Raw genomic sequence first — 230,686 nt, 5'->3', positions numbered from 1 at the left:
TTGCGCAGGGGTTCGACGGTGCTCACCCATGCGCTCAACCAGTGGAAGAACACCATCTCCACCGCGGCGCTCAACCTGGTCATTCTGGTAGAGGAGCCGCCCGCCGAGATGAACTACCAGGATCCGGCCGACAGCGTGTGGCCGATCCGCCTGATGGTCCGATCCGGGGTTGACGCCCCGCAGCCCATCCTCAAGCACCAGCTGGACACCGGTGGGCTGGAAACACTCCGCGAACAGTACGAGAACGCCAAGGCGATCTCCGTTCTCCTCGATCCCGCCCGCGAGGACGCCATCCGGGCCTTCGATGTGGACCTGCCGCGTACGGGGGACTGGGATCTGTTCCTGAGCACCACCGAGATTGTCGAGTTCATCTCCGGCGATGTGGCCAGGTTGAAGAAGGCCGGTTTCACAGTCATGCTGCCCAAGGCGTGGAGCACCTATGAGACCAGGGCCCGGATAGACACCCGCTCCTCCGAGGATCCTGCGGATTCCTCAACGAAGGCGATCATCGGTCTGGACCAGTTGGTGGAGTACAACTGGCGGATCAGTATCGGTGACGTGGAGCTGAGCGATGCCGAGATGGAGGAGCTCGTCGAATCCAAGTCGGGGCTGATCCGCCTGCGCGGGGACTGGGTGATGGCCGATCAGGACTCACTGCGTCGCATCACCGGCTACATGGAGGAGCTGGCGAAGACCTCGCAGAAGCGGCGCAAGGCCGAGCTGGAAACCGCCGCCATGGAGGCTGAACTCGCTGAAGCCTCCAAGGAGCCGGGCTGGCAGGCGCTCGCGGGGAGGGCCGAGGAACTGCGGAGAAGGTTCAACGAGGACTTCTCCGGCGACGGTGCGGGGGAGGTCAGTCTCGCGGAGCTGCGCGAGATCGCCCTCAAGGCAGCTGAGAGCCAGCCGGTGGAGTTCACGGGTTCGCCCTGGTACACCTCGCTGCTGGGTGGCACGGAGACCCCCGCGCCCGAACGCGTGGAGATCCCCGACACCGTCACCGCCGACCTGCGGGAGTACCAGCACCGCGGCGTGGACTGGCTCTACTGGATGTCGGAGAACAACCTCGGAGCGGTGCTCGCCGATGACATGGGGCTGGGAAAGACGCTGCAGCTGCTGGCCCTGCTCGCCGTCGAGAGGGCGCAGCATCCCGACCGTGAGCACCGTCCCACGCTGGTGGTCTGCCCGACCTCCGTGGTGGGCAACTGGGCGTCGGAAAGCAGAAAGTTCGTGCCGGATCTCAACGTCGTGGTCCACCACGGTCCGCACCGCCTCAACGGCGGGGAGTTGATCGAGCAGGCACGCAGGGCCGATCTCGTGGTGACCTCCTACGGTGTGATCACCCGCGATTTCAAACTGCTCGGAGAGGTTGAGTTCGACCGCGTGGTCCTCGATGAGGCGCAGGCGATCAAGAACTCCGCCACCAGGGTGTCCCGGGCGGTGCGTTCCCTGCCGTCCAGGCAGCGTGTGGCGCTGACGGGGACACCCGTGGAGAACCGGCTCTCCGAGATGCGTTCCATTCTGGATTTCTGCAATCCGGGGGTGCTGGGCAGCGCGTCCTTCTTCCGCAACCACTTCGCAAAGGCCATCGAAAGGGAGCAGGATGAGGATATGACAGAGCGCCTGCGGCAGCTGACCGCACCGTTCATCCTGCGCAGGCTGAAAACCGACCCCGCGATCATCGACGATCTCCCTGACAAGACCGAGCAGATCATCCGGGTGGACATGACCACCGAACAGGCGGCGCTCTACTCCGCGTTGGTCAATGACGTGCAGAAACAGCTCACTCAGCGCAAGGGGATGTCGAGGAAGGGACTGGTGCTGGCCACCATCACCCGTATCAAGCAGATCTGCAACCATCCCGCGCACTACCTCGGTGACGGATCGGCCGTCCAGGAAAAGGGCCGCCACAGATCGGGTAAGGTGGCGGCACTCATGGAGCTTCTCGACGACGCCGTCCGTGACGGCCGCCGCACCCTGATCTTCACCCAGTACACGGCCTTCGGGCGAATCCTCGCCCCCTATCTCAGTGACTATCTCGGTGCGGAGATCCCCTTCCTCCACGGCGGTGTGAGCAAAGCCGGGCGTGATCGCATGGTCGAGCAGTTCCAGGCGGAGGACGGACCCCCGGCTATGCTGCTCTCCCTCAAGGCGGGCGGTACAGGTCTCAACCTCACCGCCGCCTCCATCGTGGTGCACATGGACCGATGGTGGAATCCCGCGGTGGAGAACCAGGCCACCGACCGGGCCTTCAGAATCGGTCAGCAGAAGAACGTTGACGTGTTCAAGATGATCACCGCGGGCACGATGGAGGAGTCGATCCAGGATATTCTGGATGGGAAAATGCATCTGGCCAGCGCCATCGTCGGCGAGGGAGAGGGGTGGATCACCGAGCTGGATCCGGAGGAGCTGGCCATGCTCATGAGTTACCGCGAAAGGGAGGGTGCAGATGGTTGAGTCAGATCGGTCCACATCATCGGGCAGGCCCCGGATGGACAATGTCATCTATGCCAACTTCGGCGCGAAGAAGAGGATCACCACCCCCGAGCAGCGGCGCGGCGCCACCCACCCCTATGGTCGTTCGCCCTTCTCACCGGCAGGTCAGCGCGTGATGGATCTGACGCGGAAGAAGGCCGAGGGAATGCGACTGGGCCGCGGGGAGGACTACTACACCAACGGGCATGTCACCGGGACCCAGGTCCTCGACGGCCGGGTGCGGTGCCTGGTCGCCGGTTCCCAGAATGAACCCTTCGAGGTCACCCTGACGTTTCCCTACCGCAGCTCCGAGAAGCTCAGCGCCGCATACGCCGCCATCGCCGCGACGACCAACGGCATGAAGCTCGTCCGCGAAGGCCATCTCTCCGCGCAGATGCTCGATCACCTGGTGGGGTCTCTGGACGAGGACATCTACTTCGACTGCAACTGCCCGGACAAGTCAATGGTCTGCAAACACGCCGTGGCGGCGGCGTACACCGTCGCCGAGAAGATGACCGCCAGTCCGGGCATGGTCCTCGACATCCGCGGACAGGGGATGGCGGGCCTGGAGGCGTTGATCGCGGGCTACCAGAAGGAAACCGGAGCGGAATCCGAGGACAATGAATCCTTCTGGAACGGCATGGGGCTTCCCGATCTCCCGGATCCCAGGCCCGCCCCGGCCATCAACGACTCGGACCTGAACATGCTGCACAAGGCGATGCGTCTGGTTTCCTACACCTCGCTCGAGCAGCTGCGTGCCGTCAGCGATATCGAGGATATGTATGACCGCCTGGTCAACGGCGACCCACCGGAGAGCTTCGATGACTGAAAACCCGCGTCACCGCGGCGGTGAGCCCCCGTTGCCCACCCCCGTGTCCACACAGTTTTGTTAGATGAGGACCATGAAAGAAACCATCACCTTCCTCCACTCCTCGGACCTGCAGATCGGAATGACCCGCTGGTTCCTCTCGCCCGAAGCCCAGGCCAGGTTCGACGATGATCGAATCAGGAGCATCGAGAAGATGGGCGAGGTGGCCACCACACGCGGCTGCGCTTTCATCGTCCTCGCCGGTGACATTTTCGAGCACAACTCCCTGCAGCAGCGCACCACGGCACGGGCCCTGGAGGCGCTGCGCTCACTCCAGGTGCCGGTGTATCTCCTGCCCGGCAACCATGATCCCCTCACCGCGGATTCCATCTTCTACCGGATGACGGACCTCGACGGCATCACGGTCATGGCGGATTCCACGGTCCATGAGGTCGAACCCGGTGTGGAGATCGTCGGTGCGCCGCTGCTGAACAAGACTGCCCCCACCGACCTGGTGCGGCGGGCACTCGAGCCCCTCGGGCCCACGGATGCGATCAGGATCGCCGTGGGTCACGGGCAGGCGGAGTCGCGCACCGGCGATTCGCGCGCGGATCTGATCGACCTGGGCTTCGTCGAGAGCTGCCTGGACAACGGCACCATCGACTACCTGGCGCTGGGGGACACCCATTCCGCACAGCCGGTCGGCTCCTCCGGCAGGGTGTGGTTCTCGGGTGCACCGGAGACCACGGATTTCCACGATCTGGATCCCGCCCGGGTCGGAGGCGAGGTCAACTCGGGGAAGGTACTGGTGGTGGAGGTGTCCAAGGGTGCAGCCCACGTCGAAGAGGTCCAGGTTGGAAGCTGGACATTTCATGCGCTGACCCAGGAACTGACCACCGATGAGGATATCCTCGGATTCCTGGACGCGCTGCGGGCGTATCCCGACAAATCCCGCACCGTGATCAAGTACGGGCTGCGCGGCACGGTCAACCTCGAGCAGAACCGGCGTCTGGAGACGGGCCTGGCCGAGCTGGAGGATGTCTTCGCCTCCCTGAAACCCAGGGACAGGACGACCGATCTCGCCCTCGAACCCGGAGCGGAGGAGCTGGCCGACCTCGATGTCACCGGCTACGCCGCCGAGGCGCTGAGTGAGCTCGCCGATGCGGTGGGCAACGGGCCGGGCTCCCAGGTGGACCGTGACGCACTGAACCTGTTGTTCCGACTGAGCAGGGAGGTTTAAGTGCATGCGCTTCCACAGCATTGAGATCCGGAACTTCCGTGCCATCGACCATCTCCGGCTCGATGATCTTCCCGAGACCGGCGTGGTGGTCATCGAGGGTGACAACGAGCAGGGAAAGTCCTCGATTCTCGAGGCCATCCTGACCGTGCTCACGGAATCCCACAAGACGTCGAAGCAGGCGGTCAGGGCGCTGCAGCCGGTGGACCGCGACGTTGCGGTGATCATCCGCCTCGAGCTCACGGTGGGGCCCGTACGACTGGTCATCAGCAAACAGTTCCTCAAACAGAAGAGCGCCGAACTGCAGATCATCACCCCGCGCCGGGAGAACTACACCGGTGAGCAGGCGGAGTCTCAGTTGACCGAGATCCTGGAATCCCATCTTGACCGTTCGCTGCTGGACGCCCTGTTCATGCGGCAGGGCAATGTCCAGGCCTCCATCAACGCCGTCGGCATTCCCTCGCTGACCAGCGCCCTGAACTCCCGGGACGGCACCGGGGACGACCCGCCGGAGGACACCGAACTCATGGCTGCCGTGGACGCGGAGTACGCCAGGTACTACTCCATCAAGACGGGGAAGGAGTCGAAGGGACTCGCCGCCTTCGGCGACGAGGTGCAGAACGCACGCGCGGAGCTCGATGATGCCCGGGCGGCGGTGTCCACCCTGATTTCCCAGGTCGAACGCGTCGCCCGCCTCGAGCTCGAGCGCACCGGGGCCAGGGAGAAGCTGCCCCTGGCCGAGGAGGAACTTGCTTCTCGACGCCACGACCTCGAGGTGGCAACCGCACTGAAGGCCGCGGCCGAGGAGTCCATCAGACGCCACGCGCAGGCTGAAACCGAGCACCGTGCCGCCGTCGCGGCCCTGTCCGGGCGTACCAGGCTCCGCGAGAGGGCCGCCGCGGCGGAATCCGCCCTGGCGGCAGCGAGGTCCGGGCTCGGGGAGACCGCCACCGCCGCGGAACGGGAGGCGGCACTGATCAGCGAGCGGGAAGCCACGCTGACCCGGGCCAGGGAACGGGAGGCGGAGGCGGTTGCCGCACTCGGGGCGGCACGTTCGACCGTGGCGGCCCTGCGCGCCACGGTAAGGCGTGAGGAGCTCGCCGCGATCATCGAGACCGTGGATGGACTCGACGCCGAGATCCGTTCCCTGCAGACGGCCAGGGCGTCCCGGGTCACCATTGATGAAGCTGACATTGACGCCGTGCAGCGCGCCGTCGATGAGGTCCGGGTGCTCACCGCGCTCCGCCTGGCACACGGCGGGCACATTGACATCAGTGCGCGGGAGGCGACCTTGATCGAGATCGACGGCGCGGACACCGAGATCGGTGAGACCGTGACCTCGCTGGATCTTGATAGGGGTTACGAACTGACCATCGGTGAAGTCGAGCTCAGGGTCACACCCGGCAGGAGCGTGGAGGACAGTCGCGTGGAGCTGGAGGCCGCGGAGGCCGACCTCGCCGAACTACTCGACCGTTTCGGGGTGGACGGCGGTATCGGGGAGTTGCGTTCGCTCCACCGCGCGCAGCTGCAGCAGGCCGCGGAGCTGGAGGCACTGGATCAGCGAAGGACGGCGGCGAGCGGCGGCGCCGACGTCGATGCGCTCCGCGCCGAGCTGGCGGTCCTGTCCGACAACCACGTCGGGGTCACCTCGGAGCTCGGCCTCGAGGAGGCGGACGCGGCGCTCACCGAGGCCGAGACGCAGCGGGAGCGCGCCGGTGGGGATGTCACCCTCGCCGACGCCGCCCTGGACGCACTCAGGCAGCGTCCCGCCGAGCGCGAGCTGACCATCGCGCGCACCCGGATCGAGGGTCTGGCCGCCAATGCCGAGGCGGTGGGCGCCGAGGTCGCCGACGCTGAGGCCGGGGCATCGGATGAGCAGCTGCGCGGGGACGTCGACAAGCGACGCGGCCTGCTCGATGCCGCGGCCGCGGCCCGCGACGCCGCCGTCGGCAGGCTCGAGGACCGTGACCTGGACCTGATTGAGCAGCTCCTCGACGGTGCACTGGCCAACGTCGATTCCTACACCTGCATAATCTCCGACGCCACGACGGAGCTGGTGCGCCTGGAGGGGCACATTGATCTCGCCGCGGGTGCAGAGGAACGCATGTCCAAGGCCGCGGCCGCACTGGAGGCCGCCATCAACCGCAGGGATTCGGAGCTGCGGAGGGCACATGCGGCGCGCCGGCTCCGGGAGGTGATGACCCGCCACCGGGATGAATCACGCAGGCGCTACGCCGCACCCTTCGCGGACAAACTCAATCGCCTGGCCGCCCGCGTTTTCGGAGCCGACACCGATTTCGGCCTCGATGATCAGCTCTCTGTGACCTCGCGCTCCATCGGCGCGCGGACCGTTGACCTGGACCACCTCTCGGGAGGGGCCAGGGAGCAGCTGGCGATACTGACACGGTTCGCGATTGCGGAGCTTGTCGCCGATTCATCCACCCAGGGCGGCGTGCCGGTGTTTATCGATGATGCGCTGGGATCGACGGACCCGGAGCGTCTCCGGCGGATCTCCACCCTCTTCAGCGAGGCCGGGAGGGAATCGCAGGTGTTCGTGCTCACCTGTGTTCCCGAGCGCTACCATTTCGTCGCGCCGAAAACGGTGTACCACATCGATCAGCTGAAACAGGCGGGTGCTCTCGGCGTTTGAACCGGGTTGGGAAATGAAGAGACCCGCGCACCCCGGGAAGGGTGCGCGGGTCGGGATGCTGAGTTCTAGCCCTGCTTGATCGCGGAGGCTTCGATCTCGATCTTGATCTCCTCGGAGACCAGGACGCCGCCGCCGCCCAGCGGTGCCTGCCAGTTGATTCCGAAGTCCTTGCGGTTGATCTTGGCGGTTGCCTCGAAGCCCAGGCGGGTGTTTCCGAAGGGATCCTCGGCGACGCCGCCGACCTCGACCTTGAGGGTCACCGGCTTGGTGGTCTCCTTGATGGTGAGGTTTCCGGTGACGGTGCCCTCGGTCTCGCTCTCAATGTCAAACTTGGTCGCCTCGAAGGTCATATCCGGGTACTTGTCCACGGCGAAGAAATCATCTCCCTTGACATGGGCATCGCGATCGGCGTTGCCGGTGGTGACGGAGGCAGTCTTGATGTCGACCTTCACGGAGGAGTTCTCCGGGTTCTCGACATCGATGACGATGTGGTCCTCGAAATCCGTGAACTGTCCACGGACCTTGGTCACCATTGCGTGACGGGCGACGAACTGGATGGTGGTGTGGGCGGGGTCGAGGGCCCATGTTCCATTGAGGTTGCTCATAGTAATTCCTTCTCAGTCTGAATAATCATGCACAGCGGGGCGTTGAACTGACATCCCGGACCAGGATCCTGGCGAGCTGTCGCCACCCAATACTACTCCACCACCATGGTGATATGTCTACAAATATGGAGAAACTGCTTGACGTGGCAAGTGAAATTGCAGCTCGGGGCTGAATAAAATCCACGGGCAGAACCCGGGATTGAGTGCCGATCGGGGAGAGCGCTAGGGTAGATGACATGACAACACTGCGGTGGCTCAATGATGACGAACAGAAATTGTGGCGCATGATCCTGGCTTCCGTGCGGAAGATGGAGCGAACCATCGACGAGACGCTCCAGGTTGATCATGACCTCACCTCCTCCGAGTTCGCGGTGCTCGCGAGCCTGTCCGAGGCGCAGGGACACGAGATGCGTCTCAGGGACATCTGCTCGGACCTTGAGTGGGACCGCAGCCGCACCTCGCACCAGATCACCCGGATGGATAAGAAGGGGCTGGTCTCGAAGGTCAAGTGCGAGGGCGACGCCCGAGGCGTGATCGTGGAGCTGACCCCGGAGGGGGAAGCGCGACTGAAGCTGGCGGTCCCCGCGCATGTGGAGACGGTGCGACGGGTGATCTTCGATCCCATGACACCGGAGCATGCCGAGGCCCTGAAGAGCTACCTCAGCGCCGCACTCAACTCCGGTGCGTGCGCGGAGAGGGAGGACCGCCCCTGAGATCCGGATTGGGGGTGAAGGTCAGTGGTGTCCCCGATGTGCTTCTCCGGCGACGCGGGCACTGTGGAAAGTGACACCACGAAAGACGACCTCAAGGAGAAGATCATGTCCAACCATCTGCCCGTCCACCGGAAACTGGCCCGCAGCACCCGTGACAAGTGGATCGGCGGCGTCGCCGGCGGCCTGGCCGAAACCTACGGCTGGGACCCCACACTGCTGCGAATCGCCTTCGTGGCCTCCCTGCTGCTCCCGATTCCCGGTTCGCAGATCCTCATCTACCTCATCGCCTGGGCGGTCATCCCCCAGCGCAATGACGGCTTCTAGGGCTCACCCCCGGATCCCCGGCCCGCAGTTGTTCAGGCGGGCCGTGTCAGGCGGTCCACGGTGCGGGTGATCCGCCTGAGGCCCTCCGTGTTACCGCGGTAGAGGCTCTCCAGCGACCAGTGTTTCTTCGGCGAGCGCACCTCGAAGAGACCGCAGACGGTGTCGGAGGAATCGAGCCGGTCGATGTCGCCGCCGTCGAGGGTGAGCACGGAGAGCGCGAAGGGTGAACCCGAGAGGAACGGAACGACCACGCGGGTCGAGCCGTTGTCGATGTGGGACCGGAGATCCTCGCGTACATCGGCGAGAAGCGCGGTCGGTGAGGCGGGCAGCACGGGTGTGTGCTGGGTGAACTCCCCGTCGAGAAGCACACTGCGCACCGTGGCGTCACGGACGGCCGTGAAGAACACGGATGCGGTGAGCAGCCGGAGCTCGGTCGCCTGCTTCTCCTCGATGTCGCAACTTCTCACAATCTCGCCCTTCTCGGTCCTCATGCCCGCTCCGGGGTGGCACCGCCCGGGGGACTGTTACATGGAAATCGGTTAGCAATAATTTAACCACCCGGCCGGTCTTTCCTCAGGAGGTTGCGGTCCGCGGACACGGCCCGGGGGTGGAGGAATAAAAAACCGAGGTCCCAATGTCAGCCGTGTGGCTGCGCATTGGGACCTCGGCGTTGGTGTGCCCCCGATAGGAGTCGAACCTACGACCTTCGGTACCGGAAACCGGTGCTCTATCCACTGAGCTACGGAGGCGAAACGTCATCTGCAATCTCTTGAAGACAACGTTGTGATTCTAACATCACTGCGGCGGGGAATTGCAATCAGGGGGTCGGTACGGGCGCGGTCTCCGCCTGCGCGGGGGCGGGAATATAGCCCGGCGCCGAGGTCGCGGTGGTGTTTCCGGTGTTGAGATAATCCAACAGGATCGAGGTGACCTCGGGGTTCTGACTCCACAGTGTCTGACCATGGCCGGGTCCGTCGACGGTGACCACATGGGCGTTCATCGCGGAGGCGAGCTCCCCGTGGTGGATGTAGGGTGTCTGCGGGTCCCGGGTGCCCTGCAGCATCAGCGGCCGGTGCTCGAGACCGGAGCCGTCAAGGGGCTGGGGTCCGCTGACCGGGGTGGTTCCCGAGCACGCCATGCCCGAGGAGAAGTAGGTGGGACTGGTGAACACGTCCCCGGTGACGAAGTTGGCCCAGAGCAGACGGGGGATATCCGCGTAGTTCGCCGGCACCGAGTTCTCATTGCACATGATCAGCCGTTGCATGTTCGCCGCGGTCACGGCCTGCTCCGCAGCCTCCGGATCCGCGACCTGCGCGCCGAGGTCGGGGACCGGGATCTGTCCCGCGGTGGCGGCGGCCAGGTCCGGCCAGGTATTGGGCTGGGGGAGCGTGGCCCTGGTCAGCACGAGCAGTGAGCTGTTGGCCTGGTTGGCACCGGGATGGAGAATCTGGGTGGCCAGCCCCTGAAGGGTGACGCCGGTGGGGGCGAGAGCGTTGATGGTGTCGATGCCGAGCTGCCCCGAGGAGGTGAGGGCAGGGGGGATGTCACCGATCCGGGCGGGTGGCGGCGCGACGGTGGGGTTTGTCCCCGTTTCCGCAACGATCCGGTTGGACCACGATTGATAGACCTCCAGGGGGGTGTCCCCCAGCCCGTAGGTGTCATTGTTCGCGGCTGTCCAGGAGAGGAAATCGTGGAGGGCGTCGATGTATCCCTGCTCCTGCGTGGCCATGATGCCGTTCCACGCCAGACTGGGCTGCATCGCCGAATCGAGCACCACGCGATCGGTGTGCTGCGGATAGCGGGAGGCGTAGACGGAGCCGAGGTAGGTGCCGTAGGAGACGCCGAAGATGGAGATCCTCTCCTCGCCGAGGGCCCTTCGCACCTGCTCCCAGTCGTTGGCAGTGTTGTCGGTTGTCAGGCTGGCGGTATAGCCGGGAGTGCCGATCTCACAGGAGTCCCTCACGAAGGCTCCCTCACGGGTGAGCAGTGCCACCTCGTCGTATCCGGGGGCCAGCGTGGTGCAGTCGACCGGGGTGGAACCGGGGAGTCCGCGGGGCTGGACGGCCACTAGGTCCCATTGGCTGCGGAGTTCCTCCGGCCAGCGGAAGGCGGTGTTGCCGAAGAACGAGTACGCATCCCCGCTCGGACCCCCCGGATTGCCGAAGAGTGTTCCCTTCGCGGCCCCGGGGCCCGCTGCGGGGACCTTCACGAATCCGACGCTGATCTGCGCGCCTTCGGGATCGGAGTAGTACATCGGGACATCGATGCGTCCGCACTGCGCGGAGGTGATGTCGACGCGGTCGGGACAGTCCTCCCACGTGATCTGTGGAATCTGCTGTGCCGACACGGCCGGGGCGGAAGCGAGTCCGGAGGCCACTGCCAAGGAAGCGCCGAGTGCCGCAACCTTTCGGGCCAGGGAACTGGTCTGTGGGGTCATCGTGGTACACCTAACGTTGAAGCCTGGGCAATTCATGTAAAAGTCTAATGAATTGCCTGGCCCAATGTCGGGTGCGGGGGTGAAAACCCTACCTGAGCACGATCACGATCAGGGTGCGCGGGCCGTGGACGCCTTCGACACGGTTGAGTTCGATGTCGGAGGTGGCCGAGGGCCCGGAGATCATCGTCGTGGGTAACGCGGGGTTGAGGCGCGCGATCATCTCGGGCACACCGTAGACGACGGTCTCCGGCCGCACGATGCAGACGTGGCAGTCCGGGACGAGCGTCAGCGCGCGCCGACCATTGGTGGCGTTGGCCTCCAGACAGATGGTGCCCGTCTGTGCCGAGGTGACGTGGGAGTCGGTGACCACCGCATCGACGTCGTTGAGGTACCGCGGATCGGTGGCCCGGTCATCGGGCAGCGCGGTGCCGGTGTAGGCGTCGAAAAGCGTCGGATCCAGGCCCTCCGCGTAGCGGACGTTCTCCGCACCGCGTCCGGAGAGGATGTCGGCGATGGTCGCGCCCAGCTCCCCGGCCCCGCATTCGCGGACCTCGGCCTTGTAGTCGATGAGCCGGTCGATGAGAATCTCCCGGATCTCCTCCGCCGGCAGGTCGGTGGCGGTGTGGTAGTTGCGGGTGACCTCGTATCCGTCGGTGGGCTTCCCCGCGAGCGCCTGGGCGTTGCGGATACGGGAGAGGATCTCCTGCTTGGCGGCGGTGTTGCGCGGTGAATCGGTTGAGGTGCTCATGACCTAGTTCTCCTTGCTTTCAGCGGGATTGTCATCCGGTCCGACCTCCTGCGTTCCCGCGGTGTGCTCCGGCACGCCCTCGGCACGCGAACGGGCGAGCAGGTCGCGGGCCTCCTCGGATTCGAACCACTGGCGGAAGGACTTCTTCGGGGGCACCGCGGTGTCACGGGAGTTGGACCAGCCGGCCAGGAACAGCGGGAGATGCTCAATCTTGCCGTTGAAGCCGCCGAGCACCCGGCCGAGGACAACCATGTGCGCCACGGTGTCCCACAGTTTGGCGTTACCCCACAGGAGCTGCATGCTGCCCATGATCGCGCCCTCGATCTTCGGCTTGTGGTGCTCGATCTTCTGGTGCCGCAGCTCCAAGAGCGCGTCGGTGATCGGAATCTTGACAGGGCAGACCTCGTTGCAGCGACCACACAGTGAGGAGGCGTAGGGCAGTGAGGAATTGGGGTCCTCTGCCGAATCCATGCCGGTGAGCTGCGGTGTGAGGATCGCGCCGATCGGGCCGGGATAGGTCGAGCCGTAGGCGTGTCCGCCGGCCCGTTCGTAGACGGGACACACATTGAGGCAGGCGGAGCAGCGGATGCACTTGAGCGCCTCGCGGCCGATGTCATTGGACAGCGCGGCGGTGCGGCCGTTGTCCAGCAGCACGACGTGGAAGTTCTGCGGGCCGTCTCCCTCGGTCACACCCGACCACAGGGAGGTGTAGGGGTTCATGCGCTCGCCAGTCGAGGAACGCGGGAGCAGCTGCAGGAACACCTCGAAGTCCTTGAAGGTGGGCAGGAGCTTCTCAATGCCCATCACCGTGATCAGGGTCTCCGGAAGGGTCAGGCACATGCGGCCGTTGCCCTCGGACTCGACGATGGAGACGGTTCCGGTTTCGGCGATACCGAAGTTGCAGCCGGAGATGGCCACCTTCGCGCGCATGAACTGCTGGCGCAGGAACAGGCGCGAGGCCTCGGCGAGATCGGCGGGGTTGCTCGAGAGAGTTTCATCGGTGTCGGGCATCTCGCGGACGAAGATCTCGCGGATCTCCGCGCGGTTGCGGTGGATGGCGGGAACCAGGATGTGCGAGGGGGTGTCATGGCCGAGCTGGACGATCAGCTCGGCGAGGTCGGTCTCTCTGGCGAAGATTCCGGCCTCCTCGAGTTGTTCGTTGAGTGCGATCTCCTGGGTGGCCATGGACTTGATCTTCACCACGTCCTTCTCACCGGTCTCCTTGACCAGTTCGGTGACGATCCGGCCCGCGTCCGCGGCGTCGCGCGCCCAGTGGACGTGTCCACCGCGGGCGGTGACCGCCGCCTCGAACTGCTCGAGCAGCTCGGGCAGTCGGGAGAGGACGTCGCGCTTGATGCCCGAACCGGCCTCGCGCAGGTCCTCCCAGTCGTCGACCTCCCCGACCACGGCCGCACGCTTGTTGCGGATGGTGGTGGTGGCCTTGTTCAGGTTGTGGCGCTGGGTGGCGTTGTTGAGCTCGTGGGTTGCGGCCTTGGTGAAGGTCTCGGTGCCGCGCAGATGACCGGGTGAATGCGGGGCCCTGGGGGGCATCACCGGGTTGGACAGTCGGATGGTGGTCACAGCATTGCCTCCCGTGAGTAGACGGCGGACGTGGGGGTCCAGGGATGATCCTTGGTGGATGCCAGAATTTCGGCCATGTGGAGGGCGCGGACGCCGGTGCGCTGCCTGGACAGGGAACCGACGATGTTCATCAGGCAGGAGGAGTCGCCGCCGGTGACGTACTCGGCGCCGGAATCCTTGATGTGGCGTACCTTGTCGGCGACCATGGAGGCGGAGGTCTCGGCGTTCTTGATGGAGAAGGTGCCACCGAAGCCGCAGCACTCCTCGACATTGTCCAGCGGAATCAGATCCAGGCCCTCGACGTTGCGCAGCAGCTGGAAGGGCTTGTCACCGACCTTGAGAAAACGCGCGGAGTGGCAGGAGGAGTGGAAGGTCACCGAATGCGGGAAGAAGGCGCCGAGCTGATCGGTTTCCAGGACGTCGATGAGGAACTCACTGAGCTCATAGCTCTTCTTCGACGCGGTTGAGGCTCCACTGACCAGGGCTTTGTCCCCATAACGTTCGGCGACTCGGGCGTGCTCCTCCCGGACCGCGCCGATGCAGGATCCCGACGGTGCCACGACGTAGTCGATGGAGGGATCGGCGAAGGCGTCCACATAGTTGCGGATCACCGGGATCGCCTCCTTCTGGTATCCGGTGTTGACGTGCATCTGGCCACAACAGGTCTGCTTCTCGGGGAAGACAACCTCGTGTCCGAGCCGGGAGAGAATCACCGCGGTGGCCTTGGACGCGTCGGGGAACATCGCATCACCGATGCAGGTGGAAAATAGTGCAATTCGCACTGTGCGCTCCTCACGATTGACGGAAAATAATAGTTAAAACCTTTTAAAAACGGGAGGGGAGTCCCGAACTTCGACTCTGACCGACGTGCGACGGAATATGTCGCGTCACCCGACAATTCGCGTGTCGAATACCCCGTCACATGTCGTATGACGCTTCCACCCTACCCGCTTTCCCCCGCCGATGGGCAACCGGCCGCCCTGTGATTTCCGGCAATCTACCTGCGCTTATTTAAGCAACATAGATGTTGCCTAATGATTCCGGTGTCCCCCCGGGGCCGGGGGTGGAAACGGGGCGCACGGGGGTGGGCAATGACAATCTTCACAACCACGGACACGCCCGCGCGGGCGGGCAGATACTGAAAGGGATGCCAATAACCGCGTTCGTGCGTGCCGACGCCCCCATTCGAGCCACGAACCCTCCCACAAGGAGTCACCACCATGAATCTGCTGATCGCAGCGGAGCACATCACCCACCCGGATATCGTCGGAGGAAGTATCGCGCTCTCGGCGCTGTGCGGCATCTTGCCGCTCGTCGCCTTTTTCGTGTTCCTCATGGTGCTCAAGTGGAAGGCGCACACCTCCGCGATCGCCTCCGTGGCGGTGGCGCTGCTCATCGCCGTGCTGGCGTTCCGGATGCCGGCGGGGCTGGCACTGTTGTCGCTGACCGAGGGCATCGGATTCGGTCTGTTTCCGGTGGTCTTCATCATCTGGATGGCGGTCTGGATCTATGACCTGACCGTCCAGTCGCACCGCTTCGAGGACCTGCGCAGCATCTTCTCGGTCATCGGCCGCGGCGACATGCGGGTCCAGGCGATGCTGATCGGATTCGCCTTCGGCGGACTCCTCGAGGCCCTCGCCGGCTTCGGAGCGCCGATCGCCATCGTCGCGGCGATGCTTTTGGCCATCGGGATGAAGCCCATGAAGGCCGCGGTGGTCACCCTGGTGGCCAATGCGGCCCCGGTCGCCTTCGGGGCGATGGCCATCCCGGTGACCACCGCGGGACTGCTCACCAACATCCCGCCCGCCGACGTCGCCGCGATGGCGGGTCGGCAGGTCTCCCTGCTGGCGCTCGTGGTCCCCTTCTGCCTGTGCGTGATCATGGACGGGATGCGCGGACTGCGCCAGGTGTGGCCGATGGCGCTGGTCCTCGGCGTCTCCTTCGGTGGCGGACAGTTCCTGGCCTCCAACTACTTCTCCTATGAACTCACCGATGTCGTGGCCTGTCTGCTGTCCCTGATCGTCGGCATCTCCTTCCTGCGCGTGTGGGCGCCGACCACCCCCGCGGACCAGGCCTCCCAGATCGACACCTCCGGACAGCGACTGGAACCCGGACGCATCGCCCTTGCCCTTTTCCCCTATGTGCTCATCGTCGTTGTCTTCGCCCTCACCAGCCTCTGGCGCATCGGAATGGACCTGCCCGCACTGCTGAAGTCCACCGACCTGCACATCCCGTGGCCCGCCCTGGACGGGCACCTGCACACCGAGTCCGGTGCCGCGATCTCCGGCACCGTGTTCAACTTCAACTGGCTGTCCAACCCCGGCACGATCCTGTTCCTCTGCGGTGTGATCACCGTGGCCGTCTACACCGTGGCCGGACGGGGCGGGAACTATCCCATGAGCTTTGCCGCCGGTTTCAGGCAGCTGTTCAAGGGCGCGTACAACATGCGCTTCTCGGCCTTGACGATCGCCTCGGTCATGGGACTTGCGTATGTGATGAACTTTTCCGGGCAGACCGGCGCGATCGGAGCGTTCCTGGCCACCTCCGGGGTTCTCTTCCCGCTGATCTCACCGGTGCTGGGGTGGATCGGCACCGCGGTGACGGGATCCGCGACATCCTCCAACGCGCTCTTCGCGCAGATGCAGCACACCGCCGCCGCCGAGGTCGGCGCGAGCCCGACGCTGCTGGTGGCCGCGAACACCTCCGGGGCGGTGCTGGGCAAGATGATGTCGCCGCAGACTCTGACCATCGTCGCAGCGGCGACGAAGCAGGAGAACAACGAGGGCGAAATCATGAAATCTGCGTGGATGTACTCCATCGGTCTGCTCGCCCTGATGTGCGTCCTGGTCTTTTTGCAGTCGACTCCCGTGCTGGGCTGGATGGTCGTTTAAAAAATACCCTGTGTTCGGTGGAGGTGGTGGGCCTCGGCTAGAATTTCTCCCCATGACACCAGCCGATCTTGCGACACTGATCAAGCAGAACGCGGTCGAGGTTCTCACCTCTCGCGATCTGGACGCCTCTGTGATCCCCGAAGAGGTCGTCGTGGAGCGTCCGCGCAATCCCGAGCACGGCGATTACGCCACCAACCTTGCACTTCAGGTGGCGCGCGGGATCGGCGTCAACCCACGGGAGCTGGCCTCCTGGTTGGCGGGGGCACTGTCCTCCGACCCCGCCATCGACACCGCCGACATCGCAGGTCCGGGGTTCATCAACATCCGGCTGGCCGCCGCGGCGCAGGGTGAGATCGTGGCCCGGATCCTGGAGCAGGGCGCGGACTTCGGACACTCCGACCACCTCTCGCATCTGGACGTCAACCTGGAGTTCGTCTCCGCGAACCCCACCGGACCCATCCACCTCGGTGGAACACGCTGGGCCGCCGTGGGCGATTCCCTGGGGCGTGTCCTCGAGGCCTCGGGCGCGAAGGTGACGCGCGAGTACTACTTCAACGACCACGGTCGCCAGATTGATCGCTTCGCGCTCTCGCTCGTCGCCGCCGCCAAGGGGGAGCCCACCCCCGAAGACGGCTACGGTGGGGAGTACATCAATGACATCGCCCAGCGCATCCTCGCAGATCACCCCGATGTGCTGAGCCTCGAGCCGGCACAGCTGCAGGAGACGTTCCGAGCCGCGGGCGTGGAGATGATGTTCGAGCACATCAAATCCTCATTGCACGAGTTCGGCACCGATTTCGATGTCTTCTTCCACGAAAACTCCCTCTTCGAGTCCGGGGCGGTGGATCGGGCCGTCCGTACACTCAAGGACAACGGCAGCCTCTACGAGTCCGAGGGCGCATGGTGGCTGCGTACCACCGAATTCGGCGATGACAAGGACCGCGTGGTCATCAAATCCAATGGTGATGCCGCATATATCGCCGGTGACATCGCCTACGTGGCCGACAAGTTCAGCCGCGGACACAACCTCAACATCTACATGCTCGGTGCGGACCACCACGGCTACATCGTGCGGCTGAAGACGGCGGCCGCCGCACTGGGCTACGACCCGGCGGGCGTCGAGGTGCTCATCGGTCAGATGGTCAACCTCCTCCGCGACGGCGTGGCGGTGCGGATGTCCAAGCGCGCGGGAACCGTGGTGACCCTCGACGATCTCGTCGAGGCGATCGGTATCGACGCCGCGCGGTACTCGTTGATCCGGTCCTCCGTCGATTCGAGTCTCGACATCGATCTCGGCCTGTGGGAATCACAGTCCTCGGACAACCCCGTCTACTACGTCCAGTACGGACACGCCCGACTGTGCTCGATCGCCCGCAGGGCCGCCGAGCTCGGCGTCACCCATGATGATGCCGATCTCTCACTGCTGACCCATCAGCGCGAGGGCGAGCTCATCCGCACCCTCGGTGAGTTTCCCGCCGTGGTCAGGGCGGCGGCTGATCTTCGCGAGCCCCACCGTGTCGCCCGCTACGCGGAGGAACTGGCCGGCACCTTCCACCGTTTCTACGACACCTGCCAGATCCTGCCGAAGGCCGGCGAGGAGGTGGCACCGATCCACGGTGCCCGCCTGGCGCTCGCGGCCGCCACCCGCCAGACGCTGGCCAACGCACTCGGACTTGTCGGTGTCACCGCCCCGGAGAGGATGTAATGAGCTCCACCGAAAGCTTCAATGAGCTGCCCGCCCATGTCTGGCCCCGCAATGCTGTCCGCCAGGAGGACGGGGTGGTCACCATCGCGGGTGTACCGCTTCCCGACCTCGCCGAGGAGTTCGGCACCCCGCTGTTCGTGGTCGATGAGGATGACTTCCGTTCGCGCTGCCGGGATATGGCCGATGCCTTCGGTGGCCCGGACAGGGTCCACTACGCCTCCAAGGCGTTCCTGTGCAAAACCATCGCCAACTGGGTGGACGAGGAGGGGATGTCACTGGACATCGCCTCCGTCAATGAGCTCGGGATAGCCCTGGCCGCGGGATTTCCCGCAGGCAGGATCACCGCTCACGGAAACAACAAGGATGCGGACTTCCTCCGCGCCTGCGTGCGTTCCGGAGTCAGCCACGTTGTTCTGGATTCGGCACAGGAACTGGAACTGCTCGACTACGTCGCGGCGGGGGAGGCGAAGGTCCAGGATGTGCTGATCCGGGTCAAACCGGGCATCGAGGCCCACACCCACGAGTTCATCGCGACCAGCCACGAGGATCAGAAATTCGGATTCTCCCTCGCCTCCGGGTCGGCCTTCGCCGCGGCGACGGCGGCGGTCAGGGCGGAAAACCTCAACCTGGTCGGCCTGCACTGCCATGTCGGCTCCCAGGTGTTCGACGCCGAGGGTTTCAAACTCGCCGCCGAGCGCGTCCTGCAGCTGTACTCCCAGATCCACGCCGAACTCGGGGTGGCACTGCCGGAACTGGATCTCGGCGGTGGATACGGAATCGCCTACACCGCCGATGAGGAACCACTCGACGTCGCCGCAGTGGCCAGGGATCTCCTGACGGCGGTGGACCGCACCGCCGCCGAACTCGGTATCACGGCGCCGGTGGTTCTCGTCGAACCCGGCCGGGCGATCGCCGGACCGTCCACGGTGACCGTCTACGAGGTGGGAACCATCAAGGACGTGTCCATCGAGGATGGCGGCACGCGTCGCTACGTCTCGGTCGACGGCGGAATGTCGGACAATATCAGGCCGGCACTCTACGGTTCCATCTACGATGCCCGCGTGGTCTCCCGATTCGTCGAGGGGGATCCGGTGGCGAGCCGTGTCGTCGGCTCGCACTGCGAATCAGGGGACATCCTGATCAATGACGAGAACTATCCCGATGACATCCGTCCCGGTGATCTCCTCGCACTGGCGGCCACGGGCGCGTACTGCTACGCGATGAGTTCGCGCTACAACGCCTTCACCCGCCCGGCGGTGGTGTCCGTGAGAGCCGGTACGGCCAGGTTGATGCTGCGACGCGAAACCCTGGACGATATCCTCGCCCTCGAGGTCTAGGCCCGGGCGTGACCGGCTCTCTCGACAGCTCGGGTCTGCCCGCCGATTTCTTCGCGCCCGCGGTCCGGCACGGCACGTACACGCCGGCACCCCCGGCGGACAGGGGGACCGGGCCCCGCGGCGCCGCGACCGATTCGCTGCTGCGGGTTATCGCGATCGGTGGGGGACTGGCCTGGATCGCCCTGCTGTACCAGACCCTCCGGATGATGCCCCACCGTTTGGATCCGGCGGCCGGAACCCCCGCACAGGTGGTGGCCTGGGGATCGTGGTGGCTCCTTGTCGCGGGGGCGGTTGCGGTAACCCTCACCGGTGTATTCCACCTCAGGCGTCTCTACTCGCCGGTTATGGGCACCGCCGCCGGGATCTACATCCTTCTCGTGCTCGCACACCTGGTTATGCGGTGCGCCGCGGGGAACTCATTGTTCGAACCGATCAAACTCGGTGATTTTTCGGCCGTCCCCGCAGCCCTGCTGGTTGCGGCGTGGCCCGGGGCGGCGTCGATAGGCATCGCCCTGGCGGCGGTGATGCTGTCCGCGGCCGTGAACCAGGGCAGTCCGCTCGGGTTCGGACTGCTTCTCGAGGTGGTGCACGCGGTGGTACCCGTCGGCCCGTTTCTCTACCTCATCTCCAACGGTCTGAACACAACGCGAACCATTGACCGGGCCGTGGACAGGACCCGCCGGGAGTCACTGGTCCTGGCCAGAGAGAAGGCGCTCGCGGATTCTGCGAACCGTTTCATGGCCTATATCCACGATCACGTCCTCACGCAGCTGTCCGCACTGTGGCGCGGGACGGTGCCGGTGACCGCCGACAGCATAGCCGGGTTGATGGGTGGGGCGGCGGAGGTGGACCCGGGCACGGATGAGGTACTGCATGACATGATCACCGGGATCTCCGCCGCCGTCACCGAGGAGTACCCGGATACGACCATCTCCGTATCCGGTGCCGAATCCCTCATGCACCTGCGGGTGCCCGCCGACGTTGCCGAGGCGCTCACCGATGCACTTCGGCAGGCTGCCGCCAACGTTGCCGAACACGCGGGCGGATCGCATGCGCGACTCTCGGTGGCGGTGGTGGCGGACAACGGGTTGAGGATCCGTGCCTCGCTGGTCGATGACGGGCCGGGATTCACCACCGCGGGTGTGGCCGATGACCGCGCGGGCATTCGTGTCAGCGTCCTCGGTCGGCTGCGGCACACCGACGGTTGCACCGCGGAGGTGATCGGCAGCCCGGGGCAGGGGACCGAGGTCGTTGTCGGATGGTCCCAGCAGGTCGGGTGCCCCGGCCTGCACCCCACCGGCGATGAACTGCCCGAGCGCGAGCTGCCCTCGGTGTACGGATCGATGGGGTTCGCGGACATTTACCGGCCCCTGTTCGCCGTCGGTGTGTGGCTGCTGTTTCTCGCCATGTCACTGACCAATGATCAAACCAGGCCCCTTTTCTGGGTGGGCTCACTGATCGCGGCGGGCGTGGCACTGTGGTCGATGGTGCAGCACCGCGACGAGCAGCTTCCACCCCGCCTTGTTGTGCTCGCGATCCTGTCAACCTGGGTGTTCTATGCGCTGGCCGCCGCGGTGGACATCGTTGATGAGCCGACCTGGCCCAACAACTGGTTCCCCTGGGTGGGGACCCTCCTGGCCGCCCTTCTGGCGCTGCGCAGCCGTCCGCTCGCGGGCACGCTCTCCTGGGTGGGGTGCATGGTCATCGGAATGGTCTTCCACTCTCTCGGATACCAGTCCATGTTTCTCGCGCTCCCGCACTCCTGGTGGCACACGATGGTTCTGGTCCCCTCCGTGCTGCTGCCGTGGATGGTCAAGAGGATTTCCGATGGGCTTCCGCTTCTGCTCGCCGATCGCCGGACCCTCGACGTCGACGCGACGATGGAACGCACCAGACACGAATTCGTCGCGCGCTCGCAGGAATGGCTCGACCACCGCTTCCGCGAGCTGTTCCGTGCCGATCGCAGCGCCGAGCAGCAGGCCACGGCCGCGCACCTGATGGAAAGACGGCTGCGTGACTCCATACGCTCACCGCTTCTCGACGTCCCTTCCATCACCGCCGCCACCTGGGACGCGCGGTTGCGCGGTGCCAGGGTGAAGCTTCTCGACGACCGTTCCGCCAGGGATGCCACATCATCACCCCCGGGACCGGGGGAGGCGATGGCCCGTTTGAATGCTGTGCTGCTTCCCTGCCTTGACGCCGCCGGTTCGGGGGATTCGGTGACCGTGCGGGTGCTTCCCCGGGGTCGGCCGACCTTTGCCACGGTTATGATGCGTCGGGCCGGCGCCGAGGAATCGAGGTTGGAGCGGATTCCCGCGTAGGACTCGCCGACACCGCGGTGATCCCGCCCGGGACGCGGCCCGACCGGTGCCTTCGGTTGCAGGGAAGGGCCTCCGGCCTTAGGGCCCCGGGTGCTCTGGCCGGCGGGGCACCCGGAGAGGCCGCCGTGGTGTGAGGTATTGAACACAGTTCAAAACATGCCCTGGCCAGTGTCTGTCCAGTCCTCATCCGTGTCCTATTCTGTATTCATGGCCCTAAATATCATTGCCGTGGACGACCACACCGTAGCCCTCACCGGCACCGCCGCGCTGCTGGAAAGGTTCTCCAACTTCGCACTGGTCGGTTCCTTCCAGTCTGTGGATGACGCCTGCCACTTCGTTACCGAGGACTCTGCGCACACCGTGGATCTGGTCATGCTCGATCTCAGGCTCGCGGACGGATCGGACCCGTACACGAACGTCAAGCGGTTTCAGGAACTGGGGATTCCGGCACTGATCTTCTCGTCGCTGGTGAGTCCCTACCTGACCAGACGCGCCCTCAACGCCGGCGCGGCCGGGATCCTGGAAAAGACCGCCACCGCCGAGGACATCGCCGAGGCGATCATGACTGTGTGCAAGGGGGACACCTATGCGACGGCGGACTGGGCGAGCATCATCGACTCGGACCCGTTCCTCGGTGCGGTCGACCTCTCCCCGCGCCAGCTGGAGGTGCTGGAGCTGTACGCATCGGGCGAATCGGCGAAACAGGTCGCCTCCGCCATCGGTCTGTCCACCGAAACTGTGCAGGACTACCTCAACAGGATTCGGAAGAAGTACGCGCAGGCGGGTCGACCCGCGAACACGAAGGTGGACATGTACCGCCGGGCGCAGGAGGATGGCTATCTTCCAGGTCCCTTCGGATACTGAGCGCCGGAGGGGACCACGGTTCCGGGAATGTTCAAACAACCGTGAAACGATTAAGCTGACGGAGGTTACAACCCGTCCACCTCACCCGACCGCAATTATTAAGACCGCTTTGTCTATACTGGCACAGTGGCCCGGCGCAAAGGTCGGGCGGTCCGCATCAACGAGGCACCCACAGGAGCACCAGGATTACTATGACCAGCACATCCGAGAACAGCTTCAACCCCGGAAAAGGACCCGGCTCACCGGTCGGTGTCGCCCTACTGGGCTATGGAACCGTCGGCTCCGAGGTGCTGCGCCTGATGACCGAGTACGCGGGCGAACTCGAACACCGTATCGGTGGTCCCCTGGTGCTCAAGGGGGTCGCGGTCTCCGATACCTCCAAGCCACGCGCCGGGGTGGCACCGGAGCTGCTGACCGAGGACGCCTTCGCCCTCATCGCCCGCGATGATGTCGATATCGTCGTCGAGGTCATCGGCGGCATCGACTACGCACGGCAGGTCGTCCTCGCCGCACTCAAGGCGGGCAAATCCGTGGTCACCGCCAACAAGGCGCTCGTGGCCGCGCACTCCGCCGAGCTTGACGACGCCGCGGAGGCGTCAAACGTCGATCTCTACTACGAGGCCGCCGTTGCAGCCGCCATCCCCGTTGTCGGCCCCCTGCGCCGCTCCCTCGCCGGCGACCAGATCCAGTCGGTGATGGGTATCGTCAACGGCACCACCAACTTCATCCTGGACGCCATGGATTCCACCGGCGCGAACTACGATGACATGCTGGCGGAGGCGACCCGCCTGGGTTACGCCGAGGCCGACCCCACCGCGGACGTCGAGGGCCACGATGCCGCCTCGAAGGCGGCGATCCTCGCGTCTCTGGCCTTCCACACCCGGGTCACCATCGATGATGTCTACTGTGAGGGGATCTCCTCGATCACCGCCGGCGACATTGATGCCGCCAAGCAGGCGGGGCACACAATCAAGCTTCTGGCCATCTGCGAGAAGATCACGGACAAGGACGGAAATCAGGCGATCTCCGCGCGGGTGCATCCCACCCTTATTCCCCGTGACCACCCGCTGGCCAGTGTGAACAAGTCCTTCAATGCCGTGTTCGTCGAGGCAGAGGCCGCCGGTCGGCTGATGTTCTACGGCAACGGTGCAGGTGGCGCGCCCACCGCCTCGGCCGTCCTCGGCGATGTCGTGGGTGCAGCCCGCAACAAGGTCCACGGCGGACGCGCCCCGGGGGCCTCGACCTACGCCAACCTCCCCATCGCGGACTTCGGCGACACCCCGACCCGCTATCACGTGGACATGGAGGTCGTCGATCGCGTCGGAGTGCTCGCCGAGCTCGCCAGCCTCTTCTCCGATCGCGGCATCTCCCTGCGCACCATCCGCCAGGAGGAGGTCGGGGAGCACGCGCGGCTGATCGTGGTCACCCACTCCGCGCTCGAATCCGACCTGCACGCCACCGTCGAGGCGCTGAAGGACATGCCCGTTGTCAAGGAAATCAACAGCGTCATCCGTCTGGAAAGGGACTAAATCTCACAATGCCCATTGAACTGAATGTGGGCCGCAAGGTGACCGTGACCGTGCCCGGATCCTCGGCGAACCTCGGCCCCGGTTTCGACACCCTCGGTCTTGCGCTGTCGGTCTATGACACCGTCGAGGTGGAGATCGTCCCCGCCGGATTGGAGGTGGAGGTCTTCGGTGAGGGTCAGGGTGAGGTACCGCTGGACGGCTCGCATCTGGTGGTCAAGGCGATCCGCTCCGCGCTCAAGGCCGCCGACGCCGAGGTTCCCGGTCTCCGGCTCGTCTGCCACAACAACATTCCCCAGTCCCGCGGACTGGGATCCTCCGCGGCGGCGGCCGTGGCGGGGGTGGCGGCGGCAAACGGCCTGGCCGGTTTCCCGCTGACCGTCGACCAGGTGGTCCAGCTGGCCTCGGCCTTCGAGGGACACCCGGACAACGCCTCGGCCTCGGTACTCGGCGGTGCCGTGGTCTCGTGGACCGACGTCCCCGTCGATGGCAAGAGCCAGACCATCTACCGTGCCGTCCCGCTCACCGTGCACGCGGATATCCGGGCCACCGCCTTCGTACCGGATTTCCACGCCTCCACGGAGGCGGTGCGGCGGGTTCTTCCCTCCGATGTCACCCATGTGGACGCCCGCTTCAATGTCTCCCGCTGCGCGGTGATGACCGTCGCCCTGCAGAGCCGTCCGGATCTGCTGTGGGAGGGGACCAGGGACCGCCTCCACCAGCCCTATCGTGCCGATGTGCTCCCGGTGACCGCGGAATGGGTCAACCGCCTGCGCAATCGGGGATACGCCGCCTACCTCTCCGGTGCCGGACCCACGGTGATGGTGCTGTCCACGGAGCCGGTGTCGGGCAAGATCCTCGAGGACGCCAGGGAATCCGGTTTGCGCGTGCTTGAACTCAAGGTCGCGGGACCGGTGCGCGTCGAGGTCAGCCAGACCTAGTCCGTGGCCTAAGCGCCTGGGCACATGAATCCGGGCCGGTGGCGGATCACCGCTGGTCCGCATCACCTGTCTGACGGAGCTCCACGGTGCAGCCACCGGGGACGCTGAGTGGATTGAGTTCGATATCCATGCCTTCCCGGTCGCCGAGCAGTTTCTTGATGAAACCCTCATGGATGGTGCAGACGAACCTGGACGGCGGTTGTCCCCCCTTGACGAAGGGGCAGCTGTTGAGCACGATCGACTGGCACCGGGCGTCCCGTTGTGTAAGCGAGGGATCGAAACCCATCTGCCGGAGGCGGTGGAGCAACGGCCCGAGTGCATCCTCGATGCCGGGGTAGGTGAGGTCGCCGGCATCCAGACCGGCCGCCCACTGCGCCCCGATGGCCGTCGCGTGCTCCCGCAGCTCCCGATCATCGATCCGGTCTGCGATCATCGTGGACATCAGTTCGATGAGTGAGATGTACTCGTGCACCATCGCACGGTTGTCCGGTACCCGGCTGCTGAACACCAGGCTCGGGCGGCCCCGCCCCTGGGTGGGGGCGGTGACAACGCGCACCGCGTGCTTCTCGTGGAGCTCATCCAGGTGGCCACGGGCGGTGTTGACATGCATGTCCAGGGCCCCGGCGACATCGGCCGCGCGGGCTCCCCGGGGGAAGCTCCTGAGGCAGTTGAGCACCTCACGCTGTTTCGCACTGAGTGCGTGGAATTCGGTGAAGAACTCGGCCACCGCCGGTGGTGCGGTGTTGTCCCTGTTGTCTTTCACAGCGGATGACCTTCATTGGGCGTTGCGGATGGGAGCTTAAAGTACGGGAGCCTAGCACATCCCGCCGCCGATTCCTCAGGGTGTGCCATCCTCCGGGAAAAGGGCGAGGTCCCCGACGGTGTCATAGTCGCGCTCCGCACCGGTTCCGGCGAGCTCCACCACCCGTCCCGCAGCCTTGATCAGCGTCATCACCGACTGGTTGTCCGTGTCTCCCATGGCGGTGATGCAGCACCACAGTGATCGTGTCGTCCATACCGCGCACAGCGGTTGCACCCGACCGTCACCTGAACGTATGACGGCGGCGTCGGCCCGGCCCCCGAGCAGGGCGCGGTGAAGATCCGGGAGCAGGGAGGGGGAGAGGGGCGCGTCCACGGCCAGCACGGCGGTCGCCGCGGCGGGCTGATGGCGAAGCGCCCCGAGACCGGCGAGAATCGCCGGCACGGGCCCGGAGAATGGGCGATCCTCCTTGACCACGGGGACTCCGACATCTGCGGTGGTGATCCTGCTCGAGACAACCACCACCCTGTTCACACCGCCGATCTCACCGAGCCCGCTGAGGAGATGGTCTATCAGGCGCCGTCCACCCACCCGGAGGAGGGCCTTGTCCCTGCCACCCATGCGACGGCCGCGACCCCCGGCCAGGACGATGACATCCATGCACGGCTCCCGCACCCGCTACACCGCCTGGAGAACGATCACGTCGATGCCCTCACCCGCCGCGACGGGGGAGCGCACCACGGCGATCCCGGTGCACCCGGCGAGGGCCCCGACCATGTGGGAACGGTGGGCGCGGGAATGCGCGGTTCCGCTCGCCCAGTCGATGGTCACGGGATGGAGCGTCACGGAACTCCCCGCGTGGGCGATGTCGCGGTCCGATTTCAGCCTCAGATGCGCACGCTGGGTCACCGACACCTGGGCCGGTGCGCCGGCGAGACGCCGGATGACGGGGATGCCGAAAAGATGCAGGCTCACCCAGGTGGCAAGGGGATTGCCGGGCAGGCAGACCACCGGTGTTGTTCTCCATGCTCCGTGTCCCTGGGGCCCGCCCGGGCGCATCGCCACCCTGGTGAAGGTTAGCGATGAGGTGCGCAGGCCCACCGCCTTGACCACATCGAAGGCACCGGCTGATATTCCGCCGACTGTGACTATGAGATCGGATTCGGCATGGGCGCGGTCGAGCGCCCGGATCAGGTGCTCCTCCTCATCGGGTACGTGGATGTGGCGCGCCTTCAGCAGCAGGCAGCGCAGGGCCTCAACGACCATGGGGCCATTGGAGTTGGGGATGGACCATGTGCCGCCGCCACCGACCTCGTCGCCCGTGGTCACCACCGTGACCACGGGGCAGGGGTGGGCGTCGATACGCACGGCCCCCGCCGAGATCAGGGCGGCCACGGTTCCCGCGTCCAGCGGGGTCCCGGCACGCACCGCCACCTGACCTGCGTCCAGGTGCTCACCGGCGCGGCGGATGTTGCTTTTCGACGCCCGCAGCCCGCACACCGTCACCGCCGGCGGGAGGCTGAGATCGGCGGGGGAGTCGGTGTCCTCCACGGGGACGACGATGAGATCCGCACCCCGTGGCACCGGCGCGCCCGTCATCACCCGCAGGGCGTGTCCGGGTGGGAGCGCACCGGGGGCGGAACCCGCGGGGACGTCACCGGAGACCGGCAGCGTCCAGGGCCCGGTTCCCGCCACATCGGTGCGGGCGATCAGGTAGCCGTCGACCGCGGAGTTGTCGAAGGGGGGTACCGCCCGTTGTGCGATGGCATCGCTGCTGAGGGTGCTGAGGGGATCGGCGCGCAGATCGGTCACGGCCCGCGGCGGGAGGGGGGAGATCCCGGACAGGAGGAGGTCGAGATAGTGATCCATCGACACAGGCCCGTTCATCCGCTTCACCCCCCGATCGCGGACATGGGCCGATCGGGCTGGAGGAAACCCGGGTCGTCGATGCCGTGCCCGGGCTTCTTTTCCCACATCGCCGACGCCCAGGCACGGGCGAGCTCATCATCGTCCGCCCCCGAGCGCATCAGGTTCCGCAGCGGCGTCTCGGCCCTGGAGAAGAGGCAGTTGCGGATGGTGCCGTCGCTGGTGAGGCGGCTGCGATCGCAGTCGCCGCAGAAGGGGCGGGTTACTGAGGCTATCACGCCGAGCTGACCGCGCACGCCGGTGGCCGTGTCCCTGACATTCCACAGGGCCGCGGGGGCGGCACCCCGGGGATCGCCGACCTCGAACATCTCGAAGCGGGTCCGCAGCCTGGCGAGAATGTCGCGCGCGGTGACCATGTCCCCGCGCCGCCACTGGTCGCGGGGCCCCAGGGGCATCTGCTCGATGAACCGCAGCTGCGCACCACGGTTGACGCAGTAGGACGCCAGGGGGACGATGTCGACCTCGTTGACTCCCGGCATGACCACGGCGTTGATCTTCACCGGGTCCATACCGGCCCGCAGACAGGCATCGATGCTGCGCAGGACACCGGAGAGCCTGTCGCGTCTGGTCATCGCCGTGTACCGGCGGGCGTCGATGGTGTCCAGGGAGATGTTGACGCGGTGCAGGCCCGCGGCCCGCAGCCCCTCGATGCGGTGATGAAGGCCGATGCCGTTGGTGGTCAGGGCGATCCGCACCGGCGCACCCTCATCGGTGACAAGAGACGACGTCGCAGCGATGATCCCCTCGAGGTTCTTGCGCAGCAGCGGTTCACCCCCGGTGAAGCGGATCTGCCTGATGCCCAGCCGTGACACCGCGAGGGTGATCAGGCGTTGGATCTCGGCGTCATTGAGCATGTCCGCTGAAGGCATCCACTCCAGGCCCTCGGCCGGCATGCAGTAGCTGCACCGCAGGTTGCAACGGTCCGTCAGGGAGACCCGCAGATCGCGCGCCACCCGACCGAAGCGGTCGACGAGCGTGCGGGAGCCGTCCACCCGCGGCGCGGGGAGATCGGCGGCGGGGGCGCTCGGCGGGGGCTGAAGCTTGAGAGGGATGCTCATGTCCCCACGATCCTACGGATTCGCGGCGCCGTTTTGGGCTATTTCTCTCCCGGACCCTTCAATTTGATCACCTCGAAATCACCATCCGCCAGGTGCAGGCGCAGATCCTTCTTATCGAACTTACCCACCGAGGTCTTGTCGATCTCATCGACGAAGGTCCAGTACTCCGGCAGCATCCAGTTGGGCAGACTAGATCTCAACTGATCCCGCAGATGCTCCGCGGTTTCCCTGGAGGGTTCCACCCCCGCGCTGAGAAGGGTCACCGCGAGCGGCCGCTCCACCCACTTGTCATCGGGGAAACCGATGACCGCGCACTCGACGACCTCGTCGGTGGCCATGATCAGGTTCTCCAGCTGTGCGGAGTAGATCCATTCACCGCCCGAGCGGATCACGTCACGGGCGCGGTCCTGGATGGTCAGGAATCCATCGCTGGACACGGAGCCGACATCGCCGGTGCGGAGCCAGCCGTCGGCGCTGAACTGCCCCGGCGCGTCATCGACATCCTCCCCGTGGAAGGAATGCGCGAGTCCGCCCTGCTCCTCCTGCGGGGAGTGGAAGTAGCTTCCGGTCACCCAGGGGCCACGAACCTGGATCTCGCCCTCGTTGCGGTCGGTGGAGGCCATCACCTCGCCGTCGTTGACCACCCGGTACTCGATCGAGGCGGGGAAGCGGCCCTGGCTGACGCGGTAGTTCCACCTTGTCTCACCGGAGACGCCGGAGGGCGGGCGCGACACCGTACCCACCGTGGACGTCTCCGTCATGCCCCAGACGTGAATGACATCGACGCCGTAGCGCTGCTCCCACAGAGTGATCACCACCGGCGGTACCGCGGAACCCCCAACGTAGAGCTCACGTAGGGACATGCGCTCCGGTGGATGCTTGAGATAGTGGACCATCAGCTGGATCCACAGGGTGGGCACGCCGTGGGCGACGCGCGGCAGGGTCGTGGCGATAATGGTGGCCAGGGTCGGCGCGGAGAGATCGGATCCGGGCATTACCAGCGGTGTTCCCGACATGAACGCGGCGATGGGGACGCCCCAGCTGAGAACGTGGTAGATGGGTACGCAGCACAGGAAGGTCTCACCGTGGGTCACCGCGAGTGAATCGGTGGTGCGCAGACTCAGGGATTGAAGGTAGAGGGAACGGTGGGAGTACACCACGCCCTTCGGCGCTCCGGTCGTGCCGGTGGAGTAGCAGATCGCAGCCGCTGTCCGTTCATCCTGCACCGGCCAGTCATAGGTCGAGGAGCGGCCGTCGAGCAGTGACTCATAGGAATAGGTCTCGATCCGCTCCGGCAGATGGGCGGCGGCCTCGGAATGGTCCGAGGGCCCGATGAACACCACCGCACGCACACCGGGACAATCGGGCAGGATGGCACCGAGCTGCGGAGCCAGCCGTGGATCCGCGATGATCACCTCATCTTCGGCGTGGTTGATGATGAAGGAGATCTGATCGTTCATCAGCTGCTTGTTGAGCGGGTTGAACACCGCGCCCATGCAGCTGACCGCGAAGAGGGTCTCCAGGTGTTCGGCACAGTTGAACATCATCGACGCCACCCGCTGATCACCGGTGATCCCCAGGGAATCGTGCAGCGCATGCGCGAGGGCCGCGACCCTGGCCCCGATCTCCCCGAAGGTCACCGATTCCTGCTGCCCCCGATCCCAGGTGGTGACGAGGGCGTCCGAGTGCACCGTGGAACCATAGGCGAGAATTCTGGTCAGGGAGAGCGGAACATCCTGCATCGTGCTGAGCATGGATACAACCCTAGATCATCGGGTGGACACAGGCGTTACCACCGGGGGGCCCGACGCGGGGTGCGCCTCCGGGCGCCCCACCTGCACCGGGGGCCGACACGGGCCCCGGCACAATCATTGAGGGATTGAGACACGGGAGCGGCGATGCGCTATTATTGCTAGGCAGGGCCGGGAGAGGAATCCCGGTGCACCCCACATTCCCCACAACCAACGCCGGATGCGCTCCGTAAAAGAGGGCCGGCGGGCCGGGGAGTACCAGCAACAGTGGCGCACTCGGATGTGTCGGCTTTCATGCCGCACTCGGTCTGGAATGAGCGCTCGACCGCCACATAGCAATGGTGGCCAGGGTGTCTTTCTTCCTTGTCAGACACGCAGCCTTCACGCTGTGTGCGTATCTCGGCCGCAACTAGGGCGGAGGTCGTACCCAGCCGGTCTGCCAGGCACAACACCTCAATTACACAGAAGAAGCTTCCAGTTAATTCTTGCCCCATCTTTTGCAATGCGGGAACCATCATCGTGACTGGAAAGCAATGAAAGGATATCTGTGACCGACACAGACAACACCGCAGGCAATCAGGGTGAACTGAACACCCTTCGCCTGCCGGAACTGCGCAGGATCGCGGCGGACCTCGGACTCAAGGGAACCTCCGCACTGCGCAAGGGCGACCTGATCAGCGCCATTTCCACCGCCAGGGCGGGCGGAACCCCACCCGCGGCGAACGACCCGGCACCCCGACGGGGTCGCCGCCGTGCGGGCACCACATCGGCAGAAGCAGCGCCCCGCGAGCAGGAGAGCGGATCCGATAACGCCTCCTCCAACGAGCCCGCCACCAAGCTCGCCACCGAGGGCCCCGCGGCCGAGAAACCCGCCGCCGGCGACGACAGGGCGGAGCAGCCGAAGGAGCAGACCGACGCCGACAACCGGCACGAGTCACGCTCCGCAGCACGCCGCGCGCGTCGCAACAGGCAGCGCCAGGGCCAGCAGGATTCCACCTCGGAGCACCATGCCCAGCATGCACCGGAGGAGACCCGGACCGGTCACCACCCCGATGCGCAGCAGCCGGAGCAGGAACCGCGCAGGGACAACCAGCGCAACCAGTCCGGTGAGGCCGACTCCGAGACCGGCGGCGACAACAACCGCCGCAACAACCAGCGCAACCAGTCCGGTGAGGCCGACTCCGAGACCGGCGGCGACAACAACCGCCGCAACAACCAGCGCAACCAGTCCGGTGAGGCCGACTCCGAGACCGGCGGCGATAATAACCGCCGCAACAACCAGCGCAACCATGGTGAACAGGGTGAAGATCGCAGAGGACGGCGCGGTCGCAGGAACCGTCGGGGCAGGGATCGCGATGCACACCGCGACAACGCCCGCAACGACAATGACACCCAGGAGACCACCCAGCACGATGAGCCGCTGCAGGACATAGCCGGCATCCTCGACATCGTCGATTCCAATGTCGCCTTCGTCCGGACCACCGGATACCACGCGGCACCCTCTGATGTGTTCGTCAGCAACCAGCTGATTCGTCGGATGGGCCTGCGCAGTGGCGACGCCGTGACCGGACAGGTTCGGATGAACCACGGTGGTGGCAACAGCTATGGTGGCCGCAACCGTCAGAAGTACAACAACCTCACCCGGGTGGAGACGATCAATGGACTTCCCGCGGAGGAGGCGCGCAACCGCCCCGAGTTCGGCAGGCTGACCCCGCTGTACCCGAACCAGCGCCTGCGCCTGGAGACCGAGCAGCGGATCCTGACCACCCGCGTCATCGATCTGATCATGCCGATCGGAAAGGGACAGCGCGCACTGATCGTCTCCCCGCCCAAGGCCGGAAAGACCACGATCCTGCAGAATATCGCCAATGCGATCTCCACCAACAACCCCGAGTGCTACCTGATGGTCGTGCTTGTCGACGAGCGCCCCGAAGAGGTCACCGACATGCAGCGCTCGGTCAACGGCGAGGTTATCTCCTCGACCTTTGACCGGCCGCCGTCAGAGCACACCGCCGTGGCCGAACTGGCGATCGAGCGCGCCAAGCGTCTCGTCGAACAGGGGCAGGACGTGGTCGTGCTGCTGGATTCGATCACCCGCCTTGGTCGTGCCTACAACAACAGCTCACCGGCGTCCGGACGCATCCTGTCCGGTGGTGTCGATTCCAACGCCCTGTACCCGCCGAAGCGTTTCCTCGGTGCCGCCCGCAACATTGAAAACGGTGGCTCCCTGACCATCATCGCCACCGCGATGGTGGAAACGGGCTCCGCGGGCGACACGGTGATCTTCGAGGAGTTCAAGGGCACCGGCAACGCGGAACTCAAGCTGGACCGCAAGATCTCCGAGAGGCGGGTGTTCCCCGCTGTGGACGTCAACCCCTCGGGAACGCGCAAGGACGAGCTGCTTCTCAACCCCGACGAGGCACGCGTCATGCACAAGCTGCGTCGTATCCTCTCCGCGCTGGACAACCAGCAGGCCATTGACCTGTTGATCAAGCAGCTGAAGAAGACCAAGTCCAATGCCGAGTTCCTCATGCAGGTCGCCTCGAGCGCACCGATGGCCGGAACCGAGAATGAGGAGGAATACTCCTGATGGCAGGACAGGTATCCGCTGTCGATGACATCCTGGCCGAGTACCACGGCCTGGAGGAGCAGATGGCCGATCCATCGCTGCACGATGATCCCGTGGCGGCGCGTCGGGTGGGCAAACGCTACTCCGAGCTGCAGCCGATCATCAATGTCCACACCGAGCTGACCCGGGTCCGTGAGGATCTGGAGGCGGCCCGGGAGATGGCGCATGAGGACCATGAGTTCGTCGACGAGGCCGAACGTCTGGCCGCGGAGGAGGTCGAGCTGGAGGAGAAGCTTGCAGATCTGCTCGCCCCGCGCGACCCCCACGACAGCGAGGACATCGTCATGGAGATCAAGGCGGGAGCCGGTGGTGAGGAGGCGGCTCTGTTCGCCGGTGATCTGCTGCGCATGTACCAGAAGTTCGCCGACAAGCACGGTTTCGTCATCGAGGTTCTCGATTCCGCGGAATCCGACCTCGGCGGTGTCAAGGACATAACCTTGTCCATCCGTTCGCGTCATCCCTCCCGCGACGGTGCGTGGAGCCAGTTCAAGTTCGAGGGTGGGGTCCACCGTGTCCAGCGGGTGCCCGTGACCGAATCACAGGGCCGGATCCAGACCTCGGCCGCCGGTGTCCTCGTCTATCCCGAACCCGAGGAGGTGGAGGACGTGGAGATCGATGAGAAGGAGATCCGCGTCGATGTCTACCGTTCATCGGGCAAGGGCGGTCAGGGCGTCAACACCACCGACTCGGCGGTGCGGATCACCCACCTTCCCACGGGCATCGTGGTGACCTGCCAGAAGGAGCGTTCGCAGATCCAGAACCGTGCGCGCGCAATGCAGGTCCTCGCGGCCCGGCTGCAGGCGCTCCGCGAGGAGGAGGCGGACGCCGAGGCCGCCCAGGGGCGCGCCGCGCAGATCCGCACCATGGATCGTTCCGAGCGGATCCGCACCTACAACTGGCCGGAGAACCGCATCAGCGACCACCGGATCGGGTTCAAGGCGAACAACCTGGATTCCGTTCTCGACGGTGAACTCGATGATCTGTTCACCGCCCTGCGCGCGGCCGAGCGTGCGGAGCGCCTCGAGGCCGATTCCTAGGGTGCGCACCCTCGGGGAGGCTCTCAGGACCGCCGCCGCCAGGCTCGAGGCTGCCGGGGTGGCGTCGCCGGCGAACGATGCCCGGCTGATCGCCGCCCACCTTTTGGGCTGCGCCCCGCTCAATGTGGCGCTGCACACCCGGGAGGCGGTGCCGGAGGGCTTCGACCTGCTCGTCGACAAGCGCTGTTCGCGGGTCCCGCTGCAGCATCTGCTGGGAACCGCGCCGATGGGCGCGCTCGATCTCCGGGTCGGGCCCGGGGTGTTCATCCCGCGTCCCGAAACGGAGGTGCTGGCCGAGTGGGCCGTCCGCCAGCGCCCCGCAACCGTGGTGGACCTGTGCACCGGCTCCGGTGCCATCGCGGCCTACATCGCACATGAGCTTGTCGACGCCTCCGTCACCGCGGTGGAGCTGGATCCCGGGGCCGCCCGCTGGGCGGCGCGCAACCTCGAGGAGCTGGCACCGGGGGTGAACCTGGTCATCGGTGACGCCACCGATCCGGGGCTGCTCCCCGAGCTGCACGGTGGCGTCGATCTCGTGGTCTCCAATCCTCCCTATGTGCCGGAGACCGGTGAGCTGGAACCGGAGGTCTACCGGGACCCGCACATGGCCGTCTTCAGCGGGGAGAGTGGGATGGATGTGATTGAGAAGATGGTCGATCTGATCCACGCCCTGCTGCGCAGCGGCGGGAGGACGGGCGTCGAACACGATGACTCCACCTCCGAGGCGGTCCAGCAGGTCTTTCTCGACCACGGTGGATTCGGTGAGGTCCGTGTCATGCGCGACCTGGCGGGCCGGGCGCGCTTTGTCACGGCGAGTAAGCTGTGATTTTGAACTTTTAGAAGCTAAGTGGACATAGGAGAATTGCAGTGAGCAGAATCTATGACTGTGCCGATCAGGAAACCCGTACCATCGGCATCGGTGCCGCAGTGGATGCGGTCAGGGCCGGTCAGCTCGTTGTCCTTCCGACTGATACGCTCTACGGACTCGGCTGTGACGCCTTCAACAACCAGGCCGTGGCCAACCTCCTTGCCGCCAAGCACCGGGGTCCCGACATGCCGGTTCCGGTGCTCGTGGGCAGCTGGGACACCATCCAGGGCCTGGTCCAGCACTACACCCCGCAGGCGCGGACGCTGGTCGAAGCCTTCTGGCCGGGCGGGCTCTCGATCGTGATCCCGCAGGCGCCCAGTCTGCCGTGGAACCTCGGTGACACGCGGGGGACGGTGATGCTGCGCATGCCCCTGCATCCGGTGGCCATCGAACTGCTCCGCCAGACCGGTCCGATGGCGGTGTCCTCGGCTAACATCTCGGGGCAGACCCCGCCGAGCACCGTGGTCCAGGCCCGTCAGCAGCTCAATGAAACCGTCTCCGTCTACCTTGACGGAGGGGAGTGCGCCATCGGCGAACCCTCATCCATCGTTGACATCTCCGGTGATGTACCGAAGCTGCTGCGTGAGGGGGCGATCAGCGCTGAGCGCATTGGTGAGGTGCTGGGGGTGACGGCGGAGAGCCTGCGCTAGATGGGCGCCGGGTTTGCGGGGATCCCGCTACGGGAACTGGGGCTGGTGCTCCTGGTCGCCGCCGCCATCACGTACCTGACAACCGGTATCATCCGCACGGCGCTGGTGCGCAGCGGCCGACTCAACGAGATCCGTGACCGCGATGTGCACACCCAGCCCAAACCGCGGCTCGGCGGGGTGGCCATGTTCAGCGGCTTTCTCGGTGCCGTGTTCGTTGCGGACCAGCTTCCGGCCCTGACCCGGGGGTTCATGCCCGTCACACCCGAGATGAACGCGGTGATCTGGGCAGGATTCGTGATCGTGGTCGTCGGCGCTCTCGATGATCTCTTCGATCTCGACGCGATGACCAAACTGGTCGGGCAGATTCTCGGTGCGGTGGTGATGAGCCTGTTGGGCCTTTCCTGGACCATGCTCTACATCCCCTTCGGCGGTGGGACGACTCTGATCATGGACCAGGTGCAGTCGACCGTCATCACGGCACTGTTCACCGTGGCTCTGATCAACGCGCTGAACTTCGTCGATGGACTCGACGGGCTGGCCGCCGGGGTGGGAATGATCGCCGGAAGCGCCATCCTGGTGTTTTCGCTGACGATCCTTTTCGATCAAAACGGTGCCGTCTCCGCTTATCCGCCGGCAATCATCGCCGCCGCACTGGTGGGAATCTGCGCGGGATTCCTGCCGCACAACTTCGAACCCTCGCGGATTTTCATGGGCGACAGCGGTTCCATGCTCATCGGATTGCTGCTGGCGGCGGCGTCGACCTCCGCTTCCGGGAAGATCAACATGAGCCTCTACGGAACGGTCGACCTGGTGGCGCTGATGTCCCCGGTCATCGTGGTTCTGGCGGCGGTCGCAATTCCGCTGCTCGACCTGGTCATGGCCGTGATCAGGAGGGTGCGCAAGGGCGAATCGCCCTTCGCCCCCGACAAGATGCACCTGCACCACCGGCTGCTTAGAATCGGGCACACCCACCGCCGCGTGGTGCTGGTGCTCTACATGTGGGTGACCGTGGTGGCCTTTGGCGCGGTCGGCTTCTCCGTGGTCCCGCCCCTTTTCGCGGCGGGCCTGGTGGTGGTGGGACTGGTGGGCGCCGCCGTGCTCACCGCGATCCCCGTACTCCGCGGGTCAAGGGCCAATTCTTGATTTCCACAGCTGTTATCTGATTGCCACGCAGTGGCGGTAGGATCGTCCGACGTGACGAAAGAACAAGCTGCCGCATCAGAACCTCCCGTCGACGGGTCCGAATTCGACGATCACCGGCGACCGCTGCTGCGGGCGGTGAAGTTCGGCTCGGTGGGCCTTGTCATCATCACCGTGATCTCGCTCGCCGTCTGGGGTGGGGTGCGGGATCTCCCGGGGATCTCTTTTGTGCGGGATCTCCCGGGGATCTGGGGGGTGCTGATCGGGGCCGCCATCGGTGGCGGTTTCGTCCTGCTCACGGCACTGAGCGTCCTGCTGACCTCGAATACGACGGTGTCCACGACGGGGGCCGTGGTCCTGGGCAGCTGGCTGTTGAAGATCGTCGTCCTGCTCGTTGTTCTCTTCCTGATCCAGGACATGGAGTTCTACGACCGCACCGCGCTGTTTGTCACGGTAGTCCTTGCCCTCGTGGTCGTCCTGGGTACCGAGGTGTGGGGGGTTATCACCTCCCGCGTCACCTACGTCGGCTGAGCACCGGCGCCTTCCCGGCACGAATGGGGGAAAGGCCACAGATCCGGATGTCCGTTTTTCCGATTTCCCCCTCCCGACGGGGAATGACAACATTTCGGCAACATTTCAGCCGTGACCAGCGGAAACCTGTGCATTCCCGGTGGGTCGTCCCGGGCATGGGTGGAAAATCTCTACCCCCGAATGTTCGTTAAAATCGCCCTGTGACACACCTAACAGAAGCGTAAAACGCCTGTTCATTCACGGTTTCCCGAGGCCCGGGGAACAAGAAATTCGCCTGCCCCCGCCCCGCGTGGATAAAAGCTGAAATCACCTGTTAGTCTATAACGCGGGTTGAGCCGTGGAGCTTGGAAGCAGCAGACTGAGCACGTCGAAAAGCATTCACGGTGCACGTCCCCTGTGATCGTTGCGCTGATGTGCGACGGAGTCCGTTACGATCGCAGAGAGTTTTTCAGACGTCCATCGCACCGTGCACAAAACACGCGTGCACGGCCCGAACACGGGAGAGAACGCTGAGCGTTACAACACTGTCCATGAAGGGTGAATTCCACGCCCCGAATTTGGACGCCGAATTTTTCCCGGGGCACGTGACCGAAGATGGCAAGGTAGTGGACCTGTTGTTCGCTGACTTTGCCAACGGTTGGTTCGCACTTGACCGCCTGATGCTGATCCGTCTTCTCGTGACGGCGATCGTGGTGGTCTTCTTCCTTTGGGCCATGCGTAAGCCGAAGCTGATTCCGCATGGCGTTCAGAACATCGCGGAGTACGCGCTCGATTTCGTTCGTATCCACATTGCAGAGGACATTCTGGGTAAGAAGGAGGGCCGCCGTTTCCTTCCGATCCTGGCGACCATTTTCTTCGCCACCCTGATGATGAACTTGACCACGATCATTCCTGGTCTCAACATCTCGCCCAACGCCCGCATCGGTATGCCGATCATCATGGCAGTCGCCGGTTACATCGCTTTCATCTATGCGGGTGCCAAGCGCTATGGATTCTTCAAGTACATCAAGTCCTCGATCGTGGTTCCGAATATTCCACCTGCACTCCACGTGCTCGTGATTCCGATCGAGTGTTTCTCCACCTTCATCCTGCGGCCGGTTACCCTGGCACTGCGTTTGATGGCCAACTTCCTTGCCGGACACCTCATTCTGGTTCTGCTGTACTCTGCCACGAACTTCTTCTTCTGGCAGTTCAACGGCTGGACCGCCCTGTCCGGTGTGACCATTCTCGCAGCCGTCGCGTTCACAGTGTACGAGTGCATCGTCATCTTCCTGCAGGCGTATATCTTCGCCCTGCTGGTTGCGGTGTACATCGAACTATCGCTGCATGCGGACTCGCACTGATGAGGATCAAAGGCTTCCCGGTCACCGGGTAGGCGCGGACCACACGGTCAACTGAATAACCCCATTTAATACCTCTTAGCCCGACAACCGGGCACCAGAAAGGGAACGACACCTCATGAACGACATCATCCTGGCTCAGGCAGACAACGCAGAAGCAGCCCTGAACTTCGGAGCCCTCGGTTACGGCATCGCCACCATCGGACCGGGCCTCGGCATCGGTATCCTCGTCGGAAAGGCTCTCGAGGGCATGGCACGTCAGCCCGAGATGGCCGGCCAGCTTCGTACCACCATGTTCCTGGGCATCGCCTTCGTTGAGGCTCTCGCCCTGATCGGCCTCGTTGCCGGCTTCCTGTTCTAATCAGCTGACCAACCGAAAGCTGGTACACCATGGCGAACCCCATTTACTACCTTGCGCATGCGAATGCCGACGTCCTCCCCCTGGAGAGCGGCAACTCCATTCTGCTGCCCAAGTACTATGACATCGTCTGGTCCCTCATTCCGTTTCTGATCATCCTGATCGTCTTCTGGAAGTTTGTCCTTCCGAAGTTCCAGGAGGTCCTGACCGAGCGTGAGGACCGGATCAAGGGCGGCATCCAGCGAGCAGAGGCCGCACAGGCCGAGGCCAAGGCTGCCCTTGAGAAGTACAACGCACAGCTCGCCGAGGCCCGCACCGAGGCCGCTGAGATCCGCGAACAGGCCCGCGAACGCGGCAAGGCGATCGAAGCGGAACTGAAGGACAAGGCCAACGAGGAGAGCGACCGCATCATCGAGTCCGGCACGAAGCAGCTTCTTGCCCAGCGCGAGCAGATCGTCAACGACCTGCGTCGCGAAATGGGACAGAACTCGATCAACCTGGCTGAGCACCTGCTCGGAGACCAGCTCTCCGAGGACGTCAAGCGCTCCGGCACGATCGACCGCTTCCTGGCTGACCTCGATACTGTGGCACCGAACGGAAAGTGAGCGACATGCACGCAGCGAGCCGCGAGGCATTGGCAAAGGTAGCGTCCGATCTGGACGCGGCTCTTAACGGAGCAGACAACGCCGTAGCTGTTGCCGCCCAGGCTGGAACCGAACTCTTCGACGTCGTCGAGGTTCTCGACGACAACCGCGGTCTGCGTGTCGCAGTGGCTGATTCCTCTAGGGAGGCGCAGCAGCGCATCGGTCTCATCGGGGCCGTGTTCGCCGGAAAGGTGAGCCCATCGGTTCTCGAGCTCCTCAAGGACGCCGCGGAGCAGACCTGGTCCACCCCGCGTGAATTCCGCACCGGTCTCGTCGAACTCGGACGTCGCGCCCTCCTCCGCTCCGCGGAGAAGCAGGGGCAGCTCGGCCAGGTTGAGGACGAGCTGTTCCGGCTCAGTCGAATCCTGGATCACGAGGGCGAGCTGACCCAGCTGCTCTCAGATCGCAACTCCGATTCGGCACGACGCCGCGATCTGCTGGCCAAGGTGCTCTACGGCAAGGTGACGGCTGTCACCGAGGCCCTGGCGCTCCAGGTCATCGGTCGCCCCGAGCGCAATCCGATTGATGATGTATCGGCCCTGGCCGACGCCGCAGCCGCGCTGCAGGGTCGTTCCGTTGCCCACGTCGTCTCCGCGACTGCACTCAACGAGGGACAGCAGCAGGCGCTGGCTGAGAAGCTGGGACGAATTTATGGTCGTGCGATGAGCATCCACTCCGAGGTTGATACCAGCCTCCTCGGTGGCATGGTTATCCGCGTCGGAGATGAAGTAATCGACGGAAGCACCTCGGGTAAGCTCGAGCGCCTCCGCGAGAGCTTCGTTTGAGACACGACGACTCTTTGACAAATGTAATGCTGGAAGAAACAACCGAGAGCAGGAAGAACATGGCGGAGCTGACGATCTCCTCCGATGAGATCCGTAGCGCGATAGCGAACTACACCTCGAGCTACTCCGCGGAGGCCTCCCGTGAGGAGGTCGGCGTGGTCATTTCGGCAGCTGACGGTATCGCCCAGGTTTCGGGCCTCCCGTCCGTAATGACGAATGAGCTCCTCGAATTCCCGGGCGGCGTCATCGGCGTCGCGCAGAACCTCGATACCGCCTCCGTCGGTGTCGTGGTCCTGGGTAACTACGAGCTACTGAAGGAAGGCGACCAGGTACGCCGTACGGGAGAGGTTCTGTCCATCCCCGTCGGCGAGGCATTCCTGGGTCGCGTCATCAACCCACTTGGCCAGCCGATCGACGGACTGGGCGTAATCGAGGCTGAAGAGGACCGCGTCCTTGAACTGCAGGCACCGGGTGTGCTTCAGCGTCAGCCCGTCGAGGAGCCCATGGCCACCGGCATCAAGGCCATCGATGCAATGACCCCGATCGGCCGTGGACAGCGCCAGCTGATCATCGGTGACCGCAAGACCGGCAAGACCGCGGTCTGCATCGACACCATCCTCAACCAGAAGGCGAACTGGGAGTCCGGCGACAAGACGAAGCAGGTCCGCTGCATCTACGTCGCCATCGGACAGAAGGGCTCCACCATTGCGGCCCTGCGCAAGACCCTCGAGGAGCAGGGCGCCCTGGAGTACACCACCATCGTGGCCGCTCCCGCCTCCGACGCTGCGGGCTTCAAGTGGCTCGCACCCTTCGCCGGTGCCGCTCTCGCCCAGCACTGGATGTACCAGGGCGATCACGTCCTGGTCATCTACGATGATCTGACCAAGCAGGCCGAGGCCTACCGTGCGATCTCCCTGCTGCTGCGCCGCCCGCCGGGCCGCGAGGCATACCCGGGCGACGTCTTCTACCTGCACTCCCGTCTGCTGGAGCGTGCGGCGAAGCTCAACGATGAGCTCGGCGGCGGTTCGATCACCGCACTGCCGATCATTGAGACCAAGGCCAACGACGTCTCCGCCTTCATCCCGACCAACGTCATCTCCATCACCGATGGTCAGGTCTTCCTGGAATCCGACCTGTTCAACCGAGGCGTGCGCCCGGCCATCAACGTCGGTATCTCGGTTTCCCGTGTCGGCGGTGCCGCACAGACCAAGGGCATGAAGAAGGTTGCCGGTTCACTCCGTCTGGACCTGGCCGCCTACCGTGACCTGGAGGCATTCGCCACCTTCGCCTCCGATCTGGACGCCGCCTCCAAGGCACAGCTTGAGCGCGGTCAGCGCCTCGTTCAGCTGCTGATCCAGGCTGAGAACGCACCTCAGTCCGTTGAGTACCAGATCGTCTCCCTCTTCCTCGCCGGCGAGGGCGCCTTCGACAACGTTCCCGTCGATGACGTCCGCCGCTTCGAGGCCGAGCTGCAGCAGTACCTGCGTTCCAACACGCCGCAGGTGTACCAGCAGATCGACGGTGGCGCTGCACTCTCCGACGAGTCCAAGGACGCGCTGCTCAAGGCGACCGAGGAGTTCAAGGGCACCTTCCAGACCACCGATGGCACCCCCGTGATCAATGAACCCGATGTCGACGCACTCGATGCGGGCCAGGTGCAGAAGAGCCAGCTCTCCGTTTCCCGCAAGGTCAGCAAGAAGTAAAGGCAGAGAGCCTCAAACACATGACTGTCCAAGCAACTGAAGGGAGGCGTTTGAACCATGGCTAATCTTCGCGAACTACGCGATCGAATCCGTTCGGTCAATTCAACCAAGAAGATCACAAAGGCTCAGGAGCTCATCGCCACCTCTCGCATCACCAAGGCACAGGGTCGTGTCGCGGCGGCCGCACCGTACGCCGAGGACATCCAGAGGGTTCTGGAACGTCTCGCGTCGGCAAGCTCGCTCGACAACCCGATGCTGCATGAGCGTGAGGGTGGCAACCGGGCCGCCGTGCTTGTGGTCACCTCTGACCGCGGCATGGCCGGAGGCTACAACCACAATGTGCTCAAGAAGGCGGCGGAGCTGGAGAAGCTCCTCGTCGAGAGTGGCTACGAGGTGGTTCGTTATGTCACCGGTGGCAAGGGCGTGGGTTACTACAACTTCCGCGAGGAGGATCTCGCGGGGTCCTGGACCGGGTTTTCGCAGAACCCGAGCTGGGAACTGACCCACGACGTGCGCCGCCATCTGATCGACGGCTTTATCGCCAGCTCCAAGGGCGAGGCGAAGTGGCGCGACGGTGTGAATTCACCCGAGGGCCAGGATGTTCAGGGTTTCGATCAGGTCCACGTGGTTTATACCGAGTTCGTGTCCATGCTGACTCAGAACCCGGTGGTGCACCAGCTGCTTCCGATCGAGCCGGTCATCGAAGACGAACTGTTCGTCCCGAGCGAGGATTTCCTCACAGATTCGGGGACCGTCGAGCCCGACTATGAGTTCGAACCGGACGCGGACACGCTGCTGGAGGCCCTGCTTCCCAAGTACGTGTCCCGCAGGCTGTACTCCATGTTCCTGGAGTCCGCCGCAGCAGAGTCTGCTTCACGTCGAAACGCGATGAAGTCTGCAACTGACAACGCGACTGCACTGGTCAACGACCTTTCCCGCGTGGCCAATGCGGCCCGTCAGGCACAGATCACCCAGGAAATCACAGAGATTGTCGGCGGCGCTGGTGCGCTGAACGACAGCGGAGAAAGTGACTAGATTATGACTACAGCTCTTGAAGAGCAGAACGCACAGCTGGCGAATGTCGCCGGCCGTGTCGTGCGTGTCATTGGCGCGGTCGTCGACGTGGAGTTCCCCCGCGGCGAGCTGCCGGCACTGTACAACGCACTGACTGTCGAGGTCACCCTCGAATCAGTCGCAAAGACCATCGTCCTCGAGGTTGCACAGCACCTCGGTGACAACCTCATCCGCACCATCGCCATGGCTCCGACCGACGGCCTCGTCCGCGGCGCCGAGGTCATCGACTCCGGCATGCCGATCTCGGTGCCGGTCGGCGATGTTGTCAAGGGCCACGTTTTCAACGCCCTCGGTGACTGCCTCGACGAGCCCGGCCTCGGCCAGGACGGCGAGAAGTGGGGAATCCACCGTGAACCCCCGCGCTTCGATCAGCTCGAGGGCAAGACCGAGATCCTGGAGACGGGCATCAAGGTCATCGACCTTCTGACCCCCTACGTCAAGGGCGGAAAGATCGGCCTCTTCGGCGGTGCCGGTGTGGGCAAGACGGTGCTCATCCAGGAGATGATCACCCGTATTGCCCGCGAGTTCTCCGGAACCTCCGTGTTCGCCGGCGTCGGCGAGCGCACCCGTGAGGGCACCGACCTCTTCCTGGAAATGGATGAGATGGGTGTTCTTCCCGATACCGCGCTTGTCTTCGGCCAGATGGACGAGCCGCCGGGAGTCCGTATGCGCGTGGCTCTGTCCGCACTGACGATGGCGGAGTACTTCCGCGATGTGCAGAACCAGGATGTGCTGCTGTTCATCGATAACATCTTCCGTTTCACCCAGGCGGGTTCGGAGGTGTCGACCCTTCTCGGTCGTATGCCCTCCGCCGTGGGCTACCAGCCCACCCTGGCTGACGAGATGGGTGTGCTCCAGGAGCGGATCACCTCGACCAAGGGCCGTTCGATCACCTCGCTGCAGGCCGTCTACGTTCCTGCCGACGACTACACCGACCCGGCCCCGGCGACCACCTTCGCCCACCTGGACGCCACCACCGAGCTCGACCGCTCCATCGCATCGAAGGGTATCTACCCCGCGGTGAACCCGCTGACCTCGACCTCACGTATCCTCGAGCCCTCCATCGTGGGCGAGCGGCACTACGAGGTGGCACAGCGTGTGATCGGTATTCTGCAGAAGAACAAGGAACTGCAGGACATCATCGCCATCCTCGGTATGGACGAGCTCTCCGAGGAGGACAAGATCGTCGTGTCCCGCGCACGTCGTCTGGAGCGCTTCCTCGGCCAGAACTTCTTCGTCGCGGAGAAGTTCACCGGGCTGCCCGGCTCCTACGTGCCGCTGACCGATACGATCGATGCTTTCGAGCGCATCTGCAACGGCGACTTCGACCACTACCCGGAGCAGGCGTTCAACGGCCTGGGTGGCCTGGACGACGTCGAGGCTGCCTACAAGAAGCTGACCGGAAAGTAAGGTAGAGACATGGCTGAAATCACCGTTGAACTGGTGTCTGTCGATCGTATGCTCTGGTCGGGTCAGGCCAGCATCGTCACCGCTCAGACCACCGAGGGTGAGATCGGCGTGCTGCCCGATCATGAGCCGATGCTCGGCCAGCTGGTCGAGAACGGTGTCGTGACCATCCGCCCGATCGACGGCGACAGGCTCGTCGCCGGAGTGCAGGGTGGATTCCTCTCCGTTTCCAAGGACAAGGTGACGATCCTCGCGGACTTCGCCGTCTGGGCCCATGAGGTGGATTCCTCATCGGCTGAGGCAGACCTTAATTCGGATGACGAGCTGGTGAAGGCTCGCGCCGACGCCGGGCTGCGCGCGGTCCGCCGCAGCAACGAAGGTCTCTAGTACCCCGTAACGCTCCTTGAACGCCCGCCGCGGCTGGAATGATTCCAGTCCCGGCGGGCGTTTCGCGTATCATGACACTAATACGCCCCACGCTGGGGATTACCCCCGCAAAGCCACCGTTTTTCAATGGGATTTGAATGTGGGTAGGGTTATTGGAAACCGTTATTCTTCTCAGCTGGGAGGACGCACGCCACCGTGGATTACATTATTTGGGCTCTGGTTATTCTTGCCGCGGGTGCGGGTGTGCTCGCAGCCTGGCGGTTTTTCACGCTGCGGTCCAGGGGGACGAGTGCGATCATGCGGCGGCTGCCCGCCCAGGGTATCCACGGATGGCGCCACGGCTCGATGCGTTACCACGGAAATGACCTCGAATATTTCAAGCTCCGTTCCATTTCCCCGATGGCCGACCTCATTTTGACCCGCCTCTCGGTGTCGCTTCTCAATCGGAGAAGCCCGACCTCCGAGGAGGCGGCTTTTATTTCTCCGGACCTGAGGATCCTCACCTTCAGGAGCAAGGACACCGAGTACGAACTCGCACTCGACACGCACGGGGAGATGGCCTTCACCGCCTGGTTGGAATCGGCACCGGATGCCCGCCATGAAAGCAACCTGAAGCCCTCGGACTTCATCAAACAGCAGCCCCGCAGGGATCGTCGATAGGCATTTGTTGTTAAAGTGTGTGCATGCGTCTCGTCATCGCCCGTTGCTCCGTAGATTACGTCGGTCGTCTGGAGGCACACCTGCCACTTGCGGACCGGCTCCTGATGGTCAAGGCCGATGGGTCGGTGTCCATTCACGCCGATGACCGGGCGTACAAGCCCCTGAACTGGATGACACCGCCGTGCACCCTGACCGAGACCCAGATCAGCGATGCGGACGGCGAGGACGTCGGGGTGCACCTGTGGGTGGTGGAGAACAGGAAGGGCGAGCAGCTGCGGATCACCGTCGAGCAGATCCATTCCGATCTGTACTACGAACTCGGTGATGATCCGGGCCTGATCAAGGACGGCGTCGAGCAGCACCTCCAGGAACTGCTGGCGGAGCACATCGGCACGCTGGGCCAGGGATACACCCTGATCAGGCGCGAGTATCCGACGGCGATCGGTCCCGTGGACATTCTGTGCCGCGACGCCGAGGGTGGAACGGTCGCCGTGGAGATCAAGCGCCGTGGCGGCATCGACGGGGTGGAACAGCTCTCCCGCTATCTTGAACTGCTGAACCGGGACGAGCTCCTTAGACCGGTGCAGGGAGTCTTTGCCGCACAGGAGATAAAGCCTCAGGCCAGGACCCTGGCGGAGGATCGCGGGATCACCTGTGTGACCCTGGATTATCAGGGGCTGCGCGGCATCGAATCCGATGAACTGACGCTCTTCTAGGGGTGCTCACAGGATGCCCCGCCGCAATAAGCGCAACAACATCACGTCGGCACGCGACCTGCCGCGCGACGGTTCCTCATATTGGGGAACGCGGACACAGGAGGGGCCCGGGTGGGCCTTCGGTGAACCCTACATGGTGCGGCAGATGGGATCGGCCGCCGCGAGGAAGTTCTATGTCTGCCCCGGATGCAACCAGAATATCCCGCCGGGGGTCGCCCACATCGTGGCATGGCCCCGGGAGCGAGCCGATGACCGCAGACACTGGCACAGCGCCTGCTGGGAGCGGCGCTGACACAGGACCGTACGGCTAGGGCGTGTCTTGTAAAAGGTTGAGCCACGCGATCACTCCGTTGAGGACAACTGCGGCCCGGTACACGATCGCGAGCTTGTCATACCGAGTCGCGAGTCCTCGCCACTGTTTCAACCGGCAATAGCCACGCTCGATCACGTTCCTTCCCCGATACTTCTCCGCATCAAACTTCGCAGGCCTGCCACCCTGCATGCCGCGCCGCTTCCGATGCCCCTGCTGATCACGAGGTTCGGGGATCACCGCTTCGATGCCACGCCTGCGCAAGTACGCCCGGTTCGCCCGCGAGGAGTACGCCTTGTCGCAGAGCGCGGCATCGGGCCTGGTGCGACGGCCGACCCGCACTTGTTCCATGAGCGGGATGAACATCGGCGAGTCACCATCTTGTCCCGCTGAGCAAATCGTCACCAGCGGCAGGCCGCGCCCATCGACGAGCTGATGTGTTTTCGTTGACAAGCCGCCCCGAGAACGGCCGACTGCGTGGTCAGGCGGCTCGGTCAGCGGATTCTTGTAATTCGATATAGCCCTTTTTTACGCGTTTGGTGTTGGTCGCGTGCTGATGCGCACGAGCGATCGTGGAATCCACCGATACCGACCAGTCGAGCAGGCCCTGGTGGTCTGCGTACTCGTGCAGACGCGCTTGCGCCCGATCCCAGACACCATCGTCGGCCATGCGCCTATGCCACGCCCAGACCGTTTGCCAAGGCCCGAAAGCATCAGGAAGGTCTCGCCACGCGATCCCGCATCGATACCGGTAAATGATCCCCTCGACCATCAGTCGGGCGTCGGCGAACGGGCGGCCCTTCTTGCCCGTGGGACCAGGCAACAAATCAGCAATCAGTGTCCATTGGTCGTCTGAGAGGAGCTGGAATCGAGACATACCTCCACGATCTCAGCTCCCACAGAATTCACTTGCAAGACACGCCCTAGGCGGCCGGTTCGGTGAGCTCCAGGAGTACGCCGTTGGCGTCCTTGGGGTGAACGAAGTTGATCCGTGCGCCACCGGTACCGATCTTCGGCGCATCATAGAGGAGTCGGACCCCCTGGGCGCGCAGATGCTCGGAGAGCGCATCGAGATCATGGGTGCGCAGGCACATCTGCTGCAGGCCCGGACCCTTCTTGTCGATGAACTTCGCAATCGTCGATTCCTCGTTCAGGGGAGCCAGAAGCTGGATCATCCCATCGGTCTCGCCGAGGTTCTTCGGGCCGATCATCGCCTCGGTGACGCCCTGCTCCTCATTGGTCTCCTGATGATGATTGACCCAGCCGAAGGCGCTGCGGTAGAACTCCACAGCTGCATCAAGATCCGGCACCGCGATCCCGACGTGGTCGAGACAGATGACGTACTCGTGGGGAATATCGATTGCCTGGGGGTTGTGTTCAGTCATAGGGTTCATGATAAGGGGCCGTTTCCGCTTTCGCTGAGGAATCACAGGTAGCCTGGAACACATGATTGTCGCCTTTTCCGTAGCACCCGCCGTCACCGACAACCCCGACGCAGAAATGGCCGATGCCGTCACCGCCGCCGTCCGCGTGGTGAGGGAGTCGGGCCTGCCCAATGAGACCAACGCCATGTTCACCCTGATCGAGGGGGAGTGGGATGAGGTCTTCGATGTGATCAGGCGGGCCACCGAGGCTGTGTCCTCCGTGGCCCCCCGCACCTCCCTGGTAATCAAGGCGGACATCCGCCCCGGGCACACCTCGCAGCTCACCCGCAAGGTCGAGGCCGTGGAGGAGCGACTGGCCCGGGATAATTAGACTGGCTCGGGTAGACCCTTCCGATAAGAAAGTGTGTGGACACAAATGAGCACCCCTCAACGTTTCGTCAGTGGAGCAATCGATCTCGGAGAGGTGAGGGCCCGGGCTGAAGCCAGACAGGCACCGGCATCCGGAGTAGCCGCCACCGTGGAGGTCACCATGGACAACCTGGAGGAGGAAGTGCTCCGTCGCTCCACCCAGGTGCCGGTGATCGTCGTGGTCGGCACCTCGCGGAGCCCGGAATCAGAACAGCTGCGCAGGGATTTCAGCGATCTCGCCGCGAAGTCCGCCAGGCAGTTCATCTTCGCCTACGTCGATGCCGACACCCATCCGGATGTCGCCCAGGTGTTCGGTGTCCAGGTGCTGCCAACCACGCTGGCCATCGCCGCGGGCAGGCCGCTGGCGAATTTCGAGGGCGGACAACCCGCCGATGCCATCGCCCAGTGGGTCGGATCGGTGGTCCAGGCCGTCAGCGGCCAGTTGGAGGGCCTGGCGGAAACCGAGGACGAGGAGGAAGTCGGGGACCCGCGTTTCGACGCCGCCACCGAAGCCCTCAACAGCGGCGACTTCACCGCCGCGATCGCGGCCTATGACGCAATTTTGGAATCGGAGCCGAGGAATGCCGAGGCCAGGCAGGCACGGGACACCGCCCTACTCCTCTCCCGCCTGAACTCCCTCGATCCCGCGGTCGACGCCATCGCGGCCGCGGATGCGGATCCGGAGGATCTTGACAAGGCCCTTGCCGCGGCCGACGCCAGTGTGGCCGCGGGCGATCCGGAGGCGGCCTTTGATCGCCTCATCGGCCTGCTCACGGGCCCGGACCGGGATGCGGCCAAGGCCCGTCTCATCGAGCTCTTCGGAATGTTCGAGCCCAGTGACCCCCGGGTGCTCTCGGCCAGGGGACGACTGGCCAGCGCGCTCTACTGATCCCTTCCTTCCGCTCCGGTTGAAACCCTCGCCACGGGACAACCCGGACTGTTTGACTCGGACCATGACCCTGACCTTCCACTGGTTCCTCTCCACCTCCGGGGATTCCCGCAGTATCGTGGGCGGGGGCCACGGTGCTGTGGGCGACGGCGGAGACCGCGCGGTCTCCCACACCTACCTCAAGCAGCTGGCGCTTGCTGCGGAGGAGAACGGTTTCGAATCCGTTCTCACGCCCACCGGAACCCTGTGCGAGGATGCCTGGTTGACCGCCGCCTCGCTCATCGATGCGACCCGTCGACTCACATTCCTGGTGGCTCTGCGACCGGGTCAGATCGGTCCGACCCTCTCCGCACAGATGGCATCGACCTTTCAGCGTCTGTCCGGCAACCGGCTGCTGATCAACGTGGTCACCGGGGGCGAGGACGCGGAGCAGCGCGCCTACGGCGACCACCTGGACAAGGAGCAGCGCTACGCGCGGTGCGCGGAGTTCCTCGAGATAGTCACCCGGCTGTGGCGGGGCGAAAAGGTCACCCATCAGGGTGAGTACCTGCGCGTCGATGACGCCCGGTTGAGCACACCACCCGAGGTCATCCCCGCGATACTGTTCGGTGGATCCTCATCGGCGGCAGGACCGGTCGCCGCACGCTATGCCGACACCTACCTGACCTGGGGGGAGCTTCCCGACGCCGTCGGGCAGAAAATCGCGTGGATCAACGACCTGGCGCGGCGGGAGGGCCGCGAGCTCAGTCACGGTATCCGCTTCCATGTCATTGCCCGCGACACCGAGGAGGAGGCGTGGCAGGTCGCCGAGCGCCTGATCGGGAGAATCACCCCGGAACAGGTCGCCCGCGCCCAGGCGGGCCTGGCGACCTCGAAATCGGAGGGACAGCGGCGGATGGCCGAACTCCACGGCCGGGGTGGCGCCTTCACCGGCGCCACCTCCGCACGCGACCTTGAGCTCCACCCCAATGTCTGGGCGGGGGTGGGGCTGATTCGCGGCGGTGCGGGAACCGCTCTCGTCGGTTCCCACGCGCAGGTGGCCGACCGCATCCAGGAATACGCGGCGCTGGGCATCGACCACTTCGTGCTCTCCGGGTACCCGAACCTCGAGGAGACCTACCACGTCGGTGAGGGGGTGATCCCGGAACTGCTGCGCCGCGGTGTGGCGGTGAGCAACCGGGGTTAACCCTCCCAGGAGTAGAACTGGGCGCTCATCGCTGGGGAGTCGAGGGTCAGGGAGTGCGGAAAGCCGTCCCACCCGGCGTCCACGGCGGTGATCGAGGGGGCGAGATCATTCCCGGCACCCTGGTAGGAGGCAGTGTCGGTGTTGAGAACGAGACGCCAGTTTCCCGCGTCCGGGACTCCGAGCCGGTAGGCGGACTGGGGGGTTCCCGACAGGTTGAACACGCACAGCATCCGGGATCCGTCGGTCCCGTAGCGGAGGAAGGACAGGAAGTTGCCGGCGGCGTCATCCGCCTTGTTCCAGCTGAAGCCCTCGCCGGAGAAATCCTGGGAGTACAGGGCGGGGGAGCCGGAATAGACACCGTTGAGATCGCGCACCAGTTCCTGGATGGCCAGGTGGTACTCGCCCTGCCAGCCGTCGAAGATTCCCCAGGGCAGCTCTGTGCCCTCGGACCATTCATCCTGCTGACCCAGCTCCTGACCCATGAACAGGAGCTTCTTGCCCGGGTGCGCCCACATGTACGCCAGGAGCGTCCGCAGGCCGGCCGCCTTGTTCCAGGTGTCACCGGGCATGCGGTTCCACAGCGACCCCTTGCCGTGGACAACCTCATCGTGGGAGATCGGCAGGACGAAACGCTCGGAGAATGCGTAGACCAGGGAGAAGGTGAGGTCGTTGTGGTGGAAGGAACGGTGCACCGGATCGTGGGAGAAGTACTCAAGGGTGTCATTCATCCAGCCCATGTTCCACTTCAGCGAGAAGCCCAGGCCCCCCTCCCAGGTCGGTGCCGTCACACCGGGCCAGGAGGTGGATTCCTCCGCGATGGTCAGTGCACCGGGGTGAAGCCGAAGCACCGTGGCGTTGAGTTCCTGGATGAACTGCACCGCCTCGAGGTTCTCACGTCCACCGTAGATGTTGGGTTCCCATTCACCCTGCTCGCGGGAGTAATCAAGGTAGAGCATCGAGGCCACGGCGTCGACCCTGAGGCCGTCGATGTGGAATTCGTTGATCCAGTACACCGCGTTGGCGACGAGGAAGTTGCGCACCTCGTTGCGGCCGAAGTTGAACACCAGGGTGCCCCAGTCCCGCTGCTCGCCGCGGCGCCAGTCCGGGTGCTCGTACAGTGCCTCCCCGTCGAAGCGCGCCAGTGCCCAGTCGTCCTTGGGAAAATGTGCGGGCACCCAGTCCATGATCACACCGATGCCGCGTGCGTGGAAGGCGTCGACAAGCTTCCTGAACTCGTCGGGGGTGCCCCAGCGTGCGGTGGGGGCGTAGTAGCCGGAGACCTGGTATCCCCAGGAACCGCCGAAGGGGTGCTCGGAAACGGGCATGAACTCCACGTGGGTGTAGCCGAGATCCACGACGTAGTCCACAAGTTCAGTGGCGAGATCGGAGTAGCCGCGTCCCCAGCGCCAGGAACCGAGGTGAACCTCGTAGACGCTCATCGGGATCGAGGCTACATCGGTGGACTCCCGGGTGCGCAGCCACTGATCGTCATTCCACTCGTAGGAGGATTCGGCGACGATGGAGGCGGTGGCCGGGGGCAGCTCCGCGCGCTTGGCCAGGGGATCCGCCTTGTCGCGGCGGTGGCCCTGTTTGGTCTGGAGGGCGAACTTGTAGGTCGCGCCGTCACCGACACCGGGAATGAACAGTTCCCACACACCCGAGCCACCCATTGAGCGCATCGGGTGCTGGGAGGCGTTCCAACCGTTGAAATCACCGACGACGGCGACGCCGATGGCATTGGGGGCCCAGACAGCGAAGGCTGTTCCCTTCACCGAGCCGAGCGTGGTGTCATAGGTTTTCACATTGGCGCCGAGAACCTCCCAGAGGCGTTCATGCCGGCCCTCGGAGATCAGGTAGATGTCCAGCTCACCGAGGGTGGGCAGGAAATGATAGGGATCGGCGATGATCGTCGAGGGTTTGCCCGGCCAGGTCACCATCAGCCGGTAGTCCGCGGCGCGGCGATCCTCCAGTTCCGCCGCGAAGACGTCATCGCCCAGCGGGACCATGTCGATGCTGCCGCCGTCGATGAGCAGCTCCACCTTCTCGGCGCCGATCTGACGGGTGCGGACCACGGAGCCGGACTCGGTGGCGTGCCAGCCGTAGAACGCGTGCGGATTGTAGTGGTTGCAGTTACGCAGGCGTTCCATATCTGCTTCGGGTATGTGCAGATGGTCAGTGCTCATGGCGCTCGATCCTATCCTTGGTGACAATCGTTGGCGATTATGTCGTTGAGTCTGAAGTTACCGGAAATCATGCCCGGTAGTTGGTGATTTCGCGCCATGCGAGGCGCTCACGCCGGGAGGCGGGAAGTTCCGGCAGAACGAAGATGTGCGCGACATCCTGCAGCGGCTGCAGCCGCACGAAGTTCTGTTCGCCCCAGGTGTAGGTGACCCCCGTGATCGCGTCGCGGACCTGGAACTGGGATCCGGCGTCCAGACCGAGCTCCGCCAGATCCAGCCGGACGGTGGCCTCGCGGGCGCTGCGGGGATCGAGGTTGACTATCACCAGGACACGGTTGCCGGTCAGTGCGTCGACCTTGGAGTAGGCGATGATCTGATCATTGTCGGCATCGTGGAAGTGGATGTTGCGCAGTTGCTGCAGTGCGGGATTCTCCCGGCGGATTCGGTTGAGCAGGGTGATGTAGGGTTCCAGGGAATCACCGGTGGCCACCGCCCCCTCGAAGTCCCGGGGTCGCAGCTCGTACTTCTCCGAATCGAGGTACTCCTCGGAACCGGGCTTGACTGCCATGTGCTCGAAGAGCTCATATCCGGAGTACACCCCCCACAGCGGGGACATGGTCGCAGCCAGGGCCGCACGGATCGCGAACATCGCCCGGCCCCCATGCTGCAGTGAGGCGTGCAGAATATCGGGGGTGTTGACGAAGAGATTGGGACGCGACACATCGGCCATATCGGCGATCTCGGTGGCAAACTCGGTGAGCTCGGGCTTGGAGACCTTCCAGGTGAAATAGGTGTAGGACTGCGAGAAGCCCACCTTGGCCAGACCGTAGAGGCGTGCCGGCCTGGTGAAGGCCTCGGCCAGGAAGATGACCTCGGGGTTGCTGGCGTGGATCTTTTCAATCAGCCAGTGCCAGAAGTTTGCGGGCTTGGTGTGTGGATTGTCCACGCGGAAGGTCCGGACCCCCAGATTCACCCAGTGCTTGACCACCCGGTAGACCTCCTCGTAGATCGCCTCCGGGTCGTTGTCGAAGTTCAGGGGGTAGATGTCCTGGTACTTCTTCGGGGGGTTCTCCGCATAGGCGATGGTGCCGTCGGCGAGCACGGTGAAGAACTCCCGGTGTTCGATGGCCCAGGGGTGGTCAGGCGCGACCTGCAGGGCGAGATCGAGGGCCACCTCGAGTCCCAGTTCGTTGGCACGGTTGAGCAGTGCCGTGAACTCCTCGGTGGTGCCCAGCGCCGGGTGCACGGCATCGTGGCCGCCTTCCGTCGAACCGATGGCCCAGGGCGAGCCGACATCGGAGGGGTCGGGATCAAGGGAGTTGTTGCGTCCCTTGCGGTTGACCTCGCCGATGGGGTGGATCGGCGGGAAGTAGACGGTGTCGAAGCCCATGGCCGCGACCCTGTCCAGGGCGACAGCGGTGGTGGCGAAGGTGCCGTGGACCGGCCGGCCCTCGGAATCCCATCCACCGGTCGAACGCGGGAAGAGCTCGTACCAGGAGTTGACCAGAGCCTGCCGACGCTCCACCCTCACCTTCAGTTCAGGCCCCCTGGTCAGCAGTTCCCGGAGGGGGAAGAGCTCGAGCAGGTGCAGCGTGGCCGCAGAGAGTCCGGGTGCAACCCGGGCCCGGAGGTCGCCGTCACCACGTAAGGTGGCCGCGACGTCGATAAGCGTCTGCTTCTCGGAATCGGGTACGCCGGCCGCAGCCTCGTCGAACAGGCGGGCGCCGTGCTCGAGATCGTTGAACAGCTCCGCCGGGGACTGCCCGGCCTCGATTTTCGCCGTCACGGCGTGGCGCCAGGTGGCGAGGGGATCGGACCAGGCATCCACACGGAAGGTCCACTCGCCGGGCACATCGGGGACGAAGAAGGCGTTGACCTGATCCTGGTTGTTCGGGGAAGGGCGCATGGTCACCCTCGTCGCGGAACCCGAGGGGCCGCGCACATTCAGGGTGGCGGAAACCGCATCATGGCCTTCACGCCACACCAGCGCCGACACCGGCACGATCTCACCCACCACGGCTTTGGCGGGGTTGCTGTCCAGCAGCTGGGGGCGAACATCATCGATTCCGAGACGGCCAGTCACAAGTTTCTCCTCAAGTGCGTTGACGGGGGTGTCATCCACCTCAAAAGCTTATCCGAGCTGTGTCCGTTCCACACGGAGGAGGGGAAATCAACCATGATGGAGGGTGTGACTGACTACAACGAGGACCTGCTCATCGACTTCACCGACGTCATCTTCACCCGCGGGGGCCGCAACCTCGTCGGGCCGGTGACCTGGCAGGTCGAGCTCGATGAGCGATGGGTGATCATCGGGCCCAACGGGGCGGGAAAGACCACACTGATCAGAATGGCCGCTGCGGAGGAGTTTCCCTCCAGCGGACAGGCACGGATCATGGGCGAACAGCTGGGCAGGACTGACATGCGGGATCTGCGCTCCATGATCGGCGTCAGTTCCTCGGCCCTGGGAAACCGCATCCCTGACAAGGAGAAGGTCGCCGATCTGGTCATCTCCGCCGGATATGCGATTCTCGGGCGCTGGCGCGAGGACTATGAGGAGATGGACTTCGAGCACGCGACCGAGATCCTGGAACAGGTCGGCGCGATGCACCTGGCCGACCGCACCTGGGGCACGCTCTCGGAGGGCGAGCGCAAACGTGTGATGGTCGCACGCGCGCTGATGACGAATCCCGAGCTCCTCATCCTCGATGAGCCGACCGCGGGCATGGATCTGGGAGGGCGCGAGGATCTGGTGGCCTACCTCGGTGAACTGGCGATGGATCCCGATGCGCCCGCGATCGTGATGATCACCCACCACGTGGAGGAGATCCCCTCCGGATTCACCCATGCCATGCTCCTGGACGAGGGTGAAATCGTCGCGCAGGGTCTGATCGATTCCGTGCTCACCAACGAGAACCTGACCAGGGCCTTCCACCAGCCGATCCAGGTGGACCGGATCGGTGAGCGCTACTTCGCCCGCAGGGTCAGGACGGCGAACAGCCATCGACAGTCCTAGAATTGGTGCAGGATCCAGTGGAGTGAGGAGGACCGATGATGGAAGGTGTGGGCGGCCGCAAGCTTGCAGCCACGGTGCTGCTCCTGCGCGACGGTGAAATCAACGGCACCCCCGACCTGGAGGTCTACATCCAGGAACGGGTACCGACGATGCCGCACTTTCCCCGGGCCAGCGTGTTCCCCGGTGGTGGTGTCGACCCGCGAGACTTTCCCGACTTCAGCAACGGGGATATCTGGGAGGGCCCCGATGCCCATGAATGGGCCCAGCGGTTGGGCACCCCGCCCGAGGTTGCCCATGCACTGGTTTTCGCCGCCGTCAGGGAGCTCTTCGAGGAGACCGGGACCCTGCTCGCCGAGCACAGGGATGGCGGGGGACTGGTCGGTGAGGCGGGCGCCTACCACCGGTACCGCGCCGAGCTGGAGAGCCACCGCATGTCGCTGACCGAGCTGCTCAACAGGGAGAACCTGGCCATTCGCACGGACCTGATCCTGCCCTTCGCTCGCTGGGCCAGCCCGGACTGGGATGAGGAGGCCCACTTTGACACCTTCTCCTTCGTGGCCATCGAACCCGTCGGACAGAGTCCGGACTGCCAGACCAGGGAGGCCGCATCCTCCGGGTATTTTCCACCCGCCCTCATCCTCGAGGGATGGCGTGCGGGTCTGCTGCGGCTGGTCATTCCGACCTGGGCGTCACTGTTTGAGCTCTCCCGGTTTCACAGCACCGCCGAACTGTTGGATAGGATCCATGAATTCGACATGAGCCCGATCGTGGATGACGCGGTGAACAACCCGCGCTACGCCGAGTTCTACCGCGTCAAACGTCAGGAACGCTTCTAAGTGAGCTTCACCCCGGATGAAGTGCGCTTTCTCATCGCGCACAGTGATCAGATCGCCGCGGCCTCCGCCGAGCTGCCCTCGATGCGTCGGGGCAGCATCGCGGACGTCGAGAAGCTGCGTACGGCCTTCGGCGCCCGTGGGCGCGCCGTCGCCGAGCTGCTGCAGGCCCGTTCGTCGGGGAAACTGCCCCCCGACTGGCTGGTGTGCCGGGAATCGGCGCAGCAGGCCACGCCTCCGGAGGTCGCGGACTACCGTGCGCGAAAGCTTGTCGACGCCCTGGGCACCGGACACACCGCCGCCGATGTGACCTGTTCGGTGGGTACGGAGGGGGCGGCACTCGGTGCGGTCGGATTCGACTACGTGGGCGCGGACCTGGACTTCTCCCGGCTCCTCATGGCGCGCCACAACCTCGGTGGCGGTAGCCTCATCCGGGCCGACGCGCTGACCCCGTGCGTGCGCGCCGATGTCGTCATCGCCGATCCCGCACGGCGGGCGGGCGGCCGCAGAATCACCGATCCCGCGCAGCTGCACCCCCCGCTGCCGGAGCTGATCTCCGCCTGGCGGGGGACGCCCATGGCGGTCAAGTGCGCCCCCGGACTCGACTTCTCCACCTGGGAGGGTCTGGTCAGCGTCGTCAGCCTCGACGGTGGGGTCAAGGAGGCGTGCCTGTACACGGAAGATCTGTTCCCGGGAAGGCGGGAGGCGGTGGTCATCCGCTCCGGTTCCGTCGATGTGATCACCGACTCCCTCGACGATTCCGTGGGCGCGGGCGCGCCGGGAACCTTCATCATCGACCCCGACGGTGCGATCGTGCGTGCCGGGGTGCTGCGACACTATGCGGCCCGTGAGGAACTCTGGATGCTTGATGAGCGCATCGCCTATCTCACCGGTGACCGCATCCCCGCAGGTGAAAGCGGCTTCAGGTTCATTGAGGAGGTGCCTATCAAAAGGCTGCGGGCCGCCCTGGCCGCGCACGGTGCGGGTTCGGTGGAGATTCTGGTGCGCGGGGTGGACGTGGATCCCGATCGGCTGCGGAAGAAGCTGGCGCTCAAGGGTGGGCGTGCCATGGCGGTGGTGATCACCCGGATCGGCAGCAGGGGTGTGGCGCTGATCTGCGGGCCGAGGCAGTGGAACGGGGTCTAGTGCTGCTAGACTGCATGGTCTATGTGGTTTTCGCAGGAAGAGCCCACCGGGAATCCCGCGTATCATGGAAATCAACGTCAATGTTGTGAGAAATGTTGTGAGAAAGGTGAGTGTGGATGTCCACAATCGTGGTGCTGGTGAAAAGTGTTCCCGACACCTGGTCCAGACGGACCCTCGAAGCTGATTTCACCCTGGATCGGGTGGGCGTCGACGAGGTGCTCGATGAGATTAATGAGTTTGCGGTCGAGCAGGCGCTCCGACTGAAGGAGGCCAATCCCGGCTACCGCGTCGTCGCCCTGAGCGCGGGCCCCACCTCCTCCGAGGAGGCGCTGCGCAAGGCCCTGGCGATGGGCGTCGATGAGGCTGTCCTGCTCACCGATGAGGCTCTGGCGGGATCCGATCTCCTGGGAACGGCCTGGGCGCTCAACAACGCAATCAACGCGGTGGGGGAGGTCGAGATCGTGGTTGCCGGTGCCGCGTCCTCGGACGGCGCCACCGGCGCACTGCCGGGAATCCTCTCCGAGTACCGCGGGCTTCCCGCACTGACCAACCTGTCCTCGGTGAACATCGAGGGCAGGGACATCCTCGGGCAGCGAATCGACCACTATGGTATCTACGAACTCCAGGCGCCGTTGCCGGCGATCATCTCGATCACGGACAAGGCGGACAAGCCCCGTTTCCCCAATTTCAAGGGGATGATGGCGGCGAAGAAGGCGCAGATCCGGCACCTGTCCCTGGCCGATGTGGGGGTATCCGCCGAACAGGTTGGACTCGCGCACGCATCGACCGCCGTGACCGCGGCCAGCCAACGACCGACGCGCACCCAGGGTGAGATCATCGCCGCCAATGGAGCGGCGGAGAAGATCGCTGACTTCCTCGCTGCCGAGAACCTGATCTAGAGGAGTAAGGGACTATGACAAACGCATATGTACTGGTGGAGCAGATCGAGGGCCGCGTGGATCCCGTCACGGTGGAACTGATCACCGCCGCGCGGGTGTTCGGCGAGGTCACCGCGGTGGTCGTCGGCGAACCCGATACCGCCACCGCGGTCGCGGCCGATCTCGGTGCCATCGGGGCCGACGATGTTGTCGCCGTCGAGGTCACCGGTGTGTACAACCGGCTGATCCTGCCGGCTGTGGATGCCCTGCACATTCTCGCCGCGCAGAGCCCGGCACCCATCATCATCAGCGCCAACGCCTCGGGAAATGAGATCGCGGGTCGGCTCGCGGCCCGGCTCGCCTCCGGCGTGCTCATCGACGTCGTCGGCATCAACGCGGACCGCACCGCCGTGCACTCCATCTTCGGTGACACCATCGAGGTCTCCGCCGCGGTCGGTGGTGCCGCCCCGATCTACACCCTGCGTGCGGGAGCGGTGGAGGGCGTCGAGGTCGCCTCCACCGCACGTCTGGCAACCCTCGACATTCCCGTCGCCACCGCGAAGGATGTCACCGTCAACCGCTTCAGCCCCTCCACCAGGGGCGATCGCCCCGAACTGCCGGCCGCCAAGGTGGTCATCGCAGGGGGTCGCGGTGTGGGAAGTGCGGAGAACTTCGGTGAGGTTCTGGAGCCGCTCGCCGACGCCCTCGGAGGCGCCGTAGGTGCCACCCGTGACGCAGTTGATCTGGAGTACTACGACGGTGCCTACCAGATCGGTCAGACCGGAGTGACCGTCTCCCCGGATGTCTACATCGGGCTCGGCGTATCGGGAGCGATCCAGCACACCTCCGGCATGCAGACCGCGAGGAAGATCATCGTCATCAACAATGATGAGGACGCCCCTATCTTCCAGATCGCCGATCTGGGTGTCGTGGGTGACCTCTTCGAGATCGTGCCCCAGTTGATCGAGGAGATCAACAAGCGTAAATAGGTTCACATGAACTCCTCCTATCTCGACCATGCAGCCACCACGCCGATGCGGCAGGTGGCTGTTTCGGCATGGCTGGAGCACGCGGGTGCGCGAAATCCCGCGAGCCAGTACGGCTCCGGGCGTCGCGCGAGGAGTGCGCTCGATTCTTCGCGTGAGCAGATCGCCTCGCTGCTCGGATGCGAGGCCATCGAGGTGATCTTCACCGCCTCCGGGACCGAGGCCGATAACCTGGCGGTCCAGGGGCTCTATGCGGGATCGACCTCAACGCGGGTGGTATCAACCCCGATCGAGCATCCCGGGGTCCTGGAGACGCTGAAGGCACTGCCCGGTGCGGAACTGGAGATGCTTCCGGTCGGTGCCGACGGTCGCGTGTCATCCTTCGACCTGCTCGCCGCCCCCGCCGCACTGGCCACCATGATGTGGGCGAACAATGAGACCGGTGCGATCCAGCCCATCGCGGAGTTTGTCCGTGCCGCCGGCCCCACCCCGACGCATGTCGACGCGGTGCAGGTGGTGGGGCATCTGCCGGTGCGCTTTGATGAGCTCGGTGTGACCACGTTGGCGGCCTCCGCACACAAGTTCGGTGGCCCCAGGGGGGTGGGGCTGCTGCTGGCCCGACGCACGCCGGCGCCCTCGGCCGTGCTGCACGGTGGTGGGCAGGAGCGTGGAATCCGCCCGGGGACAGTCGATGTCGCCGGTGCCGCGGCCACCGCGGCCGCACTGGCCGAGGCGGTGGCGGAGATGGAGGCGAGGGCCGCGAGGGTGAGAGGCCTCAGGGACCGACTCCGCCGTGGGATTGTGGAGCTTGTCGACGACGTCGTGGTGCACACCACCGAACCTTCACTGCCCGGCCACGTCCACCTGTCCTTTCCCGGGGCGGAGGGCGACAGCCTGATCATGCTCTTTGATTCCCTCGGTATCGAGGCCTCCACGGGGTCGGCATGTTCCAACGGCGTCAACAGGGCAAGCCATGTCCTCCTGGCGATGGGGGTCAGTGAGGCGGATGCCCGTGGTGCGATCCGCTTCACCCTAGGACACACCACCACCGCCGCGGATGTGGACGCCGTTCTGGCCGTCATCGCCGACGTGGTGGCCAGGGCCCGCCTGGCAGGGCTGGCATTCTAAACTCTGTTCGAGTGGATTTCTGGACTGGGTAGCAGGTGGGGGCCGATTCCATAATCGAACAGGTGTTTGATCTGACGTGGTGGGATATCTACCGCGGTGCGTAGCGTGTGTGATGACAATAGCTGGAACACATGTCGAGGGGGCGGCCACCTTGTCCGTACAGGTCTACTTTTCCCATCAGGATCCCACCAATGCGCAGTCATTCGTCAATGTTGACATCAACAAATCCATCTACCACCAGTGGCGGTATCTGCTCGACAATGACGAGCACGACGCGGATTCCCTGGTCGGTGAACTGCTGCGGGTGACGGGTCAGTCAAGGCAGGAGATCACCCGGGCGATTCAGGCCATGCATCTGGTGGCACACATGCCGAGGTTGAAAGAGCTGGTCGAGACCAAGTTCCACGTCACCATCACCTATCTCTCCCGTATCATGAAGGCCGTTTCCCAGGGGGACAGGTCGATCTGGACGATCCTGGAAGGGCGGATCGTCGATCGGTTGACCCCCAGGGTGGCCGGGGAGGAGATGATCCAGGCCAGTGACCTTGCGGAGTTGATCACCAAATGGATCAAGGAACTCGATCCCTCCTTCGCGGCGAGGAGGCCACGGAGCGAACGGGATGGAGAATACCTGGAGTTTGACACCCGCGACGGGGTGACGCGCATCCGGGGACGGCTCGCGGCCGTGGATGGCAGGCGACTTGCCGATACCCTCAGGACAGTTGCGAGGGGGAAGCTGACCCTGACGCAGGCGCTGCGCTCCTTCCTCGATCAGAAGGCCCCGGTGCAGGTCACGCAGTACATCTATACGCCCAGAACGCACGGGACCTCATGGATGCCCGGAGTCGGCCATCTGGCGCCCCTGCTCGCCGCGGAGCTGGTGGCCAGACTGAAGAAGGTGGTGGACCTGGATGGAATGGAAAAAGCGGTTGAACCCCGGTACCGACCGAGCGAGAAGATGCGAGCCGCGGTGATGGCACGCGACGGTCACTGCCGCTTCCCCGGATGCCGGGTTCCCGCCGACCGTTGCCAATTGGATCACGTGGTGGCATGGGCCGCGGGCGGGCCGACCGCGATGTGGAACCTGGTGTGCCTGTGCCAGCACCACCACAACATGAAATCCGATAAGAGATTCGTCTCGGAACTCAACGGCTGCGGGGAGGTGAGGTGGGTGGGGCCGATGAACCAACCGATTGTCACCCGGGCGGTCGGCCCCTTCGCGGAGCAGATGCCGACGGGTCTCTGGGGACAGACCCTGCGGAACAGAATGAACGCCTGGTGCGCGCGACGCCGTGACGCCTAGGCATCACGGCGGGGACGGGCCCCCGAAATGAATCGTCTGACCCAGGCATCGTCCCTGTGCTGTGCGGGCACCGCGCCGGACAGCAGCTCCCGTGTGATGTCACCGGTTCGGGCGTCGAAAAGCTCGGCGTCGGAGGCAAAGAGAATGATGTTTCCGTAGCGGCGTCCCTTGAGCATCGGTGGATCCGCGATCACCGCGGCGTGCGCGAAGACCTCGAGCATGCCGGCGAGCTCGGCCTTCGCACCCCGCAGGTCCGAATGGTCGCCACAGTTGGCCACGTAGAGACCGCCGGGTACCAGGCCGCGGTGGCAGTGCTCGAAGAACTCCACCGTGGTGAGGTCGTGCGGTGTCTCCGCACCGGCGAAGGCATCACGGATGATGATGTCGCGACTGGCGGGGACGAAGGATTCCGCGACGGTGCGGGCATCGTCGACGCGGATCTTCACCCGTGGTGACCTGGGTATGTCGAACCACTCCCTGGCAAGTCGTGCCAGCTCGCCGTCGAGTTCAACCACGGTGTTGCGCGAGGTGGGGTAGACATCGGCGAAGAAGCGCGCCATGGTGCAGGCCCCACCACCGAGATGGGTGATGCGCAGCTTTTCGGTGTCGAGGAGATCATCGGCGAAGGCTCTGGTGCCCACCGCGATCCAGCGCATGTACTCGAACTCGAGGATCCGGGGTTCGCCGACGACGATATGGGAACTGGGGACACCATCGACGCTGATCAGCCAGCCGCCGGGGTGGAAGCTGTCCTCCTCGAGCGTGATCACGCATTTCTCGCCGGGGTAGGTGCCGGCGACGGGGGAGGAGGACTGCCTGGAGGACACTGGTGTGGGTTTCCTTAAAATGCGGATGCGGTGGATGGTTTAGGGCTTTGCGGGAACACAGGGATACGCTATCGTGTTGAGACTTTAGAAGGGTCGCAGTGGTGGACACAACATTTTCACGCGAGGGGAGAACATGCGGGTTCTGGCAGCAATGAGTGGCGGAGTCGATTCCGCGGTGGCGGCGGCCCGGGCGGTCGCCGCCGGACACGAGGTGATCGGTGTGCATCTCGCCCTGTCCAGGGATCCGCAGACGGTGAGGGAATCATCTCGGGGCTGCTGCTCCCTGGAGGATTCCGCCGACGCCCGCCGCGTCTGCGACAAGCTCGGCATACCGTTCTACGTGTGGGACTTCTCCGATCGTTTCAAGGAGGATGTCATCGATGATTTCATCGATTCCTACGCCATCGGGGAGACCCCGAACCCGTGCCTGCGGTGCAATGAGAAGATCAAGTTCGCGGCCCTGCTCGAGCGGGGAATCGCGTTGGGCTTCGATGCCGTGGTCACCGGCCACTACGCCCGCCTGACCCAGCACACCGTCGGCGGCGACGGCTATCTTCGCCGTGGGGTGGATCCGAACAAGGACCAGTCCTATGTCCTCGGTGTTCTCGGTGCGCACGAGATTGAGCACTGCATGTTCCCGGTCGGGGACACCGTCAAGCCGGAGATCCGCGGGGAGGCGGCCGCCGCGGGCTTCTCGGTGGCCAAGAAGCCCGATTCCTATGACATTTGCTTCATCCCCGACGGCAACACCCAGGCATTCCTGGGCAGGCACATCGGTCTTCGCCCCGGGATGATCGTGGACCAGGAGGGTACCGCGCTCAGGGAGCACGCCGGAGTCCACGAGTTCACCATCGGTCAGCGCAAGGGACTTGATATCAAGACCCCAGCCGCCGATGGACGGCCCAGATACGTCACCGACATCGATGCCGCCACAGGAACGGTGACCGTCGGATCGCGGGAGAATCTCAAGGTGGGCACCATTCACGCAGACAGGCTGAAGTTCCTCCATCCGGCCATGGACGGCGAGATCGACTGCGAGGTCCAGGTGCGCGCCCATGGCGGTGTCGTCTCCTGCCATGCCAGCATCGACCGGAGCGCAGATTACATGGTGCTCAGGCTGAACGAGGCACTGACCGGTGTGGCCCGCGGTCAGGCTGCTGTGCTGTATCTCCCGGATCCCGGGGGCGATATCGTTCTGGGTTCCGGCACCATCTGCGGTACGGAGTCCTGACGGTGGTGGCCTACGGCCTTGGCGAACTGCCCGGGACCTCTATCGCAGGTGCCGCCGATGTGATCCAGGGTGAAACAGGGGAGTTCCCGCATGTGCCGCAGCTGCCGGACCGTGGACTGGGCGCCGACATGGTGGGGCGCACCATCGGGCTCCTGGACTCCATCAACGTCGATCGCGGACCCCGGTCATGGCGAATCAGCCCCCGTCCCGGCCGGTTCAGCCACCGTACCGGCGACCTCCTGGCACTGGATCTGGACACCTGCGAGGAGGTCTGGGGCGGTGCCCGGAGAATCAAGGCCCAGGTCGTCGGACCGTGGACCCTGGGCTCGAGGATTGAAATGTCCAACGGCCATCTGGTGCTCACCGACCGTGGTGCGATGCGTGATCTCACGGAGGCGCTGATCCACGGGATCCGCGCCCATGTCGCGGACCTGGGCAGGCGTTTCGACGCCCCCGTCAGCATCCAGCTCGACGAACCCGAGCTTCCCACGGTCGTCACCGGTGCCCTGTCGGGCACCAGCGACTTCGACCGGATACCAGCGGTGCCGGCCCCCGACGTCGCAGAAAGGCTCAATGAGGTCTTCGCGACGATCGATGTTGAGGACACCTACTTAAACCTGTGTGGTTCCGCGCCCCGGTGGGAGATTGCGCGCCAGTCCGGTGCCCGTACCGTCCAGGTCACCATGGACCGGATCGACGGGCACCGGCAGCTCGACGGTTTTGGTGAGACGATCTCCGGAGGGACCCGCATCGGGCTGGGAATCACCCGCCCCGGGGTGCAGGTCGACCAGCGTCTGGAGCGGCCGCACGCGCTGGTGGTGCAGGTGGAGCGCCTGTTCACCCGGGTGGGTGTGGATCCCCAACTGCTGGGGACCGGTGTTGATATTCACCCGCGCACGGGCATCGGCGGGGGAACCCTGGTGGATGCGGCCATGGCGTATCGGATGGCGCGGTGCGTGGCGGAAATGCTGGAGCGGGACCACATCTAGGAGACGCGTCTGGCCAGCAGGGAGGCGATCACTCCGATCAACAGCACCACCGCGGCGAGAAGAATGGCCTGTCCGAAGGCGGCGCCACCGGAACCGCTGGCAATCCGGAACTGGAGTACCGCACCGATCGCGGCGGCGCCCAGGACCGACCCGATCTGTCGCGTCGTGTTGAACACCCCGGAACCGGCACCCATGAACTTCAGTGGCAGCATCCGCATCGTCGACTGGGAGTTCGGTGCCCACACGAAGCTGTTGCCGATGCCCAGGCCAAACATCGGCAGCAACGCCCACCACATTGAGGCATCCAGGATCATGACCGTGGAGAGCCCGATGATGGACACCACCATCGCCGCGAACCCGAACGCCGCCAGGTGCCCGGGATGTGAGCGATCCACCAGTTTGCCCACCCACGGTGACAACAGCGCCGAGGTCAGCGCCTGCGGGATCATCATCATTCCGGCCTGCATCGGTTCCAGGCCATGGACCTGCTGGAAGTACAGCATGATGGGCAGCGGTGTACCGGCGACGGTGAACCCCATGGCGAGGATGCTGATATTGCCCAGCGAGAAATTCCTGATGCGGAACATCTCAAGGGGCACCAGAGGGTCGTTTCCCCTGGAATCGGCGCGGCCCTGTTGATGAATGAACCAGGCGAAGAAGCCCAGCCCCGCGGCCATCAGCAACCAGATCCACAGCGCCCATCCGGCACCCTCGCCCTCCTGGAGGGCGAAGACGATGGAAAAGACCGCGAGGATCGACAGGATCACCGACAGTGGGTCGAGGGGGCGCGTCAGGGGAGGGAAGTCGGGGACGTATTTCAGCACGGCCAGGATACAGGCGACCCCGATGGGCACGTTGATGAAGAACACCCACTGCCATCCCCAGGTCTGGGTGATCACGCCGCCGAGGATCGGCCCGGTGAGGGTGGCGAGTCCCGCCGTTGTTCCCCAGACCCCCAGCGCGGCTCCGCGGCGCTCGACCGCGAACATCCGGTTGATAGTGGCCATTGTCTGCGGCGTCAGCAGCGCGGCGCCGAGCCCCTGGAAGCCGCGGGCGATGATCAGTGTGGCCATACCCGGTGCGAAACCACAGGCCAGGGAACTCAGGGTGAACAGTGCCATGCCCACGGCATAGACATTCTTCGGCCCGTACTTGTCTCCGAGCCGGCCGGTGATCAGCAGCGGAACCGCGAACGCCAGCAGGTAGATCGAGGTGACCCAGATGACCTCGTTGTAGGAGGCCCCCATGTCCGCCTGGAGAGCAGGGGTGGACACCGCGACGATGGTCTGATCCAACAGGATCATGAAAAACCCGATACACAGCGAAACCAGTGCCGGCCACGCCTGCCTCTCCGGCAGGGGTATCGAAGGATAGTTTTTTTCCATTGTGTCCGCTACCTCGACTGCACTGGCCATGAGGTGTTCACCGTCGAATCATCCCTGCCCCTACCACGGAGATACTTGCGGAAGTCCACCTGTTTCTCGTAGTAGCCCACGGCCTGCAGCTCCATGAGCTCCTCACCGCTGATGGTGGCGAGATCGGGCCAGACCCGCACCTGTTTCCACGCGATCCGCGCCGCCGCCAGTGCATCGGAGGTTGCTTCGTGGGCGTTGCCCAGCTGCACCTCGTAATGCCGGCAGAGATCACCCAGGGTTCGTTTCCCCTTGCGGTAGGGGTCCCTGATCCTATCGATGGTGAAGGGATCGTAGACCAGTCCGTCGACGGTGAAATCCCCGGAGAGGGAGCGCAGGACGGTCAGATCATAGGGCGCGTTGTAGACGATCAGAGCCTGCCCCTTCGCCCACCCCTCCCGAATCCTTCTCAGTGTCTCCGCCAGCACCTGATCATGGGGTTGACCATGCTCCCGCGCATACTCGGTGGTGATGCCGTGGACGGAAGTGGCGCCCTCGGGGATCTCGATTCCGGGATCGGCGAGCAGCTCCACCGGTTCGGCGCCGGAGGCGCCGATGCTCACCATCGCCGAGGTGACGATGCGTGCCTCGAAGGGGTCTGCCGTAGTGGTTTCCAGGTCGAAGGACAGCATATTGGCGAGGTCGAGTCGGGCGGGGACGGGAGCTGGCGTATTCATGTCATCCAACACTAGACGCAGAGCCGGACGTCGGGTGCCCCCGGTGTCCACCCGAAGATCTAGAATCGGTAGCCGTGACCGAGAATCCTCCCGAGAACTTCGCCCAACTGCGCCGCACCTGGAATGAACTGGCCGAACAGGTCCGTTACCACCGTGATCTCTACTACAACGGTCAGCCGTCGCTGCCGGATTCCGACTTTGATGCGCTCTTCTCCCGCCTGCAGCGGCTCGAGGAGGAGCACCCCGAGCTCGCGGTGCCGGACAGCCCGACCAAAGAGGTCGGGGCCCCGGTTGCCCAGCAGTCCACCTTCGGCAACGTCGAGCATCTCCAGCGTATGCTCAGCCTGGACAATGTCTTCGACGAGCAGGAGTTGCGCGACTGGCTGGCCAAGACACCGTCACCCCGCTACCTCACCGAGTTGAAGATCGACGGACTCTCCATTGATCTGGTCTACCGCCATGGCCGACTCGCCCGTGCCGCCACCCGCGGTGATGGCCGGGTGGGTGAGGATATCACCGCCAACGCGATGGTGATCGGGGACATTCCCCACCAGCTGAAGGCGGCGGTGGACCATCCTCTTCCCGCGGTTCTCGAGGTCCGTGGAGAGGTCTTCATCCCCATCGGGGATTTCGCGGAGGTCAACGCCCAGCGGATAGCCGACGGCGGCAAGCCCTTCGCCAATCCCCGCAACGCGGCCGCGGGCTCGTTGCGCCAGAAGAACACCGAGGATGTGAAGAAGCGCCGACTTAGGATGATCTGCCACGGCATCGGGTACACCGAGGGATTCAGTCCGGCGACCCAGCACGAGGCCTACCTGGCGATGTCCGCCTGGGGACTCCCGACCTCGCCGTACACTCAGGCGGTGGAGTCGAGCGATGAGGTCGTTGCGCGCGTCAACTACTGGGCGGGGCACCGCCATGACGCCATCCACGAAATGGACGGACTGGTGATCAAGGTCGATGACATCGCTGAACAGCGGGCCTACGGGTCCACCAGCAGGGCGCCACGGTGGGCCATCGCCTACAAGTACCCGCCGGAGGAAGTGACCACGAAGCTGCTCGACATCCGCGTCGGTGTCGGGCGCACCGGGAGGGTCACCCCGTATGCGGTGATGGAACCCGTGTTCGTCGCCGGTTCGACCGTTTCCATGGCCACGCTGCACAATCCCTCCGAGGTCAAACGCAAGGGAGTCCTCATCGGTGACACCGTGGTCATCCGCAAGGCCGGGGAGGTCATCCCCGAGGTGCTCGGCCCCGTTGTGGAGATGCGCGATGGTAGCGAGAGGGAGTTCGTCTTCCCGGAGCGCTGCCCCGACTGCGGGGCGAAACTCGCCCCGGCGAAGGAGGATGACGCGGACTGGCGCTGCCCCAATGCGCGCAGCTGCCCGGGGCAGCTGTCGGCGCGGCTTACCTATCTCGCCGGGCGCGGCGCCTTCGACATCGAGGCACTCGGTGAGAAGGGCGCCCAGGATCTCATTCGAAGCGGCATTCTCCGTGATGAGGGGGCGCTGTTCAACCTCACAGAGGATGATCTGCTCAGATCCCAGGTATACACCACCCAGAAGGGCACGGTGAACGCCTCGGGCAAGAAGCTGATCAGGAACCTGGAGCAGTCCAGGAACACGGATCTCTGGCGCGTGATCGTCGCCTTGTCGATCAGGCACGTCGGCCCCACGGCCGCGCGTGCGCTGGCGGGGAGATACCACTCCCTTCCCGCTCTGATCTCGGCGCCGGTCGAGGACCTCGCGGAGACCGACGGGGTCGGCCCGATCATCGCGCAGTCCTTCAAGGATTGGTTCGAGGAACCCTGGCACCGTGACATCGTCGATTCCTGGGCCGCCTCCGGTGTGGTCATGGAGGAGTCGGCGGCCGATCAGGTGAAGCAGACCCTGGAGGGTCTGACGATCGTGGTTACGGGATCACTCGAGGGCTACACCCGTGATTCGGCGAAGGAGGCGATCATCTCCCGTGGCGGCAGGGCATCCGGATCGGTGTCGAAGAAGACCGACTTCGTTGTCGTGGGGGAGAACGCGGGGTCCAAGGAGGCCCGGGCACGCGAACTCGGACTGCGCATCCTCGATGAGAAGGGTTTTGATGAGCTGCTGGAAAACGGGGCGGGTAATCTTCCGCCCGCCGCCTGATCCCGTCACCGGCCAATCCCCACCTCGTCGGTTCGCGGTAAGGATCAGGACAGTATCGCTCCGACTATGGCGCCGAGATCGCCGAGGTGGTGGACCTCGCTGGCCAGGAACTCCGGTCCACCGGGACGGCCGATGACCAGGGCGAGGCCGTGCCTGCCGATCGGGGCGATGGCCAGTGCGGAGTCCAGCAGTGACCAGCTCTCCGGTACCCAGTCCTCGAACTCCGGGTTGAGCATGCGGGCGCCGGCGAGCTCGAGGAAATCGGGGACCGATCCGTCGTCGCTGGGGGCGGCCTGTGAGGCCGCGATTCTGGTCACCGGTCCACTGATATCGAGCACGAGGGCCCATCCGGAGGTCATGGTGCGGGGAATGACATCGACCAGGTTCTGCATCGCCTTGGCGGTGTCGTGCTTGTTGCCGGCCACGGCGGCCAGCATCTCGATCTGGCCACGCCGGTCGACCGTGCCGGAGAAGGGCCTGATCGAATCCACCTCGACGCCGCCGACCTCCTCGGCCGCCGTGATCAGGGTGTCGGCCATGATGTGCTTGGGCAGCGTCACCACCAGATCATCCATCACGGTCCCGTTCGGGAAGCGCTCGACCACGTCGACCGACTGGATATTGGCCTCCACCATCCCCAGGGCCTCAGCAAGCGTGGCCAGGCTTCCGGGAGTGTCGGACAGGAGGACACGGATCAGGAAAGACATGTCGAATGCTCCCTTTTCTTTTTGCGGATCGGAACACCTCGAGACTACCCCGCCCGGGCAACCCGGTGCCGGGTGGGTGCAGTAAGATTAGCCAGCAGATCAAGACCACATCATTTGTGACTAGCGAAGAGGATCGACAAACCAAGTGCCTGAGATTTCGCGCGACGAGGTCGCTCACCTTGCAAAATTGGCCCGGCTGGCCCTCAGTGAAGAAGAGCTGAAGCAGTTCGCCGGACAGATCGATGACATTGTCGGATACGTGTCCGCGGTGCAGAATGTTGACGCCGGGGGTGTTGAACCGATGAGCCACCCGCACAGCATCGCCACCACCATGCGTGCGGATGTGGTGAAAAAAACCCTCACCGCCGAACAGGCACTGGACCAGGCTCCCGCGGTCCAGGACGGCCGCTTCATGGTCCCGCAGATCCTGGGAGAGGGTGAATAGTCATGGGCAACAGCTTCCTTGTTGCAGGCTCGGATAACGAGCTGACCACGAAGTCCGCCGCTGAGCTGGCTTCGCTGATCCATTCCCGGGAGGTCACGTCCCGGGAGGTCACACAGGCCCACCTCGACCGCATCGACGCCGTTGACGGTGACATCCACGCCTTCCTGCACGTGGGCGCGGACGCGGCACTTGCTGCCGCGGACGGCGTCGACAAGCTTCTCGACGCCGGCGGGGCACCCGCCTCCGCACTCGCCGGTGTGCCACTGGCACTCAAGGATGTGTTCACCACCACCGACGCGCCCACGACGGCGGCCTCGAAGATCCTCGAGGGCTACATGAGCCCCTACGACGCCACGGTGACCCGCCGGATCCGCGAGGCGGGCATCCCGATCCTGGGTAAGACCAACATGGACGAGTTCGCCATGGGATCCTCCACGGAGAACTCCGCCTACGGACCGACCCACAACCCCTGGGACCTTGAGCGCACCGCGGGTGGCTCGGGTGGTGGATCCTCCGCAGCCCTCGCCGCCGGCGAGGCTCCGCTGGCCATCGGCACGGACACCGGCGGGTCGATCCGCCAGCCCGCGGCGCTGACCAGCACCGTCGGGGTGAAGCCGACCTACGGCACCGTCTCACGCTACGGCCTGATCGCCTGCGCCTCCTCCCTCGACCAGGGCGGACCGACCGCACGCACGGTCCTTGATACCGCCCTGCTGCACGAGGTGATCGCCGGGCATGACGCTTTCGACGCCACCAGCGTCGACCGCGCCGTCGCACCCGTGGTCGCCGCCGCCCGCGAGGGTGCAAACGGTGACCTCAGCGGGGTGCGCGTCGGTGTGGTCAGGCAGTTCGACCGTGAGGGCTACCAGCCGGGCGTGCTCGAGAATTTCCACCGGGCGGTGGACCAGCTGCAGTCACAGGGTGCGGAGATCGTCGATGTGGATTGCCCGCACTTCGATGACGCACTCGGCGCCTACTACCTGATCCTGCCCTGCGAGGTCTCCTCCAACCTCGCGCGTTTCGACGGCATGCGCTACGGCCTGCGCACCGGTGATGACGGCACGCACTCCGCGGACGAGGTCATGGCGCTGACACGCGCCGAGGGCTTCGGCCCCGAGGTCAAGCGTCGCATCATCCTCGGAACCTATGCACTCTCCGTCGGCTACTACGACGCCTACTATCTGCAGGCGCAGCGTGTGCGCACCCTCATCGCGCAGGATTTCGCGGCCGCCTACGACAAGGTGGACGTGCTGGTGTCCCCGACGACCCCGACCACGGCATTCAAGCTGGGGGAGAAGGTCACCGATCCCCTCGAGATGTACAACTTCGATCTGTGCACCCTGCCGCTGAACCTGGCGGGCCTCGCCGGAATGTCCCTGCCGGCAGGGCTCGCCGACGACACCGGCCTGCCGGTCGGCCTGCAGATCATGGCCCCGGCCTTCCAGGACGACCGCCTCTACCGCGTCGGCGCCGCCTTCGAGGCCGGTCGGTCCTAGCTAGGCCCGGATCCGCCTGGCGATGACCATGAGCGCCACCGCGGAGGCGGCGCTCATCCCCGCGAGCAGCCCCCAGGGCAGGGCGGCGGCGGGTTGTGCGGTGTCAGCGGCGTCGATAAGCATGCCCAGCAGCAACGAACTCAGGAGCACGGCGAGGCCGCCGAAGCTGTTCAGGAAACCGAAGTACGCTCCCAGGTTCCGCTCCCCGGCGAACACGCCCACCAGATCCCTGGCCACCGGGATGGCGATCATCTGGCCGAGGTGGAGCAGCGTGAGCATGCCGATCGCGGGGGCGTACGCCCAGATGCCAGGGAGCGGATTCAGCGGTGCCGACACCGCGAGCACGAGGAACCCGGCGGCGGTGACGCCGAATCCGATCCCCAGCACCCTGGATGTCGCCATGAACTGGAAGGTCGCCGTCACCGGCATCTGCAGGCACAGGATGAGCACGCTGGAATAGACGAACATCCACCCCAGTGCGTCCTGGTGGCCCACCGCTCTGGTCAGTTCGACCGGCAGGGACAGATACTGCTGGTTATAGGCCACGAGATAGGTCGAATACGCCACGGCGAAAACCAGGAACGCCCTGTTGCGCAGCACCGTGGCCCAGCCCGTGAGAACTGGGGTACTCGACTCGATCCGGACCGCGGGAATCACCAGCAGGTGGGAGAGGAACAGTCCGGTGAAGATCGCTGCGGCCACCCAGCAGGTGAGGGCGAAATCAACACTCATGAGCACGGCGCCGAGAATCGGGCCGATCAGCGCGCCCGCCCGGGAGAACATCGAATCGAGGGCGAAGATCTCCGCCCGGGTCGCGCGTCCGCTCTCCTCGGCCTCCCGTCCCGAATCTGCGAGGGCGGCCTCGGCGGCGGGGGAGAACAGCGCGGCCGCGACACCGATCAGGATGACCCCGATCATCAGGTCGACCGTGGAGCGGGAGAGCCCGGTGACGATGAAACCGATCACCCTGATCGCGATGCCGACGAGCAGCACGGGTTTGACCCCGAAGCGGTCCGTCAAGCCACCGCCGAGGAAGAACAGACCCTGCTGGCTGAAGGTGCGCAGACCCAGGACGAGTCCGATCATCGCCCCGCCGGCGGCAAGTGACTGGGTCATGTACACCGCAAGGAAGGGAACCACCAGGTAGAAGCCGATGTTGAACATCATCTGGGTGAGCAGGAGAAGTTGGACCGGGGGTGTAAGCCGAAGGAAGAGCGGAGATTGTCGCCGATCGGCCCCGGGGTCGACCTCAGATGCTGAAGAGGCTAACAAGCTGTTTGGTGTAGGGATCGCGATCCACCTCCTGAAGTTGTGCCGAATCAAAGGTTTCCAGCAGGTGGCCGTCTCGCATCACGGTCATCCGGTCGGCCATGAAGTACACCGCCGCCAGGTCGTGGGAGATGAACAGATAGGACACCCGCTTTGAATCCTGCAGGTCCTTGAGCAGGTTGAGAACCGTGGCCTGCACGGACACGTCGAGGCTGGCCGTCGGTTCATCGAGGATGATCAGGGACGGTTCGGTGCTCAGGGCACGGGCGATCGCGACCCGCTGCTTCTGCCCACCGGACAGATCGGCGGGGTAGCGGCCCAGGAGGGCCGCATCCAGGTCAACTATTCCCATCAGTTCCGCGGCGTAGTCCGTCAGCGTGCCGCCGCGACGATCGATGATCTCCGCGGCGCGCTCGGGGTAGCAGTGCAGGGGTTCGAGCAGGGAATCGCGAATCCGGAGCCGGGAGTTGAAGGAGGAGCTCGGGTTCTGGAAGACCATCTGCATCTCGCGCTGGGCTTTTCGACGCCGCCGTCGGCTCAGGGAGGTCAACTCCAGGCCGCCGAAATCAATACTTCCGGCGTCCATCTGCTCCAAACCCAGAAGACACCGGGAGAGGGTGGATTTTCCGCTTCCCGACTCCCCTACCAGACCCAGGCATTCTCCGCGTCGCACCGACAGCGAGACACCGTCCACGGCACGGTTTCCATCGCGGAAGGTCTTGGTTATCCCCTCACAGGAGAGAATGCTGTCCGTTGTCATGAAACCACCTTCTGATTGTGAACGGGCAGCCGCTTCTGGCGGATGTCGATCCGCGGGACGGCCGCGAAGAGATCCCTGGTGTAGGAGCGCTCCGGATGTGCCACGACCCCGGAGGTCTCCCCGGTTTCGATGACATCCCCCGAGCGCATCACGGCGACGCGGTCCGCGTGGCGGATGACGCAGCGCAGATCGTGGGTGATGAACAGGACGGAACAGCCGTGGCGTTCCCGCAGCGAGTTGATCAGATCCAGAACCGCCGCCTGCGTGACGGCGTCCAGGGCCGTTGTGGGTTCATCGGCGATCAGCAGCTGCGGGCTGAGCAGCATGGCGGTGGCCAGCGACGCACGCTGGAGCTGTCCGCCACTGAGTTGAAAGGGGTACCGCTCGGCGAAGACACCGCCGTCGAGACCGACCTCCTCCAGAGCCCCGTGGATCATCGAGGTGCTTTCCCGGGCGCCCACCCGGCGGTGGGCGCGGATTGCCTCAGCCATCTGGGTGCCCAGCCTGATAAAGGGCGTGAACGCCCCCTGGTAGTCCTGGAAGACATAGGAGATGGCACTCCCACGCAGTTTTCGTAGCTCGGCAGGTGAGCGGTGCAGGATGTCCTCTCCGTTCAGCGTGATGGCCCCGGCCTCCCTCCGGACTCCGCGGGGCAGGAGATCGGCGATGGCGAATGCCGTCATCGACTTCCCGCTGCCGGACTCCCCGACGATGGAGAGCCATTCCCCCTCGTCGACGTGAAGATCGATGCCGTGGACGAGGCCCTTTCCACCATTGGTGGAAACGCGCAGTCCTTCAACGTGCAAGCGCCGCATTCAACGCCTCCTTTTCCTTGGATTCCTCCCCCGTCTCCTCGGAGCCGCCGGCTCCCGAGAATTTCTCGGTCAGGCGGTCACCGACGATGTTTGCGATGAGCACGACGATGAAGATCGCCAGGCCCGGGGCCAGCATGAGCATCGAGGTCTGGGAGAAGTAGGTCCTTCCCTCCGACAGCATTGAGCCCCATTCCGGAGAGGGCTGCGGCACACCCAGTCCGAGGAAGGACAGTGAGGCAACCAGTAGCACCACCTTCCCGAGATCCAGTGCCGCCAGCGCCAGCATCGGGCCGACAGCGTGGGGGAACATGTGCTTGACAATGATCCTGGTGTTGCCCGCTCCGCTGATTCGTGCAGCCATCAGGTAGTCCTTGCTCTTCTCCTGGATGACCACACTGCGTGCGAGTCGGGCGTAGCCGACCCATTTGACCACCACGATGGCCAGCAGCAGGTTGAAGAATCCGGGGCCGAGGAGGCCGGTGACCACGATGGCGACCACATATTCCGGAAAGGCCATGAAGGTGTCCGAAAAGCGCATCAGGGTCCAGTCGGTGCGTTTTCCGATCAGTCCGCTGTAGAGCCCGATCGGTATGCCGACCAGGGCGGAGAGGAACAGTGCCGCCAGTGAGATTCCCACCGTGGTCTGGCCACCGGTGAGCACCCTGGACATCACATCTCGTCCCAGCTGATCGGTGCCGGCCCAGTGGTCGGCGCTCGGAGGCGCCAGGGCGTTGGTGAGATCCACGGCGAGCGGATCATGCGGTGCGAGCCAGGGGCCTGTGAGCACGACCACGGCGACTGCCACCGCGAGGGCCTCCGCCACCGGTAGTTTCCTGATATTAAATGTCACTGTCGCTCACGCTCCTTGAGACGGATGGAGGGGTCGATGAGGCGATTGAGGCCGTCCACCAGCAGCATGACAATCAGGATGGCGACTCCGACCAGAAGGACGAAGCCCTGTACGACGGCGTAGTCGCGGCGGGTGACCGCCTCGACGGCTAGTTTGCCCATTCCGGGCAGCCCGAAGACCACCTCCACGACCACCGAACCGGAGAGCAGGCTGCCCAGGCTCACCGCGAGCATGGTGACCACAGAGATCAGCGAGCCGCGGATGATGTGCCTGCGCACGATCTCGGATTCCCGCACACCGCGTGAACGCACCGCCCGGACGAAGTCCTCCTGGCTGACCTCGACGAAGCGATTGCGGAAGATCTTGATGAAGGGCGGCGCGATGGCGACGCCTAGGCAGAGGACGGGCAGTATCAGGCCCGTTCCCCCGTGCCAGCCGGAGGCGGGGAGGACCTTGATCCGCACCGCGAGGAGACTGATCAGGACCAGCCCCAGCCAGAACGTCGGAATGGAGGCCCCGAAATAGCACAGCCCCATGACCACACGGTCGACCCAGCCGCCGCGGTAGCGCGCGGCCAGGAAACCCAGGCCGAGGACGAGCACGGCGGTGAACAGCAGGGACAGACCCGCGAGGATGAACGTGGCGGGCAGGGCCTTGAGCAGTTCCTGGAGCACGGGCTCCCCGGTCATGGCGGAGGTTCCGAGATCCCCGTGGAGCAGGCCGGTCAGATAGTCCCAGTATCGGACGTGGAGTGGGTCGTTGAAGCCCATGTCATTGCGGAAGGCCTCGATCTCGGTTCGGCTCATTGCCACGTCGTCGACGCGGAGCAGAGAGAGCGCGGCGTCACCCGGGGCCAGGGCGACGATGAGAAAGGCCGCGATCGAGATCAGCCACAGGGTGACCACGAACTCCGCGAGGCGGCGGATGAACCAGGACAGGTTATTGTTCAATGTCCAGGTCCCTGGTGATCATCTGGAACTCGAACTCGTTGCTCGGCGTGATCCATCCGCTGACGGTCTTCTTGTAGGCGGAGGTCTCGAAGGGCGAGACGATGTAGGAGTTGTAGGACTGATCGCGGACGTAGACCGCGATGTCGCGGATCTGCCCGGCGCGGGACTGCGTGTCCACGGTCGCGTTGAAGGTGTCGATCATCGAGATCAGGGTCGGATCGTCGAGGCCACCGAAGTTCTGGGCACCATCCGGGAGGAAGGCTCCGTTGACGAAATAGGAGCCGTCACCGCGGGTCAGGGTGGCGAGGGAGTAGGTGGCGAGGTCCCAGTCGCCGGCGAGCAGGTACTCGTCGATGTTGTCCGCGGTGTCAATGGTCATTTCAATTCCGAGCTTCGCGGCATTGGCCTGGACCGCCTGCGCTATCTGGGGCAGCTCGGGACGGGCGACATAGGTGCCCACCTTCAGGGTGACCGGCGCCCCGTTGCGGGTGACCCGGCCGTCGGTGACATCGAGTCCGGCCTTCCTGAAGTGCTCCAGGGCCTTGTCGGTGCTGAAACTGATGTCCTCCAGCGGCGGCGAGAGCGGCGAACCACCGGGCATCGGGTTGTCCGTCACCGCCGCATTTCCGTGCAGAATCGTCCCTGCGATGGCCTCGCGGTCGACGAGGGCGTTGATGCCGCGGCGGAACTCGATGTTGTTGAACAGATCTGAATTGGCACCGCGGTAGTTGTAGATCAGGTGGTACACCCTGGCGCCGGGAACTGCGTCGACGGTGAAGTCCGAATCTTTCTCCAGCGCATCGAGGCTCTCCAGGGACGGCCGGTAGATGACATCGGCCTGTCCCGACTGGAGGGAGAGCAGCCGGGTGTTGGCGTCCTCATTCGCGGTCATCGTCACCGAGTCCAGCTTCGCCTTTCCATCCCAGTAGTCCTCGAAGCGTTCCAGCTCCGCCGCACCCGTGGTGTTGAAGGAGGTGAACCTGAAGGCGCCGGTGCCGATCGGATACTCGGTGGAGGCGGCGACATTGGTGATCACTGTGTTGTAGTGCACCAACTGGGATGGAAGCGAGGCGTAGGGCTCCGAGGTGGTGATCTTCAGTGTGTGCCCCTCCGCCTGCATCTCGGCGATCTTCAGGGCCGCTGCCATGCCGGGATTGACGTCGATGCTGTGCTGCAGACTCGTTCGAACCGCCTCGGCGTCCATGGGGGTTCCATCATGGAAGCTGACGCCCTCGCGGATGGCGAAGGTCCAGTGGATGCTGTCCTCGGAGGACCAGTCGGTGGCGAGCCAGCCGTAGAGTTCATTGGTCTCGGGGTCGAGTCCCACCAATGTCTCCGTGGTGCCCGAATTCAGGATGAAGCTGGTGTGGTTGACATGCGCGTCGGTGCTGTTGGCCGGGTACACGGTGACCAGGTCGAGATGCTTGGAGCCCGGGCCTGCCCCGCTGTCCTCGACCGCGCCGCAGCCTGCGAGTAGCAGAGCGCTGGCCACCAGCCCCGCCGTAAAACGGATGATCTTCATTTCGTGATCGCTTTCTTGCCGATCCGGCGCTCCGAGGCACCGGAAACTTCGATGACCGCCCCCGATCGGGGATGATCACACGGACAGCGCATCACCATCGCGGAGAAGAGGATCCGGGAGGCACGGCGGAGGGGACACGGGCCCGGGAGGGTCGACGTGTCCTGGCGGATCCGTGCGCCCAGGCCCCATGCTCCGTGGGGTGGCGCGAACACATCTCGGTAGTTCTCCTGGCTCCAGTTCATCGCGGGATTTCAGTCTTCCCAGCTAGTAGCCAGTGACCTCACGTGAAATCCGCTCCCTGATACAGTGGCGGGACCGCTCCGGCATCGCACCGGATTCTCTGTTATGCCCGTCAGGGCACCGAGAGTGCTGTATTCAGTTGTCGCCGGACGGTGCCGGGGCACCATTCAGACTTCTGCTAACTCGGCGGATTCAACTGGTCGTCGCAACACCTCGATGACATGGAGGTGTGTGATGCTACGTCGTCAGGCGGATGCGGATCGAGCGGTGCGACAACCGATGCGCTCTCCGGGGCGCCCGCCCCCGCGACGTGAGGTCGAGCGGGCATTCTGGGTACAGATCGCTGATGGGCTTACGAGCGAGGATGCCGCGGTTGCTGTTGGTGTGTCAGCACCGGTGGGTACGCGGTGGTTTCGCCATGCTGGAGGTATGCCTCCACTAGATCTTGCTCCAGCTGCTGGCCGTTATCTCTGCTTTGCTGAGCGTGAAGAGATCGCGCTGTTACACGTTCAAAATGTCGGCGTCCGTGAGATCGCCCGACGACTCGGACGCGATCCCGGGACAGTCTCCCGGGAACTGCGGCGAAACGCCGCGACCCGTGCCGGGGAAGTGGAGTACCGGGCTTCCGTTGCGCAGTGGAAGGCCGAGTCTGCGGCCAAGCGGCCCAAACAAGCGAAACTGGTGACCAACACCGCGCTGCGTGACTATGTGCAACAACGCCTTGAGGGCAGCGTCAGTCTGCCGGACGGGACGGTAGCTCAGGGGCCCGATGCACCGCGTTGGAAGGGACGAAACAAGCCACACCGAGAGGACCGTCAATGGGTCACGGGTTGGAGCCCGGAACAAATCTCGCACCGGCTGAAAGTTGATTTCCCTGATGATGGTGCCATGCGGATCAGCCACGAAGCGATTTACCAGTCACTGTTCATCCAGGGGCGCGGCGCACTCAAGCGCGAGCTCGTCACGTGTCTACGCACTGGTCGAGCGCTGCGGAAACCACGACGGCGTTCACGGAACAAGCCACAAGGCCATGTCACAGACGATGTCGTCATCTCCGAGCGTCCCGCCGAAGCGGCGGACCGCGCGGTGCCTGGACATTGGGAGGGGGATCTGATCATCGGCACACACCAGTCCGCGATCGGCACGCTCGTCGAGCGCAAGAGCCGCTCTGTGCTGCTGGTGCACCTGCCACGACTTGCAGGCTACGGGCAGCAGCCGCGAGTGAAAAACGGGCCGGCCTTGGCCGGCCACGGCGCGACCGCGATGGCTGATGCGCTCACCCGAGCAATCACGGATCTACCGCAGCAACTGCGTAAGACGTTGACCTGGGATCGAGGCAAGGAGTTGGCAGAGCATGCCAGATTCGCGTTCGAGACCGGCACCACGGTGTTTTTCGCTGATCCGCACTCGCCTTGGCAGCGGCCCACGAACGAAAACACCAATGGGCTGCTGCGACAGTACTTCCCCAAGGGCACCGACCTGTCGAGATGGGGTGCTGACGATCTCGCCGCGGTCGCGTACACGTTAAATAACCGGCCGAGGAAAGTGCTCAACTGGAAAACCCCAGCCGAGGTATTCACAGAGCAGCTACCATCGGCCCAAGAACCTGGTGTTGCGACCACCGATTGAATCCGCCCTCTAATCCATGGTCCCCAGTGCTCCACCTCCCCGAGGTGTGTTCACCCCCGTGGACGGGGTTGGAAACCAACTTCCGACTGCCTCCGCCACCTACTTTCTGCTTAATGTAGGCTTACCTTTTCACCTTTGAGAAAGACCATGGAACACGAGGAGCATCAATGACCACACCCGAAGTCCGATCCGACCGGCGCCCGAGGATGTCACCGAAGAGTGCGGAGGTCACCTCCATCATGCGGATTTCGCCGGATCTGATCCGCCTGGGCTTCGACTGCCCCGGAATCATCGGTGCGGACCTGCCCTTCACCGATCACTACGTCAAGATTCTGTTCATCCCGCAGGGCGCGGATTACACCTGGCCCTATGATCTCGCCGAGATCCGGGACTCCCGCCCCCGGGATCAGCACCCGGTGACCCGGACCTACACCTTCCGCCACGTTGACACGGTCAGCGGTCACTTTGACATTGATTTTGTCACCCACGGGGATCAGGGGCTCGCGGGGCCCTGGGCGCAGCGCGCGGAGATCGGGGACACCCTGGTCTTTCTCGGACCCGGCGGAGCCTGGTCGCCCTCGCCCGAGTACGAACACTTCGTCCTCGCCGGCGATGAGGCCGCCGCCCCGGCGATCTTCGCCGCACTGGAGGCCCTTCCTCAGGGTGCCACGGCCACCGCCTATGTGGAGATCTCCTCAGAGGACGCGCTTTTCGACGCCCCCCGCTCGGCATCCGTCGACGTGGTGTGGGTGCCGCGCAACGGTGCGACCCACGGGACGCGGCTCATCGAGGCGGTGCGCGCAGGTGGCTTCCCGGAGAAGCGGACCTCATGGTTCATTCACGGTGTGGCGGAGATGATCAGGGAGACCCGCCGTTTCCTCTTCGTCGAGGGGGCCGTGGACAGGTCCGATGTATCCATCTCGGGCTACTGGCGCCTGGGGATGACGGAGGACCAGTGGCAGGCCTCCAAGCGCGACTTCAACGAAGAGAACGAGGCGGAGGAACGGGCCGCCTCGCGGGCCTAGCGGGAATCGGAGAGCAACCAGGCGGCCGTGGCCGCACCCGCGGTGGCGCCGAGTACCGCGGGCCAGGCGCCGATCTTCTTCGCCAGGGGATGGGACAGCCCGAACGCGGCGACATAGGTCGCGGTGAGGGCCGCTGCGGTGACCGGGCCCCTTCGGGCGTTCCAGCTGCGTGCGGCCAGCGCACCCGCCGCGACGAGCGGGATCGTTCCCAGCGGGCGGATCCCCGATTCGCGGGCGGTCAACCATCCGCCAATGAGTCCCGCCGACACCACGGTGGCGGTGCTTACCCTGTCTGCGCTCTTGAGCTTCATATTCACAGCAGCCGAGTCTAGCGCGAAGTCCCTGCGGGAATGTGCACAACGCCACATGCCCGATCGGACCCGGAATGTTCCGGTGCAAAAGTCCTGCGTGCCGGCAGTGAATCCGGCCACACACCGCCATCGTCGGCGGCGGATCTCGCGCGCCCGCCCCGGCTCCTGCCGATGGACACGCGGGGAACGGGGACAGGGTTTAGTATGGGACCCATGCGTATTGCCACTCTCACGTCAGGCGGCGACTGCCCGGGGCTCAATGCAGTCATTCGCGGAATCGTCCGAACCGCCAGCACTGAATTCGGTTCCACAGTCGTGGGCTACCAGGACGGATGGGAGGGACTCCTGGCTGACCGGCGGGTGCAGCTCTATGACGATGAGAACATCGATCGGATTCTTCTCCGCGGCGGTACCATCCTGGGCACCGGGCGTCTGCATCCCGACAAGTTCAAGGCGGGGATCAACAAGGTCAAGGAGAACCTCGCCGACGCCGGGATCGATGCCCTGATTCCGATCGGCGGAGAGGGAACGCTCAAGGGTGCCCAGTGGTTGGCGGACAATGGAATCCCGGTGGTAGGGGTTCCCAAGACCATTGACAATGACGTCAACGGAACCGACTTCACCTTTGGTTTCGATACCGCGGTGGCGGTTGCCACGGATGCGGTGGACCGGTTGCACACCACCGCGGAGTCCCACAACCGTGTGATGATCGTCGAGGTGATGGGCCGGCACGTCGGCTGGATCGCCCTGCACGCCGGAATGGCCGGCGGCGCCCACTACACCGTCATCCCCGAGGTTCCCTTCGACATCGCGGAGATCTGCAAGGCGATGGAACGTCGTTTCCAGATGGGGGAGAAGTACGGCATCATCGTCGTCGCGGAGGGTGCGATGCCCAAGGAGGGGACCATGGAGCTGCGCGAGGGTGAGGTGGACCAGTTCGGGCATCAGACCTTCACCGGCATCGGCCAGCAGATCGCCGATCAGATCCATGGACGCCTGGGTCATGATGTGCGCACCACGGTGCTCGGGCACATCCAGCGTGGCGGCACCCCCACCGCGTTCGACCGGGTCCTGGCCACCCGCTACGGGGTGCGCGCCGCGCGGGCCTGTCATGAGGGGCAGTTCGGAAAGGTTGTCGCACTCCAGGGTGAACGGATCCGGATGATCGAGCTGGAGGAGGCCGTGGGCACGTTGAAGCGGGTTCCCATGACGCGCTGGGTGACGGCGCAGGCGATGTTCGGATAGGTGTTCAGTTAAGCGCAACGGTCCTGAAATGACCCGGATCCCGGCTCCCATGGAGCTGAGATACGGGTCCTTTTTGTACATCTATGTGACCTGGGATACTTGACACGTACGAGGCGGATGCTCTAGCTTCTGAATTATGGGAATGCAAACGATTGCGTTCCATGATATCCACCCCGGCGGGGGTGGAAAATCAGAAAGGTGGAGTGATGGCAGATTCCGATCGACTCGCTAAAAAGCGCGCCACCACGCTCAAGGACATAGCCCGGGCGACCTCGCTGTCAGTGAGTACGGTCTCCAGGGCCCTGTCACAGAACACCAGCATCCCCGAAGCCACCCGGCAGAAGGTCATCGAGGCCGCGGAGAAGCTCAGCTACCGACCCAATGCACAGGCCCGGGCACTGCGAAAATCGCGCACAGACACCATCGGCGTGATCATCCCCAACATCCGCAACCCCTATTTCGCCGCCCTGGCAACGGCCATCCAGACGGCAGCGAGGGAGGCCGGTGTCTCCACCATCCTCACCAACTCCGAGGAGGATCCGGAGATCCTCGCCCGCTCGCTGGAGATCATGGATGACCAGCGACTTGACGGCATCATCGTGGTGCCGCACATGCAGACCGAGGAGAAGGTCACCGAACTCGTCGGCAGGGGGGTGCCCATCGTCCTGGCGGACCGCACCCTCGGCAATCCCGACATCGCCTCGGTGTGCTCCGATCCGCTACCCGGAATGACAGCGGCGGTTGACCTGTACGCGGGAACCGGACTCAAGGTCGGCTACCTTTCGGGTCCCCAGGACACCTCGACGGGCAGGGAACGCCTGGCCGCCTTCCGCGATCTCTGCGCGGAGCGGGGAATCCGGGACACCGTCATCTATTTCGGAGGGTACCGGCAGAAGGCGGGCTACGAAGGGGTCAAGGAGCTTCTCGGTCAGGGGGCCAACGCCATCCTTGCCGGAGACTCCATGATGACCATCGGCGCCCTGCTCGCCATCCACGAGCTGGACCTGCGGCTCGGCGAAGAGCTCCAGCTGATCGGTTTCGATAACAACCCGGCCTTCCGGCTGCAGAACCCGGCGCTGACCATCATTGATCAGCACGTCGAGGAGATGGGGGCCGCGGCCTTCGCCTCGCTGCAGACGATCATCGCCGGTGAGTCCCCGGAGGTTGTCCAGATCCGCATTCCGACGACACTGACCATCAACGGCTCCACCAGGCGCTGTGCGGAGGCCGATCAATGAACCCGGACGTGACACAACATGCGGGGGATCCGCCCCCGGTGCTCCGATTGGAGGAGGTCTCGAAGTCCTTCGGCCCCGTCAATGTGATCGACCGCGTGAGCATCGATGTCCGGCCAGGGCGCGTTCAGGCACTGCTGGGCGAGAACGGTGCGGGAAAATCCACACTGATCAAGATGATGGCCGGGGTCCACCAGCCGGACGGCGGCCGAATCCTGATCGATGGACAGCCGACCGTCCTCCCTAGCACGCGCAGTGCCGAGAACCACGGCATCGCCACCATCCACCAGGAACTCAACCTCGTCCCGACGATGACGGTGGCTGAAAACGTCATGCTCGGACGCACCCCGAGAAGATTCGGGATGGTCAACTTCACGCATCTGCGCAGGCAGGCAAGGGCGGCTCTCGATCTCATCGGTGTCGATGTGTCACTCAACACCGAGGTGGGCAGCCTCGGCATCGCACGCCAGCAGATGGTCGAGATAGCCAAGGCGCTGTCCATGAACGCCCGCATGCTCATTCTGGATGAACCCACCGCCGCACTGACCGGGCGCGAGATCGATCAGCTGTTCAGGGTCGTCGATGATCTCAAGGCCAGGGGAGTGGCCATGGTCTTCATCTCCCACCACCTCGATGAGATCGCCAGGATCGGTGACACGGTGTCGGTGCTGCGCGATGGGAAGTTCATCGCCGAGCTGCCCGCGGACACGGGGGAGGACGAGCTGGTCCGGCTCATGGTCGGCCGCAGCATTGACAACCAGTACCCCCGTGTCGCCCCGGAGATCGGTGAGCCCCTGCTCGAGGTCAGCAATCTCAGTGCCGCCGGCCGGTTCAGCGACATCTCCCTCAGCGTCAGGGCGGGCGAGGTCGTGGGTCTGGCGGGACTGGTCGGTGCGGGTCGCACCGAGGTCGTCCGTGGCATCGCCGGGGTGGATCCGGTGGACTCCGGCGAGGTGAAGGTCAACGGGAAGCGACTGAGAACCCATGACATCGCAGCGGCCATTGCCGCGGGCATCGGTCACGTTCCGGAGGATCGTAAAGCTCAGGGGCTTGTCCCGGACGCCTCCATCTCGGAGAACCTGGGACTTGCCACCATGGCACCGACGGCCCGCCTGGGGCTGGTTGACCGGCGCGGACAGCTCCGCCGTTCCACGGAGGTGGCGCAGAAGCTGCGCATCCGGATGGCCGACATCGGCCAGCCCATCCGCGATCTCTCCGGCGGCAACCAGCAAAAGGCCGTGTTCGGCCGCTGGGTTCTGGCCGGATCAAAGGTGCTGCTTCTCGACGAACCGACCCGGGGAGTCGACGTGGGCGCAAAGGTGGAGATCTACAACATCATCAATGACATCACCGCCGCCGGCGGTGCGGTGCTCATGGTCTCCTCCGAGCTGCCCGAGGTGCTCGGCATGGCCGATCGGATCCTCGTGATGTCCGGCGGCCGGATCGCCGGGGAGCTCCCGGCGGCGGGGAGCACCCAGGACGACGTCATGTCGCTGGCGGTATCCCAGGTTGAGTCATCGATCACGGAAAAGGCCGAGGCGGAACTGGAAAAGGAGGGACGATGACCCAATCATCGACCGCCCCCGCACAGGGGGCGAAAAGAACGGGACCCCTGGTCCGGTGGATGCTCAACAATGGTGCGCTGGTCGGGCTGATCCTGCTGTGCATCGGATTGTTTATCGCCACCCCGCACTTTCTCACCGTGCCCAACCTGATCAATATCGGCATCCAGTCGGCCACGGTGGCCATCCTCGCCTTCGGAATGACCTTCGTCATCGTCACCGCCGGTATTGACCTTTCCGTCGGCTCCGTCGCCGCGCTGGGTGCCATGACCTCGGCCTACTTCTTCACCGAGGTCGGCCTGCCCGGCTGGATCACATTGATCATCGGATTGCTGATGGGGCTGCTCGCCGGTGCCATCTCCGGCATCGCGATCGCCTATGGAAAACTGCCCGCCTTCATCGCCACCCTGGCCATGATGTCGATCGCCAGGGGGGTGACTCTGGTGATCTCCCAGGGGTCGCCGATCCCCTCGGCACCGGCGGTCAACGCCCTGGGCAGGACCTACCTCGGCATTCCCATGCCGATCATGATGATGGCATTGGCCGGAATCATCTGCTGGTTCATCCTGTCCAGGACGGTGCTGGGCCGGTCGATGTACGCGATCGGCGGAAACATGGAGGCCGCACGGCTGTCTGGACTTCCCGTCAAACGCATTCTGGTCACCGTCTACGCGCTGGCGGGCGTCTTTGCGGCGGGCCGGTCTGGTGATGACGGGCAGGCTCTCCTCCGCCCAGCCGCAGGCGGGCGTGGGCTATGAGCTCGACGCCATCGCGGCCGTGGTCATCGGCGGAGCCTCGCTCGCCGGTGGCTCGGGGCGGGCCACCGGGACCCTGATCGGTGCGATCCTGCTGGCCGTGATCCGCAACGGACTCAACATTCTCAACGTCTCATCCTTTTGGCAACAGATCGTCATCGGACTGGTCATCGCCCTGGCCGTCGGCTTCGATGTCATCCGCAACAAGACCACCAAGTAGAAGGAATCCATGATGCTCAAGAAGACAATCGCACTGACCGCCTCCCTGGCACTGGCACTGGGCCTGAGTGCCTGCAACCGCGACTCCACCACCGCTGAGGGCGGGTCCACCAACGACTCGATCACCCTTGCGCTGTCCACGCAGACCAATCCCTTCTTCGTGCAGCTGCGTGACGGGGCGCAGGACAAGGCGGAGGAACTGGGGGTGACCCTCAATGTCCAGGACGCCTCCGATGACGCGGCGACCCAGGTCAATCAGGTCAACAACGCGGCGACCACGGGTGCGGGAGTGGTGATCGTCAATCCCACCGATTCCGACGCGATCGTCCCGGCCGTCGAGACGCTCAACACCGCGGGCATCCCGGTCGTGGCCGTCGACCGTTCCGCCAACGGCGGTAGCATCGACTCCTTCATCGCCTCGGACAACGTCGCCGGCGGCCGACAGGCCGCGGCGGTGCTGGCCGATGCACTCGGTGGCGGGGGCGAGATCATCATCCTCCAGGGCCTCGCCGGTTCCTCGGCATCGAGGGACCGGGGACGCGGCTTCGAGGAGGAGATCGCCACGCATCCCGGAATCACCGTCGCGGCCAAGCAGACCGCCGGATTCGACCGTGCCCAGGGCCTTAATGTCGCCACCAACCTGTTGCAGGCGCACCCCAATGTCAGGGCGATCTTCGCCGAGAATGATGAAATGGCGCTGGGGGCGATCGAGGCACTGGGCGACCGTGCGGGTTCCGAGGTGATCGTGGTCGGATTCGACGGCACCGATGAGGGTCTGGCCGCCATTTCCGATGGCCGGATGCTGGCCACCATCGCCCAGCAGCCGGAGGTTCTCGGTGCCAGGGCGGTGGAGGAGGCCACCAAGCTGCTCCGCGGCGAGCAGGCGGAGGCCGAGGTTCCCGTGGAGGTGGTCACCGTGACCTCGGACAACATCGCCGACTACCGCTGATGAAGAAGACCGGTCTGCTCAACCCCGAGCTCAACTACAGTGTGGCCCGCCTCGGCCACACAGACACCTGGGCGGTCGCCGATTGCGGGCTGCCGGTGCCGCAGCGTGTCAGGATCATCGATCTGTCCCTGGTGTTCGGCGTCCCCACCTTCGCGCAGGTGGTGCGAGCTCTCCTGGCCGAGGTGGTGGTGGAGGGGGCCTACATCGCCCGGGAGGCTCCCCCGCAGGTAAGACGGGCGCTGGAGTGTCCGGTGACCGAGGTGGATCACGGGGAGCTCAAGGCCCTCATCGGTGATTGCGCCTTCGTCGTGCGCACCGGTGAGACCACGGCTTTCGCCAACGCCGTGTTCCGCAGCGGCGTCGCCTTTTAGCGGGGGGTGCGGGCGTCGGGAAGCATCCGACCCGGTGCCCACCTCAGCATCCGCAGCGGGCTAGAATGGTGACCCATGACTGCAGCCTTCTATGATCTGATGGACTTCGATGAGGTTCTGGGGAAATACGATCCCGTGATGGGCCTGGAGGTCCACGTCGAACTGGCCACCGAAACCAAGATGTTCTCCGCCTCCTCGGCGAATTTCGGCGCCGAGCCCAACAGTAACGTCGATCCCGTCTCCCTCGGGCTGCCCGGCGCGCTGCCCGTGGTCAACGCCCGCGGCGTGGAGTGGGCGATCAAGATCGGTTTGGCGCTGAACTGCAGCATCGCCGAATCCTCCCGCTTCGCGCGGAAGAACTACTTCTATCCGGATCAGCCGAAGAACTACCAGATCTCGCAGTATGACGAGCCCATCGCCTACGAGGGCTACCTCGACGTCCAGCTCGACGACGGCACCCAGTGGCGTGTGGAGATCGAGCGGGCGCACATGGAGGAGGACACGGGCAAGCTCACCCACCTCGGTGGCACCTCGGGCCGCATCCGTGGCGCAACCGCGTCGCTGGTCGACTGCAACCGTGCCGGCATCCCGCTGATCGAGGTGGTGACCAAGCCGATCGAGGGAGCGGGCGAACGCGCACCGGAGGTCGCACGCGCCTACGTCTCGGCGCTGCGCGACCTGGTCAAGGCCCTGGGCGTCTCGGATGCGCGCATGGACCAGGGGAGCATGCGTGTCGACGCCAACCTCTCACTCCGCCCGCACGGGCAGGAGGAGTTCGGTACCCGGACCGAGACCAAGAACATCAACTCGCTGAAGTCCGTGGAGCAGGCGATCCGCTTCGAGATGCAGCGTCAAGCTCAGGTGCTTGATAATGGCGGTTCAATTGTTCAGGAGACGCGTCACTACCAGGAAGGTGACGGATCCACGGCCAAGGGACGGCCGAAGGAGACCGCCGAGGACTACCGCTACTTCAACGATCCCGACCTGCCCCCGGTGCTCGCTCCGAGGGAATGGGTCGAGGAGATCCGCGCGACCCTTCCCGAGCTGCCCTGGGTCCGCAGGGCGCGGATTCAGCAGGAATGGAAGCTCTCCGACGCCGAGATGCGTGACCTGGTCAACGCCAATGCGCTCGATCTGATCATCGAGACGGTGGAGCAGGGAACGACCCCGGACGAGGCCCGAGCATGGTGGGTGTCCTACCTCTCGCAGAAGTCGAATCAGTCCGGCGTCGAGCTCGACGCACTCGGCGTCACCCCGGCGCAGGTCGCGCGGGTGGTCGCCCTGGTCTCCGAGGGCAAGCTCACCAACAAGCTGGCGCGCCAGGCAATCGACGGTGTGCTCGCGGGCGAGGGTGATGTCGATGAGGTCATCGCCGCCAGGGGACTGGAGGTTGTCCGTGATGACGGTGCGATCGAGAAGGCGGTCGATGAGGCACTGGCGGCCAACCCGGACATCGTGGAGAAGTACCGTGCCGGAAGTCACAAGGTGACCGGCGCCATCGTCGGTGCCGTGATGAAGGCGACGAGGGGCAAGGCCGATCCGGCCCAGGTGAACAAGCTGATCGCGGCCCGACTCGCCTGATCACCGGTCCGCCCCTCCCGGAGATTGCCGGGAGGGGCGTTCTTTTTTGTGAAATTTAGTTGACATGGAAATTAAATCGGAGTTAGAGTGATTTCATGATCAAGGATCTGCTCAACAAGCTCTTCGGTGGCAGGCAGGCATCGCCCGCCTTGTCGCAGGAGGAAACCAACACTCGCAGGGAGACTGTAAAAATGACCAACTACACCATCTTCGGAACCGGAAACATGGCCACCGCCATCGCGGGAGTGCTGACCAAGGGCGGCGCAACCGTCACCCACATCGGCTCCGCGGAGTCCGCGACCGCGACCATCACCGGAGATGTGGTCATTCTGGCCGTCCCGTACCCCGCCGTCGAGGGCATCATCGCCAATCATGGTGAGGCACTGGCGGGCAAGACCGTCATCGACATCACCAATCCGCTCAACTTTGAGACCTTCGACTCCCTCGTCGTTCCCGCCGGCTCCTCCGCAGCTGCCGAGATCGCGGCCAAGCTGCCCGAATCCGTGGTGCTCAAGGCCTTCAACACCACCTTCGCCGCCACCCTCGCCAGCGGCAGGATCGGCGACCTGACCACCACCGTCCTGGTGGCGGGAGATGATGAGGCCGCCAAGTCGGCACTGATCGCCGACGTCAACGCGGGTGGCCTCGATGCCCTCGACGCAGGGTCGCTCCGACGCGCACATGAGCTGGAGGCCGTGGGCTTTCTCCAGCTGACCCTGGCAGCCTCCGAGAAGATCGGTTGGACCGGCGGCTTCGGACTGGTCAAGTAGGTCTTTGCGCCACCGGGGAGGGGTGGCGCACAATGGGGCGCATGACTTATGTTCCTGCGCCCCATCGTTATGATTCCATGGTCTACCGTCGTGTCGGCCACTCCGGGCTGAAGCTGCCCGCCATCTCCCTCGGACTGTGGCACAACTTCGGCGACGACAGGCCGCTGGAGAACCAGCGCGCGATCATCCACCGCGCATTCGATCGTGGGGTGACCCACTTCGATCTCGCCAACAATTACGGCCCGCCCGCGGGTTCGGCCGAGACAAACTTCGGACGCATCCTCCGCGAGGATCTCAGCGCCCACCGGGACGAACTGGTCATCTCATCGAAGGCGGGATGGGACATGTGGCCGGGGCCCTATGGCTTCGGCGGCTCGCGGAAGTACCTGCTCAGCTCCCTTGACCAGTCGCTTGCACGGCTCGGGGTGGACTACGTCGACATCTTCTACCATCACCGCCCCGATCCCGAGACCCCGCTCGAGGAAACCATGTACGCACTCCGCGACATCGTCTCCTCGGGCAAGGCGCTGTATGTGGGCATCTCCTCCTACGGGCCGGAACTGACCGCGGAGGCGGCGGAGTTCATGGCTGAGGAGGGCTGCCCGCTTTTGATCCACCAGCCCAGCTACTCCCTGGTCAACCGCTGGGTCGAGGAGCCCGGCGATGAGGGGGAGTCCCTGTTGGCCTCCGCGGCGAACAACGGCCTCGGGGTGATCGCCTTCTCACCGCTCGCGCAGGGTCTGCTCACCGACCGCTATCTCAACGGGATTCCCGCCGATTCCCGCGCGGCCCAGGGCAAATCGCTGTCCGAGGGCATGCTGTCCGAGGACAACCTCACCATGGTCCGCAGACTCAACGACATCGCCCAGGAGCGCGGCCAGAGCCTGGCGCAGATGGCGCTGGCCTGGGTGCTGCGCAAGCAGGGGGAGTACGGTGTCGAGACGGTCACGAGCGCAGTGGTGGGCGCCTCCTCGGTGAGTCAGCTCGACTCCAACCTCGACGCCCTGGACAATCTCGAGTTCAGCGGGGCCGAGCTCGCCGCGATCGATGGAATAGCCCACGACGCCGGAATCAACATCTGGGGGAAGGCGACCCAGTCGAAAACCCGCGAGGGGTAGCGGGCGGGCGGGTCCATCCCGCCCTTCAGCCCATGAGCATCAGTTTCACTGCCAGTGCGGACATCACCAGGGCCACCCCGAGGTTGATCACGCGCCAGACATCCGGGCGGGACAACGGCCCCGACAGTGCCGCGGCCCCGAAACCGACGGCGGGGAACCAGATCAGGCTCGCCGTGAAGGCACCGGCGGCGAAGATCCACCGGCCGCTGTCGCCGTACTGCGCCCCCACGCCCCCGATGAACACGAAGGCGTCGAGATAGGCGTTGGGGTTGAGCCAGGTCAGGGCAATGGCCATGAGCATCGGGGTGATCCATGTCGCCCGCCGGCGGGTCAGCGTGGCCACGCCGCCGGGTGCGGTCGGGGCGTCGATACGCTGTGGTTCGCCCTCGTCCACCACGCGGACGCGCGGTGTCCGTGCGGTGTCACGGGCGGCGAGGGCGGCGAACCAGAGCAGATAGGCGATGCCGCACCAGCGAAGGATGTCCATGATGATCGGGGCGGTGCCGCTGATCAGACCCACCCCGAGGGTTCCGGCGGTGAAGAGAACAAGGTCGGAGAGCAGGCACACCACGATCACCGCCCCCACGCCCTCCCGCCGCACGCCCTGCTTGATCACGAGGATGTTCTGCGGGCCGATCGCGAGCAGCAGACTGGCTCCCAGTGCCAGGCCGGTGATGAAAATGTCCATGGCGACGATGATCCAACAAGGTACGACTTAAGTAAAATGATGGAATCTAAACATGATTTAGAATTGCTTCATGAACCCGATCCACCTGGAGACCCTGCTCGCCATCATCGATGAGGGAAGCTTCGAGGGTGCCGCGCTGGTGCTGGGGGTCTCCCCCTCCGCGGTCAGCCAGCGCATCAAGGCTCTGGAGAGCGAAACCGGACGCGTTCTAGTCTCACGGGCCCAGCCCGCGGCCGCCACCGAGGCCGGCGAGGTCCTCGTCCAGGCCGCCCGGCGGATGGCGCTGCTGCAGGCGGAGACGCGGGCACAGCTCAGCGGGCGGCTGGCGGAGGTGCCGTTGACGCTGGCCATCAACGCCGATTCGCTGGCCACCTGGTTCCCGCCGGTATTCAGCGAAGTGGCCACCTGGCGGGGAGCCACCCTCCGGCTGCGCATGGAGGATGAGGCGCACACGCTGTCGCTGCTGCGCCGCGGCGATGTTCTTGGTGCGGTCACCCGGGAGTCCGTACCGGTGTCCGGATGCGAGGTGCTGGCTCTGGGGACGATGCGCCATCTGGCCGTGGCCACCGCCGACCTGCGCGATTCCCATTCCGCCGGGGGTGTAATCGACTGGGCCGGCATGCCGGTCCTCCGGTTCGGTCCCAGGGACGCACTGCAGGACGGGGATCTGGTGGGGCGCGCCGAGGGGCCCACGGCGCGTCGGCGGGTGTCCATCGTGCCGTCGGCGGAGGGCTTCGCCGAAGCCGTGCGCCGCGGCCTCGGCTGGGGCCTGCTCCCGGAGATGCAGGCTTCTCCGATGCTGGGGTCCGGTGAGGTCGTGCTGCTTGACGACGCCCCCGTGGACACCCCGCTGTTCTGGCAGCGGTGGCGACTGGAGTCACCGCTGCTGTCCCGCCTGACCGGCGCCGTGGTCAGGGCCGCAGCGGCGGGGCTGCGCGATTAGAGCTGGAAGGGCTCGGGATTGCGCACCCGTTCGCCTGCGGGCACGGGGCCGGGAGCGGGCGCGCCGGGGGCGAAGGGGGATCCCCCCAGCCGCTCCCGTCCGTGCGGGGTCACCAGGCCCGAGAGCTCGGGCCCGCGCGGGACGATGCGGGTGGGGTTGATCTCGGTGTGTGTCATGAAGTAGTGCTGCTTGATCTCGGTGAAATCCGTGGTGTCGCCGAAGCCCGGTGTCTGGAAGAGATCGCGGAGGTAGCCCCAGAGATTAGGCATCTCGGTGATCTTGTTCCGCGAGCACTTGAAGTGGCTGTAGTAGACCGGATCGAATCGCACCAGCGTGGGGTAGAGGCGGACATCCGCCTCGGTGATGTGGTCGCCCATCAGGTAACGCTGTGTTCCCAGTCGTTCCTCCAACCATTCCATGGCCACCCAGAGCCGCTCATAGGCGACGTCATAGGCCTCCTGCGTTCCGGCGAATCCGGCACGGTAGACACCGTTGTTGACCTCGGTGAAAATTCTCTTCATCACCGGTTCCATCGCGGCCCGCAGATTCTCGGGGTAGAGGTCCGGGGCGCCCTGCCGGTGGAACCGCTTCCATTGGAGGTTGAAGTCGATGGTGATCGAGGCATAATCGTTGGTGACCACCTTCCGGCTGCGTTCCTCGACGATGGCGGGAACCGTGATGCCCCGGGGATAGTTGGGGAAACGGTTGAAATAGGCATCCTGGAGCCGGGGGATGCCCAGCACCGGATCCACCCCGCCCGGGTCGAGGTCGAAGGTCCAGGAACGAATGTCGTGGGTGGGGCCGGCCAGGGCGAGCGAGACCGAGTCCTCGAGACCCAGCAGCCGCCGCGTGATCACCGTGCGGTGCGCCCACGGGCAGGCGCGAGCGGCGACGAGCCGGTAGCGGTGGGCCTCCACCGGCCAGTGCTCCGTGCCGTCCGCCTGGGGCACCGGCGCAGAACCCTCGGCGATCCCGGCGACGATCCTGTCGGTGATGTAGTTGGTATCCCTGACGAATTCTCCGTCGGGGGAGGCGTTGCGGGCGTCTCCGGCCCAGTCCTCAGACGTGCTGCTCATCGGATCGACCTCTTCCTTGATTGGTGATATATCAACAAGACTAGCCCGGGGGGTGGTTCCCGCGCCAGTGTCGGGGGGTGTCCCCACCCGATGTTAGAGTGCAGGGATTCAGGAATGCGGGCTGGAAGCAGAGAGTGGGGGCCGGTAACGGTGGGATGGCGCGGGAAATCTCCGTGGATGGTGGTGGTTGCCGCCGCGGTCGCCGCCGCGATGGGCATCGGCGGGTGCTCCGCACCGGATGCACCACCCGCTCCGGCGATCGCCGATCCCGTGTCGGCGGTCGGAGTCGATGTCCACCGCGAGGAACTCAACAGCCTCGAGATCCGCGGGCGGGCCCCGAAGACCGGATATGAGCGCGAACGGTTCGGACAGGCCTGGAGTGATGATGTCTCCGTGGAATACGGGCACAACGGCTGTGACACCCGCAATGACATCCTGCGCCGCGACCTGTGGCCGGTGACCATCCGCGAGGGCACCCACGACTGCCTGGTGGAGTCGGGTACCCTGCACGACCCCTACTCCGGGGAGTCGATCGATTTTCTCCGGGGGAGTCGGACCTCCTCCAGGGTTCAAATTGACCATCTGGTCGCACTCGCCGACGCATGGCAAAAGGGCGCACAGTCCTGGGATGAGCAGAAGCGGCGGGATTTCGCCAACGACCCGGCCAACCTCCTGGCGGTCGACGGGCCGCTCAATCAGCAGAAGGGCGCCGGCGACGCCGCGACCTGGCTGCCGCCGGACAGGAGCTTCCGCTGCGAGTACGCACGCAGGATCATCTCGGTAAAGCACAGTTACGGGGTGTGGGTCACCCCCGCCGAGCATGAGGCGCTCGGGCGCCAACTGGATACCTGTCCGGAGTAACAGCTTGATCACCATCGACGTACACGCCGGTTTCGGTGCAGCCCCCGCGAAGCGATCTGACATACCCTGGCAGCATGACTGACAATTCTCGCACCAACGACCCGAATCCTGAGACCACCAAGTACTCGGCAGTTCCCGGTGACGGAATCGGGAAAGCCCGCCGCGACCAGGAACCCCTGGACCTGGGGGACCCGGAGGAGGATGTCCCCACCTATGGTGGCTCGACCCCGGTTGATCCCTACGCCAGGAGCGGGCGCGCCGCACCGCAGTCGATCCAGCCCACGGGTGCCACATCCAGCGAGACGACGGCATTCGAACGCCCGGACCGCCAGGGCCTGGCCTCCGACGCCCCGACTTCCGCAGCTGATTCACAGCCGACCACGGTGGCACCGCGTCCCTTCGCCCAGTCCGAGCCGGCGCCTCCGGTGCTCCCGGCGCCACCGACGCGGTCGCTTGATCGGCCCGCCGACAATTATGCGGACACCGACTTCGCACCCGTGACCCAGGCGCCCGCGGAGACCGGAACCGGTGTCCACCCAGAGGCGGCGGTCGCGGTGCCCGACGCCCGACGTGGCACGCTCGATTTCGGAGTGCTCATCATCAGGGTGGTCATCGGCGCGTATCTGGTCGCACGGGGCGTGTTCACCTTCTTCGGACTCGGCGGATCCGACGGTCTCAACGGACTGGAAACCGACTTCGCCGGTTATCAGCTGCCCGAGGTTCTGGCGATCCTCATTCCGTCGATCGAACTCGCCGCGGGTGTGTTCCTGATCCTTGGCCTGATGACCCCGGTCGCAGCGGCCGTGGCGACGGTGGCCACCTCGTTCACGGCCCTGCACGAGATCACCATCCACGAGGGGCCCTGGGGCGATCTCAGTGAACCGGTCATCCTCGCGGTGCTGCTGACCCTGGTGGTCATCGGTCTGCAGTTCACAGGTCCGGGGCGGATCTCCCTCGATGCGGGCCGCGGGTGGGCCCGCCGCCCGCTGCTGAGCTCCTGGATCTTCGTCATCCTCGGCATCGCACTGGCCGGTGTCCTGTGGTGGTTCGGCGCCGGGGTCAATCCCGTCGGATCCGGCGTCCTGCCCCGGCCCTAGACAGACCAAGGAAAAATCCTCAACCCGCGGGTTGAGGATTTTTTCGCCGGGGACTCCGGTCACGATGGTTAATCGACCTGCCGCACGGCACCCTTGTCCGCTGAGGTGGCCATCTTGGCGTAGGCGCGAAGTGCCTTGCTCACCACACGGTTCCGGTTGACGGGCTCCCATGCCTTCTCCGAGTTTTCGATGACGGTGCGGCGACGCTGCAGCTCCTCATCGTCGACCTCGACCTGGAGCACGCGATTGTGCACGTCGATGGTGATCGTGTCGCCGTCCTGGATCAGTCCGATGACCCCGCCGTGGGCCGCCTCCGGGGAGACGTGGCCGATGGAGAGACCGGAGGAGCCGCCGGAGAAACGGCCGTCGGTGATCAGGGCGCATTTCTTGCCCAGCCCGGAACCCTTGAGGAACGCGGTGGGATGGAGCATCTCCTGCATACCGGGTCCACCTGAGGGGCCCTCATAGCGCACCACCAGGACGTCACCGGGCTGGATGGTCTTGTTGAGGATCACGGACACCGCCTCCTCCTGGCTCTCCACCACGCGCGCGGGGCCGGAGAAGTGCCACAGTGACTCGTCGATGCCTGCGGCCTTGATCACCGCGCCGTCTGGGGCGATGTTTCCGCGCAGGATCACCAGTCCGCCGTCTGCGGTGTAGGCGTGCTCAGAATCGCGGATGCACCCGGTGGCCGCATCCGTGTCGAGCTCGTCCCAGCGGTTGTCGGTGGAGAACGCCTCGGTGGTGCGGATCCCGCCCGGTGCCGCGTGGAAGAGCTCGGTCGCCTCCGCCGAGGTCTCCCCGGAACGGATATCCCAGGCCGCGAGCCAGGACTCCAGGTCGGGGGAGTGCACCGAGTGCACATCACGCCTGAGCAGTCCGGCACGGTTGAGTTCACCAAGCAGCGCGGGGATGCCGCCGGCGCGGTGAACATCCTCCATGTGGTAGTCCGAGTTCGGGGCGACCTTGGACAGGCACGGCACGCGGCGGGAGAGCTCATCGATGTCGCTGAGATCGAAATCCACCTCGCCCTCCTGCGCCGCGGCGAGAATGTGCAGGATGGTGTTCGTCGAGCCGCCCATCGCCATGTCCAGGGCCATGGCGTTTTCAAAGGCGTGCTTGGTGGCGATGCCACGCGGGAGAACGGAGGTGTCCTCCTCGCCGTAATAGCGCTCACAGAGCCTGACGACGCTCTCACCGGCCTTCTCAAACAGTGCGCGCCGTGCGGCGTGGGTGGCGAGGGTGGAACCGTTGCCGGGCAGTGAGAGACCGAGGGCCTCGGTGAGGCAGTTCATCGAATTGGCGGTGAACATGCCCGAACAGGAGCCGCAGGTCGGGCACGCCGCGGCCTCGACGGCAGCCAGACCGGCCTCGTTGACCGCACTGTTGGCCGATGCGGAAATGGCGGTGATCAGATCGGTCGGGGCGTGGGCGACACCGTCAACCACGACGGCCTTTCCGGCCTCCATCGGGCCGCCGGAGACGAACACGGTGGGGATGTTCAACCGCATCGCAGCATTGAGCATGCCGGGGGTGATCTTGTCACAATTGGAGATGCACACCATCGCGTCGGCGGTGTGGGCGTTGACCATGTATTCGACCGAATCGGCGATGATCTCGCGGCTCGGCAGCGAATAGAGCATGCCGCCGTGGCCCATGGCGATACCATCGTCGACGGCGATGGTGTTGAACTCCTTGGGAACACCGCCGGCCCTGCGCACGGCATCCGCGACGATGTCACCGACATTTTTCAGGTGGACGTGACCGGGCACGAACTGGGTGTAGGAGTTTACGATGGCCACGATCGGCTTACCGAACTCGTTTTCCCTGGTGCCGGTGGCGCGCCATAGTGCGCGGGCACCGGAGGCGTTGCGTCCGACGGTGGTGACTTTTGAACGAAGAGGAATCATGATGCGCTTTTCAAATCAGCTCTATTGAGTATCGGGTGAGGTCATCAGACTTGTAGTCTGGAAAAACAGGAGAAGGTCGCGGACCCCGGGGTAGTCGGGTCCTGGGAACATGTTCATGCTACTCGCGGGTGTCGGTGGGGTATTCAACGCCGGGCGCGGTGCCGGTATTCCCGTCCTGCCCGTCGAAGTCGATCTGCACGTCTCTGTCCAGGGCCTTCTGGCGCTCCAGGTACTCCTCCCTGGTCAGAAGGATGGAGTCTCCGTCCTCGGTGACCACCACGACCTTGCCGTCCATGGCCTGCCTGCCCTGGGTGAGGACATCGGGGATCCGGCCGTTCGAGGCGCGCTGGAGCTCGGGGAGTGAGTTGAAGGACACGCCGGGCAGTGGGATCTCGGTGCCGGAGGTTGTGCGGGCGAAGGCGCCGGCACCTTTGAAACCGATTCCGGAGAAATCCTCCCACGGCACCTCCTTGCCACCCTTGAAGGCGTAGCGGACGCGGATGCCCGAGGAATCGACGACGGTCTCAGATTTGAGCACCCAGTAGATGAACAGGGCCGGGAAGACCAGCAGCCAGAAGAGATACAGGGGTGCGGCCCCGATGACCAGGAGGGAGATCAGCCCCAGAACGACCGCGCTGAGAATGTGGGTGCGCTCCGGGTGGAACCGGACAGCTTGTTGAGCTGCTTCGGCGGCCGTGTCTTGTGGGTCTGAACTCATAGTCCCTCATAGTAGTAAAGGGGGCGGACATGTCTTAAATCAGCCGGCCGGGGTCGGCTCGGTGGTCAGCTGCTCGAGACGCGGTGCCACGGTTGCCGGTGTGCTCGTACCACTGGTGGCCGTGCGCGTGCTCTGCTCCCGGAAGGGCGTCTGCGAGGTTGTCGCCTCGCCGGTGTCCTCCTCCGGGGTGTCATTTAGTGAGCTGGTCGGTGCCCGGGTACCCGTGGTTGTCGTCGCGCTGGTCTCCGACTGCGTCGGCTCCACGCTGGTTGTGGGGATCGCGGAGGATTCGGTGGGGGTGAGCTGTTCGGAGGTGGGTGTCGGGCCGGGATTGTTGGCCTCCCAGTCCTCGCTCGGTTCGACCGCGAAGGCCTTGCAGACCAGCAGGACCATCAGCGTCAGGATCATCAGCGTGGTGCTCATCCGGACCCGGCCGCCGAGCGAGAGTACCTTCTGCCAGGGACGGAGGTGCGCATCGGAGCGGAAGACCCCCGGCCGCTCGGAGTCCTCCTTGTGCTCATTCTCCATCTCGATCGGGGTGGAGATATCGGGACGCTTGGCCTCGGCCTTCTCCGGTTTGACGGGTGCCGTGGCCAGTGTGGCCGTGGGTGCGTCCGCGTCAACTTCGGTGGCGGGTTCCACGGTCGTGGCGTCGTCAGTCTTCTTCGGCTCCTGGTGGGTCGGGGCCTCCGCGGAATGAGTGGACGGCCGCGCCGATCCGGCCCCGGAGTTGATCGATACATCGACGGGGTGATCCTCGACGTTGAGTGTGTCCACGAACATTCCGGAGGTCGTCGTCGCGGAACCGTACTCCTTCCAGAACTCGTTGATGATCTGCGTCCGGATGGCACGCTCGACCATCCAGTGGTTGCCGGCGGTGACCTGGACCAGAAAGCGCATGCTCACCATCCAGGGCATGCCGACCACCGTCGGGGGCTGGACGTCGATGGCGGGGTGGACATCAAGTTCACCGAGAATCTCGGGAGCTACGTTGTCCTGGGCCAGCGCGCGCCGCGCGGCGTCCTCCGAGCGCAGGATGACCTCGTTGATGTTGGCGGAGCCGAGCATCGGCACCGGCATGACCACCACGGCCCGCGACCAGGTGTTGGAGTTGTTGATGCATATCTTGGCTGCGGAATTGGGAATGTTGATTGTTTCCTGCGAGATCGTGCGGATCTTGGTCGCGCGCATGGTGATCTGGATGACCGTGCCCTCGACGTCGACGCCGCTGCCCTCGAAGCGGACCCAGTCGCCGACACCGAACTGCTTCTCCGTGAGGATGAAGAACCCGGCGAGGAAATCGGCGATGATCGACTGTGCGCCGAAACCGATGGCGGCCGATGCGACGGTGGCGGGTATGGCCGCGCCGGCCAGGGAGAACCCGACCTGTTGCAGGGCCAGGACCGTGAGAATGAAGAACGCGATGATCTGCACGATGTAGACGCCGACACCGGCGAAGGCGAGCTGGTTCTTGCCCTCCTCGGCGTCGCCGGAGTTTTCCACGCGTTGGCGGACGATTCTCACCGCGAGTCTGCCGACCCGGGGGACAAGCAGTGCGATCACCAGGATGATGGCCAGGTTGAGACCGGTGGTCTCGATCCAGCTCCACAGGGTGCTGATGATGAAACTTAATGCCATGCCTTCAGGTTAGACCCATGTGGTGCGGAAGCGCTGGGTGAAGTCTGGCAAGGCGGTGAGTCGGGGACGGCGAGTGTTTTTGAGACGGAATGGGGTGCATCGTCTCAAAAAATTAACCCCGAGGGGGGAGTGTCGGTGACCTGAGTAGGTGGTTGGCGGGCCTGTGTGTAGCATTACATGACATGACCATTCTTCGACTTGTACTCGTACCCACGCGGCGCCTGCCGTAGCGGCCTTACAAGTCGTCTCGTCAAGCGCCCTCGACAGCACCCACCACAGTGCTGATTCGAGGGCTTTCTCATTGGCTGCACATCATCAGCGGCCGGTGGGGCACCAGACATCTGTCGCACAGCGTGAACACGCACCCGCGTCGGAACAATTCAATGTGTTAAGTCCCCTTAGTGAAAAGGAGTCAGATAATCGTGAACGTGGCCGCTTCTCAACAGCCCACTCCATCCACGGTTGCCAGCCGTGGCCGCTCTAGCGCGCCCGAGCGCATGACCGGGGCCCAGGCAATTGTCCGCTCGCTCGAGGAACTCAACGCCGACGTGGTGTTCGGCATTCCCGGCGGTGCCGTGCTTCCGGTGTACGATCCGCTCTACTCCTCGACGAAGGTCCGTCACGTGCTGGTGCGGCACGAGCAGGGTGCCGGCCATGCCGCCACCGGATACGCCCAGGTCACGGGCAAGGTCGGAGTGTGCATCGCCACCTCCGGTCCCGGTGCGACCAACCTGGTCACCCCCATCGCCGACGCCCACCTCGATTCGGTCCCGGTGGTGGCCATCACCGGCCAGGTCGGCAGCAAGCTGCTGGGCACCGATGCCTTCCAGGAGGCCGATATCCGCGGTATCACCATGCCGGTGACCAAGCACAACTTCATGGTCACCCACCCCGAGGACATTCCGCAGGCACTGGCCGAGGCCTTCCACCTCGCCCTGACCGGGCGCCCGGGTCCGGTGCTCGTGGACATCCCCAAGGACGTGCAGAACGCCGAGCTGGACTTCATCTGGCCGCCGAAGATCGATCTTCCGGGCTACCGTCCGGTCACCGCACCCCACGCCAGGCAGATCGAACAGGCGGTGAAACTGATCGGTGAGGCGAAGAAGCCGGTGCTCTACATCGGCGGCGGCGTGATCAAGGCCGATGCCCACCGCGAGCTGCTTGAATTCGCCGAATACACGGGAATCCCGGTCGTGACCACACTCATGGCACTCGGCGCCTTCCCGGAGTCACATGAGCTGCACATGGGAATGCCCGGCATGCACGGCACAGTCGCCGCCGTCGGGGCTCTGCAGCGATCAGATCTGTTGATCACCATCGGGGCGCGCTTCGATGACCGTGTCACCGGCGAGGTTGACAGCTTCGCCCCGGAGGCCAAGATCATCCACGCCGATGTCGATCCCGCGGAGATCGGGAAGATCAAACAGGTCGACGTCCCCATCGTCGGGGATGCCAGGGAGGTGCTGACCCAGTTGATCGCCACGGTGAAGAACAGGAAGAACCCTACAGGCGACATCTCCCCCTGGGTCGACTACCTCAAGTCGCTGCGGGATCGCTTCCCGCGGGGATACGACAAGCAGGCGGACGGGGCACTGTCCCCGCAGTTCGTCATCGAGACCCTCTCCAGGGAGGTCGGTCCGGACGCCATCTACGTCGCCGGCGTCGGGCAGCACCAGATGTGGGCCGCGCAGTTCCTCGACTTTGAGAAGCCGCGCACCTGGCTGAACTCCGGCGGTCTGGGCACCATGGGCTACGCCGTCCCCGCGGCACTGGGTGCCAAGGCGGGAGCGCCGGACAAGGAGGTCTGGGCCATCGACGGTGACGGATGCTTCCAGATGACCAACCAGGAGCTGACCACCTCCGCGGTGGAGGGGCTTCCCATCAAGGTCGCCCTGATCAACAACGGAAATCTCGGGATGGTGCGCCAGTGGCAGACCCTGTTCTACGGGGGCCGCTACTCCAACACCAAGCTGCGCGACCAGGGATCCTATGTTCCGGATTTCGTCCGGCTCTCCGAGGGACTCGGCTGCGTCGCCATCCGTGTCACCAGCGAGGAGGAGGTGCTTCCCGCCATCCAGAGGGCGAGGGAGATCAATGACCGTCCCGTGGTCATCGATTTCATCGTCGGTGAGGATGCGCAGGTGTGGCCGATGGTGTCCGCGGGTTCATCCAACTCGGACATCCAGTACGCGATCGGGCTGCGTCCCTTCTTCGATGAGGAGGAGTCCGCAGCGGAGGACCCCGCAGACATCCATGAACTGCTCGAAGAGCACAACACGACACACGGAGCTTAAGGAGACCCGATGGCCACCCATGAAATCATCCGTCACACCCTGTCCGTTCTGGTGCAGGACACCGAAGGCATCATCTCCCGAGTATCGGGAATGTTCACCCGACGCGCCTTCAACCTCGTCTCACTCGTTTCTGCTAAAACTGAGACAGACGGCATCAACCGCATTACCGTTGTCGTGGACGCAGACGAGCTCGCCATCGAGCAGATCACCAAACAGCTCAACAAGCTGATCCCGGTGCTCAAGGTCGTGCGTCTTGAAGGCGAAACCACCATCGCTCGCGCAATCATGCTGGTGAAGGTGTCCGCGGACAGCACCAATCGTCCGCAGATCGTCGACGCCGCGAACATCTTTCGGGCCCGGGTTGTCGATGTGGCCCCTGATTCGGTGGTCATCGAGGCAACCGGTACCCCGGGCAAGCTCCGTGCCCTCCTGGACGTCCTGGAACCCTTCGGCGTCAGGGAGCTGATCGAGTCCGGGCAGATCGCGCTCAACCGCGGCCCGAAGACGATGGCTCCGAGCAGGAACTAGGGCCTTCGCCGGGTGACCGAGCAAACAGCTGGCGTCACCGGGCGTGTGGTACAACATTTACGTAGCACTTTGCAGGACGAACCTATTCGGGTCGGCCGCTCATGCACTCAGAAACTTTCTATGAAAGGCGAGATTCTCTCCAATGGCTATTGAACTGCTTTACGACGCTGACGCTGACCTCTCCATCATCCAGGGACGCAAGGTCGCCATCATCGGCTACGGCTCACAGGGCCACGCCCACGCCCAGTGCCTGCGCGATTCCGGTGTCGAGGTCGTCATCGGTCTGCGCGAGGGCTCCAAATCCGCAGACAAGGCCAGGGAAGCCGGCTTCGAGGTCAAGTCCAACGCCGACGCATCCGCATGGGCCGACCTGATCATGCTGCTCGCCCCCGACACCTCACAGGCGTCGATCTTCACCAATGACATTGAGCCCAACCTCAATGACGGCGACGCACTGTTCTTCGGCCACGGTCTGAACATCCACTTCGATCTCATCAAGCCCGCCGCCAACATCGTTGTCGGAATGGTCGCCCCCAAGGGCCCCGGCCACCTGGTGCGTCGTCAGTTCATCGACGGCAAGGGCGTTCCCTGCCTCATCGCGGTCGATCAGGACCCGAAGGGTGACGGCAAGGCTCTCGCCCTGTCATACGCGGCGGCAATCGGTGGCGCCCGTGCTGGCGTCATCCCCACCACCTTCAAGGAGGAGACCGAGACCGATCTCTTCGGCGAGCAGGCAGTGCTCTGCGGTGGCCTCGAGTTCCTGATCATGAACGGCTTCGAGGTTCTCACCGAGGCCGGCTACGCACCGGAGATGGCCTACTTCGAGGTTCTGCACGAGATGAAGCTGATCGTCGACCTCATCTGGGAGGGCGGCATCCCGAACATGAACTACTCGATCTCGGACACCGCCGAGTTCGGTGGCTACATCTCGGGTCCGCGCATCATCGATGCGGGAACCAAGGACCGGATGCGCGATGTCCTCACCGACATCCAGGACGGAACCTTCGTCAAGCGTCTGATCGCCAACGTCGAGGGTGGCAACAAGGAGCTCGAGGGGCTGCGCGCCAAGGTTGCCGAGCACCCCATCGAGGAGACCGGCGCCAAGCTGCGCGACCTGATGAGCTGGGTCAAGAACCCGCTCGATGAAACCGCCTAGTTTCACCGCCTGAGACCTCAAGGCATCCGCCATGCTCGTGCACGTGCATGGCGGTTTTTTTACCTACATGTCCAGAATCACAGGACAAGCGTTTTCATTAAGCTTTCAATAAGTCTCCACCTGTGGCAGAGTTACCTGTATGGACACCCACGATCATGAACACGAGCACGGTCACGGTCACTCACATGCGCACGGTGAGTTGGGCCATTCCCACGCCCCGAACTCGCTGAGGGCGCTGCTGTTCGTGATCGGACTGACCGCCACCATCTTCTTCGCCGAACTGATCGCCGGTCTGGTCTCCGGGTCGCTGGCCCTGCTCGCGGATGCCATGCACATGCTCTCCGATTCCACCGGGCTGATCATCGCCGCGGTGGCCATGCTCATCGGGCGGAGGGCGGCGACCGCCCGCGCCACCTACGGCTTCACGCGGGTCGAGGTGCTGGCGGCCATGTCGAATGCGATCGTGGTGGGTGCGCTCTCGGTCTGGATCGTGGTGGAGGCCTTCATGCGCCTGGGCTCCGATGTGGAGATCGAAACCGGACTGATGCTCGTGGTCGCCGTCATCGGGCTGGTGGCCAACGCCATCTCGGCCTATATTCTGGTGCGAAACCAGGACGGTAACATCAACATGCGCGGCGCACTGCTGCACGTGATCAGCGACATGCTTGGTTCGGTGGCCGTGATCATCGCAGGACTCGTCATCCGCTACACCGGGTGGACCGTCGCGGACACGGTGGCATCGGTGGTCATCGCAGCGATCATCATCCCGCGCGCGGTGGGTCTGCTCAGGGATGCCCTCAACATCCTCCTCGAACGCGTTCCGCCCGAGGTCTCCCCGGAGGTTGTGGAGCGGGTGCTGCGGTCGATCCCGGGGGTCAGGGATGTCCATGATCTGCACATCTGGACCATTGACGGCAGGCGGATGCTAGCCACCTGCCACCTGGTGGTCAACACCGACGCCGCGGAGGCCTTCAGCTGCGGGATTCTCGACCGCGCGGAGACTGAACTGACGAATCTGGGTATCGGACACTCGACCGTCCAGCTGGAGACCGGCGAACACAGCGGTCACGAAACTGTGTGCTGATATAGAGTAAGGGCCATGGGGTTCTCCACGCCGAGCTACGCACTAGATGATCTTTTCGCCCGAATCGACAGGGGAGATCTGCAGCTTCCCGATTTCCAGCGCGACTACGCCTGGGATCTCGACCGCATCCGCGGCCTGATCGTCACCGTGCTGCGCGGTTTCCCTATCGGTGTCCTGATGGCACTTGACACCCGCGGCGAGGAGGTCCGGTTCCGGCCCCGCCCGATCCAGGGGGCACCGGATACCGGCAACGAACCCGGCCTGCTGCTTCTCGACGGCCAACAGAGGCTGACCACGCTGTACCACTGCCTGCGCGGCGAGGGGTACGTGGACACCGTCGATTTCCGGCACAAGAAGATCCGCCGGAAGTTCTACGTCGACGTGGCCAAGGCCGTGGACTCTGCGATCATGCCCGACGAGGCCGTTTTCTCCGTGGATGAGGAGGGGCAGGTGAAGTCGCATTTCGGTCCCCGGATCGACGGTGGCGTCCGGGATCTGCAGCAGGCCCTGGAGGCGGGGTGCATACCGGTGTCCCTCCTGCTCGGCGATGAGGGCACGGACATCCTCTTCGATCTCGCCGAATCCGCGGGGGCAGATGCCAGGGAGCACGCAAAGAGGTTCCACAGCCAGGTCGGCAGGGCGTTGCTGAGCTACGCCATCCCGATGATCCGTCTCGACAGGGAGACCGCCAAGGGCGGTGTCGGTTCCATCTTCGCCCAGGCGAACACCTCCGGACTCCAGATGGACGTCTTTGACCTGCTCACAGCCGTCTTCGCCGCCGATGAACAGGCGGATCGGGAGTTTTCGCTCCGCGATGACTGGGAGAGCACCCAGGAGCTCCTGCGCGAGCACAGGGCGTTGGACGGTATCGGGCGCACCGAGTTTCTCACCGCCGTCTCCCTGCTGGTCACCTCGCGGCGGGGCAGGGCGGTGGGGCACCGCGAGGACATCCTCAACCTCACCCTGTCGGAATATATCCCGGCCGCGGAGGAGATCCGCGCCGGTTTCGTCGAGGCCGCCGAGTTCCTCCGCCAGCGCTGCATCCTCAGTGTTGATCAGGTGCCCTACACCGCCCAGATCGTCCCGCTCGCGGTCATCCTCTCCCTGCTCTCCCAGGAGGATCTGGCCAACACCCGGGCCTGGGACCGGCTGAACGCCTGGTTCTGGAGCGGGGTCCTCGGTGAGCTCTACGGATCCCCCGCGGTGATCGCCCGCTCGGGCCGGGACACCGATCAGGTCACCGCGTGGATCCGCTCTGCCGATGACCCCGAGGATGCCGCTCCCGAGCCCAAAACCGTCCGCGATACCGTTTTCCATGAATCGCGTCTGCTCAGCGCGGGTCCCGACACCGGGGTGTGGAAGGGGATCTTCGCCCTGCTCATGGGTCGGGGCGCACGGGACTGGCGTACCGGTCGGCAGTTCGACCGCTGGACCTTCGACGAGCTCGGGGTGAACTTCCACCAGATCTTCCCCGCCAAATGGTGCGCGGAACGGGGAGTGGACAAGGTGCTGGCCGACAGCGTGCTCAACCGCACACCGATGGGGCGGCGGACCGAGGTCGTCATCGGCGACACCCCGCCGAGCCGCTACCTGGCCAGGGTGCAATCCAAATCGCTGATGGGCGATGAGGAATTCGATCAGATGCTGACCACCCATCTGCTGCGCGCCGAGGATCTGCATTCCTCGGACACCGCGGCGTTTTTCTCCGACCGGCGTTCCCGTTTCCTCCAGATGATCCAGGAGGCCATCGGCAAACCCGTGGTCAGGGATGTGGATGAGAACCACCTCTCGGGGGGCGCGGATGGTCCGGATGCCTTCGTGGACACCCCGGGCGAAGGTGACTAGGGCGTCGTATATCATCGGCCCGGTACATCATTTTCCTGAGAGAAGGGCCGAAGTTTTTTGCGATTCCCCAAGCGCACCGCCTCCACGATCGTGTCCCTGGCACTGGTCTGGGGGTTGGCCTCATGCAGCTCCGGAGCGGATCAGGAAACCGGGGTGACCGAGGAGAGCACCACAGGCACCACCGAGGAGGACACCCCCGCCGATCCCCTGCGGCAGGCGCGGACCGCGAATCTGAGTACGGCGGTGTCGGAGAACTTCCCCGCCACACCCACCGTCGTGGCGGATCCGGGCTTCTCCGGGGTGGATGCCAGCAGACTGTTCTTTGACAGGTCCGACACCGTGGTCGTGGCCGGACCGGGTGTCGCGGAGGAGCTTCGGGCCGCATCGATCGCAATCGCCTCCCATTCGCCCGTGCTGCATGCCACCCCGGAGACCGAGGCCGCGGTCAAAGGCGAGATCGCCAGGCTGGAGGCGAGCCACGTCCTGGTCGTCGGCGAGGCCCTCGGCGATGTCGATTCCGGCGAGATCAACGTCATCAGGGATCCGGGCACGCAGGAGGCATTGGCGCAACTGACCGCCCGGCAGTTTGAGGTGCGCACCGTTGACTCCGCCTCCGAGGTTGTCCGCGACATCGCGGCCGTGGACCCGGAGGCCCAGGTTCTGCTTGTGCCCTCCTGGACATCGGTGCCGGAGAAGTCCGACTCCGACAAGCTTCCGGCGTTTCCCGCCCAGAGCAACCGCGACGCCGAAATGGCGCCGGTGGTGGTCGCGGCTCCGGAATCCGGCATCTCCGCGGTGGCCACGGCACGCGCCTACGGGGCGGATGTACGCTACATGACCTATCCCGATCCGCGACTGAACCTCGAGCAGATGAAGATGGTCGCCGGGCTGGCGGATCAGCCACTGGTGGCGCTGGGTGAGCAGTTCGGAAGCGCGGCGGAACTGTCGGCGAAGATCAGGCGCGGGGAGACCGTGACCACGGAGCTGCCCGGCGGTGGCGGACTGGTGTTCCCAGGGCGGAGAATGGTCGCCCTCTACGGGCACCCCTCCGGTCCCGCCCTCGGCGCGATGGGGGAGCAGCCACCCGCGGAGGCGGTCGCACGCGTCCGGGAGCTGTCGGAGCAGTACCAGCCATTCTCCGATCAACCGGTGATTCCCGCATTCGAGGTGATAGCCACCGTCGCCTCGGAGTTCCCTGGCGATGACGGGAACTACTCCAATGAATCCGCGCCCGGGGACCTGGCACCCTACATTGATGCGATCACGGACGCCGGCGGCTACGCCGTCATCGATCTCCAGCCTGGTCGGGGGAGTTTTCTCGAGCAGGCGAAGATCTACGCGGACCTGCTGAAGAGACCCAATGTCGGACTCGCCCTGGACCCGGAGTGGAAGATCGGCGAGGGGGAGCTGCCGATGAGCAGGGTCGGTTCCGCCGACGCCTCCGAGATCAACGAGGTCGCCGATTGGCTGGCGGCACTGACCAGGGACAACGGGCTCCCGCAGAAGGCGCTGATCCTTCACCAGTTCCAGGCGCAGATGCTGGTCAATCGTGAGGCTATCAACACCGATCACATCGAACTGGCCTTCGTGCTGCACGCGGACGGGCACGGAACCCCGGAGGACAAGTTCGAGACCTGGAACATGCTCCGGGAGAACCTGTCCCGGGACTACTTCATGGCGTGGAAGAACTTCCACGATGAGGATTTCCCGATGTTCACCCCGGAGCAGACCCTGTCCCGCGTGGTCCCGACTCCCTGGTTCGTCTCCTACCAGTGACCCCCGTGGACACGGTGGCGGGTGGCGGACCGGGGCGTCGTCACGTTTTATTCACCTTTGGGGGTGCGGGAAACCGCACACTTTGGAACTTAGGTACTCGAATACAAAAGGCAGGGTTTACACTGTTTCCTAGTCGCACGCCACCTCCCGGTGTGGACACGTTTGCATCCGACGCGGTCGTGCCGGTTGCAGGCGGACAATCTAGTACTTCCAGGAGTATCTTGTGAGCCAGAATGGCCGTCCGGTAGTTCTCATCGCCGACAAGCTCGCGCAGTCCACAGTGGATGCGCTCGGAGACGCAGTTGAGGTCCGCTGGGTCGATGGACCCAACCGCCCCGAGCTGCTCGAAGCAGTCAGGGAGGCTGACGCCCTGCTCGTGCGTTCAGCCACCACCGTTGATGCGGATGTCATCGCCGCAGCGCCCAACCTGAAGATCATCGGCCGGGCGGGCGTCGGCCTGGACAACGTCGACATCCCCGCCGCCACCGAGGCCGGAGTGATGGTTGCCAACGCGCCCACCTCCAACATCCACTCGGCCTGCGAGCACGCCATCTCCCTGCTCCTGTCCGCCGCCAGGCAGATTCCCGCCGCCGACGCCACCCTGCGCCACGCGGAGTGGAAGCGTTCCTCCTTCACCGGTGTGGAGGTGTTCGGCAAGACCATCGGAATCGTGGGCTTCGGCCACATCGGTCAGCTCTTCGCACAGCGTCTGGCCGCATTCGAGACCACCGTCATCGCCTATGACCCCTACGCCAACCCGGCGCGGGCGGCGCAGCTAGATGTCGAGCTCGTGGATCTCGATGAACTGATGCAGCGTTCGGATTTTGTCACCATCCACCTGCCCAAGACCAAGGAAACCGCCGGCATGTTTGACGCCGAGCTGCTCGCCAGGGCCAAGAAGGGGCAGATCATCATCAACGCCGCCCGCGGTGGCCTGGTCGACGAGCAGGCGCTTGCCGACGCCATCGAGGCCGGTCACATCCGCGGCGCCGGCTTCGACGTCTACGCCAGCGAGCCGTGCACAGACTCCCCGCTGTTCAAGCTTCCGCAGGTGGTTGTCACCCCGCACCTGGGTGCCTCCACCGTCGAGGCGCAGGATCGCGCCGGAACCGATGTTGCGGACTCCGTGCTCAAGGCACTGGCCGGCGAGTTCGTCGCGGATGCCGTCAACGTCTCCGGCGGCAGGGTCGGCGAGGAGGTCGCCGTCTGGCTGGATCTCGCCCGTAAGCTCGGTCTGCTCGCCGGCAGGCTTGTCGACGCCGCACCCGTGGCCATCGAGGTCGAGGCACGCGGTGAGCTGTCCACCGAGGACGTCTCCGCCCTGGGACTCTCCGCCGTTCGCGGACTGTTCTCCGGCATCATCGAAGAGCCCGTCACCTTCGTCAACGCCCCCCGTATCGCCGAGGAGCGGGGACTGGACATCACCGTCAAGACGAGCTCCGAATCGGTCACCCACCGTTCCGTCCTCGAGGTCAAGGTCATCGCCGGTGACGGTCAGTCCGCCACTGTGGTCGGTGCACTGACCGGCCTCGAGCGCGTGGAGAAGATCACCCGCATCAACGGCCGCGGCCTGGATATGCGGGCGGCCGGACGCAACCTCTTCCTGCAGTACACCGACGCACCGGGTGCCCTGGGCCTTGTGGGCACCAAGCTGGGCGCGGCGGGCATCAACATCGAGGCCGCGGCGCTGAGCCAGGCCGAGAAGGGCGACGGCGCGATTCTGATTCTCCGCGTCGAATCCGAGGTCCCCGACGCCCTGGTCGAGGAGATCACCACGGCACTCGGCGCCACCGCCTTCCAGGTTGATCTGAGCTAGCCCGCAGGCACCACGGATCCGTATCGCACCGGTTGACCCCCGAACGTTGGAGTCAACCGGTGCTTTCCCATCTACAGCACCTCATCGCCCGGATCTCCCAGCGCCGCCCGGCGGTACTGGGTCGGGGTGCACCCCTCTACGGCCCGGAACACCTGCCCGACATAGGAGCTGTTCGTCATTCCCCATCTCCGGACCACCTGCTCGATGGAGTCGCTGGCCAGCAGCGGATCACCCAGGTCCTCCCGGATCCTCTCCAGTCTCCGGGAGCGGATGTACCGGGCCACCGTCGTGCCGGTCGACCGGAAGATCCGGTGCAGGTAGCGGGTCGAGATGAAAGCGGCCGCGGCGACCCGCGCGGGATGCAGGTCGGGATCACCCAGGTTGTCCTCGATGTAGGTCAGGCACCGCTGGGTCAGTGCGTGGGTCCCTCCGTGATCCGGTTCCGGGTGCGGGAGGCGTTCCCGGAGGAGGAGCTCCACCAGCCCGGTGATGTGGTGGGAGAGTCCGGGAAGCTGCGAGGGGTGGAGCCGTGGTGCCTCCCCGTGCAGCTCGATGAGCAGGCTTTTCAGCACACGTGCGAGTCCTTCTCCGGCATCGAAGGTGGTGGCGGCGAGTTCGTGCATCTGGTCGGGCGGGATCCTGAGTCGGCTCATCGGTATCCGCACACCCACCGAGCGGTGGTTGGGGGAACTGTCGATACGAACCGGGGCGTCCGAGGTGAACAGGTTGAAGTCCCCGGGGAGGACGTCGGTTGCGCGTCCGAACTGGGATAGGTGCAGCCGCCCCGACAATTGGAAGCACACCAGGCAGTAGGTGGTGGCCCCTGGTCGGATATCGCGGGTGCCACGTTCGGCGGAGTGCGGCCCGCAGTTGATCAGAAGGATCCGGGTATCGAGCAGCGGCAGGGAGTCGATGCCCCCGGTGAAACCACCGGCGCCCGGAAGCATGACGCTGAAGTTCAGAACATGGCGCTCCACCAGTTCCGCCCAGGCCTGTACCTCCACCTGGATCCCCGGGTCGAGGCCCGTGGGAAGACCCACCGGCCGAGGAAACAAGGGGGTGAAATTCAGGACGGGGGGCCCACCACGGCCCGCACGGCGCGTTGCCCCCGCCTGGACCCCGGGGGGGCGCAGGGGGACCGCCGGTCGGGGTGGGCGCCACGGCCAAGTCACCCCGCCACTTCTCGTCGGGTGCGGGGCCTGGCGGGGGAGAATGCGGATTCGGTTTCCTCGACCCGTGTCCTACTGCGGTGGCCGTCCACAACCGGGCAATCGACATCACAATTGATCATATGGGTGACACCATTCATATCTGTGCTCAGATTCATCACGACTGTTCCCTGTAGTGATACAGGTCTCAATAACACTAGTCCTATTGTTGTTCTAACAACAAGAGTTCCCCTTCGGGGGAACCCGGGGTACGGAAGAGAGGGATCATGACCTATCTGCTCGGTTCACACCACGTGACATTGTCGGTCGCGGGTGCGCAGGAGGACGTCGATTTTCACACCAGGGTGCTGGGGCTGCGGTTCATCAAGAAGACGGTCCTCTATGATGGCAGCGCACCGGTGTACCACCTCTACTACTCCAACGCCAACGGCGACCCCTCGAGTGTGATCACCACCTTCCCGTGGGCGCAGGCGGGGTTGTTCGGCCAGCGCGGGACCAAGCAGGCGCGTGAGGTTCTGCTCTCCGTACCTGCGGGATCCCTGGACTTCTGGGCGGACAGACTCGCATCCTTCGGGTTGGACGCCACACAGTGTGAGAGCTTCGGTGAACGCCGGGTCGCCTTCGTCCACCCGAGCGGGATCGAGTATCAGCTGGTGGGCAACGAGGGCGATACGAGGATCGGGCACACCGGCTTCGGGGTACCCCCGGAGGCCGCGATCCACGGCATTCACGGTGTGGGCATCCACGTCTATGACCCCGAACGGATGGTTCAATTCGGTACGGAGGCCTTCTTCGCCGGAGAGGAGATCATCGAGGAGGGCGACAGGGTGCGCTTCCAGGCGGGATCCGACGCGCATGGAAACTGGATCTAGCTGACCGCGAATCGCAGGGATCCGCAGGGGACCTGGCGCTACGGGGCCGGCACCTACCATCATTTCGCCTGGAATCTGGACACCCTGGACAACCAGGAACGGACCAAGTTCGACATCGAGGGGGCGGGGTACACCGACATCTCCGAGCTCAAGGACCGGACCTACTTCAAATCCCACTACGTCCGCTCACCCGGAGGGGCCCTCTTCGAGCTGGCGGTCACCCACGCCGACGGCGGCTGGGACTGCGATGAGTCACCCGAGGAACTCGGTCGGCGCTTCATGCTCCCACCGCAGTTCGAATCCGAAAGGGATGTGATCATGTCCCGTCTGGAGACGATCAGTGTGGAGACCTCCCGGACATGAGCACCCTTCTCCCGGTGGGCGCGGACAGCGGGGACGCCTCACTGGTGGTCTACGGGGTTCACGGGCGCGGGCAGTCCACGGATTTCATCGCGGACCTCGCCCGGAGGGTGGGAGGACTGGACCATCTGGGCTGGCGGATTCCCGCGGCGCCGGAGAACACCTGGTATCCCCAGGGCTTCATGAGGCCCAGACGGGACAACGAGCCCGCCCTCGGTTCCGCGCTGGCCACCGTGAAGGCCGACCTGGAGGAACTGTCACAGGTCACCGCACCCGTGGTGGTCCTCGGGTTCTCGCAGGGTGCCTGCCTGCTGGCGGAGTACCTGCTCACCGAGCAGCCGGCGGTCAGCGGTGCGATCCTGCACACCGGCGGTTTCATCGGCCCGAGAAACCGATCGTTCCTCATACGGCAGGGTGCCACCGCGTTTCCCGTTCTCCTGCTTACCGCCCGCCACGATCCCTGGGTACCGCTGTCCCGGACCCGGGAGACCGCCCGGGCGTTTGAGGAGCTCGGATGCACCGTCGATCTGGACATCTATGAGGACGCGGAACACCACATCAACGATCAGGCCGTGCGGCGGATCCGGGAGCGGCTCACCTTGCTCTCCGGCACCGCCGGCCGCCCAGCTGCCGGGGAGTCGCGACAATGACGCTTGTGTTCCATCACACCACCCATGGCCAGCAGATCCACTTCGGGGCCGGGCGTGCCGCGGAGAACCTCCGGACACAGCTCGAGAGCCTCGGGTCCCGGAGAATCCTGCTCATTGTCACCCGTAGTGCGATCGCCGCCGCGGAGGCCCTGACCGCCGGGCTGCCGGTGGCCGCCCGGATCGAAGGGGTGGCCCAGCACGTTCCCCTCCCTGATGCGCAACGGGCCAGGGCACTGGCCGTGGACACCGGTGCCGATGTCATCGTGAGCATCGGGGGCGGCTCCGCGGTGGGCCTGGCCAAGGCAATCGTCGTGGAGCACACCGTCCCGATCATCGCCGTTCCGACCACCTACGCAGCATCCGAGGGCACCGACATCTGGGCGGTGACCCGCAACGGGAGCAAAGAGATCCGACGGGACGCGAGGGTGGTTCCGGTTTCGGTCATCTACGATGCCGGGCTACTTGCGAATCTACCCGGTCCGCTGGCCGCCGATTCCGGACTCAACGGGGTCGCACACTGCATCGACACCGTCTTCGCCGGCGGCACCAGCCCCATCTCCCGGGAACTGGCGCTGGCGGGACTTCGTTCCCTGGCCGCGGGACTACCTGGAATAGCGGCCGCGGGTGGAGGCGGTGAAGCTCCCCTCGGGTCCAGGGAGTCCTGCCTCTACGGCGGGTACCTCGGCGCGGTGGCCTACTCGGGAGTGGGGCGGGCGCTGCATCATGAGATCGTCCATGTACTGGGTGGTTCCCACGGCCTCGCCCACGCCCGGACCCACGCGGTGATGCTGCCCTATGTCTCGGCCGTGTTGGCCTCCTGGGCGCCCGACTCCGCGGCGCGGATCGCGGTGGAACTGGGTGGTGGTACCGGGGTGGGCGACGGTGATCCGGCGCGGGTGTGCGTCGACAGGCTCCTTGCGCTGTGTGACCTGCTGGTCCACCCCTCCAGCCTCGCGGAACTCGGCCTGGCGCAATCGGAGCTCGGTGCCGCGGTGGCGCGGATCGTCGGTGAGGTTCCGGCGGTGTATCCGCGGCCGGTCACCGTGGAGGTGGTGGCGGACATCCTCGGCGCGGCCTTCAGCGGTGCGGATCCGCGAAGCCTGCTCGAATGACCCGCGGGCGCACCGCCGCGTGTTAGAATCGGGAAAAGTTCACCTGGTGAGAAGGGTATCCCGCATAATGAAATTGGCAGTTATTGGTGGCGACGGCATCGGCCCGGAGGTCACCGCAGAGGCGCTGAAGGTACTCGGGGCCGTCCGTGATGATATTGAGACCACCGAGTTCGACCTCGGGGCGCGGCGCTACCTGCGCAACGGCGAACTGCTCACCGATACCGATCTCGCCCAGCTGCGCGAACACGATGCGATCCTGCTCGGCGCCATCGGGGCACCCGGTTCCGTGCCCCCGGGAGTTCTCGAGCGGGGACTGCTGCTGAAGATGCGCTTCGCCCTCGACCACCACGTCAACCTCCGGCCCTCCAAGCTGTTCCCGGCCACCAGGTCGCCGCTGGCGGATCCCGGCGAGATCGACTTCGTGGTCGTGCGCGAGGGCACCGAGGGCCTCTATGTGGGCATCGGTGGTGGCCTGCGCGTGGGCACCCCGCACGAGGTCGCCTCCGAAGTGTCCCAGAACACCCGATACGGCGTCGAGCGCGTGGTCCGCGATGCCTTCGCACGCGCCATGGGACGTCGCAAGCACGTCACCCTGGTGCACAAGACGAACGTGCTCGTCCACGCCGGCGGGTTGTGGGCGCGCACCGTCAACGAGGTCGCGGCCGAGTATCCCGAGGTCACCGTCGATTACAACCATATCGACGCCGCCACGATCTACATGGTCACCGATCCCGGTCGCTACGATGTGATCGTCACCGACAACCTCTTCGGCGATATCATCACCGACCTCGCCGGGGCCGTGACCGGAGGCATCGGCCTGGCAGCCTCTGGCAACATTGACGCCACAGGCACCAACCCCTCCATGTTCGAGCCGGTGCACGGATCGGCCCCCGACATCGCAGGGAAGGGTATCGCCGATCCCACAGCCGCGATCCTGTCCGCGGCGATGCTGCTGCGGCACCTCGGCGACGAGGACAACGCCGTTCGCATCGAGGATGCCGTCGCGGCGGACGTGGCAACGCGTGGCGACGCCCCGATCCGCACCACCGACGTGGGTGACCGGATCGCCGCCGCACTGCGCGGCTGATCGATTCGGCCCCGCGGAGACGGCGGATCTCCTAAGGTTGAACCATGTCGGTTGAACTTGAGGAGATCCGCGACTTTCTCGCGGGCGTCGAGCCCTTCGCCCAGCTGCCCGAATCCGAATTGGATGAGCTGCCGTCGAAGATGTCGATGGAATATGTCCGCCGTGGGGACGTGATCACGCAGTTCGGTCAGAGGGGCGACGTCATGCGGGTGATCCGTTCGGGGGCGGTGGATGTCCTCGATGAGCAGGGAGTGCTGCTGGATCGCCGGGACGCCGGACGATCCTTCGGCTATTCGATGATGCTGGGCGAGCCCATCTCCCGTTACACCATGGTCGCGGTGGAGGATTGCCTGCTGCTGCGTCTGAGCCGTGAGGATTTCACTCCGATCGCCGAGCGCAATCCGCAGCTGGCGCGTTACTATTCCAGCTGGTCGAAGCGCATTCGCGCCGCCGCGGACCAGCTGCGCCGCGAGTCCAGCTCCGAGGTGCTGCGCACCAAGCTCGGCGATTTCAAGATCTCCAATCCGATCGCCGTCGAGCCGGAATCGACGATCCGGGACGCCGCGCGGATGATGGAGAAGCACCGGGTCTCCTCGCTGTTGGTGCAGCAGGGCGACAGCCTGCTCGGAATCGTCACCGACCGTGACATGCGGGGCAGGGTGGTGGCGCAGGGACTCGACATCGACCTGCCGGTGACCGAGATCATGACCGCGGACCCGCGCACCATGACCTCCCGCGACCTCGCCTTCGAGGCGATGCTGCTGATGGCGGAACTGCGCATCCACCACCTGCCGATCGTCGATGACGGCGATGTCAGCGGCATTGTCACCTCCGCCGACATCATGCGTCTGCTACGGCATGATCCGATCTACCTGACCGCGGATCTCTCCCGGAAGAACACCGTGGAGGAGCTCTCCCAGACCTTCAGGTCCTCCGGCGAGGTGGCGGCCCGATTCATCGATCGCGGTGCCTCCTCCCAGGAGGTGAGCAGTCTGCTCACCGTCGCCGCGGATTCCCTGGCGCGGAGGCTGCTCACCCTCGGGGAGGAGAGGTTCGGGGCCCCGCCGGTACCCTACGCCTTCGTCGTCGTTGGATCCCAGGGCCGCAAGGAGATCGGACTGGCCTCCGATCAGGACAACGCCCTGGTGCTCGATGATTCCTTCCGGGAGGACGAGCACGGCGAGTACTTCGCCGCACTGACCGATTTCGTCTGCAGCGGACTAGACCGCGCGGGTCAGGTGCTGTGTCCCGGCGACATGATGGCCTCGAATCCGGAGTGGCGGATGACGGTGCAGCAGTGGATGGACACCTTCCACCGCTGGATCACCGCCCCGGAACCGGATGCACTGCTCTACGCCCAGACCTTCTTCGATTTCCGGGCGATCCACGGGGAGCTCGCAATGGGACAGCAGGTGCACCATGCTGCGGTGAACATGGCGCGCGGGGCCAGGCGGCTGCACGCCCACCTGGCGAGCCTGGCCGCCCGCCGCGATCCGCCGGTCGGATTCTTCCGTGGCCTGGTGGTGGAACGCTCGGGGGAGTACGGAGCGACGCTGGATGTGAAGAAGGGCGGCACGGCCGGAATCGTGCAGATGGCCAGACTCTATTCACTCGCCTCGGGCAGCGACGCCATCGGAACCAGGGAGCGGCTCCAGGCCAGTGCGGGTCACGGACAGGTGTCCGTCAAGGGTGCCCAGGACCTGCTCGACGCCTTTGACTTCCTCACCGCCATCTCCTTCCAGCACCAGTCGCGGCTGATCAAGGCGGGGGAGACGCCGAACTACCACATCGACCCCAAGTCACTGAGTAAGATGGACAGGGAGCATCTGCGGGATGCCTTCACCATCATCAAATCCATGCAGACGGCACTGGCGACCAAATATCCGGTGAGGAACATCTGATGTTCGGCGGCAGGCGCCGCAGGGCGCGGGGTGCCCTGAAGGCCTTCTACGATATCCCGCAGCCGAAGGCGGGGGCGTCGTTAAGCACCCTTCCGCTGCTGGCCGTGGATGTGGAGACCACCGGCCTCAACCCCAGAGAGCACCAGATGGTCTCCATCGGCTGGGTCCCGATCAACGGGCACATCATCGATCTCAGCGGCGCGGGATACGTGGTCATCCACGGTAACGAGGGGTTCACCGTCGGCTCCTCGGCGGTGATCCACCAGCTCACCGATGATGAGATCGCCGCCGGCATCGGCATGGAGGAGGCATTGACCCGGCTGTTGCAGGCGCTGGAGGGACGCGCCATGCTCGCCCACTTCGCCGCCATTGAGAAGGGCTTTCTCTCCGCGGCCTGTCAGGAGCATTTCGGTGCGCCACTGGAGGTACCCATCGTGGACACCTTCGCGCTGGAACGCAGGCACATGGTGCGCATGTCCACCTATCCCCGGGGGGAGGACCTCCGCCTGGCCCGGGTCCGTCAGCGCTACGGGCTCCCGGCCTATTCCAATCACCAGGCGCTCACCGACGCTCTGGCCTGCGCGGAAGTGTATCTGGTGCAGGTTCTTAAGGGGAGTGTGGAAACTCTCAAAGACGTGATGGAGTGATTTCGACCCCCGGGTGAGCGTGCCGATGGTGCCTCGGTATGCTGTCCTCTATGCGTTTTGGACGAATTGCCACACCAGATGGAATGTGTTTCTGCACGATCGACGGGGAAGGGGACGACCCGGTCAACCTGACCGCCAGGGAGATCGAGGGTACCCCTTTTACCGAACCGAAGTACACCGGCCGGGAATGGCGGTTGAAGGATGTCCGGCTCCTGGCGCCGATGCTGCCGAGCAAGGTCGTGGCGATCGGCCGCAACTACGCCGATCACGTGGCCGAGGTGTTCAAGAAGTCCGCGGAATCCCTGCCGCCGACCCTCTTCCTGAAGCCCCCGACCGCAGTGGTCGGCCCCAATGCCCCGATCCGCATTCCCTCCTTTGCCACCAAGGTTGAGTTCGAGGGTGAGCTCGCCGTGGTGATCGGCAAGCCCTGCAAAAACGTCAAGGCTGCAGACTGGAAGTCCGTGGTCCTGGGTTTTACAATCGTTAATGACGTTTCCTCCCGTGACCTCCAGTTCGCCGACGGCCAGTGGGCGCGCGCCAAGGGCATTGACACCTTCTGCCCGCTCGGCCCCTGGATCCAGACCGCTATTGATTCCATCGATCTGGACAACCTGCCGATCAAGGCGCGTCTGACCCACGAGGGCCACACGGAACTCAAGCAGGACTCCAACTCCCAGCAGATGATCATGAAGATGGGCGAGATCATCGAATTCATCACCGCCTCGATGACGCTGCTGCCCGGCGACATCATCTGCACCGGGTCCCCCGCGGGCACCGAGGCCATGGTGGACGGCGACTACATTGAAATTGAGATCCCCGGCGTGGGCAGGCTCGGAAACCCGGTGGAGGCGATCTAGCACCCCTCCCGGCGTCCGGGGGTCCGTGCGGGTTCGCTGCGGGGCACCGCGTCACGGCGAGCCCATTCCCGACCGTGGGTTTCCGCGGTCGGGGTTTCTGCTGTGGGGATTCTACTGTGAGGTTTCTACAGTCCCAGCGCGCGCATGATCGTGCGCAGCTTCGCCGTCGTCTCCTCCAGCTCGTCCTCCGCATCGGAATCGGCGACGATGCCACCACCGGCCCAGGCCCGTGCGGATCTCCCGTCGGCGGAAACCTCCGCGCATCTGATCGCGACCATGTACTCGCCGTCCCCGGAGGAGTCGGACCAGCCGACGGCACCTGCGTAGAAACCGCGAGGGGACTCCGCCTCGGCGATCAGTGCCTCGGCGGCGTCCGTCGGGCTGCCGCAGATGGCCGGGGTCGGGTGGACGAGCAGGGCGAGCTCGAGGGCGGTGCCCGCGGGATCGCGCAGCGTGCCAGTGATCGGTGTGGCCAGGTGCCACATCTCATTCGTGCACGTCAGTTCGGGTGTCTCGGGGATGTCGAGCGTCCGGCACAGGGGCGTCAGCGCGGCGCGGATGTGGTCGATGACGTAGCGGTGCTCCTCGAGGTTCTTGGCGCTGGCCGAAAGTGACCGTGCCGCGGCATCGTCGACGGCCCGGTCCGCTGACCTGGGGGCGGAACCGGCGAGGGGATAGGCGGTGACCGTCGAGCCCTGGCGTTTGATCAGCACCTCTGGAGATGATCCCACCAGCATGTGCCCGGCGTGGGCGGGGCCGGCGGGGGAGAGATCGGTGATAAAGCCGTCACGGTTGAAGGAGTTGTCTATCAGACGCGCCGCCACCAGCCGCGGGTCGACCGCGGGATCGAAGGCGATGTCCACGGCCCGGGCGAGGACGACCTTGTTGAGTGCGGTGTTGCGGATCGTCCCGATGGCCGCCCGCACCCGTTCCAGGTGCACCTCCGGCGAGGGGTCGATGCCGGCGACCGAGGCGTTGAGCACCGAGCCGGGGCCGAAGCGGTAGTAGGAGTGCGGTTCCAGCGGACCGTCCTCGCGGATGATGCGCTCGGGCACCGTCAGAGCCGCCGCCGCGCCCCGGTCGAAGGGGATGGCACCGACCACCATCTCCGCCTCCCCTCCTCTCAGTGCCTCCACCGCGGACCAGGGATCGGTGAAACTCCCGACCGTCCCCTGGGTGCGCACCGATCCGTGCGCCCGGGACAGGAGGAAATCCGGGGCGCTCGACGGGGCGTGGGGATCTCGGTGGGCACACATGGAGAGCCATTCTAGCCCCCACGGTTGCCGGGGCGAACGAGCCTCCCCGGACCCGGGCGATTACCATAGCCACCATGACTGAAGTTCGTGTACGTTTCTGTCCCTCACCCACAGGCACCCCCCACGTCGGAATGGTGCGCACCGCCCTGTTCAACTGGGCGTACGCCCGCCATACCGGCGGGAAGCTGATCTTCCGTATCGAGGATACCGATGCGGCGCGTGACTCCGAGGAGTCCTATGCCGCGATCGTGGAATCCCTGCGGTGGCTGGGCATGGACTGGGACGAGGGCGTGGAGGTCGGTGGCCCCCACGAGCCCTACCGGCAGAGCCAGCGCACCGCGATCTACCAGGACGTGCTCAAGAAGCTTATCGACGCCGGCGAGGTGTACCCCGCCTACTCCACGGCGGAGGAGGTGGAGGAGCGGCACCGGGCCGCCGGACGCGATCCCAAACTCGGATACGACAACTTCGACCGCGACCTCAGCCCCGCGCAGATCGCCGACTTCGAGGCCGGGGGCCGCAAGCCGGTATGGCGTCTGCGCATGCCCGACCAGGACTGGAGGTGGACGGACCTGGTCCGTGGCGAGGTGGAGTTCAAGTCATTCACCCAGCCGGACTTCGTGGTCGCCCGATCCAACGGTCAGCCCCTGTACACGCTGGTCAACCCGGTTGACGATGCACTGATGGAGATCACCCACGTGCTGCGCGGCGAGGATCTGCTGCCCTCCACCCCGCGTCAGCTGGCCCTCTATGAGGCGCTCAAGCGGATCGGCGTCGCCTCCCGCACACCCGAGTTCGGTCATCTCCCCTTTGTCATGGGGGAGGGCAACAAGAAGCTGTCCAAGCGCGACCCGCAGTCCAACCTCTTCAACCACCGTGACCACGGCATCATCCCGGAGGGCATGGTCAACTACCTGGCACTGCTGGGCTGGTCGCTGTCCGCGGACCAGGACATCTTCTCCGTGGATGAGTTCGTGGCACACTTCGACATCAAGGATGTGCTGGGCAACCCCGCACGCTTCGATCAGAAGAAGCTCGAGTCCATCAACGCCGACCACATCAGGCTGCTGGAGCCCGCCGACTTCGCCGGGCGGCTGCGCGACTACCTCACGCGGTACACGGGCTTTCCGGTGGACTACCCGGCGGAGAAGTTCGCGATCGCCGCCGATCTCGTGCAGACCCGCATCAAGACGCTCTCGGAGGCCTGGGATCTACTGAAGTTCCTCGTCACCGCTGATACTGATCTCGTGCTCAACGAGAAGGCCGCGAAGAAGAATCTCAAGGACACCGCCACCGAGCCTCTTGACGCCGGGATCGTGGCACTGGAGGCCGTGGGGGAGTGGACGACGCCGGCCATCGAGGCCGCCCTGTCCAAGGCTCTGATCGAGGACCTCGGCCTCAAACCCCGCGTGGCCTACGGCGCGCTGCGGGTGGCGATCTCCGGCGAGGCGATCTCGCCGCCGCTGTTCGAGTCGATGGAGCTGCTCGGTCGCGAGTCGACGCTGGCGCGGCTGCGTGCGGCCCGTGCCGTAACCCCCTACAGCGCCTGACGCGAGCGCTTCCGCCTCACTCCGCCGTGCCTTCAATCAGATCCTTCAACTTCTGATTGGAGGCCTTCTGCAGTTTCTCGACGCTGATCATGAACGGCACACCGGGTGAGAGCGCACCGGTGAAGCTCATCTCCCGGGTCAGCGTGGTGGCCCCGCCGTCGCTCTCGGTCAACCTGATCGTCTGGGTGACGGTGAGCAGCCATTTGGTCAGGAGCTTCGTTGTCCAGGTCACCTCCTCGCCCACGGTCCAGGAGGTGATCGTCGGTGAGAACCGGATACGCAGGCGCTTCGTCTCCGGGTGGCGTGCCCTGACCTTGAAACGCGCACCCTCCGAGAGCTCCCCGACGGTCTGGGCCTCGATGAGGTGGTCATTCCATTCGGGATAGCGCTCAATATCGGTGATGGTCTCCCACACCAGGGGCATGGGTGCATTGATCCTCACCGACTGCGATGCGGTCAGGGGAACGGCTCGACTGACGGCCCAGGATGACAGGACAGCAAGGGCGCTCCAGAAGATCAGGGGCAGGAGCAGCGCGGGGAATGGCATCGGTTCATCTCACTGTTGTTGTTGATCACGTTGGAACCAAGTCTAGCGGCCATCGTCGGCTAATTCGTCCTTTACCTGCAGATTTGTCCATGTTGCACGCTTGTGGTTATAGTATTACCCGTTGCACAGCGCAGAACGCTTAAAGCAGGGCGCGCTGATGAAACATTGGCCTATGGTGTAATTGGCAACACTACGGTTTCTGGTACCGTCATTCTAGGTTCGAGTCCTGGTAGGCCAGCTGTGATCAGCTGGAAAAAAATGATCACTGTCCTCATGCCCCGTTCGTCTAGCGGCCTAGGACGCTGGCCTCTCACGCCGGTAACACGGGTTCAAATCCCGTACGGGGTACAAATGAAAGCACCGCTTCCCTCCAGGGGGATGCGGTGCTTTTCTGCCGTGCCTGAAAAATCACTACCCCTTGAAGTACGGGCGTACTATACCCATGAACAGTGGCGTCCATGAACGCGGGGGTGGAGCTCCATATGCGGAAAAGTATGTCTTTTCCAATTTTGCTTTACCAGCTGTTTGCCGGGGGTTAGAGTCAGGTTCATCAGAGAAGTTCATAGCCGACATTCAAAGCCAACTAGCTGTTGACCAGTATGAACAGATGGCTGAGATATCGGAAAGAGCGCTCTGGAGCTATTGGAAGCGAACCGGCAAAGGAGAGTGTATGGCAGTAAGTGAAGAAGAGATGAAGTTCGGACGCAACGTCGCCGTCCTCGAGGCAGCTGGCATCGCCACAACCATGGCTTCAAAGCGCTAGAGATGCGTGAAGCAGGAGCTCGCAGCGAAGTGACCACACGTTGGAAGTCATCCGAAAACGCCTACTTGAACTTCAGCAACCCACACCCGGCACCTTAAGCCCGATACGGGCACAGCGGACGCAACAACGAGGAACAATCTACTCGGGTTGACGAAACCTCCGCACCAGACGCCGGAAAGCGGTGGCAGCAGGTTGAAGCCATCCGGGTGGGCGGAGATCGGAAGAGAAACTTCAATACGATGACAATATCCACCCCGCACCCCCTCCGATTCCATCCCTCGGAGGGGGTGCCCTCCTGTTCGCACCTGAAAGATATGGCCTGAACTGGTGATTTGTGCGATCCGGCCGGTTTCGCATATGCTCTTTCACGTACCGCGCCCCGTTCGTCTAGTGGCCTAGGACGCTGGCCTCTCACGCCGGTAACACGGGTTCAAATCCCGTACGGGGTACCACGAAAGCTCTTATGTATACGAGCAGAAGTAATTATTGAAGAGTCCAGGCTTTTAAGCCTGGACTCTTCGCATTTCTGGTCTGTGGGGTGGACGCCGATGGGGGTTAATGGTCAAAATGTGTGCTTTTTATGGGCGTGTCATTGTCCAACCCAGCCTTTTTGTACTCCCATAGAGTGTTGGTAGGTGGAGTCAATCGCGGTGTCATAGGTAGCTGGTCGACCGTCTTCAGACGGTGATTGGTCTTCAGCTGTGATCAGGTCTTGTGCTTTGGCGAGTGCGACCTGTCCCCATCTCTGATCCCCGGCGATCCTGACAGGGTCGCCGGGGATCTGCGTATGTAGGTAGAGCCACCAATCGCAGGCGGTGCGTTGGTGTTCGGCGCTTAAGCCGCGGTGAGCGCGGGCGAGGTTCTTAATTACCGCGTTGATGCCTCCTTCAAGAGTGTTCGTTGTTGGTTTCAGGATCGGTGAATGTGAACCGGCCCAGGTTTGATGCCGCATCTTTTCGAGTTGAGAGGATGGCTTCATGCCAAAGAAGATTGATGCGCAGGTCCGTGAACGAGCGGTCAGGCTGGTGCGCGAGCACCGATCGGAGTACCCATCGAACGCGAAGGCGATCGCAGCCGTTGCGCGTCAGGAGGGCGTCGGCGTGGAGTCGCTGCGCCGGTGGGTGATCCAAGCTGAGATCGATGCCGGCACCAGAGAAGGTCAAACCAGCGAAGAGCACGCTGAGATCAAGCGGCTCAAAGCCGAGAACCGTCGGCTCCGTGAGGACGTAGCGATCCTGCGCGCGGCGACGACTTTCTTCGCGGGGGAGCTCGACCCCCGCAACCGTTGATGATGGGCTTCATCGACCAGATGCGTTCGGAGGGCTTCGCCGTCGAGTCGATCGTTCGCGTCCTGCGTGAGCAGGGCATGAAGATCGCGGCACGCACCTACCGGTCCTGGAAACGCCCCCGGATTTCGGCCCGTACAGTAGCCGACGCGATGGTCGTGGACGCGGTCCGTGACGCCGCCTGGACGACCGTCGAGGATCAGGCCGGTGAGCAACGTCGTCGGATGACTCCGGAGGGGTTGTACGGGCGGAAGAAAATGACCGCCCTGATCCGCCGCACCGCGCTCCCGGAGGCCTCCCGCGGGGCAGTCGACCGTGCCATGCGGGCATTGGGGCTTTCGGGCGTCACGCGGGCGAAAGCGATCCGTACGACGATCCGTGTGAAGGACGGGATCCGGGCCGGGGATCTGCTGAACCGGGACTTCACCGCCCCGCGGCCCGATCACACGTGGGTCACCGATTTCACCTATGTCCGCACTTGGGCGGGATGGGTGTATGTCGCGTTCATCCTCGACGTGTTCTCGCAACGCATCGTGTCTTGGCACGTCCAGACCACCAAGCATGTCGACCTCGTCATGATCCCGCTGCGCATGGCGCTCTGGGAACGTGACCGGCAAGGCCACCGAGTCGGCCCCGGACAACTGCGGCACCACTCGGATGCGGGGGCCCAATACACCTCCGTGATGCTCACCGAGCATCTCGCGCTCGAGGGTATCGCCGCCTCGATCGGGACCGTCGGCGATGCGTACGACAACGCGCTTATGGAGACGATCAACGGGCTCTACAAGGCCGAATGCGTGCGTACGACGATCTTCCACGACGGCCCCTACAAGACAATCGCAGACGTCGAGTTCGCGACCGCCGGATGGGTCGACTGGTACAACAACCGAAGGCTTCACGGTAGCCTTGGAATGGTCAGCCCCGACGAGTTCGAGGCGACCTACTACGCGGCCCTCACCGAGGAGTCGCTCCCCGCATAGAAGCGGCACAGAACCCGGGCCGGTTCAATGCGTATCACCACTGGTGGTGAGGTTTTCTGCGGTGGTGAGGTAGTTAAACAGGTGTCCTCGTCGGTAGAGGTTGAGCATGCTGTTGTGGGCTTTGCGTATCCGGTCATGGGTCCAGGTCCAGCGCTTACCGGTGGGGTGGACTCGTGGGTCCACCGGGGTTTTCTCGTTGAGGTAGTCGTGGTAGACGGTGCCGAAGTTGTGTAGGTGTGCGACCCATGTGGCAGCGGCGGCAAGGTCGCGGATGCTGGTGAGTTTCAACGCTAGCCGGTAGAGCGTTTTTCCTGCGTCGGTCCGTGGTCTGCTGGTGGTGTGACGGCGGACAACCCGTTGGACATGAACGAGGCAGCGCTGGACTTTCGTGGTGGGCCAGCAGGTTTTGATCGCCGATTGGGCGCCTTGGCCACCGTCGGTGGTGACTAACAGTGGGGCGGCGATGGTGCGTAGGAGGTCGGTGTAGGAGGCGGTTGTTTCGCGTCGGCACCAGTGCCAATTGATGACGTGGGTGGTGCTGGCGGCGATTAGTAAGCAGCCTCCGGCGAGGTAGGTGCCGTCGATGAAGATCTGGTCGTAGATGCGAGCAGGGTCGGGGGTGTGGGGGACGTTGATGTACCAGCACCAGGTGAAACGTCGTTGCAAGGTGGAAATGCTAGTCCCGGTGTCGGTGGCGAGTTGGGTGAGGGTTTTGGTACTGGTGGCCCAGTTGATGAAGGTTCGGAAGGTTGCAGCGTGCACCGCGGTGGCTTGCGTTGTGCGGGTTGTTGAGGCGTTGCAGGTGGTGCAGCGCCAGCGGGTGGTTCCTTTGGACGTGGTGCCGTTCTTCCTCATCGTGCCGTGGCAGACAGGGCATCGGGGTCTATTGGTTTTCACTCTTGTTGATCAAACCGCCAAGAGGCGGATTGGTGAGAGCATAAGAGCGAGGTTTTGTCACGTATGTTGGGGCAATAGCTCTTTGGGGGCTATTCGAGGCCGTTTTTTATAGGTTGAACTGCTGTGGAGTACGGAACCCGAGCACACATTTTGACCATTAACCCGCCGATGGTGTCCCGCTTGGGGGCGACCTTCGGGTAGGGCGCATTGTCTGCTTTGACCTGGTTGTGATCACGAAAGACTAGAGTCCAGTCTTTGAGATATCCCACCGCGTGGAGTTCTTTGCCTGCATCGGCATGCACATAGATCTTTTCGAAGAACAGCTGGTTCATTAGTCGTTTGTGCTGTTCATCGGCCCTTTTGTAGGTGGAGTGGCAATTGCTGGCCAACTCAAGGGCGATGCCGAGGACCTCCTCGATCTCGGTGGTGTTGTCCTTGGCTGACTCCAGTCTGCGCTCTACCAGTTTGAGTTGGACATCCAGCTGTTGTTGTTGGGTTGCCATGAGTTCGGTGGGGATGGCTCCGGCGTAGAAGCCTTCGAGGAGTTTTTCTTGCTTGTTCCGGATCTCGCGTTTCTGCTGGCGGAGCTGCTCGCGTTCCTCCTTTTGCGATGAGTTCTGGATGTGCAGCGCGGCGGTTGGAAAGCATGATTCCGGCGATCGGAAAGCGTGATTCTGCTGAGCGGAAAGTGTCGGTGTGGGGGTAGTCCCCGCGCTAGGGGTTGCGCGGGGGCTTGTTGTGTGCGTTGTTAGAGTATTTCGCGTGGTTGGTATGTCTGGCGGAGGTTAGTTTCTCCCTTCAGTGCGATGGTCATTGATGGATGCATGATTCGGTTGATGAGGGATTCTGCGGTGACTTGATTGGGGATGATTTTGCCCCAGTCACTGGCGCCGGTCTGTGAGACAATGGCGGTGGCTTGGCCGGTGCGCGCTTCCATGATTTCGAAGAGCACACGTGTTGCGTGGGGCGAGATTTCTGTGGTGAAGAAGTCGTCGAAGATGACAAGGTGGTACTTGGATATCTTCTTTACTAGGTCATTCGTGGCAGCGATGTCCTGGCGGATCTCATCGAGTCTGGCAGCAAGCTCGGCTAAGCGCCAGTACTTCACGCTCAGTAGCTGCATACAGGCGTTATGTGCTAGGTGTACTGACCTCGACCGTTGTTGATTCGGTCGATGGGGGTCTTGCCTCCGATGCCGAGGTGGGCTCTGTTTAGATTGTAGTAGTCGAGCCAGGTCGTCAAGCCGGCGGTTCGGTCCTCGTTGGAGGTCCAGGGTCTCGCATAGGCCCACTCGGTCGCGATGGTGCGGTTTTAGTCTCTCGACTTTCCCGTTCGTCCAGGGGCAGTGGGGTTTGATGAACTTCTGCCCGATGCCGTGCGCGTTGATCACGTCCCGGAATGCGGTCGAGTGGCGGTAGGCGAACGCGTTGTCACTGATCACCCGTTCGACCGTGACCCCGAGGGCTGCGTAGAACGCGATCGCGCGTTCGAGAACCCCGGCCGCTGTCGTGCCTTTCTCGTCGTCATGGATCTCCGCGTAGGCGAGACGGGAGTGGTCGTCGATGACGGTGTGGACGTAGTCGTAGCCGAGGCCGCGCTTGCGTTTTGGGCGTTCGCCGCGGCCGTGCAGACGCCACCCGCCGCCATCGGGGATGCGGCCGAGTTTCTTCACATCGATGTGGATCAGTAAGCCTGGATGGTCGTGCTCGTAGCGTCGCGCGGATCGGCGGGTCGCGCGGATCACGGCCCCGGTGACTGGGTCCAGTTCCCGTAGCAGCGGGACGTGGTGGCGGCGCAGCACACGCCCCACCGTTGAGGCATGCAGGCCGAGCTTGCCCGCGATGAACACCGGACCGCGACGTGTGAGGTGACGCATGATCCGCACCCGCGTCTGCATGCACGCTCCCGTCCTGCGCGGGTGCGAGCGGGCCACGCTCGAACGATCCTGCAAACCTGCCGGGCCGTGTTCCCGGAACCGGCGCCACCACCGCCACGCCGTCGTGCGCGAGATACCCATTTCCGCCGCGACATGCGCGACCGCACGACCCGACTGGATGCGCTGGATCATGATCAACCTGCCGGCCGGAGTCAGCCGGGCATTAACGTGGGACACGAGAGACCTCCGTGGGATCGAGTTGAGAACCTAGACAGCTCCAACTCGACTACGGAGGTCTCTCCTACGTCAACAACGCTCCGGGTCAGTACACCTAACCGTGCCGCGAGCGACTTGGAAACGCTCTGCGACCCGCGCCTGTGTCCACCCATCCTCGATCACCAGCCGAGCGATCTTGATCCGCCCGTTCACCGTGAGCGCGGCGCGGGCATGAGTAACGTATGACATGAGGACCTCCGTGGAATCGAGTGAGTGTGGTAACCCACATCGATACCGGAGGTCCTCACCTCATCCCGTCACGCCACGCTGTCCACGACCTCCATGGGAAGAACAACTAGCACCTGTCCACGCCGCAGCCGGGCAGCGCGGAGAACAGATCCTGATAGGTCTTGAGCAGTTCATCGTGCTGTTCCGGGGTCAGCGGAACATAGGGATCCTCCTGGGAGTCCACCGTGGACAGGTGCGTGCCCGTGATCTCACCATCGACGACGACGACCACCAGCGGTACGTAGATCCGGCGCTGGGCGGGGTCATTGAGGCCCTCGTACTCCGGGGCGTTGTCACCGAGGATGCCGAGAATCTTCTGATACAGCTCCGACCCGGGCTCGTCGGTGACCACGTTGCCCGCCTCATCCAGGCGCTTCTCATCACGGATGTCATGGACGTTGAGATAGGTGATTGAATCAAGGTGGACGGACTTCGCCGCCTCCTCCATCACCGGAACCGCGTTGCGGCACCACGGGCACTGCGGGAATCCGAAGTAGACCGCCCCGGTACCGTTTTCCAGAAGATCGAGGAGTTCATCATCGGAGGCGGTGGTGAACACGTTGTCCTCGGGCAGGTTGACATCGAGATACTCCTTGCCGCTGCTGGAGGTGCCGCCGTTGAGATCGGAGTACTCCCCGGATATCGCCTCACTCTCGCTCTTGGAGCATCCGGCCAGGAGCAGGGAGGCGATCACGATGAGGATGAGGACCGCAATGGACCTCGACCTCCCGGTTGTTGGTCTGAGGAGGGCAAAAGTCATGATGAACCCCTTTTGAAGGATCAGCGGATGGTTGCGGGTCTGAGTCTATTCAAGGGGTAGGTCATATTTTTAGGGTTTGATGTTTCGTGCACCGACAGCGGCCGCGAAACTGTGCCGGGCGGGACGCCGCGACTGTAATCGGTGCAGATCACCGTGGATAATTTCGCGATGAAAAAGGAATCGAGACTTCCACCACAAAAGCGTCTCCGCCGGCGGGCCCGCACAGGTAGGGTCGGGTCATGAAACTGAAAACACTGCTCATCGCACTTGCCCCGCTGCTGCTCGGTGCCTGTTCCTCAACCTCCTCCGCTATCGATCCGGAGGGAACCTGGGGCAGTGGCGCGCCGGGGCAGCCGCAGCTCGTGCTCGCCGCGGACGGCTCGCTCAGCGGAACCGACGGATGCAACCGGCTGCTGGGCAGCTGGGAGCTTGTCGACGACACCGTGGAGCTGTCCGAACTGGCCAGCACCATGATGGCCTGTGTCGATGTGGACACCTGGCTCGGTGCGGCCTCGACCCTCCGGGTCGACGGTGATTCGGTGCGGGTGCTCGACGCCGCGGGTACCGAGATCGGCACCCTGGACCGCCAGGGATGACGCGCACGTTCTCCCCGCGTCTCGGCAAGGCGGTGAACACCGCGAGCGTCGCCCACCGGGACCATGTCCGTAAGGGCAGCGGTATTCCCTACGTCGCCCACCTGTTCGCGGTGATGTATCTGTTGTCCACCGTCACCGACGATGAGGATGTCCTGATCGCCGGCCTCCTTCACGACACCCTCGAGGATGTCCCGGAGCGTTACGGTGCGGAACGGATGATGGAGGATTTCGGCCCGCGGGTACTGGCCCTGGTTGCGGATGTGACCAAGGATGATTCGCTGCCGACCTGGCAGGAGAGGGCGGATGCCTACCTTGACCACCTCGCCACGGATGCGGACGCCGATGCCGTGCTGATCAGCCTGGCGGACAAGACACACAACCTCATGTCCATTCTCGATGATCACAGCCTGGTGGGGGAGAGGCTGTGGGACCGATTCACTTCCACGAAACAGCAGCAGCAGTGGTGGTACGGCGCGGTGGCCGAGGTGGCCGAGCGCCGCTTGCCCGGCAACCCGCTGTGCGGGGAACTCGGGGTCCTTGTCACCCGGCTGCGCGCACTCTAGAGCAGGGCGCTCAGGCGGTGGGCGGCGTCTGTGAGCTCGGTTCCCCACACCGCCGCCGGATGGGGCCTGAGGCGTTCGGCCACCCCGGAGATGGACAGCGCCGCGATCATCGTGCCCTTGGAATCGAAGATGGGACTGGACAGGCTGGCCAGCCCGATATCGCGTTCGCCGACGGATTCCGCCAGCCCGGTGTGGCGGACCTCCTCGAGCTGCTCGGCGGTGTAGGCGTCGGTGAGCGGGGTTGAGCTGTAGGCGGCGAAGACCCTGGCGGCGGAGCCGGCGTTCAGCGGCATCCGGGTACCCACCGGAACGACGTTGGTCAGGCCCGATGAGGGGCCGCTGGCGGCGACGCAGGTGCGCGAGCCGCCGGTCAGCCGGTACAGCTGGACGGATTCCCCGGTGCGCTCGACCAGCTCCGTCATGATGGGGGTGGCGGTTTCGATCAGGGTGTCCGCACCCTGGGCGCCGAGCGAGGCCAGGCGCGCCCCGATGGTCCACCGGTTGTCCCTCGCCCTGGCGAGCATGCCATGGGCCTCGAGTGCGGTGGCCAGACGGTGCGCCGTGGCGCGCGGGAGGCCCGTCACCGTGGCCAGTTCCGCCAGTGAACGTGGCTCCTCCGCTATGACGTTGAGGATCAGCACCGCGCGGTCGAGTACCTTGATCCCGCTTTCGGTGGAGTCCTCGATGATGTCCTGCTGTCCCATACCCTGAATCTATCATTTCACTGTATGGGATGGTGGCGGGCCCCGGTTCATCCGGGGTCCGTGGTAGCTGCCGGAGGGCGGGAAAACACTGGGCTCACAGGGAAATCGGGGGGAATGGCGACCGCGCCGAAAAGGTTATGTTCCATGGGGACGATCGGCTATACTGTCTCATTAAACGATATTTCTATCTCACCTTGTGGGATTTTTACAATGAAGGATGGTGACATTCCATGACCAGCCCCGTGGATGCCGGCACCTCGAAAGAGAAGCTGACACTGGCCGAAAAGGTATGGCGCGACCATGTCGTGGTCAAGGGTGAGAACGGCGAACCCGATCTCCTCTACATCGATCTCCAGCTCCTGCACGAGGTCACCTCCCCCCAGGCCTTCGAGGGTCTGCGCCTGGCCGGCCGGAAGCTGCGCCGCCCCGACCTGCACCTGGCAACCGAGGACCACAACGTGCCCACCGAGGGCATTAAGACCGGATCCATCCTGGAAATCAATGACCTGGTCTCCCGCACCCAGGTGGAGACCCTGCGCACCAACTGCGCGGAGTTCGGGGTGCGGCTGCATCCCATGGGTGATGTGGAACAGGGCATCGTGCACACCGTCGGCCCCCAGCTCGGCGCCACCCAGCCGGGCATGACCATCGTCTGTGGCGATTCCCACACCTCCACCCACGGTGCCTTCGGCTCCATGGCCTTCGGTATCGGCACCTCCGAGGTCGAACACGTCATGGCGACCCAGACTCTGCCGCTGAAGCCCTTCAAGACCATGGCCATCGAGGTCTCCGGCGAGCTGCAGCCCGGTGTCTCCTCCAAGGATCTGATCCTGGCCATCATCGCGGAGATCGGCACCGGTGGCGGTCAGGGCTATGTCCTCGAGTACCGCGGAGAGGCCATCCGCAAGCTGTCCATGGATGCCCGGATGACCATGTGCAACATGTCCATCGAAGCAGGGGCGAGGGCAGGGATGATTGCCCCCGATGACACCACCTTCGACTACGTCAGGGGTCGCGATCTGGCTCCCACCGGCAATGACTGGGACGAGGCCGTGGCCTATTGGAGGACCCTGCCCACCGATGAGGGCGCGGAGTTTGACAGGGTCGTCCACATCGACGGTTCCGCACTGACACCCTTCATCACCTGGGGTACCAACCCGGGCCAGGGTCTGCCGTTGAGCGCCTCGGTGCCGGACCCGGAGGACTTCACCAACGACAACGACAGGTTCGCCGCGGAGAAGGCACTGAAATACATGGACCTCGTTCCGGGAACCCCGCTGCGGGACATCAGGGTTGACACCGTCTTCCTCGGCTCCTGCACCAACGCACGCATGGAGGATCTGCGCATCGCCGCCGACATCATCAAGGGCCACAAGGTGGCCGAGGATGTCCGCATGCTGGTCGTGCCCTCCTCCGAGCGGGTGAAGAAGCAGGCCGAGGACGAGGGGTTGGATCAGATCTTCACCGCCGCCGGCGCGGAATGGCGCACCGCGGGCTGCTCCATGTGCCTGGGCATGAACCCGGACCAGCTGGGGCCGGGCGAGCGCTCCGCCTCGACCTCCAACCGCAACTTCGAGGGACGCCAGGGCCCCGGTGGGCGTACCCACCTCGTCTCACCCGCTGTCGCGGCGGCGACCGCGATCCGCGGCACCCTGTCCTCACCGGCCGATCTCTAGGGTAAGGAACCCACACCATGGAAAAATTCACCACCCACACCGGCGTGGCCGTCCCGCTGCGGCGCTCCAATGTCGACACCGACCAGATCATCCCCGCCGTCTACCTCAAGAGGGTCAGCCGCACGGGCTTCGAGGACGGACTGTTCTCCAATTGGCGCAGCAGTGACCCGAGCTTCGTGCTCAACAGTGACACCTACAAAAACGGCTCCATCCTGGTCGCCGGACCTGATTTCGGCACCGGCTCCTCCCGCGAACATGCGGTGTGGGCGCTGATGGACTACGGATTCCGCGTGGTCTTCTCCTCCCGCTTCGCCGACATCTTCCGCGGCAACTCCGGCAAGGCCGGCCTGCTCACCGGCCTGATGGAACAGTCGGACATTGAACTGCTGTGGAAGATCATGGAATCTAACCCCGGCATGAAGATGACCGTGGACCTGGAGAAGCAGCAGGTCACCGCTGATGATGTGGTCGTCGGCTTCGAGGTCGACCCCTACATCCGCTGGCGCCTGATGGAGGGCCTGGACGATATCGGCCTGACCCTGCGCAAGGAGGATCAGATCACCGAGTTTGAGAAGAGCCGCCCGGCCTTCAAGCCGCGCACCCTCGCTTGACGACGCTCCCGCCCGCGCACAACCCCCACCGCGGTTGCGGTGGGGGTCGGTTCGTTGCGGGCGTCGACAAGCTGGCTATTTCACCGGCAGGGCACTGGCCAGATAGTCGGCTCCGGTGAGCTGACCGTCGTGGAAGCTCAGCACCCAGACGCTGCCCTTTTTCGATTTGATCTCGGTGTCAATGGGCAGCGTGCCGTTGGCCGAGAGCCAGGCGACCATGTCCGGGATCACGGTGCCCTGCGCGACGATCACGGGCACGCCGCCGCCGTTGACCACCTCCATGAAACGGGCCTTGGCGGAGTTCATGTCCGCAATCCAGGCGTCATCGCCGAAGAGGGCGTCCACCGTGACCTCGACACCGAGCTCATCGGCCAGGGGCAGCGCGGTGGACTGGCAGCGGTCGGGCACGGCGGAATAGATGGCGGTGGGTTTGAAGGGGAGCAGCATGGGAACGAGCATCTCCGCCTGCCTGCGCCCCTTCTTGTCCAGGGGTCGCCTGTTGTCATCGCCGGCCCAGGACTCACGGCGGTGCGCGCGGGCGTGCCGGATGTAGAGGACACGGGTGGTTGTCGCGGTGCGGAAACGCTTGGCCGCCTTGGCCAGCACCTCCGTGTCCACCTGGTAGCTGAGCAGTTCACAGGCCTGATCCACCGGCAGCCAGCGCAGCTCATCAACCTCATGGTTCGGGGTGAAATCGCCGCCGAGGACCTGCGCGGTCCAGTAGTAGACCACCTTCAGACGATCGAGCACCGGATAGGTGACCTTGCCGATCAGCTTCCCCAGGCGGATGTCATAGCCGGTCTCCTCCAGAATCTCCCTGGCGGCGGTGGTGGGGATGGATTCACCGGGATCCACCTTGCCCTTGGCCAGGGACCAGTCGTCATAGTGCGGGCGGTGGATGACCGCCACCTCGATCTCATCGGGTGTGGTGATGTCACCGCGCCACAACACGGCCCCAGCGGCAAGGGTCGGGCGTGCATAGTCCTGCGCCGGCTTGGACCCGATCTGTTGCAGACGGCCATTGATCAGCATCGCGGAATCCTGATCCTTGTCCACCTCGTGTGGCTGTGCATTGGCCTTGTTCGACATGTGTGGCCGGTTCACCTTTCGAGTGGGGGAGAGTTGAGATGTACATCCATTGTTCCCCAGGTCCCGCCACCGCGCACGGGATTGGTCGCGGCGTGTCGAGGCGGCCGGTCATCTGGGTTACTCTTGAACCGTCAATGTAGGACGTCGAAAGGATGTATCTGGTGGTTTCCGTCGCGGTGATGGGTGCGGGCTCATGGGGGACCACCCTGGCCAAGGTGTTCGCTGATGCAGGCAACTCGGTCACGCTCTGGGCGCGGCGCCCCGAACTGGCGGAGACCATTCGTGATAACCGCGAGAACCCCGACTACCTCGCCGGGATCACTCTGCCGGAATCAATCCGCCCCACCTCGTCCGCGGGGCGGGCCCTGGCACAGGCGTCCATCGTCGTGCTCGCCGTGCCCAGCCAGGCGCTGCGCGAGAACCTCGCGGCCTGGCGGGAGATCATCCCGGGCGACGCCACGCTGGTGAGCCTGGCCAAGGGCATCGAGGCGGGAACGCACCTGCGGATGAGCCAGGTGATCTCGGAGGTCGCCGGCGCCGAACCTTCGCGCATCGCGGTCCTCAGCGGGCCGAACCTGGCCCGGGAGATCGCCGAGGAGCAGCCCGCGGCGACCGTCATCGCCTGCGAGGATGAAAACCGCGCGAAACTCGTGCAGGCCGCGGTGGCCGCACCCTACTTCCGCCCCTACACCAACACCGATGTCATCGGCTGTGAGCTTGGCGGCGCCTGCAAAAACGTCATCGCGCTGGCCTGCGGAATGGCACATGGACACGGACTGGGGGAGAACTCCAACGCCTCGCTGATCACCAGGGGACTCGCCGAAATCGCCCGCCTGGGCAGGGCCATGGGTGCGGATGCCCGGACCTTCTCCGGGCTTGCGGGTATGGGCGACCTGGTGGCCACCTGCTCCTCACCGCTCTCGCGCAACCGCACCTTCGGCGAACGTCTGGGCCGGGGTGAGTCACTGCGCCAGGCACGCGAGGCCACCCACGGTCAGGTGGCCGAGGGCGTGACCTCCTCGGCCTCCATCTTCGATCTGGCCACCGGCCTCGATGTGGACATGCCCATCACCCGCGCCGTGTACAGCGTGTGCCACCAGGGTCTGGATGTCCGCGACATGATTGTCGCCCTGATGGGCAGGTCGAAGAAGGCGGAGTAGATATTCGCTGTAAGCTTCATCGGTGTGAGTACCCCAGTGAGCAAGCCCAGTTCCGGAAAAATCCGCGTGGCCGTCATCTACGGCGGCCGCAGCTCAGAACATGCCGTCTCGTGCGTCTCGGCCGGTGCGGTGATCTCGCACCTCGATGCGGATAAATACGAGGTCATCCCCGTCGGCATCACTGTCGACGGTGCCTGGGTGGTCGGGGAGTCGGACCCCGGTGTGCTGCGCATTGTCGACAGACGCATGCCGGAGGTGGAACACCGCGAGGAGGTCAGGCCCAGCCTCGATCCCGCGCACCGCGGTGAGTTCCACTACTCCGATGGCAGCCTCTACGCCGCCGCCGACGTGATCTTCCCCGTTCTGCACGGACGTTTCGGCGAGGATGGCACCGTGCAGGGGATGTTCGCACTCTCCGACGTCCCCGTGGTCGGCCCCGGGGTCCTGGCCTCGGCCGCGGGCATGGACAAGGAGTTCTCCAAGAAACTGATGGTGGCGGAGGGGCTTCCGGTGGGCCGCGAGGTGATCCTGCGCAACCGCTTCGAGCTCAGCGAGGCGGAGAAGAACCTCCTCGGCCTGCCCGTCTTCGTCAAACCCGCGCGCGGGGGATCCTCGATCGGCATCTCCAGGGTCACCGACTGGGCCGATCTCAGGGCCGCCGTTGAGCTCGCCAGGATGCACGATGAAAAGGTCATCGTGGAATCGGAGATCGTCGGCGTCGAGGTCGAGTGCGGGGTGCTGCAGTACCCCGAGGGGCGCATCGTGGCCTCGGTCCCGGCACTGCTCGAGGGTACCGGCGCCGGCGAGGGCGGGTTCTACGATTTCGACACCAAATATCTGGACAATGTCGTCAGCGCCGAGATTCCCGCGTCCCTGGACGCCGCGACCACCGAACTGATCCAGTCCCTGGCCGTGGAGACCTTCCAGGCCCTCGCCTGCGAGGGGCTGGCGCGCGTGGACTTCTTCGTCACCGCCGACGGTCCGGTGCTCAACGAGATCAACACCATGCCCGGCTTCACCCCGATCTCGATGTACCCCCAGGTCTTCGCCGCGTCAGGGGTGGGCTACGAGGAACTCCTGGATATCCTTATTCAGCAGGCCCTGCACCGAGCCTAGGGGCCGGGGCGCCCGGGGTCGCGGTATCAGCGCTGGGGTACCGTCGCCTCGATGGCCCCGGTCACGGGCACCAGAATCTGGCCGGCGGCCTGGGGAAGGGAGATGGCGATGTCGGTTTCCCTGCCCAGCGCGTACCAGGTCGAGGAGGTCGTGCCCGAGGCGAGGACCGTATCCTCGAACCAGGGAATGCCATTGACCTGCTGGAGCACCGCACCCGCGGCGTAGTTGGGTGAGGCCTCCACCCCGCACCGCAGGACAACCGGCTCCATGCCGTCCGCATGCCAGCCCAGGGCATCACTTCCGTAACCGGCGGCCCGCATCCGGTCCACCTCGATGCGGGTGTAGGTCACCGAATCCTCGCCGCCGACCTCGAAGCTCTCCGGAAGCCGGTCCTCCAGGGCGGTGCAGGACGGCGGTGCACCGGCGGCGCGCAGGTCCACCAGGGGGGCGGGGTAGGGCTGCGGGTCGCGGCTCTCCAGGATGGATACCGCCGGAGAGAAGGGCTCCACCGGGTTGTCCGCGCCACCGGTGCCCACAGAGTCCGCCGTGATGGCAACCACCGGGAAGCGGTCCACCGAGTACCAGGTCTTCAGACTCGATCCCGCCGTGACATCGCCGACCGGCAACCAGGTGGTGCCCCCGACCTCGACGGTGTCCGACAGCGCCGTGTACTGGAAGGGCATCGAGACACCGCACCGCAGGGTCACCTGTTCCAGGTCGGAGCCGGCCCATGCGGCAACTCCGGCCGGCACGGGATCAACCAGCGAGGCACGGGTGTGCCCGAACGCCTTGTCCGGGAGATCCTCCATCAGCTTCGAGCAGCCCTCCGATTCCGCATCCGGGGCGGGCAGGGCCCCCATGGAGATGCGCTGCTGACCCGCGGGCCCGAGCAGAACCCGCGCGCCGATCAGCACCGCTGCCACCAGAATGAGGGAAAGGATCAGGGCGATGACCATGGGGGTCTTGTTGATCGCCCCCGGGTTCTGCTTCTCGGCACTCATGGAATCTGAGCCTACCCGGGGGCGGTTAGACTATAAAACACTGATCGTGCATCACATAGGAGCTGAGCGAGAGCGTGTACAAGCTGACATTTCCCGACCAACTTCTCGGTGGACCCACGGTCGGTGAGATCGGTGAGTTCGAGGTGATCCGCGTGATCACCGAACAGGCGGGGTCCGCCCTCAACGGCGATGACGCGGCCGTCCTGCGTCACGCCACCCCGAATTCCAGGACCGTGGCCACAACGGACATGCTCGTGGAGGGTCGGCACTTCCAGCTCGACTGGTCCACACCGGCGGAAATCGGGAAGAAGGCGATCGTGCAGAACTTCGCCGATATCGAGGCCATGGGTGCAAGACCGGTGGCCGCACTCCTGGCCTTGTCGGCACCGCCGCACACCCCGGTTGACTTCATTCGCGGACTCGCCCGCGGGATCGGCGACCGCGTCGGGGAATACTCCGCGGAGCTGGTCGGAGGGGACATCACATCGGGGGATTCACTGGTACTCTCGGTCACCGCCCTCGGCTCCCTCGGGGGTTCGCTTCCCGCGCTGACTCTCGGTCGCGCCCGACCGGGACAAACCGTGGTTGCCCACGGCAGGATCGGCTACTCGGGGGCCGGGTTGTCCCTGCTCCAGCGGTTCGGACGCGTGAATGTCCCCCCGGAATTCAGCGAGCTGGTCCTCGCCCACTGCGCGCCGGAACTGACTCCGGGGCGCGGCATGGTCGCACGCGCGGCGGGGGCCACCGCCATGACGGACAACTCCGACGGCTTCATCCGGGACCTGTCCCAGATAGCGAAGAACTCCGGGGTGCGCATTGATATCGATTCCTCCGCGATCGCACCTGATGATCTGCTCAGCGGCGCCGCCGCTCTGCTCGGGCGCGATCCCTGGGAATGGATCCTCAGCGGAGGCGAGGACCACACCCTGTTGGCCACCACCTTCGGTGAACCACCCAGCGGATTCCGTGCCATCGGACGCGTGAGCAAATCTCGGCCCGATGATCTGGTCACCCTGGACCGGAAAACTCCCGCCTTCTCCATGGGATGGACGAGCTTCTGATGGGTATCGTCGGCGATCTGCCAATTCACCCGTCCTGGATGCCGGTGCTCGAACCCGTCTCCACGGAGATCGCTGAGCTGGTGGAGTTCCTCGACGGGCAGAAGGCGTACCTTCCCGCACGGGAGGACATCTTCCGGGTGTTTACCTACCCCTTCGACGAGGTGAAGGTGCTCATCGTCGGCCAGGACCCCTATCCGACCCCGGGTCACGCCATGGGCCTGAGCTTTTCCACCCGCGCCGGTGTGCGGCCGCTACCGCGGAGCCTGTCGAACATCTTCCGGGAGATGTCCGCGGATCTCGGGATCGCCGTCCCCCGCGACGGTGACCTCAGTGCGTGGTCGAGGCAGGGGGTTGCCCTGTTCAACCGCGTGCTCACCGTGGCTCCGGGGAAACCGGCGAGTCACCGCGGGAAGGGATGGGAGAAGGTCACCGAGGTCGCGATCCGCGCACTCGCACAGCGCGGGCGGCCGCTGGTGGCCATCCTCTGGGGCAGACAGGCGCAGAGCTGTCGCGCCTTCCTCGGCGACACCCCGTGCATCTGCTCGGCCCACCCCTCGCCCCTGTCGGCGTCGAGAGGCTTTTTCGGCTCCCGCCCATTCTCCCGTGCCAATGAGATCCTTCTCAGCCTCGGTGCCTCACCGGTGGACTGGCGGCTGTAAAGTATTGCACTATGTCCAGCCCCAGCAGTGAGAATCCGGCTACCGCTGTTCCGACGGCCCTCGACGCCGCCGGTGTCCTCGGGTGGGCCGCCGAGGCCGTGCAGGAGCTCTCCGAACGCCGCGCCGAGATCAACGCGCTGAACGTGTTCCCGGTGCCGGACGCGGACACCGGCTCGAACATGACCCACACCATGGAGGCTGCCTGGGCCGAGGCGATGAAACTGCCAGGCGATGCCGATGTGGCGGAGGTGACCCAGGCGCTGTCGATCGGTGCGGTCCGTGGCGCCCGCGGAAACTCCGGGGTCGTGCTCAGCCAGGTACTCCGCGCGGTTGCGCAATCCGCGGCGGACGGGGTTCTGGATGCACGCGCCATCCGACGCGCTCTGGGCATCGCGCGCTCGCTGGTGGACCGCGCGATCACCGATCCGGTGGAGGGGACCGTGGTCACCGTTCTCCGGGCGGCGGCGATCGCGGCGGAGGACTCCGGTGGGGATCCGGGAAGGGACGACATGCTCGGTGTGGTCACCGACGCCGTCGACGCCGCCCGTACCGCGCTGGCCCGCACCCCCTCCCAGTTGGAGGTGCTGCGGGAAGCCGGCGTGGTCGATGCCGGGGGACAGGGGCTGGTGATCCTGCTGGAGGCGCTGCTCGCGCAGATCCTCAACAATCACAGACAACCCACCGACAACACCGCCACTGACCTCCCGATCTCCCCATCGCCCCTCAACCACGGCAGGCAGGGTGAGCTGGAGGTGATGTTCTTCATCACCTGCGACAGCGGTGAGGACCTCGACCTTCTGCACACCGGACTCGCCGAGCTGGGTCGGAGCCTCATCGTCGCCAGGGAGACCGATACCCGCGGCACCGTCCACATCCACTCCCTGCGCGCCGGGGAGGTGATCGAACTGGCCTTCGCCAGCGGCAGGGTGGAGGACCTCCGCCTGGAGATCCTCCCCGATCACACCGTCTCGCCGGAGGCACCCAACCGTGTGGTCATCGCGGTGACACCGTACGGCACCCTGACCGAGCTCTACTCCGAGGCGGGGGTGTGGGTGGTACCGCGCAACCCCGCCGAGGCCGACCGGGATGAATCGGCCGATGACATCGTATCGACGATCGTGACCAGGGTGCGCCGTTCCGAGGCCAACGAGGTGATCCTGCTGCCCAACGGCCTGTTGAACAAACGCGAGCTGGCATCGATCGAACGCTCCAGCTACGCCTTCGATCAGGCAATCACCATCCTGCCCACCTCAACCCTGGTCAGCGGAATCGCCGCCGCCTCCGTCCACGATCCCTCCCAGCCCCTCGGCGTGGACGCCTACGCCATGGCGGAGGCCGCGGTGGCCATGCGCACCGCGGTCCTGCGCACCGCCACCGGCGCCGCACTGACCTCGGTCGGTGCCTGCTCCAGGGGCGACATCCTGGCCTTCAACGGCCCGGAGATAATCCTGGTGTCCGAGGATCTCACCGACGCGCTCGCGCGCACCTGCCTGAAGCTTCTCGACGGCGGCGGCGAGCAGGTCACCCTGCTGATCTCACAGGACAAGGCCGCGGACTTCAACGAGACCACCTTCCGCGACGGACTCGGAACCCACACCGATGTCGACATCACCGTCTATCCTGCAACTGGAATGCTCAACCTCGTGGAGATCGGAGTGGAATAGCAGATGCTGGGATGGCATGATGATCGACTGCTCGCCGACATCCTCCCCGCCAAGGAAGCGAAGGCGATTGAAAAGGCCCTCGGATACACCACCGCGGAGGAGCTGCTGGGCCACACCGTGCGCAAATACTCCCACCACGGTTCCGGGGTGGATCTCGGCGGGGCCGAGGAGGGCGATATGGTTACCTTCGTCGGGGAGGTGGTCAACGCCTCCTCCCAGCGTACGAGATCCGGAAAGCTGCTGTACAAGATCGTCATCGCCGGGGACAGGGACACGGTCTCCGCGTCATTCTTCGGCGCCCACCACATTCCACGGCAGCTCCCCACCGGCACCAGGGCGATGTTCACCGGGAAGGTGAAGTTCTTCCGCGGACAACCACAGCTGTCCCATCCCGAATACATCGTCATACCGAAACCGGGGGAGGGGAAGAAGACGGCGGCCACCGGCGGGATGCGGGCACTGGCGGCCTACGGCGACGCCGAGAGCGTGGCCAGGCACCTCGTTGACAAGGACTACCTTCCCATCTACTCCGGCACCTCCACCATGACCACCTGGCGGATCATGGCCGCCATCCAGCGGGTGCTGGAAACCATGCCCGAGGTCGAGGAGCCCCTGGGAAGAACGCCCGAGGGTCTGCCCAGCCTCGATGAGGCGGTGCGCGGAATACACGACCCGGGTCCGCGGGGACCGGGGAGGTTCATCGACAGGCTCAAGTACAACGAGGCGCTCTCCCTCGCCATCGTCATGGCACTTCGACGGGCCGACACCGCCTCGCGCAAGGCCCCGCCCTGCCCGCGCTCCGATCACGGGCAGCAGCACCAACTGATTGAGGCGCTGTCCTTCCAGCTGACCGCGGGGCAGAAGGAGGTCATCCGCGAGATAAGCACCGACATGGAACAACGCACACCGATGTCGAGGCTGCTCCAGGGTGAGGTCGGTTCCGGCAAGACCATCGTCTCTCTCCTGGCGATGCTGCAGGCCATCGACTCCGGTCGGCAGTGCGCCATGCTCGCACCCACGGAGGTCCTGGCCACCCAGCACGCGCGCAGTCTGACCACTACGCTGGCACAGGCGGCCGTTCCGGCGACGGTGGTGCTGCTGACCGGCTCGATGAACACCGCGGCCCGCAGGGAGGCGCTGCTCAACATCATCTCCGGGCAGGCGGACATCGTGGTGGGCACACACGCCCTGATCCAGGAGACGGTGGAGTTCTTCGACCTCGGACTCGTCGTCGTGGATGAACAGCACCGCTTCGGAGTGGAACAGCGTGACCGCCTGCGCACGAAGGGACGGGAGGGAATGACCCCGCACCTGCTCGTCATGACGGCCACCCCCATTCCCCGGACCATAGCCATGACCGTCTTCGGTGACCTGGCCGTGTCCACACTGCGGGAGTTGCCCGGGGGGCGGCGACCGATTCAGACCACGGTGATCCCGGAGGAGAAGCAGGGGTGGGTGACACGGGCCTGGCAGCGCATCGGCGAGGAGGCCTTTTCCGGACACCAGTCCTATGTGGTGTGCCCCCGCATCGAGGGAGAGGGGGGAGTGCTGGAGATCCATGAACTCCTTCAGGAGGAGATCTTTCCGGGTCTGACCGTTGGTATGCTGCACGGCCGGATGGATACGGTCGAGAAGGATTCGGTGATGAGCCGCTTCGCCGCGGGAGAGATCGATGTCCTGGTGGCCACCACGGTGATCGAGGTCGGTATTGACGTCGCCAACGCCACGGTCATGCTCATCCGCGAGGCGGACCGCTTCGGAGTATCCCAGATCCACCAGCTCCGCGGGCGTGTCGGCCGCGGTGGCTTCGACTCCCTGTGCCTTCTGCACACCGAGTTCGACCTCGAGTCCCCGCAGATGCGCAGGCTCGAGGCGATCGCCGCAACCTCCGACGGATTCGAGCTCTCCGAACTCGACCTCCAGGTCAGGCAGGAGGGTGATATCCTCGGCACCACCCAGTCCGGCGCCGCCAGCAAGCTACGGCACCTGAGCCTGCTGCGCGACCAGGAGATCATTGAACGTGCGCTTGTCGACGCCACCACCCTGGTCTCCCGTGATCCACGGCGGGCTGCGGAACTGGTCAGCGACATCGCCCTGATCAACCAGGACTATCTGGAGAAGAGCTAAGGTTATCCCCATGAAGATCTGCGCACCTTTCGCGGGCATTGTCCGCTACGTCGTCTCCGAGGGGGATGTGGTGGCCACCGGCGACACTTTGGCAACCGTCGAGGCTGTCAAGCTCGAGGCCCCGATTCTCGCGCCGGGCCCGGGGATTGTCGCCTCCCGGGGCTTCGCCGATTTCTCCGATGTCACCGGCGGGGACGAACTGCTCAGCCTTAAGGAGAAATAGGTCCATGGGATTGACGCGAATCATCGCAGGGGAGGCCAGGGGGCGCAGGATCAAGGTGCCCCCGGAGGGAACCCGGCCCACCTCCGACCGGGCCCGTGAGGGACTGTTCTCCTCCCTGCAGGTGCGTTTCGGTTTCGAGGGCCGCAATGTCCTCGATTTGTTCGCCGGTTCCGGCGCGCTGGGTCTGGAGGCGGCGTCCCGCGGGGCGGAATCGGTGGTGCTGGTGGAAAGCGATCCGCGGGCCGCGGCGATCATCCGCGAGAACGCCACCGTGGTCAGGCATCCGCGGGTCGAGGTGGCCGAGATGAAGGCCTCGGTCTATCTGGCGTCGGCACCGGCGGGGCACTTTTCCATGGTCCTGGCGGACCCGCCCTATGATCTCAGCGATGCCGCGGTGGCAGAGATGGTCCGTGCACTGATCCCGAAGCTCGATCACGGGGCGGCGGTCGTGGTGGAACGGCATGTGGATTCCCCGGAAACCGACTGGCCCGCATGTCTGGTGCCCACCACCCAGAAGCTGAAGAAGCGCACCTACGGAATCGCCAGAATGGACATGGCCGTTTTTGATGCGTCACTGGTGGAGGAGGAAGAATGAAAGCGATCTGTCCCGGATCCTTCGATCCGATCACGTTGGGGCACCTGGACATCATCACCCGTGCCGCCGCCCAGTTCTCCGAGGTCACCGTCCTGGTTACCGCGAATCCGAACAAGAACACGGGGCTGTTCAGTGTCCCCGAACGGATGGAGCTGATCCGCGAGGCCACCGGCCACCTGTCGAATGTCAACGTGGACACCTGGGGTTCGCTGCTCGTCGACTACACCACCGCCCACGGGATCAACGCGCTGGTCAAGGGCCTGCGCAGTTCCCTCGACTATGAGTATGAACTGCCCATGGCGCAGATGAACCGCCGTTTGAGCGGGGTGGACACCTTCTTCCTGCTCACCGACGAAAAATACGGCTATGTCTCCTCCACCCTGTGCAAGGAGGTGGCCAGGTACGGCGGTGACGTCTCCGGTCTGCTGCCCGAGGCGGTGGTGGCCGCGGTCAGGGACAAGTACGCGGCGCGGTAGCGATGGACCTTGCAATCGTCTTTCTTACCGTCTTCGCCGGCGCCTTCATCCAGCGACTGTCCGGAATGGGGATGGGTCTGGTCGCCGGGCCGGTGCTCAGTATCGTCCTCGGCCCCGTGGAGGGCATTCTCGTGGTCAATGTGATGGCCGTGCTCAACGCCACCCTGACCACGATCAGCGTGCACAGAGACGTTGACTGGCGCCGATTCGGACTGATCTCCTCGGTGATGATCGTAGGTGCCGTTCCGGCTGCGATCCTGCTCAAGGTCGTCGAGGTTCCCATCGTGCTCACTCTGGTGGGATCGATGATCCTGCTCGCGCTGGCGGTGACAACATTTGGCCGGTCCTATATTCCCGTCGCACGCGGACGCGGGTGGGCGCTGGTCACCGGGGTGGTCGGTGGCTTCATGAACACGCTGGCAGGTATCGCCGCACCGGCGCTGACCGTCTACGCCCAGGCGTCTCGGTGGGACCATGCGTCCTTCGCCGCCACGCTGCAGCCGATCTTCTTCGTCGCCGGTTTGATCTCCATCCTGGTCAAGGTGAGCACCGGAGCCGCCAGCTTTGCTCACACCACCGTCTGGATCTGGCCCGTGGGTGTGGCCGCGATGATCGTGGGAATCCTTGCGGGAACCGCAGCATCCAGGCGCGTGGAGAAGGACAGCGCACGCAGAATCGCCGTGGCCCTCGCCGCGGCGGGGGCGTCCGTGGTGCTGTATCGCGGCGTGGCGGGGCTGCTCTGAGCGTCGCCGTCGCCACGCGTTGCGCTACACTTTCAACCAGTCAATCGAGACGCGGGGGAGGTGACAGTGATGGGTGTGGACCGCCGGATGTGGAAGATGACCCCGGAGAGGCTTCAGGAGCATCTGATTCTGAAGAGCCGGGCGAGACGGATTCCGGACAAGAAGAAGGAGAACAATAGGAGGGCCTGCCGAGATGCTCGGCGGGCCCTCCCGCATTCTCATAGCAGCGAGGAGAGGAAGTCCCTGGTCCGCTCCTGCTGCGGATTGTCCAGGACCTCCCGCGGGGTGCCCGATTCCACCACGCGGCCATCGGCCATGAAGATCACCTGATCGGCGACCTCCCTGGCAAATCCCATCTCGTGGGTGACAACAAGCATGGTCATGCCCTGATCCGCGAGTTGCTTCATCACCCGCAGAACCTCGCCGACCAGCTCCGGGTCAAGGGCCGAGGTCGGTTCGTCGAAAAGCATCAGTTTGGGATCCATCGCCACCGCGCGTGCGATCGCGACCCGCTGCTGCTGCCCGCCGGAGAGCTGGATGGGGTAGGCATCCGCCTTGTGTGCGAGACCGACCTGCTCGAGTAGTTCCATGGCGCGGGCGCGGGCCTCGCGCTCGGGCTGCTTCTTCACGTGGACGGGTGCCTCGATGATGTTCTCTATGACGGTGCGGTGCGGAAAGAGATTGAAGGACTGGAAGACCATGCCGATCCCGGTTCGCTGGCGTGCCGCGTCCCTTTCGGAGAGCTCGTGGAGGATCCCGTCGCGTTCGCGGTAGCCGATGAGTTCACCGTCGACGTACAACCGCCCGGCGTTGACCTTCTCCAGGTGGTTGACGCAGCGCAGCATCGTTGATTTTCCCGACCCGGAGGGACCGATGAGGCAGGCGACGGATCCGCGGGGCACCTGCAGGTCGATGCCCTTGAGCACCTCCAGCCGGCCGAAGTTCTTGCATACCTGCTGGGCGTCGATCATGAGCGCGGACATCTATTTGTTCTCCTTCGGGGTCTCCGGCACAACGTTGACGTTGGTGGGGATGGCGCCCTCGGCATCGGCGAGGGCCGCGAGCTGACGCGTGGTCAGGTTGCGGGTGGCACCCCTTTCGAAGTGCCTCTCCAGATAGTGCTGGGCAACCATGAGCACCGAGGTGATCACCAGATACCAGGTTGCCGCCACCAGCAGCATGGGGACGGGCTCGAAGAGGGAGTAGGCGATGTCCATGCTGCGGCCGTAGAGCTCGAGCGAGTAGGGGATCGCCACCACCAGCGACGTGGTCTTGAGCATGGAGATCAGCTCATTGCCGGTCGGCGGGATGATGATGCGCATGGCCTGGGGCAGCACCGTGCGGCGCATGGTCAGCGCCCAGTTCATCCCCAGTGCCTTGGAAGCCTCCATCTGGCCCTCGGGCACCGACTGGATACCCGAGCGCACGATCTCGGCCATGTACGCCGCCTCGTTCAGTCCGAGACCGATGACCGCGAGGGCGAACATGTTGGAGAGGAAGGCCTGCAGGTCAACCTCGGTGAAGCCGAGGTTGATGGTTTGGTAGAGGGATCCGAGCAGACCCCAGAACACCAGCTGGACGTAGATCGGGGTGCCCCGAAAAACCCAGAGGTAGAGCCATGCCACGCCGCGGAGTACCGGATTGTCCGACATCCGCATCACCGCAAGGGCCGCTCCGAGGAGCACACCGATGATCATCGACAGCACCGTCAGCGCCAGCGTGTGCATGGCGGCCGTGGTGATGCGGGTATCAAAGAGATAGGCGCGGTAGGTCGGCCAGCCGTAGGCCTCGTTGTTGAGCGCGCCGAGGATGAACCAGGCCAGCAGCGCCAGGATCACGGTGGCCGCGATCCACCGGCCTGGATGGCGCAGCGGTTTGGCCTCGATCGGTTGAGGCGAGGGCCCGGTGTCGATTGCTTCAGACATGTCGTTCCCCATTCGTCTTATGAGTTAAATTCGGAAAGTGGCTGCTCGTTGATCAGGGCCCGGTCAATCAGGCCCTCCTCGATTCCCCATTGCGCGAGGATCCGCTCGTAGTCCCCGGTATCGATCAGGTGCTGCAGCGCCCTGGCCACGACCGGGGTCAACTCCGAATCCCTGGGAAGGGCGAAGCCGAAGGGGGCCGCCATGAACATTTCCCCAACCAGTTCAATGCGGTTGTCGGAACGGGCCACGGCCCAGGCGGTGATGGGCGAGTCGGCGGCGAGCGCATCTGCGCGACCGAGGACCAGCGCGGTGGCGGCCGAATCCGCGGTGTCATAGGACAGTACGGTGATCGGTTCCCTTCCCTGCGCCACACACTCCTCGGATTTCGGGCGCACATCGTCGGTTTCCGCGACGGTTGTACGCTGGACGGCCACAGTCAGACCGCAGGCGTTGTCGGGATCGACGGGGGTCTCCGCATCGGTGGACTGTGCCCATTGGACACCGGCGTAGAGGAAGTCCACGAAATCGAAGCTCTGGCGCCGTTCCTCATTGTCGGTGAATCCGGAGGCGCCCATGTCCAGGGTCCCGGCCTGAACCGAGGGGAGAATCAGGGAAAAGTCCTGCTCCTGGGGTCGAAAGTCCAGGCCCATCACGGCGGCGGTCGCCCGGGCCAGGTCCATCTCCACCCCGATGATCTCACCCTGCGAGTTCTTGAACTCGAAGGGAGGGAAGGGAGGGTTCGCCCCCGCGGTGAGCACCCCGCGTTCGGCCAACGCGGCCGGGACCTGCGCCTGAATTTCCGGAACAGGGTCGGGGACGATCTGCTCCCAGTTCTCCGGCGTGCTCTGTTCCTCATTCGTCACGCAGGCACCCAGGGTCAGGGACAGCGTGACGACGCCGACGGCGGCGGTGACACCGCGTGCCACGCGGCTCACCGCGGACCCGGGGCCGCGGCGCGATCGGGGACGCAATCGGGTGAGACTCTCAATCATGGGCAAAACTCTACAGGCTCCGCCCACCGCGGAGTTCGTCGACTAAGCCGGATCGCCGCTGGCGATGGTTTCAGCACCGGTATTCTTCGGCGTTATGCGCTCGATGATCATCACGGCGGCGACGGTGAAGGCTCCGAGGGCGACCATGCCGAGCACCGGGCCGACCTGATCGGTCGGGGCGAGGAGATTGGCATCGGAATCCTGCCAGGGCCACAGGGCGCGAAGTGATCCGAGCATGAGTCCGGCCATGATGGTCAGCGTGATCGTGCGGTGATACTCCAGCACATAGGACAGGAAGCGGACGAATAGGACCACACCGGTCAGTGCGCCGAGGATGAAGATGGCGATGACATCCCATTCGCGGTTGGACAGCGAGGCCATCACGGGGGCGTAGAGTCCCATGGCCATCAGGAAGAAGGATCCGGAGATTCCCGGCATCACCAGGGCGCAGACCGCGATGGCCGCAGCGATGAAGATGATGAACAGCGAGGGATCATCCTGTGGTGCACTGGTCAGACCGGTACCGAAGAAGGACAGGACGGCGGCGGCGAGGAACAGCGGGATGACTACGGCAAGGCGTCTGCGGACGTCCCGCAGATCCATCATGCCGATGGGAACGATGATGGAGACGGCGACCATGCCCATGAACAGCCCGCGCGCGATCTCCGCGTGGTTCTCCACGAAGCCGTGGAGAACGGTGGACATGCTGAACACCGCGGTCACCATTCCCACCCCCACCGCCGCCAGGAACCACCAGTCGACCGTCGCGGCGGTGGCCTTCAACTGTGAGCGGTCACGGAGTGCTGATTTGATCAGATCAATCAGCAGGTTTCCGTTGTGCAGTGCGCGCTCGTAGACACCGATGACAAGGGCCACGGTGCCGCCCGAGATTCCGGGGACGAGTTCCGCCATTCCGATCAGCGCCCCGCGAATCAGGTTGACGATCACGGCCAGAGGCGTCTTCTTGGTTTTGGCGGGGTAAAGGTGGGTGTCAGTGGTACTGGCGCTCATCGTTCTCTCGTCTTGAAGGTAGGTTCGTGATTGCTAAGCACTATACGGCAGATCTGCGGAAATCCCCCTTCCGCGCACTGCGGCGGCAGACCCCCGAGGTCCGCGCAGCCCCCGACCCTGCCGATCGGGAAAGCCCCGGTGGGAGCGGGGGGCGCAGCCCCCTTTTGTCCCCTTTTTATCCCCGTTTTTCAGCTATGAAGGACCGTAAAAGAACTGGTCAGAACAAAACAGAATGAGGCAAACCAAGTGTGACACACGCATAAAAACAACCCCCACTTTCAGCATCTATGCTGCTAGTGGGGGTTATATTCGGTGCCCCAGGTGAGACTCGAACTCACACTGGACGGGTTTTGAATCCGTTGCCTCTGCCAATTGGGCTACTGGGGCGCTTGTGTCGTCGGGCGGGACGGGGACCGTCACCCGCACCGATCACAATGCTGGGAATAAATATAGACTACGCCCGTCGGGCGTGGAAATCCGGCCCCCGCCCCCTCAGGCCCGGCCAGTCACACCCGGGGACGGGGCGGACCACACGGTCTCATCTACGGGGTCGGTCACCTACACTCGGACGGGTGAGTGAGAAGACTGACCAGACCCTGATGCTCGTCGACGGCCATTCGATGGCCTTCCGCGCCTTCTTCGCCCTCCCCGCGGAGAACTTCTCAACGACGGGGGGCCAGACCACCAATGCGGTCTACGGCTTTCTCTCCATGCTCTCCACACTGTTGAAGGAGGAAAAGCCGGACCACATCGCGGTCGCCTTCGATGTCGGTAGGAAGACCTTTCGTACCGATATGTTCCCCGAGTACAAGGCGCAACGCGATGCCACGCCGCCCGAGTTCAAGGGACAGGTGGAGATCCTCAAGGAGGTGCTCGCCACACTGGGGATCACCACCCTTGAAAAGGAGAACTTCGAGGCCGATGACATCATTGCCACCCTCGCCGTGAGGGCCAGGCCGCTGGGGTACACCACCCTGATCATCACCGGTGACCGAGATTCCTTCCAGCTTGTCAATGATTCAACCACGGTGCTCTATCCCATGCGCGGCGTCTCCGTCATGCACCGCTTCACCCCGGAGGCCGTGGAGGAGAAGTACGGCCTCACCCCCAGCCAGTACCCCGACTTCGCCGCCCTGCGCGGCGATCCCTCCGACAACCTGCCCAACATCCCCGGGGTGGGGGAGAAAACCGCGGTCAAATGGATCAGTGAATACGGCAGCCTGGACAATCTTCTCGAACATGCAGGAGAGATCAAGGGCAAGGCGGGCAACAGCTTCCGCGAACGCATCGACCAGGTGCGGATGAACCGTGAACTGACCGAGATGGTCAAGGATATGGACTTGCCTGTGGGGCCGGATGATCTGGCACTCCGACCGGCGGACGTGTCCGGAGTGGCGGCGAAGTTCGACGAGCTGCAGTTCGGCACAAATCTCCGCGAGCGGGTCCTGGCCGCGGTGAGGGCGGAGGGTGCGCCGATTGAGTCCCCGACCGACGATGCGGGGGAGGTCGTTGTGGACACCGTGCACCTTGACAAATGGCTTCCCCGGCGTCAGGGTCAGCCGCTGGCGCTCGCTCTGACGGGTGATCCCTCCCCGGCAGGGGGCGACGCCCACTCGATCGCCATCGTCGATACGGATCGCCATGCGGTGACAGCCGATCTCGCCGACATCACTGCGGAGGAGGACCGGGCGCTCGCGGAGTGGCTCTCCTCGGGCTCCCCGAAGCTGCTGCACGGGGCCAAGGCCGCCTTCCACATGCTCGCCGGGCGCGGATTCGCACTCAACGGGATCGAGCATGACACCGCCATCGCCGCCTACCTGCTGCGCCCGGGCCAGCGCACCTACGAACTCGCCGACGTCTACCAGCGCCACCTCCAGCGTCACCTGAACAATCAGCACTCCGGTGAACAGCTGACCCTGCTCGATGCTGCGGATTCGCGTTCGCTTATCGACGCCGCCACCGCGGTCCTCGAGCTGTCAGCGGAGTTGACGCGCGAACTGGAGGAAATCAGCTCCTTTGAGCTCTACCGTGATCTGGAGCTTCCCCTCGTCGGTATCCTGGCACGGATGGAGGCGACGGGCATCGCCGTCGATACCGCGACCCTGGAGCGGCAGCTGGAGTCCTTCATCAACCGGGTGGCCGAGGAGGAGGCCGCGGCGCGGGAACTGGCCGGCGATCCGGGCCTGAACCTGTCCAGCCCCAAGCAGCTGCAGGTGGTGCTCTTCGAAACCTTCGGCATGCCCAAAACGAAGAAAACCAAGACCGGCTATTCCACCGCCGCCTCGGAGATCGAGGCGCTGGCGGCGAAGAACCCCCACCCCTTCCTTGACCACCTCCTCGCGCACCGCCAGTACCAGAAGATGAAGTCCACCCTGGAGGGACTCATCCGTGAGGTGGCCCCGGACGGCAGGATCCACACCACCTTCAACCAGACCGTGGCGTCGACAGGCAGGCTCTCCTCCACCGATCCGAATCTGCAGAACATCCCCGTGCGCACCGATGCCGGTCGCCGGATCAGGTCCGCCTTCGTCGTCGGAGAGGGCTTTGAGACGCTGCTGACCGCTGACTATTCCCAGATTGAAATGCGTGTGATGGCGCATCTCTCCCGCGATCCGGGGCTGATCGAGGCCTACCGGGAGGGCGAGGATCTGCACAACTACGTCGGTTCGAAGGTGTTCAACGTACCGATTGACGGTGTGACCCCTGAGCTGCGCCGCCGGGTCAAGGCCATGTCCTACGGTCTCGTCTACGGGTTGTCCGCATTCGGGTTGTCCCAGCAGCTTGGTATTCCGGCAGGGGAGGCGAAGTCGATCATGGAGTCCTATTTCGAGAGGTTCGGCGGGGTGCAGCGTTATCTGGCCGAAGTTGTTGAACAGGCGCGCAGGGACGGCTTCACCTCCACGCTCTTCGGACGCCGGCGCTACCTGCCGGAGCTGACCTCCGACAACCGTGTGGCCAGGGAGAACGCCGAGCGGGCGGCCCTGAATGCACCGATCCAGGGGACCGCGGCGGACATCATCAAGGTGGCCATGATACGGGTCGATCGGACGTTGCGCGAGCAGAAGGTGAAATCCCGGGTGCTGCTGCAGGTCCACGACGAACTCGTGGTGGAGGTGGCACCGGGCGAGGTGGACCGGGTGACGCGCATTCTCGAGCGGGAGATGGATGGTGCGATCACACTGTCGGTACCGCTGGAGGTGTCGGCGGGCTCGGGTCGGAACTGGGACGAGGCCGCACACTGACCGGCCGGGGACGCTGAATCAGTCGAGGGTCGAGCAGAAGATGGCGGAGCCGGGGAAGATGCCACCGCGCAGGGGCGACCACTGCCCCCATGACACATCGAGGTCGGCTGGCCATTCGGGTTCAAGCAGCCGCTCCAGCCGGAATCCGGCGTCGGTCAGTTCCCCCAGTCGCTCGCCCATCGTGCGGTGCTGCTCCGCGTAGGTGATCCTCCCGTTCCGCTCGTCGCGTTCGACGTAGTCACCCGAGAAGTAGCTGTTCACCGCGGTGAGTCCGGTCGGTCCCGGATCATCGGTGAAGATCCACCGCATGGGGTGGGTGACCGAGAAGACGAACCTGCCACCGGGGCGCAGCACCCTGGCCACCTCCCTCATCAGCGCCGCCGAATCGGAAACGAAGGGGATGGCACCGAATGCGGAGAAGACCACGTCGAAGCTGTCCCCGCGATAGGGCAGGGCCATCGCGTCGGCCTGGACAAGGTCGACGCCGCGGTGATCACCGGCGTGCCGCAGCATCGCGGCGGAGATGTCGAAGGCGGTGATGAAGGTCGAATCGCCGAGGTCCTGCGCCAACCACCTGGAGCAGGGGGCCGATCCGCACCCCAGTTCCAGGATCGATGCGCCGCGCAGCTCCGCGGGCCGGCCCAGAAGACGGGCGGTGGACTCGTGCAGCATCTCCGGACACCAGTAGAATTCGGCGCCGTCCACCCCGAGATACGTGGGGTGCCTGGCGTGGTAGTCATCGGCATCGGAGTCCCACCAGGAACGGGCGGCGGCGGAAAAATCCGATGCGCAAAACCCGTCTCCAGTCACATTGGTTTCAGGAGTGTGCATCCGCGGTATTGTACTTGATCTAGCTGCGCAAACACAGTAGTGTTAGGAAAGCGTGTCAAAGCGCGGGGTGCCGGCGTGTTCTTATAGGAAAACACACCGACCCCGACTGCGGGATCGAAATGCCTGAATGTGCAGGTGTTTTGAGAGACTGCGCGTTCCTGTCCATTCTCAATTTCCTATCCATTTCGGAGCAATTTACATATGCCCACCAATACTGCACCTCAGGTAGCCATCAACGACATTGGCTCAGCTGAGGACTTCCTCGCAGCAATCGACGCCACAATCAAGTACTTCAATGACGGCGATATCGTTGAAGGCACCGTGGTCAAGGTCGATCGTGACGAGGTTCTGCTCGACATCGGCTACAAGACCGAGGGTGTCATCCCCTCCCGCGAGCTTTCCATCAAGCACGATGTCGACCCCGATGAGGTCGTCGAGGTCGGCGACCAGATCGACGCACTCGTCCTCACCAAGGAGGACAAGGAGGGGCGTCTGATCCTGTCCAAGAAGCGCGCACAGTACGAGCGCGCATGGGGTGCCATCGAGGACCTCAAGGAGAAGGACGAGCCGGTTACCGGTACCGTCATCGAGGTCGTCAAGGGTGGACTCATCCTCGACATCGGGCTGCGCGGCTTCCTGCCCGCCTCCCTCGTCGAGATGCGTCGCGTCCGCGACCTGGATCCCTACATCGGCCAAGAGCTTGAGGCCAAGATCATCGAGCTGGACAAGAACCGCAACAATGTCGTTCTTTCCCGCCGTGCATTCCTCGAGCAGACCCAGTCCGAGGTCCGCTCCGAGTTCCTCCACCAGCTGCAGAAGGGCCAGGTCCGCAAGGGCATCGTGTCCTCCATCGTCAACTTCGGCGCCTTTGTCGATCTCGGTGGAGTCGACGGACTGGTCCACGTCTCCGAGCTGTCCTGGAAGCACATCGATCACCCCTCCGAGGTTGTCACCGTCGGTGACGAGGTCACGGTTGAGGTGCTCGAGGTCGATCTCGACCGCGAGCGCGTCTCCCTGTCGCTGAAGGCGACCCAGGAGGATCCGTGGCGCGTGTTCGCACGCACCCACGCCGTCGGCCAGATTGTGCCCGGCAAGGTCACCAAGCTGGTCCCCTTCGGTGCGTTCGTGCGTGTCGAAGAGGGCATCGAGGGCCTCGTCCACATCTCCGAGCTGGCCCAGCGCCACGTCGAGGTACCCGACCAGGTTGTCGCCGTCGGCGAAGAGGTCATGGTAAAGGTCATCGACATCGATCTCGAGCGTCGCCGCATCTCGCTGTCGCTCAAGCAGGCCGATGAGGATTACACCGAGGAGTTCGATCCCTCCAAGTACGGCATGGCCGACTCCTACGATGAGCAGGGCAACTACATCTTCCCTGAGGGCTTCGATCCCGAGACCAACGAATGGCTCGAGAGCTTCGATGAGCAGCGTCAGGCATGGGAGGCACGCTACGCAGAGTCCGAGCGTCGCTTCCAGGCCCACACCGCTCAGATCGAGCGTCGTCGCCAGCAGGCGGAGGAGGCAGCTGCCGAGGCTCCGGCCGGCAACTACTCCACCGAGTCCGTCGAGGATGCTCCCGCAGCGGAGGAGACCGGTGGATCCCTGGCTTCCGATGAGCAGCTCGCTGCTCTCCGCGAGAAGCTCGCAGGAAACTAGTTCCCGTATCCACCGACGTTGACGGTGGGGGACAGGTTCCCACGCGACGCCCCATGGTGCCCGGCACCATGGGGCGTCGCTGTGCGTTGATGATCCCGATGACCTCAGCCGCCCGACCGGTTTCCGGTGGCTTGCACGGCCTGGGTGTATGTTTTCATGTATTTAAAGTGGGGGAGAGGGTCAAACCAGAAATCCGCGGACATGGGAATTTCCGAAACTGTGATAAATATTGGGCGTTCCGGGTTGTTTCTCCTTGGTTTCCGACTTAGGATTAGGGGGACTTACCACTAAATCGGACATGAGTGCAGTTCATCACAGTTCCGGGTGGCGTTAAAACGAGATAGTGCGCAGGAGACCCCTGCTTTAATTTTTTAGGACGCGTGCAATCGTTTTCACTCCTTCGGGCTCGTATCCGGGCAGGTGGTAGGCGTCTGAGGTTCGAACCCGATCCCCAGGCTCCGTTTTCCCGCGGGACACTTCGGAAACCACGTGATTCCCGTGCGTTCAGAAAGGTTCGACATGGCGTCCAAAATTATGACGACATCGCAGCACATTCTGGATAACCTCGGCGGCCCTGAGAACATCACCTCGATGACTCACTGCGCAACCCGCCTACGCTTCCAGCTACATGATCAATCCGCTGTGAACCAGCAGGCCATTGATTCCGACCCCTCGGTTCTCGGCGTCGTTCCGCAGGGTTCCACCGGAATGCAGGTGGTCATGGGCGGTGCGGTGGCCAACTACTACCAGGAGCTGCTCAAGCTAGACGGAATGTCCCACTTCGCAGGTGGGGACGAGGACTCCGGGAAGGCCCCGGCCAGGGACAAGAAGGAATACGGCGGCGTCCGCGGCAAATTCTCCTGGGTGGACTACGCCTTCGAGTTCCTTTCCGACACCTTCCGCCCGATCCTGTGGGCCCTGCTGGGTGCCTCGCTGATCATCACGCTGCTGGTCCTGGCCGATACCTTCGGTATCCAGGAGTTCCGCGCACCGATGGATGAGCAGCCTGACACCTTCGTATTCCTGCACGCCATGTGGCGTTCGGTCTTCTACTTCCTGCCCATCATGGTCGGTGCCACGGCGGCACGTAAGCTCGGCGCCAACGAATGGATCGGTGCAGCCATCCCGGCGGCACTGCTGACACCCGAGTTCCTGGCACTGGGATCAGCCGGCGACACCGTGACCGTCTTCGGTCTCCCCATGGTCCTTAACGACTACTCCGGACAGGTCTTCCCGCCGTTGATCGCCGCGATCGGCCTGTACTGGGTGGAGAAGGGGCTGAAAAAGATCATCCCCGAGGCTGTGCAGATGGTCTTCGTGCCCTTCTTCTCCCTGCTGATCATGATCCCGGCCACCGCATTCCTCCTCGGACCCTTCGGCATCGGCGTCGGTAACGGCATTTCGAGCTTCCTGGAGGCGGTGAACAACTTCAGTCCGTTCATCCTCTCCATCGTGATCCCGCTGCTCTACCCCTTCCTGGTGCCCCTGGGACTGCACTGGCCGCTCAACGCCATCATGATCCAGAACATCAACTCCCTGGGCTATGACTTCATCCAGGGCCCCATGGGAGCCTGGAACTTCGCCTGCTTCGGATTGGTGACCGGCGTGTTCATCCTCGCGATCCGCGAGAGGAACCAGAACATGCGCCAGGTCTCCCTCGGAGCGATGCTCGCCGGACTGCTCGGTGGAATCTCCGAACCCTCCCTCTACGGCATCCTGCTGCGCTTCAAGAAGACGTACTTCCGGCTTCTTCCTGGCTGCTTCGTCGGCGGTGTCGTCATGGGCATCTTCGATATCAAGGCCTACGCCTTCGTGTTCACCTCGCTGCTGACCATCCCGGCGATGGACCCGTGGCTCGGGTACACCATCGGTATCGCCGCGGCGTTCTTCACCTCGATGTTCCTGGTCCTGTTCTTCGATTACCGCTCCGATGAGGAGCGTGCCGAGGTCAAGGCACAGCTGGAGGCCGCGGAGAGCGGTACCTCCGACGCTGCCGCCTCCCCGGTTGCCACCGACGCGGCAGGTACGGCGGCAGCAACCGCCGCCACCGGCGGGGCGGGGGCCGCCCCCCCCCCCCCCCCCCGGACCCTTCTCCCACCCCCGGGGGGGGGGGGCGTCCCCCCCACCCCGGCCGGCGCGGGCCGCCCCCGCTTCTGCAGCTCGTCCCCCCCTCTTTCCAGCCGACATCTTCTTCCCCCCGGAGTTGCCGGTCCCTTTTTTTAATTACCGCCCCCAGGGGGGGCGGCCCGAGGTAAAAGCCCGAGCGGAGGCCCGCGGAGGGGGGACCCCCGGACCCGCCGCCCCCCCGGTTGCCCCCCGCCGCGCCGGGACGGGGGGCAAAACCCCCCCCCCCCGGGGGGGCGGCGCCCGCCCCCGCCACCGCCACGAGGACCTTGCTCGCAGCCGGTGAGGTGGAGGATATCCACGCACCACTGGCGGGCAGGGCCGTCCCGCTATCCGAGGTTCCGGACCCGATCTTTGCAGCTGAGAAGCTGGGCCCGGGTATCGCCATCGAACCGAGTGGAAACACCGTCGTCGCACCGGCGGACGGTACGGTGCTGCTGGTGCAGAAGACCGGCCACGCCGTCGCACTTCGCCTGGAATCCGGCGTCGAGCTGCTCATCCACATCGGTCTGGACACCGTGCAGCTCGAGGGGCAGGGATTTGAGGTCCATGTCGAGCGTAAGCAGCAGGTCAAGGCAGGGGACACGTTGATCACCTTCGATCCGGAGTTCATCCGCTCGAAGAACCTGCCTCTGATCACACCCGTCGTGGTCTCCAATGCCAACAAGTTCGCCAGCGTCGAGGGGCACCCGGCTGACGCCGTGGATTCCGGAAGCTCCATCATCACCGTCATCGGAAAGTAGTCCGGTACTACTCTGGATTGCATGTTGCGAATCGGATTAACCGGAGGGATCGGCAGCGGTAAAACAACCGTCGCCGATCTTTTCGCGTCTCATGGCCTGGAAGTTATCGATGCGGACGCCATCGCCCGCGAGATCGTGGAGCCGGGACAACCCGCGCTCGCCGAACTCGCCGACGCCTTCGGCCACGACATCCTGAGCGCCGACGGCACCCTCAACCGTGGTGAACTGGCAGCGCGGGCCTTCGTCGACCCAGGGCACACCGCCCTGCTCAATTCCATCACCCATCCCCGCATCGAGGAGGAGACCGCGAGGCGCTTCGACTCCGCCGAGGACAGGGGTGTGCCCGAGGTGGTCTGGGACATGCCGCTGCTGGTGGACAAGGGGTACCACCACAACATGGATGTCGTGGTCGTGGTCGACGTGGATGCGGAGGAACGCGTGCGCCGCCTGGTCCACTACCGCGGACTGGCGGAGGAAGATGCGCGCGCCCGGATCGCGGCGCAGGTCAGCGACCAGGTCCGCCGCGCAGCAGCGGATATCATCATAGACAACAACGGCCCACTGGAGGCGCTGGCCACACAGGTCTCAGCGGCGCTGGAAGAGATCAGGAGCAGGTGGGAATGAAGATCTGGAACACCGGTCCCTTCGACAACGAGGAGGCGCAGGAGGTACTGCGGGATCTGCGCAACGATGAGCTCCTCCTGGAGGAGCTGCTTCCCGATGCCGGGCACCGTTACATCGAGGAGGACCAGGGGGCGATGATCATCGCCCTCGCCCACCTGGCAGCCGGCAACCAGCCGCAGGGTGCGGCGGTGCCGGGCGTCGACAAGCTGCGGACCCCTGAGTTGCGGGACCGCCTCAGGCAGTGCCTGGAGGCCGTGCTTATCGACGCCTCCGTGTCCGGCCTCTACGCCCGGTGGGAGACCGAGGGGGAGGCCCTGCACGAATGGAAGGCGCGCTCCCATGTTCGGCTGAGCGACCTCTGAGGCGCGGGGTTCGCCGTCCGCGCCCCGCCGGGGGATCGAAAAGCCGTGCCAATCTGGCGTATCCTCGTTGATATGGCTTTTGCTGCTGAACACCCGGTCCTGTCCCACTCCGAGCACCGTCCGGTCGGCGAGATCGAGCGCTCGAATGCGAAATTCGAGGTCATCTCCGACTATGAACCGGCGGGAGATCAACCGGCTGCGATCAGGGAGCTCGATGAGCGCCTGGACAGGGGGGAACGTGATGTGGTTCTCCTCGGCGCCACCGGCACCGGCAAGTCCGCCACCGCGGCCTGGCTGATCGAACAGCAGCAGCGTCCCACCTTGGTGATGGCACCGAACAAGACCCTCGCCGCCCAGCTGGCCAATGAGCTGCGTCAGCTGCTACCGAACAACGCGGTGGAGTACTTCGTCTCCTACTACGACTACTACCAACCCGAGGCCTACATCGCCCAGACCGACACCTACATCGAGAAGGACTCCTCGATCAACGAGGATGTCGAGCGACTGCGCCACTCCGCGACCTCCTCGCTGCTCTCGCGTCGGGATGTGGTCGTGGTCAGTTCCGTGTCCTGCATCTACGGACTGGGAACACCACAGTCCTATCTGGATCGCTCGATCGTGCTGAACAGGGGAGAGGAAATCGACCGCGACCGGTTCCTGCGACTGCTCGTGGACATCCAGTACGATCGCAACGATGTCGCCTTCACCAGGGGCGCCTTCCGTGTCAAGGGCGATACGGTGGACATCATCCCGGCCTATGAGGAGCTGGCGGTGCGTGTCGAGTTCTTCGGAGATGAGATCGACAGCCTCTACTACATCCACCCTCTGACCGGTGACACGATCCGTGAGGTGGACTCGATCCGGATCTTCCCCGCGACCCACTATGTGGCGGGACCGGAGAGGATGGAAAAGGCGGTGGCCGATATCAGGGAGGAACTCACCGAGCGCCTCGATGACATGGAAAACCGCGGCAAGCTGCTCGAGGCCCAGCGTCTGCGGATGCGTACGGAATACGATCTCGAGATGATCGAGCAGGTGGGATTCTGCTCCGGCATCGAGAACTACTCACGGCACATCGACGGCCGTGCCGCGGGCACCGCGCCGGCGACCCTCATTGACTATTTCCCGGAGGATTTCCTCACCATCATCGATGAGTCGCATGTGACCGTCCCCCAGATCGGCGGGATGTTTGAAGGGGACATGTCGCGGAAGAGGAACCTGGTCGAGTTCGGTTTCCGGCTCCCCTCGGCACTGGATAACCGCCCGCTGACCTGGGAGGAGTTTGATCAGCGCAGGGGGCAGACGGTGTTCATGTCCGCGACCCCGGGCAAATTCGAGATCGCCGCGGCCGGTGGCGAGTACGTCGAGCAGGTGATCAGGCCCACCGGGCTGGTCGATCCGAAGGTGACCGTCAAACCCACCAAGGGACAGATCGACGATCTCATCCACGAGATTCGCGGTCGCACCGATGTCAATGAACGCGTGCTCGTGACCACGCTGACCAAGAAGATGGCGGAGGATCTCACCGATTATCTGCTCGAGAACGGCATCCGGGTGCGTTATCTGCACTCCGACATCGACACTCTGCAGCGCGTGGGACTGCTGCGGCAGCTGCGCCTCGGTGAGTTCGACGTTCTGGTGGGCATCAACCTGCTGCGCGAGGGGCTGGATCTGCCGGAGGTCTCTCTCGTGGCGATTCTGGATGCGGACAAGGAGGGCTTCCTGCGTTCCACGACCTCCCTGATCCAGACAATCGGTCGCGCCGCCCGCAACGTCTCCGGCGAGGTGATCATGTACGCCGACAAGATCACCGATTCCATGCAGAACGCCATCGAGGAGACGGACAGGAGGCGGGAGAAGCAGATCGCCTACAACACCGAGCACGGCATCGACCCGCAGCCCCTGCGGAAGAAGATCGCCGACATCCTCGACCAGGTCTACGAAGGCGGCACCGAGGCGCCGCCCGGTGTCGCCGGCGATGCCGCGGTTGCGGCCCGGCCGGATGTATCCGGCATGGCAGCCGACCAGCTGCAGAAGCTTATCGACGACCTGAGCACCCAGATGGGCGCCGCGGCACGGGAGCTCAAGTTTGAGCTCGCGGGCAGGCTGCGCGATGAAATCATCGACCTGAAAAAGGAGCTGCGCGGCATGAAGGAAGTCGGCATGTAATTACGCGCGTATCCCGTGCTTGTTTTGTTAGACTTGGTCCCTAACGGAATCAGGCTTGATTCTTCGGATAAACTCTCACGTTTAAGGGAAAGGTCACATGAGCGACTCGTACAAGAAGATCGTCGTCGGCACCGATGGTTCCAAGTCTTCCCTCCACGCAGTGGAGCGTGCCGCTGAAATCGCGGCGGCATTCAAAGCCACACTCATCATCGGATGTGCCTTCTATGAAACAAAGGAGGAGGCGTCCAAGACACTGCGCCAGGATTCCGTGACCATCCTCGGCGATGATCCGGCCCAGGAGAATCTGGAGAAGGCCGAAAAGGTTGCGCAGGGGGTGGGAGCCACCAGTATCGAGAAGGTCGTGCGTCCGGGAACTCCCGTCGAGGCCCTGATGAGCATCGTCAACGAAAACCAGGCGGACCTGCTCGTGGTGGGTAACCGGGGTATCAATTCACTGACCGGCCGCCTGCTGGGATCCGTCCCCGCCGATGTTGCCAGGCAGTCCGACTGTGATGTGATGATCGTCCACACGGTGGACTGATCATGGAAGCGACGGGCCCGTGCGAGACACTCGCACGGGCCCGTCGCTTTTCCGCTATACCTCGCCGATCAGGGTCAGCGTCTGAGTCGCCCTCGTGACGGCGACGTAGAGGTCCTGCATGCCCTGCGGTGACTCCGCGATGATGCCGGCGGGATCGACGACGATGACGTGGTCGAATTCGAGGCCCTTAATCTCCTCCACCAGGAAGGCACGGTCGCCCGGGGTGAAGCGGGCCGCGGAATAGATCACCGCCGTGGTTCTCTCCGGGTCCTCCCGCCGGTAGCTCTGCGCCAGTGCGTTGGCGTCTGTGTGCTCATCCAGCCTGAGCACGGGATGTCCGGACTCGCGGATCGCGGTGGCGGGTGCCGCCTCCGGATTGATCCTGGAGAGCAGCTCATTGGCCACGGCCATGATCTCCACAGGGGTGCGGTAGTTCACGGTGAGCTCATGGTGGCGGAAGCGGGTGGAGACGAACGGTTCGAGGGTCTCAGACCAGCTGTCCACGCCCGCCGGCGAACCGGTCTGGGCGGTGTCACCGACCAGTGTCATCCACCGTGAGGGGCTGCGCCGGAAGACCATGCGCCATTCCATGGGGCTGAGCTCCTGGGCCTCATCGACGATGACGTGGCCGAAGGCCCAGCGGTGGTCGGCCCGCGCACGCTCGGCGGTGGACCGGTTGTCGCGGACGCTCTGCCTGGCCGCCAGCGTCTCCGCGTCGATGAGGTCGAAGGCGGAGAGCACCTCGGCCTCGGGGTCGTCGGGGAGATCGTCGGTGACATCGTCGATGTCCGAGGATGGCGAGGAGCTGAGCACATCGAGCACGTCCTCGGCCGCCGAGACCTGTTCACGCCACTTCGCATCCGCGAGGGCCCGGGCCTCCTCGGGGTCGGGGAGTCCGATCAGGGTGGCCAGCTCATCGAGCAGTGCCGCGTCCGAGGGTGCCCACGGGGAACCGGGTGCCCGCAGCAGTGCGCTGCGGGTCTCGTCGTCGTAAAGCGCCGCCGCGTGGCTGATGCGGTCGGCGGATGTGAGCAGTTCCTCCAGGACCAGTGTGGGCTCGAGCTCTGGCCAGAAGCCGTCGATGACGCCCATCAGCGCGTCATGCTCGAGCAGATCATCATGGAGCTGGTCGACGTCGGCGGTGGACAGCAGGTTCCTTCCGCCCAGCGGATCCGCGCCGATCGTGCCGGCAAGCTGCTGCGCAAGCTGCTCGACCAGGTGCTCCCGGAAGATCGGCCTCGCGAGATTGTGCGGCTGGCGGGACCGGCGTGCGCGCGTGCGGGATCTGGCCACGGTGGCCGGATCCACGGTGATCACAATGCCGTCGACGGTGACCTCGAGGGGCTCCGCTGGGAGAATCTGGTAGGCCCTGACCGCCTCAGCCAGGATCGCCGCCATCTCCCCGCTGCCCTTGATCTCCCGGGTGAGCAGATCCTCACTCCCCTCGGGGGAGACCCCCGGATACAGCTGACCGACCGTGGACAGGACCACGCCGGTCTCACCCAGTTCGGGCAGAACCCGGGAGATGTACTCCAGGAAGGTGCTGTTGGGGCCGATGATGAGGACACCCGTGCGGGCCAGCTGTTCGCGCCAGGTGTAGAGCAGGTAGGCGACCCTGTGCAGCGCAACCGCGGTTTTTCCGGTGCCGGGACCGCCTTCGACCACCATCACCCCGCGCGTGGCGTCACGGATGATCTCGTCCTGTTCGCGCTGGATCGTCTCGACGATATTGCGCATGTGGCCGGTGCGGGCCGATCGGATCGCATGGTGCAGCGCGGTCTCCGAGCCCACGCCCGTCTGGACCCCGGTTCCGGGGAGCAGATCCTCGGAACCGGAGAGCAGCTCATCGTCAACCGCGGTGACCAGACGACCGCGGGTGCGGATGTGGCGGCGGGTGTGCACCCCCTCCGGCTGGACCGTGGTGGCCAGATAGAAGGGGCGCGCCATCGGTGCGCGCCAGTCCAGCAGCAGCGTGCGGTAATCATCCTCGCGGGCATCCAGTCCCATGCGACCGATGTACCGGCGGTCCAGTCCGGGGTCCCCGGGGACGGGGTTCTCCGGCTCCTCGCCGGGGGACTCCACATCTATGCGCCCGAAGACCAGACCCAGCTGGGCGAGATTGAGGCGGTCCAGTTTCTGATTGAGTCCGTGATACTCGGTTTCCCTGCGAACCAGCGCCTCCGGGTCGGGGTTTGAGGGATCAACATCCTTCATCACCGCGGCCAGGCGTTCATTGGCGCGGGCCACCTCGCGGTCCAGACGGGCGAAGAGGCCATCGACATAGAGTTGCTCCCGGGCGATGGCCCCGGTGGCGTCCGCTCCTGCATCGGAACGGCTGGAGTGTGTATCAGCTGCGGTCACTCGGGGAAAGCCTCCTCGATCTGTCTTGTCGATCTGTCTTGATGAAATCCCGGAATCTGCTCGAATACTCAACGCAGGGGAGCGTTCAATCATTCCACGAATCACGCGGTGTGGCCAGTCATGTCCGCATCCCGTGCCCGGCAATGCCAAAACCGCCTGTCACCGGTGGGGATGGGACAGGCGGTCCGGGGGTCGGTGCAGGTGGCTAGAACGAGTAGTTCCGGAGCTTCTTCTGCGCCCTGTCCAGTGCCTTGTCGGCTTCGGCCTGGAGCTTGCTGTACCGCTTATCCGCCTTCTTGGCGGCACGTCCCGAGGTCGCCTCCGCCTTCTCGAGCGCATCGCTGGCCCGGTCCTGTGCCTTGGCTGCGGCCCTGACCACGGACTTCTTCGCGGTCTTGGCGTTGGCCTGCGCCGCATCCAGCCAGTCTCCGGCGTTGTCATCGAGGTAGGACTGCGCCTTGGTCGCGTAGTCGGAGACGGTGTCGGTGGCCTTGTGCGCGTAGTCGCTGACCACATCGGAGGCTTTGCGGGCCGCCTCCTGGGCGTTCTTCAGCCAATCGTCCTTGTTGTCCCCCACGTAGTCCTGCGCGGTGTGGGTGTAGCCCGAGACGAGGTTCGAGGCCTCGGAGAGCCAGTCGGTGGCCCTGTCGCCGAGCTTTTCCGTCTCGGACCTGGTGGGCAGCGCCTGCTGGATCTGCTTCCTGCTCCGCTTGGCGGCGTTGCTGGCGCGCCACTTCACACCGGGCTTCCCCTCGGTGTCCACGGTGGTGATGAACAGTCCACCGAGCAGGGCGATGTTGGTGACGAAGCCGTTGCGCCTGTTGCTCTTCTCGGCGGCGTCCTGGGTCTCCCAGAAGGCGTTGCGGGCAAGGATGGTCGGGACGGTCACCACGGCGAGGGCCGCGGCCGAGGTGCGGGGAACCCTGCCGATCGCCAGCAGGGAGCCTGCGGCGATCTTCGTTCCACCGATGATCCGGGTGACCAGCTCCGGATCGCTGGTGATACGCCTGGCGTACTTGCGTGGGAGCACGTAGCGCACGCGATCGAGCACCACCTCGGTTCCCTCTACATGTGACCGGGTGTTCAAAACGGTGTCCGCGCCGTCGACGATATAGACCGAGGCGAGCATGGGTCGGGCGATCTTACGGATCATGGTGGATGCTCCTAACAAACGCAGTTGTGACCGGGGCGGTTGGTACGGCTCCCGGAGGTCAATGTTTTCTCCAGTGTCCAATCCTACCCAGGTTATGAATTGCATGGAGGGAGGTAGACACCATCTGGGGCTGAAAATCCCGCCCCATTGTTTTCGGCCCGCTCCTACCAGCGACGCTCCCACCAGACCTCTAGCTGCGGACGCTCATCACCGAGTGTGGTGCTCCTGCCGTGGCCGGGCCAGACGATGGAATCGTCCGGGTAGACATCGAAGAGTCGCTGCTTGACATCGTTGAACAGACGGATGAAGTCCCCCTCACTGCTGGTCTTGCCCAGGCCACCGGGGAAGAGCGAATCACCGACGAACAGGTTCGTGCGTCCTTCAATCTCCGCCACCAGCGTCGCGCCGCCGGGGGTGTGGCCGCGGAGGATCACGATGGGCAGGTCATGCCCCTCGAAGGGGATGGTGTCCCCCTGGTTCAGTTCCACATCCACCTTCGCGGGAAGTGCGGGGACCTCGAGAAATGGCGCGTAGTGCGTCGCACCGGTCTCCTTCAGCACCTCGGCAAGCGCCCGGACGTGGTCGGCGTGCCGGTGCGTGGTGAGCACCTTGGTGATGTGCACCCCGGCCTCGCCGGCCATGGCCAGGATCGCGGGGGCGTCATCGGCTGCGTCGATGAGCAGCCCCTTGTCATTGGCGCAGAGGAGATAGCAGTTGTTGTCCATGGCCGATACTGAAATATGGTGCAGTGATAGCTCGTTGCTCATGAAACCCAGAGTAGCGAAACAACTCCCTTCGTTGGTATGTTCGAAGTGTTCCGATTTGATCTTTTCCCACCAACCCATCACCAGTGAAGGGCCCAGAAACAATTGGCTGATCGCCTCGTCGTGCGCGGTGCGCGCGAACACAACCTCAAGGGCGTCGACATCGACCTGCCGCGCGACTCCATGGTCGTTTTCACCGGCCTCTCCGGCTCGGGTAAGTCCTCCCTGGCGTTTGACACCATCTTCGCCGAGGGACAGCGCCGGTATGTGGAGTCGTTGTCCAGCTATGCCCGGATGTTCCTCGGTCAGATGGACAAACCGGATGTGGATCTCATCGACGGTCTCTCGCCAGCGGTGTCCATTGATCAGAAATCCACCAACCGGAATCCCCGCTCCACCGTCGGCACGATCACGGAGGTCTACGATTACCTCCGGCTGCTGTTCGCCCGGGCGGGCACGGCGCACTGTCCGGTGTGTGATGCACCCGTGCAGCGTCAGACTCCGCAGCAGATGGTGGATCAGATCCTGGAGATGGAGGAGGGCCTGCGCTTCCAGGTGCTCGCACCTGTCGTGCGTACCCGCAAGGGTGAATTCGTCGACCTCTTCGCCGATCTCGCGGCCCAGGGATACTCCCGCGTCCGGGTTGATGGTCAGGTGTACCAGCTCAGTGATCCACCGAAGCTGGAGAAACAGATCAAGCACGACATTGATGTGGTGGTAGACCGTCTCCAGGTCAAGGCGAGTCAGAAACAGCGCCTGACCGATTCCATGGAAACCGCGCTGCGGCTGGCGGACGGTGTCGCCGTCCTGGAGTTTGTCACCCTGGACGAGGATGATCCGGCACGGCTGCGCCGTTTCTCCGAGAAGCTGAGCTGTCCCAACGGCCACGTTCTCAACCTCGATGAACTGGAACCCAGGGCCTTCTCCTTCAACTCGCCCTATGGAGCGTGCCCCGCATGTGACGGACTGGGGGTGCGGACCGAGGTCGATATAGATCTGATCATCCCGGATCCCGACGCACCGGCCGTCCATGCCGTCCAGCCCTGGAACTCCAGTCCCAACCACACCTACTTTGAGAAGCTGATCGAGGGATTGGCCAATGCCCTCGGATTCGACCCGGAGACACCCTTCAACAAACTCACCGCCGCCCAGCGCAAGGCGCTGATCCACGGTTCAAAGGAGGAGGTCAGCGTCCGGTACAAGAACCGTTTCGGGCGTGTCCGTGCATGGACCGCACCCTTCGAGGGCGTTCTGGGCTACTTCGACCGGAAAATCGAGCAGACCGACTCCGAATCCCAGAAGGAGCGGCTGCTCGGCTACACGCGGGAGGTGGCGTGCCCGACATGCAAGGGGGCACGGCTCAAGCCGGAGATCCTCGCCGTGCGCCTGGACTCGAAGTCCCACGGAGAGCTCTCGATTGCCGGGCTGACCGCGCTGTCTGTGCATGATGCCTTTGACTTCCTTGACTCCCTGACCCTTGGCAGGCGGGAGGAGATGATCGCCGGTGCCGTTCTCAAGGAGATCAGGGCGCGCCTGCAGTTCCTGCTCGACGTCGGCCTGGCCTATCTGACCCTCAACCGCGCCGCGGGAACCCTTTCCGGAGGTGAGGCCCAGCGCATCCGACTGGCGACCCAGATCGGCTCGGGCCTCGCCGGGGTCCTCTATGTTCTGGATGAACCCTCCATCGGTCTGCACCAGCGTGACAACCAGCGCTTGATCGCAACCCTGGAGAGGCTCCGCGACATCGGCAACACACTGATCGTCGTCGAGCACGATGAGGACACCATCCGCCGCGCCGACTGGCTCATCGACATCGGACCCCGCGCGGGTGAATTCGGTGGGGAAGTGGTCTACCAGGGTCTGCCCGAGGGGATCCTCGACTGTGAGGAGTCCCTGACCGGAGCCTATCTCTCCGGACGGCGGAAGCTTGGTGTCCCGGATCATCGCCGCGCAATCGATCCGAAGCGCACACTGACCGTCATCGGTGCCCGCGAGAACAACCTCAGGGGCATCGACGTGGACATCCCCCTCGGTGTCCTGGTGTGCGTCACGGGAGTCTCCGGATCGGGGAAGTCGACCCTGATCAATCAGATTCTGGCGAAGGTGCTTGCCAACAAGCTCAACCGCGCCCGTCAGGTTCCCGGTCGGGCGAAGCGGGTGGACGGACTGGAGCACCTGGATAAACTCGTCCAGGTCGATCAATCTCCCATCGGCCGCACGCCCCGCTCCAATCCCGCGACCTACACCGGGGTCTTTGATAAGGTGCGCAACCTCTTCGCGGAAACCACCGAGGCCAAGGTCCGCGGATACAAGCCGGGACGCTTCTCCTTCAATATGAAGGGAGGGCGCTGTGAGGCCTGCCATGGCGACGGCACCCTCAAGATCGAGATGAACTTCCTCCCGGATGTCTACGTTCCCTGCGAGGTGTGCGAGGGCAGGCGGTACAACCGCGAGACTCTCGAGGTCAAGTACAAGGGCAAGAACATTGCCGAGGTGCTTGGCATGTCAATTGCGGAGGCCGCGGAGTTCTTCGAGCCGATCACCTCCATCCATCGATACCTCGCGACGCTGGTCGATGTCGGCCTCGGGTACGTGCGACTGGGGCAGGCCGCGACCACTCTCTCCGGAGGCGAGGCCCAACGCGTGAAGCTGGCCTCCGAGTTGCAGAAGCGATCCAATGGACGAACCGTCTACATTCTGGATGAGCCGACCACGGGCCTCCACTTCGAGGACATCCGCAAGCTGATGCTGGTGATCCAGGGTCTGGTGGACAAGGGCAACTCAGTGATCGTGATCGAGCACAACCTGGATGTGATCAAGGCCGCGGACTGGATCATTGATATGGGTCCCGAGGGTGGCTCCGGCGGCGGCACCATTGTCGCCGAGGGGACACCGGAGGAGGTTGCCGGTGTCGCCGGATCCTACACCGGGCAGTTCCTCCGGGAGGTCCTCGCGGAATCCTGAGCCGGAGACCCCGGGTCTGTGATCCGGGCTCAGCGTTCCGGGCTCAGGACAGGGGCGGGTGCGCGGGATCGCCGTCGGTGTCCCTGGGCTCCGCATTGCGGCGGCCGCGCATCGCCGCGATCGCCAGCAGCGCCATGCCGGAGGCCAGGAACGCAATGGCCCGCGGGACCCCGTCCAGGGCGACGAGATCGAAGAAGACCAGTTTGACTGTTCCCGCGACCGCGAGACCGACCCCGGTCCACAGTGCGCCCGGCTGATCGAGGAGCCTCCTGCTGAGCATGAGAGCGGCTGCGATCACCATCCACAGAATCGAGACGCCGGCGTGCCCGATGAGGAACCCGAGCTTCATTCCGAATGATCCACCGAGCAGATTGCCCAGGTAGGTGACGATGGTGACGATGGCTGTCGCCGACAAATAGAGAACCGCGGCACCGACGCCCAGCTGGAGCCAGAGAACCCGGTTGTAGAAGACCTCCCGCGCGAGCACGACAACCGCGATGAACAGGAGTATCAGCGCCGCCTGCACCAGTGCGATCCCGTCGGTCAGCCACACCGGGGACAATGCGACCACGTTGCGGAACAGCACACCGGAAATGGCCACGGCCGCGATGATCCAGGAGATCCACGGGAGCATCCCCAGGTCGCGGTCCCGGGGCAGGGTGTTCAACCAGAAGGTGACAGCCGAGGCGGTGAGGAAGAAGGCGACCACGGCCAGTGCCCCTCCGAACTGCGTCCGGTGCTCAAACAAAAGCGGGGTGTAGCGGATGAACACAAAGGCGGCGGCGACCAGAGCCAGCCCGGTCACCGCGACCGGGCGGGCGATGCGGGCGGTGCGGGCGAAATCCGGGGAGACCGTGGCGGAGTGGACCATCGGCGTGGGGTCGGGGGAGCTGAACAGACTCGCCTGAATCCCCAGTCCGGCGATCACCGCGGTGGGAAGCAGGAGCCACCAGGGTGAATTGGCCACACCCACGGACAGTGAGGTGAAGCCGAGGATGACAATGGGTGCGATCACGGCGACCCGGAACGCCGTCGTATCAGGTCCCGCGCCCCTCCCGGATCCGCGGGCGTCACCTCCCGGGGTGGCGGGCGGGTCCCACAGGGTCAGTGACACCAGCAGGACCGCGGTGAGTGAACCGGTGATGATCGCGGTGCCGGCCATCGCCCCGCCCACGGTGGACAGCAGCAGCTGGAGAACCGTCGCCAGTACCGCCACGGCGATGCGCACCCGGGCGGTTGCCACCCTGATCGTGATCAGCAGCGTGGCGATCAGCCCGAACTCGGGCCAGGGCGTGGCCGCGTTGCCAAAGTCGAACCAGGAGGTCAGACCTGTGACGATCGTAGTTGCCAGCAGGACGGCGGAACCGTAGCCCGGATTGGCCGGAGTGGACCAGATCCGGCCGAGAAGGACGAAGCCGACATTGATCAGCAGCATCACCAGGGAGCCGATGCCAGGTGGCCACCATTCCAGGAAGTAGATAAGGGCCCCGGTAGTAGCCAGTGCCGCCACCTGGGAGGTGACCACGAGGGCCACCACGGCCTCGACCCGCGTCCCGCGGTTGCGCACCCATACCGCGGCGGTGAGCAGAACGACCGCGATGAGATAGGACCCCGTGACCCGCCCCAGCGGGCCCAGCCATCCGCGCTGGATCGCCACCGACACCAGCAGGATGATGCCGGCGATGGTGATCGCCGCGCCACCGATGGACACACCGCGCATGATTTTCGCCTCGGTGGACATCGCCGGTGAGGCCGCTACCGACGGTGCCGGGGGAAGCGGGTAGGCGGTGGTCCGCCCCGCGGCCACGGAGCTTCTCGACGCCTCGGGTTGTTCCACCGCGTCACCGCGGGTGACCCGGTTGCGGTCGTAGGGGTAGGCGGGCGGGGGCGTCGTCAAGCGGGGTGCGTTGTCGACCTGAACCGGTGGCTGCTGCGACGGCACCTCAAGTTTCGAGGCAAGTGCGGCGATCTGCTGACTCGCCTCCGCCATCGCGCTCGCCGAGGCGGAGAGTTTCTGCAGGGCGGCGCGCAGGGCCATGCGGTCTCGCTGGTTGAAGTCCATGAAACAAGACTAGGGGCAGCGGCCCGCGCGGACGCCGCGGGGAACGCAATTGTTATACTCACGGGATCGCGCCGCTACCGGGTTTTGTCTCCGCACGTCCAACGTGCTAGAGTCGACCTCACTACCGCCTGATGCATCGTGTATTCCACGAAAAGCATGGGCCGCAAGAGGAGATCTTCCCACCTAAGGCCGCCGCTCGCCGGTTGGATAAAGGTAAAGCAAGTAGTGCTGACACGGACTAGTGCCCGTGTACAACTCTTGAACTCAGATCTCCCGTTCATCCGCAATGTGATGAACGGGTTTTTGGTCTGAAACGGGGCAATCACCTCATGCGGTTCGGTACGTCAGAATTTCCCGCACTGCTAACAGAGGAGTCCACATCAGCGCTGAAGCTCGCATTAATGAGCGTATCCGAGTTCCCGAGGTCCGACTTGTCGGTCCGAATGGTGAGCAGGTAGGCATTGTCCGTATTGAAGATGCCCGCAAGCTCGCGTTCGACGCAGATCTGGATCTGGTCGAGGTCGCACCCACCGCCAAGCCCCCGGTCTGCAAGATCATGGACTACGGAAAGTTCAAGTACGAGCAGGCCCAGAAGGCCCGCGAGTCACGCAAGAACCAGCAGCAGACTGTGGTCAAGGAACAGAAGCTCCGTCCCAAGATCGATGATCATGATTATGAGACGAAGAAGGGCAATGTCATTCGATTCCTGGAAAAGGGGTCGAAGGTCAAGGTCACCATCATGTTCCGTGGTCGTGAGCAGGCTCGTCCCGAGCTCGGCTACCGGCTCCTCGAGCGTCTGGCCAATGATGTCGCCGATTACGGCATTGTGGAATCCCGCGCGAAGCAGGACGGAAGAAACATGACAATGGTTCTCGGCCCGGTGCGCAAGGGTAAGAAGTAAACACGATTAGCGTTTAAGGACAACTTTCATGAAGAACAAGACCCACAAGGGCACCGCAAAGCGCGTCAAGGTGACTGGATCCGGCAAGCTCGTCCGCGAGCAGGCGAACCGCCGCCACCTCCTCGAGGGCAAGCCCTCCACCCGTACCCGTCGCCTGAAGGGGATCGTTGAGGTTTCCGGCGCCGACACCAAGCGCATCAAGCGTCTCCTCGGCAAGGCGTAGTTCCGCCTCCGCCTCCTCCCCTCCACCTATCAAGACAAGATTTAAGGAAGTACCACCGTGGCACGTGTCAAGCGGTCCGTCAACGCAAAGAAGAAGCGTCGCGAAATTCTGAAGTCCGCCAAGGGCTACCGCGGCCAGCGCTCACGCCTCTACCGGAAGGCGAAAGAGCAGTGGCTGCACTCCATGACGTACGCCTACCGCGATCGTCGCGCCCGCAAGAGCGAGTTCCGCAAGCTGTGGATCCAGCGCATCAACGCCGCCGCACGCATGAACGGCATCACCTACAACCGACTCATCCAGGGCCTGCGCCTGGCGGAGATCGACGTTGACCGCAAGATCCTCGCCGAGCTGGCCGTGAATGATTTCGCCGCCTTCTCCGCAATCTGCGAGGCTGCCAAGGCAGCGCTCCCGGAGGATGTCAACGCACCGAAGGCTGCCTAGCATCCGGCTGATTACAGCAACCTGAACCGCCCCCGCACAATGAGTGCGGGGGCGGTTTTTTGCCTCCGACCCGCGGGGTTCGCCCGCGGCGGCGTGAAGAAGAAGGTTGATACTTCACCTACATTTCTCCGAATACTCATCTCCCATGTGTTTTACAGAGGATAAATTCACACCGGGGTCATCTGGTGGAAACATCGGGCCCATACCATGTCCCCTCGTGCCCACTTTACTTCTCGAACCGGAAGTGGATGAGCTACGTAATCGAGCCAAACGATCCCGCAGGAACGAATGGCTGCTGGCGGCGGCGCTGCTGGCGCCCAACCTCGCGCTCCTGGCCATCTTTACGTACCGCCCGCTCCTGGACAATTTCCGGCTTTCCTTCTTCAGCTGGAACATCTCATCGCCCAACTCAACGTTCATCGGCCTCGACAACTACATCGAGTTCTTCACCAGGCCGGATACCGCCCAGGTGGTGTCCAACACCGTCATCTTCACGGTCTTCGCCGTCATCGGGTCGATGTTCTTCGGCCTGCTTCTGGCGATGCTGCTCGATCAGAAACTCCTCGGCCGGAACTTCGTGCGCTCCATGGTCTTCGCGCCCTTCGTCATCTCCGGCGCTGCCATCGGTGTCGCCTTCCAGTTCGTCTTCGATCCGAACTTCGGGCTCATCCAGGACCTGCTCGGCAGGCTCGGGCTGGATTCCCCGCAGTTCTATCAGGACCCCAACTGGGCGCTGTTCATGGTCACCTTCACATTCGTGTGGAAGAACCTCGGCTACTCCTTCGTGATCTACCTGGCTGCCCTGCAGGGATTGAACCGGGACCTTGCAGAGGCCGCGGCCATGGATGGTGCGGGTTCGTGGACGCGCTTCTGGCGGGTCACGCTGCCGCAGCTGCGGCCGACGACCTTCTTCCTGTCGATCACGGTGACGCTCAACTCGGTCCAGGTCTTTGACATCATCCACACGATGACCAGGGGAGGCCCGCTCGGAGACGGCACCACGACCCTGGTCTACCAGGTCTACACCGAGACCTTCACCAACTACCGTGCGGGCTACGGTGCCACCGTCGCCACGGTTCTCTTCCTGATTCTCCTGGCCATCACCGTCATCCAGGTCCGCTACATGGACAGGGAGAACAAACAGAAATGATCTCCACCGATAGAAGCCTCCTGGTCAAGGTGATGGGCTATGTGGGAATGGCCCTCGCCGTCCTGTTCATCGGCGTACCACTGTTGTGGATCGTGCTCACCAGTTTCAAGCAGCAGTCCGAGATCTACACGCAGCCTGTGACTTGGTTGCCCTCGCAGATCAGCCTGGACAACTACGCCGATGTGTTCCGGAGGGTGCCGTTTCTCGACTACTTCCGAAACTCCATCCTGATCACGCTGATTCTGTGCACCATCAAGATCGTCCTGGGGGTGATCTCGGCATACGCCCTGTCGATCCTGAGATTCCCCGGACGCAACCTGGTGTTCCTGCTGGTCATCTCCGCACTCATGGTTCCCTCAGAGGTCACGGTGATCTCCAACTATGCACTGGTCAGCCAGCTCGGCTGGCGCGACACCTACCAGGGAATCATCGTCCCCCTCGCGGGCATCGCCTTCGGTACCTTCCTCATGCGAAATCACTTCATGTCCATCCCGAGCGAACTCATCGAGGCCGCGAGAATGGACCACTGCGGTCATTTCAGACTGCTGTGGAAGGTACTCCTACCCATCTCCATGCCCACCCTGGTCGCATTCTCCATGATCACGGTGGTCAATGAATGGAATCAGTATCTCTGGCCGTTCCTGATGGCCGAGACCGAAAACTCCGCAACACTGCCCATTGGTCTGACACTGCTGCAGAACAACGACGGGGTGTCCAACTGGGGACCCGTCATGGCGGCGACCATCATGACGATGCTCCCCGTCCTGGTCATGTTCCTCGCCCTGCAGCAGTACATGATCAAGGGGCTGATCTCCGGTGCAGTCAAGGGCTGAGCCGCGATCTGAATCGAAGAACTGACCTCATCTCCACTACAGCCACCTCCTGGAAAGGGAAACCCATGACCTTCAATCCTTCACTGAGCCGACGCCACTTCCTCGCAGCGATGGGAGTCGCGGGCGCCGGCGCCGCGCTGACTGCCTGCGCCGGAACCGGCGGCAGCACCAGCGCCAACGGATCCTCCGATTCCGATGCCGCAACCAACACCATCGTCTGGTGGTCCAACCACCCGGCCAACTCCAAGGACGTGGAGCTGGAACTGATCTCCCGCTTCGAGGCGGAGAACCCGGACCTCACCGTCCAGCTGATCGATGCGGGCGCGAACTACCGGGAGGTCTCACAGAAGTTCAACGCGGCGCTGTCCGGCGGTGAGCTTCCGGATCTGGTGGTCCTCTCCGACACCGAATGGTTCAACTTCGCCCTCAACGGTGCCACCGCGAACATCGACGAGGTGGCCAAGCGTAACGGGATCGACACCTCTTCCTATGTGGAGTCACTGTTCAATGACTACCAGCACAACGGCGGGCACTATGGCATGCCCTTCGCCCGCTCGACGACGCTTTTTTACTACAACAAGGACCTGTGGGCAAAGGCCGGTCTTCCCGACCGCGGCCCGGAGTCCTGGGAGGAGTTCACCGAGTGGGGCCCCCGTCTGCAGGAGGCACGCGGCGGCAACGGCACAGCACTGGGCTGGGGCGATGCAGTGAACTATCTCTCCTGGACCTTCGAGGGACCGATGTGGTCACTGGGCGGCAACTACTCCGAGGGCTGGGAGTCGCGTCTGACCACCCCGGAGACGATCAAGACCGTCGAGTGGCTGCGATCAACCGTCAACGATGGTTGGGCCACCGTGTCCACCGATGTCACCAACGAGTTCACCACCGGCCTTATCGGATCGTGTATCCAGTCCACCGGCGATCTGTCCACGGTGGCGAAGGCCGCCACCTTCAACTGGGGCGTCGCAGCCCTTCCCAACCCGACCGGTGAGGGTGCCTGCCCCTCCGGCGGCGCCGGACTGGGCATTCCCTCCGGAATCTCCGAGGAGCGCCAGAACAACGCCATCAAGTTCGCCGATTTCCTCACCAACTCGGCAAACACCGGCTACTGGTCGCGCGAGACCGGCTACGTTCCGGTCCGCAGGGACGCAGCAGAGGATCCCGATCACGCAGCGTTCCTCAAGGAGAACCCGGCGTACAACGTCGCGGTGCAGCAGCTGCCTGACACCCGCGTCCAGGACAACTTCCGCGTCCTGCTGCCCAATGGTGACCGCACCATCGGTGACGCACTGGAGAAGATCTGCCTTTCAGGTGCTGATATCGATGTCACCCTGCGCGACGTGGAGAACCAGCTCAACACCATCTTCAAGCGCGACATCGAGCCACTGCTCTAAGCACATCCAATCACTGAGCCAAGGCTGAAGAAGGAAACGTCACACACATGGCTTCCATTGTTTTTGAAGGTGTCACACGCAGGTACGCCCCCGGGGCGCGCCCTGCGGTGGACAAACTGAATCTGGAGATCGCCGACGGCGAGTTCCTGGTTCTGGTCGGACCCTCCGGCTGTGGCAAGTCGACCTCGCTGCGTATGCTTGCCGGCCTCGAGCCGATCAACGAGGGCAGACTGCTTATCGACGGCAGGGACGCCACGGGCGTGCGGCCGCAGGACCGCGATATCGCGATGGTCTTTCAGAGCTACGCCCTGTACCCGAACATGACCGTGCGGGAGAACATGGCGTTCGCGCTGAAGAACCAGAAGGTGCCCAAGTCCGAGATTGCCACGCGGGTGGCCGAGGCGTCACGAATCCTCCAGTTGGATCCATACCTCGACCGCAAGCCCGCCGCGCTCTCGGGCGGTCAGCGCCAGCGCGTGGCCATGGGTCGCGCCATCGTCCGCGAACCGGCGGTGTTCTGCATGGATGAGCCCCTGTCCAACCTGGATGCCAAGCTCAGGGTCTCCACCCGGGCGGAGATCTCCGCGCTGCAGCGCCGCATGGGTGTGACCACGGTCTATGTCACGCATGACCAGGTGGAAGCCATGACGATGGGGGACAGGGTCGCCGTTCTGCTGCTGGGCGTTCTGCAGCAGGTGGACACTCCCCAGAACCTCTATGACTATCCGATCAACGCCTTCGTTGCCAGTTTCATCGGATCGCCGTCGATGAACCTGATCGAGGGCACCATCAGGGGCGGGTCGGTCACCCTCGGTTCCGGACTATCGATCGGGGTTCCCGATGATGTCGCGGCCGTTATCGCAGGGGATCCCGCACGCCACGAGGGTCGCGCTGTCATCGTCGGTGCCAGGCCGGAGGCGATGAGGCTGGTGTCAGCTGATGATGAGGGCGCCTTCCCTGCCGAGGTCAGTCACATTGATGAACTCGGGGCGGATTCGATGCTCTACGTCAAGGCGTCGGGTGTGAAGAACCCGAACACGGATGTCCTCGGGGAGGGAATCCCGGAGGATATGCGCGTCCAGGTCACCCCGGCGGCGGACCATGATCAGGCGGAGCTGGGAATCCGGGTCGAGCGCCATCACGGGCTCCACCCGGGCGACCGCGTGCACGTCAGTGCCGCGGCGAAGGATATTCACCTCTTCGACGGCGTGGACGGTCGACGCGTTGTCGGTGCGATGACCTCGGAGAGGCAGCCCCACTAGATCACCGATGGTTTAGGGGCCCGGCCGGAATGTGATTCTCCGGCCGGGCCCCTCGCGTGTCCACCCCGGTGTCTACCAGGTCAGGACCCGTTCAGGGGAGCTGCTGCGGAATCTCTCAGGGTCCGATACCGTGGCAAAATCCGCCCCCGCTCTTTCGGCCAGCGCAAGTGCCCGTTCATCGCGGATCGTCCAGCACCCCACGCGAATACCCCGCCGGTGCAGGTCCTCGATCATCGACAGTTCCAGGGCGCGCCACGACGGCAGATAGGCGGCCATGTTCGCCTGAGGAATCTGATCGATCAGCCCGAGGTCGGAATTATCCTCGCGCAGCAGACCCACGCGGCAGCCGGGCAGACGGTCGCAGATCTCCACCAGGGCGGACTCGCTGAAGGAGATGAACAGCAGCCGTTCGAGCTCGCCGGGGCGCCTGTCGATCAGCTCCGCGATGGCTGGAACGGCCCCCGCCGCCTTGATCTCCACCTGGATGGGGAGATCGGTCACCGCGAGAACCTCCTCGAGGGTGGGGATCGTCGAGCCGTCCCGGAGACGGATGTCCCTGACCTGGTCCAGATTCAGGGAGGCCACGGGTGCGTCACGGTGGGCGGAGTCCGGGGCCGCCACCCGTTCCGCGCTGCGGTCATGGAGCACAACCAGGTGGTTGTCCCTGGTCGAGTGCACATCGAGCTCGATCGCATCCGCCGTTTCCGCAGCCCTGAATGCTGCCAGTGTGTTCTCGAGAGCCGTATCCTCCGCACCGCGGTGCGCCACAATGTACATGGGTTCTGAATCTTCCTTCGTGTCGGTCCTGGTGTTTGCAATGGTTGGCAACCGCTGACGGTAGTCGGGGCAGTTTAAGGGACGATGAACACCGCATGGCCTCCTTGAACAACGGTATCGATCAACGGGTGCCCGTGACCCAACTGCTAGCCTTGGGCACATGGCATTGGATTTTTCCCAGGCGTTCAGCGAACGTACCCCCCGTATCGTCAATGCGGCCAAGCTGCAGAAATCCGCCCAGCGCAGGAAGGTGAAGCAGTTCCTGGTCGAGGGTGGAAACTCGGTGGAGGCGGCGATAGCAACGGGGGCAGCCACCGATCTGTTTGTCACGGAACAGGCGGCCGAAAAGTTCGAGGAGATCCTGCGCACGGCCGGATACCTCAATGTCTATGTTCATCCGATCACCGACAGGGCGGCGCGATCGCTCAGTGACACGGTGACCACCACCGGGATCTTCGCGCTGTGCGCAGATGTGCTGTGGACAGTGGCCAAGGCGGTGAATCCGCGTTCGCGGCTGGTCAGCGTTGCGGTGGAAACCCGCGAACCCGGCAATGCGGGTACCCTGATCCGGATCGCGGATGCGGTGGGGGCGGATGCCGTGGTGTTCGCCGGAGACACCGTCGACCCCCAGGGGCCCAAGGCTGTGCGGGCGTCGGCAGGCTCCCTGTTCCACGTGCCCGTCGCACGCAACCCCGACGTCGGTGACGTCATCGGCCAGCTCCGCTCCCGGGGCCTGCGGATCCTCGCCACCGCCGCCGATGGCGAGGTGGACCTCGACGATGCCACCGAGCTCCTGACGCAACCGACGGCGTGGCTTTTCGGCAATGAGGCGCACGGACTGGGGGAGGAGCTTCTCGCGGGTGCCGATCACCGGGTTCGGATCCCTATTCGGGGCCGGGCGGAGTCGCTGAATCTCGCGACGGCGGCGGCGATCTGCCTGTATGAATCCTCCAGGGCGCTTTTCGCAGGGGAAGACTGACACCTGCTTCCGGTGAAGTGCTCCATCACCACGTATGATGTCAGGGTTAGATGTCCATAGATTTATCTTCAGGGAAGGGCTGGACCATACGGTGTCCGAGATTGAGTTGACCGAGGCCAATTTGAATGATGCGGCGCAGGCCGCGATCACGGCTTTTGACGGTGCACGGAACCTGGAGGAACTGGCAGCTCTGCGTCGCAGTCACCTTGGTGATTCCGCGCCGATTCCGCAGGCCCGCCGCCGGCTCGGCAGCATCCCCAAGGATCAGCGCAAGGAGGCCGGGCGCTTTGTCAACGTGGCCCTCGGTCGGGTGGAGAAGCACTTCGCGCAGGTCAAGTCGCTCCTCGAGGAAAAGCGCAACGCCGAGGTGCTCGAGCTCGAGCGCGTCGATGTCACCATCCCGACCACGCGTGAACAGGTCGGAGCCCTGCATCCGATCACCATCCTCAATGAGCAGATCGCCGACATCTTCGTCGCGATGGGTTGGGAAATCTCCGACGGCCCCGAGGTGGAGGCGGAGTATTTCAACTTCGACGCCCTCAACTTCCTTCCCGATCATCCGGCACGCACCCTGCAGGACACCTTCCACATCGCGCCGGAGGGCTCCAGGCAGGTGCTGCGCACCCACACCTCGCCGGTCCAGGTCCGGAGCATGCTCAAACGCGACGTTCCCCTCTACATCGCCTGCCCGGGACGAGTGTTCCGCACCGATGAACTCGATGCCACCCACACCCCGGTGTTCCACCAGATCGAGGGCCTGGCCGTCGACAGGGGCCTGACCATGGCACACCTGCGCGGCACCCTCGATCACCTGGCCAAGGAGCTTTTCGGACCGGACACCCGGACCCGGATGCGTTCGAACTATTTTCCCTTCACCGAACCCTCCGCCGAGGTTGACGTGTGGTTCGCCAACAAGAAGGGTGGCGCGGGCTGGATTGAATGGGGTGGCTGCGGAATGGTCAACCCCAACGTGTTGAGAGCCGTCGGGGTCGACCCGGAGGAGTACTCCGGATTCGCCTTCGGCATGGGCATTGAGCGGACCCTGCAGTTCCGCAACGGGCTATCCGATATGCGCGACATGGTCGAGGGCGATGTCCGTTTCACCCTGCCATTCGGTATCCGGGTCTAGCACCCCGGACACAGCCGATCAGGAACATCTGATCAGGCACAGTCACACACAGCCGCACCGATCCAATTTGTACGAGGAGCCACAAGCACCATGTTGATTTCCCAGAACTGGGTGACGGAACTGCTCCGCCATTCCAACCCGGATTTCGCCGTCACCTCCCCTGAACTCGACGCGGGATATGTCCGTGTCGGATTCGAGACCGAGGGATACGCACCGATTCCGGAGACCACCGGCCCGCTGGTGATCGGACGGGTGGAGAGCATCGAGGAACTGACCGGATTCAAGAAGCCGATCCGTCACTGCCTGGTCAACGTCGGGCTGGCGAACGGGAGCGGGGAGCCACAGTCGATCGTCTGCGGCGCGCGGAACTTCACGGAGGGCGACACCGTCGTGGTCAGTCTTCCCGGTGCCGTGCTGCCCGGAAACTTCGAGATCGCGGCACGGGAAACCTACGGCAGGATCTCCGCGGGAATGATCTGCTCGGCCGCCGAGCTGGGACTTGCTGATAAGCAGAACTCCGGGATCATCACCCTCGACGCCTCCGCGGGTGAGCCCGGCGATGACGCGCGTGCGGTGCTCGGTCTCGACGATACCGTCTTCGATGTCAACATCACCCCTGACCGTGGCTACGCGCTCTCCGCACGGGGGCTGACCAGGGAGCTCGCCTCGGCCTTCAACCTCAGCTACACCGATCTCGCCTACCACCCGGAGGTTGCCGGTCTCGGGATCTCGGTGCCCCCGGTCTCCGGAAATCTGGTGGATGTGGAGCTGCGCCCGGAGACGAAGGCACGTCGTTTCGGGCTGCGTAAAGTCTCAGGCATTGACCCCAGCGTGGAATCGCCGTTCTGGCTGCAACGCGAACTGATGCTCTCTGGCCAGCGGCCGGTCAACGCCGCCACGGATGTGACCAACTACGTGATGCTTCTGCTCGGCACCCCGATGCATGCCTTCGACGCCGGTGTGATCAGCGGTGGGATCGTCGTGCGCAACGCGCGGGCGGGGGAGAAGCTGACCACCCTGGACCACACCACCCGCACGCTCGACGAGGGCGACGTGGTCATCTGCGATGACAGCGGCATCCAGTCCCTGGCGGGCGTGATGGGCGGATCCACCTCGGAGATCTCGGCGACGACCACCGAGGTCTTCTTCGAGGCGGCAATCTGGGATCCGATCACCGTCGCCCGGACCTCACGCAGGCACAGGCTCAGCTCCGAATCCTCCCGTCGCTTCGAGCGCGGAGTCGATCCGGCCGTGGTGGAGGCGGCCCTCGACATCGCGGCATCGCTTCTTGTCTCCATCGCCGGCGGTGCGGTCGAGGCCGCCCGCACGCTCATCGGCGAAGTCCCGGAGATGCCGGTGATCACCGTGAGGGCAACGCGCCCCTCCGAGCTCGCCGGGGTGGAGTACTCCCGGGAGACAGTGATCTCCCGCCTCCGCGAAGTCGGTTGCACCGTCACCGACGGGGGAGACGTCCTTGAGGTCACCCCGCCGACCTGGCGTCCCGATCTGACCATGGCCGCGGATCTGGTCGAGGAGGTTCTCCGCCTCGAGGGGCTGGAGGACATCCCGACGATCGTGCCCACCGCCCCCGCCGGGCGTGGACTGAACCCGGAGCAGAAGCGCCGTCGGGTGATCGGCCACGCGCTGGCCTACTCCGGCTACGCCGAGATCATCCCCAGTCCCTTCATCGACCCGGAGGTTTTCGATAGCTGGGGTCTCGGGGCCGGGGACCGGCGCCGCGAGGTGGTCACCGTGCTCAATCCCCTCGAGGCCGATCGCAGCGCCCTGGGAACGACTCTGCTGCCCTCGATGCTGGATGCCGTGGTGCGCAACGTCGCCCGCGGGCACAGGGATTTTTCCCTCTTCGGGGTTCAGCAGGTGGCGTTCGGACGCGGCGAGGGAATCTCGCCCATGCCCTCGGTGGCCGAGCGTCCTGGCGTTGAGGTGGTTGATGAGCTCATCGCCTCCCTGCCGGAGCAGCCGCTGCACGTCGCGACGGTGGGTACCGGAAACATCGAGTTCGAGGGCCCCTGGGGTGGGGGTCGCGCATACACCTACTCCGATGCGATCGAATCCGCCCGCACGGTGGCACGGGCGGCGGGCGTGGAACTTGAGCTGCGCAACGCGGAGCACCTGCCGTGGCATCCGGGCCGCTGCGCGGCGCTGCTTGTCGACGGCCGGACCGTGGGACACGCCGGTGAGCTGCACCCCCAGGTTCTGGAGCGGCTCGGGCTGCCGGCGCGCACCTGCGCCATGGAACTTGACGTCACCGCGCTGCCCTTCGATGAGCGCCTGCCAGCCCCGGTGCTCTCCGCCTTCCCGGCACTTCACCAGGACATCGCCCTGGTCGTCGATGAGACGGTGCCCGCGGAGGATGTGCGCATCGTCGTGGAGGAGGGGGCGGGTGAACTGCTCGAGGTTGTCGAACTCTTCGACGTGTACCGTTCCGAGCAGCTCGGTGAGGGCCGGAAGTCCCTCGCCTTCTCCCTGAGGTTCCGGGCACCCGACCGTACCTTGACCGATGAGGAAGCCAATGCGGCCCGCCTCGCGGCCGCGACTCTGGCCGCAGAGAGGCTGGGAGCGGAACTGCGCGCGTAGGGCCACCACCCACCCCCCGAGCATCCCAAGGGTTACTCGGGGGTTTCTCATTGGCCCCGCCGCCATGCCCCGGGGCACCGGGAACATGTGACCACGCAGTGGCAGTTTATGAATAATTTGCAGTTTCATGCATAACTGGTATTGTTCTGGGAATGACGATCAAGGTTGCAATCGCAGGAGCCAGTGGATACGCCGGTGGAGAGATCATTCGACTGCTTCTCGGACACCCGGCTTATGCAGCGGGGGAGCTCGAGATCGGGGCGCTGACCGCATCGTCGACCGTGGGGTCGACCCTGGGTGAACTCATGCCGCACCTGCCCCAGCTGGCCGACCGCGTCATCGAGGACACCAACATTGAGGTCCTCGAGGGCCATGACGTGGTGTTCCTCGGACTCCCGCACGGATTCTCGGCGGAGATCGGCAGGCAGCTCGGCCCGGATGTCACCGTGATCGACTGCGCAGCCGACTTCCGCCTGCAGGATCCCGCGGACTGGGAGAAGTTCTACGGATCCCCGCACGCGGGAACCTGGCCCTACGGAATCCCGGAGATGCCCGGCCACCGCGAGCAGCTGACAGGGGCGAAACGTGTCGCCGTCCCGGGGTGTTTTCCCACCGGCGCCACCCTCGCCCTGCTTCCCGCGGTCCTGGTGGGCCTGGTCGAGCCGGATGTTTCGGTGGTTTCGATCACCGGCGTTTCCGGCGGCGGCAAGAAGGCGTCGGTCGGAATGCTCGGCGCGGAGACGATGGGCTCTCTCAAGGCCTACAACACCGCCGGTAGGCACCGCCACACCCCCGAAATCGCCCAGAACCTCGGGGAGGTCAGCGGTACGCCGGTCACCGTCAGCTTCACGCCGGTCCTGGCACCGCTGCCACGGGGAATCCTGACCACCGCGACCGCGCCCCTCGCCGGCGATGTCAGTGCACAGCGGGCACGGGAGGTCTACGCGGACTTCTACGCCGAGGAACCCTTCGTCCATCTTCTGCCCGAGGGACAGCAGCCGCAGACCAAGTCCGTGCTCGGTTCCAACATGTGCCATGTCCAGGTGGAGGTGGATCCGCTGGCGGGCAAGCTCCTGGTGACCTCGGCCATTGACAACCTGACCAAGGGCACGGCCGGCGCGGCGGTGCAGTGCATGAACCTGGCAGTCGGTTTCAATGAGACGGCGGGGCTGCCACTGGCAGGCGTCGCACCCTAGAGCAGTTCCCAACCACACTGAGAAGGAGTTTTTCGATGGCCGATACCGGCATCACAGCGCCCGCGGGATTCACAGCCTCTGCGACCACGGCGGGCATCAAACCCTCCGGCAGACCGGACATGGCACTGGTGGTCAACCAGGGCCCGGAGTTCACTGCGGCGGGTGTGTTCACCCGCAACCGGGTGTTCGCGGCACCGGTGAAGGTCAGCAGGGAACACATCGGTGACGGACGGCTGCGGGCGGTGCTCTACAACGCCGGAAACGCCAACGCCTGCAACGGTCTCCGCGGGGAGGTCGACGCCCGGGATTCCGCATCCCGACTGGCGGGCAATCTCGGCATCGCAGCCGCGGACATCGGCATCTGTTCCACCGGACTCATTGGCGAACCACTGCCGATGGATAAGGTGAATTCCGGTATCGATGCACTGAGCGCTCCCGGGGCTCTGGGGGACAACGCAGCCGCGGCGGCCCATGCGATCATGACCACGGACACCGTGGCCAAGGAAACTGTTGTCCACGCAGACGGTTGGACGCTCGGGGGAATGGGCAAGGGCGTCGGCATGATGGCACCCTCGCTGGCCACCATGCTGGTCTGCCTGACCACCGATGCCGCGGTGACGGCCGAGATGGCGGAGAAGGCCCTGCGGAAGGCGAGCGCCGTGACCTTTGACACCCTCGACATCGACGGTTCGACCTCGACCAATGACACCGTCTTCCTCCTCGCCTCCGGAGCATCAGGGATCACACCGGAGCAGGATGAACTCAATGACGCGGTCTACGCAGCCTGCTCCGATCTGGCCGCCCAGATGCAGGCGGATGCCGAGGGTGTGACCAAGCGCGTGTCCATCACGGTGCGCGGCACCACCGACGACGCCCAGGCGATCAGTGCCGCCAGGACCATCGGCAGGGACAACCTCTTCAAGTGTGCGATGTTCGGCTCCGACCCGAACTGGGGGAGGGTGCTCGCGGCGGTCGGCATGGCCGATGCGGACATGGACCCGGAGAGGATCTCGGTTTTCTTCAACGATCAGGCCGTGTGCCTTGACTCCGCCGGGACCCCCGGGGCCAGGGACGTCGATCTCAGTGGCGAGGACATCGAGGTGCTGGTCGATCTTGGCACCGGCGGTCCCGGCATGGGCACGGTGCGTACCACCGACCTCAGCTATGCCTATGTGGAGATCAACTCCGCCTACAGCACCTAAGGAGCCCCCGGGCACGCCGGTGGGCGTGCGAGGTGGGGCGTCGACAAGCAGTTAGGGAACACCGATGAATGAACTGATCAAGAACCTCGGCTCGGAGGTGCGGGCGAACGTGCTCGCCGAGGCCCTGCCGTGGCTGCAGCACTTCCGCGACAAGATCGTGGTGGTCAAGTACGGCGGAAACGCCATGATCGACGAGGACCTCAAGGCGGCCTTCGCCGCCGACATGGTTTTTCTCCGCACCGTCGGGGCGAAGCCTGTGGTGGTCCACGGAGGTGGGCCGCAGATATCCGAGATGCTCAGAAGGGTCGGCCTCGAGGGTGAGTTCAAGGGCGGTTTCCGGGTGACCACACCCGAGGTGATGGACATTGTCCGCATGGTGCTCTTCGGTCAGGTCGGTCGCGACCTGGTCGGTCTGATCAACACCCACGGTCCCTACGCGGTCGGTGCCTCCGGCGAGGATGCGGGGCTGTTCACGGCCAGGAAACGTATGGTGGACATCGATGGTGTGGCCACCGACATCGGCCTGGTCGGTGATATCGTCCACGTCGACGCCGGCTCACTGATGGACCTCATCGATGCGGGCAGGATCCCCGTGGTGTCCGGCATCGCCCCGGGCGAGGATGGCCAGATCTACAACATCAATGCCGACACCGCCGCGGGGGCGCTCGCCGCCGCCATCGGTGCGGAGAGGCTGCTCGTGCTCACCAACGTCGAGGGACTGTACACCGACTGGCCCGACAGGGGATCACTCGTCTCCAAGATCAAGGTGTCCGAACTGAACGCCCTGATGCCCAGGCTCGACTCCGGAATGATCCCGAAGATGGAGGCCTGCCTCGCCGCGGTCCGCGGGGGAGTCAGTGCCGCCCACGTCATCGACGGACGCATCGAGCACTCGGTGCTCCTGGAACTGCTGACCATGGGCGGTATCGGAACGATGGTGCTCCCCGATGTCTACGATCGCGGGGACTACCCGGAGGGCACCGTATTCAGAAAAGACGAACAGGACGGAACACTGTGAACGTGAAGAACCTCAGCACCGTGGACAATACGCTGGAATCCTGGCCACGGGTCATTCTCAACACCTATGGCACCCCACCGGTCGAACTCGTTTCGGGCAAGGGTGCCACCGTCACCGATGAGCTCGGTCGCGTCCACATCGATCTGCTTGCGGGAATCGCGGTCAACGCCCTCGGACACGCCCACCCGGCGATCATCGAGGCGGTGACCAACCAGCTCGGCCAGCTGGGGCACGTGTCCAATCTCTTCGCCTCCCGTCCGGTTGTCGAGGTCGCGGCAGAGCTGGTCTCCCGCTTCTCGCGTGGCGACGCCGACCTGGCAGCGGCGACGCAGGTCTTCTTCTGCAATTCCGGAACCGAGGCCAACGAGGCTGCATTTAAGCTTGCACGCTTGACTGGCAGGACACGGGTTCTCGCCGCGTTCCATGGATTCCACGGTCGTACCATGGGTGCTCTCGCAATGACGGGCCAACCGGACAAGCGCGCCCCCTTCGCCCCCATGCCCGCGGGGGTCGAGTTCTACCCCTACGGCGACCTGGAATACCTCAGGCGACTGATCGAGATGGATCCGAAGGACACAGCCGCGATCATCCTCGAACCGATTCAGGGCGAGACCGGTGTGGTGCCGGCCCCGTGGGGCTTCCTCCGGGGCGTGCGCGAACTCTGTGATGAGTACGGACTCCTGTTCATCATCGATGAGGTGCAGACGGGTATCGGCCGGACGGGCGACTTCTTCGCCCACCAGCACGACGGCGTGATCCCCGATGTGGTCACCATGGCCAAGGGCCTCGGTGGCGGGCTACCCATCGGTGCCTGCCTGGCCACCGGGGAGGCCGCACGCCTTTTCACCCCGGGAAAGCACGGGACCACTTTCGGTGGCAACCCGATCGCCTGTGCCGCCGCCCGCGCCGTCCTGTCCGTGGTCGATGATCACTTCTGCGCCGAGGTCACACGCAAGGGCGAACTGTTTACCTCCGAGCTGCTCGAGCTCGAGGGTGTGGAGTCGGTCCGGGGGCGCGGACTGATGCTCGGTGTCGTCCTCGAACGGCCGGTGGCCAAACAGGCCGTCTCGGCCGGTTTCGATTTCGGCCTCATTCTCAATGCGCCAGCGGAGAACATCCTGCGGCTCACCCCACCGCTTGTGATAACCGACGAGGAAATCTCGGCCGCCGTCACCGCGCTTCGCGCACTGCTCAACTCTCTCCAGGAAAGGTCCCCAGAACATGATCTCTGAACTCGACGTCCGGCATTTCCTCGCCGATGATGATCTCACCCCGGAGGAGCAGGCGGAGGTGCTCACCCTGGCCGCATCGCTGAAGAGCGCACCCCTGTCGCGTCGCCCGCTGGAGGGGCCCTTGAGTGTGGCCGTCCTCTTTGACAAGACCTCCACCAGGACCCGCTTCTCCTTCGATGCGGGCATCGCTCAGCTCGGCGGTCACGCGATCGTGGTCAATTCCGGTCAATCCCAGATGGGTAAGGGCGAGACACTCCAGGACACCGCGGCGGTATTGTCCCGGTACGTCGAGGCGATCGTGTGGCGTACCTACGACCACGAGAACTTCCACCGGATGGCCGAGACCGCCACCGTGCCCCTGGTCAACGCCCTCTCCGATGACCTCCACCCCTGTCAGATTCTCGCCGACCTGCAGACCGTGGTGGAAAACCGCTGCCCGGAGGAGGGTCCCGCGGGACTCAGGGGCCTCAAGGCCGTCTATCTCGGTGACGGTGACAACAACATGGCCAACTCCTACATGCTGGGCTTCGCCACCGCGGGAATGGATATCTCGATCATCGCCCCGGCACAGTTCCAGCCGAAGCAGGTCTTCGTCGACCGTGCCCTGGAGCGGGCCGCGGAAACCGGAGCACTCGTGGTGGTCACCGATGACCTCGGGGAGGTCTCGGGGGCGGATGTTGTGATCACCGACACCTGGGTGTCGATGGGAATGGAAAACGACGGGGTGGATCGCAGCACCGTCTTCGTGGACTACCGCGTCGATGACGCGGTCATGGCCAGGGCGAAGGAGGACGCCATCTTCCTCCACTGCCTGCCCGCCTACCGTGGCAGCGAGGTTTCGGCCTCGGTCATCGACGGTCCGGCCTCCAGGGTCTTCGATGAGGCCGAGAACCGACTCCACGCCCAGAAGGCGCTACTGGTGTGGCTGCTGGAGAATCAGCCGAAGCGATGAGCCCCGATCCAGCTCCCGTAACCCGCACGGCCCGTCAGGCGCTGATCGTGCAGATTCTGGATAGGCAGCGGGTGACCAGCCAGGTGCAGTTGTCCGAACTCCTTTTGGATGAGGGCATCGACATCACCCAGGCCACGCTGTCGAGGGACCTCGATGAACTCGGGGCGAGAAAGGTCCGCCATGACAGCGGCAGGGCCTTCTACGCCATCGGTCCGGTGGACAACACCGTCCCCGAGGATCTCCGCGGCCCCCAGGAGAAACTGCGCCGGATGCTAGATGAACTGCTGGTCTCCACCGATCACTCGGGCAATATCGCCATGCTCCGCACCCCTCCCGGAGCCGCCCAGTATCTGGCCAGCTTCATCGACCGCGTCGGTCTCAGGGAGGTGGTCGGGACGATCGCCGGTGATGACACCGTCTTCGTCCTGGCCCGTGATCCGTTGAGCGGCCGGGAACTGGGGGAACTGCTGGGGAGGCGTATCCCACCGAACCGGCCTGAAGGTAAGCTGTAGCGCGGGAACCTCCGGACTCGTGCGGTGCAGTGCACATTCCGGACGCGGTGAGGCGAAGAGTGGTTTCTTCACACACTGTCAGAGAACAATGAACACCAATTGAAATAGGAGAACCGAACAATCATGAGCAATCGTGTCGTACTCGCATATTCCGGCGGTCTGGACACCTCCGTGGCCATTCCCTACCTGTCCAAGATGACCGGAGGTGAGGTGGTTGCCGTGTCCCTCGATCTCGGACAGGGCGGTGAGGACATGGAATCGGTCCGTCAGCGTGCTCTCGACTGTGGTGCGGTGGAATCCATCGTCGTCGATGCCAAAGACGAGTTCGCCAACGACTACTGCCTGCCGACGATCAAGGCCAACGGCATGTACATGAAGCAGTACCCGCTGGTCTCCGCGATCTCACGCCCCCTGATTGTCAAGCATCTGGTGCAGGCGGCCAAGGAACACGGCGGTACCCACGTCGCCCACGGCTGCACCGGCAAGGGCAACGACCAGGTCCGCTTCGAGGTCGGTTTCATGGATCTGGATCCCAACCTGGAGATCATCGCCCCCGCCCGCGACTACGCCTGGACCCGTGACAAGGCCATCGCCTTCGCCGAGGAGATCAACCTCCCTATTGAGCAGTCCACCAAGTCGCCGTTCTCCATTGACCAGAACGTCTGGGGCCGCGCCATCGAGACCGGGTTCCTCGAGGATCTGTGGAACCCGCCGACCAAGGACCTCTACGCCTACACCGAGGACCCCGCTCTGGGTAACGCTCCGGATGAGCTGATCATCTCCTTCGAGGGTGGAAAGCCCGTCGCCATCGACGGTCGCCCCGTCACCGTCCTGGAGGCCATCGAGGAGCTCAACCGTCGTGGCGGGGCACAGGGCGTGGGCCGGCTGGACATGGTCGAGGACCGCCTGGTGGGCATCAAGTCCCGCGAGATCTACGAGGCACCCGGCGCACTGGTTCTGATCACCGCCCACGAGGCACTCGAGGACGTCACCGTCGAGCGTGAACTTGCGCGCTACAAGCGCGGCATCGATGCCCGCTGGTCCGAGGAGGTCTACGACGGTCTCTGGTTCGGCCCGCTCAAGCGTTCCCTCGACGCCTTCATCGACTCGACCCAGGAGCATGTCTCCGGTGACATCCGGGTCGTGCTGCACGCAGGAAACATCACGGTCAACGGCCGCCGTAGCGCATCCTCGCTCTACGATTTCAACCTCGCCACCTATGACACCGGCGACACCTTCGACCAGACCCTGGCCAAGGGTTTCGTCCAGCTGCACGGGTTGTCCTCGAAGATCGCCAACCGTCGCGACCGCGAGGCCGGCGCCGAATAGTTGATCCGATCGTCCCAGAAGCACCGACACCAACAGGAGAGGAATTTTCGCGTGGAGAAACATGGAACCAATGAGGGCGCACTGTGGGGCGGCCGTTTCGCGGGTGGGCCCTCGGAGGCCATGTTCGCCCTGAGCGTGTCCACCCACTTCGACTGGGTCCTCGCACCCTACGATGTCCTGGCCTCCAAGGCGCACGCGAAGGTTCTGCATTCCGCTGGTCTGCTGTCCGATGAGGACCTGGCGACCATGCTCAGCGGACTCGATCAGCTGGGTCGTGACGTCGCGGACGGTTCCTTCCTCCCGCTGCCCTCCGATGAGGACGTCCATGGCGCGATGGAACGCGGATTGATCGAGCGCGTCGGTCCCGAGGTCGGTGGGCGGCTCCGTGCGGGACGCTCACGCAACGACCAGGTGGCCACCCTCTTCCGCATGTGGGTCCGCGACGCGGTCCGGGGCATCGCGGTGGGCACCACGGAGCTTGTCGACGCCCTGGTGGCACAGGCCGCGGCCCACCCGGAGGCCATCATGCCCGGAAAGACCCACTTCCAGGCAGCTCAGCCGGTGCTGCTCGCACATCAGCTGCTCGCTCACGCACAGCCACTGCTGCGCGACATCGAGCGCATCCGCGACCTGGACAAGCGGCTGGCCGTCTCACCCTACGGATCGGGCGCCCTCGCCGGAAGCTCACTGAAACTCAACCCGGAAGCCATCGCGGAGGAGCTCGGCTTCGACTCCGCGGCGGAGAACTCCATCGACGCCACGAGTTCCAGGGACTTCGCCTCGGAGACGGCTTTCGTTCTCGCCCAGACCGCGGTGGACATGTCGCGTCTCGCCGAGGAGATCATCGCCTGGTGCACCCCGGAATTCGGCTATGTCACGTTGTCGGATTCCTGGTCGACCGGCAGCTCGATCATGCCGCAGAAGAAGAACCCCGATGTGGCGGAGCTGACCAGGGGCAAGTCAGGCCGACTGATCGGAAACCTGACGGGTCTGCTGGCCACGCTCAAGGCCCAGCCGCTGGCCTACAACCGTGATCTGCAGGAGGACAAGGAGCCCATCGTCGATTCGGTGGCACAGCTCAATCTCCTTCTGCCGGCGATGACGGGTCTGGTCTCCACCCTGACCTTCAACACGGAACGGATGCGGCAGCTCGCACCGGCCGGTTTCACCCTGGCCACCGATCTCGCCGAGTGGATGGTGCGGCAGGGCGTCCCGTTCCGGGAGGCACATGAGGCCTCTGGTGCCTGTGTCCGTATCGCCGAGGGCAGGGGAGTGGATCTGGTCGATCTCACCGACGAGGAGCTCGCGGGGGTCGATCCGCGGTTGACCCCGGAGGTCCGCGAGGTCCTCACCATAGACGGTGCGGTCGCCTCCCGTTCCACTCTCGGCGGGACGGCCGGGGTGCGGGTCGCAGAGCAGCGGGAGAGGGTCTCGGCCACCAGTGCCCGCCTCCGTGAATGGGCACGCACCCCGGTGCGTTAGTTTTCTGCTGTTGCAGGGGGCCAGGACCCCGTTTATCATCAGGCCATGAATGGCACCCCTTCGTCGCATCAGCAATCCCGGGGCAGGGGTGTCTCCGTGGTCGTCGGCATCATCCTGCTGATCGTCGCGGTGCTCGCGGTGCTGGTTGGCAGGGGAATGCTCAGCATTCCAGGGATCAACGGAGATAACGGCGGGGAACTGACCACCATCAGCGCGGTCATCGGTTCGGAGAAGCGGGAGTTCTTCGAGGACCCGGAGGTGCAGCGGGTTTTTGGCGACCACGGGTACACCATCAGGGTCGATACCGCCGGTTCGAGAAGAATCGCGACCGACGTCGATCTGTCCGCCTATGACCTCGCCTTCCCATCCTCGGCCCCGGCGGCGCAGAAGATCATGGCCGGAACCTCCACCACGGGCCGCTTCACCCCCTTCCATTCCCCGATCGCGGTGGCGACCTTCGAACCCATCATGGGGCTGCTGGCCGAGCACGGCGTCGCCTCCAGGCAGGACGGGCACTGGATCATCAACATGGCGGCATTCCTGGAGCTGGCATCCTCGGGACAGCGCTGGCGTGACCTGGGTGAGGGTTTCGCCTCGCCCCGGGTGGTCCAGTTCTCCTCCACGGATGTCCGCAGCTCCAATTCCGCAGCCATGTATCTGTCGATCCTTGCCTGGGTGGCCAACAACGCCTCGGTGGTGACCAATCAGTCGGAGGTCAACTCCGTGGTCGCCAGGGTCAGCCCGCTCTTTCTCGGGCAGGGGTACACCGAATCCAGTTCAGCGGGCCCCTTCGCCGACTATCTCTCCCAGGGAATGGGGGCGAAGCCGATGGTGATGGTGTACGAGGCGCAGTATCTCGCGGAGCAGAACAAGCCGGACTCACGGATCCGCGGGGACATGGTTCTCGCCTATCCCGATCCGACGGTGCTGAGCAACCACACCGTCGTCTCGCTGAGCACACAGGGTGCGGAGATCGGCCGCCTCCTGGTCGAGGATCCCGAACTCCAGCGTCTGGCCGCCGAGCACGGATTCCGCCCGCAGAACTCGGCCCTGTTTGAACAGGCGATGGGACCACTGAATGTTCCCTCCTACCTCAACTCGGTCGATCCGCCCGATTTCGACGTGCTTGAGGAGCTCATCGAGGGCGTCTCCGCACAGTACAATTCACCGCCGCCACCGGAGGAGACGCAACAGTGAGCACAATGATGAGGGTTGTCCGGCGCCTGTTCGCCCCGATCGCCGCAGCTCTGCTGCTCGGCGGGTGTGCTTCGGACGGTGCGTCGAGAAGCGATGATAACGCACCCACCGGGGCACTTCGCATCGTCGCCGCAACTGAACTGCAGGATCTGCAGCCCGCGATCGACCGTGCAGGCGCGGATCTCGGCTTCGCCATCGAGATGGAGTTTCCCGGGGGAACCCTGGAGAACAGTCAGCATCTCAAGGACGGCGACTACGATTCGGCCTTCGATGCGACCTGGTTTGCCACGAATCGCTACGTTGATCTGCTCGGGGCGACGGGCAGGCTCGGGGAGGCCACTAAGGTCGCGACCTCGCCGGTGGCTTTCGGGGTCAAGCGCCAGAAGGCACGCGAGCTGGGCTGGGAGCAGAAGCAGCCGACCTGGTCGGAGATCGGAACAGCCGCCGCCAGCGGCCAGCTGACCTTCGGTATGACCGACCCCGGTTCCTCGAACTCCGGATTCTCCGCCCTGGTGTCGGTGGCCACGGCCTATGCCGATACCGGCCGGGCGCTGCAGGTGGGCGAGGTGGCGGAGGTGGCCCCGCAGGTCCGGGAGTTCCTTTCCGGACAGACCCTGACCTCCGGTTCATCCGGCTGGTTGAAGGACACCTTCCTGCAGAACCCCGACCGCGCGGATGCGATTGTCAACTATGAATCAGTGTTGCACTCCATGGTCCGGGACGACGGCGCCGACATTGAGGTTGTGGTGCCCGCCGACGGCGTGGTCAGCGCGGACTACCCGCTGTCGACGTTGAGCACCGCCGATTCCGCCGCGGCGGAGAAGGTTGCGGCCCTGACCAGATGGCTGCAGGAGAATCCACAGGAGCTGACCGACACCTCCAGGCGCCCGGGTGGCGACGCCACCCTGCCCGCGGAGCTGAGCCGACAGTTGATCATTGAATCCCCGTTCCCCGGGGACATCACCGTGACCAACGCCCTGATCGACGCATACAACAACGACCTCCGCGTACCCGGGGCGACGACCTTCGTCCTCGATGTGTCGGGATCCATGGAGGGGCAGCGCCTCGACTCCCTCAAATCGACCATGTCCTCACTGATCAGCGGTCAGTCCGCGACGGTGACGGGAAACGTCTCCCTGCGCGAGCGGGAATCGGTGACATTGATCCCCTTCAATTTCACACCCACCGACGTCGTGCACGCGGACATCGACCAGGTGGGCGGACCCGCCCGCCACAGCCTGGCCACCTTCGTCGACGGCTTCACCGCGGCCGGCGGCACCGGGCTTTACGACGCCCTGGCCACCGCATTCGAGGACACCGAAACGGGGGCCGAGGGACGCATACCCTCAATCGTGCTGATGACCGACGGTGAATGGACCTCGGGGATGAGCCCTGAGCAGTTCCGGGTCTTCCATGACTCGCTGCCCGCGGAGAAGAAACAGATTCCGGTGTTTGTCATTCTCTATGGCGAAGCCAGTGTAGCCGAAATGGACGAACTGGCCGGCCTCACCGGTGGCCGCACCTTCGACGCACTTCAAGGGGACCTCGATGCCGCATTCAAGGAGATCCGTGCCTACCAGTAACTTCTTCTCCTCACCCCGCAACATCGTCGGCATGGTGCTGGCGATACTGGTGATAGTGGCGCACCTCGCCCTCGGGCTCGGCACCTTCTGGTCGGTGGTGGCGATCGCCGGTTACGGAATCGGCGTCGCCCTGACGCCGGGACGCAGGTCCGCGGCCCTCCCGTCCACCGATCGACCCGCGCTCGATGGACCCACCGACCTCGCGGTCCAGCTGCGCAGGAACGCACTGAGGCTGCGGTCGGCCAACCTTCCCGACGGGGTACGAACCTCCATGGGGCGCCTCGAGAACTCACTTGAAACCGTCCTCGGTGACTGGGACGACCTGGTCGATTACCCGGAACACCAGGTGACCATCCGCAGCATCATCGGAGACTACATCCCGGCACTGTCCTCGGCGTATCTCGATGTACCGGACATCGCGCACCCGAGGGCGGTCCGGGACATCATCTCTTCCCTCGACCTCCTGGCGGACGAGACCGCGAGGATCCATGCGGCGGTGCTGGAGGACAACCTCAACAGACTGGAGGATCAGTCCCGTGTCCTCCGCATGCAGTTCGGGCAGCTCCCGCACCCCGATTCAGATCAAGGTTGAGCGAATAGGGGCGGGCCGGGGCAAGTAACATGTACGGCATGAGTCTTGATCCGAAGCTTCTTGATGTCCTTGCCTGCCCCAAAGACAAGGGCCCACTGCGATATCTGGAGCAGGAGCAGCTCCTTGTCAACGAGCGCCTCGGTCTGGCCTACCGCATCGATGACGGGATTCCCGTCCTGCTCATCGACGAGGCCACCGAGTGGACCCCATCCGCCGAAGAACCGATCAAGAAAGTATCTCATCCATGAGCACCAACATCATTGACGAGCTGTCCTGGCGTGGACTGATCAACCAGTCCACCGATCTGGAGGCGCTGCGCGAGGCGACCCGGGAACCCATCACCCTCTACTGCGGATTCGACCCCACCGGCCCCTCCCTGCACGCGGGGCACCTGGTCCCCCTGCTCATGCTCAGGCGGTTCCAGCGGGCCGGTCACAACCCCCTGGTCCTGGCGGGAGGTGCCACGGGCATGATCGGTGATCCGCGCGATGTCGGCGAGCGCACCATGAACTCCGAGGACACCGTCGCCGAGTGGGCAGATCGGATCTCCGGTCAGCTTTCCCGATTTGTGGACTTCGAGGGTGAGCACGCGGCACGGCTGGTCAACAACGCCGAGTGGACCAATGGAATGTCGGTGGTGACCTTCCTGCGGGATGTGGGCAAGCACTTTTCGCTGAACACCATGCTCGCCCGCGACACGGTCAAACGCCGCCTCGAGACCGACGGCATCTCCTACACCGAGTTCTCCTACATGCTTCTTCAGGCAAATGACTACGTCGAGCTCAACCGGCGCTACGGGTGTTCGCTCCAGGTCGGCGGCGGGGACCAGTGGGGCAACATCGTCTCCGGAGTCGACCTGAACCGCCGAGTTCTCGGAACCGGCGTGCACGGCATCACCGTCCCCCTGGTCACCGATTCGGAAGGCAAGAAGTTCGGAAAATCCACCGGTGGCGGAAGCCTCTGGCTCGACCCGGAGATGACAAGCCCCTACGCCTGGTACCAGTACTTCATCAACGCCGCCGACGCGGATGTCATCCGTTACCTCCGCTGGTTCACCTTCCTGGACAAGCAGGAGCTGGCCGAACTCGAGATCGAGGTGGCGGAGCGGCCCTTCAGGCGGGAGGCCCAGCGCAGGCTCGCCCGCGAGATGACCAACCTGGTCCACGGGGTGGAGGCGACCTCCTCCGTCGAGCTCGCGGCGCAGGCACTGTTCGGGCGCGCCGAACTCGGGGACCTGGATGAACCGACGCTGGCGGCATCCCTGTCCGAAACCGAGGTCGCCGTCATCGAACCGGGTGAGCCGAGGACGATCACCGATCTCCTTGTGGCAAGTTCACTCGTGGACTCACGGGGAGCGGCGCGACGCGCCATCAAGGAGGGTGGGGCATATGTGAACAATCAGCGCATCGAGTCCGAGGAGTGGGAGCCCTCGGCGCAGGACCTGCTCCACGGCAGGTGGCTCGTACTGCGAAAGGGCAAGAAGAACTTCGCAGGTGTGCAGATTGCGTCATAGTCCCACCTGAGTACCGGGCCGGTGCCGGCTCTCCCCGAAACGGGAGCGCCAGCACCGGCCCGACGCATATGCCCCATCAAAATGGCCTCTACCTGCAGACTTGTGACGCCGGACGGCTGTGTGTAAATTAATCGAAGTCGCCGAGAGAGCAGACATCCTCCCCAGGGAGAATGGATAGCCGATCAACGTGACGCGGAGATTAAATCCAAGTTGACTTAGAATTTCTAAGATGATAACCTGAATCTCCAGCTGCTGAGGAGCGGGAATCGAAGAAATGGTTCCCAGAAGCTTCGGTATGCGTGTTGTTTGAGAACTCAATAGTGTGCCATTTATTTTTTTCTTTTGTCGCTTTTGGTGCCCGCTGTTGTGGTGGGTGCCGGGTGGTCATGCCGGGTGTGGGGGTTGCATGAATGTCCCTGCACTGTAAATTGTTGCCTGTTGCTGGTTGCCCGCTTGGTGTGGGTGGTTGGTGGTGGGAATTGTTTGTGCATGATTGATGGCGATGTTTTCATCATGGCCCTTTTTTTGCCCCGTCTGGGTGGGTTGTGGTGGTTGTTTTTTGATCATTTATTTTTGGTTGACAGCCAGTCGGCATTTATGGTCATCTGCGTTTGTGTGGGTGGTTGTGGGTGTTGGTTTTGTTGTTGGCTGGGTTATCGGGCTTTTCACGGCCGTGATATTTTTTCATTTTGTGGAGAGTTTGATCCTGGCTCAGGACGAACGCTGGCGGCGTGCTTAACACATGCAAGTCGAACGATGATGCCCTGCTTGCAGGGTGGATTAGTGGCGAACGGGTGAGTAACACGTGGGTGATCTGCCCCGCACTTCGGGATAAGCCTGGGAAACTGGGTCTAATACCGGATAGGACCGCACTGTTGGGGTGTGGTGGAAAGATTTTTCGGTGTGGGATGAGCCTGCGGCCTATCAGCTTGTTGGTGGGGTAATGGCCTACCAAGGCGTCGACGGGTAGCCGGCCTGAGAGGGTGTACGGCCACATTGGGACTGAGATACGGCCCAGACTCCTACGGGAGGCAGCAGTGGGGAATATTGCACAATGGGCGCAAGCCTGATGCAGCGACGCCGCGTGGGGGATGACGGCCTTCGGGTTGTAAACTCCTTTCGCCAGGGACGAAGCTTTTGTGACGGTACCTGGAGAAGAAGCACCGGCTAACTACGTGCCAGCAGCCGCGGTAATACGTAGGGTGCGAGCGTTGTCCGGAATTACTGGGCGTAAAGAGCTCGTAGGTGGTTTGTCGCGTCGTCTGTGAAATCCCGGGGCTTAACTCCGGGCGTGCAGGCGATACGGGCATAACTTGAGTGCTGTAGGGGAGACTGGAATTCCTGGTGTAGCGGTGAAATGCGCAGATATCAGGAGGAACACCAATGGCGAAGGCAGGTCTCTGGGCAGTAACTGACGCTGAGGAGCGAAAGCATGGGTAGCGAACAGGATTAGATACCCTGGTAGTCCATGCCGTAAACGGTGGGCGCTAGGTGTAGGGGTCTTCCACGACTTCTGTGCCGCAGCTAACGCATTAAGCGCCCCGCCTGGGGAGTACGGCCGCAAGGCTAAAACTCAAAGGAATTGACGGGGGCCCGCACAAGCGGCGGAGCATGTGGATTAATTCGATGCAACGCGAAGAACCTTACCTGGGCTTGACATACACCAGATCGGGCTAGAGATAGTCCTTCCCTTGTGGTTGGTGTACAGGTGGTGCATGGTTGTCGTCAGCTCGTGTCGTGAGATGTTGGGTTAAGTCCCGCAACGAGCGCAACCCTTGTCTTATGTTGCCATCACGTGATGGTGGGCACTCATGAGAGACTGCCGGGGTTAACTCGGAGGAAGGTGGGGATGACGTCAAATCATCATGCCCCTTATGCCCAGGGCTTCACACATGCTACAATGGTCGGTACAGCGAGTTGCCACACCGTGAGGTGGAGCTAATCTCTTAAAGCCGGCCTCAGTTCGGATTGGGGTCTGCAACTCGACCCCATGAAGTCGGAGTCGCTAGTAATCGCAGATCAGCAACGCTGCGGTGAATACGTTCCCGGGCCTTGTACACACCGCCCGTCACGTCATGAAAGTTGGTAACACCCGAAGCCAGTGGCCCAACCCTTGTGGGGGGAGCTGTCGAAGGTGGGATCGGCGATTGGGACGAAGTCGTAACAAGGTAGCCGTACCGGAAGGTGCGGCTGGATCACCTCCTTTCTAAGGAGCTTTATTTTTGTGCTGTGCCCGTGGTGCCACCGGTTGGTGGTGTGGGTGCGGTGTCGGTGTTGGAACCCGGATGTGGTTGCCATCGGCGTGTTATTAATCGGGTGGAGATGATCATCTGTGTGGTGGCGGAAGAGAAATGTTGGTAGGTGGCATGCTGTTGGGTGTCTGGGATGACATGTGTGTTGTGTTGTTTCCTGTGGGCATCGATGTCTGTTGCGCTTGTTCCCTTGTTGTGGGGTGGGTGTGGTGGTGTTGGTGTTGTGTTGTGTGAGAACTGTATAGTGGACGCGAGCATCTTTATTTTTTTGTAAGTTTTGTGTATCCGAACGCGCATCGTGCCTTTTGCCGGTTCGTCCTTGTGGCGGGTTGGTGGGTGGTGTGGTGTGGTGTTGTTTGTTTTTAAGGGCACACGGTGGATGCCTTGGCATGTCGAGCCGATGAAGGACGTGAGAGGCTGCGTTATGCCTCGGGGAGTTGCCAACTGAGCGTTGATCCGAGGATGTCCGAATGGGGAAACCCGGCCGCAGTGATGTGTGGTCACCTGCCGGTGAATATATAGCCGGTGTGGGGGTGAACACGGGGAAGTGAAACATCTCAGTACCCGTAGGAGAAGAAAACAATTGTGATTCCGTTAGTAGTGGCGAGCGAACGTGGATGATGGCTAAAACCCATGTGTGTGATACCCGGCAGGGGTTGCATGTGGGTGGTTGTGGGGCTAGTGCGTGTCCGGTCTGCCGGCCGGTGGCATCGGTTGTGGTTGTTAGTGGAAGTGGTGTGGAAACGCCTGCCGTAGAAGGTGAGAGTCCTGTACGCGAAGATGACCATGGTGGTGTTGTGTTAGTACCCGAGTAGCAGCGGGCTCGTGAAATCTGCTGTGAATCTGCCGGGACCACTCGGTAAGCCTGAATACTTGATATGACCGATAGCGGATTAGTACCGTGAGGGAATGGTGAAAAGTACCCCGGGAGGGGAGTGAAATAGTACCTGAAACCGTGTGCTTACAAACTGTCAGAGCATCCTTTGTGGTGTGATGGCGTGCCTTTTGAAGAATGAGCCTGCGAGTCAGCGGCATGTCGCGAGGTTAACCAGTGTTGGGTAGCCGTAGGGAAACCGAATCCTAACGAGGGTGTGTTAGTGGCATGTCTTGGACCCGAAGCGGGGTGATCTACCCATGGCCAGTGTGAAGCGATGGTAAGACGTCGTGGAGGCGCGAACCCACTTAGGTTGAAAACTGAGGGGATGAGTTGTGGGTAGGGGTGAAAGGCCAATCAAACTCCGTGATAGCTGGTTCTCCCCGAAATGCATTTAGGTGCAGCGTTGTGTGTTTCTTGCCGGAGGTAGAGCTACTGGATGGTTTAGCGGGACTAAAATCTTAGCGACATCAGCCAAACTCCGAATGCCGGTAAGTGAGAGCATGGCAGTGAGACTGCGGGGGATAAGCTTCGTAGTCGAGAGGGAAACAGCCCAGATCGCCGGCTAAGGCCCCTAAGGGTGTGCTAAGTGGAAAAGGATGTGCAGTCGCGAAAACAGCCAGGAGGTTGGCTTAGAAGCAGCCATCCTTGAAAGAGTGCGTAATAGCTCACTGGTCGAGTGATTGTGCGCCGACAATGTAGTGGGGCTTAAGTACACCGCCGAAGCCGCGGCAATGCATCCTTGTGGGTGTGTTGGGTAGGGGAGCGTCGTGTACGCGGTGAAGCAGCCTGGTGACGGTGTTGTGGAGTGTGCGCGAGTGAGAATGCAGGCATGAGTAACGAATGATGAGTGGGAAACTCATCCGCCGGATGACTAAGGGTTCCTGGGTCAAGTTAATCTTCCCAGGGTGAGTCGGGGCCTAAGGCGAGGCCGACAGGCGTAGTCGATGGATAACGGGTTGATATTCCCGTACCCGAATGTGGGCGCCCATGGTGAATCAGTGATACTAACCATCTATGCCCGCTGTTGTGTGTGTCTTTGATGCATGTGGTGGTGTGGTGTGCGTGGGACCTGATCTGGTAGTAGCTAAGTGATGGGGTGACGCAGTGAGGTAGCCAGGCCACTTATTGGATTGTGGTGTAAGCGTGTGGGACGATGGGTAGGTCAAATCCGCCTGTCATGTGTCTGAGGCGTGATGCGTAGCCCTGTGTGGGTGATGTTGGTGATCCTGTACTGTCGAGAAAAGCCTCTAGCGATGTCCATGTTTGGCCCGTACCCTAAACCGACACAGGTAGTCAGGTAGAGAATACTAAGGCGTTCGGGTGAACTGTGGTTAAGGAACTCGGCAAAATGCCCCCGTAACTTCGGGAGAAGGGGGGCCATGGTTGGTGAACACCGTGCGGTGGGAGCTGATTGTGGTCGCAGAGAATAGAGGGAAGCGACTGTTTACTAAAAACACAGGTCCGTGCGAAGACGTTTAAGTTGATGTATACGGACTGACGCCTGCCCGGTGCTGGAAGGTTAAGAGGACCGGTTAGTCACGTTGGTGGCGAAGCTGAGAATTTAAGCCCCAGTAAACGGCGGTGGTAACTATAACCATCCTAAGGTAGCGAAATTCCTTGTCGGGTAAGTTCCGACCTGCACGAATGGCGTAACGACTTCCCTGCTGTCTCAACCACAGGCCCGGTGAAATTGCAGTACGAGTAAAGATGCTCGTTACGCGCGGCAGGACGAAAAGACCCCGGGACCTTCACTATAGCTTGGTATTGGTGTTTGATTCGGTTTGTGTAGGATAGGTGGGAGACGTTGATCATGTGACGCTAGTTGTGTGTGAGTCGTTGGTGAAATACCACTCTGATCGGATTGGATACCTTAACCTTGGCCCATGATCTGGGTTGGGGACAGTGCCTGGTGGGTAGTTTAACTGGGGCGGTTGCCTCCCAAAATGTAACGGAGGCGCCCAAAGGTTTCCTCAGCTTGGTTGGTAATCAGGTGGTGAGTGTAAGTGCACAAGGGAGCTTGACTGTGAGAGTGACAGCTCGAGCAGGGTCGAAAGACGGGACTAGTGATCCGGCACCTACTTGTGGTTGTGGTGTCGCTCAACGGATAAAAGGTACCCCGGGGATAACAGGCTGATCTTCCCCAAGAGTCCATATCGACGGGATGGTTTGGCACCTCGATGTCGGCTCGTCGCATCCTGGGGCTGGAGTAGGTCCCAAGGGTTGGGCTGTTCGCCCATTAAAGCGGCACGCGAGCTGGGTTTAGAACGTCGTGAGACAGTTCGGTCTCTATCCGCCGCGCGCGTTGAAACTTGAAGAAGGCTGTCCCTAGTACGAGAGGACCGGGACGGACGTACCTCTGGTGTGCCAGTTGTTCCGCCAGGAGCAGGGCTGGTTGGCTACGTACGGGAGGGATAACCGCTGAAAGCATCTAAGCGGGAAGCCTGTTTTGAGATGAGGTTTCTTTTGAGGTTCCCTGGAGATGACGGGGTTGATAGGCCAGATCTGGTAGCACTGTGAGGTGTGGAGGTGACTGGTACTAATTATCCAATTTTAAACAACTGTTGGTTTGTGTGCATTAAGCGTGTTTACTTAAGAATTGTTGTGTTTGCGTCCACTATGCAGTGTCTGGCATGACACACGACCCGCCTACCATGTTGTGTGGTGGTGTGTGGTTGCCGTTGTGGTTGTGTCGGTGGTGATAGTAGCAGGGAAACGCCCGGTCCCTTTCCGAACCCGGAAGCTAAGCCTGGTTACGCTGATGGTACTGCACTCGGGAGGGTGTGGGAGAGTAGGTTACCGCCGACCTAAAACTTAAAAAGATTGTTAAAGCAGAAGTAGTGTGTGGGAGAGTGTGATCTGGTGGTGGGAGTGTGTTCCTTCTGCTGGGTGGCACTCTCTTTCCGCATGTCCGCACCCCTTCCGACCCTTCCACCCTTGAACCAGAGGAATACTGATGGCTGATCCCTACGAGCGCCCACGCGACAATGACCGTCAGGGCAACCGCGACTCCCGCGGAGGGCACCGCGGTGCGAACGGTGGTGACCGCCGTTCCTCCGGTTCCGGAGCCTCCCGCCAGGGGCGTGGGCGCCCCGAACGCGATGACAGGGGAGGGGACCGCAGGGGCAATGCGCCCCGCAGGGATCATGGCGGTGCGCCCCGGGGTCACGCCAACCGTGCCGGTCGAGATGCCGAGGAGCGTGACCGTCTGCACCCGCAGCGTTCCGGTTTCCGCGAGGAACGAATCCACGCCCGCGAGAACGAGCCCGATCTGCCCGGCGACATTGACATCAAGGATCTGGACACCATTGTCCTCCAGGACCTCAGGGTGCTCTCCAGGGACAACGCCGAGGCGGTGGCCAAGCACATGATCATGTCCGCGACGCTGCTGGCCGATGACCCGCAGCTCGCGCTGCGCCACGCCCGTGCCGCGAAGGACCGTGCCGGCCGGATCTCCGTGGTGCGTGAAACCTGCGGTATCGCCGCGTACAACGCCGGGGAATGGAAAGAGGCGCTCTCGGAGCTGCGCGCCGCCCGCCGGATGTCGGGTGGACCCGGGCTCATCGCGGTCATGGCCGATTGTGAGCGCGGCCTGGGCAGGCCCGAAAAGGCCATCGAGCTCGGCCGTACGGAGGATCTCAGCGAGGTCGATGCCGAGACGAGGATCGAACTGGCGATCGTCGTCGCCGGCGCAAGGCACGATCTCGGGCAGCATGATGCCGCGGTCATCGAGCTGCAGCGCGTCAAGCCCTCCCTGACCTCGACCGGCCCGAGCGCCGCGCGGCTGACCTACGCCTACGCCGACGCGCTCGTCCAGGCGAAGCGCGGTGATGAGGCCCGTGCGTGGTTCCAGCATGCGGCCGACATCGATGACGAGGGATTGCTCGACGCCGAGGAGCGTATCGAGCAACTGGGCCAGTCGAACAACTAGACTCAAGCTACATGAGCCTCATCACGGATTATGACAGCCTCCTCTTCGATCTTGACGGCACCGTCTATCGGGGAGGTGATGCCATTCCCGGCGCAGTGGAGGCGATCACCTCCAGCGGCCTGCCGGCGCTCTATGTCACCAACAACGCCTCCCGTGCCCCGGAGGTCGTCGCGGACCAGCTGCGCGGCATCGGCCTCAGTGGTGTGACCCCCACCGATGTCATGACCTCCGCACAGGCGGCAGTCACGCTGGCCGCCGCCGAGATAGACCCGGGTTCCAGGGTGTACATCCTGGGTACCCGCGCGTTCCGGGATCTCGCCACCGCCGCCGGTTTCATCGTCGTGGATTCCGCCGATGACGAGCCGGTCGCGGTGCTGCAGGGGCACAATCCGGAGACCGGTTGGCGGCAGCTGAGCGAGGCCGCGCTGGCGATTCAACGCGGAGCCCGGTACTTCGTCTCCAACCTTGACACCACCCTTCCCATGGAGCGTGGCCTGCTGGTGGGCAACGGTTCCATGGTCGCGGCCGTGGTCAGCGCCACCGGAGTGACCCCGAAGTCGGCGGGTAAGCCGGGCCCCGCGATGTTCCACCAGGCGGCGAAACTCCTCGGGGCCAGGAAGCCGCTAGCCGTGGGGGACCGTCTGGATACCGACATCGCGGGAGGGAATTCCGCCGGGATGGACACCCTGCAGGTTCTCACCGGGGTCAGCGGTCACCATGACCTGGTCTATGCGGTCCCGGAACAGCGTCCGACTTTCATCGCCGATTCCCTGTCCTCGCTCAATGACAGTGCGGCCGTGCTGCGCCCCGGCGCACAGGGCGGGTTCACCGCGCGGCTGCACGGGGACACCCTGATCATCGAGGGGGGTCGGCCGGACTCCACGCCCGTCCAGGCACTGCGGACGGCGGTGGAGATCTCCTGGAGCCCCGGTTCGGTGGTCAGCGGCGTCCGGGCCGTTTCGGACGTCGCAAAGCAGGTGCTCGATCAATGGTGGTAGCCCCCACTCCCCGGGACCCGGGCGCCCCGACCGTCTCGGCAGAGGACGTCGAGCGGCGGGTCAACGAGGTCCTCGCGCGGTCCGCGGACAGCCTGCGCGACGAGGCCGAGAATCTAGAGGCGGCCTACCGCATCCTCAATGACGCACTGCAGTAGAAGGAACGTATGTGATGGTGGCACGAAGAAGACTCGACGCTGAGCTGGTGCGCAGGAGGATCGCACGGTCCCGTGAGCAGGCGGTGGAGCTCATCCGCGGTCGCCGGGTGTTTGTCGGCGGCATGCTCGCACTGAAACCGGCGACGGTGGTCGAGCCCGAGGTCTCCATTCGTGTCGAGGAGTCCGGTCTCGAGGACTGGGCGTCCAGGGGCGCGCACAAACTGATCGGGGCGCTCGAGGCCTTCGAACCCCACGGTCTCTCGGTGGCGGGCCGCCGGGTGCTCGACGCCGGGGCGTCGACGGGTGGCTTCACCGACGTGCTGCTGCGTCGCGGTGCCGCGGAGGTGGTTGCGGTCGATGTCGGTTACGGTCAGCTCATCTGGCGCCTGCAGAACGACGAACGCGTGCGGGTGGTCGACCGGACCAATATCCGCTACCTGACCCTGGAGGATACCGGAGGGCCCTGCGACATGATGGTCGGCGATCTCTCCTTCATCTCCCTGCGACTGACCCTTCCCGCGATCGCACGGGTGCTTGTCGACGGCGCTTCCCTGGTCCCCATGGTCAAACCGCAGTTCGAGGTGGGCAAGGACCGCCTCGGCACCGGCGGCGTGGTGCGCTCGGCGGCCCTGCGGGCCGAGGTCACCCGTGAGGTTGCGGAATTCGCCGCGTCACTCGGACTGAGCCTGCGCCAGGTGGTGGCCTCACCGCTGCCCGGGCCATCGGGCAACGTAGAATACTTTCTGTGGCTGATCAAGGACGGCGGCGCCTCCATGCCGAACCCGGATCACCTGGATCAGATGATCGCCACAGCAGTGGAGGAAGGACCACACCCATGACCTCATCTCCAGCCGGGGAACGCGTCGTTCTGCTGGTGCCGCACACCGGCCGCAAATCAAACATTGAATCTGCGGCACTGGCCGCCCATCAGCTCGAGGCCGCCGGGATCACGGTTCGGGTCCTGGTCGGTCAGGATGATGATCCGCTGAGCAACCATCCCGTGCTCGGCACATTCGAGCATGTCCTGCACTCCCGCGAGGCGGCCATCGGAGCGGAACTCGTCCTCGTGCTCGGCGGCGACGGAACCTTCCTCCGTGCGGCGGATCTCGCGCACGCCGTCGATCTTCCGGTGCTGGGCATCAACCTCGGCCACGTCGGGTTCCTCGCGGAATGGGAGCATGATTCCCTGGAGGAGGCCATCCGACGGGTGATCGACCGCGACTACCGGGTCGAGGACCGCATGACCGTCGATGTCGTCGTCCGCGACTCCGGCCTCGAGACGATAGGCACCGGCTGGGCGCTCAATGAGGTGAGCGTGGAGAACCTCAACCGGCGCGGCGTCCTCGACGCCACCCTCGAGGTCGATGCGCGACCCGTCGCCTCCTTCGGCTGCGACGGGGTCCTGATCTCCACCCCCACGGGCTCCACGGCCTACGCCTTCTCCGCAGGGGGCCCGGTGCTGTGGCCGGAACTCGATGCGATCCTGGTGGTTCCGAACAACGCCCATGCTCTGTTCACCAAACCGCTGGTCGTCTCACCGAGATCCACCGTCGCCGTGGAATCCAATTCCGACACCTCTCCCGCTCTGGCGGTCATGGACGGTTTCCGGCCGATCCCCGTGCCACCGGGTTCGCGCGTCGAGGTGGTCCGCGGTGCCCGCCCGGTGCGGTGGGTCCGACTGGATTCCTCACCTTTCACGGACCGCCTCGTGACCAAACTGCGGCTGCCGGTGGTGGGTTGGCGGGGTCCGACCCCGAAGGAGCCCCTCGAGGAGCCCGCGGAGCAGCCACCGCTGACCGCGGTTGACCGTGAGACCCGGGACTTCGACGGCGGCCCGACCCGGTAGGTCGGACACCGCGGAACACCCGCCCCGGAACGCGTTGTTTAGTACGGGTGTTCGTATGAAAGCCGTACCCGTGATGTAGAGTGGTCCCATGCTCGCAGACATCGCGATAGAAAATCTCGGAGTGATCCCGGCCGCCTCGGCCGAATTCAGTTCGGGCCTGACGGTGCTCACAGGTGAGACCGGCGCCGGAAAGACCATGGTTGTCACGGGTCTCAGACTGCTGTGCGGGGGTCGGGCGGATGCCTCACGCGTCCGGAACGGATCGGAACGGGCGGCGGTGGAGGGACGGTTCATTACCGAGGGGATCCCGGGGGACATCGTCGAACGCGCGACCGCAATCGTGCACAACGCCGGGGGAGAGGCCGACGAGAACGGCGATTTCCTGGCGATTCGCACCGTCAGTGCCACCGGCCGTTCCAAGGCCCATCTGGGCGGGCGTTCGGTTCCCGCCGCAACGCTCTCCGAGTTCACCGATGAGCTCCTGACCATCCACGGGCAAAACGATCAGCTCCGCCTGCTCTCTCCGGAGCGGCAGCTCCAGGCCCTGGACCGCTTTGATCCCGCCATTGCCGGTCTGCGGCGCAGCTACGGCGAGAGGTACCGCTCCTGGAGGGAGCTGGAGAAGGACCTCAAGCAGCGCCTCGGTGGCCGCAGGGAATTAGCCCAGGAGGTCGATCGCCTGCAGTTCGCGATCAATGAGATCGATCAGGTCGCCCCCGAGGTCGACGAGGACACCGAGCTGCTCGCCCAGATCCGTCGCCTGCAGGATGTGGACACCCTCCGGGACCAGGCGGCCACGGCACTGTCGGCGATAGACGGGGCCGGGGCGCTGAGCGAGGACATGGGTGGGGCCGGTGGATTCGATGATCAGCAGGAGGCGGCCTCCGACCAGCTCGGCCACGCCGAGGCCTCGCTGAGTACCAGTGAGGATCCGAAGCTCATCGAGCTGGCAGCGCAGCTGCGTGAGATCACCTCGCGGCTCGGTGAGGTCTCCATGGAACTGGGTGCCTTCCTCTCCGATCTGCCCTCCGACCCCCGGGCGCTGGATCAGATGCTCTCCCGGCAGCAGCAGCTGAAACTGCTCACCCGGAAGTACGCGGCCGATATCAACGGTGTCCTCGAGTGGCGGGCCAAGGCGCAGGTGCGCCTGGAGGGCATCGACATCTCCTCCGAGGCGATCGATGCGCTTCGAACCAGGGTCGCGGAATCCTCCGGGGCGATGATGTCCGCGGCCCGGAAGCTCTCCGCGGCCCGGACCAGAGCCGCCCGCAGACTGGGCCAGACCGTGACCGCCGAGTTACAGGGCCTTGCCATGCCGAAGGCCCGCTTCGAGGTGCTGATGTCCACCGTCGCACCCGGTGCGGGTGGCGCCGATCAGGTGGAGTTCCAGCTGGCGCCGAACGCCAGCGCCGCCGCACGCCCCCTCGCCTCCTCCGCATCCGGCGGTGAGCTCTCACGGGTGATGCTGGCGCTAGAGGTGATCCTCGCTGCCGGGACCACCGGGACCACACTCGTTTTCGACGAGGTCGATGCCGGGGTGGGTGGGCGTGCGGCCGTGGAGATCGGGCGCCGGCTCGCCCGACTGGCCAATGACAACCAGGTGATCGTGGTCACCCACCTTCCGCAGGTCGCCGCCTACGCCGATACCCACCTCCATGTTGCCAAGGACGTCGGAGAGGCCTCGGTGAGTTCGGGCGTGGAGTCCCTGAGCCATGAGCGTCGGGTGGAGGAGCTCTCGCGGATGCTCGCCGGACTCGATGACACGGAGACGGGTCGTGCGCACGCCACGGAGCTCCTCGAACGCGCACAGCGCGAACGGCGGGAACTGGGGGCGGGGGAGGGCGCGGGAATTTTTTTTCGCGCGCCTCCACCAATGGTTGAGACTTCCGCCCCACAATGGCAGGCATGAGTCTGTTCAACCGCAACGCCGATCTGCCGGGCCTGCAGGGCGCCACCCGCCAATGCACCCCGCAGGGCAGGGGCCTGAAGCGTCTTTCCTCCGGCGACCTGGCGATCATCGATGCACCGGATCTGAGCAGGGCCTTCGCTCAGCGGCTCCTCGCGGCCCGGCCGGCTGCCGTGATCAACGTGGCACGGTTCACCACCGGTTCCATACCGAACTTCGGTCCCCAGATGCTTCTCGACGCCGATATCGTCCTCGTCGAGGGCATCGGCGCGGAGATCTGGGATTCCCTCAAGGAGGGCAAGAAGGGCCGTCTGACCGAGGACGGGCAGCTGTTCTATGGCGAACGCCTGATCGCCTCTGGCACCCCGGTGACCAGGACGGCAGCCGAGCACACCTTTACCGAGGCCCAGCAGTCGCTGGTCGATCACATGGAGGCCTACTTCGGCAACACCATCCAGTTCATCCATTCCGAGGCGCCGCTGCTCATTGACGGCCTCGGGATCCCCGATGCGGGCACCGACATCGAGGGCAACAAGGTGCTGGTGATTAGCCCCGGTCCGCGGCACCGCACCCAGATCAAGGAGCTACGCAACTTCATCCGGGAGTACGATCCGGTCCTCATCGGTGTCGATGCCGCGGCGGACACACTGGTCGAGCTCGGCTACAAGCCCGCCCTGATCGTGGGCAATCCCACCGGCATCGGTTCGGATGCGCTGCGGTCGGGGGCCAAGGTGATCCTTCCCGCGGATCCGGATGGACACGCCGACGGCCTGGAACGAATCCAGGATCTTGGCATCGGGGCAATGACCTTTCCCGCGGCCGTGAGCTCCGCAACTGATCTGGCACTGTTGCTGGCCAGTTACCACAACGCCCAGCTCGTGGTGAATGTCGGGGCACCGTTGGATCTCGATCGGGTCTTTGACGGTGATCCCTCCGCGGGTCCCGCCGCGCTCCTGACCCGGACCAAAGTGGGCGCGAAGCTGGTGGACGGTTCGGCCATCGCCGAGCTTTACACCGTGCGCAGCTCGGGTTCGCTGGCCTGGCTGTGGGCTCTGCTGGGTGTCCTCGTGGCCGTGGCCGTGGTCATTGTCATAGCCGGTACGGCGGGGGACGGCTCCTTCACCGACAACCTCATCGACACCTGGAACAGCTTCGCGCTGAGCGTCCAGGGTTGGTTCTCCTAGATCCACCACGAAGGGACAACAGACTAAGATGGCTAGATCTAACGGCAGGGCCGGTTTCACCGTTGCCGGCATCGCCTTCGGTGCGGCAGTCGGCGTCGCCTTCGGCACCTACGTCCTCGCGCCTAATCTGCCGGATGCACCCAACCAGACCGCGGCCTCCACCGCGGAGCTGGATCGTGCCAGGCAGGAGGCGGAGATCAACGCGGTCCAGGCCCAGCAGGCCGACAGTGTCATCGATTCCATCGCCGATGATGCGGTGGCCGGAACGCTCACCGAACGCCCGGTGCTGGTCATGTACACCTCCGATGCTGAGCAGTCGGACATCGATGATGTGGCCTGGCTGCTCCGTTCCGCCGGTGCGGTTGACGCTGGAAGAATCCACCTCGAGGATTCCTTCTTTTCCCAGGACGGTGCGGATCAACTGAAGTCCATCGTCGCCAACACGCTTCCCGCCGGAGCGCAGCTGTCGGAGACGCAGCTGGACCCGGGTACCCACGCCGGTGAGGCGCTGGGTTCGGCGCTGATGCTCAATCCGGAGAGCGGTGAACCCATCGCCAGCACCCCCGAGCGGGGCCTACTGCTGGGGGCGCTGCGGGACAGTGGTTTCATCAGCTACGAGGACGGCACCATACTCCCGGGACAGGTGATCGTTCTGATCACCGGTGACAGCGACGGATCCGGCGATTCCGGTTTCGCGGCTGAATCCCAGTCATTGTTTGCCAGGGCACTGGATTCCCGTGGGGACGGCGTCGTGGTCGCCGGCCGGATTCGGACAGCGGCGGACACGGGTGTGATCGGACGGATCCGGGCCAATCCTGATGCGGCGGCCAAGGTGTCCACCGTTGACTCCCTGGACCGCACCTGGGGCAAGATCGCCACCGTGCTCGCCGTCAGGGAGGAGTTGTCGGGCCAGTCGGGCGCCTACGGCGCCGCCGCCTCGGCGGAGGCGGCCAGTCCCGCACTGAACGGTCCCACAGCGGGGTAGGGGCTCATCGCCAGTATCTGTCCTCTAACAGGTAAAACTGCCGGTAAAGAGCCAGTGACCTGCTGATATAGGGGCAAATGAATGCTGTGTTATGCTGGAATTCCGTAGGTTTGAGAAGCGCAGAAACTCCTCCCTGCGGATTTTCCATTTTCTGGGTGCTTTCCGCAGGGGGATGTCACAATCGGCGTCAGACACTCTCGAGCAGCACAGCAACCGAAGAATGGAAGGCCCATGCCAGTGTCAACATCCCGAAATTCCAGTGCCCAGTCGGGCAAGCAGACCAAACATGTCTTTGTCACCGGTGGTGTCGTCTCCTCCCTGGGGAAGGGGCTGACGGCGGCCAGCCTGGGTCAGCTGCTCATTGCCCGCGGGTTGTCCGTGACCATGCAGAAACTCGATCCCTATCTCAATGTAGATCCCGGCACGATGAACCCCTTTGAACACGGCGAGGTCTTTGTCACCGAGGACGGGGCGGAGACGGACCTGGATCTGGGACACTACGAGCGCTTCCTGGACCGGAACCTCAACGCCAACGCCAACGTGACCACCGGCAAAGTCTACTCGACGGTGATCGCCAAGGAGCGCAAGGGCGAATACCTTGGCAAGACGGTTCAGGTCATTCCCCATATCACCGATGAGATCAAGGCACGCATCCTTGCCATGGGGGAGCCGGACGACAACGGCGATCAGCCCGATGTGGTGATCTCGGAGATCGGTGGCACCGTCGGCGATATCGAGTCCCAGCCCTTCCTCGAGGCAGCGCGCCAGGTCCGCCATGAGGTCGGACGGGAGAACATCTTCTTCATCCACTGTTCACTGGTTCCCTATCTCGCCACCTCCGGTGAGCTCAAGACAAAGCCGACCCAGCATTCGGTCACCGAGCTGCGATCGATCGGTATCGTCCCCGATGCGATCGTCCTGCGGTGCGACCGCGAGGTGCCGGAGGGACTCAAGCGCAAGATCGCCCTGATGTGCGATGTCGAGGAGGAGGGTGTTGTCTCCTGCGCGGATTCCAGCTCGATCTACAACATTCCCCAGACCCTCTACCGCGAGCATCTCGACACCTTCCTCATCCGCAGGCTCGGCCTGCCCTTCCGCGATGTCGACTGGACGGTGTGGGGTGGCCTGCTGGACCGCGTCCATCACCCTGCCGGTGAGGTCACCGTGGGGGTCGTCGGAAAGTACATCGACCTTCCCGATGCGTATCTCTCCGTCGTGGAGGCAGTGCGCGCCGGCGGATTCGCCAACAATGTCAAAGCCAACATCGAATGGATCACCTCCGACGACTGCGAAACCCCCGAGGGCGCGAAGAAGGCGCTGGGCAACCTCGATGCCATCGTGGTGCCCGGCGGTTTCGGGATCCGCGGCATCGAGGGAAAGATCGGTGCCATCACCTACGCCAGGGTCAACGGGGTCCCGCTGCTCGGACTGTGCCTCGGACTGCAGTGCACGGTCATCGAGGCGGCCAGGCGCGCGGGTCTGGACAAGGCATCCTCGACCGAATTCGATCCGGAGACCGAACAGCCGGTGATCGCAACGATGGCGGAGCAGCGTGAGGCCGTCTCGGGCAGGGCGGATCTCGGTGGCACGATGCGTCTGGGTGCCTATCCCGCACGATTGAAGGAGGGCACCCTGGTCGCCGAGCTCTATGGAACGACGCAGGTCTCCGAGCGGCACCGGCACCGCTATGAGGTGAACAACGCCTACCGTGGCCAGATTGAGGAGGGATCGGGGCTGGTGTTCTCCGGTACCTCGCCAGACGGTGAGCTGATCGAGTTCGTTGAGTACCCCAGGGAGGTGCACCCCTTCCTGATCGCCACCCAGGCGCACCCCGAGTACAAATCCCGTCCCACCAGGGCACATCCCCTGTTCGAGGGCCTCATTCGCGCCGCCCTCAACAGATAGTCACGGCCACGTCCCGGACGTCCTAGAATGGAGAAACCATGACGATCCCCGGAGAACACGAATTTCAGGTCACCGATTCCGAATTGCTGCTGGAGGCCCCGATCCTCGCGGTGCGCCGCGACACCATCCTGATGCCCGGCGGGAGAGCCGCGGACAGGGAGATCGTCGAGCATTTCGGCGCAGCGGCGGTGGTGGCCTTCGACGGGGAGTCCATCGCCCTGGTTCGCCAGTACCGGCACTGTGTCCGGGACCGGCTGTGGGAACTGCCCGCGGGTCTGCTCGACATCGCAGACGAGCCCGCACTGACCGCCGCGCAGCGGGAGCTGGTGGAGGAGGCGGGCCTTGTGGCGGGGGAGTGGTCGCTGCTCGTTGATCTGGTCACCTCACCGGGTTTCTGCGAGGAGGCGTGCCGGATCTATCTGGCACGCGATCTCACCGCCGTGCACCGGCCGGAAGCGGAGGACGATGAGGAGGCCGATATGACCCTCGAGTGGTTCCCGCTGGCAACCGCCCGCGACATGGTCCTCAGCGGCCGAATCGTCAATTCGATCGCCATCGCGGGCATTCTGACCGCCGATGCCGTGCTGTCCGGCCGCGCGGAGGCGCGGTCGACGGATGAACCCTTCACCTACCGGCCGCGCAGCCTGCCGGGGCGTCGAAAAGCTGAGGGCATCGTCCCCGACATGAAGAAGCTGTGACCGTCCACGACACCGCAGAAACCTGGTTGACGCATCTGGCTGTTGAACGCGGACTGAGCGCCAATACGCTCAGCAGCTACCGCCGCGATGTGCTGCGCTACGTCGACTGGTTGGATTCCGCCGGAATCACCGACATCGACGTCGTTTCGGTCGCCGACATCGAGGCCTACGTGCTCGATCTGCGCCGGGGTGTCGACGGCCGCACCGCCCTCGGCGCCTCCTCTGCCGCCCGGGCCCTGATCGTGGTCCGCGGGCTGCACAGGTTCGCCCTCGGCGAGGGTCTGGTCGTCATCGATGTAGCCGCCGAGGTCGCGCCGCCGGCGACGGGCAGGCACCTGCCGGACACGCTGTCGATTGAGGAGGTGTCACTGCTTATCGACGCCTGCCCCGCAGATGACGCGGCCACCGCGGCGGACCTGCGCGATAGGGCGCTGATCGAGGTGCTCTACGGCACCGGGGCCCGCATCTCGGAGGCGGTGGGCCTGAGCGTCGATGATGTCTCCGAGGCTCCGGAGGTGCTCCGCCTGACGGGAAAGGGCAGCAAACAGCGGTTGGTGCCCTACGGCAGCATGGCCAGCGACGCGGTGGCGCGGTACCTGGTACGCGGTCGACCGTTACTCGCGAAGGGCAAGTCCCATGCCTTGTTTCTCAATATGCGCGGCGGGGCTCTGTCCCGACAGTCCGCGTGGGCGGCCCTGAAAAGGGCGGTGGAGCGGTCCGGACTGGACAAGGAGGTCTCGCCGCACACCCTGCGCCACAGCTTCGCCACACATCTGCTCGAGGGCGGTGCGAACATCCGTGTGGTCCAGGAACTCCTGGGTCACTCCTCGGTGACCACCACCCAGATATACACACATGTCACCGCGGAGAACCTGCGGCAGGTGTGGCACTCCGCGCATCCCCGGGCCTGAGCGATACCCCCTTTGGTAAAGCTTTAAGGCTTGACCGTGGAGGTGGTCGGGAGACGCTCCGGCGTGTGCACGTTCTTAATGCGGGAAGGGGCCCTAAGGTGCATGTAGTGTGGTCGTGAAAGTGAATGACAGGGGAGTAATTTCTCACCCGCCCTGTTGGTCCATGAGTCAAGGAAGAGGGTTTGACTGTGAGCGATTCGGGATTGTCCGACACTCCCGGTGTTGAGCTTGGCCTCACCGGCCGTCCCCTGCGCGAGTTGCCGGAACCTATCACGCTCGAGCGGCATGGGCCGGCGACCATCCTGGCGATGGCCAACCAGAAGGGCGGCGTGGGTAAAACCACCTCCACCATCAATCTCGGTGCCTGCCTCGCGGAGCTGGGGCGCCGGGTCCTTCTGGTGGATCTCGATCCCCAGGGCGCGCTCTCCGCCGGTCTCGGCGTTCCGCACCAGGATGTCGAGGTCACCGTATACGACCTCATGGTGGACAACAACACCACGATCCAGCAGGCGATTCACCGCACCTCCGTCCACGGACTGGATGTGGTGCCGGCCAACATTGATCTCTCCGCCGCTGAGATCCAGCTGGTAAATGAGGTCGGTCGGGAACAGACGCTCGCGCGCGCCCTCCGGCCGGTGCTCGGGGACTACGATTTCATCATCCTCGACTGCCAGCCCTCCCTCGGTCTGCTGACCGTCAACGCGCTCGCCTGCGCACACGGGGTGATCATCCCGATGGAATGTGAGTACTTCTCCCTCCGCGGACTCGCGCTGCTGACCGACACCGTGGAGAAGGTTGCGGACCGCCTCAACTTCGATCTGGAGATCCTCGGCATCGTGGTCACCATGTTCGACCGCCGGACCTCCCATGCACGCGAGGTGATGTCGCGAGTGGTCGAGGTTTTCGATGAGAAGGTCTTCGACACCGTGATCACCCGGACCGTGCGCTTCCCCGAGACCTCCGTGGCCGGCGAGCCCATCATCACCTGGGCACCCTCCTCACAGGGGGCGATGCAGTACCGCAACCTGGCCAAAGAGGTCATCGAACGCACCGCGAAGCGCTAGGCGCCCGTCCATGGCAGCGGCGGCACCGGCGCAGGAACCGGGGGGACAGCCGGCAAACGGCGGGTTCCAGGTGGCACTGTCCAACTTCGAGGGACCCTTCGACCTGCTCCTGCAGCTGATCTCCAGGAAGAAGCTCGACGTCACCGAGGTGGCGCTGTCCCGGGTCACCGATGAGTTCATCGCCCACACCAGGGCACTGGGAGAGACCAGCGACCTGGACGAGGTCACGGAGTTTCTGGTGGTGGCTGCAACGCTGCTCGACCTGAAAACGGCCCGGCTCCTGCCCCGCGGTGAGGTGGACAGCGAGGAGGACCTCGAGCTGCTCGAGATCCGGGACCTGCTCTTCGCCCGCCTCCTGCAGTACCGTGCCTACAAACAGGTGGCGGAGATGTTCGCCACCTGGCAGAAGTCCGCCCGCAGACGGTATCCCCGCGCGGTGTCGCTGGAACCCCGGTTCGCGGAGCTGCTTCCGCCGGTGACCCTCGGCCACAACGCCACCTCCTTCGCGGAACTGTCCGCCGTGGTGTTCCGGCCTCGTCCGCCCGAGACGGTGTCCACGGGCCACATCCACCGTGTCGCGGTGTCGGTCCCGGAACAGGCCGGTCGTCTCCTTGACACCCTCAAGCTGGCCGGGGTGGACCACTTTCTCACCTTCCAGCTCCTCACCAGGGACTGCACGGTCTCCATGGAGGTGGTCGGACGCTTCCTGGCGCTGCTGGAGCTCTACAAGGCGCGGGCGGTGGAGACCCACCAGGAGGAGTCGCTCGGAGAACTCCGCGTGGCCTGGACCGGCATGGAGGTCGATCCCGCGGTGGTGGCAGCCGGAAACTGGAGCTAGTGACGCTTTTCCTGACGATGGTCGGCGGTCCCGACCCGGTTGCGCGCGATCGCGTTGCCGTGATACTCCTCTTGCCGTCGATAGGCATCACCTCGGGCCTCATCGACGGGCCAACCGCGAGGGACCAACGCCTGAGCGGGAGAACCGGCTGTTAGCAGTTCTCCCGGAAGCGCCAACCGTTTGGTAACCAACGGCACGCGAGACTGGGCGAAAGCCCGCGCGCCGTGCCCGACCTACGGTCGCTTCTTGAGCATCTCCAGGGTCTCATCGTCGAGTTCCCGGTCGGAGTAGATGCGGACATTGGGTTCGGTGGGATCATCCTCGGTGCCGGCGCGGCGCCCCTCCCAGACCTGGGTCAGTCCGAGCTTCTCCAGGATATGGAAGGAGGCCGGATGGTTGGTGGTGACGCGTGCGGTCAGCGGAAGGGAGGATTCGCTGCGGCGGATCGCGTCGGTGGCGGCGCGGGAGATCTCGGTGGCGTAGCCGTTGCCCCAGAGGTCGGGGCGGAGACGGTACTTGAGGTCCCACACCTTGCCGTCGACAAGCTCCACTCCACCGACCCCGACGAATTCCGAGGGGCGTTCGCGCAGGTAAACACCCCAGGGTCCGAGGTCCCTGGCGTTCCAACTGCGGTGTGTGCGCTCGATGATCTCCCGTGTCTCACGGAGACTGGTGTGGCGCGCCTGCGGTCGGTGGCCCCAGACCCGATTGTCCGAATAGATCTTGTGTGCCTCATCCTCGAGCTCGGTGGTCAGCGGAATGAGGATGAGCCGGTCTGTGCGTGTGATGGTAGCCATGGGGGAATACTAGAACAAGAAACACCATCCGTGTGAGTCAGTTCACTAAAATAATGGAATTGTGATCCGGGTCCTGCGAAAAGTGCAGGTGACATCCAGATTGCCGGAAGGTGTCACCGAGGAGAACCCCGGCGGGCCACCCTTGATCAGGGGGTGCCCGGCTCCGGAAACCGCGGTGCTCCGCGGCTCTGTAGGATCAATCCCATGACTACCGAAACCGGCACCCGGCGGCCGTCCGTGGATTCACCCCTGGTCAGCGTCGATTGGCTGGCCGCCCAGCTGGATGGGGACCATCCGCCCATCGTCCTCTGCGCCTCCATGGGGGATCCGGAGCCGTCACGGGTCAGCGGCGTCCCGGGGGCCCTCCTCGCCGATATCGACGCCGATTTCTCCGATCCCGCCTCGATCCTTCCGCACACCGTGCCCGCGGACCTGCCTGGACTGCTGGAGCGGTTCGGCATCTCCGATGACAGCACCGTGGTCGTGTACGACCGCCACGGACTGGTTGTCGCACCGCGGGTGTGGTGGTTGCTGAGAATGGCCGGACTGGACAAGATCGGAGTGCTCGACGGCGGACTCCCAGCCTGGATCGCCGCCGGGCTACCCACCATGGAGCTGTCTACGCCCACCGGCGGGGGCCGGATAACCGGTGCCACCGACCACGGTCTTCTCCGTGGCGCGTCCGAGGTGGATGATGCGCGTGAAAGGCCGGGTGCGAAGGTGATCGACGCCCGTTCCACGGGCAGATTCCTCGGAAATGACCCCGAACCGCGGCCGGGTCTGCGCCGTGGCCACATCCCGGGCAGTGCGAACCTGCCCTTCACCGAGCTTGTCGACGCCCGCGGCCTGCTCCGGCCACCCGCCGAACTGGCCTCCCTGTTCGGTGCGGCCGCCGGTGACGCGAGGGAGCTGGTGTTCAGCTGCGGCTCCGGGGTCACCGCCTGCATCGATGCCTTCGCAGCCGGGATCGCCGGTTACCGCAACGTGACCGTCTATGACGGTTCCTGGGCTGAATGGGGCAATCCCGACAGCGGCAGGCCGGTCGCCCGGACTGCTGAATCATGAGCGGTGTCCCCCTGATCTCCCAGGCCCGGTCCCGCATCGAGTCCATCCTCCTGGTGGTGGACACCCCGGTGCCCATCGCCACCCTGGCCAGAGTGTTGGAGATGGAGGAGCTAGCTGTGGCCGACCTCCTCGGGGAGATCGCGGGGGAACTCGACGAGCGCGGCAGCGGCATCGATCTGCGGGAGAGCTCCGAGGGCTGGCGCTTCTACACCCGTCCCGAGAACGCCGGCGCGGTGGAGAAGCTGCTGCTGGACGGCAGCCAGTCCCGGTTGTCCCGGGCCGCCCTGGAAACCCTGGCCGTGGTCGCCTACCGGCAGCCAGTGACCCGTTCGCAGATCTCCGCGGTTCGCGGGGTCAACGTCGACGGTGTGATGCGGACCCTTCAGCTGCGCGGACTCGTCCGCGAGGTCGGCGTGGAGGAGAGCACCGGCGCACACCGTTACGAAACAACCGAGCTCTTCCTCGAGCTCCTCGGGATCGACTCCCTTTCCCGTCTGCCCGATCTCGCGCCGCTGCTGCCAGATGTGGACACCATCGACGAGGAGTTCTGATCGCCCGCCTTGGAGAAGCGGGAGTTCAGCGACTATGGTTGGCCAGGAACCAACTTCATACGCTTTATCAAGATTAAGGACACTTCACGTGACCCCACCCGCTCGCCGTGATGGCACACCGGAAAAGAAACCGCAGGGCAGACGCTCCTCTGGCGGATTCCGGTCCGCATCCCGTGGCTACAAGCCCGGATCCACCCGACCCGCCGCCCACCACAATCCCCAGTCGCAGAAGAAGGAAGAGCTCCTTCTCTCCAACGCCAAGCCGGCGAAGAAACAGAATGTCAACACCGGGGATGACTGGTCCCAGGGCTTTCTCAACCGCAACGACAACGCCGGGGTCCGCCTGCAAAAGGTGCTCGCCCAGGCGGGGGTGGCCTCCCGCAGACACGCCGAAATCCTGATTGAACAGGGTCGGGTGGAGGTCAACGACGCCATCGTGACCACGCAGGGCACCCGGGTCAATCCCGCCACCGACATCATCCGCGTGGACGGCGTGCGCATCAACGTCAATGAGGATCTGGCCTATTTCATCCTCAACAAACCACGCGGGATGCACTCGACGATGAGTGATGAGATGGGACGGCCCTGCGTCGGAGACCTGGTCAGCGAGAAGATCTCGGCCGGTCAGCGGCTCTTCCATGTCGGGCGTCTGGACGCCGACACCGAAGGTCTGCTCCTGCTGACCAACGACGGTGAGCTGGCCAACCGCCTCATGCACCCCCGCTACGAGGTCCGCAAGACCTACCTGGCCACCGTGCAGGGCGAGGTCGGAAGGGATCTGGTCCGCCTTCTGCGCGACGGGGTGGAACTGGAGGACGGACCGGCGAAGGCGGATTTCGTTCAGATCATCGATGTCCACCAGGGCAAGTCCCTGCTGCGCCTGGAGATCCACGAGGGTCGCAAGCACATTGTCCGCCGCATGCTCGATGAGGCCGGTTACCCCGTCGAACGCCTCGTGCGCACCAAGCTGCACACCGTCCAGCTGGGTGAGCAGAAGCCCGGCACCCTGCGCGCCCTGAACTCCTCAGAGCTCGCCAGCCTGTACAAGGTGGTCGACCTGTGACGGAAGCACTTTCCAATCTCCCGGGTGGAGGGTTGATCATCGCCGTCGACGGACCCTCCGGCACCGGGAAATCCACGGTCTCCCGCGCACTGGCCAGGAGGCTCGGCGCCAAGTACCTCGACACCGGTGCCATGTACCGCGTGGCCACCCTCCATGTGCTGGACAAGGGGATCGATCCGACCGACACCGCCGCCGTGATTGCGGCCACCGCGGATCTGCCGCTGCAAATTTCCGACGATCCCGATTCCACCGAGGTTCTGCTCGGCGGCGTCGACGTACAGCGCGAGATCAGGGGTCCGGAGGTCACCCGTAATGTCTCCGCGGTATCCGCGATCCCGGAGGTACGCGCCAACCTTGTCGCCCTCCAGCGCCAGCTCAGCGCCGCGGCGCGGCGCTGCGTCGTTGAGGGCCGCGATATCGGCAGCGTCGTGCTTGTCGACGCCCCCCTCAAGGCGTACCTCACCGCTTCCGCGGAGGTCAGGGCCCGCCGCCGCTACGATCAGGATCTGGCCGCGGGCCGCAGCGTGGACTACGCCGGGGTGCTGGCTGATGTCCAGCGCCGCGATGAACTAGATTCCACCCGTGCCGTCTCCCCGTTGAAACCCGCAGATGACGCCGTGATCCTGGATACCTCGAACATGACCATGGACGAGGTCCTCGATACATTGATCACCCTGGCTCACACCTCCGCTGAAAGGAGCAACAAGTGACCGAGAAGAACAGCTTTCCCGGCGAGGATGATGACACCGTCTTCGTCTACCACACCGCCAAGGGCGAAATGGATGTCGAGGGCGCCTTCGCCGACGAGGAGGAGCTCGCCCCCCACGGTGGCTGGGCCAGCGCCGATTTCGATCCCGGCGAGTTCGGCTACGATGCCGCAAACGAGGGTGATTTCGACGATGACGACTTCGCCGCCCCGGACTTCGGGGAGGACTACACCGAGGACGAGTGGGAGGAGGTCGAGCGCGCCTTTGGAGTGCCCAAGAGCGACCACCTGGAGGAGTCACTGTGCACAGTCGCCATCGTCGGTCGACCCAATGTCGGTAAATCAACGCTGGTCAACCGCTTTATCGGGCGTCGGGAGGCGGTGGTCGAGGACTTCCCCGGAGTCACTCGCGACCGCATCTCCTATATCTCTGACTGGGGTGGACAACGCTTCTGGGTCCAGGATACCGGCGGTTGGGATCCCAACGTCAAGGGGATCCACGGTGCCATTGCGCGCCAGGCCGAGGTGGCCATGGCAACCGCGGATGTGATCGTCTTCGTCGTGGACACCAAGGTCGGCGTCACTGAAACAGACTCCGTGATGGCCAGCAGGCTGCAGCGGGCGGAGGTGCCGGTGATCCTGGTGGCCAACAAGTTCGATTCGGACAGCCAGTGGGCCGACATGGCGGAGTTCTACGGCCTCGGTCTCGGTGATCCCTTCCCGGTTTCGGCACAGCACGGCCGCGGCGGCGCCGATGTTCTGGACAAGGTCCTTGAATCCTTTCCCGAGGCCCCGCGCAACACGTCCATCGTCGAGGGACCCCGTCGGGTGGCCCTGGTGGGCAAGCCCAACGTGGGTAAATCCTCGCTCCTCAACAAGTTCGCCGGCGAGAACCGTTCGGTTGTGGACAACGTTGCGGGAACGACCGTCGACCCGGTTGACTCACTGATCCAGCTGGATGAGAAGCTGTGGAAGTTCGTGGACACCGCCGGGCTGCGGAAAAAGGTGAGGAACGCCTGGGGGCATGAGTACTATGCCTCGCTGCGGACCCGTGGCGTCATCGATTCCGCCGAGGTCTGTGTCCTGCTCATCGACGCCGCCGAGCCGATCACCGAACAGGATCAGCGGGTGCTCGCCATGATCACCGATGCGGGCAAGGCGCTGGTCATCGCCTTCAACAAGTGGGATCTCATGGATGAGGACCGCCGATGGGACCTTGAGCGGGAGTTCGACCAGCAGCTGGCCCACGTCCCCTGGGCCAAGCGCATCAACATCTCGGCCAAGACCGGCCGGGCGCTCCAGCGCCTGGAGCCGGCGATGCTGGAGGCGCTCGGCAACTGGGACAAGCGCATCTCGACGGGTCAGCTCAACACCTGGCTACGTGAGGCGATCGCGGCGAACCCCCCACCGATGCGCGGTGGCAGGCTCCCGCGCGTGCTGTTTGCCACCCAGGCCTCCACCAGACCGCCGGTGATCGTGCTGTTCACCACGGGATTCCTCGAGGCCGGCTACCGACGCTACCTGGAGCGCAAGTTCCGCGAGCGCTTCGGCTTTGAGGGCACCCCGGTCCGCATCGCCGTCCGTGTCCGCGAGCGCAGGGGCAAGAAGAAATAATCCTACCTGCGCAGCAGGAAGGCATCGCAGCGGTAGGGAAGTGCGATCTGCTCACCCGGTGCGAATCCCAGGTGCTCATGGAGGTACCAGTCCAGATTCGCGTCGACCCTGGTGCGCACCGTCTCCCCGGCGCGCAGCCAGTAGGACCTGGTGTGGGCGAGCTCGATGATCTGCTGCGTGGTCATCGTCTGGGACCAGTCGCACCGGAGCGTCGAGGAGACGGCCCACGGTGCCCCGATGTGTGGGAGAAAGCCCGGTTTGAGCACATCGCCGGCATGCATGATCCGGGAGAGTCTGTGGACCCAGGGATCCCGGGTGTCCAGGTTGTTCCACACGAGCAGTACCGTGGGTGCCACCCGTGCGAACTCGGAGGAGGCGCCCACCACATCGACCCAGTGCCAGGTCTGGGCACAGGTGATCAGATCGAAGACACCCCCTCGTACAGCCGTCGCCTCCGCCGTGGCGCGCCAGCAGGGTACCTTCGGTACCGCCACGCGGAGGACCTTCAGCATGTCCGGGCTGGGATCGAGTGCACAGACGTCGTGCCCGCGGGCATGCATCTGCCCTGTCAGTTTTCCGGTGCCCGCACCCACATCCAGCACCCGCGATCCGGCGGGTATGAGGTCGAGGACCTGAGCTGGATAGCCGGGGCGGACGTCGTGGTACCTGCCACCACCCGAGGTGAAGGCGGAGGCACCGAGCCCACGGTGCTCCGGGGTGGCGAACAGCGGTGCGTCGCGGCGGGAGACGGGGGGAATGGGAGGATATGTCATGTCGGGAAATAATCATAGTGGAGGCTCCCCCACCGAAATAACGATATATCGGTGAGCCCGCACATAGGCTAGGCTTATTCCCTGTGTCTACGCCCTCCCCACACCGGAACAGCGGGAGCGTCATTGATTATGGCGCGCTACCCGGACCCGGCGCACAACCCTCGAGAATGCCTGCCCTGAACGCCCGGTGGTGGATTCTCAAGGTGGCGCTCTCCCAGCGCCCGTGGAGTTTCATCGCATCCGCGGGAATGGCGCTGTCCTTCGTTTGCAACGGCCTGACCCCGGTGGTGGTGGGCAGGGCCGTCGACGATGCCATCGCCACACAGAATCTGGCCAGGCTGGTCCTCTGGCTGCTCGTTCTCGCGCTGCTCTTCGCGTTCTCCATCGCAGTCAACTGGATCGCGCGCTACATGTTAGTCCGCAGCCAGCAGCTGGTTGGTCACGATCTGCGAACCATGGTCACCGATCGAATCCAGGACCCACGCGGGCTGGCCGGTCGCGAACGCACCGCCGGCGGCCTGCTGTCCATCGCATCCTCGGATACTCAACGCGTCGGTGAGGTGGTGATGATGACGGTGTTCCCCGTCGCAGAGGTGGTCTCTGTCATCTACGGCGCAACCGTGATGTTCTTCATCGACCCTCGGCTGGGGATCGCCGTCATAATCGGTGGGCCCGTTCTCGTGGGTATCGCGCTCAGGGTCTCCAGACCCCTGCAACGCCGCTCAATGCAGCGCCAGCAGGCCATCGCCCAGGCCGCGGCGACTTCCACCGACGTTGTCCAGGGACTGAGGATTCTCAAGGGGCTCGGTGCGATCACGACGGTGCGGCGCCGTTATGAGAAGGTGTCATCGATCGCCTATGAGAAGACGATCCGCGCGAACGCCGCGGAAGCCCGGCTCAACGGGGTCACCGAGGCCACAGGTGCCGTCTTCGTCGCCGCGATCGGAGTATCCGCGGGCCATCTCGCTCTCAACGGATCGATGAGCATCGGCGAACTGATCACCGTGGTCGGTCTCACCCAGTTTCTCATCGGACCGATGACAATGCTCGGACGCAACCTCGCCTCGAGATGGGCCTCGGCGGAAGCCTCCGGCCGCCGAATCCGCGATGTGCTCGGTGCCGGGTTTGAACGCACCTCCACCGCCGATGAGCGGGCCATCGACGCCCTGCCCGCCGGGCTGACGGTACTGCACGCGGGGGAGGGGCACCATGAACTTCTCGAGCTTCTGGAGGCTATGCCGCGGCACCGCGTCATCGTCGCCCCGCACGCCGCGGATCTCTTCGAGGGCACCGTGGCGGACAATGTCTTCCCGGACCCGGCGATCGCCGCGGCGGCGATTACCGTGGCATCCTGCTCCGACATACCCGGTGGGGCCGGAAAACAGGTGGGGGAGGGTGGTGGAATGCTCTCCGGAGGTCAGCGCCAGCGCGTGGCACTGGCCCGCGCCATCGCATTCAACCCCGAGGTGCTGGTGCTCCAGGATCCCACCACGGCCGTGGACTCGGTGACCGAGCAGAACATCGCCGAACAGGTCACGGACTTCCGTGGTGAGCGGGTGACCATCGTCGTCAGTGATGCACCCGCCTAGAATTCCGTGGCGCGACAGCGCCTGGATTCCGCGGCGCTGCTCCCGCTGATGAGGGGTGAGAGGTGATGGCCGAGGCGTCGTTACGCTTCCCACTTGCGACGCTGGCGCAGGTGCGCCGCGAGGTGGGCCGGCAGCTGCGGCGGACCCCGCACGCCGCCCCCTGGTTCCTGGTATCGGTGGTGCTGCTGAGTCTCGGTTCCTATTGCGCGGTGCTGGTCCCGCAGCTGCTGGGCAGAATCGTCGATCTCGTCCGGGGTGGCGGGGGCGATCTCCGCACGATCGGCGCGACCCTGGTGATCGTCGCCGTGGTCGGTGCCGTGCTCAACGCCGTCGGTTTCTACCTGGTGGCCCGCATCTCCGAACGGGTAATCGCCAACCTGCGGGAGGCGATGGTGGGTACCGCACTCGGCCTGCCCACCCACCGCGTGGAGGATGCGGGCACAGGCGATCTGGTCAGCCGATCCACCGATGACATCGCCGAGCTCTCCTCCGCGGTGACCGAGACAGTGCCGATCCTGACCACTTCCGCCTTCACGATCCTGGCGACGGTCGTCGCTCTGTTCACCCTCGACTGGCAGTTCCTGATCATTCCCGCCCTGGTGGCGCCGGTCTACTACCTGGCCGCCAGAAGGTATCTGTCCGTGGCCCCGGCGCGTTACGCCGCCGAACGTGCGGCGATGGCCGAACGTGCGCGCCGTGTCCTCGAGGCGATCCGGGGCCGGGCCACCGTACGGGCCTTCTCCATGGAACAGGAGATGCACACCGAGATCGGACAGGCCTCCTGGGCCGTGGTGACCCGCGGGATCAGGGCCCGCACCACGATGCTGATCCTGAACACCTGGATGCTCTGTGCGGAGTTCCTCATGCTCTCGATCGCACTGCTGATCGGCTACCGCCTCGTGGCCGCTGGATCGCTGTCGGTGGGCGCGGTTACCGGCGCCGTCCTCATGCTGATCCGGTTGCGTGGTCCCATGAACATGTTCATGCGCGTGCTCGATACCATCCAGTCCGGGTACGCGTCACTGGCCAGGATCGTCGGTGTGGTCGCGGATCCGCCGGCACAGGTCCCCGACGCCGGTGCACCGGCGCCGCAGGGCCGCGTTTCTCTGCGGGGGGTCGGTTTCAGCTACGGCGACGGCTGGGCGGTGCGCGGGATCAACCTCGACATCGAACCGGGTCAGACCGTCGCGCTCGTCGGTGCATCCGGAGCCGGGAAGACCACCGTCGCGGCGCTGCTCGCCGGACTCAGGGTCCCGGACGAGGGGGTCGTCCTGGTTGATGGTTTTCCCGTGTCCTCGTTGTCGGACCGGGAACGAAAGGCCCGGCTCGCCATGGTCAGTCAGGAGGTCCATGTCTTCTCCGGAACACTGCGCGAGGATCTCACACTGGCCAAGCCCGGCGCAGACGATGAGGAGCTGGTGGCCGCACTGCGGGCGGTCCGGGCCCAGTCCTGGTTCGATGACTTCGCCGACGGACTGGACACCGTGGTCGGGGCCCGGGGGCTCCAGCTGGAGCCCGTTGCTGCGCAGCAGCTCGCACTGGCCCGGGTTCTGCTGCTCTCACCTGCGATTGTGATCATGGACGAGGCGACCGCGGAGGCCGGCTCCGCGGGGGCCGGGGCACTGGAGGCCGCCGCGAACGAGGTGACAAAGGGGCGTACCGCGCTGGTTGTCGCCCACCGACTGGACCAGGCCGCACGCGCCGACCGGATCCTGGTCATGGATCACGGGGAGATCATCGAATCCGGTACGCACGAGGAACTGAGGGCACGGGGAGGGATGTACACGCGCCTTTGGTCGGCATGGAGCGCGGGCAGAAACTAGAGTGGATACATGAGTTTCCAACCACTTGTGAGATCCCACCCCGTGTTCACCGTCGGTTCGCTGCCAGTGGAAGCGGGTGAACGCTAAATGAGTGTGGGTCTCAGCATGGTGCTGGTTCTTGTCTTCGTGCTCATCGGAGGCGTGTTCTCCGCCACCGAGATGGCACTTGTCAGCCTCCGGGAATCCCAGATCAAGCGCCTGGAACGCAGTCCGGGTGCCGGACGGACGGTGGCGGGGCTCGCACGGAACTCCGGGCTTTTCCTCTCCGCCGTTCAGATCGGCGTGACTTTTGCCGGGTTCTTCTCCTCGGCCTTCGGTGCCTCCACCATCGCCCCGCAGGTCTCCCCGGTGTTCGTGTCCTGGGGAATGTCCCAGGCAACCGCGGATCTGGTGGCGCTGGTGGTCCTGACGATCATCGTCTCCTATCTCTCCCTTGTGCTCGGCGAACTGGTTCCCAAGAGGATCGCCATGCAGAAGGCCGAGCGGATATCACTGCTGGTGGCAAAGCCGCTGAACGTCTTTGTCAAGCTGATGCGCCCGGTCATCTGGATCACCAACGGTACCTCCAACCTGCTACTCCGTGCCCTTGGTTTTGATCCGAACGCACGCACCGAATCGATGTCCTCGGAGGAGGTCCGGGAAATCGTCACCACCTTCGACGGTTTCGAGGAGGAGGAAAGGGAACTGGTCGGGGATGTCTTCGATGCCAACGACCGCCTGGTGGGGGAGATCATGCGGCACCGCTCCGATGTAGTGGCCTTTGACGCCAGCGAGACCGTGGCGACGGTGACCGAGGCGATCAGGCACCACCCCTATTCGCGCTACCCGGTGTTCGAGGGCACCATCGACAGCGTCATCGGGTTCATCCATGTCCGGGATCTCCTCGACTTCGCCGCACAGGGACGCAACGAGGAATCGGTCAAGGCCATCCTGCGTCCCATCGCCCAATTCCCCGGCACTCTGAAGCTGCCCGTGGCCATGCGCCAGATGCGCGCCAGCGGACACCACATCGCCGTAGTTATCGACGAATATGGTGGTACCGACGGACTGGTCACCCTTGAGGACCTCCTCGAGGAACTGGTCGGGGAGATCTGGGACGAGTATGACCGCGCCGAGCACCAGGCGGTGTTGGCGCTGCACGAGTCCAAGCAGGTCGACGGGGCCACGAATCTGGAGGACTTCGCCGAATCGACGGGGATCCATCTTCCCGAGGGGCCCTATGAAACGGTCGCCGGGTGGATCGTCACCGAGCTCAGCCGCCTGGGCAGGGAGGGTGATGTCATCCCGGTGCCCCCGGAGTACACCATCGACCGTGAGGATGATGATCGCAGTGTCCGCTATGAACTGGAGATCATAAAGGTCAGGGGCAACCGCATCGTCAGTGTGTCACTGCGCAAGGCCAAGGTTCCGGGGGCGGACAACCAGGAGTGACGCGCCCCGGAGCCTACCGTTTCGCCGCGACCAGCATGCGATCGACGCCGGCGAGGACCTCATCGACATAGGCGGGATTGACGCCGGGTTCCCTGCGCGCCTGCAGCAGCTCCGCCTGCGCCGCGTGGAGCGCACTGATCCTGGCCTTCTGCGCCCTCTCCCGGAGCACCTGCAGCTGTTCGGTGCGTTCCGGGTCCGCATCGATGCCCTGGGCAATCCAGTTTCTGATGGCCTCGATCTGTTCGGGGGGAAGATCTGATCTCTCGACCAGGTATGTCACAGAGGCCTTCCGAGCCCGCTCGGTGAGTCTGGCGATGCTCTCATCGCCGGCCGGGTCCGGTCCCTTGTCCAGATTGAGCTTCCGCACCAACCAGGGCAGGGTCATTCCCGGGACGACCATGGTCAGAAGGAGCACGACCAGGGCGATCACGGTGAGTTCATGATGGAAGGGGAAGACATTGCTCGGGATGGACAGAACCAACGCGAGGGTGACCAGTCCGCGCATCCCCGCCCAGGTCATCAGCAGCGCCTCCTGCCGCCGCAGCGGTGCCCGCATGCCCACGGGTACGGTACCGCCCTGCCTGCCGAGGCGGTGACGGTTCTTCCGGTAGGTGGCGTACATCCAGGCGCCGCGGACAGCCGTGGCTACGAGTGCGAGAACCACACCGACCCAGACCGCGTGCCACAGCTGGGCTCCCACCTCCTGCACGGCGGCTCTGACGTTGAGTCCGATCAGTCCGAAGGCGACACCGGTGAACAACACCTCAACCGTCGCCCAGAAAGCGCTTCCCGAGAGGCGGTCCTCCGCGCCGATCGAGGCGCGGGAGTTCAGTTCGACTGCTGCGATGACGATGGCGATGACACCGGACCCACCGATCTCCTTGGCGCCGATGTAGATGGCGAAGGGCAGCACCCATGTCAGCGCGTTGCGTGCCGCGACGGATTCAACGTGATCGCTGAACCACGCGGCCAACCGGCCGACGAGAAGACCGAGGATGATGGCGGCGACAACGGACCACAGGAAATCGACGGCACCGCGTCCGAAGGACAGGTCTGAGCCCTCGACCAGGGCGGCGAGGGCGACATGGAAGGTGACGATACTGGCGGCATCGTTGAACAGACCCTCGGTCTGCAGCGTGGTGGTGATCCTCTTCGGAATACCCGCGGGTTCGGCCACGGCGTCCACGGCCACCGGATCCGGTGGGGCGAGTGCGGCAGCAAGAACGATGGCCGCCGACACCCCGATACCGGGTAGCAGCAGAATGGTGGTGCCTGCCAGCACCGCGATGGTGGTGAACACCAGCAGAACGGAGAAGGACAGGATGGTCGACTTCTGTGCCCTGATCACGGACCAGGAGGTCCTCCTGGCCAGTGCCCACAGCAGCCGGGGGCAGGAAGATCGGGAGGATCAGGTCGGCGGGGATATCAAGGTCCGGGGTGAAGGGGATCAGCGCACCACCGGCGGCCACAATTGTCAGGAGAGCGGGCCAGGGAAGCCCTGTCAAGCCCCGGGTTTTGTAGAGGGTGATTTACTTGTCGATCAGGCCGCGTAGGCCTGATACTTCTGCCATTCCTGGTGAACTTCCTTCGGCGGGCGATGAGCCAGTGCGGAGTGCAACCGGCGGTTGTTGTACCACCCGATCCACTTCGAGGTCGCCACGATCACATCGGTCAGCGCCGGCCACGTCCTGCGGTCGATCAGCTCGGCCTTGAACATCGAATTCAACGCCTCGGCCATCGCGTTGTCATAGGAGTCGCCGCGGGATCCGACCGAGGCCACGACCTTCGACTCCGCCAATGACTCGCCGTAGGTAATAGAGCGGTATTGCACTCCACGGTCGCTGTGGTGGATCAGCCCAGAGACGTCCTCACCAGCGCGAAGACGAGCCGACAGGGCCATATCCAAGGCATCGCGGGCCAACGAGACCCGCATGTGGTTCGTCACTTGCCAACCGATGATCTCACGGGTGTAGGCGTCCAACACAAACGCCGCATACACCCACCCGGCCCGGGTGGGGATATAGGTGATATCGGCGACCCACAGCATATTCGGCGCGGTCACGGCGAAGTTGCGCTCCACCAGGTCGACAGGACACTCGCCGGCGTCGGCGCTGCGAGTTGACGGTCTTTTCTTCCGCCGCCGGATCCCCTTCAGCCCGTCGGTCGCCATGAGACGCTCGACGGTGCAGCGGGCGACGTGACCGAAGGTGGCCTCGCGGTTGATCTCCGCCCACAGCTTCCGGGCGCCGTAACATGAGTAGTTGTCTTCGAAGATCCGGCGCAGTGCCCGGGTGATCTGCTTGTCCCGGATGGACCGGGCTGATTCAGGCCGTGATTTGTGGGCGTAATACGTGCTCAGGGCTATCTTCGCGCTGGTGGTGGCCAGGACGCGGATGATGGGCTCGACCCCGAACTGAGCACGGTTGTCGTCGATGAAGGTGACGATTACTTGTGTGGGCGGTCGAGCTCCGCCGCGAAAAAAGCCGAGGCTTTCTTGAGGATCTCGTTGGCGCGTTTGGCTTCGGCGAGCTCGGCCCGCAGCCTGCGGTTTTCTGTTTCCAGGTCCATCGATTCGGCCGGTGTGTCGGTTCCGGATTGCTTGTGGGTGCGGACCCAGACGCGCAGGGTTTCCTTGCTCACGCCGAGTTCGTCGGCGATGCGGGTGACCGCGCCCCGGGCGGTGACGGGATCAGCTTGAGCGTGGAGCACGAGTTCTACAGCGCGCTGCTTGAGCTCGACAGTGTATTTGGTGGGCATGTAAGGGTTTCCTTTTCCAATTTCCTACCCTCCATTAAACCCGGGGCGAACCACGC

The 230,686-nt window shown here is 64.4% G+C and carries 193 protein-coding genes, 5 tRNA genes, 3 rRNA genes, 9 pseudogenes, 1 riboswitch and 1 other annotated feature (1 of these 212 running past the window's edge); of the genes and pseudogenes, 149 read left to right on the top strand and 61 right to left on the bottom strand.

Features of this window, described 5'->3' with window-relative positions; all coding sequences use genetic code 11:
• The 4 genes from B7E02_RS09670 to B7E02_RS09655 all read left to right on the top strand — a co-directional run.
• Positions 1-2,454 carry the 3' portion of a DEAD/DEAH box helicase gene (locus B7E02_RS09670; protein WP_080795478.1) on the top strand. Its footprint begins 651 nt before the window's first position, so 2,454 of the gene's 3,105 nt are visible here — the last part of the coding sequence; its start codon lies beyond the left edge, outside the window; the stop codon is at positions 2,452-2,454.
• On the top strand, positions 2,447-3,301 hold the full coding sequence (locus B7E02_RS09665; RefSeq protein ID WP_080796881.1) for a 2-oxo acid dehydrogenase: 855 nt from the start codon (positions 2,447-2,449) through the stop codon (positions 3,299-3,301). The genes B7E02_RS09670 and B7E02_RS09665 overlap by 8 nt, the downstream gene beginning before the upstream one ends.
• A 64-nt stretch (positions 3,302-3,365) precedes the next feature.
• Positions 3,366-4,520, top strand: a complete 1,155-nt coding sequence (locus B7E02_RS09660) for a metallophosphoesterase family protein (protein ID WP_080795476.1) — start codon at positions 3,366-3,368, stop codon at positions 4,518-4,520.
• Positions 4,521-4,524: 4 nt separating this feature from the next.
• Positions 4,525-7,167, top strand: coding sequence for an AAA family ATPase (locus B7E02_RS09655; protein ID WP_080795473.1), 2,643 nt, complete (start codon positions 4,525-4,527; stop codon positions 7,165-7,167).
• A gap of 65 nt (positions 7,168-7,232) precedes the next feature.
• On the opposite strand, the gene B7E02_RS09650 is transcribed toward B7E02_RS09655, so the two are convergent.
• Positions 7,233-7,772 (bottom strand): YceI family protein, encoded by a 540-nt coding sequence (locus B7E02_RS09650; protein WP_080795471.1) that lies wholly within the window; start codon positions 7,770-7,772, stop codon positions 7,233-7,235.
• A gap of 236 nt (positions 7,773-8,008) precedes the next feature.
• On the opposite strand from B7E02_RS09650, the gene B7E02_RS09645 reads away from it, so the two are divergent.
• Positions 8,009-8,485 (top strand): MarR family winged helix-turn-helix transcriptional regulator, encoded by a 477-nt coding sequence (locus tag B7E02_RS09645; RefSeq protein ID WP_080795468.1) that lies wholly within the window; start codon positions 8,009-8,011, stop codon positions 8,483-8,485.
• A 105-nt stretch (positions 8,486-8,590) separates the two neighbouring features.
• The gene (locus B7E02_RS09640; protein ID WP_080796880.1) at positions 8,591-8,809 is read left to right on the top strand and encodes a PspC domain-containing protein; all 219 of its coding nucleotides are present in this window, start codon (positions 8,591-8,593) and stop codon (positions 8,807-8,809) included.
• Between the two features lie 32 nt (positions 8,810-8,841).
• Here B7E02_RS09640 and B7E02_RS09635 read toward each other — a convergent pair whose 3' ends face one another.
• From B7E02_RS09635 to B7E02_RS09610, 6 genes are all read right to left on the bottom strand, one after another.
• Entirely contained in the window at positions 8,842-9,300 is a 459-nt protein-coding gene (locus tag B7E02_RS09635) for a hypothetical protein (RefSeq protein WP_080795466.1), read from the bottom strand.
• 185 nt (positions 9,301-9,485) lie between these two features.
• Positions 9,486-9,558: transfer RNA gene (locus B7E02_RS09630), tRNA-Arg, on the bottom strand.
• Positions 9,559-9,626: 68 nt separating this feature from the next.
• The gene (locus tag B7E02_RS09625; RefSeq protein ID WP_080795463.1) at positions 9,627-11,246 is read right to left on the bottom strand and encodes an alpha/beta fold hydrolase; all 1,620 of its coding nucleotides are present in this window, start codon (positions 11,244-11,246) and stop codon (positions 9,627-9,629) included.
• Between the two features lie 88 nt (positions 11,247-11,334).
• Positions 11,335-11,994 carry a LutC/YkgG family protein gene (locus B7E02_RS09620; RefSeq protein ID WP_080795461.1) on the bottom strand — a complete coding sequence of 220 codons (660 nt, stop codon included), beginning with the start codon at positions 11,992-11,994 and terminating at the stop codon, positions 11,335-11,337.
• A 3-nt stretch (positions 11,995-11,997) separates the two neighbouring features.
• Positions 11,998-13,545, bottom strand: a complete 1,548-nt coding sequence (locus tag B7E02_RS09615) for a lactate utilization protein B (RefSeq protein ID WP_080796879.1) — start codon at positions 13,543-13,545, stop codon at positions 11,998-12,000.
• A gap of 26 nt (positions 13,546-13,571) precedes the next feature.
• A complete protein-coding gene (locus B7E02_RS09610) occupies positions 13,572-14,357 on the bottom strand; it encodes a (Fe-S)-binding protein (RefSeq protein WP_080795456.1) in 786 nt (261 codons plus the stop codon).
• A gap of 438 nt (positions 14,358-14,795) precedes the next feature.
• Here B7E02_RS09610 and B7E02_RS09605 point away from each other — a divergent pair, with 438 nt between their 5' ends.
• The 7 genes from B7E02_RS09605 to thrB all read left to right on the top strand — a co-directional run bounded on the left by B7E02_RS09605 (position 14,796) and on the right by thrB (position 25,160).
• Positions 14,796-16,466: an L-lactate permease gene (locus B7E02_RS09605; RefSeq protein WP_080795453.1), complete on the top strand. Its 1,671-nt coding sequence runs from the start codon at positions 14,796-14,798 to the stop codon at positions 16,464-16,466.
• 52 nt (positions 16,467-16,518) lie between these two features.
• On the top strand, positions 16,519-18,171 hold the full coding sequence (gene argS / locus B7E02_RS09600; protein ID WP_080795450.1) for an arginine--tRNA ligase: 1,653 nt from the start codon (positions 16,519-16,521) through the stop codon (positions 18,169-18,171).
• A complete protein-coding gene (lysA, locus tag B7E02_RS09595; protein WP_080795447.1) occupies positions 18,171-19,508 on the top strand; it encodes a diaminopimelate decarboxylase in 1,338 nt (445 codons plus the stop codon). The genes argS and lysA overlap by 1 nt, the downstream gene beginning before the upstream one ends.
• Before the next feature lie 8 nt (positions 19,509-19,516).
• Positions 19,517-21,829, top strand: a complete 2,313-nt coding sequence (locus B7E02_RS09590; RefSeq protein ID WP_080795445.1) for a sensor histidine kinase — start codon at positions 19,517-19,519, stop codon at positions 21,827-21,829.
• Between the two features lie 207 nt (positions 21,830-22,036).
• Entirely contained in the window at positions 22,037-22,693 is a 657-nt protein-coding gene (locus B7E02_RS09585; protein WP_080796878.1) for a response regulator transcription factor, read from the top strand.
• A gap of 191 nt (positions 22,694-22,884) precedes the next feature.
• On the top strand, positions 22,885-24,222 hold the full coding sequence (locus B7E02_RS09580; RefSeq protein ID WP_080795443.1) for a homoserine dehydrogenase: 1,338 nt from the start codon (positions 22,885-22,887) through the stop codon (positions 24,220-24,222).
• Between the two features lie 8 nt (positions 24,223-24,230).
• Positions 24,231-25,160 carry a homoserine kinase gene (gene thrB, locus B7E02_RS09575; protein WP_080795440.1) on the top strand — a complete coding sequence of 310 codons (930 nt, stop codon included), beginning with the start codon at positions 24,231-24,233 and terminating at the stop codon, positions 25,158-25,160.
• Positions 25,161-25,206: 46 nt separating this feature from the next.
• On the opposite strand, the gene B7E02_RS09570 is transcribed toward thrB, so the two are convergent.
• From B7E02_RS09570 to B7E02_RS09550, 5 genes are all read right to left on the bottom strand, one after another.
• Complete coding sequence (locus B7E02_RS09570; RefSeq protein WP_080795437.1) at positions 25,207-25,923, bottom strand: helix-turn-helix transcriptional regulator; 717 nt, start codon at positions 25,921-25,923, stop codon at positions 25,207-25,209.
• Between the two features lie 75 nt (positions 25,924-25,998).
• The gene (gene mobA, locus B7E02_RS09565) at positions 25,999-26,580 is read right to left on the bottom strand and encodes a molybdenum cofactor guanylyltransferase (protein WP_080795434.1); all 582 of its coding nucleotides are present in this window, start codon (positions 26,578-26,580) and stop codon (positions 25,999-26,001) included.
• Between the two features lie 18 nt (positions 26,581-26,598).
• Positions 26,599-27,807, bottom strand: a complete 1,209-nt coding sequence (locus B7E02_RS09560) for a molybdopterin molybdotransferase MoeA (RefSeq protein WP_080795431.1) — start codon at positions 27,805-27,807, stop codon at positions 26,599-26,601.
• 5 nt (positions 27,808-27,812) lie between these two features.
• The gene (gene moaA / locus B7E02_RS09555; RefSeq protein ID WP_080795428.1) at positions 27,813-28,904 is read right to left on the bottom strand and encodes a GTP 3',8-cyclase MoaA; all 1,092 of its coding nucleotides are present in this window, start codon (positions 28,902-28,904) and stop codon (positions 27,813-27,815) included.
• A gap of 38 nt (positions 28,905-28,942) precedes the next feature.
• The gene (locus B7E02_RS09550; RefSeq protein WP_080795425.1) at positions 28,943-30,658 is read right to left on the bottom strand and encodes a long-chain fatty-acid--CoA ligase; all 1,716 of its coding nucleotides are present in this window, start codon (positions 30,656-30,658) and stop codon (positions 28,943-28,945) included.
• Between the two features lie 544 nt (positions 30,659-31,202).
• Between B7E02_RS09550 and rho the strand changes: the two genes are divergently transcribed.
• The 17 genes from rho (at position 31,203) to B7E02_RS09465 (ending at position 46,876) form a co-directional block, all read left to right on the top strand.
• Positions 31,203-33,245 (top strand): transcription termination factor Rho, encoded by a 2,043-nt coding sequence (gene rho, locus B7E02_RS09545; RefSeq protein WP_080795422.1) that lies wholly within the window; start codon positions 31,203-31,205, stop codon positions 33,243-33,245.
• Positions 33,245-34,321, top strand: a complete 1,077-nt coding sequence (prfA, locus tag B7E02_RS09540) for a peptide chain release factor 1 (protein ID WP_080795421.1) — start codon at positions 33,245-33,247, stop codon at positions 34,319-34,321. The genes rho and prfA overlap by 1 nt, the downstream gene beginning before the upstream one ends.
• A gap of 1 nt (position 34,322) precedes the next feature.
• Entirely contained in the window at positions 34,323-35,147 is an 825-nt protein-coding gene (prmC, locus tag B7E02_RS09535; RefSeq protein WP_080795419.1) for a peptide chain release factor N(5)-glutamine methyltransferase, read from the top strand.
• Positions 35,148-35,188: 41 nt separating this feature from the next.
• Entirely contained in the window at positions 35,189-35,839 is a 651-nt protein-coding gene (locus tag B7E02_RS09530) for an L-threonylcarbamoyladenylate synthase (RefSeq protein WP_080795416.1), read from the top strand.
• The gene (locus B7E02_RS09525) at positions 35,840-36,982 is read left to right on the top strand and encodes an MraY family glycosyltransferase (protein ID WP_080795413.1); all 1,143 of its coding nucleotides are present in this window, start codon (positions 35,840-35,842) and stop codon (positions 36,980-36,982) included. It begins immediately after the preceding gene.
• 51 nt (positions 36,983-37,033) lie between these two features.
• Complete coding sequence (locus B7E02_RS09520) at positions 37,034-37,510, top strand: Cg1360 family ATP-synthase-associated protein (protein ID WP_080795410.1); 477 nt, start codon at positions 37,034-37,036, stop codon at positions 37,508-37,510.
• 530 nt (positions 37,511-38,040) lie between these two features.
• The gene (gene atpB, locus B7E02_RS09515) at positions 38,041-38,853 is read left to right on the top strand and encodes a F0F1 ATP synthase subunit A (protein ID WP_080795408.1); all 813 of its coding nucleotides are present in this window, start codon (positions 38,041-38,043) and stop codon (positions 38,851-38,853) included.
• Positions 38,854-38,968: 115 nt separating this feature from the next.
• Positions 38,969-39,211 (top strand): ATP synthase F0 subunit C, encoded by a 243-nt coding sequence (locus B7E02_RS09510; protein ID WP_080795405.1) that lies wholly within the window; start codon positions 38,969-38,971, stop codon positions 39,209-39,211.
• A 29-nt stretch (positions 39,212-39,240) separates the two neighbouring features.
• Positions 39,241-39,813: a F0F1 ATP synthase subunit B gene (locus B7E02_RS09505; protein ID WP_080795404.1), complete on the top strand. Its 573-nt coding sequence runs from the start codon at positions 39,241-39,243 to the stop codon at positions 39,811-39,813.
• 5 nt (positions 39,814-39,818) lie between these two features.
• Positions 39,819-40,637, top strand: a complete 819-nt coding sequence (locus B7E02_RS09500) for a F0F1 ATP synthase subunit delta (protein WP_080795400.1) — start codon at positions 39,819-39,821, stop codon at positions 40,635-40,637.
• A gap of 59 nt (positions 40,638-40,696) precedes the next feature.
• Complete coding sequence (atpA, locus tag B7E02_RS09495) at positions 40,697-42,340, top strand: F0F1 ATP synthase subunit alpha (RefSeq protein WP_080795397.1); 1,644 nt, start codon at positions 40,697-40,699, stop codon at positions 42,338-42,340.
• A gap of 57 nt (positions 42,341-42,397) precedes the next feature.
• Positions 42,398-43,375 (top strand): F0F1 ATP synthase subunit gamma, encoded by a 978-nt coding sequence (locus B7E02_RS09490; protein WP_080795394.1) that lies wholly within the window; start codon positions 42,398-42,400, stop codon positions 43,373-43,375.
• 3 nt (positions 43,376-43,378) lie between these two features.
• Complete coding sequence (gene atpD / locus B7E02_RS09485; RefSeq protein WP_080795391.1) at positions 43,379-44,824, top strand: F0F1 ATP synthase subunit beta; 1,446 nt, start codon at positions 43,379-43,381, stop codon at positions 44,822-44,824.
• A 9-nt stretch (positions 44,825-44,833) separates the two neighbouring features.
• A complete protein-coding gene (locus tag B7E02_RS09480) occupies positions 44,834-45,208 on the top strand; it encodes a F0F1 ATP synthase subunit epsilon (protein WP_080795388.1) in 375 nt (124 codons plus the stop codon).
• Positions 45,209-45,403: 195 nt separating this feature from the next.
• Positions 45,404-45,868: a DUF2550 domain-containing protein gene (locus B7E02_RS09475; RefSeq protein WP_080795385.1), complete on the top strand. Its 465-nt coding sequence runs from the start codon at positions 45,404-45,406 to the stop codon at positions 45,866-45,868.
• A 23-nt stretch (positions 45,869-45,891) separates the two neighbouring features.
• The gene (gene nucS, locus B7E02_RS09470; RefSeq protein WP_080795383.1) at positions 45,892-46,584 is read left to right on the top strand and encodes an endonuclease NucS; all 693 of its coding nucleotides are present in this window, start codon (positions 45,892-45,894) and stop codon (positions 46,582-46,584) included.
• A 13-nt stretch (positions 46,585-46,597) separates the two neighbouring features.
• Positions 46,598-46,876, top strand: a complete 279-nt coding sequence (locus B7E02_RS09465; protein ID WP_080795380.1) for a hypothetical protein — start codon at positions 46,598-46,600, stop codon at positions 46,874-46,876.
• 15 nt (positions 46,877-46,891) lie between these two features.
• On the opposite strand, the gene B7E02_RS14780 is transcribed toward B7E02_RS09465, so the two are convergent.
• The 3 genes from B7E02_RS14780 to mce are packed head-to-tail and all read right to left on the bottom strand — an operon-like array spanning position 46,892 to position 48,279.
• Positions 46,892-47,392, bottom strand: a complete 501-nt coding sequence (locus tag B7E02_RS14780; RefSeq protein ID WP_218672379.1) for an IS5 family transposase — start codon at positions 47,390-47,392, stop codon at positions 46,892-46,894.
• Positions 47,376-47,771 (bottom strand): IS5 family transposase, encoded by a 396-nt coding sequence (locus B7E02_RS14775; protein ID WP_080795378.1) that lies wholly within the window; start codon positions 47,769-47,771, stop codon positions 47,376-47,378. The genes B7E02_RS14780 and B7E02_RS14775 overlap by 17 nt, the downstream gene beginning before the upstream one ends.
• Positions 47,772-47,817: 46 nt before the next feature.
• Positions 47,818-48,279, bottom strand: coding sequence for a methylmalonyl-CoA epimerase (gene mce, locus B7E02_RS09450; protein ID WP_080795375.1), 462 nt, complete (start codon positions 48,277-48,279; stop codon positions 47,818-47,820).
• Positions 48,280-48,340: 61 nt separating this feature from the next.
• On the opposite strand from mce, the gene B7E02_RS09445 reads away from it, so the two are divergent.
• The 3 genes from B7E02_RS09445 to B7E02_RS09435 all read left to right on the top strand — a co-directional run bounded on the left by B7E02_RS09445 (position 48,341) and on the right by B7E02_RS09435 (position 50,762).
• Entirely contained in the window at positions 48,341-48,649 is a 309-nt protein-coding gene (locus B7E02_RS09445) for a thiamine-binding protein (RefSeq protein ID WP_080795372.1), read from the top strand.
• A gap of 45 nt (positions 48,650-48,694) precedes the next feature.
• Positions 48,695-49,576 carry a tetratricopeptide repeat protein gene (locus B7E02_RS09440; RefSeq protein ID WP_080795369.1) on the top strand — a complete coding sequence of 294 codons (882 nt, stop codon included), beginning with the start codon at positions 48,695-48,697 and terminating at the stop codon, positions 49,574-49,576.
• Positions 49,577-49,640: 64 nt separating this feature from the next.
• Positions 49,641-50,762 (top strand): LLM class flavin-dependent oxidoreductase, encoded by a 1,122-nt coding sequence (locus B7E02_RS09435; RefSeq protein WP_080795366.1) that lies wholly within the window; start codon positions 49,641-49,643, stop codon positions 50,760-50,762.
• Here B7E02_RS09435 and glgB read toward each other — a convergent pair.
• Positions 50,759-52,945 (bottom strand): 1,4-alpha-glucan branching protein GlgB, encoded by a 2,187-nt coding sequence (gene glgB, locus B7E02_RS09430; RefSeq protein ID WP_080795363.1) that lies wholly within the window; start codon positions 52,943-52,945, stop codon positions 50,759-50,761. The two genes, B7E02_RS09435 and glgB, sit on opposite strands and share 4 nt — an antisense overlap.
• A 67-nt stretch (positions 52,946-53,012) precedes the next feature.
• Positions 53,013-55,025 (bottom strand): maltotransferase domain-containing protein, encoded by a 2,013-nt coding sequence (locus B7E02_RS09425; protein WP_080796877.1) that lies wholly within the window; start codon positions 55,023-55,025, stop codon positions 53,013-53,015.
• 93 nt (positions 55,026-55,118) lie between these two features.
• Between B7E02_RS09425 and B7E02_RS09420 the strand changes: the two genes are divergently transcribed.
• From B7E02_RS09420 to B7E02_RS09390, 7 genes are all read left to right on the top strand, one after another.
• A complete protein-coding gene (locus B7E02_RS09420; RefSeq protein ID WP_080795360.1) occupies positions 55,119-55,955 on the top strand; it encodes an ABC transporter ATP-binding protein in 837 nt (278 codons plus the stop codon).
• 35 nt (positions 55,956-55,990) lie between these two features.
• The gene (locus B7E02_RS09415; protein WP_080795358.1) at positions 55,991-56,791 is read left to right on the top strand and encodes an NUDIX hydrolase; all 801 of its coding nucleotides are present in this window, start codon (positions 55,991-55,993) and stop codon (positions 56,789-56,791) included.
• Positions 56,792-57,934, top strand: coding sequence for a THUMP-like domain-containing protein (locus B7E02_RS09410; protein WP_080795356.1), 1,143 nt, complete (start codon positions 56,792-56,794; stop codon positions 57,932-57,934).
• 116 nt (positions 57,935-58,050) lie between these two features.
• Complete coding sequence (locus B7E02_RS09405) at positions 58,051-58,833, top strand: electron transfer flavoprotein subunit beta/FixA family protein (RefSeq protein WP_080795353.1); 783 nt, start codon at positions 58,051-58,053, stop codon at positions 58,831-58,833.
• Positions 58,834-58,847: 14 nt separating this feature from the next.
• Positions 58,848-59,801, top strand: coding sequence for an electron transfer flavoprotein subunit alpha/FixB family protein (locus tag B7E02_RS09400; protein ID WP_080795349.1), 954 nt, complete (start codon positions 58,848-58,850; stop codon positions 59,799-59,801).
• Positions 59,802-59,807: 6 nt separating this feature from the next.
• Positions 59,808-60,926, top strand: a complete 1,119-nt coding sequence (locus tag B7E02_RS09395) for a cysteine desulfurase family protein (RefSeq protein ID WP_080795346.1) — start codon at positions 59,808-59,810, stop codon at positions 60,924-60,926.
• A 112-nt stretch (positions 60,927-61,038) separates the two neighbouring features.
• Entirely contained in the window at positions 61,039-62,229 is a 1,191-nt protein-coding gene (locus B7E02_RS09390) for an HNH endonuclease signature motif containing protein (protein WP_143336724.1), read from the top strand.
• Here B7E02_RS09390 and B7E02_RS09385 read toward each other — a convergent pair.
• A complete protein-coding gene (locus tag B7E02_RS09385; protein ID WP_425429793.1) occupies positions 62,226-63,056 on the bottom strand; it encodes a spermidine synthase in 831 nt (276 codons plus the stop codon). The two genes, B7E02_RS09390 and B7E02_RS09385, sit on opposite strands and share 4 nt — an antisense overlap.
• Before the next feature lie 133 nt (positions 63,057-63,189).
• Here B7E02_RS09385 and mnmA point away from each other — a divergent pair, with 133 nt between their 5' ends.
• Positions 63,190-64,287, top strand: coding sequence for a tRNA 2-thiouridine(34) synthase MnmA (mnmA, locus tag B7E02_RS09380; RefSeq protein WP_080795338.1), 1,098 nt, complete (start codon positions 63,190-63,192; stop codon positions 64,285-64,287).
• Positions 64,288-64,292: 5 nt separating this feature from the next.
• Positions 64,293-65,276 (top strand): uroporphyrinogen decarboxylase/cobalamine-independent methonine synthase family protein, encoded by a 984-nt coding sequence (locus tag B7E02_RS09375; RefSeq protein WP_245802241.1) that lies wholly within the window; start codon positions 64,293-64,295, stop codon positions 65,274-65,276.
• Here the strand turns inward: B7E02_RS09375 and B7E02_RS09370 are convergent.
• Together B7E02_RS09370 and B7E02_RS09365 are read right to left on the bottom strand one after the other, a co-directional pair.
• Entirely contained in the window at positions 65,273-66,691 is a 1,419-nt protein-coding gene (locus tag B7E02_RS09370) for a DHA2 family efflux MFS transporter permease subunit (protein ID WP_080795333.1), read from the bottom strand. The genes B7E02_RS09375 and B7E02_RS09370 overlap by 4 nt on opposite strands.
• Positions 66,670-67,365: a 3'-5' exonuclease gene (locus B7E02_RS09365; protein WP_080795331.1), complete on the bottom strand. Its 696-nt coding sequence runs from the start codon at positions 67,363-67,365 to the stop codon at positions 66,670-66,672. The genes B7E02_RS09370 and B7E02_RS09365 overlap by 22 nt, the downstream gene beginning before the upstream one ends.
• Positions 67,366-67,439: 74 nt before the next feature.
• Between B7E02_RS09365 and ligA the strand changes: the two genes are divergently transcribed.
• On the top strand, positions 67,440-69,506 hold the full coding sequence (gene ligA / locus B7E02_RS09360) for an NAD-dependent DNA ligase LigA (RefSeq protein WP_080795327.1): 2,067 nt from the start codon (positions 67,440-67,442) through the stop codon (positions 69,504-69,506).
• A 44-nt stretch (positions 69,507-69,550) separates the two neighbouring features.
• Here the strand turns inward: ligA and B7E02_RS09355 are convergent, their stop codons facing one another.
• Positions 69,551-70,213, bottom strand: a complete 663-nt coding sequence (locus tag B7E02_RS09355) for an ACT domain-containing protein (protein WP_080795324.1) — start codon at positions 70,211-70,213, stop codon at positions 69,551-69,553.
• 145 nt (positions 70,214-70,358) lie between these two features.
• On the opposite strand from B7E02_RS09355, the gene gatC reads away from it, so the two are divergent.
• Both gatC and gatA read left to right on the top strand, forming a co-directional pair.
• Complete coding sequence (gene gatC, locus B7E02_RS09350) at positions 70,359-70,658, top strand: Asp-tRNA(Asn)/Glu-tRNA(Gln) amidotransferase subunit GatC (RefSeq protein WP_080795322.1); 300 nt, start codon at positions 70,359-70,361, stop codon at positions 70,656-70,658.
• A gap of 2 nt (positions 70,659-70,660) precedes the next feature.
• On the top strand, positions 70,661-72,154 hold the full coding sequence (gene gatA / locus B7E02_RS09345; protein ID WP_080795319.1) for an Asp-tRNA(Asn)/Glu-tRNA(Gln) amidotransferase subunit GatA: 1,494 nt from the start codon (positions 70,661-70,663) through the stop codon (positions 72,152-72,154).
• Here gatA and B7E02_RS09340 read toward each other — a convergent pair whose 3' ends face one another.
• The 6 genes from B7E02_RS09340 to B7E02_RS09315 are packed head-to-tail and all read right to left on the bottom strand — an operon-like array spanning position 72,155 to position 78,320.
• A complete protein-coding gene (locus B7E02_RS09340) occupies positions 72,155-73,426 on the bottom strand; it encodes an MFS transporter (RefSeq protein WP_342743709.1) in 1,272 nt (423 codons plus the stop codon).
• On the bottom strand, positions 73,404-74,183 hold the full coding sequence (locus tag B7E02_RS09335) for an ABC transporter ATP-binding protein (RefSeq protein WP_080795315.1): 780 nt from the start codon (positions 74,181-74,183) through the stop codon (positions 73,404-73,406). The genes B7E02_RS09340 and B7E02_RS09335 overlap by 23 nt, the downstream gene beginning before the upstream one ends.
• A complete protein-coding gene (locus tag B7E02_RS09330; protein ID WP_080795313.1) occupies positions 74,180-74,998 on the bottom strand; it encodes an ABC transporter ATP-binding protein in 819 nt (272 codons plus the stop codon). The genes B7E02_RS09335 and B7E02_RS09330 overlap by 4 nt, the downstream gene beginning before the upstream one ends.
• A complete protein-coding gene (nikC, locus tag B7E02_RS09325; RefSeq protein ID WP_080795310.1) occupies positions 74,979-75,848 on the bottom strand; it encodes a nickel transporter permease in 870 nt (289 codons plus the stop codon). Before nikC ends, B7E02_RS09330 begins: the two co-directional genes overlap by 20 nt.
• Positions 75,845-76,798 (bottom strand): ABC transporter permease, encoded by a 954-nt coding sequence (locus B7E02_RS09320; RefSeq protein WP_080795308.1) that lies wholly within the window; start codon positions 76,796-76,798, stop codon positions 75,845-75,847. The genes nikC and B7E02_RS09320 overlap by 4 nt, the downstream gene beginning before the upstream one ends.
• Positions 76,788-78,320 carry an ABC transporter substrate-binding protein gene (locus B7E02_RS09315; protein WP_080795306.1) on the bottom strand — a complete coding sequence of 511 codons (1,533 nt, stop codon included), beginning with the start codon at positions 78,318-78,320 and terminating at the stop codon, positions 76,788-76,790. The genes B7E02_RS09320 and B7E02_RS09315 overlap by 11 nt, the downstream gene beginning before the upstream one ends.
• Positions 78,321-78,520: 200 nt before the next feature.
• Positions 78,521-78,699: riboswitch (cobalamin riboswitch) on the bottom strand.
• A gap of 95 nt (positions 78,700-78,794) precedes the next feature.
• Between B7E02_RS09315 and B7E02_RS09310 the strand changes: the two genes are divergently transcribed.
• Together B7E02_RS09310 and B7E02_RS09305 are read left to right on the top strand one after the other, a co-directional pair.
• Entirely contained in the window at positions 78,795-80,189 is a 1,395-nt protein-coding gene (locus B7E02_RS09310; RefSeq protein ID WP_218672372.1) for an IS30 family transposase, read from the top strand.
• A 167-nt stretch (positions 80,190-80,356) separates the two neighbouring features.
• Positions 80,357-81,214, top strand: a complete 858-nt coding sequence (locus B7E02_RS09305) for a siderophore-interacting protein (RefSeq protein WP_080795303.1) — start codon at positions 80,357-80,359, stop codon at positions 81,212-81,214.
• Here the strand turns inward: B7E02_RS09305 and B7E02_RS09300 are convergent.
• Positions 81,211-81,525 carry a hypothetical protein gene (locus B7E02_RS09300; protein ID WP_179129746.1) on the bottom strand — a complete coding sequence of 105 codons (315 nt, stop codon included), beginning with the start codon at positions 81,523-81,525 and terminating at the stop codon, positions 81,211-81,213. The two genes, B7E02_RS09305 and B7E02_RS09300, sit on opposite strands and share 4 nt — an antisense overlap.
• Positions 81,526-81,738: 213 nt before the next feature.
• Here B7E02_RS09300 and B7E02_RS09295 point away from each other — a divergent pair, with 213 nt between their 5' ends.
• From B7E02_RS09295 to mgrA, 9 genes and pseudogenes are all read left to right on the top strand, one after another.
• Positions 81,739-82,770 (top strand): 6-phosphofructokinase, encoded by a 1,032-nt coding sequence (locus tag B7E02_RS09295; protein WP_080796876.1) that lies wholly within the window; start codon positions 81,739-81,741, stop codon positions 82,768-82,770.
• A gap of 206 nt (positions 82,771-82,976) precedes the next feature.
• Positions 82,977-84,008, top strand: a complete 1,032-nt coding sequence (locus B7E02_RS09290) for a LacI family DNA-binding transcriptional regulator (RefSeq protein WP_080795299.1) — start codon at positions 82,977-82,979, stop codon at positions 84,006-84,008.
• A gap of 8 nt (positions 84,009-84,016) precedes the next feature.
• Complete coding sequence (locus B7E02_RS09285; protein ID WP_245802240.1) at positions 84,017-85,570, top strand: sugar ABC transporter ATP-binding protein; 1,554 nt, start codon at positions 84,017-84,019, stop codon at positions 85,568-85,570.
• Positions 85,571-85,629: 59 nt separating this feature from the next.
• Positions 85,630-86,542, top strand: a pseudogene (locus B7E02_RS09280) (ABC transporter permease).
• Positions 86,543-86,551: 9 nt separating this feature from the next.
• A complete protein-coding gene (locus B7E02_RS09275) occupies positions 86,552-87,490 on the top strand; it encodes a D-ribose ABC transporter substrate-binding protein (protein ID WP_080795294.1) in 939 nt (312 codons plus the stop codon).
• The gene (gene rbsD / locus B7E02_RS09270; RefSeq protein ID WP_080795293.1) at positions 87,490-87,861 is read left to right on the top strand and encodes a D-ribose pyranase; all 372 of its coding nucleotides are present in this window, start codon (positions 87,490-87,492) and stop codon (positions 87,859-87,861) included. The genes B7E02_RS09275 and rbsD overlap by 1 nt, the downstream gene beginning before the upstream one ends.
• A gap of 75 nt (positions 87,862-87,936) precedes the next feature.
• Positions 87,937-89,442, top strand: coding sequence for an Asp-tRNA(Asn)/Glu-tRNA(Gln) amidotransferase subunit GatB (gatB, locus tag B7E02_RS09265; protein ID WP_080795290.1), 1,506 nt, complete (start codon positions 87,937-87,939; stop codon positions 89,440-89,442).
• 191 nt (positions 89,443-89,633) lie between these two features.
• Positions 89,634-90,212 carry an NADPH-dependent F420 reductase gene (locus B7E02_RS09260; RefSeq protein ID WP_080796875.1) on the top strand — a complete coding sequence of 193 codons (579 nt, stop codon included), beginning with the start codon at positions 89,634-89,636 and terminating at the stop codon, positions 90,210-90,212.
• Positions 90,213-90,244: 32 nt separating this feature from the next.
• Complete coding sequence (gene mgrA / locus B7E02_RS09255; RefSeq protein WP_080795287.1) at positions 90,245-91,330, top strand: L-glyceraldehyde 3-phosphate reductase; 1,086 nt, start codon at positions 90,245-90,247, stop codon at positions 91,328-91,330.
• Between the two features lie 25 nt (positions 91,331-91,355).
• Here mgrA and lysE read toward each other — a convergent pair whose 3' ends face one another.
• Positions 91,356-92,018 carry an L-lysine exporter gene (lysE, locus tag B7E02_RS09250; protein WP_143336721.1) on the bottom strand — a complete coding sequence of 221 codons (663 nt, stop codon included), beginning with the start codon at positions 92,016-92,018 and terminating at the stop codon, positions 91,356-91,358.
• A gap of 70 nt (positions 92,019-92,088) precedes the next feature.
• On the opposite strand from lysE, the gene B7E02_RS09245 reads away from it, so the two are divergent.
• The gene (locus tag B7E02_RS09245) at positions 92,089-92,961 is read left to right on the top strand and encodes a LysR family transcriptional regulator ArgP (RefSeq protein ID WP_080795283.1); all 873 of its coding nucleotides are present in this window, start codon (positions 92,089-92,091) and stop codon (positions 92,959-92,961) included.
• Here the strand turns inward: B7E02_RS09245 and B7E02_RS09240 are convergent.
• The gene (locus B7E02_RS09240; protein ID WP_080795280.1) at positions 92,958-94,037 is read right to left on the bottom strand and encodes a glutathione S-transferase family protein; all 1,080 of its coding nucleotides are present in this window, start codon (positions 94,035-94,037) and stop codon (positions 92,958-92,960) included. The two genes, B7E02_RS09245 and B7E02_RS09240, sit on opposite strands and share 4 nt — an antisense overlap.
• Before the next feature lie 177 nt (positions 94,038-94,214).
• Here B7E02_RS09240 and B7E02_RS09235 point away from each other — a divergent pair, with 177 nt between their 5' ends.
• Positions 94,215-94,898, top strand: a complete 684-nt coding sequence (locus B7E02_RS09235) for an HNH endonuclease family protein (protein WP_245802239.1) — start codon at positions 94,215-94,217, stop codon at positions 94,896-94,898.
• Between the two features lie 74 nt (positions 94,899-94,972).
• Positions 94,973-95,995 (top strand): DoxX family protein, encoded by a 1,023-nt coding sequence (locus B7E02_RS09230; RefSeq protein WP_080795274.1) that lies wholly within the window; start codon positions 94,973-94,975, stop codon positions 95,993-95,995.
• Between the two features lie 68 nt (positions 95,996-96,063).
• On the opposite strand, the gene ilvD is transcribed toward B7E02_RS09230, so the two are convergent.
• The 3 genes from ilvD to B7E02_RS09215 form a co-directional block, all read right to left on the bottom strand.
• Positions 96,064-97,905 carry a dihydroxy-acid dehydratase gene (gene ilvD / locus B7E02_RS09225; protein ID WP_080795271.1) on the bottom strand — a complete coding sequence of 614 codons (1,842 nt, stop codon included), beginning with the start codon at positions 97,903-97,905 and terminating at the stop codon, positions 96,064-96,066.
• Between the two features lie 118 nt (positions 97,906-98,023).
• Entirely contained in the window at positions 98,024-98,623 is a 600-nt protein-coding gene (locus tag B7E02_RS09220) for a PH domain-containing protein (RefSeq protein ID WP_080795269.1), read from the bottom strand.
• Positions 98,624-98,662: 39 nt separating this feature from the next.
• Complete coding sequence (locus tag B7E02_RS09215) at positions 98,663-100,261, bottom strand: mechanosensitive ion channel family protein (RefSeq protein WP_143336720.1); 1,599 nt, start codon at positions 100,259-100,261, stop codon at positions 98,663-98,665.
• Positions 100,262-100,683: 422 nt separating this feature from the next.
• Between B7E02_RS09215 and B7E02_RS09210 the strand changes: the two genes are divergently transcribed.
• The 7 genes from B7E02_RS09210 (at position 100,684) to serA (ending at position 110,760) form a co-directional block, all read left to right on the top strand.
• Positions 100,684-102,555, top strand: a complete 1,872-nt coding sequence (locus tag B7E02_RS09210) for an acetolactate synthase large subunit (protein ID WP_080795266.1) — start codon at positions 100,684-100,686, stop codon at positions 102,553-102,555.
• Positions 102,556-102,564: 9 nt separating this feature from the next.
• Positions 102,565-103,083 (top strand): acetolactate synthase small subunit, encoded by a 519-nt coding sequence (ilvN, locus tag B7E02_RS09205; RefSeq protein ID WP_080795260.1) that lies wholly within the window; start codon positions 102,565-102,567, stop codon positions 103,081-103,083.
• Between the two features lie 142 nt (positions 103,084-103,225).
• Positions 103,226-104,239 (top strand): ketol-acid reductoisomerase, encoded by a 1,014-nt coding sequence (ilvC, locus tag B7E02_RS09200; RefSeq protein ID WP_080795257.1) that lies wholly within the window; start codon positions 103,226-103,228, stop codon positions 104,237-104,239.
• Between the two features lie 139 nt (positions 104,240-104,378).
• Positions 104,379-105,323, top strand: coding sequence for a cation diffusion facilitator family transporter (locus B7E02_RS09195; protein ID WP_080795254.1), 945 nt, complete (start codon positions 104,379-104,381; stop codon positions 105,321-105,323).
• A gap of 15 nt (positions 105,324-105,338) precedes the next feature.
• Positions 105,339-107,168, top strand: coding sequence for a GmrSD restriction endonuclease domain-containing protein (locus tag B7E02_RS09190; RefSeq protein WP_080795251.1), 1,830 nt, complete (start codon positions 105,339-105,341; stop codon positions 107,166-107,168).
• Positions 107,169-107,225: 57 nt separating this feature from the next.
• Positions 107,226-108,944, top strand: coding sequence for a hypothetical protein (locus B7E02_RS09185; protein WP_080795248.1), 1,719 nt, complete (start codon positions 107,226-107,228; stop codon positions 108,942-108,944).
• Positions 108,945-109,167: 223 nt separating this feature from the next.
• Positions 109,168-110,760: a phosphoglycerate dehydrogenase gene (serA, locus tag B7E02_RS09180; RefSeq protein ID WP_080795245.1), complete on the top strand. Its 1,593-nt coding sequence runs from the start codon at positions 109,168-109,170 to the stop codon at positions 110,758-110,760.
• 71 nt (positions 110,761-110,831) lie between these two features.
• Here the strand turns inward: serA and B7E02_RS09175 are convergent, their stop codons facing one another.
• On the bottom strand, positions 110,832-111,800 hold the full coding sequence (locus B7E02_RS09175) for an AraC-like ligand-binding domain-containing protein (protein WP_080795242.1): 969 nt from the start codon (positions 111,798-111,800) through the stop codon (positions 110,832-110,834).
• A 395-nt stretch (positions 111,801-112,195) separates the two neighbouring features.
• On the opposite strand from B7E02_RS09175, the gene B7E02_RS14680 reads away from it, so the two are divergent.
• The 7 genes from B7E02_RS14680 (at position 112,196) to B7E02_RS09140 (ending at position 119,415) form a co-directional block, all read left to right on the top strand.
• Positions 112,196-112,801 carry a VOC family protein gene (locus B7E02_RS14680; RefSeq protein WP_245802238.1) on the top strand — a complete coding sequence of 202 codons (606 nt, stop codon included), beginning with the start codon at positions 112,196-112,198 and terminating at the stop codon, positions 112,799-112,801.
• Between the two features lie 359 nt (positions 112,802-113,160).
• Positions 113,161-113,811: an alpha/beta hydrolase gene (locus tag B7E02_RS09165; RefSeq protein ID WP_080795240.1), complete on the top strand. Its 651-nt coding sequence runs from the start codon at positions 113,161-113,163 to the stop codon at positions 113,809-113,811.
• Positions 113,808-114,923 (top strand): iron-containing alcohol dehydrogenase, encoded by a 1,116-nt coding sequence (locus tag B7E02_RS09160; protein ID WP_080795236.1) that lies wholly within the window; start codon positions 113,808-113,810, stop codon positions 114,921-114,923. Before B7E02_RS09165 ends, B7E02_RS09160 begins: the two co-directional genes overlap by 4 nt.
• Before the next feature lie 67 nt (positions 114,924-114,990).
• Positions 114,991-116,010 carry a 3-isopropylmalate dehydrogenase gene (locus B7E02_RS09155; RefSeq protein ID WP_080795234.1) on the top strand — a complete coding sequence of 340 codons (1,020 nt, stop codon included), beginning with the start codon at positions 114,991-114,993 and terminating at the stop codon, positions 116,008-116,010.
• A 44-nt stretch (positions 116,011-116,054) separates the two neighbouring features.
• A complete protein-coding gene (locus tag B7E02_RS09150) occupies positions 116,055-117,911 on the top strand; it encodes a DUF294 nucleotidyltransferase-like domain-containing protein (protein ID WP_080795231.1) in 1,857 nt (618 codons plus the stop codon).
• Positions 117,911-118,558, top strand: coding sequence for an exonuclease domain-containing protein (locus tag B7E02_RS09145; protein WP_080795228.1), 648 nt, complete (start codon positions 117,911-117,913; stop codon positions 118,556-118,558). Before B7E02_RS09150 ends, B7E02_RS09145 begins: the two co-directional genes overlap by 1 nt.
• Positions 118,559-118,608: 50 nt before the next feature.
• Positions 118,609-119,415 (top strand): fumarylacetoacetate hydrolase family protein, encoded by an 807-nt coding sequence (locus tag B7E02_RS09140; protein ID WP_080796873.1) that lies wholly within the window; start codon positions 118,609-118,611, stop codon positions 119,413-119,415.
• A gap of 125 nt (positions 119,416-119,540) precedes the next feature.
• Here the strand turns inward: B7E02_RS09140 and B7E02_RS09135 are convergent, their stop codons facing one another.
• Entirely contained in the window at positions 119,541-120,671 is a 1,131-nt protein-coding gene (locus tag B7E02_RS09135) for an isochorismate synthase (RefSeq protein WP_080795224.1), read from the bottom strand.
• A 65-nt stretch (positions 120,672-120,736) separates the two neighbouring features.
• On the opposite strand from B7E02_RS09135, the gene gltX reads away from it, so the two are divergent.
• Complete coding sequence (gene gltX, locus B7E02_RS09130) at positions 120,737-122,221, top strand: glutamate--tRNA ligase (RefSeq protein ID WP_179129745.1); 1,485 nt, start codon at positions 120,737-120,739, stop codon at positions 122,219-122,221.
• Between the two features lie 16 nt (positions 122,222-122,237).
• Here the strand turns inward: gltX and B7E02_RS09125 are convergent, their stop codons facing one another.
• A complete protein-coding gene (locus B7E02_RS09125; protein WP_080795217.1) occupies positions 122,238-122,768 on the bottom strand; it encodes an SRPBCC domain-containing protein in 531 nt (176 codons plus the stop codon).
• Positions 122,769-122,934: 166 nt separating this feature from the next.
• On the opposite strand from B7E02_RS09125, the gene B7E02_RS09120 reads away from it, so the two are divergent.
• From B7E02_RS09120 to B7E02_RS09110, 3 genes are all read left to right on the top strand, one after another.
• Positions 122,935-123,006: transfer RNA gene (locus tag B7E02_RS09120), tRNA-Gln, on the top strand.
• Between the two features lie 37 nt (positions 123,007-123,043).
• Positions 123,044-123,116 (top strand) — tRNA-Glu (locus B7E02_RS09115).
• A gap of 791 nt (positions 123,117-123,907) precedes the next feature.
• Positions 123,908-123,983: transfer RNA gene (locus B7E02_RS09110), tRNA-Glu, on the top strand.
• Positions 123,984-124,120: 137 nt separating this feature from the next.
• Here the strand turns inward: B7E02_RS09110 and B7E02_RS14085 are convergent.
• Positions 124,121-124,444, bottom strand: a pseudogene (locus B7E02_RS14085) (IS256 family transposase); the annotation flags it as partial.
• 64 nt (positions 124,445-124,508) lie between these two features.
• Here B7E02_RS14085 and B7E02_RS09105 point away from each other — a divergent pair.
• A protein-coding gene (locus tag B7E02_RS09105) for an IS3 family transposase (protein ID WP_143336607.1) occupies positions 124,509-125,797 on the top strand; the annotation gives its coding sequence in 2 pieces (ribosomal slippage) (positions 124,509-124,782 and positions 124,782-125,797; 1,290 coding nt in all).
• A 24-nt stretch (positions 125,798-125,821) separates the two neighbouring features.
• Here the strand turns inward: B7E02_RS09105 and B7E02_RS09100 are convergent.
• The 5 genes and pseudogenes from B7E02_RS09100 to B7E02_RS09080 form a co-directional block, all read right to left on the bottom strand.
• The gene (locus B7E02_RS09100; RefSeq protein WP_281248237.1) at positions 125,822-126,694 is read right to left on the bottom strand and encodes an IS1249 family transposase; all 873 of its coding nucleotides are present in this window, start codon (positions 126,692-126,694) and stop codon (positions 125,822-125,824) included.
• An 89-nt stretch (positions 126,695-126,783) separates the two neighbouring features.
• A complete protein-coding gene (locus tag B7E02_RS09095) occupies positions 126,784-127,197 on the bottom strand; it encodes a hypothetical protein (RefSeq protein ID WP_080795215.1) in 414 nt (137 codons plus the stop codon).
• Positions 127,198-127,442: 245 nt separating this feature from the next.
• Positions 127,443-127,781: pseudogene (locus tag B7E02_RS09090) on the bottom strand (ATP-binding protein); the annotation flags it as partial.
• 50 nt (positions 127,782-127,831) lie between these two features.
• Positions 127,832-128,807, bottom strand: a pseudogene (locus B7E02_RS09085) (IS481 family transposase).
• A gap of 334 nt (positions 128,808-129,141) precedes the next feature.
• The gene (locus tag B7E02_RS09080) at positions 129,142-129,834 is read right to left on the bottom strand and encodes a hypothetical protein (RefSeq protein ID WP_143336719.1); all 693 of its coding nucleotides are present in this window, start codon (positions 129,832-129,834) and stop codon (positions 129,142-129,144) included.
• A gap of 239 nt (positions 129,835-130,073) precedes the next feature.
• Here B7E02_RS09080 and B7E02_RS09075 point away from each other — a divergent pair, with 239 nt between their 5' ends.
• Positions 130,074-130,430 carry an META domain-containing protein gene (locus tag B7E02_RS09075; RefSeq protein WP_080795209.1) on the top strand — a complete coding sequence of 119 codons (357 nt, stop codon included), beginning with the start codon at positions 130,074-130,076 and terminating at the stop codon, positions 130,428-130,430.
• Positions 130,427-130,993 (top strand): HD domain-containing protein, encoded by a 567-nt coding sequence (locus B7E02_RS09070; RefSeq protein ID WP_080795206.1) that lies wholly within the window; start codon positions 130,427-130,429, stop codon positions 130,991-130,993. The genes B7E02_RS09075 and B7E02_RS09070 overlap by 4 nt, the downstream gene beginning before the upstream one ends.
• On the opposite strand, the gene B7E02_RS09065 is transcribed toward B7E02_RS09070, so the two are convergent.
• On the bottom strand, positions 130,990-131,697 hold the full coding sequence (locus tag B7E02_RS09065; RefSeq protein WP_080795202.1) for an IclR family transcriptional regulator: 708 nt from the start codon (positions 131,695-131,697) through the stop codon (positions 130,990-130,992). The genes B7E02_RS09070 and B7E02_RS09065 overlap by 4 nt on opposite strands.
• 230 nt (positions 131,698-131,927) lie before the next feature.
• Here B7E02_RS09065 and leuC point away from each other — a divergent pair, with 230 nt between their 5' ends.
• Both leuC and leuD read left to right on the top strand, forming a co-directional pair.
• Entirely contained in the window at positions 131,928-133,373 is a 1,446-nt protein-coding gene (gene leuC, locus B7E02_RS09060) for a 3-isopropylmalate dehydratase large subunit (protein ID WP_080795199.1), read from the top strand.
• 17 nt (positions 133,374-133,390) lie between these two features.
• On the top strand, positions 133,391-133,984 hold the full coding sequence (gene leuD / locus B7E02_RS09055; RefSeq protein WP_080795196.1) for a 3-isopropylmalate dehydratase small subunit: 594 nt from the start codon (positions 133,391-133,393) through the stop codon (positions 133,982-133,984).
• Positions 133,985-134,059: 75 nt separating this feature from the next.
• On the opposite strand, the gene B7E02_RS09050 is transcribed toward leuD, so the two are convergent.
• Complete coding sequence (locus B7E02_RS09050) at positions 134,060-135,073, bottom strand: NUDIX hydrolase (RefSeq protein WP_080795192.1); 1,014 nt, start codon at positions 135,071-135,073, stop codon at positions 134,060-134,062.
• Between the two features lie 152 nt (positions 135,074-135,225).
• On the opposite strand from B7E02_RS09050, the gene B7E02_RS09045 reads away from it, so the two are divergent.
• Together B7E02_RS09045 and B7E02_RS09040 are read left to right on the top strand one after the other, a co-directional pair.
• The gene (locus B7E02_RS09045; protein WP_080795189.1) at positions 135,226-136,233 is read left to right on the top strand and encodes an NAD(P)H-dependent glycerol-3-phosphate dehydrogenase; all 1,008 of its coding nucleotides are present in this window, start codon (positions 135,226-135,228) and stop codon (positions 136,231-136,233) included.
• Positions 136,234-136,269: 36 nt separating this feature from the next.
• A complete protein-coding gene (locus B7E02_RS09040) occupies positions 136,270-137,349 on the top strand; it encodes a D-alanine--D-alanine ligase family protein (RefSeq protein WP_080795187.1) in 1,080 nt (359 codons plus the stop codon).
• Between the two features lie 26 nt (positions 137,350-137,375).
• Here B7E02_RS09040 and B7E02_RS09035 read toward each other — a convergent pair whose 3' ends face one another.
• Positions 137,376-138,350, bottom strand: a complete 975-nt coding sequence (locus B7E02_RS09035; protein ID WP_245802237.1) for a DUF3515 domain-containing protein — start codon at positions 138,348-138,350, stop codon at positions 137,376-137,378.
• Between the two features lie 74 nt (positions 138,351-138,424).
• Here B7E02_RS09035 and B7E02_RS09030 point away from each other — a divergent pair, with 74 nt between their 5' ends.
• The 9 genes and pseudogenes from B7E02_RS09030 to B7E02_RS14675 all read left to right on the top strand — a co-directional run.
• The gene (locus tag B7E02_RS09030) at positions 138,425-139,411 is read left to right on the top strand and encodes a thiamine-phosphate kinase (protein WP_080795184.1); all 987 of its coding nucleotides are present in this window, start codon (positions 138,425-138,427) and stop codon (positions 139,409-139,411) included.
• Entirely contained in the window at positions 139,396-140,070 is a 675-nt protein-coding gene (locus tag B7E02_RS09025) for a uracil-DNA glycosylase (RefSeq protein WP_080795182.1), read from the top strand. Before B7E02_RS09030 ends, B7E02_RS09025 begins: the two co-directional genes overlap by 16 nt.
• Positions 140,071-140,081: 11 nt before the next feature.
• Complete coding sequence (locus B7E02_RS09020; RefSeq protein WP_080795179.1) at positions 140,082-141,734, top strand: DAK2 domain-containing protein; 1,653 nt, start codon at positions 140,082-140,084, stop codon at positions 141,732-141,734.
• 3 nt (positions 141,735-141,737) lie between these two features.
• Complete coding sequence (locus B7E02_RS09015) at positions 141,738-143,861, top strand: ATP-dependent DNA helicase RecG (RefSeq protein WP_080795177.1); 2,124 nt, start codon at positions 141,738-141,740, stop codon at positions 143,859-143,861.
• Positions 143,862-143,871: 10 nt separating this feature from the next.
• Positions 143,872-144,084: an acyl-CoA carboxylase biotin carboxyl carrier protein subunit gene (locus B7E02_RS09010; RefSeq protein WP_080795175.1), complete on the top strand. Its 213-nt coding sequence runs from the start codon at positions 143,872-143,874 to the stop codon at positions 144,082-144,084.
• Positions 144,085-144,094: 10 nt separating this feature from the next.
• Positions 144,095-144,679 (top strand): RsmD family RNA methyltransferase, encoded by a 585-nt coding sequence (locus B7E02_RS09005; RefSeq protein WP_179129744.1) that lies wholly within the window; start codon positions 144,095-144,097, stop codon positions 144,677-144,679.
• Positions 144,676-145,155, top strand: coding sequence for a pantetheine-phosphate adenylyltransferase (coaD, locus tag B7E02_RS09000; RefSeq protein WP_080795168.1), 480 nt, complete (start codon positions 144,676-144,678; stop codon positions 145,153-145,155). Before B7E02_RS09005 ends, coaD begins: the two co-directional genes overlap by 4 nt.
• A 2-nt stretch (positions 145,156-145,157) precedes the next feature.
• The gene (locus B7E02_RS08995; RefSeq protein WP_080795167.1) at positions 145,158-145,898 is read left to right on the top strand and encodes a sulfite exporter TauE/SafE family protein; all 741 of its coding nucleotides are present in this window, start codon (positions 145,158-145,160) and stop codon (positions 145,896-145,898) included.
• 69 nt (positions 145,899-145,967) lie between these two features.
• Positions 145,968-146,114 (top strand): annotated as a pseudogene (locus B7E02_RS14675) (PTS nitrogen regulatory IIA subunit); the annotation flags it as partial.
• Between the two features lie 2 nt (positions 146,115-146,116).
• Here B7E02_RS14675 and B7E02_RS08985 read toward each other — a convergent pair.
• From B7E02_RS08985 to B7E02_RS08965, 5 genes are all read right to left on the bottom strand, one after another.
• Positions 146,117-146,881: an amino acid ABC transporter ATP-binding protein gene (locus B7E02_RS08985; protein WP_080795165.1), complete on the bottom strand. Its 765-nt coding sequence runs from the start codon at positions 146,879-146,881 to the stop codon at positions 146,117-146,119.
• Complete coding sequence (locus B7E02_RS08980; RefSeq protein WP_080796870.1) at positions 146,882-147,823, bottom strand: amino acid ABC transporter permease; 942 nt, start codon at positions 147,821-147,823, stop codon at positions 146,882-146,884.
• Between the two features lie 17 nt (positions 147,824-147,840).
• A complete protein-coding gene (locus B7E02_RS08975) occupies positions 147,841-148,815 on the bottom strand; it encodes an ABC transporter substrate-binding protein (RefSeq protein WP_080795163.1) in 975 nt (324 codons plus the stop codon).
• Positions 148,816-148,857: 42 nt separating this feature from the next.
• Positions 148,858-149,826: a DUF368 domain-containing protein gene (locus B7E02_RS08970; protein ID WP_080795160.1), complete on the bottom strand. Its 969-nt coding sequence runs from the start codon at positions 149,824-149,826 to the stop codon at positions 148,858-148,860.
• Between the two features lie 313 nt (positions 149,827-150,139).
• A tRNA-Leu gene (locus B7E02_RS08965) sits at positions 150,140-150,213 on the bottom strand.
• Positions 150,214-150,425: 212 nt separating this feature from the next.
• On the opposite strand from B7E02_RS08965, the gene polA reads away from it, so the two are divergent.
• A complete protein-coding gene (gene polA, locus B7E02_RS08960) occupies positions 150,426-153,068 on the top strand; it encodes a DNA polymerase I (RefSeq protein ID WP_080795159.1) in 2,643 nt (880 codons plus the stop codon).
• 18 nt (positions 153,069-153,086) lie between these two features.
• On the opposite strand, the gene B7E02_RS08955 is transcribed toward polA, so the two are convergent.
• Positions 153,087-153,899, bottom strand: a complete 813-nt coding sequence (locus tag B7E02_RS08955) for a class I SAM-dependent methyltransferase (RefSeq protein ID WP_080795156.1) — start codon at positions 153,897-153,899, stop codon at positions 153,087-153,089.
• A 201-nt stretch (positions 153,900-154,100) separates the two neighbouring features.
• Here B7E02_RS08955 and rpsA point away from each other — a divergent pair, with 201 nt between their 5' ends.
• The 7 genes and pseudogenes from rpsA (at position 154,101) to B7E02_RS08920 (ending at position 162,115) form a co-directional block, all read left to right on the top strand.
• Positions 154,101-155,552 (top strand): 30S ribosomal protein S1, encoded by a 1,452-nt coding sequence (gene rpsA, locus B7E02_RS08950; RefSeq protein WP_080795153.1) that lies wholly within the window; start codon positions 154,101-154,103, stop codon positions 155,550-155,552.
• Between the two features lie 519 nt (positions 155,553-156,071).
• Positions 156,072-157,710: pseudogene (locus tag B7E02_RS08945) on the top strand (PTS transporter subunit EIIC); the annotation flags it as partial.
• A gap of 204 nt (positions 157,711-157,914) precedes the next feature.
• Positions 157,915-158,419, top strand: a pseudogene (locus tag B7E02_RS08940) (PTS sugar transporter subunit IIA); the annotation flags it as partial.
• A gap of 21 nt (positions 158,420-158,440) precedes the next feature.
• Positions 158,441-159,043 (top strand): dephospho-CoA kinase, encoded by a 603-nt coding sequence (gene coaE / locus B7E02_RS08935; protein ID WP_080795145.1) that lies wholly within the window; start codon positions 158,441-158,443, stop codon positions 159,041-159,043.
• Positions 159,040-159,405: a DUF4259 domain-containing protein gene (locus B7E02_RS08930; protein ID WP_080795139.1), complete on the top strand. Its 366-nt coding sequence runs from the start codon at positions 159,040-159,042 to the stop codon at positions 159,403-159,405. Before coaE ends, B7E02_RS08930 begins: the two co-directional genes overlap by 4 nt.
• Before the next feature lie 72 nt (positions 159,406-159,477).
• On the top strand, positions 159,478-161,574 hold the full coding sequence (gene uvrB / locus B7E02_RS08925) for an excinuclease ABC subunit UvrB (RefSeq protein ID WP_080795136.1): 2,097 nt from the start codon (positions 159,478-159,480) through the stop codon (positions 161,572-161,574).
• Positions 161,575-161,671: 97 nt separating this feature from the next.
• Entirely contained in the window at positions 161,672-162,115 is a 444-nt protein-coding gene (locus B7E02_RS08920) for a universal stress protein (RefSeq protein ID WP_080795132.1), read from the top strand.
• Between the two features lie 54 nt (positions 162,116-162,169).
• On the opposite strand, the gene B7E02_RS08915 is transcribed toward B7E02_RS08920, so the two are convergent.
• The 3 genes from B7E02_RS08915 to B7E02_RS08905 all read right to left on the bottom strand — a co-directional run bounded on the left by B7E02_RS08915 (position 162,170) and on the right by B7E02_RS08905 (position 166,396).
• Entirely contained in the window at positions 162,170-164,476 is a 2,307-nt protein-coding gene (locus B7E02_RS08915; protein ID WP_245802236.1) for a HelD family protein, read from the bottom strand.
• 205 nt (positions 164,477-164,681) lie between these two features.
• Positions 164,682-165,629: a DoxX family protein gene (locus B7E02_RS08910; RefSeq protein WP_080795126.1), complete on the bottom strand. Its 948-nt coding sequence runs from the start codon at positions 165,627-165,629 to the stop codon at positions 164,682-164,684.
• 164 nt (positions 165,630-165,793) lie between these two features.
• A complete protein-coding gene (locus B7E02_RS08905) occupies positions 165,794-166,396 on the bottom strand; it encodes an MBL fold metallo-hydrolase (RefSeq protein ID WP_080795125.1) in 603 nt (200 codons plus the stop codon).
• A 102-nt stretch (positions 166,397-166,498) separates the two neighbouring features.
• Between B7E02_RS08905 and uvrA the strand changes: the two genes are divergently transcribed.
• Entirely contained in the window at positions 166,499-169,357 is a 2,859-nt protein-coding gene (uvrA, locus tag B7E02_RS08900) for an excinuclease ABC subunit UvrA (protein ID WP_080795123.1), read from the top strand.
• Positions 169,358-169,400: 43 nt separating this feature from the next.
• Here the strand turns inward: uvrA and B7E02_RS08895 are convergent, their stop codons facing one another.
• A complete protein-coding gene (locus B7E02_RS08895) occupies positions 169,401-171,419 on the bottom strand; it encodes a DUF2339 domain-containing protein (protein WP_245802235.1) in 2,019 nt (672 codons plus the stop codon).
• A gap of 349 nt (positions 171,420-171,768) precedes the next feature.
• On the opposite strand from B7E02_RS08895, the gene infC reads away from it, so the two are divergent.
• The 7 genes from infC (at position 171,769) to B7E02_RS08860 (ending at position 177,623) form a co-directional block, all read left to right on the top strand.
• Complete coding sequence (gene infC, locus B7E02_RS08890) at positions 171,769-172,320, top strand: translation initiation factor IF-3 (protein ID WP_080795122.1); 552 nt, start codon at positions 171,769-171,771, stop codon at positions 172,318-172,320.
• A gap of 28 nt (positions 172,321-172,348) precedes the next feature.
• Positions 172,349-172,543: a 50S ribosomal protein L35 gene (gene rpmI / locus B7E02_RS08885; protein WP_080795120.1), complete on the top strand. Its 195-nt coding sequence runs from the start codon at positions 172,349-172,351 to the stop codon at positions 172,541-172,543.
• 57 nt (positions 172,544-172,600) lie between these two features.
• On the top strand, positions 172,601-172,984 hold the full coding sequence (gene rplT, locus B7E02_RS08880; protein ID WP_080795119.1) for a 50S ribosomal protein L20: 384 nt from the start codon (positions 172,601-172,603) through the stop codon (positions 172,982-172,984).
• Positions 172,985-173,201: 217 nt separating this feature from the next.
• Positions 173,202-174,134: a carbohydrate ABC transporter permease gene (locus B7E02_RS08875; protein WP_080795116.1), complete on the top strand. Its 933-nt coding sequence runs from the start codon at positions 173,202-173,204 to the stop codon at positions 174,132-174,134.
• A complete protein-coding gene (locus B7E02_RS08870) occupies positions 174,131-174,967 on the top strand; it encodes a carbohydrate ABC transporter permease (protein ID WP_080795109.1) in 837 nt (278 codons plus the stop codon). The genes B7E02_RS08875 and B7E02_RS08870 overlap by 4 nt, the downstream gene beginning before the upstream one ends.
• Positions 174,968-175,032: 65 nt before the next feature.
• A complete protein-coding gene (locus B7E02_RS08865) occupies positions 175,033-176,361 on the top strand; it encodes an ABC transporter substrate-binding protein (protein WP_080795107.1) in 1,329 nt (442 codons plus the stop codon).
• Positions 176,362-176,408: 47 nt separating this feature from the next.
• A complete protein-coding gene (locus tag B7E02_RS08860; RefSeq protein WP_080795104.1) occupies positions 176,409-177,623 on the top strand; it encodes an ABC transporter ATP-binding protein in 1,215 nt (404 codons plus the stop codon).
• Between the two features lie 72 nt (positions 177,624-177,695).
• Here B7E02_RS08860 and B7E02_RS08855 read toward each other — a convergent pair whose 3' ends face one another.
• Positions 177,696-178,400 (bottom strand): glycerophosphodiester phosphodiesterase, encoded by a 705-nt coding sequence (locus B7E02_RS08855; RefSeq protein WP_080795100.1) that lies wholly within the window; start codon positions 178,398-178,400, stop codon positions 177,696-177,698.
• A 160-nt stretch (positions 178,401-178,560) separates the two neighbouring features.
• On the opposite strand from B7E02_RS08855, the gene B7E02_RS08850 reads away from it, so the two are divergent.
• The 32 genes and pseudogenes from B7E02_RS08850 to B7E02_RS08700 all read left to right on the top strand — a co-directional run bounded on the left by B7E02_RS08850 (position 178,561) and on the right by B7E02_RS08700 (position 216,461).
• Entirely contained in the window at positions 178,561-179,379 is an 819-nt protein-coding gene (locus B7E02_RS08850) for a TrmH family RNA methyltransferase (protein WP_080795098.1), read from the top strand.
• 91 nt (positions 179,380-179,470) lie between these two features.
• Positions 179,471-180,508 carry a phenylalanine--tRNA ligase subunit alpha gene (gene pheS, locus B7E02_RS08845; RefSeq protein ID WP_080795096.1) on the top strand — a complete coding sequence of 346 codons (1,038 nt, stop codon included), beginning with the start codon at positions 179,471-179,473 and terminating at the stop codon, positions 180,506-180,508.
• 90 nt (positions 180,509-180,598) lie between these two features.
• Complete coding sequence (pheT, locus tag B7E02_RS08840) at positions 180,599-183,106, top strand: phenylalanine--tRNA ligase subunit beta (RefSeq protein ID WP_080795091.1); 2,508 nt, start codon at positions 180,599-180,601, stop codon at positions 183,104-183,106.
• A 152-nt stretch (positions 183,107-183,258) separates the two neighbouring features.
• Complete coding sequence (gene argC, locus B7E02_RS08835) at positions 183,259-184,302, top strand: N-acetyl-gamma-glutamyl-phosphate reductase (protein WP_080795088.1); 1,044 nt, start codon at positions 183,259-183,261, stop codon at positions 184,300-184,302.
• Between the two features lie 35 nt (positions 184,303-184,337).
• The gene (gene argJ / locus B7E02_RS08830; protein WP_080795086.1) at positions 184,338-185,504 is read left to right on the top strand and encodes a bifunctional glutamate N-acetyltransferase/amino-acid acetyltransferase ArgJ; all 1,167 of its coding nucleotides are present in this window, start codon (positions 184,338-184,340) and stop codon (positions 185,502-185,504) included.
• A gap of 64 nt (positions 185,505-185,568) precedes the next feature.
• On the top strand, positions 185,569-186,522 hold the full coding sequence (gene argB, locus B7E02_RS08825; RefSeq protein WP_080795084.1) for an acetylglutamate kinase: 954 nt from the start codon (positions 185,569-185,571) through the stop codon (positions 186,520-186,522).
• A 2-nt stretch (positions 186,523-186,524) separates the two neighbouring features.
• Positions 186,525-187,754, top strand: a complete 1,230-nt coding sequence (locus B7E02_RS08820; RefSeq protein ID WP_080796868.1) for an acetylornithine transaminase — start codon at positions 186,525-186,527, stop codon at positions 187,752-187,754.
• Positions 187,744-188,706: an ornithine carbamoyltransferase gene (gene argF / locus B7E02_RS08815; RefSeq protein ID WP_080795082.1), complete on the top strand. Its 963-nt coding sequence runs from the start codon at positions 187,744-187,746 to the stop codon at positions 188,704-188,706. The genes B7E02_RS08820 and argF overlap by 11 nt, the downstream gene beginning before the upstream one ends.
• Positions 188,703-189,218: an arginine repressor gene (locus B7E02_RS08810; protein ID WP_080795080.1), complete on the top strand. Its 516-nt coding sequence runs from the start codon at positions 188,703-188,705 to the stop codon at positions 189,216-189,218. The genes argF and B7E02_RS08810 overlap by 4 nt, the downstream gene beginning before the upstream one ends.
• A gap of 123 nt (positions 189,219-189,341) precedes the next feature.
• A complete protein-coding gene (locus tag B7E02_RS08805; RefSeq protein ID WP_080795078.1) occupies positions 189,342-190,547 on the top strand; it encodes an argininosuccinate synthase in 1,206 nt (401 codons plus the stop codon).
• A gap of 51 nt (positions 190,548-190,598) precedes the next feature.
• On the top strand, positions 190,599-192,029 hold the full coding sequence (argH, locus tag B7E02_RS08800; RefSeq protein ID WP_080795077.1) for an argininosuccinate lyase: 1,431 nt from the start codon (positions 190,599-190,601) through the stop codon (positions 192,027-192,029).
• Positions 192,030-192,074: 45 nt separating this feature from the next.
• Positions 192,075-193,226: a hypothetical protein gene (locus B7E02_RS08795; RefSeq protein WP_080795075.1), complete on the top strand. Its 1,152-nt coding sequence runs from the start codon at positions 192,075-192,077 to the stop codon at positions 193,224-193,226.
• Between the two features lie 5 nt (positions 193,227-193,231).
• A complete protein-coding gene (locus tag B7E02_RS08790; protein WP_080795074.1) occupies positions 193,232-194,809 on the top strand; it encodes a vWA domain-containing protein in 1,578 nt (525 codons plus the stop codon).
• Positions 194,796-195,401, top strand: coding sequence for a hypothetical protein (locus tag B7E02_RS08785; RefSeq protein ID WP_245802234.1), 606 nt, complete (start codon positions 194,796-194,798; stop codon positions 195,399-195,401). The genes B7E02_RS08790 and B7E02_RS08785 overlap by 14 nt, the downstream gene beginning before the upstream one ends.
• A 38-nt stretch (positions 195,402-195,439) precedes the next feature.
• Positions 195,440-195,649 carry a Trm112 family protein gene (locus tag B7E02_RS08780; protein ID WP_080796866.1) on the top strand — a complete coding sequence of 70 codons (210 nt, stop codon included), beginning with the start codon at positions 195,440-195,442 and terminating at the stop codon, positions 195,647-195,649.
• A complete protein-coding gene (tyrS, locus tag B7E02_RS08775) occupies positions 195,646-196,914 on the top strand; it encodes a tyrosine--tRNA ligase (RefSeq protein WP_080795072.1) in 1,269 nt (422 codons plus the stop codon). Before B7E02_RS08780 ends, tyrS begins: the two co-directional genes overlap by 4 nt.
• Positions 196,915-197,602: 688 nt before the next feature.
• Positions 197,603-199,120, top strand: a 16S ribosomal RNA gene (locus B7E02_RS08770).
• A gap of 398 nt (positions 199,121-199,518) precedes the next feature.
• Positions 199,519-202,603: ribosomal RNA gene (locus B7E02_RS08765) — 23S ribosomal RNA — on the top strand.
• A gap of 128 nt (positions 202,604-202,731) precedes the next feature.
• Positions 202,732-202,848 (top strand): 5S ribosomal RNA (gene rrf / locus B7E02_RS08760).
• The 16S, 23S and 5S rRNA genes sit together here, the layout of an rRNA operon.
• A 136-nt stretch (positions 202,849-202,984) precedes the next feature.
• A pseudogene (locus tag B7E02_RS08755) lies at positions 202,985-203,971 on the top strand (tetratricopeptide repeat protein); the annotation flags it as partial.
• Positions 203,972-203,982: 11 nt separating this feature from the next.
• Positions 203,983-204,969: an HAD-IIA family hydrolase gene (locus tag B7E02_RS08750; protein WP_080795070.1), complete on the top strand. Its 987-nt coding sequence runs from the start codon at positions 203,983-203,985 to the stop codon at positions 204,967-204,969.
• Positions 204,960-205,124 (top strand): hypothetical protein, encoded by a 165-nt coding sequence (locus tag B7E02_RS14385; protein WP_179129689.1) that lies wholly within the window; start codon positions 204,960-204,962, stop codon positions 205,122-205,124. The genes B7E02_RS08750 and B7E02_RS14385 overlap by 10 nt, the downstream gene beginning before the upstream one ends.
• Before the next feature lie 14 nt (positions 205,125-205,138).
• Positions 205,139-205,963 (top strand): TlyA family RNA methyltransferase, encoded by an 825-nt coding sequence (locus B7E02_RS08745; RefSeq protein WP_080795068.1) that lies wholly within the window; start codon positions 205,139-205,141, stop codon positions 205,961-205,963.
• Positions 205,960-206,970 (top strand): NAD kinase, encoded by a 1,011-nt coding sequence (locus B7E02_RS08740; protein ID WP_080795065.1) that lies wholly within the window; start codon positions 205,960-205,962, stop codon positions 206,968-206,970. The genes B7E02_RS08745 and B7E02_RS08740 overlap by 4 nt, the downstream gene beginning before the upstream one ends.
• Positions 206,971-207,058: 88 nt before the next feature.
• On the top strand, positions 207,059-208,879 hold the full coding sequence (gene recN, locus B7E02_RS08735; protein ID WP_080795062.1) for a DNA repair protein RecN: 1,821 nt from the start codon (positions 207,059-207,061) through the stop codon (positions 208,877-208,879).
• Complete coding sequence (gene steA / locus B7E02_RS08730) at positions 208,867-210,060, top strand: putative cytokinetic ring protein SteA (RefSeq protein ID WP_080795060.1); 1,194 nt, start codon at positions 208,867-208,869, stop codon at positions 210,058-210,060. Before recN ends, steA begins: the two co-directional genes overlap by 13 nt.
• 28 nt (positions 210,061-210,088) lie before the next feature.
• Complete coding sequence (locus B7E02_RS08725; protein WP_080795056.1) at positions 210,089-211,045, top strand: copper transporter; 957 nt, start codon at positions 210,089-210,091, stop codon at positions 211,043-211,045.
• A 237-nt stretch (positions 211,046-211,282) separates the two neighbouring features.
• Entirely contained in the window at positions 211,283-212,950 is a 1,668-nt protein-coding gene (locus tag B7E02_RS08720) for a CTP synthase (RefSeq protein ID WP_245802233.1), read from the top strand.
• 38 nt (positions 212,951-212,988) lie between these two features.
• A complete protein-coding gene (locus B7E02_RS08715) occupies positions 212,989-213,648 on the top strand; it encodes an NUDIX domain-containing protein (RefSeq protein ID WP_080795051.1) in 660 nt (219 codons plus the stop codon).
• Positions 213,645-214,559, top strand: coding sequence for a site-specific tyrosine recombinase XerD (gene xerD / locus B7E02_RS08710; RefSeq protein ID WP_080795048.1), 915 nt, complete (start codon positions 213,645-213,647; stop codon positions 214,557-214,559). Before B7E02_RS08715 ends, xerD begins: the two co-directional genes overlap by 4 nt.
• A 188-nt stretch (positions 214,560-214,747) precedes the next feature.
• On the top strand, positions 214,748-215,623 hold the full coding sequence (locus B7E02_RS08705; RefSeq protein ID WP_080795046.1) for a ParA family protein: 876 nt from the start codon (positions 214,748-214,750) through the stop codon (positions 215,621-215,623).
• Between the two features lie 10 nt (positions 215,624-215,633).
• A complete protein-coding gene (locus B7E02_RS08700) occupies positions 215,634-216,461 on the top strand; it encodes a segregation and condensation protein A (protein ID WP_080795043.1) in 828 nt (275 codons plus the stop codon).
• Positions 216,462-216,694: 233 nt separating this feature from the next.
• Here the strand turns inward: B7E02_RS08700 and B7E02_RS08695 are convergent, their stop codons facing one another.
• Entirely contained in the window at positions 216,695-217,258 is a 564-nt protein-coding gene (locus B7E02_RS08695) for a GNAT family N-acetyltransferase (RefSeq protein WP_080795040.1), read from the bottom strand.
• A 204-nt stretch (positions 217,259-217,462) separates the two neighbouring features.
• On the opposite strand from B7E02_RS08695, the gene B7E02_RS08690 reads away from it, so the two are divergent.
• The 5 genes from B7E02_RS08690 (at position 217,463) to der (ending at position 222,257) form a co-directional block, all read left to right on the top strand.
• On the top strand, positions 217,463-218,323 hold the full coding sequence (locus tag B7E02_RS08690; protein WP_080795036.1) for a sulfurtransferase: 861 nt from the start codon (positions 217,463-217,465) through the stop codon (positions 218,321-218,323).
• Positions 218,320-218,874 carry an SMC-Scp complex subunit ScpB gene (gene scpB, locus B7E02_RS08685; RefSeq protein ID WP_080795033.1) on the top strand — a complete coding sequence of 185 codons (555 nt, stop codon included), beginning with the start codon at positions 218,320-218,322 and terminating at the stop codon, positions 218,872-218,874. The genes B7E02_RS08690 and scpB overlap by 4 nt, the downstream gene beginning before the upstream one ends.
• An 88-nt stretch (positions 218,875-218,962) precedes the next feature.
• Positions 218,963-219,937 carry a pseudouridine synthase gene (locus B7E02_RS08680; RefSeq protein ID WP_080795031.1) on the top strand — a complete coding sequence of 325 codons (975 nt, stop codon included), beginning with the start codon at positions 218,963-218,965 and terminating at the stop codon, positions 219,935-219,937.
• Positions 219,934-220,647 carry a (d)CMP kinase gene (cmk, locus tag B7E02_RS08675; RefSeq protein ID WP_080795027.1) on the top strand — a complete coding sequence of 238 codons (714 nt, stop codon included), beginning with the start codon at positions 219,934-219,936 and terminating at the stop codon, positions 220,645-220,647. Before B7E02_RS08680 ends, cmk begins: the two co-directional genes overlap by 4 nt.
• Positions 220,644-222,257 (top strand): ribosome biogenesis GTPase Der, encoded by a 1,614-nt coding sequence (gene der / locus B7E02_RS08670; protein WP_080795024.1) that lies wholly within the window; start codon positions 220,644-220,646, stop codon positions 222,255-222,257. The genes cmk and der overlap by 4 nt, the downstream gene beginning before the upstream one ends.
• A 2-nt stretch (positions 222,258-222,259) precedes the next feature.
• Here der and B7E02_RS08665 read toward each other — a convergent pair whose 3' ends face one another.
• Positions 222,260-223,030 (bottom strand): class I SAM-dependent methyltransferase, encoded by a 771-nt coding sequence (locus B7E02_RS08665; protein ID WP_080795020.1) that lies wholly within the window; start codon positions 223,028-223,030, stop codon positions 222,260-222,262.
• Between the two features lie 167 nt (positions 223,031-223,197).
• Here B7E02_RS08665 and B7E02_RS08660 point away from each other — a divergent pair, with 167 nt between their 5' ends.
• The 3 genes from B7E02_RS08660 (at position 223,198) to B7E02_RS08650 (ending at position 227,873) form a co-directional block, all read left to right on the top strand.
• The gene (locus tag B7E02_RS08660; protein ID WP_080795019.1) at positions 223,198-224,619 is read left to right on the top strand and encodes an ABC transporter transmembrane domain-containing protein; all 1,422 of its coding nucleotides are present in this window, start codon (positions 223,198-223,200) and stop codon (positions 224,617-224,619) included.
• Positions 224,620-224,684: 65 nt separating this feature from the next.
• The gene (locus B7E02_RS08655; RefSeq protein WP_080795017.1) at positions 224,685-226,442 is read left to right on the top strand and encodes an ABC transporter ATP-binding protein; all 1,758 of its coding nucleotides are present in this window, start codon (positions 224,685-224,687) and stop codon (positions 226,440-226,442) included.
• 87 nt (positions 226,443-226,529) lie between these two features.
• Positions 226,530-227,873 carry a hemolysin family protein gene (locus B7E02_RS08650; RefSeq protein WP_080795016.1) on the top strand — a complete coding sequence of 448 codons (1,344 nt, stop codon included), beginning with the start codon at positions 226,530-226,532 and terminating at the stop codon, positions 227,871-227,873.
• A 13-nt stretch (positions 227,874-227,886) separates the two neighbouring features.
• Here B7E02_RS08650 and B7E02_RS08645 read toward each other — a convergent pair.
• The 3 genes and pseudogenes from B7E02_RS08645 to B7E02_RS08635 all read right to left on the bottom strand — a co-directional run.
• Positions 227,887-229,375: pseudogene (locus B7E02_RS08645) on the bottom strand (cation:proton antiporter); the annotation flags it as partial.
• A gap of 38 nt (positions 229,376-229,413) precedes the next feature.
• A complete protein-coding gene (locus tag B7E02_RS14380; protein WP_245802197.1) occupies positions 229,414-230,307 on the bottom strand; it encodes an IS3 family transposase in 894 nt (297 codons plus the stop codon).
• Positions 230,230-230,358, bottom strand: a sequence feature (AL1L pseudoknot). Its footprint overlaps the gene before it by 78 nt.
• Positions 230,319-230,630, bottom strand: coding sequence for a transposase (locus B7E02_RS08635; RefSeq protein WP_080792459.1), 312 nt, complete (start codon positions 230,628-230,630; stop codon positions 230,319-230,321). (Overlaps the previous feature by 40 nt.)
• Positions 230,631-230,686 lie beyond the last annotated feature (56 nt).

The sequence above is a fragment of the Corynebacterium pacaense genome (assembly GCF_900169525.1).
GTDB classification, from domain to species: Bacteria; Actinomycetota; Actinomycetes; order Mycobacteriales; family Mycobacteriaceae; genus Corynebacterium; species Corynebacterium pacaense.
This window is presented reverse-complemented; position numbering and strand designations above follow the sequence as displayed.

Excerpts from the sequence above, each read along its gene's own strand:
- B7E02_RS09665 (WP_080796881.1), top strand. The coding sequence starts at position 2,447 with ATGGTTGAGTCAGATCGGTCCACATCATCGGGCAGGCCCCGGATGGAC.
- B7E02_RS09660 (WP_080795476.1), top strand. The coding sequence starts at position 3,366 with ATGAGGACCATGAAAGAAACCATCACCTTCCTCCACTCCTCGGACCTG.
- B7E02_RS09655 (WP_080795473.1), top strand. The coding sequence starts at position 4,525 with ATGCGCTTCCACAGCATTGAGATCCGGAACTTCCGTGCCATCGACCAT.
- B7E02_RS09650 (WP_080795471.1), bottom strand. The coding sequence starts at position 7,772 with ATGAGCAACCTCAATGGAACATGGGCCCTCGACCCCGCCCACACCACC.
- B7E02_RS09645 (WP_080795468.1), top strand. The coding sequence starts at position 8,009 with ATGACAACACTGCGGTGGCTCAATGATGACGAACAGAAATTGTGGCGC.
- B7E02_RS09640 (WP_080796880.1), top strand. The coding sequence starts at position 8,591 with ATGTCCAACCATCTGCCCGTCCACCGGAAACTGGCCCGCAGCACCCGT.
- B7E02_RS09635 (WP_080795466.1), bottom strand. The coding sequence starts at position 9,300 with ATGAGGACCGAGAAGGGCGAGATTGTGAGAAGTTGCGACATCGAGGAG.
- B7E02_RS09625 (WP_080795463.1), bottom strand. The coding sequence starts at position 11,246 with ATGACCCCACAGACCAGTTCCCTGGCCCGAAAGGTTGCGGCACTCGGC.
- B7E02_RS09620 (WP_080795461.1), bottom strand. The coding sequence starts at position 11,994 with ATGAGCACCTCAACCGATTCACCGCGCAACACCGCCGCCAAGCAGGAG.
- B7E02_RS09615 (WP_080796879.1), bottom strand. The coding sequence starts at position 13,545 with ATGCCCCCCAGGGCCCCGCATTCACCCGGTCATCTGCGCGGCACCGAG.
- B7E02_RS09605 (WP_080795453.1), top strand. The coding sequence starts at position 14,796 with ATGAATCTGCTGATCGCAGCGGAGCACATCACCCACCCGGATATCGTC.
- argS (WP_080795450.1), top strand. The coding sequence starts at position 16,519 with ATGACACCAGCCGATCTTGCGACACTGATCAAGCAGAACGCGGTCGAG.
- lysA (WP_080795447.1), top strand. The coding sequence starts at position 18,171 with ATGAGCTCCACCGAAAGCTTCAATGAGCTGCCCGCCCATGTCTGGCCC.
- B7E02_RS09585 (WP_080796878.1), top strand. The coding sequence starts at position 22,037 with ATGGCCCTAAATATCATTGCCGTGGACGACCACACCGTAGCCCTCACC.
- B7E02_RS09580 (WP_080795443.1), top strand. The coding sequence starts at position 22,885 with ATGACCAGCACATCCGAGAACAGCTTCAACCCCGGAAAAGGACCCGGC.
- thrB (WP_080795440.1), top strand. The coding sequence starts at position 24,231 with ATGCCCATTGAACTGAATGTGGGCCGCAAGGTGACCGTGACCGTGCCC.
- mobA (WP_080795434.1), bottom strand. The coding sequence starts at position 26,580 with ATGGATGTCATCGTCCTGGCCGGGGGTCGCGGCCGTCGCATGGGTGGC.
- B7E02_RS09560 (WP_080795431.1), bottom strand. The coding sequence starts at position 27,807 with ATGAACGGGCCTGTGTCGATGGATCACTATCTCGACCTCCTCCTGTCC.
- moaA (WP_080795428.1), bottom strand. The coding sequence starts at position 28,904 with ATGAGCATCCCTCTCAAGCTTCAGCCCCCGCCGAGCGCCCCCGCCGCC.
- B7E02_RS09550 (WP_080795425.1), bottom strand. The coding sequence starts at position 30,658 with ATGCTCAGCACGATGCAGGATGTTCCGCTCTCCCTGACCAGAATTCTC.
- prfA (WP_080795421.1), top strand. The coding sequence starts at position 33,245 with ATGGCAGGACAGGTATCCGCTGTCGATGACATCCTGGCCGAGTACCAC.
- B7E02_RS09525 (WP_080795413.1), top strand. The coding sequence starts at position 35,840 with ATGGGCGCCGGGTTTGCGGGGATCCCGCTACGGGAACTGGGGCTGGTG.
- atpB (WP_080795408.1), top strand. The coding sequence starts at position 38,041 with ATGAAGGGTGAATTCCACGCCCCGAATTTGGACGCCGAATTTTTCCCG.
- B7E02_RS09510 (WP_080795405.1), top strand. The coding sequence starts at position 38,969 with ATGAACGACATCATCCTGGCTCAGGCAGACAACGCAGAAGCAGCCCTG.
- B7E02_RS09505 (WP_080795404.1), top strand. The coding sequence starts at position 39,241 with ATGGCGAACCCCATTTACTACCTTGCGCATGCGAATGCCGACGTCCTC.
- B7E02_RS09500 (WP_080795400.1), top strand. The coding sequence starts at position 39,819 with ATGCACGCAGCGAGCCGCGAGGCATTGGCAAAGGTAGCGTCCGATCTG.
- atpA (WP_080795397.1), top strand. The coding sequence starts at position 40,697 with ATGGCGGAGCTGACGATCTCCTCCGATGAGATCCGTAGCGCGATAGCG.
- B7E02_RS09490 (WP_080795394.1), top strand. The coding sequence starts at position 42,398 with ATGGCTAATCTTCGCGAACTACGCGATCGAATCCGTTCGGTCAATTCA.
- atpD (WP_080795391.1), top strand. The coding sequence starts at position 43,379 with ATGACTACAGCTCTTGAAGAGCAGAACGCACAGCTGGCGAATGTCGCC.
- B7E02_RS09480 (WP_080795388.1), top strand. The coding sequence starts at position 44,834 with ATGGCTGAAATCACCGTTGAACTGGTGTCTGTCGATCGTATGCTCTGG.
- nucS (WP_080795383.1), top strand. The coding sequence starts at position 45,892 with ATGCGTCTCGTCATCGCCCGTTGCTCCGTAGATTACGTCGGTCGTCTG.
- B7E02_RS09465 (WP_080795380.1), top strand. The coding sequence starts at position 46,598 with ATGCCCCGCCGCAATAAGCGCAACAACATCACGTCGGCACGCGACCTG.
- B7E02_RS14775 (WP_080795378.1), bottom strand. The coding sequence starts at position 47,771 with ATGTCTCGATTCCAGCTCCTCTCAGACGACCAATGGACACTGATTGCT.
- mce (WP_080795375.1), bottom strand. The coding sequence starts at position 48,279 with ATGACTGAACACAACCCCCAGGCAATCGATATTCCCCACGAGTACGTC.
- B7E02_RS09445 (WP_080795372.1), top strand. The coding sequence starts at position 48,341 with ATGATTGTCGCCTTTTCCGTAGCACCCGCCGTCACCGACAACCCCGAC.
- B7E02_RS09440 (WP_080795369.1), top strand. The coding sequence starts at position 48,695 with ATGAGCACCCCTCAACGTTTCGTCAGTGGAGCAATCGATCTCGGAGAG.
- B7E02_RS09435 (WP_080795366.1), top strand. The coding sequence starts at position 49,641 with ATGACCCTGACCTTCCACTGGTTCCTCTCCACCTCCGGGGATTCCCGC.
- glgB (WP_080795363.1), bottom strand. The coding sequence starts at position 52,945 with ATGAGCACTGACCATCTGCACATACCCGAAGCAGATATGGAACGCCTG.
- B7E02_RS09420 (WP_080795360.1), top strand. The coding sequence starts at position 55,119 with ATGATGGAGGGTGTGACTGACTACAACGAGGACCTGCTCATCGACTTC.
- B7E02_RS09415 (WP_080795358.1), top strand. The coding sequence starts at position 55,991 with ATGATGGAAGGTGTGGGCGGCCGCAAGCTTGCAGCCACGGTGCTGCTC.
- B7E02_RS09405 (WP_080795353.1), top strand. The coding sequence starts at position 58,051 with ATGTCCACAATCGTGGTGCTGGTGAAAAGTGTTCCCGACACCTGGTCC.
- B7E02_RS09400 (WP_080795349.1), top strand. The coding sequence starts at position 58,848 with ATGACAAACGCATATGTACTGGTGGAGCAGATCGAGGGCCGCGTGGAT.
- B7E02_RS09395 (WP_080795346.1), top strand. The coding sequence starts at position 59,808 with ATGAACTCCTCCTATCTCGACCATGCAGCCACCACGCCGATGCGGCAG.
- B7E02_RS09390 (WP_143336724.1), top strand. The coding sequence starts at position 61,039 with ATGACAATAGCTGGAACACATGTCGAGGGGGCGGCCACCTTGTCCGTA.
- mnmA (WP_080795338.1), top strand. The coding sequence starts at position 63,190 with ATGCGGGTTCTGGCAGCAATGAGTGGCGGAGTCGATTCCGCGGTGGCG.
- B7E02_RS09370 (WP_080795333.1), bottom strand. The coding sequence starts at position 66,691 with ATGGCCAGTGCAGTCGAGGTAGCGGACACAATGGAAAAAAACTATCCT.
- B7E02_RS09365 (WP_080795331.1), bottom strand. The coding sequence starts at position 67,365 with ATGAATACGCCAGCTCCCGTCCCCGCCCGACTCGACCTCGCCAATATG.
- B7E02_RS09355 (WP_080795324.1), bottom strand. The coding sequence starts at position 70,213 with ATGTCTTTCCTGATCCGTGTCCTCCTGTCCGACACTCCCGGAAGCCTG.
- gatA (WP_080795319.1), top strand. The coding sequence starts at position 70,661 with ATGGGCAACAGCTTCCTTGTTGCAGGCTCGGATAACGAGCTGACCACG.
- B7E02_RS09335 (WP_080795315.1), bottom strand. The coding sequence starts at position 74,183 with ATGACAACGGACAGCATTCTCTCCTGTGAGGGGATAACCAAGACCTTC.
- B7E02_RS09330 (WP_080795313.1), bottom strand. The coding sequence starts at position 74,998 with ATGCGGCGCTTGCACGTTGAAGGACTGCGCGTTTCCACCAATGGTGGA.
- B7E02_RS09315 (WP_080795306.1), bottom strand. The coding sequence starts at position 78,320 with ATGAAGATCATCCGTTTTACGGCGGGGCTGGTGGCCAGCGCTCTGCTA.
- B7E02_RS09310 (WP_218672372.1), top strand. The coding sequence starts at position 78,795 with ATGCTACGTCGTCAGGCGGATGCGGATCGAGCGGTGCGACAACCGATG.
- B7E02_RS09305 (WP_080795303.1), top strand. The coding sequence starts at position 80,357 with ATGACCACACCCGAAGTCCGATCCGACCGGCGCCCGAGGATGTCACCG.
- B7E02_RS09300 (WP_179129746.1), bottom strand. The coding sequence starts at position 81,525 with ATGAAGCTCAAGAGCGCAGACAGGGTAAGCACCGCCACCGTGGTGTCG.
- B7E02_RS09295 (WP_080796876.1), top strand. The coding sequence starts at position 81,739 with ATGCGTATTGCCACTCTCACGTCAGGCGGCGACTGCCCGGGGCTCAAT.
- B7E02_RS09290 (WP_080795299.1), top strand. The coding sequence starts at position 82,977 with ATGGCAGATTCCGATCGACTCGCTAAAAAGCGCGCCACCACGCTCAAG.
- B7E02_RS09275 (WP_080795294.1), top strand. The coding sequence starts at position 86,552 with ATGATGCTCAAGAAGACAATCGCACTGACCGCCTCCCTGGCACTGGCA.
- rbsD (WP_080795293.1), top strand. The coding sequence starts at position 87,490 with ATGAAGAAGACCGGTCTGCTCAACCCCGAGCTCAACTACAGTGTGGCC.
- gatB (WP_080795290.1), top strand. The coding sequence starts at position 87,937 with ATGACTGCAGCCTTCTATGATCTGATGGACTTCGATGAGGTTCTGGGG.
- B7E02_RS09260 (WP_080796875.1), top strand. The coding sequence starts at position 89,634 with ATGACCAACTACACCATCTTCGGAACCGGAAACATGGCCACCGCCATC.
- mgrA (WP_080795287.1), top strand. The coding sequence starts at position 90,245 with ATGGGGCGCATGACTTATGTTCCTGCGCCCCATCGTTATGATTCCATG.
- lysE (WP_143336721.1), bottom strand. The coding sequence starts at position 92,018 with ATGGACATTTTCATCACCGGCCTGGCACTGGGAGCCAGTCTGCTGCTC.
- B7E02_RS09245 (WP_080795283.1), top strand. The coding sequence starts at position 92,089 with ATGAACCCGATCCACCTGGAGACCCTGCTCGCCATCATCGATGAGGGA.
- B7E02_RS09240 (WP_080795280.1), bottom strand. The coding sequence starts at position 94,037 with ATGAGCAGCACGTCTGAGGACTGGGCCGGAGACGCCCGCAACGCCTCC.
- B7E02_RS09235 (WP_245802239.1), top strand. The coding sequence starts at position 94,215 with ATGGTGGTGGTTGCCGCCGCGGTCGCCGCCGCGATGGGCATCGGCGGG.
- B7E02_RS09230 (WP_080795274.1), top strand. The coding sequence starts at position 94,973 with ATGACTGACAATTCTCGCACCAACGACCCGAATCCTGAGACCACCAAG.
- ilvD (WP_080795271.1), bottom strand. The coding sequence starts at position 97,905 with ATGATTCCTCTTCGTTCAAAAGTCACCACCGTCGGACGCAACGCCTCC.
- B7E02_RS09220 (WP_080795269.1), bottom strand. The coding sequence starts at position 98,623 with ATGAGTTCAGACCCACAAGACACGGCCGCCGAAGCAGCTCAACAAGCT.
- B7E02_RS09215 (WP_143336720.1), bottom strand. The coding sequence starts at position 100,261 with ATGGCATTAAGTTTCATCATCAGCACCCTGTGGAGCTGGATCGAGACC.
- ilvN (WP_080795260.1), top strand. The coding sequence starts at position 102,565 with ATGGCCACCCATGAAATCATCCGTCACACCCTGTCCGTTCTGGTGCAG.
- ilvC (WP_080795257.1), top strand. The coding sequence starts at position 103,226 with ATGGCTATTGAACTGCTTTACGACGCTGACGCTGACCTCTCCATCATC.
- B7E02_RS09195 (WP_080795254.1), top strand. The coding sequence starts at position 104,379 with ATGGACACCCACGATCATGAACACGAGCACGGTCACGGTCACTCACAT.
- B7E02_RS09190 (WP_080795251.1), top strand. The coding sequence starts at position 105,339 with ATGGGGTTCTCCACGCCGAGCTACGCACTAGATGATCTTTTCGCCCGA.
- B7E02_RS14680 (WP_245802238.1), top strand. The coding sequence starts at position 112,196 with ATGACCTATCTGCTCGGTTCACACCACGTGACATTGTCGGTCGCGGGT.
- B7E02_RS09165 (WP_080795240.1), top strand. The coding sequence starts at position 113,161 with ATGAGCACCCTTCTCCCGGTGGGCGCGGACAGCGGGGACGCCTCACTG.
- B7E02_RS09160 (WP_080795236.1), top strand. The coding sequence starts at position 113,808 with ATGACGCTTGTGTTCCATCACACCACCCATGGCCAGCAGATCCACTTC.
- B7E02_RS09155 (WP_080795234.1), top strand. The coding sequence starts at position 114,991 with ATGAAATTGGCAGTTATTGGTGGCGACGGCATCGGCCCGGAGGTCACC.
- B7E02_RS09150 (WP_080795231.1), top strand. The coding sequence starts at position 116,055 with ATGTCGGTTGAACTTGAGGAGATCCGCGACTTTCTCGCGGGCGTCGAG.
- B7E02_RS09145 (WP_080795228.1), top strand. The coding sequence starts at position 117,911 with ATGTTCGGCGGCAGGCGCCGCAGGGCGCGGGGTGCCCTGAAGGCCTTC.
- B7E02_RS09140 (WP_080796873.1), top strand. The coding sequence starts at position 118,609 with ATGCGTTTTGGACGAATTGCCACACCAGATGGAATGTGTTTCTGCACG.
- B7E02_RS09135 (WP_080795224.1), bottom strand. The coding sequence starts at position 120,671 with ATGTGTGCCCACCGAGATCCCCACGCCCCGTCGAGCGCCCCGGATTTC.
- B7E02_RS09125 (WP_080795217.1), bottom strand. The coding sequence starts at position 122,768 with ATGCCATTCCCCGCGCTGCTCCTGCCCCTGATCTTCTGGAGCGCCCTT.
- B7E02_RS09095 (WP_080795215.1), bottom strand. The coding sequence starts at position 127,197 with ATGGCAACCCAACAACAACAGCTGGATGTCCAACTCAAACTGGTAGAG.
- B7E02_RS09080 (WP_143336719.1), bottom strand. The coding sequence starts at position 129,834 with ATGACTTTTGCCCTCCTCAGACCAACAACCGGGAGGTCGAGGTCCATT.
- B7E02_RS09075 (WP_080795209.1), top strand. The coding sequence starts at position 130,074 with ATGAAACTGAAAACACTGCTCATCGCACTTGCCCCGCTGCTGCTCGGT.
- B7E02_RS09070 (WP_080795206.1), top strand. The coding sequence starts at position 130,427 with ATGACGCGCACGTTCTCCCCGCGTCTCGGCAAGGCGGTGAACACCGCG.
- B7E02_RS09065 (WP_080795202.1), bottom strand. The coding sequence starts at position 131,697 with ATGGGACAGCAGGACATCATCGAGGACTCCACCGAAAGCGGGATCAAG.
- leuC (WP_080795199.1), top strand. The coding sequence starts at position 131,928 with ATGACCAGCCCCGTGGATGCCGGCACCTCGAAAGAGAAGCTGACACTG.
- leuD (WP_080795196.1), top strand. The coding sequence starts at position 133,391 with ATGGAAAAATTCACCACCCACACCGGCGTGGCCGTCCCGCTGCGGCGC.
- B7E02_RS09050 (WP_080795192.1), bottom strand. The coding sequence starts at position 135,073 with ATGTCGAACAAGGCCAATGCACAGCCACACGAGGTGGACAAGGATCAG.
- B7E02_RS09045 (WP_080795189.1), top strand. The coding sequence starts at position 135,226 with ATGTATCTGGTGGTTTCCGTCGCGGTGATGGGTGCGGGCTCATGGGGG.
- B7E02_RS09035 (WP_245802237.1), bottom strand. The coding sequence starts at position 138,350 with ATGAGTGCCGAGAAGCAGAACCCGGGGGCGATCAACAAGACCCCCATG.
- B7E02_RS09025 (WP_080795182.1), top strand. The coding sequence starts at position 139,396 with ATGGACGAGCTTCTGATGGGTATCGTCGGCGATCTGCCAATTCACCCG.
- B7E02_RS09020 (WP_080795179.1), top strand. The coding sequence starts at position 140,082 with ATGTCCAGCCCCAGCAGTGAGAATCCGGCTACCGCTGTTCCGACGGCC.
- B7E02_RS09015 (WP_080795177.1), top strand. The coding sequence starts at position 141,738 with ATGCTGGGATGGCATGATGATCGACTGCTCGCCGACATCCTCCCCGCC.
- B7E02_RS09010 (WP_080795175.1), top strand. The coding sequence starts at position 143,872 with ATGAAGATCTGCGCACCTTTCGCGGGCATTGTCCGCTACGTCGTCTCC.
- coaD (WP_080795168.1), top strand. The coding sequence starts at position 144,676 with ATGAAAGCGATCTGTCCCGGATCCTTCGATCCGATCACGTTGGGGCAC.
- B7E02_RS08995 (WP_080795167.1), top strand. The coding sequence starts at position 145,158 with ATGGACCTTGCAATCGTCTTTCTTACCGTCTTCGCCGGCGCCTTCATC.
- B7E02_RS08985 (WP_080795165.1), bottom strand. The coding sequence starts at position 146,881 with ATGTCCGCGCTCATGATCGACGCCCAGCAGGTATGCAAGAACTTCGGC.
- B7E02_RS08980 (WP_080796870.1), bottom strand. The coding sequence starts at position 147,823 with ATGTCTGAAGCAATCGACACCGGGCCCTCGCCTCAACCGATCGAGGCC.
- B7E02_RS08975 (WP_080795163.1), bottom strand. The coding sequence starts at position 148,815 with ATGATTGAGAGTCTCACCCGATTGCGTCCCCGATCGCGCCGCGGCCCC.
- B7E02_RS08970 (WP_080795160.1), bottom strand. The coding sequence starts at position 149,826 with ATGAGCGCCAGTACCACTGACACCCACCTTTACCCCGCCAAAACCAAG.
- polA (WP_080795159.1), top strand. The coding sequence starts at position 150,426 with ATGCTCGTCGACGGCCATTCGATGGCCTTCCGCGCCTTCTTCGCCCTC.
- B7E02_RS08955 (WP_080795156.1), bottom strand. The coding sequence starts at position 153,899 with ATGCACACTCCTGAAACCAATGTGACTGGAGACGGGTTTTGCGCATCG.
- rpsA (WP_080795153.1), top strand. The coding sequence starts at position 154,101 with ATGCCCACCAATACTGCACCTCAGGTAGCCATCAACGACATTGGCTCA.
- coaE (WP_080795145.1), top strand. The coding sequence starts at position 158,441 with ATGTTGCGAATCGGATTAACCGGAGGGATCGGCAGCGGTAAAACAACC.
- B7E02_RS08930 (WP_080795139.1), top strand. The coding sequence starts at position 159,040 with ATGAAGATCTGGAACACCGGTCCCTTCGACAACGAGGAGGCGCAGGAG.
- uvrB (WP_080795136.1), top strand. The coding sequence starts at position 159,478 with ATGGCTTTTGCTGCTGAACACCCGGTCCTGTCCCACTCCGAGCACCGT.
- B7E02_RS08920 (WP_080795132.1), top strand. The coding sequence starts at position 161,672 with ATGAGCGACTCGTACAAGAAGATCGTCGTCGGCACCGATGGTTCCAAG.
- B7E02_RS08910 (WP_080795126.1), bottom strand. The coding sequence starts at position 165,629 with ATGATCCGTAAGATCGCCCGACCCATGCTCGCCTCGGTCTATATCGTC.
- B7E02_RS08905 (WP_080795125.1), bottom strand. The coding sequence starts at position 166,396 with ATGAGCAACGAGCTATCACTGCACCATATTTCAGTATCGGCCATGGAC.
- B7E02_RS08895 (WP_245802235.1), bottom strand. The coding sequence starts at position 171,419 with ATGGACTTCAACCAGCGAGACCGCATGGCCCTGCGCGCCGCCCTGCAG.
- rpmI (WP_080795120.1), top strand. The coding sequence starts at position 172,349 with ATGAAGAACAAGACCCACAAGGGCACCGCAAAGCGCGTCAAGGTGACT.
- B7E02_RS08870 (WP_080795109.1), top strand. The coding sequence starts at position 174,131 with ATGATCTCCACCGATAGAAGCCTCCTGGTCAAGGTGATGGGCTATGTG.
- B7E02_RS08865 (WP_080795107.1), top strand. The coding sequence starts at position 175,033 with ATGACCTTCAATCCTTCACTGAGCCGACGCCACTTCCTCGCAGCGATG.
- B7E02_RS08860 (WP_080795104.1), top strand. The coding sequence starts at position 176,409 with ATGGCTTCCATTGTTTTTGAAGGTGTCACACGCAGGTACGCCCCCGGG.
- B7E02_RS08855 (WP_080795100.1), bottom strand. The coding sequence starts at position 178,400 with ATGTACATTGTGGCGCACCGCGGTGCGGAGGATACGGCTCTCGAGAAC.
- B7E02_RS08850 (WP_080795098.1), top strand. The coding sequence starts at position 178,561 with ATGGCATTGGATTTTTCCCAGGCGTTCAGCGAACGTACCCCCCGTATC.
- pheT (WP_080795091.1), top strand. The coding sequence starts at position 180,599 with ATGTTGATTTCCCAGAACTGGGTGACGGAACTGCTCCGCCATTCCAAC.
- argC (WP_080795088.1), top strand. The coding sequence starts at position 183,259 with ATGACGATCAAGGTTGCAATCGCAGGAGCCAGTGGATACGCCGGTGGA.
- argJ (WP_080795086.1), top strand. The coding sequence starts at position 184,338 with ATGGCCGATACCGGCATCACAGCGCCCGCGGGATTCACAGCCTCTGCG.
- argB (WP_080795084.1), top strand. The coding sequence starts at position 185,569 with ATGAATGAACTGATCAAGAACCTCGGCTCGGAGGTGCGGGCGAACGTG.
- argF (WP_080795082.1), top strand. The coding sequence starts at position 187,744 with ATGATCTCTGAACTCGACGTCCGGCATTTCCTCGCCGATGATGATCTC.
- B7E02_RS08810 (WP_080795080.1), top strand. The coding sequence starts at position 188,703 with ATGAGCCCCGATCCAGCTCCCGTAACCCGCACGGCCCGTCAGGCGCTG.
- B7E02_RS08805 (WP_080795078.1), top strand. The coding sequence starts at position 189,342 with ATGAGCAATCGTGTCGTACTCGCATATTCCGGCGGTCTGGACACCTCC.
- B7E02_RS08795 (WP_080795075.1), top strand. The coding sequence starts at position 192,075 with ATGAATGGCACCCCTTCGTCGCATCAGCAATCCCGGGGCAGGGGTGTC.
- B7E02_RS08790 (WP_080795074.1), top strand. The coding sequence starts at position 193,232 with ATGATGAGGGTTGTCCGGCGCCTGTTCGCCCCGATCGCCGCAGCTCTG.
- B7E02_RS08780 (WP_080796866.1), top strand. The coding sequence starts at position 195,440 with ATGAGTCTTGATCCGAAGCTTCTTGATGTCCTTGCCTGCCCCAAAGAC.
- tyrS (WP_080795072.1), top strand. The coding sequence starts at position 195,646 with ATGAGCACCAACATCATTGACGAGCTGTCCTGGCGTGGACTGATCAAC.
- B7E02_RS08750 (WP_080795070.1), top strand. The coding sequence starts at position 203,983 with ATGAGCCTCATCACGGATTATGACAGCCTCCTCTTCGATCTTGACGGC.
- B7E02_RS14385 (WP_179129689.1), top strand. The coding sequence starts at position 204,960 with ATGGTGGTAGCCCCCACTCCCCGGGACCCGGGCGCCCCGACCGTCTCG.
- B7E02_RS08745 (WP_080795068.1), top strand. The coding sequence starts at position 205,139 with ATGGTGGCACGAAGAAGACTCGACGCTGAGCTGGTGCGCAGGAGGATC.
- B7E02_RS08740 (WP_080795065.1), top strand. The coding sequence starts at position 205,960 with ATGACCTCATCTCCAGCCGGGGAACGCGTCGTTCTGCTGGTGCCGCAC.
- recN (WP_080795062.1), top strand. The coding sequence starts at position 207,059 with ATGCTCGCAGACATCGCGATAGAAAATCTCGGAGTGATCCCGGCCGCC.
- steA (WP_080795060.1), top strand. The coding sequence starts at position 208,867 with ATGGCAGGCATGAGTCTGTTCAACCGCAACGCCGATCTGCCGGGCCTG.
- B7E02_RS08725 (WP_080795056.1), top strand. The coding sequence starts at position 210,089 with ATGGCTAGATCTAACGGCAGGGCCGGTTTCACCGTTGCCGGCATCGCC.
- B7E02_RS08715 (WP_080795051.1), top strand. The coding sequence starts at position 212,989 with ATGACGATCCCCGGAGAACACGAATTTCAGGTCACCGATTCCGAATTG.
- B7E02_RS08700 (WP_080795043.1), top strand. The coding sequence starts at position 215,634 with ATGGCAGCGGCGGCACCGGCGCAGGAACCGGGGGGACAGCCGGCAAAC.
- B7E02_RS08695 (WP_080795040.1), bottom strand. The coding sequence starts at position 217,258 with ATGGCTACCATCACACGCACAGACCGGCTCATCCTCATTCCGCTGACC.
- B7E02_RS08690 (WP_080795036.1), top strand. The coding sequence starts at position 217,463 with ATGACTACCGAAACCGGCACCCGGCGGCCGTCCGTGGATTCACCCCTG.
- scpB (WP_080795033.1), top strand. The coding sequence starts at position 218,320 with ATGAGCGGTGTCCCCCTGATCTCCCAGGCCCGGTCCCGCATCGAGTCC.
- B7E02_RS08665 (WP_080795020.1), bottom strand. The coding sequence starts at position 223,030 with ATGACATATCCTCCCATTCCCCCCGTCTCCCGCCGCGACGCACCGCTG.
- B7E02_RS08660 (WP_080795019.1), top strand. The coding sequence starts at position 223,198 with ATGCCTGCCCTGAACGCCCGGTGGTGGATTCTCAAGGTGGCGCTCTCC.
- B7E02_RS08655 (WP_080795017.1), top strand. The coding sequence starts at position 224,685 with ATGGCCGAGGCGTCGTTACGCTTCCCACTTGCGACGCTGGCGCAGGTG.
- B7E02_RS08650 (WP_080795016.1), top strand. The coding sequence starts at position 226,530 with ATGAGTGTGGGTCTCAGCATGGTGCTGGTTCTTGTCTTCGTGCTCATC.
- B7E02_RS08635 (WP_080792459.1), bottom strand. The coding sequence starts at position 230,630 with ATGCCCACCAAATACACTGTCGAGCTCAAGCAGCGCGCTGTAGAACTC.